Source organism: Paenibacillus riograndensis SBR5, assembly GCF_000981585.1.
In the GTDB taxonomy this organism is placed as follows: domain Bacteria; phylum Bacillota; class Bacilli; order Paenibacillales; family Paenibacillaceae; genus Paenibacillus_AQ; species Paenibacillus_AQ riograndensis.
This window is the reverse complement of sequence record NZ_LN831776.1, coordinates 2,610,219-2,840,904: the sequence shown is the minus strand read 5'-3', so window position 1 is coordinate 2,840,904 and position 230,686 is coordinate 2,610,219. Positions and strand designations below refer to the sequence as shown.

The 230,686-nt window shown below is 50.7% G+C and carries 182 protein-coding genes, 3 pseudogenes and 1 riboswitch (2 of these 186 only partly in view); of the genes and pseudogenes, 65 read left to right on the top strand and 120 right to left on the bottom strand.

Annotated features, from left to right (window positions below):
* The 9 genes and pseudogenes from PRIO_RS11460 to PRIO_RS11425 all read left to right on the top strand — a co-directional run.
* A protein-coding gene (locus PRIO_RS11460) for a YheC/YheD family endospore coat-associated protein (protein ID WP_020429230.1) crosses the window boundary here: on the top strand, positions 1-472 show its 3' portion. Its footprint begins 896 nt before the window's first position; only the last 472 of its 1,368 coding nucleotides appear in the window; its start codon lies beyond the left edge, outside the window; its stop codon occupies positions 470-472.
* 10 nt (positions 473-482) lie between these two features.
* A complete protein-coding gene (locus tag PRIO_RS11455) occupies positions 483-1,664 on the top strand; it encodes a YheC/YheD family endospore coat-associated protein (protein ID WP_020429229.1) in 1,182 nt (393 codons plus the stop codon).
* The gene (locus tag PRIO_RS11450) at positions 1,665-3,038 is read left to right on the top strand and encodes a YheC/YheD family endospore coat-associated protein (RefSeq protein ID WP_020429228.1); all 1,374 of its coding nucleotides are present in this window, start codon (positions 1,665-1,667) and stop codon (positions 3,036-3,038) included.
* Entirely contained in the window at positions 3,035-4,147 is a 1,113-nt protein-coding gene (locus PRIO_RS11445; RefSeq protein ID WP_020429227.1) for a YheC/YheD family endospore coat-associated protein, read from the top strand. The genes PRIO_RS11450 and PRIO_RS11445 overlap by 4 nt, the downstream gene beginning before the upstream one ends.
* A 31-nt stretch (positions 4,148-4,178) precedes the next feature.
* The gene (locus PRIO_RS11440; RefSeq protein WP_046502398.1) at positions 4,179-4,700 is read left to right on the top strand and encodes an N-acetyltransferase; all 522 of its coding nucleotides are present in this window, start codon (positions 4,179-4,181) and stop codon (positions 4,698-4,700) included.
* Positions 4,682-4,810, top strand: a pseudogene (locus tag PRIO_RS35505) (YheC/YheD family protein); the annotation flags it as partial. The gene PRIO_RS11440 and the pseudogene PRIO_RS35505, both read left to right, overlap by 19 nt.
* A gap of 133 nt (positions 4,811-4,943) precedes the next feature.
* The gene (locus PRIO_RS11435) at positions 4,944-5,234 is read left to right on the top strand and encodes an ArsR/SmtB family transcription factor (RefSeq protein ID WP_046502396.1); all 291 of its coding nucleotides are present in this window, start codon (positions 4,944-4,946) and stop codon (positions 5,232-5,234) included.
* Between the two features lie 74 nt (positions 5,235-5,308).
* On the top strand, positions 5,309-6,490 hold the full coding sequence (locus PRIO_RS11430; RefSeq protein WP_020429223.1) for an MFS transporter: 1,182 nt from the start codon (positions 5,309-5,311) through the stop codon (positions 6,488-6,490).
* Positions 6,491-6,509: 19 nt separating this feature from the next.
* Positions 6,510-7,808: an ISL3 family transposase gene (locus PRIO_RS11425; protein WP_020429222.1), complete on the top strand. Its 1,299-nt coding sequence runs from the start codon at positions 6,510-6,512 to the stop codon at positions 7,806-7,808.
* Here PRIO_RS11425 and PRIO_RS11420 read toward each other — a convergent pair.
* Both PRIO_RS11420 and PRIO_RS36010 read right to left on the bottom strand, forming a co-directional pair.
* Entirely contained in the window at positions 7,803-8,513 is a 711-nt protein-coding gene (locus tag PRIO_RS11420) for a hypothetical protein (protein WP_020429221.1), read from the bottom strand. The two genes, PRIO_RS11425 and PRIO_RS11420, sit on opposite strands and share 6 nt — an antisense overlap.
* Positions 8,514-8,677: 164 nt before the next feature.
* Complete coding sequence (locus PRIO_RS36010) at positions 8,678-8,827, bottom strand: hypothetical protein (RefSeq protein WP_157764281.1); 150 nt, start codon at positions 8,825-8,827, stop codon at positions 8,678-8,680.
* A 177-nt stretch (positions 8,828-9,004) separates the two neighbouring features.
* Here PRIO_RS36010 and PRIO_RS11410 point away from each other — a divergent pair, with 177 nt between their 5' ends.
* Positions 9,005-10,540: a recombinase family protein gene (locus tag PRIO_RS11410; RefSeq protein WP_331709834.1), complete on the top strand. Its 1,536-nt coding sequence runs from the start codon at positions 9,005-9,007 to the stop codon at positions 10,538-10,540.
* A gap of 68 nt (positions 10,541-10,608) precedes the next feature.
* Here the strand turns inward: PRIO_RS11410 and PRIO_RS11405 are convergent, their stop codons facing one another.
* From PRIO_RS11405 to PRIO_RS11395, 3 genes are read right to left on the bottom strand one after another with little or no spacing between them, the layout of a single operon-like run.
* Entirely contained in the window at positions 10,609-11,730 is a 1,122-nt protein-coding gene (locus PRIO_RS11405) for a glycoside hydrolase family 88/105 protein (RefSeq protein WP_407944491.1), read from the bottom strand.
* Between the two features lie 46 nt (positions 11,731-11,776).
* Entirely contained in the window at positions 11,777-12,805 is a 1,029-nt protein-coding gene (locus tag PRIO_RS11400) for an alpha/beta hydrolase family protein (protein ID WP_046502388.1), read from the bottom strand.
* Between the two features lie 17 nt (positions 12,806-12,822).
* The gene (locus tag PRIO_RS11395; RefSeq protein WP_020429214.1) at positions 12,823-13,713 is read right to left on the bottom strand and encodes a pectinesterase family protein; all 891 of its coding nucleotides are present in this window, start codon (positions 13,711-13,713) and stop codon (positions 12,823-12,825) included.
* A gap of 73 nt (positions 13,714-13,786) precedes the next feature.
* Here PRIO_RS11395 and PRIO_RS11390 point away from each other — a divergent pair, with 73 nt between their 5' ends.
* Positions 13,787-14,671: a helix-turn-helix domain-containing protein gene (locus PRIO_RS11390; protein ID WP_020429213.1), complete on the top strand. Its 885-nt coding sequence runs from the start codon at positions 13,787-13,789 to the stop codon at positions 14,669-14,671.
* An 8-nt stretch (positions 14,672-14,679) separates the two neighbouring features.
* On the opposite strand, the gene PRIO_RS11385 is transcribed toward PRIO_RS11390, so the two are convergent.
* Together PRIO_RS11385 and PRIO_RS11380 are read right to left on the bottom strand one after the other, a co-directional pair.
* Complete coding sequence (locus PRIO_RS11385) at positions 14,680-16,134, bottom strand: glycoside hydrolase family 28 protein (protein WP_020429212.1); 1,455 nt, start codon at positions 16,132-16,134, stop codon at positions 14,680-14,682.
* An 18-nt stretch (positions 16,135-16,152) separates the two neighbouring features.
* Complete coding sequence (locus PRIO_RS11380; RefSeq protein WP_020429211.1) at positions 16,153-17,718, bottom strand: glycoside hydrolase family 43 protein; 1,566 nt, start codon at positions 17,716-17,718, stop codon at positions 16,153-16,155.
* Between the two features lie 200 nt (positions 17,719-17,918).
* Between PRIO_RS11380 and PRIO_RS11375 the strand changes: the two genes are divergently transcribed.
* A complete protein-coding gene (locus tag PRIO_RS11375; protein WP_046502384.1) occupies positions 17,919-20,153 on the top strand; it encodes a helix-turn-helix domain-containing protein in 2,235 nt (744 codons plus the stop codon).
* Between the two features lie 256 nt (positions 20,154-20,409).
* On the opposite strand, the gene PRIO_RS11370 is transcribed toward PRIO_RS11375, so the two are convergent.
* Positions 20,410-20,712: a hypothetical protein gene (locus PRIO_RS11370; protein WP_046502381.1), complete on the bottom strand. Its 303-nt coding sequence runs from the start codon at positions 20,710-20,712 to the stop codon at positions 20,410-20,412.
* A gap of 447 nt (positions 20,713-21,159) precedes the next feature.
* Positions 21,160-22,494 (bottom strand): group II intron reverse transcriptase/maturase, encoded by a 1,335-nt coding sequence (ltrA, locus tag PRIO_RS11365; protein WP_020427294.1) that lies wholly within the window; start codon positions 22,492-22,494, stop codon positions 21,160-21,162.
* A gap of 979 nt (positions 22,495-23,473) precedes the next feature.
* Here ltrA and PRIO_RS11360 point away from each other — a divergent pair.
* The 3 genes from PRIO_RS11360 (at position 23,474) to PRIO_RS11350 (ending at position 27,023) form a co-directional block, all read left to right on the top strand.
* Positions 23,474-24,454, top strand: coding sequence for an ABC transporter permease (locus PRIO_RS11360; protein WP_020427293.1), 981 nt, complete (start codon positions 23,474-23,476; stop codon positions 24,452-24,454).
* A 12-nt stretch (positions 24,455-24,466) separates the two neighbouring features.
* Complete coding sequence (locus PRIO_RS11355) at positions 24,467-25,351, top strand: carbohydrate ABC transporter permease (RefSeq protein WP_046502378.1); 885 nt, start codon at positions 24,467-24,469, stop codon at positions 25,349-25,351.
* A gap of 139 nt (positions 25,352-25,490) precedes the next feature.
* Positions 25,491-27,023 (top strand): DUF3502 domain-containing protein, encoded by a 1,533-nt coding sequence (locus PRIO_RS11350; protein WP_020427290.1) that lies wholly within the window; start codon positions 25,491-25,493, stop codon positions 27,021-27,023.
* Between the two features lie 114 nt (positions 27,024-27,137).
* Here the strand turns inward: PRIO_RS11350 and PRIO_RS11345 are convergent, their stop codons facing one another.
* Positions 27,138-28,151 (bottom strand): glycosyltransferase, encoded by a 1,014-nt coding sequence (locus tag PRIO_RS11345; protein ID WP_046502375.1) that lies wholly within the window; start codon positions 28,149-28,151, stop codon positions 27,138-27,140.
* A gap of 770 nt (positions 28,152-28,921) precedes the next feature.
* Here PRIO_RS11345 and PRIO_RS11340 point away from each other — a divergent pair.
* Complete coding sequence (locus PRIO_RS11340; RefSeq protein ID WP_020429853.1) at positions 28,922-29,995, top strand: YheC/YheD family endospore coat-associated protein; 1,074 nt, start codon at positions 28,922-28,924, stop codon at positions 29,993-29,995.
* 553 nt (positions 29,996-30,548) lie between these two features.
* Here the strand turns inward: PRIO_RS11340 and PRIO_RS11335 are convergent.
* The 14 genes from PRIO_RS11335 to PRIO_RS11270 form a co-directional block, all read right to left on the bottom strand.
* The gene (locus PRIO_RS11335; protein ID WP_046502372.1) at positions 30,549-30,992 is read right to left on the bottom strand and encodes a hypothetical protein; all 444 of its coding nucleotides are present in this window, start codon (positions 30,990-30,992) and stop codon (positions 30,549-30,551) included.
* Between the two features lie 1,299 nt (positions 30,993-32,291).
* Positions 32,292-33,611: an ABC transporter substrate-binding protein gene (locus PRIO_RS11330; RefSeq protein WP_020428784.1), complete on the bottom strand. Its 1,320-nt coding sequence runs from the start codon at positions 33,609-33,611 to the stop codon at positions 32,292-32,294.
* On the bottom strand, positions 33,608-35,392 hold the full coding sequence (locus PRIO_RS11325; protein WP_046506771.1) for a sensor histidine kinase: 1,785 nt from the start codon (positions 35,390-35,392) through the stop codon (positions 33,608-33,610). The genes PRIO_RS11330 and PRIO_RS11325 overlap by 4 nt, the downstream gene beginning before the upstream one ends.
* A 116-nt stretch (positions 35,393-35,508) precedes the next feature.
* Positions 35,509-36,180, bottom strand: coding sequence for a hypothetical protein (locus PRIO_RS11320; RefSeq protein WP_141639110.1), 672 nt, complete (start codon positions 36,178-36,180; stop codon positions 35,509-35,511).
* A gap of 12 nt (positions 36,181-36,192) precedes the next feature.
* Positions 36,193-38,337 (bottom strand): hydantoinase/oxoprolinase family protein, encoded by a 2,145-nt coding sequence (locus PRIO_RS11315; protein ID WP_046502367.1) that lies wholly within the window; start codon positions 38,335-38,337, stop codon positions 36,193-36,195.
* Positions 38,338-38,397: 60 nt separating this feature from the next.
* Complete coding sequence (locus tag PRIO_RS11310; protein ID WP_144412099.1) at positions 38,398-39,690, bottom strand: TRAP transporter large permease subunit; 1,293 nt, start codon at positions 39,688-39,690, stop codon at positions 38,398-38,400.
* Positions 39,691-39,805: 115 nt separating this feature from the next.
* Entirely contained in the window at positions 39,806-41,155 is a 1,350-nt protein-coding gene (locus PRIO_RS11305) for an FAD-dependent oxidoreductase (RefSeq protein ID WP_020428774.1), read from the bottom strand.
* 14 nt (positions 41,156-41,169) lie between these two features.
* The gene (locus PRIO_RS11300; protein WP_020428772.1) at positions 41,170-41,916 is read right to left on the bottom strand and encodes a response regulator transcription factor; all 747 of its coding nucleotides are present in this window, start codon (positions 41,914-41,916) and stop codon (positions 41,170-41,172) included.
* A gap of 351 nt (positions 41,917-42,267) precedes the next feature.
* Positions 42,268-42,951, bottom strand: a complete 684-nt coding sequence (locus PRIO_RS11295) for an HAD family hydrolase (RefSeq protein WP_085981582.1) — start codon at positions 42,949-42,951, stop codon at positions 42,268-42,270.
* A gap of 209 nt (positions 42,952-43,160) precedes the next feature.
* The gene (locus tag PRIO_RS11290; RefSeq protein WP_039788503.1) at positions 43,161-43,418 is read right to left on the bottom strand and encodes an AbrB/MazE/SpoVT family DNA-binding domain-containing protein; all 258 of its coding nucleotides are present in this window, start codon (positions 43,416-43,418) and stop codon (positions 43,161-43,163) included.
* Between the two features lie 401 nt (positions 43,419-43,819).
* Positions 43,820-45,916 carry a glycoside hydrolase family 36 protein gene (locus PRIO_RS11285; protein WP_020428765.1) on the bottom strand — a complete coding sequence of 699 codons (2,097 nt, stop codon included), beginning with the start codon at positions 45,914-45,916 and terminating at the stop codon, positions 43,820-43,822.
* 347 nt (positions 45,917-46,263) lie between these two features.
* The gene (locus PRIO_RS11280) at positions 46,264-47,604 is read right to left on the bottom strand and encodes an ABC transporter substrate-binding protein (RefSeq protein ID WP_020428764.1); all 1,341 of its coding nucleotides are present in this window, start codon (positions 47,602-47,604) and stop codon (positions 46,264-46,266) included.
* Positions 47,605-47,726: 122 nt separating this feature from the next.
* Positions 47,727-49,373 (bottom strand): response regulator, encoded by a 1,647-nt coding sequence (locus PRIO_RS11275; RefSeq protein ID WP_020428761.1) that lies wholly within the window; start codon positions 49,371-49,373, stop codon positions 47,727-47,729.
* The gene (locus PRIO_RS11270; protein ID WP_020428760.1) at positions 49,351-51,195 is read right to left on the bottom strand and encodes a sensor histidine kinase; all 1,845 of its coding nucleotides are present in this window, start codon (positions 51,193-51,195) and stop codon (positions 49,351-49,353) included. Before PRIO_RS11270 ends, PRIO_RS11275 begins: the two co-directional genes overlap by 23 nt.
* Positions 51,196-51,419: 224 nt before the next feature.
* On the opposite strand from PRIO_RS11270, the gene PRIO_RS11265 reads away from it, so the two are divergent.
* Positions 51,420-52,310, top strand: coding sequence for a carbohydrate ABC transporter permease (locus PRIO_RS11265; RefSeq protein ID WP_020428757.1), 891 nt, complete (start codon positions 51,420-51,422; stop codon positions 52,308-52,310).
* Positions 52,310-53,146: a carbohydrate ABC transporter permease gene (locus PRIO_RS11260; RefSeq protein ID WP_020428755.1), complete on the top strand. Its 837-nt coding sequence runs from the start codon at positions 52,310-52,312 to the stop codon at positions 53,144-53,146. The genes PRIO_RS11265 and PRIO_RS11260 overlap by 1 nt, the downstream gene beginning before the upstream one ends.
* A gap of 361 nt (positions 53,147-53,507) precedes the next feature.
* Here PRIO_RS11260 and PRIO_RS11255 read toward each other — a convergent pair whose 3' ends face one another.
* The 11 genes from PRIO_RS11255 to PRIO_RS11205 form a co-directional block, all read right to left on the bottom strand.
* Positions 53,508-55,877, bottom strand: coding sequence for a beta-galactosidase (locus PRIO_RS11255; protein WP_020428753.1), 2,370 nt, complete (start codon positions 55,875-55,877; stop codon positions 53,508-53,510).
* Between the two features lie 115 nt (positions 55,878-55,992).
* On the bottom strand, positions 55,993-57,582 hold the full coding sequence (locus PRIO_RS11250; protein WP_046502359.1) for a DUF3502 domain-containing protein: 1,590 nt from the start codon (positions 57,580-57,582) through the stop codon (positions 55,993-55,995).
* Positions 57,583-57,648: 66 nt separating this feature from the next.
* A complete protein-coding gene (locus PRIO_RS11245) occupies positions 57,649-58,575 on the bottom strand; it encodes a carbohydrate ABC transporter permease (protein ID WP_020428747.1) in 927 nt (308 codons plus the stop codon).
* A gap of 17 nt (positions 58,576-58,592) precedes the next feature.
* On the bottom strand, positions 58,593-59,519 hold the full coding sequence (locus PRIO_RS11240) for an ABC transporter permease (protein ID WP_020428745.1): 927 nt from the start codon (positions 59,517-59,519) through the stop codon (positions 58,593-58,595).
* 186 nt (positions 59,520-59,705) lie between these two features.
* Entirely contained in the window at positions 59,706-61,277 is a 1,572-nt protein-coding gene (locus tag PRIO_RS11235; RefSeq protein ID WP_020428743.1) for a response regulator, read from the bottom strand.
* Positions 61,278-61,315: 38 nt separating this feature from the next.
* Positions 61,316-63,052 (bottom strand): sensor histidine kinase, encoded by a 1,737-nt coding sequence (locus PRIO_RS11230; protein ID WP_020428741.1) that lies wholly within the window; start codon positions 63,050-63,052, stop codon positions 61,316-61,318.
* A gap of 122 nt (positions 63,053-63,174) precedes the next feature.
* Entirely contained in the window at positions 63,175-65,550 is a 2,376-nt protein-coding gene (gene galA / locus PRIO_RS11225; RefSeq protein WP_046502355.1) for a beta-galactosidase GalA, read from the bottom strand.
* Between the two features lie 221 nt (positions 65,551-65,771).
* Entirely contained in the window at positions 65,772-66,800 is a 1,029-nt protein-coding gene (locus PRIO_RS11220; RefSeq protein WP_020428736.1) for a CapA family protein, read from the bottom strand.
* Between the two features lie 99 nt (positions 66,801-66,899).
* On the bottom strand, positions 66,900-67,559 hold the full coding sequence (locus PRIO_RS11215; RefSeq protein ID WP_020428735.1) for a class I SAM-dependent methyltransferase: 660 nt from the start codon (positions 67,557-67,559) through the stop codon (positions 66,900-66,902).
* An 85-nt stretch (positions 67,560-67,644) separates the two neighbouring features.
* Positions 67,645-68,067 carry a GNAT family N-acetyltransferase gene (locus tag PRIO_RS11210; protein WP_020428734.1) on the bottom strand — a complete coding sequence of 141 codons (423 nt, stop codon included), beginning with the start codon at positions 68,065-68,067 and terminating at the stop codon, positions 67,645-67,647.
* A gap of 19 nt (positions 68,068-68,086) precedes the next feature.
* Complete coding sequence (locus tag PRIO_RS11205; RefSeq protein WP_046502351.1) at positions 68,087-68,668, bottom strand: TetR/AcrR family transcriptional regulator; 582 nt, start codon at positions 68,666-68,668, stop codon at positions 68,087-68,089.
* A gap of 251 nt (positions 68,669-68,919) precedes the next feature.
* Positions 68,920-69,011: riboswitch (cyclic di-GMP riboswitch) on the top strand.
* A gap of 102 nt (positions 69,012-69,113) precedes the next feature.
* Here PRIO_RS11205 and PRIO_RS11200 point away from each other — a divergent pair.
* Entirely contained in the window at positions 69,114-70,868 is a 1,755-nt protein-coding gene (locus PRIO_RS11200) for a FapA family protein (protein WP_020428730.1), read from the top strand.
* 36 nt (positions 70,869-70,904) lie between these two features.
* Here PRIO_RS11200 and PRIO_RS11195 read toward each other — a convergent pair whose 3' ends face one another.
* Genes PRIO_RS11195 through PRIO_RS11185 form a run of 3 tightly spaced genes read right to left on the bottom strand, consistent with a single transcriptional unit; the run spans position 70,905 to position 73,891 of the window.
* On the bottom strand, positions 70,905-71,144 hold the full coding sequence (locus PRIO_RS11195) for a hypothetical protein (protein WP_231869866.1): 240 nt from the start codon (positions 71,142-71,144) through the stop codon (positions 70,905-70,907).
* Positions 71,141-72,364: a Ger(x)C family spore germination protein gene (locus tag PRIO_RS11190; protein ID WP_020428727.1), complete on the bottom strand. Its 1,224-nt coding sequence runs from the start codon at positions 72,362-72,364 to the stop codon at positions 71,141-71,143. The genes PRIO_RS11195 and PRIO_RS11190 overlap by 4 nt, the downstream gene beginning before the upstream one ends.
* A gap of 9 nt (positions 72,365-72,373) precedes the next feature.
* Positions 72,374-73,891, bottom strand: a complete 1,518-nt coding sequence (locus PRIO_RS11185) for a spore germination protein (RefSeq protein WP_046506765.1) — start codon at positions 73,889-73,891, stop codon at positions 72,374-72,376.
* A gap of 155 nt (positions 73,892-74,046) precedes the next feature.
* Here PRIO_RS11185 and PRIO_RS11180 point away from each other — a divergent pair, with 155 nt between their 5' ends.
* Entirely contained in the window at positions 74,047-75,156 is a 1,110-nt protein-coding gene (locus PRIO_RS11180) for a GerAB/ArcD/ProY family transporter (RefSeq protein ID WP_020428725.1), read from the top strand.
* 412 nt (positions 75,157-75,568) lie between these two features.
* Here the strand turns inward: PRIO_RS11180 and PRIO_RS11170 are convergent, their stop codons facing one another.
* Positions 75,569-76,384 (bottom strand): serine/threonine protein kinase, encoded by an 816-nt coding sequence (locus PRIO_RS11170; RefSeq protein WP_020428723.1) that lies wholly within the window; start codon positions 76,382-76,384, stop codon positions 75,569-75,571.
* 407 nt (positions 76,385-76,791) lie between these two features.
* On the opposite strand from PRIO_RS11170, the gene PRIO_RS11165 reads away from it, so the two are divergent.
* The 3 genes from PRIO_RS11165 to PRIO_RS11155 are packed head-to-tail and all read left to right on the top strand — an operon-like array spanning position 76,792 to position 80,541.
* A complete protein-coding gene (locus tag PRIO_RS11165) occupies positions 76,792-78,270 on the top strand; it encodes a spore germination protein (RefSeq protein ID WP_020428721.1) in 1,479 nt (492 codons plus the stop codon).
* Positions 78,239-79,426, top strand: a complete 1,188-nt coding sequence (locus PRIO_RS11160) for a Ger(x)C family spore germination protein (RefSeq protein WP_331709833.1) — start codon at positions 78,239-78,241, stop codon at positions 79,424-79,426. The genes PRIO_RS11165 and PRIO_RS11160 overlap by 32 nt, the downstream gene beginning before the upstream one ends.
* Positions 79,426-80,541 (top strand): GerAB/ArcD/ProY family transporter, encoded by a 1,116-nt coding sequence (locus tag PRIO_RS11155; protein ID WP_046502342.1) that lies wholly within the window; start codon positions 79,426-79,428, stop codon positions 80,539-80,541. The genes PRIO_RS11160 and PRIO_RS11155 overlap by 1 nt, the downstream gene beginning before the upstream one ends.
* Here the strand turns inward: PRIO_RS11155 and PRIO_RS11150 are convergent.
* Positions 80,538-80,897 (bottom strand): winged helix-turn-helix transcriptional regulator, encoded by a 360-nt coding sequence (locus tag PRIO_RS11150; protein WP_046502339.1) that lies wholly within the window; start codon positions 80,895-80,897, stop codon positions 80,538-80,540. The genes PRIO_RS11155 and PRIO_RS11150 overlap by 4 nt on opposite strands.
* Before the next feature lie 152 nt (positions 80,898-81,049).
* On the opposite strand from PRIO_RS11150, the gene PRIO_RS11145 reads away from it, so the two are divergent.
* On the top strand, positions 81,050-81,781 hold the full coding sequence (locus tag PRIO_RS11145; RefSeq protein WP_046502337.1) for an NADPH-dependent F420 reductase: 732 nt from the start codon (positions 81,050-81,052) through the stop codon (positions 81,779-81,781).
* 71 nt (positions 81,782-81,852) lie between these two features.
* Here PRIO_RS11145 and PRIO_RS11140 read toward each other — a convergent pair whose 3' ends face one another.
* Together PRIO_RS11140 and PRIO_RS11135 are read right to left on the bottom strand one after the other, a co-directional pair.
* Positions 81,853-82,833, bottom strand: coding sequence for a BtrH N-terminal domain-containing protein (locus PRIO_RS11140; RefSeq protein ID WP_020428377.1), 981 nt, complete (start codon positions 82,831-82,833; stop codon positions 81,853-81,855).
* Between the two features lie 2 nt (positions 82,834-82,835).
* Entirely contained in the window at positions 82,836-83,387 is a 552-nt protein-coding gene (locus tag PRIO_RS11135; protein ID WP_020428376.1) for a PadR family transcriptional regulator, read from the bottom strand.
* A 240-nt stretch (positions 83,388-83,627) separates the two neighbouring features.
* Between PRIO_RS11135 and PRIO_RS11130 the strand changes: the two genes are divergently transcribed.
* The 3 genes from PRIO_RS11130 to PRIO_RS11120 all read left to right on the top strand — a co-directional run bounded on the left by PRIO_RS11130 (position 83,628) and on the right by PRIO_RS11120 (position 85,688).
* Positions 83,628-84,506: a hypothetical protein gene (locus PRIO_RS11130; protein WP_046502333.1), complete on the top strand. Its 879-nt coding sequence runs from the start codon at positions 83,628-83,630 to the stop codon at positions 84,504-84,506.
* Positions 84,507-84,833: 327 nt separating this feature from the next.
* A complete protein-coding gene (gene fabZ / locus PRIO_RS11125) occupies positions 84,834-85,274 on the top strand; it encodes a 3-hydroxyacyl-ACP dehydratase FabZ (protein WP_046502330.1) in 441 nt (146 codons plus the stop codon).
* Between the two features lie 234 nt (positions 85,275-85,508).
* A complete protein-coding gene (locus PRIO_RS11120; RefSeq protein ID WP_020431951.1) occupies positions 85,509-85,688 on the top strand; it encodes a hypothetical protein in 180 nt (59 codons plus the stop codon).
* Positions 85,689-85,777: 89 nt separating this feature from the next.
* Here the strand turns inward: PRIO_RS11120 and gtfA are convergent, their stop codons facing one another.
* From gtfA to PRIO_RS11030, 17 genes are all read right to left on the bottom strand, one after another.
* Entirely contained in the window at positions 85,778-87,247 is a 1,470-nt protein-coding gene (gene gtfA / locus PRIO_RS11115; RefSeq protein ID WP_020431950.1) for a sucrose phosphorylase, read from the bottom strand.
* Positions 87,248-87,260: 13 nt separating this feature from the next.
* Positions 87,261-88,217, bottom strand: coding sequence for a carbohydrate kinase family protein (locus PRIO_RS11110; protein WP_046502327.1), 957 nt, complete (start codon positions 88,215-88,217; stop codon positions 87,261-87,263).
* Positions 88,218-88,255: 38 nt separating this feature from the next.
* Positions 88,256-89,104: an AraC family transcriptional regulator gene (locus PRIO_RS11105; RefSeq protein ID WP_020431943.1), complete on the bottom strand. Its 849-nt coding sequence runs from the start codon at positions 89,102-89,104 to the stop codon at positions 88,256-88,258.
* Positions 89,105-89,223: 119 nt separating this feature from the next.
* Positions 89,224-90,351, bottom strand: coding sequence for a sialidase family protein (locus PRIO_RS11100; RefSeq protein ID WP_046502324.1), 1,128 nt, complete (start codon positions 90,349-90,351; stop codon positions 89,224-89,226).
* 66 nt (positions 90,352-90,417) lie between these two features.
* Entirely contained in the window at positions 90,418-91,293 is an 876-nt protein-coding gene (locus PRIO_RS11095) for a carbohydrate ABC transporter permease (RefSeq protein ID WP_051010687.1), read from the bottom strand.
* 12 nt (positions 91,294-91,305) lie between these two features.
* A complete protein-coding gene (locus PRIO_RS11090; protein WP_020431934.1) occupies positions 91,306-92,199 on the bottom strand; it encodes an ABC transporter permease in 894 nt (297 codons plus the stop codon).
* A gap of 137 nt (positions 92,200-92,336) precedes the next feature.
* Positions 92,337-93,926, bottom strand: a complete 1,590-nt coding sequence (locus tag PRIO_RS11085) for an extracellular solute-binding protein (protein WP_020431932.1) — start codon at positions 93,924-93,926, stop codon at positions 92,337-92,339.
* A 185-nt stretch (positions 93,927-94,111) separates the two neighbouring features.
* Complete coding sequence (gene dapA / locus PRIO_RS11080) at positions 94,112-95,002, bottom strand: 4-hydroxy-tetrahydrodipicolinate synthase (protein ID WP_020431930.1); 891 nt, start codon at positions 95,000-95,002, stop codon at positions 94,112-94,114.
* Between the two features lie 63 nt (positions 95,003-95,065).
* Complete coding sequence (gene pdxA / locus PRIO_RS11075) at positions 95,066-96,070, bottom strand: 4-hydroxythreonine-4-phosphate dehydrogenase PdxA (RefSeq protein ID WP_039790652.1); 1,005 nt, start codon at positions 96,068-96,070, stop codon at positions 95,066-95,068.
* Positions 96,070-97,431, bottom strand: a complete 1,362-nt coding sequence (locus PRIO_RS11070; protein WP_020431927.1) for a four-carbon acid sugar kinase family protein — start codon at positions 97,429-97,431, stop codon at positions 96,070-96,072. The genes pdxA and PRIO_RS11070 overlap by 1 nt, the downstream gene beginning before the upstream one ends.
* 64 nt (positions 97,432-97,495) lie before the next feature.
* Positions 97,496-99,247 carry a PrpR N-terminal domain-containing protein gene (locus PRIO_RS11065; RefSeq protein WP_020431925.1) on the bottom strand — a complete coding sequence of 584 codons (1,752 nt, stop codon included), beginning with the start codon at positions 99,245-99,247 and terminating at the stop codon, positions 97,496-97,498.
* Between the two features lie 80 nt (positions 99,248-99,327).
* Positions 99,328-100,485: an iron-containing alcohol dehydrogenase gene (locus PRIO_RS11060; RefSeq protein ID WP_020431924.1), complete on the bottom strand. Its 1,158-nt coding sequence runs from the start codon at positions 100,483-100,485 to the stop codon at positions 99,328-99,330.
* A 601-nt stretch (positions 100,486-101,086) separates the two neighbouring features.
* The gene (locus PRIO_RS11055; RefSeq protein ID WP_141639186.1) at positions 101,087-101,917 is read right to left on the bottom strand and encodes a hypothetical protein; all 831 of its coding nucleotides are present in this window, start codon (positions 101,915-101,917) and stop codon (positions 101,087-101,089) included.
* Between the two features lie 10 nt (positions 101,918-101,927).
* Positions 101,928-102,407, bottom strand: coding sequence for an anti-sigma factor family protein (locus tag PRIO_RS11050; RefSeq protein WP_020431919.1), 480 nt, complete (start codon positions 102,405-102,407; stop codon positions 101,928-101,930).
* A 1-nt stretch (position 102,408) separates the two neighbouring features.
* The gene (locus PRIO_RS11045; RefSeq protein WP_039790650.1) at positions 102,409-102,942 is read right to left on the bottom strand and encodes an RNA polymerase sigma factor; all 534 of its coding nucleotides are present in this window, start codon (positions 102,940-102,942) and stop codon (positions 102,409-102,411) included.
* 295 nt (positions 102,943-103,237) lie between these two features.
* Positions 103,238-104,524, bottom strand: a complete 1,287-nt coding sequence (locus tag PRIO_RS11035) for a VTT domain-containing protein (RefSeq protein WP_020431911.1) — start codon at positions 104,522-104,524, stop codon at positions 103,238-103,240.
* A 62-nt stretch (positions 104,525-104,586) separates the two neighbouring features.
* Positions 104,587-107,709, bottom strand: coding sequence for an efflux RND transporter permease subunit (locus PRIO_RS11030; RefSeq protein ID WP_020431909.1), 3,123 nt, complete (start codon positions 107,707-107,709; stop codon positions 104,587-104,589).
* A gap of 191 nt (positions 107,710-107,900) precedes the next feature.
* Here PRIO_RS11030 and PRIO_RS11025 point away from each other — a divergent pair, with 191 nt between their 5' ends.
* Positions 107,901-108,185 (top strand): lysylphosphatidylglycerol synthase domain-containing protein, encoded by a 285-nt coding sequence (locus tag PRIO_RS11025; RefSeq protein ID WP_020431908.1) that lies wholly within the window; start codon positions 107,901-107,903, stop codon positions 108,183-108,185.
* 18 nt (positions 108,186-108,203) lie between these two features.
* On the opposite strand, the pseudogene PRIO_RS11020 reads toward PRIO_RS11025, so the two are convergent.
* A pseudogene (locus tag PRIO_RS11020) lies at positions 108,204-108,536 on the bottom strand (manganese catalase family protein); the annotation flags it as partial.
* A gap of 576 nt (positions 108,537-109,112) precedes the next feature.
* On the opposite strand from PRIO_RS11020, the gene PRIO_RS11015 reads away from it, so the two are divergent.
* The 3 genes from PRIO_RS11015 (at position 109,113) to sigJ (ending at position 111,543) form a co-directional block, all read left to right on the top strand.
* A complete protein-coding gene (locus PRIO_RS11015; RefSeq protein ID WP_046502316.1) occupies positions 109,113-109,649 on the top strand; it encodes a dihydrofolate reductase family protein in 537 nt (178 codons plus the stop codon).
* A gap of 106 nt (positions 109,650-109,755) precedes the next feature.
* The gene (locus PRIO_RS35500; protein WP_167345608.1) at positions 109,756-110,262 is read left to right on the top strand and encodes a hypothetical protein; all 507 of its coding nucleotides are present in this window, start codon (positions 109,756-109,758) and stop codon (positions 110,260-110,262) included.
* Between the two features lie 423 nt (positions 110,263-110,685).
* On the top strand, positions 110,686-111,543 hold the full coding sequence (gene sigJ / locus PRIO_RS11010) for an RNA polymerase sigma factor SigJ (RefSeq protein WP_020428500.1): 858 nt from the start codon (positions 110,686-110,688) through the stop codon (positions 111,541-111,543).
* A gap of 119 nt (positions 111,544-111,662) precedes the next feature.
* Here the strand turns inward: sigJ and PRIO_RS11005 are convergent, their stop codons facing one another.
* A complete protein-coding gene (locus tag PRIO_RS11005; protein WP_020428499.1) occupies positions 111,663-112,142 on the bottom strand; it encodes a carboxymuconolactone decarboxylase family protein in 480 nt (159 codons plus the stop codon).
* A 91-nt stretch (positions 112,143-112,233) separates the two neighbouring features.
* Positions 112,234-112,974, bottom strand: a complete 741-nt coding sequence (locus PRIO_RS11000; RefSeq protein WP_020428498.1) for an SDR family oxidoreductase — start codon at positions 112,972-112,974, stop codon at positions 112,234-112,236.
* 171 nt (positions 112,975-113,145) lie between these two features.
* Here PRIO_RS11000 and PRIO_RS10995 point away from each other — a divergent pair, with 171 nt between their 5' ends.
* A complete protein-coding gene (locus PRIO_RS10995; protein WP_039788310.1) occupies positions 113,146-113,736 on the top strand; it encodes a TetR/AcrR family transcriptional regulator in 591 nt (196 codons plus the stop codon).
* Positions 113,737-113,898: 162 nt separating this feature from the next.
* Here the strand turns inward: PRIO_RS10995 and PRIO_RS10990 are convergent, their stop codons facing one another.
* The 8 genes from PRIO_RS10990 to PRIO_RS10955 form a co-directional block, all read right to left on the bottom strand.
* Positions 113,899-114,468: a manganese catalase family protein gene (locus PRIO_RS10990; RefSeq protein WP_025705782.1), complete on the bottom strand. Its 570-nt coding sequence runs from the start codon at positions 114,466-114,468 to the stop codon at positions 113,899-113,901.
* Positions 114,469-114,553: 85 nt separating this feature from the next.
* Entirely contained in the window at positions 114,554-114,820 is a 267-nt protein-coding gene (locus PRIO_RS10985) for a spore coat protein CotJB (protein WP_020430534.1), read from the bottom strand.
* 3 nt (positions 114,821-114,823) lie between these two features.
* A complete protein-coding gene (locus PRIO_RS10980; protein WP_039790013.1) occupies positions 114,824-115,039 on the bottom strand; it encodes a spore coat associated protein CotJA in 216 nt (71 codons plus the stop codon).
* A 644-nt stretch (positions 115,040-115,683) separates the two neighbouring features.
* Positions 115,684-115,959 carry an HPr family phosphocarrier protein gene (locus PRIO_RS10975; RefSeq protein WP_020430557.1) on the bottom strand — a complete coding sequence of 92 codons (276 nt, stop codon included), beginning with the start codon at positions 115,957-115,959 and terminating at the stop codon, positions 115,684-115,686.
* Between the two features lie 72 nt (positions 115,960-116,031).
* On the bottom strand, positions 116,032-116,340 hold the full coding sequence (locus PRIO_RS10970) for a PTS sugar transporter subunit IIB (protein WP_020430555.1): 309 nt from the start codon (positions 116,338-116,340) through the stop codon (positions 116,032-116,034).
* Positions 116,341-116,354: 14 nt separating this feature from the next.
* A complete protein-coding gene (locus PRIO_RS10965; protein ID WP_020430553.1) occupies positions 116,355-116,672 on the bottom strand; it encodes a PTS sugar transporter subunit IIA in 318 nt (105 codons plus the stop codon).
* A gap of 141 nt (positions 116,673-116,813) precedes the next feature.
* Positions 116,814-118,739 carry a BglG family transcription antiterminator gene (locus tag PRIO_RS10960; protein WP_046502307.1) on the bottom strand — a complete coding sequence of 642 codons (1,926 nt, stop codon included), beginning with the start codon at positions 118,737-118,739 and terminating at the stop codon, positions 116,814-116,816.
* A gap of 33 nt (positions 118,740-118,772) precedes the next feature.
* Positions 118,773-119,927, bottom strand: coding sequence for a GntR family transcriptional regulator (locus PRIO_RS10955; RefSeq protein ID WP_020430549.1), 1,155 nt, complete (start codon positions 119,925-119,927; stop codon positions 118,773-118,775).
* 171 nt (positions 119,928-120,098) lie between these two features.
* Here PRIO_RS10955 and PRIO_RS10950 point away from each other — a divergent pair, with 171 nt between their 5' ends.
* The 7 genes from PRIO_RS10950 to PRIO_RS10915 all read left to right on the top strand — a co-directional run bounded on the left by PRIO_RS10950 (position 120,099) and on the right by PRIO_RS10915 (position 127,066).
* Positions 120,099-121,352, top strand: a complete 1,254-nt coding sequence (locus tag PRIO_RS10950) for a glycoside hydrolase family 125 protein (protein ID WP_231869865.1) — start codon at positions 120,099-120,101, stop codon at positions 121,350-121,352.
* A gap of 21 nt (positions 121,353-121,373) precedes the next feature.
* The gene (gene celB, locus PRIO_RS10945; RefSeq protein ID WP_046502304.1) at positions 121,374-122,654 is read left to right on the top strand and encodes a PTS cellobiose transporter subunit IIC; all 1,281 of its coding nucleotides are present in this window, start codon (positions 121,374-121,376) and stop codon (positions 122,652-122,654) included.
* A 5-nt stretch (positions 122,655-122,659) separates the two neighbouring features.
* Positions 122,660-123,586, top strand: a complete 927-nt coding sequence (locus PRIO_RS10940; RefSeq protein WP_020430540.1) for a DUF7916 family protein — start codon at positions 122,660-122,662, stop codon at positions 123,584-123,586.
* Positions 123,587-124,337: 751 nt separating this feature from the next.
* Positions 124,338-124,802, top strand: a complete 465-nt coding sequence (locus tag PRIO_RS10930) for a helix-turn-helix domain-containing protein (RefSeq protein ID WP_167345607.1) — start codon at positions 124,338-124,340, stop codon at positions 124,800-124,802.
* Positions 124,803-124,862: 60 nt separating this feature from the next.
* Complete coding sequence (locus PRIO_RS10925; RefSeq protein ID WP_141639153.1) at positions 124,863-125,156, top strand: transposase; 294 nt, start codon at positions 124,863-124,865, stop codon at positions 125,154-125,156.
* 106 nt (positions 125,157-125,262) lie between these two features.
* Positions 125,263-125,502, top strand: coding sequence for a hypothetical protein (locus PRIO_RS10920; RefSeq protein ID WP_046502297.1), 240 nt, complete (start codon positions 125,263-125,265; stop codon positions 125,500-125,502).
* 235 nt (positions 125,503-125,737) lie between these two features.
* Positions 125,738-127,066, top strand: a complete 1,329-nt coding sequence (locus PRIO_RS10915) for a class III lanthionine synthetase LanKC N-terminal domain-containing protein (RefSeq protein WP_231869863.1) — start codon at positions 125,738-125,740, stop codon at positions 127,064-127,066.
* Between the two features lie 57 nt (positions 127,067-127,123).
* Here PRIO_RS10915 and PRIO_RS10910 read toward each other — a convergent pair whose 3' ends face one another.
* From PRIO_RS10910 to PRIO_RS10875, 8 genes and pseudogenes are all read right to left on the bottom strand, one after another.
* Positions 127,124-127,693, bottom strand: a complete 570-nt coding sequence (locus PRIO_RS10910) for a DUF2441 domain-containing protein (RefSeq protein WP_046502294.1) — start codon at positions 127,691-127,693, stop codon at positions 127,124-127,126.
* 195 nt (positions 127,694-127,888) lie between these two features.
* Positions 127,889-128,194, bottom strand: a complete 306-nt coding sequence (locus PRIO_RS10905; protein ID WP_331709859.1) for an ABC transporter permease family protein — start codon at positions 128,192-128,194, stop codon at positions 127,889-127,891.
* Positions 128,195-128,285: 91 nt separating this feature from the next.
* A pseudogene (locus PRIO_RS10900) lies at positions 128,286-128,821 on the bottom strand (carbohydrate ABC transporter permease); the annotation flags it as partial.
* 775 nt (positions 128,822-129,596) lie between these two features.
* A complete protein-coding gene (locus tag PRIO_RS10895) occupies positions 129,597-130,958 on the bottom strand; it encodes a hemolysin family protein (RefSeq protein WP_020426726.1) in 1,362 nt (453 codons plus the stop codon).
* Between the two features lie 18 nt (positions 130,959-130,976).
* Positions 130,977-132,113, bottom strand: a complete 1,137-nt coding sequence (gene yfkAB / locus PRIO_RS10890; protein WP_046502291.1) for a radical SAM/CxCxxxxC motif protein YfkAB — start codon at positions 132,111-132,113, stop codon at positions 130,977-130,979.
* Positions 132,114-132,353: 240 nt separating this feature from the next.
* Positions 132,354-133,457 carry an HD-GYP domain-containing protein gene (locus PRIO_RS10885; protein WP_020426728.1) on the bottom strand — a complete coding sequence of 368 codons (1,104 nt, stop codon included), beginning with the start codon at positions 133,455-133,457 and terminating at the stop codon, positions 132,354-132,356.
* A gap of 109 nt (positions 133,458-133,566) precedes the next feature.
* Positions 133,567-134,394: an undecaprenyl-diphosphate phosphatase gene (locus tag PRIO_RS10880; RefSeq protein WP_020426729.1), complete on the bottom strand. Its 828-nt coding sequence runs from the start codon at positions 134,392-134,394 to the stop codon at positions 133,567-133,569.
* 44 nt (positions 134,395-134,438) lie between these two features.
* A complete protein-coding gene (locus PRIO_RS10875; protein WP_046502288.1) occupies positions 134,439-135,884 on the bottom strand; it encodes a bifunctional metallophosphatase/5'-nucleotidase in 1,446 nt (481 codons plus the stop codon).
* A gap of 154 nt (positions 135,885-136,038) precedes the next feature.
* Here PRIO_RS10875 and PRIO_RS10870 point away from each other — a divergent pair, with 154 nt between their 5' ends.
* Both PRIO_RS10870 and PRIO_RS10865 read left to right on the top strand, forming a co-directional pair.
* Positions 136,039-136,752, top strand: coding sequence for a molybdenum cofactor biosynthesis protein (locus PRIO_RS10870; protein WP_020426732.1), 714 nt, complete (start codon positions 136,039-136,041; stop codon positions 136,750-136,752).
* An 88-nt stretch (positions 136,753-136,840) separates the two neighbouring features.
* Positions 136,841-137,881, top strand: coding sequence for an HD-GYP domain-containing protein (locus tag PRIO_RS10865; protein ID WP_020426733.1), 1,041 nt, complete (start codon positions 136,841-136,843; stop codon positions 137,879-137,881).
* A 796-nt stretch (positions 137,882-138,677) separates the two neighbouring features.
* Here the strand turns inward: PRIO_RS10865 and PRIO_RS10860 are convergent.
* The 3 genes from PRIO_RS10860 to licT all read right to left on the bottom strand — a co-directional run bounded on the left by PRIO_RS10860 (position 138,678) and on the right by licT (position 143,143).
* On the bottom strand, positions 138,678-140,135 hold the full coding sequence (locus tag PRIO_RS10860; protein WP_020426734.1) for a glycoside hydrolase family 1 protein: 1,458 nt from the start codon (positions 140,133-140,135) through the stop codon (positions 138,678-138,680).
* A gap of 45 nt (positions 140,136-140,180) precedes the next feature.
* Complete coding sequence (locus PRIO_RS10855) at positions 140,181-142,037, bottom strand: beta-glucoside-specific PTS transporter subunit IIABC (protein WP_020426735.1); 1,857 nt, start codon at positions 142,035-142,037, stop codon at positions 140,181-140,183.
* 260 nt (positions 142,038-142,297) lie between these two features.
* Positions 142,298-143,143 carry a BglG family transcription antiterminator LicT gene (licT, locus tag PRIO_RS10850; protein WP_020426736.1) on the bottom strand — a complete coding sequence of 282 codons (846 nt, stop codon included), beginning with the start codon at positions 143,141-143,143 and terminating at the stop codon, positions 142,298-142,300.
* Between the two features lie 279 nt (positions 143,144-143,422).
* Here licT and PRIO_RS10845 point away from each other — a divergent pair, with 279 nt between their 5' ends.
* Positions 143,423-143,671 carry a DUF7667 family protein gene (locus PRIO_RS10845; RefSeq protein ID WP_020426737.1) on the top strand — a complete coding sequence of 83 codons (249 nt, stop codon included), beginning with the start codon at positions 143,423-143,425 and terminating at the stop codon, positions 143,669-143,671.
* Positions 143,672-144,361: 690 nt separating this feature from the next.
* On the opposite strand, the gene PRIO_RS10840 is transcribed toward PRIO_RS10845, so the two are convergent.
* Positions 144,362-146,221: an ABC transporter ATP-binding protein gene (locus PRIO_RS10840; RefSeq protein ID WP_020426739.1), complete on the bottom strand. Its 1,860-nt coding sequence runs from the start codon at positions 146,219-146,221 to the stop codon at positions 144,362-144,364.
* Complete coding sequence (locus PRIO_RS10835; protein WP_020426740.1) at positions 146,218-147,987, bottom strand: ABC transporter ATP-binding protein; 1,770 nt, start codon at positions 147,985-147,987, stop codon at positions 146,218-146,220. Before PRIO_RS10835 ends, PRIO_RS10840 begins: the two co-directional genes overlap by 4 nt.
* 52 nt (positions 147,988-148,039) lie before the next feature.
* Between PRIO_RS10835 and PRIO_RS35495 the strand changes: the two genes are divergently transcribed.
* Positions 148,040-148,351 carry a hypothetical protein gene (locus PRIO_RS35495; RefSeq protein ID WP_141639055.1) on the top strand — a complete coding sequence of 104 codons (312 nt, stop codon included), beginning with the start codon at positions 148,040-148,042 and terminating at the stop codon, positions 148,349-148,351.
* On the opposite strand, the gene PRIO_RS10830 is transcribed toward PRIO_RS35495, so the two are convergent.
* Positions 148,348-148,869, bottom strand: a complete 522-nt coding sequence (locus tag PRIO_RS10830; protein ID WP_020426742.1) for a GNAT family N-acetyltransferase — start codon at positions 148,867-148,869, stop codon at positions 148,348-148,350. The two genes, PRIO_RS35495 and PRIO_RS10830, sit on opposite strands and share 4 nt — an antisense overlap.
* Positions 148,870-149,050: 181 nt before the next feature.
* On the opposite strand from PRIO_RS10830, the gene PRIO_RS10825 reads away from it, so the two are divergent.
* The gene (locus PRIO_RS10825) at positions 149,051-149,503 is read left to right on the top strand and encodes a GNAT family N-acetyltransferase (protein ID WP_020426743.1); all 453 of its coding nucleotides are present in this window, start codon (positions 149,051-149,053) and stop codon (positions 149,501-149,503) included.
* 150 nt (positions 149,504-149,653) lie between these two features.
* On the opposite strand, the gene mprF is transcribed toward PRIO_RS10825, so the two are convergent.
* Genes mprF through PRIO_RS10810 form a run of 3 tightly spaced genes read right to left on the bottom strand, consistent with a single transcriptional unit; the run spans position 149,654 to position 153,828 of the window.
* Positions 149,654-152,302 (bottom strand): bifunctional lysylphosphatidylglycerol flippase/synthetase MprF, encoded by a 2,649-nt coding sequence (mprF, locus tag PRIO_RS10820; protein ID WP_046502282.1) that lies wholly within the window; start codon positions 152,300-152,302, stop codon positions 149,654-149,656.
* Between the two features lie 48 nt (positions 152,303-152,350).
* The gene (locus PRIO_RS10815) at positions 152,351-153,112 is read right to left on the bottom strand and encodes an ABC transporter permease (RefSeq protein WP_020426745.1); all 762 of its coding nucleotides are present in this window, start codon (positions 153,110-153,112) and stop codon (positions 152,351-152,353) included.
* The gene (locus PRIO_RS10810; RefSeq protein ID WP_020426746.1) at positions 153,109-153,828 is read right to left on the bottom strand and encodes an ABC transporter ATP-binding protein; all 720 of its coding nucleotides are present in this window, start codon (positions 153,826-153,828) and stop codon (positions 153,109-153,111) included. The genes PRIO_RS10815 and PRIO_RS10810 overlap by 4 nt, the downstream gene beginning before the upstream one ends.
* Positions 153,829-153,987: 159 nt before the next feature.
* Here PRIO_RS10810 and PRIO_RS10805 point away from each other — a divergent pair, with 159 nt between their 5' ends.
* The gene (locus tag PRIO_RS10805; RefSeq protein WP_020426747.1) at positions 153,988-154,845 is read left to right on the top strand and encodes an alkaline phosphatase family protein; all 858 of its coding nucleotides are present in this window, start codon (positions 153,988-153,990) and stop codon (positions 154,843-154,845) included.
* A 21-nt stretch (positions 154,846-154,866) separates the two neighbouring features.
* On the opposite strand, the gene bacA is transcribed toward PRIO_RS10805, so the two are convergent.
* The 10 genes from bacA to PRIO_RS10760 all read right to left on the bottom strand — a co-directional run bounded on the left by bacA (position 154,867) and on the right by PRIO_RS10760 (position 163,234).
* Complete coding sequence (bacA, locus tag PRIO_RS10800) at positions 154,867-155,685, bottom strand: undecaprenyl-diphosphate phosphatase (protein ID WP_046502279.1); 819 nt, start codon at positions 155,683-155,685, stop codon at positions 154,867-154,869.
* Positions 155,686-155,856: 171 nt separating this feature from the next.
* Positions 155,857-156,795 carry a hypothetical protein gene (locus PRIO_RS10795; protein ID WP_020426749.1) on the bottom strand — a complete coding sequence of 313 codons (939 nt, stop codon included), beginning with the start codon at positions 156,793-156,795 and terminating at the stop codon, positions 155,857-155,859.
* Positions 156,796-157,059: 264 nt separating this feature from the next.
* Positions 157,060-157,815 (bottom strand): COG4705 family protein, encoded by a 756-nt coding sequence (locus PRIO_RS10790; RefSeq protein ID WP_082118089.1) that lies wholly within the window; start codon positions 157,813-157,815, stop codon positions 157,060-157,062.
* Positions 157,816-157,817: 2 nt separating this feature from the next.
* Positions 157,818-158,567 (bottom strand): ABC transporter permease, encoded by a 750-nt coding sequence (locus PRIO_RS10785; protein WP_020426751.1) that lies wholly within the window; start codon positions 158,565-158,567, stop codon positions 157,818-157,820.
* Positions 158,542-159,297 (bottom strand): ABC transporter ATP-binding protein, encoded by a 756-nt coding sequence (locus PRIO_RS10780; RefSeq protein ID WP_020426752.1) that lies wholly within the window; start codon positions 159,295-159,297, stop codon positions 158,542-158,544. The genes PRIO_RS10785 and PRIO_RS10780 overlap by 26 nt, the downstream gene beginning before the upstream one ends.
* 171 nt (positions 159,298-159,468) lie before the next feature.
* The gene (locus tag PRIO_RS10775; protein WP_020426753.1) at positions 159,469-160,158 is read right to left on the bottom strand and encodes a response regulator transcription factor; all 690 of its coding nucleotides are present in this window, start codon (positions 160,156-160,158) and stop codon (positions 159,469-159,471) included.
* Complete coding sequence (locus PRIO_RS10770) at positions 160,155-161,621, bottom strand: HAMP domain-containing sensor histidine kinase (protein ID WP_046502276.1); 1,467 nt, start codon at positions 161,619-161,621, stop codon at positions 160,155-160,157. The genes PRIO_RS10775 and PRIO_RS10770 overlap by 4 nt, the downstream gene beginning before the upstream one ends.
* Positions 161,622-161,806: 185 nt before the next feature.
* Positions 161,807-162,163 carry a DedA family protein gene (locus tag PRIO_RS10765; protein ID WP_020426756.1) on the bottom strand — a complete coding sequence of 119 codons (357 nt, stop codon included), beginning with the start codon at positions 162,161-162,163 and terminating at the stop codon, positions 161,807-161,809.
* A gap of 112 nt (positions 162,164-162,275) precedes the next feature.
* Positions 162,276-162,392, bottom strand: coding sequence for a divergent PAP2 family protein (locus PRIO_RS37455; RefSeq protein ID WP_407944490.1), 117 nt, complete (start codon positions 162,390-162,392; stop codon positions 162,276-162,278).
* A gap of 581 nt (positions 162,393-162,973) precedes the next feature.
* Entirely contained in the window at positions 162,974-163,234 is a 261-nt protein-coding gene (locus tag PRIO_RS10760; RefSeq protein ID WP_167345606.1) for a PPP2R3 domain-containing protein, read from the bottom strand.
* Positions 163,235-163,278: 44 nt separating this feature from the next.
* On the opposite strand from PRIO_RS10760, the gene PRIO_RS36705 reads away from it, so the two are divergent.
* Positions 163,279-163,542, top strand: coding sequence for a tyrosine-type recombinase/integrase (locus tag PRIO_RS36705; protein WP_046502272.1), 264 nt, complete (start codon positions 163,279-163,281; stop codon positions 163,540-163,542).
* Positions 163,543-163,714: 172 nt separating this feature from the next.
* Here the strand turns inward: PRIO_RS36705 and sufB are convergent, their stop codons facing one another.
* The 7 genes from sufB to PRIO_RS10720 all read right to left on the bottom strand — a co-directional run bounded on the left by sufB (position 163,715) and on the right by PRIO_RS10720 (position 170,764).
* Entirely contained in the window at positions 163,715-165,112 is a 1,398-nt protein-coding gene (gene sufB / locus PRIO_RS10750; RefSeq protein WP_020426758.1) for a Fe-S cluster assembly protein SufB, read from the bottom strand.
* Positions 165,113-165,131: 19 nt separating this feature from the next.
* The gene (sufU, locus tag PRIO_RS10745) at positions 165,132-165,572 is read right to left on the bottom strand and encodes a Fe-S cluster assembly sulfur transfer protein SufU (protein ID WP_020426759.1); all 441 of its coding nucleotides are present in this window, start codon (positions 165,570-165,572) and stop codon (positions 165,132-165,134) included.
* Entirely contained in the window at positions 165,559-166,785 is a 1,227-nt protein-coding gene (locus PRIO_RS10740) for a cysteine desulfurase (RefSeq protein WP_020426760.1), read from the bottom strand. Before PRIO_RS10740 ends, sufU begins: the two co-directional genes overlap by 14 nt.
* Positions 166,782-168,083, bottom strand: a complete 1,302-nt coding sequence (gene sufD / locus PRIO_RS10735; protein WP_020426761.1) for a Fe-S cluster assembly protein SufD — start codon at positions 168,081-168,083, stop codon at positions 166,782-166,784. Before sufD ends, PRIO_RS10740 begins: the two co-directional genes overlap by 4 nt.
* A 27-nt stretch (positions 168,084-168,110) precedes the next feature.
* Positions 168,111-168,893 (bottom strand): Fe-S cluster assembly ATPase SufC, encoded by a 783-nt coding sequence (gene sufC, locus PRIO_RS10730; protein WP_020426762.1) that lies wholly within the window; start codon positions 168,891-168,893, stop codon positions 168,111-168,113.
* 280 nt (positions 168,894-169,173) lie between these two features.
* A complete protein-coding gene (locus PRIO_RS10725) occupies positions 169,174-169,635 on the bottom strand; it encodes a Dps family protein (protein ID WP_020426763.1) in 462 nt (153 codons plus the stop codon).
* An 826-nt stretch (positions 169,636-170,461) separates the two neighbouring features.
* Positions 170,462-170,764, bottom strand: a complete 303-nt coding sequence (locus PRIO_RS10720; RefSeq protein ID WP_020428229.1) for a YunC family protein — start codon at positions 170,762-170,764, stop codon at positions 170,462-170,464.
* A gap of 223 nt (positions 170,765-170,987) precedes the next feature.
* Between PRIO_RS10720 and PRIO_RS10715 the strand changes: the two genes are divergently transcribed.
* Complete coding sequence (locus tag PRIO_RS10715) at positions 170,988-171,512, top strand: hypothetical protein (RefSeq protein ID WP_020428228.1); 525 nt, start codon at positions 170,988-170,990, stop codon at positions 171,510-171,512.
* A gap of 95 nt (positions 171,513-171,607) precedes the next feature.
* Here the strand turns inward: PRIO_RS10715 and PRIO_RS10710 are convergent, their stop codons facing one another.
* Positions 171,608-171,985: a DUF423 domain-containing protein gene (locus tag PRIO_RS10710; protein WP_020428227.1), complete on the bottom strand. Its 378-nt coding sequence runs from the start codon at positions 171,983-171,985 to the stop codon at positions 171,608-171,610.
* Positions 171,986-172,156: 171 nt separating this feature from the next.
* On the opposite strand from PRIO_RS10710, the gene PRIO_RS10705 reads away from it, so the two are divergent.
* Positions 172,157-172,615 (top strand): hypothetical protein, encoded by a 459-nt coding sequence (locus tag PRIO_RS10705; RefSeq protein WP_020428226.1) that lies wholly within the window; start codon positions 172,157-172,159, stop codon positions 172,613-172,615.
* A 662-nt stretch (positions 172,616-173,277) separates the two neighbouring features.
* On the opposite strand, the gene PRIO_RS10695 is transcribed toward PRIO_RS10705, so the two are convergent.
* On the bottom strand, positions 173,278-174,192 hold the full coding sequence (locus tag PRIO_RS10695; RefSeq protein ID WP_046502261.1) for a hypothetical protein: 915 nt from the start codon (positions 174,190-174,192) through the stop codon (positions 173,278-173,280).
* Between the two features lie 204 nt (positions 174,193-174,396).
* Between PRIO_RS10695 and PRIO_RS10690 the strand changes: the two genes are divergently transcribed.
* The 4 genes from PRIO_RS10690 (at position 174,397) to yhbH (ending at position 184,853) form a co-directional block, all read left to right on the top strand.
* Entirely contained in the window at positions 174,397-175,035 is a 639-nt protein-coding gene (locus tag PRIO_RS10690; protein WP_046506735.1) for a class I SAM-dependent methyltransferase, read from the top strand.
* Between the two features lie 126 nt (positions 175,036-175,161).
* Entirely contained in the window at positions 175,162-181,908 is a 6,747-nt protein-coding gene (locus PRIO_RS10685; protein WP_046502258.1) for a DUF7507 domain-containing protein, read from the top strand.
* Entirely contained in the window at positions 181,905-183,581 is a 1,677-nt protein-coding gene (locus tag PRIO_RS10680; protein ID WP_020428220.1) for a COG1361 family protein, read from the top strand. Before PRIO_RS10685 ends, PRIO_RS10680 begins: the two co-directional genes overlap by 4 nt.
* A gap of 111 nt (positions 183,582-183,692) precedes the next feature.
* On the top strand, positions 183,693-184,853 hold the full coding sequence (gene yhbH / locus PRIO_RS10675) for a sporulation protein YhbH (RefSeq protein ID WP_046506732.1): 1,161 nt from the start codon (positions 183,693-183,695) through the stop codon (positions 184,851-184,853).
* Positions 184,854-185,106: 253 nt separating this feature from the next.
* On the opposite strand, the gene melA is transcribed toward yhbH, so the two are convergent.
* The 6 genes from melA to PRIO_RS10640 form a co-directional block, all read right to left on the bottom strand.
* Positions 185,107-186,612: an alpha-glucosidase/alpha-galactosidase gene (gene melA, locus PRIO_RS10665; RefSeq protein ID WP_020428216.1), complete on the bottom strand. Its 1,506-nt coding sequence runs from the start codon at positions 186,610-186,612 to the stop codon at positions 185,107-185,109.
* A 108-nt stretch (positions 186,613-186,720) separates the two neighbouring features.
* The gene (locus tag PRIO_RS10660) at positions 186,721-187,662 is read right to left on the bottom strand and encodes an AraC family transcriptional regulator (RefSeq protein WP_039787967.1); all 942 of its coding nucleotides are present in this window, start codon (positions 187,660-187,662) and stop codon (positions 186,721-186,723) included.
* Positions 187,663-187,859: 197 nt separating this feature from the next.
* Positions 187,860-189,914 carry a methyl-accepting chemotaxis protein gene (locus tag PRIO_RS10655; RefSeq protein ID WP_020428214.1) on the bottom strand — a complete coding sequence of 685 codons (2,055 nt, stop codon included), beginning with the start codon at positions 189,912-189,914 and terminating at the stop codon, positions 187,860-187,862.
* A 100-nt stretch (positions 189,915-190,014) separates the two neighbouring features.
* The gene (locus PRIO_RS10650) at positions 190,015-190,863 is read right to left on the bottom strand and encodes a sugar ABC transporter permease (protein ID WP_020428213.1); all 849 of its coding nucleotides are present in this window, start codon (positions 190,861-190,863) and stop codon (positions 190,015-190,017) included.
* The gene (locus PRIO_RS10645; protein WP_020428212.1) at positions 190,860-192,173 is read right to left on the bottom strand and encodes a sugar ABC transporter permease; all 1,314 of its coding nucleotides are present in this window, start codon (positions 192,171-192,173) and stop codon (positions 190,860-190,862) included. Before PRIO_RS10645 ends, PRIO_RS10650 begins: the two co-directional genes overlap by 4 nt.
* A 113-nt stretch (positions 192,174-192,286) precedes the next feature.
* Positions 192,287-193,621 carry a sugar ABC transporter substrate-binding protein gene (locus PRIO_RS10640; RefSeq protein WP_020428211.1) on the bottom strand — a complete coding sequence of 445 codons (1,335 nt, stop codon included), beginning with the start codon at positions 193,619-193,621 and terminating at the stop codon, positions 192,287-192,289.
* Between the two features lie 817 nt (positions 193,622-194,438).
* Between PRIO_RS10640 and PRIO_RS10635 the strand changes: the two genes are divergently transcribed.
* Complete coding sequence (locus PRIO_RS10635) at positions 194,439-196,184, top strand: alpha-glycosidase (RefSeq protein ID WP_020428210.1); 1,746 nt, start codon at positions 194,439-194,441, stop codon at positions 196,182-196,184.
* A gap of 438 nt (positions 196,185-196,622) precedes the next feature.
* Here the strand turns inward: PRIO_RS10635 and PRIO_RS10630 are convergent, their stop codons facing one another.
* Positions 196,623-204,374, bottom strand: coding sequence for a pullulanase (locus PRIO_RS10630; protein WP_046502253.1), 7,752 nt, complete (start codon positions 204,372-204,374; stop codon positions 196,623-196,625).
* A 398-nt stretch (positions 204,375-204,772) separates the two neighbouring features.
* On the opposite strand from PRIO_RS10630, the gene PRIO_RS10625 reads away from it, so the two are divergent.
* From PRIO_RS10625 to PRIO_RS10600, 6 genes are all read left to right on the top strand, one after another.
* Complete coding sequence (locus tag PRIO_RS10625) at positions 204,773-205,810, top strand: LacI family DNA-binding transcriptional regulator (protein ID WP_020428207.1); 1,038 nt, start codon at positions 204,773-204,775, stop codon at positions 205,808-205,810.
* 272 nt (positions 205,811-206,082) lie between these two features.
* Positions 206,083-206,745 (top strand): beta-phosphoglucomutase, encoded by a 663-nt coding sequence (gene pgmB / locus PRIO_RS10620; RefSeq protein ID WP_039834632.1) that lies wholly within the window; start codon positions 206,083-206,085, stop codon positions 206,743-206,745.
* 169 nt (positions 206,746-206,914) lie between these two features.
* Positions 206,915-209,233 (top strand): glycoside hydrolase family 65 protein, encoded by a 2,319-nt coding sequence (locus PRIO_RS10615; RefSeq protein WP_020428205.1) that lies wholly within the window; start codon positions 206,915-206,917, stop codon positions 209,231-209,233.
* 313 nt (positions 209,234-209,546) lie between these two features.
* Complete coding sequence (locus tag PRIO_RS10610) at positions 209,547-211,235, top strand: glycoside hydrolase family 13 protein (protein ID WP_020428204.1); 1,689 nt, start codon at positions 209,547-209,549, stop codon at positions 211,233-211,235.
* Positions 211,236-211,385: 150 nt separating this feature from the next.
* Positions 211,386-212,246, top strand: a complete 861-nt coding sequence (locus tag PRIO_RS10605) for an AraC family transcriptional regulator (protein WP_197545416.1) — start codon at positions 211,386-211,388, stop codon at positions 212,244-212,246.
* Positions 212,247-212,420: 174 nt separating this feature from the next.
* Positions 212,421-213,266 carry a DegV family protein gene (locus tag PRIO_RS10600; RefSeq protein WP_046502243.1) on the top strand — a complete coding sequence of 282 codons (846 nt, stop codon included), beginning with the start codon at positions 212,421-212,423 and terminating at the stop codon, positions 213,264-213,266.
* Between the two features lie 612 nt (positions 213,267-213,878).
* On the opposite strand, the gene PRIO_RS10595 is transcribed toward PRIO_RS10600, so the two are convergent.
* From PRIO_RS10595 to PRIO_RS10575, 5 genes are all read right to left on the bottom strand, one after another.
* The gene (locus PRIO_RS10595) at positions 213,879-215,552 is read right to left on the bottom strand and encodes a PAS domain-containing hybrid sensor histidine kinase/response regulator (RefSeq protein ID WP_052741440.1); all 1,674 of its coding nucleotides are present in this window, start codon (positions 215,550-215,552) and stop codon (positions 213,879-213,881) included.
* A gap of 281 nt (positions 215,553-215,833) precedes the next feature.
* Positions 215,834-216,541, bottom strand: coding sequence for an ABC transporter permease (locus tag PRIO_RS10590; protein WP_231869860.1), 708 nt, complete (start codon positions 216,539-216,541; stop codon positions 215,834-215,836).
* The gene (locus PRIO_RS10585; RefSeq protein WP_046502240.1) at positions 216,525-217,442 is read right to left on the bottom strand and encodes an ABC transporter ATP-binding protein; all 918 of its coding nucleotides are present in this window, start codon (positions 217,440-217,442) and stop codon (positions 216,525-216,527) included. The genes PRIO_RS10590 and PRIO_RS10585 overlap by 17 nt, the downstream gene beginning before the upstream one ends.
* A gap of 142 nt (positions 217,443-217,584) precedes the next feature.
* Positions 217,585-218,520: a sensor histidine kinase gene (locus PRIO_RS10580; protein WP_020433709.1), complete on the bottom strand. Its 936-nt coding sequence runs from the start codon at positions 218,518-218,520 to the stop codon at positions 217,585-217,587.
* The gene (locus tag PRIO_RS10575) at positions 218,517-219,245 is read right to left on the bottom strand and encodes a response regulator transcription factor (protein ID WP_020433711.1); all 729 of its coding nucleotides are present in this window, start codon (positions 219,243-219,245) and stop codon (positions 218,517-218,519) included. The genes PRIO_RS10580 and PRIO_RS10575 overlap by 4 nt, the downstream gene beginning before the upstream one ends.
* A 142-nt stretch (positions 219,246-219,387) precedes the next feature.
* Between PRIO_RS10575 and PRIO_RS10570 the strand changes: the two genes are divergently transcribed.
* From PRIO_RS10570 to PRIO_RS33840, 4 genes are all read left to right on the top strand, one after another.
* On the top strand, positions 219,388-220,359 hold the full coding sequence (locus PRIO_RS10570) for a phosphodiester glycosidase family protein (protein ID WP_046502236.1): 972 nt from the start codon (positions 219,388-219,390) through the stop codon (positions 220,357-220,359).
* Positions 220,356-221,369, top strand: a complete 1,014-nt coding sequence (locus PRIO_RS10565; RefSeq protein WP_020433715.1) for a bifunctional glycosyltransferase family 2/GtrA family protein — start codon at positions 220,356-220,358, stop codon at positions 221,367-221,369. Before PRIO_RS10570 ends, PRIO_RS10565 begins: the two co-directional genes overlap by 4 nt.
* 469 nt (positions 221,370-221,838) lie before the next feature.
* Entirely contained in the window at positions 221,839-223,233 is a 1,395-nt protein-coding gene (locus PRIO_RS10560; protein WP_020433717.1) for a SpoVR family protein, read from the top strand.
* A gap of 496 nt (positions 223,234-223,729) precedes the next feature.
* Positions 223,730-226,114 carry a transglutaminase domain-containing protein gene (locus tag PRIO_RS33840; protein WP_020433720.1) on the top strand — a complete coding sequence of 795 codons (2,385 nt, stop codon included), beginning with the start codon at positions 223,730-223,732 and terminating at the stop codon, positions 226,112-226,114.
* Positions 226,115-226,227: 113 nt separating this feature from the next.
* Here PRIO_RS33840 and PRIO_RS10550 read toward each other — a convergent pair whose 3' ends face one another.
* Complete coding sequence (locus PRIO_RS10550) at positions 226,228-227,076, bottom strand: AraC family transcriptional regulator (protein ID WP_231869859.1); 849 nt, start codon at positions 227,074-227,076, stop codon at positions 226,228-226,230.
* 236 nt (positions 227,077-227,312) lie between these two features.
* Here PRIO_RS10550 and PRIO_RS10545 point away from each other — a divergent pair, with 236 nt between their 5' ends.
* Together PRIO_RS10545 and PRIO_RS33835 are read left to right on the top strand one after the other, a co-directional pair.
* Entirely contained in the window at positions 227,313-227,801 is a 489-nt protein-coding gene (locus tag PRIO_RS10545) for a DinB family protein (RefSeq protein ID WP_020433723.1), read from the top strand.
* A 297-nt stretch (positions 227,802-228,098) separates the two neighbouring features.
* On the top strand, positions 228,099-228,656 hold the full coding sequence (locus PRIO_RS33835; protein WP_167345605.1) for a hypothetical protein: 558 nt from the start codon (positions 228,099-228,101) through the stop codon (positions 228,654-228,656).
* A 144-nt stretch (positions 228,657-228,800) separates the two neighbouring features.
* Here PRIO_RS33835 and PRIO_RS10535 read toward each other — a convergent pair whose 3' ends face one another.
* Positions 228,801-230,686, bottom strand: the 3' portion of a protein-coding gene (locus PRIO_RS10535; protein ID WP_020433725.1) for a PrkA family serine protein kinase. 10 nt of this gene lie beyond the right edge of the window; the window shows 1,886 of its 1,896 coding nt (coding positions 11-1,896); its start codon lies beyond the right edge, outside the window — the gene reads right to left on this strand; the stop codon is at positions 228,801-228,803.

Sequence of the window (230,686 nt, the reverse complement as noted above, 5' to 3'; positions counted from 1 at the left end):
AACCACCCGCTACCAGATTCAGCAGGGCCTGCCCCTGCTGGAGCTGGGCCGGCGGCCAGTCGATTTCCGGGCCCTTGTGCAAAAGAACGGCACCGGAAAATGGGGCGTTACTTCAATTGTCGCCCGGACTGCAGGCAGCAACCATTTTGTCTCGAATCTGGCCCGCGGGGGGACGCTTAGCACAGCACGTGAGGCTATAGCGAAAAGCAGCCTGCCCTCCGGAGTGAAAGAGAACACGCAGGTTCTGCTTCCGCGGGCCGCCCTGGCCATTGCCAGGGGTGTAGAAACGTATATCCCCGCACATTTCGGAGAGCTGGGTATCGATCTCGCTCTGGATCAATCGGGCAGAATCTGGCTGCTGGAGGTCAACTCCAAGCCATCCAAAAATGACAACACCCCGCTGAACGATCAAAAGATCCGGCCGTCCGTAAAACAAATGATTTTATACTGCCGTTATCTGGCCGGATTATAAGGAGGACATCATGACGGAGACAGCAATGGGGTTCCTGGGCATTATGATAAGCCGGGGCCATGGGAATCCCCCAATCGCAGAACGGGAGTTCTGCAGCCAACTATGCCGGGCAGCCCCGCTGTACAATCTCCAGGTCATCGTGTTTTGCCCGGATGGCGTAGCCGGTGACGGTCGAACCGTCAGCGGATATGCCTGGGAGAACGGGGAGTGGAAGCCCGCGCGGGCCTCGGCCCCCGACGTCCTGTACAACCGCTGTCTAAACACCGGTCCGCAGGAAAAAAAAGCTGCTTCCTCCGCCTTGGCCGCGCTATCCCGCTCCCTTCCCTGGTCGCGCGGACTGCCCGATAAGTGGAGGGTCTATGAAATTCTCCGGCGGAGCCGCCGTGCTGCGGGGCTTCTGCCCGAAACCCGGCTCTATAAGAACTCCAGGGAGCTGGGAACCATGCTTGCGGAAAGAGATGCCGGGGTGTTCCTGAAGCCCAGAGCCGGCTCGCACGGCAAACGCACCCTGCATGCTGTCAGACTGCCCCGGAGCCAAGGCGGAGGAATTAACCTGCGCGGGCGGGATGGGGCTAATCACCCTTTTCACCATGTATTCGGCACGGTGGATGAAGGGCTGGGCTGGATCCACGACTTCATCGGCTTGCGCCGCTATATTATACAGCCTTATTTACAGCTTACAGACAGCCGCGGCCAGCCGTTCGATGTGCGCGTGCTTATGCAGAAGAACGGCCGCGGTGTCTGGATGCTGACCGGCATGGCCGTACGGCTGGGCAGCCGCGGCTCCCTTACCTCCAATCTGCACGGTGGAGGAACTGCAGTCGCTCCCCTGCCATTCCTGCTTGCAGAATACGGGGAGTCAGGAGGGGAGCTGCTGCAGGAACTGGCCGGGGCGGCGGCTTATCTCTCTCCATTGCTGGAGGAAGCCTGCGGCAGACTCGGAGAGCTGGGTCTCGATTTCGGCCTTGATTCCGCCGGGAGAATCTTTCTGCTTGAAGCCAATTCCAAGCCAGGGCGCACCGTGTTCCGGCTGACGGGCGACCGCCGGGCTGCTAGACTCGCTGCCGAGAATCCGCTGCGCTATACCCGGCATCTGCTGCTCACATCTGCGGCGGGTGCGGGTGTTCGCCGCTGGACCGCTCCATTATATAGGGAGAATGATATATCAATGGTTCCTAAGGAGGATTCATAAATGGGTCTCACTTTTTGCAATGTGCATTTCACCAAGCAGCCCCAAAGAGTTGTCTACGTTTCGGGCGAACTGATGAAAAGCCTCAAACTGTCCGGCAAGAAAAACATCCGCCTGCGGCTTGGCAAAGATGCGATTCCGGCAACGATCAAGCCGATCAAACGTGCCGGGAAACATCTGTTCCTCGCTTCGGGAGTGAAGAGCGCAATCAAAATTCCGAAGTCCGGAGGCGTCTATCTCCGCAATCTGCAGAATGACGAAGTTCAGCTTGGTCCGCTTGTCGGCGTGTTATCCGACGGGCCGTCTTCACCGGGGAACCCTTTTGGCTCCCGTACGGGCTTCATCAAGCAGCTGCTGCGCGAAGGCAGCAACAAATGCTATATCTTTGCGTTCATGCCGCGTGATATTGACTGGCAGCAGGAGCGGGTCAACGGCTATTTCCTGAACGCGAGCGGCAAATTCGAGCGCAAGCTGGTTCCGCTGCCGGATGTTGTCTACAACCGTCTCCCCAGCCGCAGAGCGGAGACTTCACCGTACATCAACCAGCTTCGCGAACGGTTCGGACGCAAGAAGATTCCTTATTTCAACTGGAGCTTTTTCAATAAATCAGATATTTACCGGATGCTGGAGAATGACGGCGTGGCTAATCGTTTTGTCCCCGAAACGCGCAGCAACCCGAGCCCGGAAGAGATGCGTGATATGCTCGACCGCCATCATTTCGTGTATTATAAGCCTTCCGCCGGCAGCCTGGGACACGGGATATACCGGCTGACCTACCTTCAGAAGAAGGGCTACTTCGCCCGTTACCGGAAGAACGGCAAAAACGTGCTGCTGCGCTTTGCCAGCTTCGACAGCCTGATGCGGATGCTGCGGAGCCGGCATGGCAATAGCCTGCAAAGCTACGTGGTCCAGCAGGGCATCCGGCTCATTGAAATCGACAGCTGCCCGATCGACTTCCGTTTTCACATGCACAAGAACGGCAGCAATCAATGGGTTGTCGTCGGTATCGGAGCCAAAAAAGCCGGCCGGGGCAGCGTCACCACCCATCTCAAGAACGGCGGTGCGCTGCTCACTCCGCAGCAGGCGCTCGGCCGCGTCTTCGGGGCCAGAGCCGACGAAGTGCTGCAGCGGGCCAAAGCGACAGCTGTGAAACTGGCCGAATCCCTGGAGCTTCAGCACCGGCATCTGCTCGGCGAAATTGGCTTTGACCTTGGAATTGACCAGGATGAGGACATCTGGATGTTCGAGGCGAATGCCAAACCGGGACGCTCGATCTTCCGTCATCCATCTCTGCGCGCTGAGGGCAAAGCTTCCATTGAGCATATTCTGGAGCATTGTCTATACCTCAGCAAATTCCGCAGGAGGGATGAACTGTGAACAGCCGAATCCCTGACCTTGGCAAACCAGTGATTGCCATTCTGACAACCAGCGACAAACTGCGGCAGTTCCGTGGAAACCGCGAAAACTTCCGTGATATTATCCGTACCGGCAAGGAAATGGGCTATCTGGTGTATGTCGTCACCGTCCGCGATCTGAAGCTGGATGAACCGGTGATAAACGGCTACGTCCCTTCCTCAAACGGCAGGATTTGGTACAGCACACCCATGCCGCTGCCTCAGGTCGTTTATAACCGGATTCCCAACCGCGAAGAGGAGGAAAGGGCCTCGGTTGCCCGCAAAATAGCAGAATGTCTGGAGCATCCCGAAATCCATCTTTACAACCCTAACTTCTTTAACAAATGGAATCTCTTTGAATGGTTAAAGGAATCACGGGCCACATCGAAGCATGTGCCCAAAACGAGACGCCTACGCAGCGCCAGCACGCTGGTGGCGATGCTGAAAAATCATGACAGCCTCTACCTCAAGCCGGAGAACGGCAAGGCGGGCAAAGGGATTATGCGGCTGAAATACCGCCTTGATGCCAACCTCCCTTACCGGCTGCAAATTCAGAGCGGTAAAAAAAATGTGACGTATAAAGCGGCATCCCTGGACCGTGTATGGGCACGGATCGGCAAAGAACGGGGAGCTTCACGTTATATTGTGCAGCAGGCGATTGAGCTTGCTGCACACCACGGCCGCCCCTTCGATCTACGCGTGCTGCTGCAGAAGAACGGCAAGGGGGCCTGGGCGGTAACCGGCATTGGGGCGCGGCTGGCCGGAGCCCGGAGCATAACGACCCATGTGCCGCGCGGCGGCAGCATCGAAGAGCCTGCCAGCATGCTGGAAGGCACCTTCGGGGCGGAGCGGGCGGCGGCCATTCTGAAGAGTGTGCCCATGACCGCCCTGCTGATCGCCCGGCAGATCGAACGGGCATCCGGAACCATGCTTGGAGAAATGTCGATGGATCTGGGCGTTGATGAAGAAGGCGGACTGTGGTTTTTTGAAGCTAACTCCCGCCCGATGAAATTCGATGAGCCGGCCATCCGCAAGCTGTCGCTGGAACGGATTTTCCAGTTCAGCCAGCATCTGTCCCGTCACCGCAAATAGCCCATGAAGCCCAATAAAGGATGTGACACCCATGCAGATATCATCCCTCTTTGACAGCAACCCGGAACGGTGGAAAATCAGGCTGGCTGGTCTGCTGGAGTTCTTGAGGGAATATGGGGAGAAGCGGATTACACTTCGCGGATGCAGAGTGCTGGCCCGGCTGACGCCGGAGCAGCTGTCACAGCCCGGCGTGTCTCTTCTGGCCGCCACCGTACGCGGCCAGAACGGCCGCCAGCTTGCAGGCGTCAGCTTCGTGTCGGGCTTCGGCAAGGAAGCCTGCCTTGTCGCCGTCCATCCCTTATACCGGAACCGCCGCACCGGGACGGCGCTGCTGACCGCACAGCTGGAACGCCTCGGCACTCTCGAATGCACCGTGGCAAGCGACAATGCCGCCAGCCTGAAGATGTGCTTCAACACAGGGCTTGTGGCGGTGGCGCTGAACCGGGGGCCTACCGGCAAGCCGACACTGCTGCTCCGTTCGCCGCTGCACCCAGCCAGCCTGCCCACAAATCTTCTACAAGAAGGTGAACTCCTGTGCCAGAACCCGTCTTAGGCATCCTAACGCTCTATATGAACGATGCGAAACAGCTCGAAGAGAAAAGCGTATACCGGAAAATGATTATTGAAGGCAGCCGAATGGGCCTGGATGTCTTTGTGTTTACACGTTTTTTATAGACGTATTTGCAGATCCAGTGATTTCGGCACCCCTTAATTTTTTGGTCACTTAAAAATCGGAGAATATGGTGGTATTTTTCTAAAGACTTGATTTGTAGCGGTATCTTAGTACAATGGTTTTATGACTACTCAAAAAATAATAAATGATGAGCTCAGAGTCAAAATATTTAAGGCGTTAGCTGATGAAACAAGATTGGACATCATACGGGCTCTATACGCCAGCAAGAAGGAGATGAATTGTGGAGAAGTAGGACACATTCGCGATACTACAAAATCGAATACTTCGTATCACTTGCGTGCTTTAAAGGAGGCGAAATTGATCAAGGTACGAAAAGAAGCTCAAGCGAAGTATATGAGCATCGATTTGGAGTCATTTCAAACTTACTTACCCGGATTTCTGGATACGTTGTAGAAAGAAATCCTTTTTTTTATTTCATTAGTTCAATAATCCTTGAACTATAGAACTAACTGCAAAGGGTGAATAGAATGATCAAATTAACTGCTTTATTTTTCCTCATCATGTTTGTTATCGGTACGGATACGTTTTTGATTTCTCCGCTCATCCCCACTCTTCAGGACTTGTTTCATATCCCGACCGAATATTCCGGTTGGATGGTAGGGTCTTATGCTTTAGGTTATGCCATTTTTGCACTGATTGCTGGACCGCTTTCCGATGGATGGGATCGTAAAAAAGTAATGCTTGCCGGCATGGTCTGCTTCTCGGTTTCAACCATGTTATGCGGCTTTGCCACAGGTTTTTGGTCGATGTTCTTCTTCCGTTTTTTAGCCGGAGTCAGCGCATCATTTACGGCGCCTCAAGTCTGGGCCTCGATCCCTGCTCTGTTTCCGACGTCAAAAATCGCCAAAGTATCAGGAATCGTCATGGCAGGCTTGGCTGCTTCCCAAGCGTTCGGCATCCCTATTGGAAGTCTGCTTGCCTCAACCCATTGGTATTATCCTTTTTTTACAATCGGTGCATGTGCATTATTGGTAGCGGTATTCATCTTCTATGCTTTGCCCGAAATGAAACCGGATCAAGGCCAAAAAACCAAGATTCCGATTTTCAGTAGATACATCCCACTATTGAATAGCCGAATGGCGAGAAAGGCTTTCCTCGCTCATTTCTTATTTCAATGTGGATTCTTTGCTGCCTTTTCTTTCATTGGAAAATGGGTGACGGATCGCTTTCACCTTTCAGTTGATCAAGCGGGGTACGTGATGTTTTTTCTTGGTCTCGGGAATATAGTCGGGAGCTTCGGCGGTGCCTATGTGATCAAAACGTTAAACCGTTTCAATACGCTGGTTGTGGGCTTTCTTGTCTCCATCGCATGTTTTATTGTTTTGCCTCACTTGCCATCAGTTGCGGCTTTCGAAGGTGTTTACTTTTTCATATTCGTTAATATGGGGATCGCTTTTCCCCTAATATTGGGAATGCTGAATTCATTAAATCCGACCATCCGCGGCACAATCTCCAGCTTGGCCAATTCAATCATGTACGCTGCGACAACGCTCGGTTCTTGGATCGCAGGCCTGATTTACGCGACTTTTAACGGTTTTTCCGCCGTAGGCATGTTTGCGGCTATATGCTTTGCCGGTTCGTTGTTATCTTTCATATTCAGCGGTATTTTGTCCAGTCACGCGAAAACAGAGAAGGAGATTGCATCATAAATGCATAGAAGAAATTCATATGGATATTCTAAATCTTTCAAAATTCAACATCCTAAGTATTAGTGAGAATGAATTTGATTTTCTAATACAAGTGGTGACGAGCTCTCCACCTTTGGCTTGCCCTCATTGTGGATGTATAGCCAACCTCTACAAACACGATAGCAGGGAGCAGATCTGTATGGACTTGCCTATTCACGGCAAGCGTGTAGGCCTTCTTATAAAGCGTCAGAGGTATCGCTGTAGAGACTGCAATCGAACTTTTTGGGAACACTTAGACCACACCATAGACGAAAAGCGAAACTGTACCAAACGATTATTGTCTTATATAGAGAAGCAAAGCCTTCAACGCACGTTTGTCAGCATATCCGAGGATGTTGGATTGCATGAAAAAACGATACGTAACATCTTTCGTGATTACATCAATCGTCTTAAAGAAACGCTTCGATTTGAAACTCCTAATTGGCTTGGGATTGACGAAATACACATTATTAAGCCAAGATGCGTTTTAACCAACATTGAGGAACGTACTTTGTTAGATGTTTTACCCAATCGTAACAAGGAAACCGTTGTAGGCTACCTCTCAGGCCTTCCAAATAGAGGAGAAATACAATATGTCACGATGAATATGTGGCAACCGTATAAGGACGCCGTGAGGGCTATATTGCCAAAAGCTCTTATCATCGTCGATAAGTTTCACGTTGTCCGTATGGCAAACCAAGCGTTAGAAACCATTCGTAAGCAGCTCCGAGAAGGATTATCGCCAAAAGAACGCCGCGGGCTGATGCACGACCGTTTTATCCTCCTAAAACGCCATACAGCGCTTACAGAGATGGATAAAATTACGCTTGACCTTTGGACAAAGAATCATCCTTCTCTCGGCACTGCTTATGACTTAAAGGAATCATTTTTCGATATTTGGGAATGTGATAGCAGACAGACGGCATTCCTTAAATACAATGAATGGAAAGCTAAAATACCAACTGAACTGCAATCCGCTTTTGAACCACTTACAAAGGCTATGAAGAACTGGGAAGAGGAAATATTCGCCTACTTCGACCATCGCATTACAAACGCTTATATGGAGTCTCTAAACAGCCTTATTCGAGTCATTAATCGTTTAGGCAGGGGTTACTCTTTTGAAGCCCTACGAGCCAAAATACTCTTTACAGAGGGACTTAAAAAGCAACGTAAGCCTGAGGAAAACTTCCCGATGTTTAATCTGCCACCTATTGGAATTGTTCGTGAGCCAGAAGAAATAATCTTGCCGGGAATCGATTTTTCCACCTTGATCGAGAAATTGGAGAAGGGCCAGCTATAAGCCCTCCTCCACCATTAAATCCGAATTTTCCAGTGTTGCCAGTGAAACCATGACCCACGGGACAAATTTATTCGACAATTCACCCTTGGGATTGTGTATCCGGAAAAGAAAAGCTTCCCCCGCCTGATTCTTCCACACCATGTAATCCTCTATTCCCTTATCACCGGCAGCCTGCAGATATAAATCTGCAAAACCCAGAGGATGTTCAAACAGTTCCCCGCTATGGTCACTTACCTTACCCATTGCAGAAAGTTCAGTTTGCCCCTGTTGCTTCAGAGCGGCGAGATCGTAACCGGCCGCCAGGTGTTCGATATCAGCATAATAGGCGGGGTCCTTAGTGAGTGATAAACGGCCGGACTGTGCATCTAATGTGAAGTCCTCAAACACATACAGGGAATACCCGTCGCCTTGCTCAAGTGTACCTGTCTGACCTGAACCCCCTCCCTCCTGTTCACCGAATGTCCGGGTTTTCGGACGTTCGGTTGCCTGGGGACCCGTATCGTCCGGACTGGCGGACTCCTGCGCCTCCGTGGCTGTGGGAGCAGCAGAAGGCTCAGGAGCGGCTGAAGCTTCAACCACAGGCGTAGCCGCTGCACTTGACGCTGTAGGCTCCGCCTCATTTGCTGTTTCATTGTTACTGCATGCACCAAGGATTGAGGCGGACAGAAGAATGCCAGTCGCTGTAGTAAACCATATTTTTTTCATGATATACCTCCTCATCTGATTAATAGTTATTACCCAAATGTGGAACATTCTCACAGTACTAAAGTTGATGGATTAGCCATCTGATTATTTAACGTGGAATACATTCTAATTATGAATCTGCTCCTTGTCGAAGCTCTGTGTAGAGGCATAATGATAAGGCTTCTTCATTCCAGCACTGTTTTGTCCTGCAGGCATGCCCAGGCGGCATCAGCAATAGCAATCTCCACTCTCTCCCGTTCATCCGGGTCTGTAACAAGATGGTCATCGCAGATATGAACCTTTGTCTCGCCTAATGTGTAGGTTGCAACAATCATGCCGGCATCCCCCCTGGCATTATGTGTATGCCGGGAGGACCGGGGGACAACCACGGTTGTCAGCTCCTATTTTTAATCTTGCGAATGTGTTTTTTTCATGCTAGCCCCCATATAATACATCCATAAATATTTTCCTTTAACCTAAAGGGGATGTATATATTGGATGTAGCTCTTTACTTGCGAAAATCCAGAGCAGATGAAGATGCGGAACGCCGCGGTGAAGGTGAAACCCTGGCCAAGCACAAGGCCGCCCTGCTCAAACTTGCCAAGCAATTAAATTTAAATATCATTCGTATCCGCGAAGAGATCGTCAGCGGTGAAACCCTGGTCCACCGTCCGGAAATGCTGCAGCTATTACAAGAGGTCGGATCTGGTGAATACGATGCTGTCCTGGTAATGGATATTGACCGTTTTGGACGCGGCAATATGCAGGAGCAGGGATTGATCCTGGAGACATTCCGCTCAGCCAAGACCAAGATTATAACTCCGCGGAAGACCTATGACCTGATGGATGAATTTGATGAGGAATACAGTGAATTTGAAGCTTTTATGGCCCGTAAGGAGCTCAAAATTATTACCCGCCGGATGCAGGGAGGCCGGAAGCGCGCTGCGGAAGAAGGTAACTTTATAGGTACCCGCCCGCCCTTCGGATACTTGATTGAGAAGCTTCCCGAGGGTCGCGGCCGCACTTTGAAGCCCCATCCGGAACAGGCTGAAATCGTAAAACAAATTTTCGCCTGGTACACCCATGAAGATCCCGGACAGCAAAAAGGCGGAAATAAAATTGCGGCTGAATTGGAACGGCTTAAGGTCCCCTCTTATAAAGGCGGCAGCTGGTCAGCTTCTTCTGTCTTAACTATTTTAAAAAATGAAGTGTACATTGGAAGAATTCAATGGGGGAAGAAAGAGGTTAAGAAGAGCAAGGACGGAAGCAGACACCGCTCATCACGCCATAGGAGCCGCGCTGAGTGGATTGATGTACACGGAAAACATCAACCCATTATCGACAGCGAAACCTTCCTGAAGGCAAAGCGGAGGCTCTCAGAGCATCATCACTCCCCGCATCAATACAATATGGATGGCAAACCCAGAATGACATCAGCCCTGGCCGGACTTGTAAAGTGCTCCGAGTGCGGAAGAACTATGGTTTACCGGCCGTACACCAGGCAACCGGCTCATTTTCGCTGCAGCACAGCCGGCTGTTCTACGCGCAGCAGCAGATATGATACCGTTGAAGCCCGGATTATCGAAGGACTTGAGCTTTGGTTAAGCGGCTATAAGATTAAATGGGGAAAGAGAAACCATCCGGCTCCACACAACGGACTCAGGTTAAAAGAACGGGCACTCGCCTCACTGCAAAACGAATTAAAGGAGCTGGAAAACCAGAGGGGAAAACTATTCGATTTCCTGGAAAGAGGGATTTATACCGAAGAGATATTTAAGGAGCGTTCACAGGATATCTCCAAGCGGATAACAGCAGCTGCCGAGGGAATCAACAAAGTGCAGAAGGACCTCGATCTGGAATTGGCCCGGAAAGAAGCGGGAAGCATGGTCATCCCGCTTGCAGAATCTGTAGTTAAATCGTACTATCAGACAGACAATCCCATAAGCAGAAATGCGTTATTGAAGTCCGTGCTGAACAAAGTCGTTTATAAAAAGGGCCCCGGCCAGCATAAAGAGCAATTTGAGATATTCTTGTATCCGCGTCTATAAAGACAGACCGCTGGTTGAGAACCGGCGGTCTGTCTTCCGGGCAGAACTTACTTGGCCTGAAATTATTGTTATCTGTCTGCTTGATACCGTTCCACTTCAAGGGAAGCTAATAATAATGGAGCTACCCCCATAGGCACATCCGACAGCACCTCCTCAGAGATATAGTAATCGTATGAGCCATTGCGGTCTTTGCTCAAACCCGCCCCATGACAGATGTGGTGCAAGTGAACGCCGTGTTCATCCTCTTCAGTCAAATGCTCGACAATGCCCTCATAACCTTTCAGCATCGCCTCTTGAAAAGATGGTTCCAGATAACCCAGTCTCAGCCCCTTGGCCAGCGCATACACAAACATGCAGGAGCCGGAAGCCTCTAGATAATTGCCCTTTCGCCCCCCTTGATCGAGCACCTGGTACCAAAGGCCGGTCTCCTTGTCTTGGACCTCCAGAAGCGCACCGCACATCCGCTGAAAAATACCTATGACCGTCCCCCGCTTCGGATGAGCGAGCGGAAAATGCTCCAGGCAGTCAACCAAAGCCATCGCATACCACCCCATCGCCCGGCTCCAGAAATGGGAGGACAATCCGGTAGACGAGTCAGCCCATTCCTGCTCTTTGGATTCATCCCAGCCATGGTAGAGCAGGCCAGTACGCGGATCGCGGGTCCGCTGCTCGACCAGCAGCAGCTGATGTGCTGCTTCGTCAATCAGTTCAGGACGTTGAAAGACCTTGCCGTATTCCGCCAGGAATGGAGAAGCCATGTACAGCCCGTCCAGCCACATCTGGAAAGGGTATACCTTCTTATGCCAAAATCCTCCTTCGGAGGTGCGGGGATGTCCAATAAGCTGTGCGGCCAGTAGATCGGCTGCCTTGGCATACCGTTCTTCACCTGTTTTCTGGTACAGCAAGAACAGATTTTTGCCCTCATTGATCTGGTCCAGGTTGTATTCCTCCAGCCTGTAGGTACGAATGGAACCATCCTCTCCAATGAATGTGTCCATGTGCCGTTCCATATAGGAGACATACTCCGGCCGGCCGAGCTGGACACCCGCCCGGGCCATTGCCATCAGCAGCATGCCCGGAACATAAGCCCACCGTTCCAGCACATATTCATCCTCTCCCTGCTCATTGCACCTTTCAAGAATCGTATCCGCGATTTTACTGGACCAGCGAACGCTTGTTGCTTCAGTTATAGTCACCTTTATTCCTCCTTCGTTAGTCATCCATTTCAGTCTAATCTTATGCTCCGGCAAGCTGCTTCCGCAGCCAGGCAAAGGCCGGTCCGCCATGAATCTCATGACCTCCGGTGAAGAAGTCCGCTTCAACCTGCCCGGAATGATGTGCTGCCCCGTAAATACTCTCCAACCGGGCTAAAGCCATTCTTGCCCCCCGGGGGCCAAACAGATGATCGGCATCGCCCGATTCAAGAAACAGGCCGCGCGGGGCAATGAGGCCCAGAAGATCAGGCATCTCCGCTTCCAGCAGGATCCCCGGAATATAATTGTCGAGGCAATGATTACGCGTCAGAATACTGTCCGCGAAGGTATTGGCATACCCGCTTACGACCGCACAGGCGATCCGCTGGTCAAGCGCGGCTGTGAAGCCGGCCACCAGTCCGCCGCCGGAAATACCCATAATTCCAATGCGACCGCCCTTAACCTCGCGCCTTGTCTGCAAATAATCCAGTGCTCTCTTGGTCTCGTAGATACGGTACCCGGCCATCGTCTTCCCAGCCATCAGCAGTGCCGAAGACAGGCGGAAGCAGGAATTACGTCCAGGCTCGCCGCTGGCCAGGTCTTCTTCCAGACGTCTGTCGCCAAAGCCGAGCAGTTCCGGGGCAGCCACTACAAAGCCCTGTCTTGCCAGTGAAACCGCGAAGTCCTTATGCAGCCCGGGATCTCCCGGCCGCTCCGCTCCGCCCGGGTCCAAGCCGACAATCTCTCGGCTTCCGTAGCCATGTCCGTGAATGGCAAGAACGGCAGGGGCGGGGGTAGACAGCGGCTGATCCGGGAGCAGAAGATACAGCGGCATACGAAGTCCTTCATAAGTAGTGATCTCTATACGTTCGCGGGTATACCCGGAGCAGCTTGTACGTTCCAGAAGAACCGGCCGCAGCGCTTCAGCTGTTTCCGGAAAGCCGCCCAGCCGCTCCGTAAATGCTGCGGCAAGCCCGTCGCGCCACTGCTGAAAGGGGATGTCCTTGCTGAAAGCCGAATTGCGCTGTGTTGAACCGGTCAGTTTATTGATGTATTCTTCCAGAGGCTCCATCCGAAGTGCTCCTTCCCTTAATAGCCTTCGGGATGCCACCCGTCAAGCACGGACAGCACCCTATACTGCGCCGCTTCCTGTGGAATCAGCTGCCGCGACCAGGCAGCTCTGGCTTCAGGATTGGCCCCCGGGCCACTGCTGCCGTATTCTTCATAGCGGCTGGTTTCCTCCCTGTCCGGCTGCCCCCAATTATGCCAACCTTCCCCGATAATCGAACCGTCCATGACAGTGCGGATAAAGGCCACATGGGCATAAGGCCGCCATGGGCGTCCAAGATACACCTCGCTTACCCCTTCACCGCTGGTAATTTCACAATCGAGGAACACATAACCAAACGGTGCGCCTTCGGGCGTTGATGCGGCTGTAATATATCCCCTGGAACGCTTGTTATGCAGCCGGCAGCGTTCAAACAATGCCGTAGCCGCGCCAAAAATATAATCTACATCGCCTTCAATATAGCATTCGTTATAATATTGCTTCCCTTGCCCCGTATACAAAGTATCCTGGTCACCCAGCAGGCGTACACGCCGGAATACGGCATGACCAGCATCTACAAAAGCAGCCACCGCCTGGCCGGTGCCGGGACCGGAGGCATTCCGGATGGTCAGATTCTCAGCCGTGAAATGTTCGGCGAATACATTCAGGGTGCCGGATTTGAATGTGCCAAGCGGCTCTCCGTCCGGACCTAATGTGTGGGCATTGTCAGACCAGGTGATGATGGTGGAATTCGTGTCCTCCCCCAGCAGGAGAACCGGAGGTGTTCCCTGTTTTACTGTAACCTTTTCCTCATAAATGCCGGGCTTGATGCGAATCGTTACTGCTTCCTTGTATTCCTGCGGAATGGAATCCAGCGCTGCCTGTAGACTGCTGAACCCTTCACCGACACTCTTAGAGACTGTAATTAACATCTGCGGCTCCTTTCCTGTCAACCTAAGTTTATTCTATAATAACCGTAACGCTCCGGAAGAGAAGGGGAGAATTATGACCAGCCTGACCAGTCCCAATCACAAATATCATATTGAAGAAGGCCGCTACAGCATCCAGCATATGAAACGTAAAGGCATTACCGCAATGCCGCGTCCCCACAGCCATGACTTAACCGAGCTGTACTATCTGAAGCAGGGGGAGCGCGTATACTTTGTGGACGACCGGGTCATTACGGTTCATAAAGGGGAGCTTATTCTTATTTCCAGCCGGGAGCTTCATTCCACAGCAAGCTCTGAAATCGCGGAATTCGAACGGATTCTGATCAATTATGACCCCGCTCTTCTGCCGCCTTCCCTGCAGAATGAAGCCATCTGGTTTCAAGGCCGCGGGTACCGCCTGTTCAAGCTGAACCTGCGCGAGCAGGACGAAGCGGAAAGCCTGATGAGCCGGATGCTGGAAGAATGCCGGCTGCAGCGGTCCTATTACGAAACCAGCATAATCACTTTATTCACCGAGCTGATGATTCTTCTCCAGCGTTCAGAGAACATCTCCCAGGCCGGCGGGACCAAACATCCGCTTCATCATCTGGTAACGGATGTCGCCACCTATATCCGCGATCACCACCGTGAAGCCCTGACTCTGGAAGCGACAGCGAGTAATTTTTACATTAGTCCTTCATACCTGAGCCGGGTATTTCACCGGCTGACGGGTTTTCACTTTCGGGAATACATCGTTCATGTCCGCGTAAGGGAAGCCGAACGCCTGCTTGCCGGGTCCACAGGCAAAATTCAGGAGATCGCCTCTGCTGTCGGATTTGAACATCTCTCCCATTTTAATAAAACCTTCAAAAAGTCAACCGGTCTGACCCCGCTCCAATACCGGAAAGAAGCAAGGTCACACCCTTCGCGGAAGGTCAAGACGGATTTCCATCATCCGTAGACATTGATTTATTTCCCAGTAATCGTCAAGTCTTCGGATTGGGTGAGAACGACTTGGCTGCATCGATGCGCCGTTATCTCCGGCGTTTCCGCGGTCTGTAACCAGATGCGGTCCAGTGTAAGCCCCGTAGCATGCCGCAGCACAATTCCCCGTTCACTCACTGCGCGGAATTGTTCAATGGTCAGATCAGCAAGCGGCATCTCCGGCAGCCCGTTCACGAGCAGCGCGGTTGCCGCTCCATGGCACACAAGGTTCTTGAGCGTAATCTTCCGGAACTGCGGCGTTTCCTCTGTAACCGAAAAGTATTGCTCGTCATACCCTTCCGATCCTTCGACCCCTGCATAGAACATGTGAAAAGATACGGCCTCGTGGATGATTCCCGTCATGCTGATATTCTCCATGACAATATCCTCCACCACACCGCCTCTTCCCCGGGTGCTTTTGAACCGCAGGCCAATGTCCGTGCCGATGAACAGACAGTCGCTAACTCGAACCGCATGCACACCTCCGGACATCTCGCTGCCGATCACCACTCCCCCATGTCCATGATATACCGTGCAATTCCGGATGGTAATATACCGGCAGGGCAGCCCCCGCTTACGGCCTTCCTCATCCTTGCCCGACTTGAGGCAGATGGCGTCATCCCCCACATCAAAGCTGCTGTGCTCAACCAGAGCATGCGTGCAGGATTCCAGATCGAGGCCATCCCCGTTCTGCGAATACCAGGGATTGCGGACATGAACATTCCGCACGGTAATCTGCTCGCATCCAAAGGGATGAAGACACCAGGCAGGTGAATTTTGGAAGGTTGGCCCGTCCAGCAGCACCCGCCGGCAGTTGCGGAGGCTAAGCAGCGTTGGACGGAGGTACGCACGGGCGGGCAGAAACGCCTCCATGCGGGTGTCTCCCTTGTCAGCCAGCTTCCGGCAGAAGCCTTCTCCCTCCATGGCTTCCCGGGAAGGCCACCACACTTCGCCCTGCGGATCAAGCACGCCTCCGGATTCAATCAGATGGTTCCACTGCTTCTCCGTCATCTTGAACCGCTTCACCGGACGCCAGCCTTCGCCGCTGCCGTCGAACACCCCCTCTCCGGTGATTGCCACATCGCTTAGGCCTTCACCATCGAGCGGAGCCTGACAGCGCCAGCCGGCATTCCCTTCGTATTGGGAAGAGAGCAGCGGATATAAGGCGGGATCAGGGTCAAACTGCACCAACGCTCCCTGGTCTGCGCTCAGATTAATCCTGCTGTGCAAGGTAAGCGGTCCCGTTCGCCAGATGCCAGCCGGAATGACAACCTTTCCGCCTCCCATGGCGGCGCAGGCATCCAGTGCAGCCTGAATAGCGGAGGTGCACAGGGTAAATCCTCCTTCTTCCGCCCCATAGTCCGTGATCACAAAAGTCCGTCCGGGAATCCGGGGAAGCTCTGGAACCGGGTAAGCTATTGTTTCCGGATTGCTGCCCATTGAACCTTACCTCCCTTATTATTCAAGTCCTTCATAGCTGAACCAGTCAAAATCGGCATAGCTTTCACTCTCCGCGCCTTGAGAGCTTGTGTACATTCCGATATAAGCTCCTGTAAAACCTCCGGCCAGGTCCGTGCTGAGCACTCTGCCGTCAGCCCGTTCGAAGAAGGCTGTCCACTTGGCGGCTTCAGAGGATCTGTAATAGAAGCTGTACTCCTGTCCTCTGGCTTCCACCTTAAGCTGCACCTGATCCTGCGGATATGGCACGGACGCCAGCAGCTGTTCGCTGCCGCCCTTTCGCTGAATCAACTGCAGCACACGTTCGCCTGCCTCCAGCCCGTATTCATACCGGAAGTGGTAATCCGCATTCTGGAGAAGGACCAGTCCGGCAACCTCCCCTTCGGCAGCGGGACGAAACGTCATGTCAGCCGCCGCCCGGAAGCTCAAATGCTGCTGGCGCCTGCCGATAAAGGATGGATTGGCAATCTCCGAGAGCCGCTCCGCCTTCAAATGAAGCCGCAGGAAGCCGGGCTTCTCGGTAAGACTCCAGAATTCCCCCCGCGGTGTCCGCAGGAAATTCCAGATCAGCCCAAGCTCACTGCCCGTAAACTCATCGCGTGCAGGCAGCTCCGGCCACCTTGTCTCCGGCAAATCCGGAGCCGGTGTCTCCAATTCAAGCACGCCTTTGCCGGGGTTGACCACCGGCCATTCATTCTCCCATATGACCGGTGTCAGGAAGGTTTCGCGTCCCAGATTGCGGTAATAGCCGCCGCAGGTCCGCGAAGCCAGGCAGAACATCCACCAGTCACCGTGCTGGGTCTCCACAAGCTCCCCGTGTCCGACATTGACGATGGGATAAGCTCTGCCGAGATGGCGGTGCGTCAAAATCGGATTGGCTTTATGGCCCTCATACGGCCCCGTCACACTCTTGCTTCTGGCGATCGTAATCGCATGAGTATGCCCGGTGCCGCCTTCGGCAATCAGTACGTAATACCAGGCGCCGATTTTATAGATATGCGGTCCCTCCTGGGCGTGAGCCACCTTAAGGGCGCCCTGCCAAATGCTGTGCTTCGGGCCAATCAGCCTGCCTTGGCTAAGATCGATCTCCTGCAGCCAGATATCCATATGCTTCGGATAATCCTGCCCTTCCGGCGGAACCCGGTTGCCCGTATAATACACCTTACCGTCATCATCGAAGAACAAGGAGGAGTCAATGCCGGGTGCATCCTCCAGCCATACGGGGTCAGACCAGTCTCCGGCCGGATCGGTTGCTGTAACATAGAAATTGTGCTGGTTTTTGTCATTATCAACATAAGTGGTAATCATATAAAAAACTCCTTCATGATAGCGGAGCGTCGGTGCCCATATGCCCATGGAGGGAATCGTGTGATCCAGATTGAGCTGGGACGGACGGTCCAGTACATGGCCGAGCTGGCGCCAGTTGACCAGATCCTTGCTGTGGAAGATAGGCACGCCCGGAAAAAACTCAAAGCTTGAAGTCACAAGATAATAATCTTCACCGACGCGGATCGCGGAAGGATCAGGATAAAATCCCGGCAGCACCGGATTGCGGAATGTTCTCATTGCAGTAGTCCTCCTCAAAACAATTCAAATGTAAGCACCACCAATTATAGTTTGTATATGTTTAACTTTCTTGTATTTTCTATGTTCTATTTCTTCGTTTTTATACTTTCATGCTATATTGCCGATATTTCACTCCTTGTCAGCGAATGGCTTTTCCCTCTAGAATGGGGGTAACAGATTTACCTTAAGGGGTGAGCAGCTTGGGAAAAAGAAAGAAATTATACACCCGCTTTTTTATGAGCCTGACCGCAATTTCAGTCTGCTGCATTCTTGTGCTGGCTGTTGTGATCTTTTATTGGTACCGGAATATTACGATAGACAACGTCAACAAGGCGAATCAGAATGTGCTGGTGAATACTGAAACCGTTTTTATAAATTATAAAGAGATTGTCCAGAATTACGCTATGGACTTCTATAGGAATCCGAACATCAACGCGCTCATGATGAACGGAGACACGAGCTGGAGCGACCAGTTGTACAGTGCCTTAAGCCAAATCCGCGGGGCGCTGGTTGTTAACCAGTATATGGAGAACGCCTACATCATGGGGGTAAATGAACCTGTTGCGATGTTTGAGAACCTGCCGCTAAGCCCGGAATCCAAGCTGGAGCTGTTCTCGCGGATGCGGAATAATGTGATTGTGGAGTCACCGTTTCTATGGAAGGCAACCTTAAACAACGGTACCCCAATCACTCTGCTCACCGTGTTCTATAACGACCGGGCGTTTGCGGACAGTGAATATTACGGGGCGGTAGCACTGACCGTCAATCTGGGCAAGCTGCAGAACAATCTGTTCACTCAAAAAGAGGGAGAAATCACCCGTTACGCGGTGCTGGACGGAAACGCATCCGTGCTCATGCACAGTGCACTATCCGGTACCCCGCTGGAAGAGGACATGCTGAAGCAGGTAGTGGCTTCCTCCCCGGAAAGAGGCTCCTTTGTCTACAGGGGGAGCGGAGAGCCGCAGCTGATTACCTATGTATATTCTGCTGCGGACAAGCTATGGTTTGTGTCGGAGACTTCCTACAAGGACAGCATCCGCGATATCTCCAATGCCCGCACCCTGATGACCGGCCTGTGCTTAGCATTGATTATTGCCGCTGCCCTAACCGCCAACCTGATCTCGCGGCGGATGTACAAGCCGATTGGCCGGCTGTTCGGCAATATCGTTCATCTGTCCGGCAATGAAGAGGCGCTTAAGACAGGCGGCGATTTCGATACCGTGAGCCAGGAACTGGAGCAGATTGGCGTAAAGCTGGAGCAGCTCAAGAAAGAGAGCGATGACAGCGCCTTGATGCGATGGCTGCTGTCCCCCCGGGGAACCCCGGAGAACAGCAGTACGCCGATGATGAGCATAGCCGCTTCCGGGGGAGCATATTGCGTATGCGTACTAACTTTGCTGGAGTCCGGACAATCTGAAGGCTCCGGGCAGACCTTCGGGGAGGGCATTGAGCAGATTGAACTGGCCTTCTCCGAACTAGCGGCCGTTCAATCCTTCCGTCCGCATCAGGGAACTGCTGTGCTGATTCTAAGTGAGCTGAGAAGCGGCAGCTTCGACGATTACGCCTTGTTCCGCGGCAAATGGGAGGACATTGCAGCCCGGCTTCAGCACTCAGATGTCAGCTGCGCCTTAGGAATCAGCGGACTGACGGATGACTTACACCTGCTGAGGGCCAAATACAACGAGGCTGCGGACAGTCTGCAGTATATTAAATTTCATGTACAGCAGAACATCATCTTTGCGGATGATACCATCCATCTCAACAGCAGCCCCATGCCTGACAGCGCCCTTGAACCGGTGCTGCAAGCCGTTAGGCAGACGGAGCTTTCGGGCCATATTCCGCAGGCGGTCGAACGATTGCTGGCCGTAGCCTGCAGTTACCGCGCCGAGTCAGCCACCATCGCTTTGGCGAGGCTGGCCTTTGAGCTCAGCCGCACGGCTGAGCTTAATGCAGACGTTCAGCAATCCGGCTTTCTCGATAATTACCAGCGCATCTGGCAGCTCCAAAGCTATGATAAGCTGCTGCATTGGATTGTGGACAGCTGTTATACCGCCCTCAAGCGGATTGCCAGCATGAGCGCTGTACAAACCAAGAGTATTGCTGTCGAAGCCATTTGTTACATCAGAGATCATTATGACGACTCCAGACTCTCCCTTAATGCGCTTGCCGACAAGCTCTCGCTAAGTCCCGCTTATCTCAGCAGGCTGATTGCCGACGAGGTAAACTGCAGCTTCCCCGATTTCGTTAACCTGCTGCGCCTGGAGCAGGCACAGATGTTATTAGTCACTGAGCTTGACTTGGATATCCGGGAAATTGCCGAGAAAGTGGGCTATAATAGCAGCACCTATTTTACAACCCAGTTTAAAAAGCGTTTTGGGATTACGCCCTCCAAATGGAGAATGAATCATATTCTGCAGAAACAGGAATCTTCCTGATTGCCGCGCAATAAGCAAGGAACCAAAACGGCTGTGCCATCCTCCACGGGATAGCGCAGCCGTCTTTGTTCTAACGTTCTTGGAGAACGCTACCCCATTAATCCTACGGCAACTCTTTAAGTGGAAAAAGGTTAACTAATTTGCCGGAATACCTTATCCTCGTGCAGATGAAGTGGAAAAAGGGACACTAATTCAGCCCATTTCGCCATTGTTCAAGAAAAGTTGCCCAATTAAGTTTACTTTTTCCACTTAAAGCTCAGGATTTCTTAATTTTCGGAAAAATAAGTTCCCTTTTTCCAACTAGCGCTTGCGAAGAAGCCGGGGAGCAAGCGCTAGTTGGAATGAGGAAATCTAGAGCGGCTGATTCCTCAGCTTTATAGTTTTCAGGATATGGCCAAACCGACCCCGCCGCTTCAAGAACGGTATATCTGCCGCTATTTATGGCCAAACCGACCTTCGCCACTCTAACAACGGTATTTCTACCGTTATTTATGGCCAAACCAGCCTTCGGCTCTTCAACAACGGCATTTCTGCCGCTATTTGTTAGAAATTCGTCCAAAGGTGTTTATCCCCAACTTCCTGCATAATTTATCCCACGCCGCTCCAAAATCAACGGGGCATGCTGACGACGGATCGTTGTATGATAGGCAGTCTTAGCGTCCTTTGACTGCATAGAGCTCATATTGTATAGCTCATATTGTTATGCCACATGCACAACGCTTGCCCAGAAGTCAGTTTGGACATGCATTGGGGGCCGTATGATTATTATGTGGGTCATTCTGCGGACACGGTGAGCTTCCTTCACGCTCGATGTGCAACCGTTGCGGACCGGAAAGCCGTTATTGATAGAAGATTCGTCTATTCTGCGGGTTAACGGACTCAGATGCCTTTATTTGTCCCTTTCCCCTTTATCCCAGGCTCCATCGAACGAACTAGTCGAGTAGGCGGGGGCGCTTTCCTATCCCGGATTGCCCCCCTTACCCCTCACAGATCCGTACGTGCCCAATTAAGGCATACGGCTCTTCAAGTTACCATTCACAGTTGCATACAAGTTGACCGTGATGCGAGGCTTTGGCAGCGGATTTCGTGCGAGGAAGGCTTTGAACTTCTCCAGCGTGAATGTTCGTTTCTGACTCCGTCGGTTACGCCATTTCCATATCGCATTTAACACCAGACTGTAGTAGCGGGAGATCCCGTGCCAGTTGTCTGACACGCCATAGTATTGGTAATGACCTCTTAGTTTCCTCCGTACGCTGTCCACGAACATCCCCTCCGGCTGGTGTCGGTTCTGACGAGCCCACTGCGTAATCTCCTTTACCCGCAGTCGAAACTTCTTTGGACTTGTTTTGCGTAGGAGTCGGTACTTTCCGCTTTTCCCTCTACCCCAGATGTGGCGGAACCCCAGGAAGTCGAAGGTCGCCGGCTTGGTCAACCCGGCTCGTTTACAGTCCACTTCCGCACCATATCCGAAACGAATCAGCTTCGTTTTCTCTTCCGCAATCGTCAGATTGAACTTTCCCATTCGCTCCTCCAGTGCCTCGTAGAACGCCTTCGCCTCTTCTTCCCGCTCAAAGCCACACACAAAATCATCAGCAAACCTCACCATCCCTGCTTTTCCCCGGCATCGCTTCCCCTTGATTTCGATCTCGAACCACAGGTCTAACACATAGTGGAGGTACACATTCCCAAGTAGGGGAGACAGATTGCCACCCTGCGGCGTGCCTTCCTCTGTTTCTTGGTAGAACCCTTCTTCCATTACGCCACCTTTCAAGAAGCGCCCGATGAGTCGCAAGAAGTTTGGGTCTGCGATGTCATGTTCCAGAAATTGTCTAAGCCATTCATGATCGACATAGTTGAAGAATCCCTTAATGTCTACATCCACAATGTAGCGCACGCCTTGTTTCATGATAAGTCGATCTAGTGCCTGCAAGGCTTGGTGTTGGCTTCTTCCGGGTCGAAACCCGTAGGAGCAGGGTAAGAACTTCTCTTCATAAATCGCGTTCAATATCTGGCTCATGGCTTTCTGGACGAGCTTGTCTTCGTAGGAGGGAATGCCGAGCGGGCGTTTGTTGCCGTTTTCCTTCGGAATGTACGTCCGCCTTGATGGTTTCGGTTTGTACGCCTGCCGCTTCATACGCGAGAGGAGGTCTTCCAGATTGGACTCCAGCTCTCTTTCGTATTCGGCTTTCGTTACACCGTCCACTCCTGCCGCTTTATCTCCTTGCATCTCCAGATGACAATCCCATAGCCTCTGTTTATCTAACAGATGGACCAGTGATGTCATCCGCTCTTTCGGTCGGTTTCTTGCTACTTCTGCTATTCTGGATAGTTTCGTATCCATCGCTTCTCTACCTCCGTGTGTAGTCGATGTTTCCCTCTCTCAGATCGGTTTCCTGCCTTCTCCTTCCCTCCACCAGCATTACCCGGTTTCTTCGGTACTACGAGTCGGTCCGACTCCCTGCGCACCATTTGCCTTTCTTCCTTTTGATCGGTTGGCAGGCATACTCTCGCACTTTTTCCTAAATAGTACTCCGTCGCGAAAGAGCCGCAGGGTCTCCCGAGTTGCTGCATGGTCATTGGTCAGCATGCCTGGCTCTCTGACTCCGGGGAAGCGTGGTCACACTCGCCATTTTTTTTCCGCGTGATCACATGTTGCCTTCCAGTAGCCGTAAACCGTCGGCCTTCCCAACGTACTCCTTTTCGGAGCTCTATCACTTTCAGGCCTACTACCTTCCTGTCTACGCTTAGCACTCTGCGTTACTGCAGACAGCCCAAGACTCGGTATTGGTGATGTGGCTTCCATCTTACCAAGCGGGGTTCACACCCGCTAAACCATGCAACCTAGCTCGGTCGCTCACGGCTCCTGAGTCCGCAACTGCTGAAAAAGCAAGGTTTTTGGCAAAATAAGGGCTCCTCGGTCCGCATCAGTCTGCGAATGGAGCCCAATCCCTCCTGTGGAGCCCAATTCTTCTGCATCGCTTATATCCACTGAGGCTTCCAAGATATCCACGTTTTTTTACACTGTATAATTTCCTAATACAATTAAATTAGGGGTAAGTCGCTTCCCCAAAACATATAATGAAACCCCTTCACCCCGCATATTCTGTGCAATCCCCCCTTAAATAAGGCTTTTTCACGCCTAAAGAACAAAAAAGTGATGTCTTTCCCGTTTTTTTAAACCGTCCTTTTCCGCTTTTTTAACTTTTTTTCGTTTATTATGATAGCGTTTACATTCCAGGCCGATTTATGATTTGCCTGTAAAGCGTTCTCCTGAAACAAGGAACAGAAATGACAACGCTATATAAAGGAGTGGACTGTTAATGATGCAAGAGGCTACACCGGAAACACAGGGACGGCTAAGTCCGGGAATCAGGACGGCCAGAGCCAAAAGCTTCCGTAAATCCCTAAAGAAGGACAGCACACTATACCTGCTCGCTCTTCCGGGGATCGTCATTCTGATTCTTTTTGCTTATCTGCCGATGAGCGGTCTGATTCTTGTCTTTAAGAATTACAACTTCAACGACGGAATCTTCGGCAGCCCGTGGGCCGGCTTCTCCAACTTCGAGTTTTTCTTCTCCAGCATGGAAGACTCTCTCAGGGCTACACGCAACACGGTCATGCTAAATGCGCTATATATGCTGACCGGCACGTTTTTTTCAGTGGCGATCGCCATTATCCTGAACGAGCTGCGCAGCAAATGGTTTATCAAAATCACGCAGAGCGTCATGTTTTTTCCGTACTTTATTTCTTGGATTATTATCGGGGCTATTCTGTTCTCCCTGCTGGATTACGACAAAGGCATTATGAACCAGCTGCTCCAAACGCTCGGCATCTCCCAGGTCGACTGGTATTCCAGCCCTTGGCTGTTCGTCATCATTCTGGTGCTGGCGAATATCTGGAAAAGCGCCGGCTACGGCGCCATCATCTATTATGCTGTCCTGCAAGGCATCGACACTTCCTATTATGAAGCCGCAAAAATCGACGGTGCCTCCAGATGGCAGATTATTACCAGGATTACGGTGCCAATGCTTATTCCGTCGATCATCCTAATGACACTGCTGGGCATCGGGGGCATGCTGAAAGGCGATCTCAGCATGATTATGGGAGTAACCTTCCTGAATCCGCTGCTTCTGCCGACTACCGACATTATCGATGTGTATGTATACCGCACAGCCATCCGTTCCGGAGAATTCGGCTTTGCTTCAGCCATCACGCTCTATCAATCCGTCTTTGGCTTCCTTCTGGTTCTGGTGGCCAACAAGCTGGCCGGCTGGTATGACAAAGACAGCAAACTATTCTAGGAGACTGATAAGATGCAAACTACCGAAAACAAAGGCCTGCTCATTTTCTTTTATTGCTGTATAGCTATATTTTCAGCCATCTGTCTGGTGCCGTTTATTCTGGCCGTATCCGGCTCATTATCCACCGAATCCCGAATCGCTGCGGAAGGATATTCGTTCTGGCCCAGAGGCTTCACCTTTGAAACGTATGAATTCCTGTTTGGCTCCAAGGCGCAGCAGATTCTGCGGGCATATTCCATGTCGGTGATCGTTACGGTGCTCGGCACCGTGTCGGCCGTACTGGTGACCACCGCTTATGCCTATGTCATATCTGTTAAAAGCTTCCGGCTCAAAAATTTCTTTGCCTTCTTCGCCTATTTCACGATGTTGTTCAGCGGAGGAACGCTGCCATGGTATCTGCTCAGCACCAAATATTATCATTTGGGCGATACGCTTATCGGCCTGTTCATCCCTTATGTGCTAAGTGTTTTTCTGATGTTTCTTATGGCCAACTATTTCCGCAGCATCCCGCATGAAATCGTGGAATCTGCGCAAATCGACGGTGCCGGACATCTGCGGATCTTCTTCAGCATTATGATTCCGCTGGGCCGGGTCGGACTGGTCACAATCTCGCTTTTTTACGCGCTGCAGTTCTGGAATGATTTTTATCTGCCGCTAATGCTGGTAACGGATCAGAAGCTCTATACGATCCAATATTTAATGTACAACATGATGGCAAACATCCAGTTCCTGGCCTCCGGCAATGCGGCTCAGGTCGGTGGAGCTATCATCGCACCGCCGCTGGAGACAGCCAAAATGGCGATGACCTGCCTGACCGTGCTGCCAATCGCCATATTATATCCTTTTCTCCAGCGTTTTTTTGTCAAAGGCATTATCGTGGGTTCGGTCAAAGGCTAATTCCCGGCAAAATGCCCTGTCATGTCCGGTTGCACCGGGTTTATGCTCCCCTGCACCTTGATGTACAATAAGACTTAAGGGAGCACGACCTTTGCAATAGATGCCTCAAACATTATGATTCTATTCAGGAGGGTTCATCATGAAAAAGAAAAAAGGTTGGTTAAGTTTGCTCCTGGCAGCAGGTTTCCTGGTAGGCGGCTGTTCTCAGGGAAACAATGAAAGCGCTGCCCCTAGTTCCGGAAGCGGAAATGAAGGTACACCTTCCGTTACGGATAACGGCAGTAAAGACGGCAGCCCATTGGCTCCCGCCAAACTGAAAATTGTGCTGTACGGGGATGAATCGAACCGGATGAAGGAACTGGCGAAGACAGAGTTCTACGACGTAATCAAGAAAGAAATCAACGCTGAGGTTGAATTTCATTTTCTGCCTTGGACAGAATACGGCGGCGGCAAAACCGACCTGATGCTGTCTACGGGAGAGGACTTCGCCACCTACACGGATGCCAATTACATGGTGAAATCTGTGGCAAAAGGGCTTTATGCCGATCTTACCCCCTATGTCAGTGCAGCAGCCGATTTAAGTAAAAATGTAGACGAGGCTTCCTTCAAGGCCTTTCAACTAGATGGCAAGCAGTATGCAATTCCGGTCGGCAATAAGCCGAATTCTGCAGAGTTCTACAGCGCGCTGGTCAGACAGGATCTGCTGGAGGAAGCCGGCATGACGCAGGTCACCTCGCTGAAGGAACTGGAGCAGTTCTATGATAAAGTGCATGCCATTCATCCCGAACTGATCGGGTACGCCAACACCGATGCCCGCCGGATTCTGCAATATGATTACACGGACAAAAACCTCTATTGGCAAAATGATTTTATTGCCCTGGACGAGTCTGCGAAAGATGATAAAATCATCAGCTGGTTTGAAACCGAGGAGTTCAAGAAGTATGCAAACCTGATGCGCGGCTGGTATGAAAAAGGAATCATCCCGAAATATGCCGCCACCAATGTTCCGCAGCTGCAGTCTGACTGGAACTCCGGCAAAGCGATGTTCTGGGCCGGTACAGCGGCACGTCCTTTTGAAGGGGCGGCAACGATTTCACAAGCAGTGCCTGAAGCCAAGCTGGTCAATTATTTCCTTGGCAGCGGCCGGCCAAAAATCAGCCGGGGCACGTACAGCACCGCCTTCTTCGTCTCTACCGCAGCCAAAGACCCTGAGCGCTATGTGATGTTTTTTAATCTGCTGCAAAAAAACCAGGAGCTGTACGACTTGTTCGCCTACGGGATAAAGGGAACCGATTATACGGTGGACGAGAACGGGCGTCTGACCAAAATAAACACCGATTCGCTGATCCCCGACTGGCTGCTGATGAACAAAAACTTCATCCGTTTCGACAACACCGTTCCGGATGAATTCATCGCTGAATACAAGGCTTGGGACGATGGGGCCATCATTTCCAAGGGTGCCGGCTTCAATTTTGACAATACACCGGTCAAGAATGAAGAAACGAAGCTGAACGGCGTATTCACGGAATACCTCGCACCCATCGGCAGCGGCTTCAGCGATTATGACACCGCCTTCCCCAAAGCGCTGGACAGGCTTAAAGCAGCGGGGATTGATAAATACATCGCTGAATATCAGAAACAATTTTCAGAATGGTACGCCAAGCAGAAGTAAGTCCTGCCACCGCGATCACCATACCGGCAATAAAGAAGCGTGGCTCCTCATGGGAGGCACGCTTTTTTGCACAAAAATCCAGACTCCTGACCGTTCAGCGCAGCCTTTGGCAGCTTAGAATTTCTTCCTGCCGGATTCTCTTTGAATAACTTCATGGTATATTCTTAAATAACTGTCAGTCATCTGCTTATTCGTGAAGTGTTTCTGAACATACGCTCTCAATAAGTGCGGCGAAGGATATCTCTTCTGCCGGACCTTAACTGCCATCTCACTTATGTTATTACAAATCAGGTTAGGAAATCCGGATAATATTTCCGGTACCGCACCATTTCTGAGCGCCAGCACCGGAGTACCGCAACCTAAACTTTCAATCAGGACCAGACCGAATGGTTCTTCCCATAATGTCGGGAATAGCACACATTCCGCATGCTTGAGTAGCTGCTGCTTCATTTTACCGCCCACAGGTCCAACATATTGGATATTGGGATTGTTCCGGATGCGCGGCTTGACCTCTCTCTCAAAAAATCTGGAGGCTTTCACGGGACCCGCGATAATCAGCCGTTTGCCAGTTTTTTCGGCAACTTGTATAGCTTGCATAACACCCTTATTCCGGATAATCCTGCCTATATACAACAGATATAAATGTTTCTCTGTGCTGAATTCATATTCACGTGTATTAATCCCATTGTATACGCAGAAGCCTTTGTTGTTCCCCATCAGCCGGCGGGCGCGTTTACTTACGTATACAGGGTATTTAATCCGCCGTTTGACCGGAATATGCACAGTGCATACCGTTGGAACCTTAGGATTAGTTACGCCGAGCGCGGAACGGAAAGTATGGTCATGGATAATATCAACCCGCTCAGGTAATTTTTTCAGCACAAATCTTGCTATGCTTTCGTGGCGGAGCCCCTTAGGATAGGTGATAAGCTTGGCCCTGCTCCTGCTCCCTAGAGCTGCAAATAAATAGACCTTATGCCCTCGTCTAACCAGCTCTTCCGTCAGCTCATAAACAATTTTTTCAGTCCCCCCTTTGATGGAAGGGACCGGCTGTGCGTTTGGATAATTCGAAATCACTTGTGCGATGGTTAATTTTCTGCTTTCCGGAAGCTTAATCAGCTTTTTCATACCAAAGAGATCCCCTCCAGTTTCCCCAAGAGATTTAGATAAACCAGCCTTAATTTCCGCGATGCTCCTGCTTATAGCTGCCGTAATCGGCCTATATACCGCTTGGGATACGCTGAAGTATCCAACCCCGTCGTCCGAACTTGTGATTTAGCTGCTCCTAAGGGTAAAAGGCCAGGGATAAAATAAACTATGCAATAAAATAAATCTTGCGTGGGCAGTAATCTTAGCGTTATAAACGAGAATTTTTTATCAGCAAAAAAACAACCTTCTAATTCCCAGTTTTACATTGAGATATAAAATATACATACAATCGAAGAAAATAAAAACGAAACAACACAGTAAAGATAATACTTCGACCAAATTAACGATGAAATGAATAACACTAAACTTATTATTAATATCCCTAAGTAGATCATCCTTGCTTCATCATTACCTGAAAGATACCCTCCCCCAACATTTAGCCTGTATCCTATGAATGCATACAAACTGAAGAATCCTGAAATAAGACTTGTGAAAATAGAAATAATAACCTTCATGTATTTTCTAATTTTAAACACCCTTTTCACTATATAAATTGAATATTCATGCAGCTCTCAGAAGACTAAAAAATCAGAATTCAATCCAATTCAATTGTAATCATTCCCTTTACACCTAATTATCGGTGTTTAACTTTATTTATGTATATATCCATAATCAATCGTTGTATCCATCCTGATAACCATATTGATTACACTCGGCTGAAACACTAACTTTGGAGCCTGCATTTTCATGTGAATAAAATAAAGAGCCGTTTAAGCCGTTCCTACATACATGTCTATAATGAACGTGTTATTGTGTTTACACCCGGTGATGTGCACGTCAGCAAGGATCAGATTCATGCACTTGTGTATGACGTTAAAAGCGGAACATGGTCGCGCAAATGGCGCTCTTTTCCGAATATGATTTATGACCGCTGCCGGATTCAGCGCAGCAAGCGGTTCGAGCAGCTGCTGCGCTTCCGCGCGCGCTACGGCCATCTGACCTTTCTGAACCGGCCGCTGCGCAATAAATGGACCGTGTACCAGACCTTCTTGCAAAAAAGCCGGTTCCGGCAGCATATGCCGGAAACCTTGTTATACCAGTCTTCCGCCGATCTGCACCGGATACTGAAATCCAGCCCGGTCGTCTATATCAAGCCGGCCAGCGGAACAGGCGGGCGCGGCATCCTGCGGATTGAGCGGCTGAAGGAAGGCAAGTCCCTCTACGATATCCAGGGACGCCGCCTGAGCCGGCAGATCATCGCTCCCCGCAAGGTCCCGCTCACCCGCCTGGAGTCCATTGTGCACCAGTGGTGCCTCGGCGGGCGGTTCCTCGTGCAGCAGGGCATCCCGCTGCGCCTGTCCAGCGGACGCTACCACGACTACCGCATGCTGGTGCAAAAGAACGGCCAGGGCGTGTGGGAGCTGACCGGCATGGCCGGCCGCGTGGGCGCTGCCCGCAGCGTCACCTCCAATCTCCACGGCGGCGGCCACGCCATCCGCGCAGAGATTCTGCTGAAGCAATGGCTCGGCAGCCAGGAAAAGGCCGAGAAAGCGATGAAGACCGCCGAGAAGCTGGGCCTCGACGCCGCAGCCTACCTGGAGGAAAGCTTCGGTACCCTCTGCGAGCTGGCCCTGGACCTCGCCATTAACCGCGAGGGCCAGATCTACGTGCTGGAGGTCAACCCCAAGCCCGCCCGCGAGGTCTTCTCCCGCTCCGGCGACAGCAGCACCTACCGCAAAGCGTTAACTCGCCCGCTGGAGTATGCGATGTGGGTGTATAAGAACAAAAATGCGCCGAGTCCGGCGAAGGTGGTTGGGGACTGAAGAGTTGGTACTCGAAATAAACAACCGCCCCTCTACATATAGAGGGGCGGTTGTTGCGTCGATAGTTTTGCGCGGCGCAACTCCTTCTAAATTAGGTTTTATTTCTTTAATCATTTAGTACTTATCTTGATCATTTCTACGTTCTACTTTCCAAACAAACATAAGAAATAGTTGAATTATAATATGTTATAATTCCAACCTTCAATACGGAGATCAAGAATGTAAATTGTTAGTAGATGCACCAAAACAATAATTAAAGTATGAAATAAGGCTCTGGGGATATGGGTTATGAATTTTTGCATATACTCCACCTTTCAAAAAATATTCTCCGCTTAAAATCCACATGTCCCACCTCTCTACTCTTTTTTTATGAAATGATATCTATTAACTGATCACAATAAAAAGAAGCTGTCTGATAGATTATTGCTGTATACTGTTTCCTGATCTGAACTAACATATGTATAATTGTGAAAACTTCCAGTTGAACTAAATAGAAAAACGAAATGGTAATAATTATACTGATTGATAAAATTCTTTTCAGTACAAATCCCATCTATACTTTCAAACGATTAACTTCTTTTCTTATTTTGATTAGATAATATAAAGTCAAAATAAATTGGATAATAGAAATACTCCAGGGAAGCAGAAAGAGCATTTCCACTTGATATTTTGGAAAAAATTCAATAGAAACAACAACCCCATACTCACTATCTCCAACACCTTGTATTGCTTTGAAAAATAAAATGAGTAAAAAGCTTGGGATCATAGTTACCAAAAACCAGTTGACATGGTATTTTAACCTCTTAGTCCTTATGCATAAAAAAGAATTAATAAAACATAATAATAGCGGTACAAAGTATACCTTAAATGAGTATTTTAATAACTCTGTTCCCCACCCCTCTATTCTTATCTTTAAGAAATAGATTAAGATCAGATGCAGTCCAACAGCCAGTAGTACATAAAGAATGGCTTGTAGTACTGTCTTTATCGATTTCATCTTTCGCCCCCCTTTTTTGCTACTCTTTTAATTAATACTCGTTTGATATTCATCACCTTTCACCGAGTTTATTTTACCTACCTCACAAGCCCTGATACTACGCTTGAATTTCCATGTAATTTGAACATAAATACTAAATACCCTTTTAATGTAATCATAGGGAATTTGAAGGCGGAAATAAATAGCCCCCTCATTCGAATCAAGATTTTATTTGAACTGATTTAAAGTTTATGAGCCAAGAACAAAGTAGAGCTTAAGTACAACCTCTTTATTGGCCCTTTTGAGTTCAGATTACACAAATAATTTCCATTTATATGAGGACAAAAACGGCTGTACCCTCCTCCACGGGACAGTGCAGCCGTCTTGGTTCTAGCGTTACCTGGAGAACGATTCCCCATGAACCCTACGGCAACTCTTTAAGTGGAAAAAGGGACACTAATTTGCCGGAGTACCCTATCCTCGAGCAGATGAAGTGGAAAAAGGGACACTAATTCAGCTCATTTAGCCATTGGACAAGAAAAATAGCCCAATTAAGTTTACTTTTTCCACTTAAAGCTCAGGATTTCTTAATTTCCGGAAAAATAAGTTCCCTTTTTCCAACTAGCGCCGCCTGACGAAGACACCTGTAAGCAAGTACTGGCTGGAATTAGGATATTTAGACCGGCTACCCCCTCAGAACTCGGCCCTCGCCGCTCCAACAACGGATTTCCTCTGCCGTTGTTCCTGGCAAGCTGGCCTTCGGCTTACGGCCCAGGGATCCCCACCACTCCAAAATCAACGGGGGCATGCTGAAGACGGATCATTGTATTCCTTCACGATCTCTCCGCAGCCGTTACGGACAGGAAAGCCGTTAATAATAGAAGATTCATCTATTCTGCAGGACTACGGACAGAGATGCCCTTATTTATCCCTTTCCCCTGTATTCGAGGCTCATTCGAACGATATAACGGCCCCTGAGTCCGTAACTGCTGATAAAGTAAGATTTTTGGCAAAATAAGGGCTCCTCGGTCCGCTTCAGTCCGCGGATGGAGCCCAATCCTCCTGCATCGCTTATATCCTATGAGGCTTCCAGGATATCCAAATTTTTTTACACTGTATAATTTCCTATACAATGAAATAAGGGGTAAGCCGCTTCCCCTAAGACATGTAAATTCTTATCTTTTAAAAAAAACTAAACTGCCCCTTCCTGTGTGAAACAGGCGGGGCAGTTTAGTTTATGCCGGAGCTTAATATATATCGGCTTATTGAGCGGTTTTACCGGACAGAACCCCTTGCTCCGTCTGCTCCTTTCCACACGCTTTATTTCATCAGCCGGTTAACCTCAACCTCCATTTTGCCGAGAACCTCATTCGCGGTAGCGCTTTGCGTGTATAGTTCGTCCAGCAACATTTGGATCTTCGTATCGATCTGCTGCCAGTTTTTATGTCCCGGTGCGATCCGGGCATCGGCCATTTGGTCGAGGACGGCCAGCTGGATGCTTTCGGGCGAAGGTTTGGCAGCCGCTCTCAGGAAAACATCGGATTCAAGCACAGATTTCCGCGAAGGAACGAAATACTGGGCGGTTACGCTCATGGATTCGGCGCTGGTGATGAATTTCAGGAACTCCGCAGCTTCTGCCGGATGCCTGGTTTCGAATACGGAAACTCCCGCATAGCCAAGTGAGGTACCCGTCCCTTTAATACCTGCGGGCATGGGCGCGATGTCCCATTCAAAGTCAGTGACCGCGCGGGCCTTAGAGGTATAGCTGTAGCGGTCCGTGTACATGCCGATTTGGCCGCTGTCGAAGGACAGCTCGTCTCCCGGCAGCGGATGCACCTTGTCCTTGAACATCAGATCGCTGTACAGCTGCAGCGCTTCCCTCCCCTCCGGCGAATTCAGCGCAAAGGCCGAACCATCGCTGTCAAACAGCTCTGCACCATGCGACCAGAACAGCGGAAGCAGCGCATCCGACCAGTTGTTCCAGTCGCGGACCAGCTTCACTCCGTAGATGCCTTGCTGCGGATTAGTGATGCTGCGGGCGGCTTTGAGAAATTCATCGTAATTCCAATGGCCTTCCTTATATAGCTCCGTTGGTGTCTTCAGGCCTTTCGAGCGGAACAGGTCTTTGTTGTAATAGATTAGAACAGGCGGCGTGGAGAACGGTATCCCGTACAGAGAGCCGCCCCGGTTGAAAATGTCGAGCGTGGACGGATAAATATCCGGATAATTGTATCCGGGGTCGTCCTTCACTTCGGCTGCAATATCCACCAGCTGCCCGGATTCAAGCAGCTGCGGGATCATCCGCTCCGCCAGCCAGCCGGCATCGGGCGCAGTCCTGGAGGCCAGCATGATCGACAGCTTCTGCTGGTAATCGGCAAAAGGGATCGTCATGATCTCCACCTCAGTCCCGGGATGAAGCTGTTCAAATTTACCGATAAGGCTCTCATACATCGCTTTCTGCGCATCGTTGCCCCAGATGCTGAATTTCAGCTTGACAGGCTCCTGCGCAGCAGCGGCTCCATCTGAACGCCCCCCGGCTCCAGCTTCCGGGCCATGTGTTCCGTTTCCTGCACCTGTAGAGCAGCCTCCGGCCAGCAAGACCGCAAAGATAAGGCCCAGCAGCCATGTCCGCATTTTCATGCCCCCTCCTGCCTCTCCCCGGCGGGTTCGGCATTGTTCAATGCTTCCCAATGCATCGGCAGCCGCAGTGAAATGGTCACACCGCGCTCCGCTGTATTGTCGATATACAGGCCGTATGGCTCACCGTAGAGCAGCCGCAGCCGCTGATGGACATTGCGCAGCGCAAAGCCCTTCCTGATCCGTCCGAAGCCTCCCGGCTCGGATTCGGGAACAGACCGGCTTTTATCCCTGTACAGCTGTTCTTCCAGCTCTTTCATCCGCTCGCCGGATATGCCAATTCCATCATCCTTGACCGACAGGATCAGGTCATCCTCCTGAACGGCAGCCGTCAAGGCAAGATGCACCGTGTCCGGTCCCATGGCGTGTTCGATAACATTTTCGATCAGCGGCTGCAGAATCAGCTTCGGCACCAGACAGTAATCGAAGGATGAATCCATATGAATGACAGCCTGCAGCTTGTCTCCAAGGCGCATGCCCTGTATTTTTAGATACGCCTCCACAAATTTCACCTCGTCCAGCACATATACCATCGGGTCCTGGCGGCCTACCGTATAACGCAGCAGCTTCCCCAGACTGGTCACCACACCGGACAGCTCCCGGGTGCTGCCCTGGAGTGCCAGCATGTTCACCATCTCCAGCGTATTGTACAGGAAGTGGGGATGAATCTGGCTCTGCAGCGCAAGCAGCTCAGCCTCCCGCTCCTTCAGCCTGGTCTCATATACCTCTTTGACCAGCCGGTCGATCTCGCCAATCATCGTATTGAACCCCTCGGTCAACTGCCCGATTTCATCATTCGTGGTGACGGTTGCCCGCTCACGGAACAGTCCTCGCTTCACCTGCCTCATCTTCGACTGCAGATGGGCGATCGGCTTAATCAGCCGGTTCGACAGCAGGATAGCTGCGGCATAGGCCGCCATCAGGGCAATGATGGACACGATCAGCGTCGAATTGGTCAATTCGCGGGCGTCCTCCCGCAGCTGCGTGCGCGGAATCAGCGAGGTTACCTTCAGCCCCGTATACGCAGATTGGGCGGAAGCCGTAATGTAGGATTCGCTTGAATCGGGAAGTCCTGCGGCAGCCGAATACAGCATCACCTGGTCCTTGCCTGTAATTTGAAGCAGGCCGCTGCCGCCTAAACGGACCGTAGACAAAATGGAGCCAAAGCCCTGCGGCGTCAGATCGACTTTGACAATTCCCAGCATTTTGTTGGTATAGGGCTCGCGGATGACCCGGGCAACGGAGATAATCCCCTGTTTCGGTTCTGTGTAATAAGCGGCATTGTGCGGCGGAATGATCGCAAGGCCCCCATCCTCCTGCTTCACGCTCCCCATCCATTCCGCCATGCTGCGGTCCCACCGTTTTCTTACGCTCTGGTCCAGATTGCTGAAGATGCCCCCGTCATTGGTAAAAACCAGGATGCTCTCGATTTCACCTCTGTCGAAGGCGAGGGAGGAAATGAACAGATTCATCTTCAGCGTCTCGTCCGTGGTCAGATAAGTGCTTGCTGAACCGGAGCCGCTGTGGCTTTGAAGAATATGCATCACGTCCTCATCGTACAACGGCATTAACGTAAGCCGGTCCAGCTCCTTGATGTAATGCTCCAAATTGATATTGATTTGATTGACGACCTGATAGGAAAGCTCCACAGTGCTGCGTTCCACTCCTGCGGTATACTTCTTATAGCTGATGGCGCCAATGACCAGAAACGGAACGGTAATCAGCAGACAGAACAGCACGATAAACTTGGTGCGCAGCGGCACATAGATTGATTTTTTTGACATTTTCCTGAATGGCATGCGACAGCTGCCTCCCCAAACTCTACGGATACACACTCCAACATACCATAATTTAAGTTCGAAGGCAGAACCATTCACCCCGCCGCAAGCAGAATGGCGGATCAGCCGTTCTCAAGCGCTTCGGAGCAGCGCTCCATCTCCTGCCAGAATTCGGCAGCAGTCAGAGTGCCGCTGTGAATCATATAGGCAAAATCGAGCAGGTTGGGCAGGCAGGGCAGACCCAGCAGATGGCAGCTGAACGCATGCGCGGCGATCTCGGAGGTCTTTGCCACACTGGCCCGGATGCGCAGCGGCCCCAGTGACAGGCTGCTGATATCGTCAAGCCGCTTATTGGTATAGCCAAGCTCCGTGAATTCCAGATCATGGAACAGCTCATGCGCAAGATGAATATCCGTGACCTCCTGCAGACTGAAGGAGCGGCCGGGAAGCAGCACACCCGCGCATTGCCGCAGCTCCTCCATGGACGATTTATACAGCGTAATGACACGTTCTTGGGATGACAGCTCAATCTGCGCGCGGAAGCGGATTTGTCCGATGGTCCCCTGCCGTTCATTCAGGCTGACCCGGATGCCCCTGTCCCTGCAGATTGCCCCGACATCTGTACCATAGCGGGCTTTGTACTCCAGAGCCTTCTCCCTGCCGATCGCAAGCGGCCGCTCCACGTAATAACGCCGCTTGCTGCTAGGTATCCGATGAAACAGCAGATCATTTTTCAGTTCGGCATAGCCCAGCACCTGGTCGCTTGGCAGTGTTCGTGTTGCGGTCTTCATCACCCTGCGCACCTCCTATTGATAGACGACGGCGAGCATTTCGCTGTTGTCCTCTAGCAGCTGCGTTTCCACTTCGAGAATGGAAAACAGCTGCTCCTTGGTCTGCATCCCGGTCAGATCCAGCATTTTTTCCTTATAAAAGATAAATGTCTTCGGGATGGTGGCGTTGGCATCTGAATAGACAGTATTCTCCTCCAGAAAGGAAGCGAACCGGTCATCGATATTCTTTTTCAGAAAAGCCAGGTGATAAGCATTCGTCTTCTTGAAGCGCACCACTCCTTCACGGTCCAGCACACCGACATGGCTGAGCTTTTTCTTCACCAGGCCGAACATCGATTTTTTGACTTCACTGGATTCGAACAGGAACCATCTGCCGGATGCCGCCTTCAGCTCCGTCCGTTCTGCCGGCTGGCCCAGCGCCTCTGCCGCCGTCAGCACCAGCTCGTTCACCGGCACCTCCCGGCTCGCCAGGTCCTTCGAGCGCAGCTCTGTCGAGCCGGTGGCGATGGCGCGCAGAATATTGCGCTGGGAATCAATTTCGATCGTGACATCAACGGTGGATTCATTCGCGCCGGACTGCACGATTTTCTCCATAATCTCAGCCCGGATGAGCTTGATATCCCGTTCTGTCGCGCCCACGACGGTCTTCTCAATCTGTTCACGGACCATCGCCATGCCTACACCGATTGTTGAGATATAAGGCGCATTATTGGCAATCTGGTGCTTGAAGCCCTCCTTGGCGGCCATGGCCGGAACCAGAACAGCTCCGCTGCCTCCTCCTCCCACTAGCGTAATAAATCCGGTGTCCAGCTCATAATCACTGATCATCTGGTTCACTACGGCCATCACTTTGCGGATAGCGATATCCATCGCTGCTCTTGCCGCCTCTTCCGCAGACATTCCCAGATGGGCACCCAGCGCCTCCCAGGCGATCCGGGTGCTCTCCATATTGCCGCGGGCATAATCCTCATCAGGCACGTGATTCAGCAGGTTGGCAGCTCCGGCCAGGGTCAGCGCATATTCATGCCCTTCCGCACCGCGCACGGTGACATAATCAGGATCGCCCTTGCGGGGACTGACCAGTCCGATGGAAGGCTGCTGCAGGTTTTCTTTGCCGGTGAAGCATTCGTATTCCAGCCCGGCGATGTGGGCGCTGCGGGGGCCGACATCGGTAATCTTCCCTGCGCCGATCTGGATCATGCTTCCTCCGGCAACAGCGAGCGTCCGCACATCCAGTGAACGCAGATACGTTTTGTGCCCGCCGACCTGGGCATTTTCGATCATGACCTTCCCGTTCTTGATGACGGAAATATCCACACTGGTGCCTCCGACTTCGAAGAAGATGCCATCCGAGATCTTCTCATACATGAGCGCTCCGGCGACCCCCGCCGCAAGGCCCGACAGCATGGTCAGGATCGGCCGTTTCCGCACCTCGTCGATGCTCATCACGCCGCCGTCGCAGCGCATAATCATCAGCTGCGAGGTGATCCCCGCCTCCTTGACGGCCTGCTCGGTCATATTGGCCGTCTCCATCATCTTCGGAATCAGGCTCGCATTGACAACTGCGGTCCGGGTCCGGGTCTTCAGCCCGTACAGCTGGGAGATTTCATGTCCGCCCGTAGCGTACACTCCCCGGCTGCGCGCCGCTTCTATCACCCGCAGCTCATTGGCCGGATCATCGACGCTATAGGCTTCTGATGCCACAATAACTTCAGCGCCTTCGGCCAGCAGCTGTTCAATCGCATCATCAATAGCTTCCCGGGTCAATTCCTTGGAGTCGATGAACTTATGATAGGTTGTGAGATATTTGCCTGCGGCAAGCTCAATATTTGCCACATTGGTTTCGGAACGGGCACTGCGGGCATCCAGCCCCGTACCCATCCCCAGAATACCCACACGGGCAACATCTCCCTCCAGCAGGGCATTGGTTGCCTGCGTGGTACCGTGGGCGATGAACTTGATATCCTCAGGCTGAATGCCGTTCTCGCTCATGATCCGCTGAATAATCTGGACGATTCCGCTGGCAACCCCGCGCTCATCGTGGTGCGTGGTAGGCATTTTAACCTTCGACAGCACCTCAAAGGTTTCATTGTCAATCGCAACGGCATCCGTGAAGGTGCCCCCGACATCTATACCGATCCTGATTTGTTTATTGCCCATAACAGGTTCTCCTCTCCATAAAGCTTTTATCTGTACATACCGGCTGCTGTTTGCCGGGGGCTAGAAGGCGACCAGACCGGCGATAACCATCGAGATCAAAACGGCCACGAACATCCATGGCAGCGTTTTTCGCAGCGTTTCAATAATATCCGTTTTGGTATAGTCGGAGATCCAGACATTGTGCGAGTTGGTAGGATCGCTGACGGCCTGCAGATTGCTGACGATACGCAGGGCCAGCATAGCCGCAACGGGTGCCATGCCCCCGGCAACAATCAGCGCGGCGATGCCGCTGCCGAGTCCCCACACGTTCAGCGGTCCACGGTATATGGCCAGCGGCGACAGCAGGGTGAAGACGAGAATGTACATCAGCGGACTGGTTGGAATCATCCCCTCGATCAGCGGCTGGATCAGTGAGGCTACCTGCGGTGCGGTTACAGCGCTGAGCAGCATCCCGATGCCAATCATCAGGCCGAGTGCGCCGGCTACATCCTGAATGCCTTCAACGAGCGCACTGGACAGCACATGGATGGGACGTTTGGGCGTAGCCAGCAGCAGCGTGACCAGTGCCCCCATGAAGACAGCGGAGACAATATCCACCTTGAGGAAAAATACCAGCAATACGGGAACGAGCGGGCTGAGCAGCGCGATGGATCTTACGTTTTTGGTGTCCTGATTCTGGAATTCCTGCTTCAGCGGCATCGCCCAGGCCCGCCGGACCTTCCCGTCCTTGCGGGTATAGTAGACGATCATGATCAGTGCGATCACAATTAGCGGAACAGCGCAGATCAAGGAATAAGAAGCGATGGTGTCTGTAGGAACCTTAAGCACATCCGTGTAAATCGCCCAGGTGGAGACATTGAACACTACGCCGACCGCATTGGCCAGCAGCACGACCAGACCGCTTACGAAAGGCTTCAGTCCGGCGGTCAGCATAATGGGAATGGCGATGGTTCCGACCAGAATGACCATGCCGAGCCCGTTGGCGGCAGAGAAGATTACAGAAGCGGCGAGAAAAAAGATGATGGCAATGGCCAGCGGCTTATCACCGGCAAGCTCTGCAGCCTTGCGGATAATCGTCTTGGTAATGCCGACCTTGTTGAGAATCTGGCCGAACCAGGCCCCGAAAATCAGCCCGGCAATCGCCGTGGACAGCTTCATGGCTCCACCCGCAAGAACACCCTTTGTAATCGTGAAGGTGTCGGGATTATCAGACAGCAGCGGGATGCCCGCGATGGCAGCAAGCAGTATGGCCATCATCGGCAGCGCGAGCAAGGTCGTCAGCTTCCGGGTCATCATAAGCCCCACAAAAACAATAAATACAAGCAAAATTCCGATGATTTGTACAGTTTCCAAACCGATTCCCCCTAATTAAACATAATAACTTACTGTGTTAGATGAAGTTTAGCTGGATTTACCTCGCACTATAACTGACAGCCAAAGCATACGTCTAAGGCATACATAACTTCGGTTATAGCTCCAGATAAGCGCCATGCGCCACAAGTGTCTGCTGCAGCCTGCCGGTATCTACCTCCTGTACGGGTACTCCCCCCTTTGCAGCCAACGCCGCTGCAGTTCCGCCCGCCTGGCCGATGGCTCCCACCGTTGGCGTGGTGCGGACAGCTGCCTGGGCTTCAAAGGTAGCGGATAGGCATCTGCCGACAACGATCAGGTTATCGATTTCATTTGTGATCAGGCAGCGGTAAGGAATGCCGTACATGGCGCCCCATTCCAAATGCTCTGTTGCAGTGCCCTCTCCATCCGGGCTGTGAATATCGATCGGATAGCCGGAGTGGGCAATGACATCCTCAAACGGCCGCTTCGCCAAAATATCCTGTGCGGTTAAGGTGTACACTCCCTTGATCTGGCGGGAGCCCCGGACGCCGATGGAAGGACCCGTGGAGACGACCACAGCCTCTTCAAAGCCGGGAATGTACTTTTTCAGAAAGATTTCCAGCTCACGGCACTGCTTGCGCCCTTCAATCTCAGCCTCACTGAGGCTCCACGGATCAGTGCTGTCCTTGCCCAGAATCCGCGTTGTGTTCATGATAATCTCACCGGGATTGCTCGTTTCGAAGAACAGGACATCCTCTCTTGGAATACTGATCTCGCCTCGCACCTTAGCTTCACGGAACTGCTTGTCGAAGCCGATAACGGATAACCTCGCAGCCGAGTCCATCACGGTGATGTCGAGATTCATCCGGGGAAAGTCCTCGCGGTGCTCTCTGATATAGGCCTTGATCTTCCCGGTATCCACTCCCCGCATCTTCATCTTCAGCGTCATCGGCTGCGACTGCTCGTCGGCTTCACGCCCTTTGGTGAACGGGACACCGGACCAGACCGCCAGATCACCGTCGCCGGTAGCATCGATAAATACATCTGCCGTGATCCGGCTGAGGCCTGCCTTGTTGCACAGGGTAAGCGACCTGATCCGCCGGTCTGACACTTCGGCTCCGGCCAGCATCGTATGGTACAGCACCTCGCCTCCGCTCTCCTGCAGCATCAGATCCAGCTCAAGCTTCATCGCTTCGGCATCAAAGGGGGTAACCGAGTAGGTATAGTTCGTCGCGTCCGCAATATGCCCCGGTGATTTGCCGAGGGCGCGGAGCCGCTGCACCAGCTCATCCGTGATGCCTTGGATCGCCTGCTTGTGTCCCGCATGAAAAGTCATCATCGGCCCCACCCCGGCGGCGGTCAATGTCCCGCCCAGGAACCCTCCGGCTTCCACGATCAGTGTTTTCGCCCCCGCCCTTGCGGCAGCGATTCCCGCAATGGAGCCGGAAACTCCGCCCCCCGCTACAACAACATCATACTTCCGCATCCATCTTCATCTCCTCAATATGTCTTATCTTCCCTGAATTGTGACGGTGTTCTGCCGGTGTAGTCCTTGAATACAGCCATGAAATGCTTGGAGCTTAAATAGCCGGACAATTTGGCCACCTCATAGATTTTGAGATTGGTTTCCTTCAGCAGCTGTTTGGCCCGGTTCATCCGGCATTGCGAGACATAATCCGTAAAGTTCTGACCGGTTTCAGATTTAAAAAGAACGGACAGATACTGGTGATTCAGATGCACCTGCTCGGCCATATATTGCAGAGAAATTTCCTGGTCCAGCCGCTGTGCCACCAGTTCCTTTACCTTACGGATCAGCTGCCTGCCTTTGTTATCTGTTCCTCCTTCCCCCGTTGAATCCGAAATATCCCCTCCGCTTCCGTGCTTGCGCTTGAACTCCCCCAGCGCCTGTGCCAGCTCTGTGCGGTCCACCGGCTTCAGCAGATAATCGCTGATGCCATATTTAATCGCCTGCTTTGCATATTCAAAGTCGGCATAACCGCTCAAAATTAAAATATACAGGTCCGGGTACTGGTCACGAATCCGCCTGATCATCTCCAGGCCGTTCATTTCATTCATCCGTATATCCGTAATTAGGACATCAGGTTTTATGCTTTTAAGCGCTTCCAAAGCAAGCCTGCCATTCTCTGCTTCTCCCACGACCTTAAACCCGCCGATAACCTCCTCAACCAAATGCTTGAGGCCTGACCGGATTAAGGCTTCATCTTCAACCAGAAACAGCTTGTGCAACCCCATCCCTCCAATGCGGAATAGCGAACCGCCATGCGCAGTTTCGCCAAGCTCCAAGGCTTTCTTTTTGTGAAACGCTTACAATATCAGTATAAATTCTGACCGCACCAGAAGAAACGGTGCACATTCGAGAAAAGGTATGAAATTTCGAGATATATCCGAAATCCTTTAACGTAATTCCATACCCTAAACGCCAGCAAGGGTGCCCTTACGCCGGATTATGCGGCGGCAGTGACACCCGTGTGGACTTACTTGTTATAATATGGGCAATTCAGCCCTGGACTATAACCCGGCAGTAATTACGGAGAACATTTCGATTGTTGTACGCTTTTACACCGTTGCAGAACGCTCTTACACCGTGCTGTTGTCGTAGAGGCCAATCAGCTCATCAAATGAGGAAATGATAACATCGGACCCTTTCAGCTCATCCTGGCGTCCGAAGCCTGCATAGGCGCAGCCGATTACCGTCTGCCCGTTTCCTTTGCCTGCCTCGACATCGGATGAACGGTCACCGACCATCCAAGCCTCCTTGATGCCGTGCTCATCCAGCAGGATGCGCAGCAGCTCGGTTTTGGTGGCAGTGCCCTGTCCGCCGGCGCTATACAGGCCGTCGAACAGCTCTTTCAGCTCGTGCACCACTACAATACTGTGAATGTAGTCTTCCAGTCCGTTGCTCGCTACGAACAGCTTGACTCCACGCTCATGAAGCGCCACAAGGGTCTCGGTAACCTTAGGGTACAGCAGTGTGCCGCCTGCCTCCAGCCCTTCGACTTCCAGCTGCAGCAGCAGCTCATCTGCGCGGCGGTGCACAGCCTCATCAGCATCCGGCATGACATTCTTCCAGATTTGGGACAGCAGCATGCCCAGACTGCTGAGAATCCGTTCCTCCGGTGGAGTGGGTCCTGCGTACAGGCCCTCCGCCCGCAAAATGTCAAACATTTTATGATAAGCGGGCAACAGCAGACTTTCTGTCTGAAACAACGTTCCGTCCATATCAAAAATAATCGCTTCCGGCTTCTTCAACTTCGTACTCATGTGATGACCCAGCCCTTCTGTAGTGTTCTGCATTTTCCGCCTTCTGCGGGCAGATGCTTTTGTCTCACGCCCTATAATATAGGATTCCAGCAGGTATTGTCCATGCTCACAAGCTTCAAATGCAATGCAAAAGGGACCGGAGGGCAGCACCGTTAAGGTGTCCGTCCTCCGGTCCCCGCTGTTATAAAGCGCTGGATGCCGGTTGCTGATTATACGCGGTCGAAGCTGGCAATCAATTCGTCCAGCACATCTTTGCTGACCATTTTGCCTTTGAAGTTAATGAGGTTTTCTGCACTGCCGGAGAAGATGCAGGTAGGCTCATATTTTCTGAGAATGATCTTCTCACCGTCGACAAAAATTTCGAGAGGGTCTTTTATGTCAATTCCCATCGTTCTGCGCAGTTCAATCGGAATCACGATACGTCCCAGTTCATCCACTTTTCTTACTATTCCTGTTGCCTTCATCACTATGCATCCTCCCTTGAAATAACCCTTAAATAATCTTGTGGTGTTAAAAGCTATCAATGCTTCAATATAGTAGAAATGATTAACCTCTATCTGCATTGTAAAGTGCTAGTTCTTTCCTGTCAATTTTATTTCTACATCTTTTGATATTTATCGACAAATAATTCGACAAAGTTCAGGGTAAATTCGACAAAATATTAGTCCAGGGATTATTTTATCCAAAATCCGCTCCAATTAACAGTTTTTTATTTTAAAAAATTAATACAAGTATTACAAAACTAATTAGACCTATTTACAGAATAAGAAACCCCGCCGTTCACCTGAATATTCCCGCAGCAAAAACACCCTCTCTCAGCAGATGAATTTGCCCCTGCTTCAGAAAGGGTGATTAATTATGCCGTACGTCAAGCGTGAATCTCAAATAGCCGGGCCGTCTTGCCTTGGGGAATTGAAACGGTCAGTACACCCTCGGACGGGTTCCAGCTCCAATCCGAATGATGCCGCTGAGGATATGCGCAGCTTACTCCTGCTGCCTGGCCCTGCAGCTCAGGAATCGGCAGCTTGACTGCTGCTGCTTCTCCGGCAATCCGCCAGACCGCCAGATAGCGGGTATCGCCATGGCGCAGGCCAAAGCTCACCCACTCGCCTTCGCTGTCCGGCAGGCCCAAGGGCCAGAAGGCGGTTGCCTGCGGGATATGCGCACGGATCGATTTGTAATAATCCAGCGCTTCCTTCACCAGTTCCCTGCGCCGGGGCTCAAGCTCGGCCAGATGGCCGCTCTGGTGCACACGGAGCAGCAGCGCATTGACCATGTTGAAGATAACCTCTTCATCATCGCCCTCGCGCAGCGGATACGACCACACTGCAGATTGCTCGGGGGTGAGGGCCGCCGGAGAACCTGCGGCAATCGCCGCATACTGCACGTAATCCTCCTGGTCGCTGGTGGACTGGATGCTGTGTCGGCTGAGCATGGCATAGTCCATGCGCATGCCCCCGCTGGAGCAGTTCTCGATTACGAGATTCGGGTAACGGGCAAAGATGCTGTCCAGCCAGGCCAAATATGCCCGGTTATGCTGCAGCAGACCGTCGCCGAAGCTGTCTGCATCCGTTTCCGTCCCGATGCCGGCGTTGATGTTGTAGTCCATTTTAATATAGCCCACCCCATACTGCTCCACCAATCTTGAAATCACTCCGTCCGCATGGGCAATGACCTTGGGATTCCGGTAATCCAGCTGATAGCGGCTGCGGTCCTTGACCCGCTTGCCGTGGCGCATAAAGAACCAGCTGTCGTCGGTTTCTGTGAGCTTCGGACTGTTGATCCCCATGACCTCCAGCTCCAGCCAGAGCCCGGGAATCATGCCTTTGCTGCGGATATAATCCAGCACATATTTAATCCCCTCCGGGAACCGCTCGGCGGAAGGCTCCCATTGTCCTACGCCGTCCCACCACTCTCCAGGCGCATACCAACCGGCATCGATGCAGAAATATTCGCAGCCGACATCGGCGGCGGCATCGATCAGGGGCAGCAGCTTCCCGGTGGTGGGGCTTCCCCACAGACAATTCATATAGTCGTTGAAAATAATCCGCAGCAGCTCATTGTCTTCATTCGGCCGGCGGATCATCCGCCGGTAGGCCGTAAGCTGCTCTGCCGCGCCCTGGAAGCCGCCCTGCACAGCACCAACGGCTACCGGCACCGAGGTGAATTCCTCTCCCGGCGCCAGCTTCAGCCACCAGTGGTTGTCATGCTCTGTCGGCCCGCTGACCAGCAGGGTAAGCTGGTCATACTGATCGGTCAGCTCCCAGTGCCAGGAGCCATTGTGTTCGATCTGCCAGAATAGGCTTGTCCCACTCTCCTTGTTGTGCAGCACTGCCATCGGCAGCAGCTCTGCCGCCGACCAGGAGCCGGTGTTGCTGGCGGCGATCCGCTTGGAGCCGCGGTCGGCCAGATGGGACATGCCCAGCTCCGGCAGCCGGTAGGTCCGCCATTGCAGCTCGCTCTGCCAGCCGCTGTGGGCGATGGTGACCTCGATTTTGTCGTTGCGGTCGCCGCTGCCCTCTTTGTCCACTCCGGTAAGCGCAAAGGTCGAGACGTATTCCACAGCGGCTTCGCCAGTGCCTGTATTCTTCAGCACCGTCCAGCAGCGGACCGTCTGCACACCTGTATAAAACTGTAAATGCTGCACTGCTGTTATGCCGGTTACCGGGTCAGTAAGGGTGATCTCCAGCTTGCGGCCAAGTGCATTTACGCTGTCGCTGTGTCCGCCATACACCATCCGCAGCCCCGGATAAGAGGCCCGGTGCGTGCGCCCGTGATATTCATCCCGGTCCTCTCCCGAGAGCTGCAGCTCCAGCAGCCGGAACCCCGGCTTGTTCTTCTCCGCAATGCTTCCGTCCTGCAAAGGCGCTGCGCCAAAATGCAGCAGCCGGACATCCTGCTCCCCTGTAATTTCAATCGTAAGATAAAGTCCGTTTTCGGCAATATCGATGCGCTTGCTGTCCATAGATTGTTTGACCTCCTGACAAATGTTGGTGTCTCTCCTGATTATAAGGCGTTTTCATTGCTTTTAAAGGGCTTTATCTTTAATCTGCTACCCACTCCAAAGAGAAGCGGTGAAGAAGTAACGGAGGGGAAGTTTGGAATTGGAGGAGCGAATGCGTCCGCCTTTGTCTGCGGATTTCAACCGCTAGCAGCGGTATAATCAGGAAATCTGCAGACAACAGCGGCCGGAAATCCAAACATTCCACGCAGTTACGCCCATTCTCCGCGCCTCCCCCACATACAAAAGACGGCCCCCCCGGTAAAAGAATCTTACCCTCGAGACCGTCCCGGAATGGAAGCTATTCAGATTTATTGTTCAGCGGAACCGAATTGAATCCAGGCTTTTTGGATTTCGTCGATGGCCTGATCCTTGGTTTTGCTGCCGCCAATATAGGCCTGCATCAGCTCGCCGAATTTCTGGTGGAAGGTATCCAGAGAATAGTTGACCGACAGGTCGCCGGATTTCTCGGTTTTGAGGATTTCTTCCATTTCCTTAGGCATTTGCAGGTCAGGCATTGGAGCATCCTTGATTGGCGGAATGACTTTGGCCACCGTGGAGAACCAGTTCTTGCCGTATTCGGACGTATACAGCCAGTTGAAGAATTCAATGGTCTGTGCGGCTACAGCGGAATCCTTGTTAATGCGCAGCGCCTGATCGGCGCCGGTGATAATCTGCGATTGCTCCGGCTTGTCACTGACCGGATATCCGGCGATGCCGAGATCAAAGTCAGGGGTGATTTTTTTGATGGCTTCTTCATCCCATGCGCCTTTACCGGTCATAAATGCCGCTTTGCCAAGAGCAAAGTCGCTGACTTCAGCATTGCTGTCGCGTTCCAGCGGCTTGTCTGTTCCGTGTTTTATCGTAGTGTCAATGAAGTTGAAGAAGTTGTTGTACAGCACCGGATGATCCTTGAAGGTGGTATCTCCGGCGATAAAGTTGCCAACAAGTGTCTTGGCATCAATTCCGGCGTCTGTAGCGGCCGCATCCACGAAGTGCTGGAAGATGTGCTTCCAGACCCACCACTCTTTATAGGCATTGGCGAACGGTGTAATTCCCTTGGCTTCCAGCTTGGTGATGGCATCGTCCAGCTCGGCTGTCGTTTTGGGAACGTTGGTAATGCCTGCATCGGCAAGCAGCTTTTTGTTGTACATCAGCACGAACAGATTGCCTTTGACCGGAAGTCCAAGCACCTTGCCGTCGGAGGAGGTCATATTGGAGCGGACCGCATCGGTCATGGCGGATGCCAGCGGCTCATTGGTCAGGTCGGCACTGTATTCAGCAAAGGTATCAATGTCACCGCCGGCGGTAGTCTGGAAAACATCCGGGGTGCTGCCTGCGGCAATTTTTGATTTGAGCACTGTATTGTAGTCGGCCTGCATAATTTCCAGGTTGATGGTCACGTTAGGCTTAACTTTTTTGTATTCGGCGATATATGCGTTGAAAGCATCGGTGTACTCGGGAGACGCAGTGAACATATTAATCGTGACAGGTTTGGTTGAGTCGGTAGCCGTAGTGCCTGCGTTCGCCCCCTTGTTTGTTCCACCTGCGTTGTTAGCGGCATTATTGGTGTTATTCCCGCCACAGCCGGCCAGCAGCCCCCCTGCGAGCAGCAGGCTCGCCGATAGAGCCATTATTCTTTTTCCCTTCATGATGTTGCCCCCTTTTCCTTATGTTTCTTGTGGTCTTGGTGTTATTTTAAATAAAAAGAAAAAGGATAAGAATGTACATAAGTGATCTTCTGAGGGTAAAAAAGTGGGCTGATGTAACCGTTTCACTTTTCTCCCTCTGTAAGCAGCAGCCGGAACTCAGAAGGCGAACAGTCATAATAGTTGCGGAACGCCTTGCTGAAATAGTTTTTGTCCTTATATCCCAGCCTCTCGGAAATATCCTGGATTTTGAGGGCGGGGTCCGACAGCAGCTCCTTGGCCTTGTCCATTCTAACCTTTTGCACATACTCATGAATGCCGTACCCGTACTGGCCCTTGAATAGCTTCATCAAGTATTCTCTGCTCAGGAAATATTTATCCGTGAACATCGATATTTTAATATTCTCAAAATAATGGTTATCAATGTATGCTTTAATATTTTCCAGCACACTGCTCCGGTCTCCGGCAAGCGATCTGCTGATTTCTCCCGCATAGACATCCAGGATGCTGCTCAGCACCGCCTCAAACTCTCCAAAGGAGGCAAAATCACTGCTGATGCCCAGCCCCCGCAGCCCTTTGCTTTTTCCGCTCCGCAGCCGTTCGGGGACCGCATCCAGCTCTACAGCGATGTCTCCCAGCAAAATAATGAACTCCTGAATGATCCGGTCTGCTTCCCCCAGACTGAAATGCTCCGAGGATTTCCATTTGCGGGTAAAATCGCTGAGAATACTCTTGGCATGGCCCGCGTTTCCGCTCTCCAGGCTGCTGCGGATCAGCGGCATCCGCCCTGTCAGAGAGGGGCTGTCCTTGGCTGCGGATTTCGTGTATCCGCTGTTCGAAACCGTGCTGCCCTTCAGGGTCAGCAGATCGGTCCCGTCCAGCGCGGCCTTGGCCAGCTCGTAGGACTGCGCAATCCCCATAACCTCGCTGTACGGCTGTCCAAGACCGCCCGCGCAAAGAATGCCGAACAGTTCCTTCAGGGTTGAAACCGTCTTCTTCATATGATGAAGCGAGAGAAAAGCCGCATCTTCCCCATAGCTGCCCTTCAAGGTAAAAATCGCAATAAATTCCCGCTCGCTTCTCGGGCTGGCAAAGCTGAACGCTTCGAAATGGCCGCCGCTGTTCTCGTTGATTACATTTGTCACCGCAAAATGCAGCAAATCCCTGTCCTCATGGAACCTGGCATGGCGCACCTGCTCCACATTAAGCATCCGCAGAACGCCTACCGCGAAATGGTTCCCCGGCTTGTCCGCACCAATCAGCGGCAGGAAGGCTTCATTGGACTGGTTTTTGAAGCTGCGTTCAATGATCGACAGGTACATCTTCTCCTTGAGCTTGGGAAGGGACATGTTCAGAGTGATGTTCCGGGTGATGAACTCGCTTTCCCGCTTGCGTTTTGCCTCCAGCACATCCATGGCCTTGCGCAGCGCACTGTTGAGATCACTCCGGTTCACCGGCTTCAGCAAATAATCCACCACCTTGGAGCGGATGGCCTGCCGGGTATATTCAAAATCATTGTAGCCGCTGATCACAATCAGCAGCAGATCGGGAAATTCACGTTCCGCAATCTGCAGCAGCTGGCTTCCGTTCAGCTCGGGCATCTTCATATCCACGAGCGCCAGATCAATCTTGTGCTTCCGGAGCATCTCAAGCCCCACCCTGCCGTCGGTCGCCTCCAGCACCTGATCCACTCCCAGGCCTTTCCAGTCCCCGAGGATATGAATGGCCTCGCGCAGCGGCTCTTCATCATCAATAATCAGTACTTTGTACATGTTGTCCCAGCCCTCCCCGCGGTAACCGCATATCTATCCGTGTGCCCTGCTCATTGCCGGCAATAACAAGTCCTGCCTCTTCACCGTATAAGAGCTTCAGGCGTGTATTCAGATTCTTCAAACCAATACTTTCGTTGTCCCCTTCTTCAGCTCCTTCGCCCCCGCGGTCCTCCCACTGGATCTGCAGCGAGCTGAGCACCTGCTGGAGCCGCTGCTCCGTGATCCCCGGCCCATCATCCAGCACAGAGATCACACTGTGGGCAGCTGTAATATGGGCTTCAATCCGGATGGTAACTGTGCTGGACACCTTCTCCAGCGCGTGCTTAATGCAGTTCTCCACCAGCGTCTGAATCGACAGCTTGGGAATCCTCAGCTCCAGCAGACTGTCATTCCAGTCGTATTCGACCTGCATGCGGCTGCCGAAGCGGGCTTTTTGCAGCGCCAGATAACGTTCGATATGCTTCAGCTCCTCCCGGGCCTGCACCACATCCCTGCCGCTGATGCAGTATCTCAGAGTGAGCGCCAGGTTGTCCACCATCTCGACAATATCATCATTGTTGTTTTTGAGTGCCTTGGTGGAGATGGCCTGCAGCGCATTATAGAGGAAATGCGGATTGATCTCCGCCTCCAGCGCTTTTAGCACAGCGTTTTTCTCGACAATCTTCATCTTGTACCGTTCATTAATCAGTTCGTTCGTCTTCTCTACCATCTTGTTAAAGTGCCTGGACAGATAGGCGATCTCATCGTTTCCATCTACAGCGGCTTCGGCATCGAAGCTGCCGGTGCTGAAGCGCTTCATCTGCAGCGACAGATTCTTCAGCGGATTCGTGATTCTGTTGGAGGTGAAGCTGACGAGAACAACGGACACAATCAGGAACAGCAGCCCGATCGAATAGCTCAATTTGCGCGTCGTCGTCGCCGCTTCATAAATCTGCTTGTAGGGAATCGGCTTGACGAGCTTCCAGCCCTCTTTTTGGCTGATGTCATACATCACCAGATACTTCTGCTCCGTGTCGGACCAGGTCAGGCGGCCGCCTTGGGCCGGGGTCAGCTGCTCCAGCAGCCCCGCTTGTTCACTCTGCAGATAAAATTCACGGTCATCGACCACAAACGGCTCATTGTCCGGACTGATATACATCAGATGCTCCCCGTCACTAAAGGGAATATCCTTCATAATCTCATCCGTCACACTGGAATTGAAGTATAGGGACAGAACCGCCTGCGGCTCCCGGGTCACAATCGAACGCAGCAGACGGTGATAGCCCATGAAGCTTTTCTCAGAATTGATAGGGTAATCGCCTTGGCTCTCCTCCGGGGTCCGCTCCTTCACAAAGGACTGATACGAGCGGTTGAAGGGACTGGCCAGCGCCCGCTTGTACCACGGGAGATTCTCAATCGGCGGATGCTCTACCACCCGGACAGTAATATTATAGTTCTCCTTGGTGACATAATAATATTTGTGCTCCTTGATGACATACAGATAAATCGCTTCCAGATCGCTGCGGGAAAAATAAAGATTCTTCAAATAATCCTCCACATACATCTTGGATGCATAGTCCTCGGATTCATGCAGAATCGCATAATTGAACTCATCATAAGAGATCTGCGGCAGCGACAGCTGGCCGATCCCGTCCAGATAACTCTCCAGATTGCGCCCGACCAGAAGCAGGTTGCTGCGGGTGCTGGAGATGCTGTTGTTCACTGATTCCTTGCGCAGCATCCCGTAAGAAATGAACGTCAGTGAGGCAACGACCAGAATAATAATGATCGTAAACAGCAGAATCAGCTTGTTGGCCAGGCGGCGTGAAACCCGCTCCAGCACAGGCTCAAACAGCTTGTAAAGGGTACTTTTGATGATGCCGGCCTCCTTCTAGCACAGGATTACATGAAAATGTTCAGTTCACCTTTTTACCCCTAACTGTACTCTTAAATCCATTTTTGAGTATAGGGGTCTGCTCTATAATACACAATATAGACTAACCGGAATGGTTATGTGTGGCAAGCCAGTACCAGACTCCACCCTATAAATCCTAAAGAGGTGCATCCATGTTAAAAACACTCGGCAGAAGATGGCGCGAGAAATTAGATTTCGGGCTGTTCACCCTCCCCGTTCTAATCTGTATCGCTGTTGCGTTCTACATTCCTTTTGTCATGACCATCCGGTATTCCATGACCAAGTGGAACGGAATCTCCAAACATCCCAAATTCGTCGGCCTGGATAATTTCCAGCAGATCTTTACCGGAGACAGCAACTTTGCCAATTCGGCATGGTTCACGATCAAATACGCGGTGCTCTACATTGTAATCGTTAACGTGCTGGCCATTCTGCTGGCCGTCCTGCTCGATATGAAGCTGAAGTCCACCTCCTGGCTGAGAGCGGCCTTTTTCATCCCTTACATTCTCAGCCTTGTGATTGTCGGCTTCATCTGGAAATTCATCTTCATGCAGGGCTTCAACTCCCTGGGGGAAAGCACAGGCTGGTCGTTCTTCGGGCTCAGCTGGCTGGGAACGCCGGGGCTGGCATTCATCTCGATTCTAGGGGTTTCCATCTGGCAGTCGATCGGATTCTACCTGGTGATTTATATCGCGGGCCTGCAGTCTGTACCTGACGATCTTAAGGAAGCTGCAACGGTGGACGGTGCCGGAGCGATGAGAAGATTCTTCAGCATTACGCTGCCGCTGCTTGCACCCTCCATTACAATCTCGGTCTTTATGGCACTGACCAACTCAATCAAGGTATTCGACGTCATTCTGTCGCTGACCGGTGGCGGTCCCGGAGGAACTACTTACAGTATCGCTTACGATATCTACCGGGATACCTTCCAGAATAATCTATACGGATACGGAACCGCGAAAGCGCTTATCCTGTTCCTGGCTGTACTGGTCGTAACGATCATCCAGCTGACAGTCTTCAAACGAAGAGAGGTAGAGGCATAATGAAAACAAACAACACCAAAGCAGGCCGGATCATTCTCGAAGTGGTTCTGGTGATCCTCTCTCTTCTGTTCCTGTATCCGCTGTTCCTGACGATCATCAACTCGTTAAAAAGCTTCAGCGAGGTCATGACGGATGTTATCGCTCTGCCACAGCATCTGGCGCTCAGCAACTACTCTTATGTCTGGAAATTTATCAACTATCCGAGATTGTTCCTGAACAACTTCATCATTACCGGCCTTGGCCTGCTGGGCATCGTGTTCATCTCTTCCATTGCCGCCTATAAGCTGGCACGGACCAAATCCAGACTCAGCGGAATCATCTACTTCCTGTGCATTATGCCGATGCTGATTCCGTTCCAATCCATCATGCTGACCGTGCTGCAAACCGCCAAGAACCTGAACCTCTCCGAGAGCACCTGGGGACTGGGGCTGCTGTATTGGGGCTTCGGCGCACCGCTGGCCGTGTTCATCTATCATGGATTTGTAAAAGGCATCCCGACAGAGATCGACGAGAGCGCCACAATCGACGGCGCCTCCAGCTTCCGGCTGTTCTTCAGTGTCATCTTCCCGCTGCTGAAATCGGTCACGACGACCATTGTCATCATCGACGTGATGTGGATCTGGAATGACTTCCTGCTCCCGCTCCTGATGGTCAACGGCTCGCCGGATACGAAGACGCTGACGCTGGCCGCCTACACCTTCGTCGGACAGTACACTTCCGACTGGCAGTATGCGATGACAGCGATGGTAATGGCCGTGCTGCCTTCCATCATCGTGTTCATCTTCCTTCAGAAATACATCGTCAAAGGCGTAGTGGCCGGAGCGGTGAAGGGCTGATATAGCTTGAGATTTTTCGATTTTGGGACTGGCCGTGACTACAGAGAATGTTTGGACTTCCGGCCGCTGTTGTCTGCAGATTTCTTGATTGTATACCGTTATTAAAGGTGGAAATCCGCAGACAAAGGCGGACGCTACCGCTCCTACGGTCCCAAACTTCTCCTCCGCCACTTTTCCCCTTATTCTTAATTATTCAAGTTAAAAAGCACCGCCCTAAGCAGATTTCACTGCCTGGGCGGTGCTTTTTGAAGTTTGAGTATTATTCTATACAGCCTGCGTACCTGACGATGAACATTCGAAACCTGAATGCAAGTCCACAAGATTTCATCCGTTTGCGCTCAAAACTGTCTAGCTTCCTCCCTCAGTCAGCCAATTTACTCAACGCCACCCGATACACCGGAACCACTGTAACGCTGTGGAACACAGCCGTCGCTTCCCCGGTAAACTGCTTTTGGGCCGCCATGGCGGCATCTGCGGCCACAGTCGTTACACCCCGGCGCAGCGGTGTGGTTTCGAGGATGATCTCCCCGCCCTTCAGAACATCCTTGAAGCGGGACAAGCCGATCTCCCAGGGCGCCCCGTTATAGAAATGATCATGGAAAAGCCGGCCAGCGGCAAAAGCATAACCTACATTTCCTGTGTAATCGATGCTCAGCAGCACCTCTTCCACGTCCTCCAGCATCCTTGGAGCAAACTCAAGTGCTATTTTGTGGTCATGGAGCTTCCGTATCTTCAGCCCGGCCTCCTTGGCCGGAAGCTCCAGGTCACAGCTGTGAAACCACCCGCCGCTGTGCTGAGCGATGGAGCAGGCTGCATCCGCTGTTGCCCACTTGGCCGCAGCCGCCGGACCTCCGGCATACTCCCGGAAAGAGAAGCTATTGTTGCCGCTGCTGAAAAACTCGATGCCATCCCCCGTCTGTACAGGCGGAATCTCCGAGAATATGATCCGCGGCAGCCCTTCTTCCTCCATCTCCCACAGCATCGCGGCTTCTTGGGCATTCATAGCATAAATGCGGATTTCCCGCGCTCCCTCCTGTGTAATCCGGATCATTCCTGAGCGGTCATGCGGGATAAGCACCGTGTAATGGTTCCCGGCATCCATCTCCACGGTTCCGGCGTCTGCGGCAACGCTGGTGATGTCCGTATGGGCATCAATCCGAAACTCCCCGTCCACCCCCTCCGGCATGGAGAAGAAGTAGGTGGCCACCTCCGCAGACTCCACCAAGGTTACCGGCTGGGCCGTAGCATAGCGCAGGTTCAGCCGGTCCAGCGCAAAATTGAACGGAAAGATAAATGAGGCGTTTTTGCGGACGGTAAGCGGGCTTTTTCTTGGGAATTCAATCGTCTCCTCAGCCAGCCGGACGGCAAACCGGACATTCTCATGCATATCCATCTCCACATGGTCCTGATAGTTATTCACGAACAGGAACCCGGTGCTGCCGTCTGTACGGACTGCGTACCGCAGCGTATGCGCATCTTCAGGAGTAATGTTCTCCGCGCCTTGCGGCAGAACCGTTGCCAGCGGTGCCAGCCGCTCCCCGAACCGGTGGAGAAAATAATGCAGCGGCCGCAGCAGATGGGCCGAATCACGGATCTGGCCGAATTCACCAAGAGGAGCCTGAAAATCGTAGGTGATTCTGGGCGTGGTGCTCTCATTCAGGTAGCCTGTTTTCCCCACCGGATTTGTACCGCCATGGAACATATAATAGCCGACAAAATTACACCCGCCTGCAATCTTCATCAGGCTCATCGCCAGCACACTTTCCGGCTCCACCTGGAACCGCGACAAATACCAGGTCTGCATGCCTCCGCCCATCTCACAGCAGGCAAACGGATATTTGGTTTTGGCATATGGAGGATTGAACTCGCCGGTTCCGGCCGTTTCATTGTGATAATTCACGAACACATACTCCGGTGTAGGCTTCTGGTCAGGATTCTGCGCGCTGATACTCCAAGGCGTATAGGCATAGCCGCCGTACAGCGGAAGCACCTCATCCTCCAGCAATGGCGCAGCCCCCCAGCCCGTACTGGTGTAAACCGGCGCTACCATTCCCGCTTCTACAGCATACTGCTTAAGCAGGCGCATATGCTCAGACCCAGCTTCGCCTCCAATTCCGCCGCTCAGGTATTCATCCCCTTGCTTGGCAGTCAGTTCCCACAGGGCCGCAGCGGCATTAAATTCGTTCTCCAGCTGAATGCCAACCACAGGCCCCCCGTCCTTGAACATCTGTCCCGCTGCCTGCGCTCCAATCTCCTGGAACAGCCGGCGGACATAATGCAGGTAGCCTTCGTCATTGGAGCGCACATCAAAGGAACGCCCGAACAGCCAGTCCGGCAGTCCGCCGTTGCGGACCTCTCCGTGGCAGAAAGGGCCCACACGCAGGATGACATACATTCCATTCTGTGCGCACAGCTCTACGAACCTCCGCAGATTGCGGTTGCCCTGCCATTCGAATTCCCCTTCGATTTCCTCATGGTAATTCCAGAAGATGTAGGTGGCTACAATATTGATCCCGGATATCTTCATCTTGCGGATTTCGGTTTCCCAGCTCTCTTCCGGGTAACGGGAATAGTGGAACTCCCCGCAGACAGCAAAATACGGCTTGCCGTTCAGCTCCATGTAGTAATTGGTGAAGCTGATCCGGTCTCCCTGCGGATTGGTTCCGCCCAGCTTCAGGGACGCCGGATAAATCTCCTTCGGGGCAATGCCCGCATGAATTGTGTAGGCCATATTCTTGCGCTCCTTTAAACATATTAACCCTAATATTTTTAAAAAGGACTGCCCCAAAGCCCATGCTTTGAGAGCAGCCCTGAGAGCCGTTACATAAAACTTCACTCTTATTCAGCTATTGTTTTTGCGCTGCCAGGAAGGCATCGATTTGGGCTTGCATTTCAGTCTGGACCTTATCGATGCCAGCGGATTTCAACTGCTTGATCAGGTCAGCCTGGCCTTTTTCGATATCATCGATCAATCCGTATTCCAGCGGAATCGCGTAGCGCAGCATGACGTTCCCGATATTCGCCACTTCGTTCTTCACTTTCGCCGAGTCGAAGACAAAGGTTTCCAGCGGGAAGTGGTAAACACTCGACTGCCAGCTGTTGAACATATCGTCGGCTTCCTTCGGATAAGCCGCATCTTGACGGTTCAGCGGGGAATTCCAGCCCCAGTTCGAGAAGCCGGTGTAATTCGCAGCCGCAGGACCAGCCTTGTACTTGTCATCACCTTCAGGGATGTAGTTGGTTCCGGCAATGCCGTACATGGTCAAGTCGTGAATTTCCTTGTCGTTCTGCAGCAGATCGATCAGCATCAGGGAACGCTCTGCATTCTTAGAGGTAGCATGAATGGACATCCCGTTTTGGGTCGCGATTGCGGCGATCTTTTTCTTATCCGGTGTAAGGTCGGCAATCGCCAGCTCTACATCCGGTTTGTCGCGGCGCATTTCGGCAAGGTTAGCAGCCACAGTACCCAGGTTATGGGCATAAGAGGACACCTTCTCGGCTTTGATATCCTGCCATACATCGTTTTTGTTGCTGACTACGTTTTTGGACCAGGCGCCATTGTCGGCCAGATCTTTATAATATTTCAGCAGCGATGTGAACTCAGGAGTGTCGTAGATGTTGAATACTTTGCCGGAAGCATCATCCAGCTTGTAAGCCAGCGGCAGCAGGTTGGCATCCACCAGGTTGAAGTTGTTGTTCTGCTCCAGCAGAGTTTGGTCTAACTCATGAAACTTCCAGCCATCAGCAGGCTTAGCTCCGAACGCATTCATTCCTTTTTCGTTCTTAGCAACCGTTTTCAAGTAATTGGCGTAGGTTTCGGGATTGTTGATCTCCGGAAGATTGTACTTTTTGCGCAGATCCTCACGATACAGCACTACCTTGTCGGTAACTTCAACGTTGTTGTTTGGAACCATATAGAGCTTGCCGTTCACTTTCGCTTGCTCCCAGTTCACCTTAGGCATTGCTTCCCAGGTTTTTGGCATGTACTTTTGCAGCATATCATCGGTCAGCTCCAAAAATCCGCCTTTCAGTGCCTGATCATTATAAAAAGCCCAGTTAGCAGTGTACACGAGGTCAAAATCCTCATTGGCGGCAAATTTCAGCGGATACTTCTGGGTCCAGTCAGACCAGTCAAGGAACTCTGTTTCCACGGTGGCATTGATTTTTTCTTTCAATTTGGTATTGAGCTCTCCGAATACCTTGTCGTAATCGCCGGGCTGGCCGCCGACCAGGATCATTTTGAGCTTGACCTCTTTAGAGGTGTCAGGAGCGCCGGAATCCGCGGCTGCGCCTTCTGTCGTTGCAGCGGTTGCCCCGGCGTTCGTTGCTTCCGCAGCTGTATTGTTGTTGTTCCCGCCACCGCATGCGCTGAGGATTGTCCCCAGTGCCATCATCGTTGCCAGCGTAACGGTGAGTTTCTTTTTCTTGTTTGTCATGACCTTTGTTTCCCCCTAATCGAATAGTTGGTTGGGTTATATATTGATAACCGGGTTCCCCCGGATTTATCCTTTGACAGCGCCAATCGTGAGACCTTGCACAAAATACTTTTGAATGAACGGATAAGCCAGCAGAATCGGTCCTGTAGCCACGATGGTCATGGCCATCTTCAGGCTTTCGGTAGGCAGATCGGTATTCACCACTGCACCCGAGGCCATCATCGCCTTGCGCATACCATCCATATTACCAAGCATTTTATATAAATAGTATTGAAGCGGCATCAATTCGGACTTGGAAATATAGAGCAGCGCGTTATACCAGTCGTTCCAGTAAGCCAAGGCTATGAACAGACCAATCGTAGCCAGTGCAGGCTTGGACAAAGGCACAATCAGCTGTAAAAAGATCCGGAAATCGCCTGCGCCGTCAATTTTGGCGGATTCTGTGATCGCATCCGGGATGCTGCTCATGAACGACTTCATGACGATAATGTAGAATACGTTCATCAGCATGGGCAGAATCAGCACCAGCAGTGTATCTTTGAGATGCAGGAAGTTGATAATCAACAGATAAGAAGGCACCAGACCGCCGCTGAACAGCGTAGTGAAGAAGAAGAAAAACGAGAAGCGGCTGCGCCATTTAAAATCTCTCCGGGACAGCACGTAAGCCGTCATGGAGGTCAGGAACAATCCAAGCACGGTGCCGATTAGGGTAACGGTGATCGTTACACCGTAAGCTCTGAGCATTTCAGCCGGATACTTGAACAGCAAGCCGTAGGCCTCTGTGGAAAAGGTAGACGGGATCAGCTGGAAGCCTTTCTCGATGATGGAGCTCTCCTCGCTTAGTGAGGCGGACACCACCAGCAGGAAGGGAACGATGCAGAATACAGCGAGCACTATAAGGGTCGCGTATCCGATAATTGACAGGGTGAGCCGGTCCGTGTTGACCCGCTTGCGCACCTTTGTAGTTTGGATTTTTGCAGTAGTTGTACTCATGGCATTACCTCCTTTTCCTAGAACAGCGCACGGTCTTTGTCGTATTTGCGTACCGCATAGTTGGCCAGCATGATCGTTGCAAAGCCCAGCAGTGATTGATAGAAGCCTGCCGCAGCGGACATCCCAATCTCATTCGAGGTTGTGAGCGACCGGAATACGAAGGTATCAATAACGTCAGTGGACGAGAACAGCAGGCCGTTGTTGCCGACCATATTGTAGAACATCCCGAAATCACCGCGGAAGATGTTGCCGATGGCCAGCAGAACCAGAATGATCACCGTTGGGATCAGGTTCGGAACTGTAATCTTCATAATGCGCTGGAAAATATTCGCGCCGTCAATCTCAGCAGCTTCATACATTTCGGTATCAATGCTGGTGATTGCCGCGAGATACATAATCGTTCCGTAGCCCAGCGCCTTCCAGGCGGACACCACCACAAGAATAACCGGCCAGTAGGCTGCCGTATTGTAAATGTCAATCGGCTGCATGCCCAGCCCCTTCAGCAATACATTAACGGTACCCACATCGAAGTTGAACAGGTTATAGGCAATGGCCCCGACCACTACCCAGGAAATAAAGTAAGGCAGGAACAATATCGTTTGCGTAATCTTCCGGAACCATTTGCCGGCAACCTCGAACAATAAAATCCCCGCAAAGATCTGAAGCACGTTGTTAACAACAATAAAAGCAATATTGTACAGCGCCGTGTTTCGGGTTACGCGCCAGGCGTCACCGGAACCGAAGAAAAATCTGAAGTTGTCCAGTCCGTTCCATGGGCTGTGAAGAATACCGTCGGTGTAGTTGTATTGCTTAAAGGCCAGCACAATTCCCGCCATAGGCACGTAAGCAAACACCAGGAAAAACAATACCGCCGGAGTCAGCATAAGAAGCAGGGTTCTATACTTCTTGACATCATCCCAGAAGCCGTGTTGTTTCTGTTTCATCTCGAATCCCCTTTCCATCTCACTATTTCTCTATGTCTTTATTATAGAGAAGCGCTTACTTCGTGAGGATTCAGCCCATCAACTAAAACTAATACTTTTCCAACGATCGGTTAAAACATTCGCTTTCCCGGAATGCAAAAAACGCTGCCTGCGGCCTGGAAACCGGCCGGACAACGTTTGGATGTGCTATATTTTATGTTTTTTGCGGTATTCTCCCGGGGTCATGCCTGTAATCTGCTTGAACTGCCGGTTGAAATAGATAATATTCTTGTAGCCCATGCGCTCGGCAATCTCATAGATTTTGAGGGTCGGGTCCCTCAGCAGCTCGGATACCCGGCTGGTCTTGCGCTCATTCACGTATTCACTGAAAGGCAGCCCGTATTCCTCCTTGAACAGATAGCCCAGATAATTCGGTGTGAAGTCGAAGTGGGCGGCCACCTCTTTTAACGTAATCTTCTGCTCCAGATGTTCCTCCACATAACGCATGATCTCATCGATCAGCTTGCGCTTCTGCCGCTGCCGCTTCACATACAGCAGCTCCGAAAGCTCAAAGAATCTGCGCCGCAGCCAGGAGAGGATGTCATGGATCGTCTCGAACTGGAACAGGATATCCGGCTGATGGGATTCCCATTGAAGCAGCTCATACAGATTTTCGTTCTGCTGTTGAAGGTCCGCATGAAGCTTCGAGGTAATGCGGATGATCAGCTCATAGACCTCTTTTCTTCCGGCAGACGGCAGATCCTTCGTGAACAGCTCCAGCAGATGGTCGTCGATCGATACAAGATCATACTGGATGATGGCCTCAAGCAGCCGCTCCACCGTAAGTTCAATCTGTGCCCCGGGCGTTCCCCGCGGGGATGACTGTGTCGTGTCCCGGATCAGGCGGTTCTTGCCGAGCAGCCATTTGGCACTGAGCGCAGCCTGTGCTTGCCGGTAGGACTCATGCAGTCCGGCCTCGTCCGCCGCATACCGTCCGACGCCTACAGTTACGGTACAGGGTGAAGCTTCAGCTACCTTGCGGATCAGCTCTTCCAGCTGATTCAGAAAGCGCTCCTGCGGGAAGGAAGACAGGATGACAAACCGGGTATGGTGGACCGCAATCCAGGTGCCCAGCTTCCCCTCTTCGACAAACGATTTAATCACACCGGCAATCTGCCGGGTGATATTGCGGGCGTCCTCCTCAGAGAAATCGCGCATTTTCCACTCCAGATCATCGATCTCCACGATTGCCGCCGCTGCACCTTTCTGCAGCAAGGGTGTCAGGATGCTCTTCAGATGCGGCTCCGCTGAATCCGGCGATGCCTCATCGAACCAGCGCAGCAGCAGCTCTTTGTTCACCAGGGACAGGGCTTCGCTGAAGGAACGGTCCTGTTCTCTTTCCTGTTCCATTTTGGCGCAAAGTGTGCCCAGCATTTCGTATAGATCCTTATCCTGAACAGGCTTCAGCAAATAACCGGAGGCGTTGATCTCGATTGCTTCCTTGGCGTAACTGAAGTCCTCATGGCCGCTGATGAACACAATTTTGGTCTTCGGGCTCACCGCCTTCGCTCTGCGGGCAAATTCGGTCCCGGTCATGATCGGCATCCGGATGTCGGACAATATGATATCAACCTGTGCTTCCTCCATAATCTTTAGTGCACCAAAGCCGCTGCTTGCCGTGCCTACTACAGTAATATTAAGTCCGCTGGACAGCACTCTCCGGCGCAGCCATTCCAGATCCACTGCTTCATCGTCTACCAGCAATACATTGATGCTCATAATCGTAATGTTCCTCCTGTATCCGTGCGGGTTGCGGATTACGGGACAAGCCCTTCATCCATTTCTTCGTTGTCTTTCATCCCGGCGGGGAGCAGGAGCCGAACGGTTGTCCCTGCCCCAAAAAAGCTGGCAATGGTCACCCCGTAGTCGTCCCCGTATCTGAGCTTGATCCGCTCGTTCACGTTCTTCACTCCATAGCCGCCGGCCTGGCTCGGTCCTTGCATCATTCGCTTAATGTCCTCAGGCCGCATGCCGATTCCGTTGTCGATGACCTTCAGCTCAATATTGTCGCCAACCCGCCTGCCGGTCAGACGGATGGCAATCGTCTCGCCAAACCAGGCATGCTTGAACACATTTTCCACAAAAGGCTGAAGCACCAGCTTGATGACCTGCATGTGGAGAATTTCCTCTTCCACATCCACATATACCGTGAACGCATCAGCATATTTCACCCGCTGGATGTCAAGATACGTGGCGACCTGCTCCAGCTCCTTCTCTAATTCAATGTAGACATTGCCCTGATTTAAGGTCAACCGGTAGAAACGCGAGAGCCCCTGCACCATGCCGGTGACTTTCTCGATCTCCCCGAGATTGGCCAGACTGCTTATCGTTGAAAGTGTATTATAGAGGAAATGCGGATTAATCTGCGCCTGCAGCGCCTCCAGCTCCGCCTGTTTTTTCTGGATGCCCTGCACATACACGCTGTTGATCAGCTCCTGGATATTGGTTGCCATCACATTGAAGGAATCCGCTATCTGTACAAATTCATCATTGCCGGAGAACCGGATGCGTTTCTGGAAGTTCCCTTCCTGGAAGGAACGCACCAGCCCCACGATCCGGCTCATCTTGCGTCCGGACAACCGCGCCACCACATATCCGATCACGGTCATCACCAGAAAGCTCAGTGCGCATAACGCAAAAATCACACGGCCCAGCCTCCCGGCATCCTTGGTCAGATAGGTGTCGGGTACCAGTGATTCAATGACAAAGCTGCTGCCGGGAATCTTTTCATGCAGACTGAGATAATCCCCGCCTGCATCGTCATAGTTCGCCGGCCCGCGCTGGAACAGAATATCGCCGGTTGTCTCTTCGACAAGCCGGAGCGTAATTCCCTCTTCGACAGGGAAGGTGTCAAAGCCCCCGAACAGGTCCTCAAGGGATACGGTAATACGCACGTAGCCGATCACGGTTTTGTAATCGCTGAAGTTGACCAGCCTGCGGACATGCGAAAGGTTATCCAGCTTCTGGTCTGTATCAATCTGCAGCCAGAGGTTGTCCCGTTTCGAATCCTTAAGGGACTGATACCACCCGCTATCAGCGATATCCTTAAGCGGCAGAATGTAATAATCGCTGTCATAGATCGGTTCATTCAGATTGTCGCCGGATACAATGTTAAGCTGACTGTTCGGGGTATAGAGCATGAAGCGGATCTTGTTCCCGAACAGCTGCAGCGGCGCGGTAATCTGGGGAACAATCTCGTCCAGCATTGCCAGATAAATTTCGAACGGCGTCCCCTTCAGCTCAAGGGCGCGCTGAAAGGGCTGGCTCCCGAACAGATTGTCCGACATCCGCTGAATCTCGTCCATCTGATAGCGGATATTATTCCTGGCCTGCTCCATGCCTGTCCGGATGTTCGACTCAGCCATCTCTGTCCGGGAATCGGTCAGCATGGAATAAGAGATATAACCGATGGTCACATCCGTCAGGAGTACTAGCAGCAGATAGGGAATCATCATTTTGTAGGTGAACGGCATATACTTCTTCAGCTTGGGCATCAATGGCAGAACATCCTCCGGTATGAATTTCGGTATGTCTATATTAACGTTCCCCTGTCAAGAAATAAACAGGCAGCGGCAAAAAGCACCGGGATGCCTTCTTGCGCCGGCTGCCGCGCTATTCAAGTAACCGCAGAGAAATGCAGCAGCACCTCTGCCGGTGCGAGTCCCGTGGACACTGCCCTTAGTGTGACCGGTCCCGCTTCGGGAGCAGCCTGGATCAAGGCCAGACACCAGCCATTGAATGCCCGGCGCACCGGCGACTTGTCCGGCTCATGGCTGCTGGGATTCCCGTTGCCTACTCCGAGAAGAATACCGGCACCTTCCACTTCGAACCGGATTTCATGATCTGCCGTTGGAACCACATGCCCCAGCTCGTCCAGAACAGCCACACGGACCGGGATGGTATCCATACCGTCCGCTTGACCGGCTGCCCGGTCCGGGTACAGGCGGATCTGACGCGGCTGACCTGCGGTAACCGCCTTTTTGACAGCTGCCTCCTTGCCGCCGTTCCGGCCGATGACCTTCAATTCCCCCGGCTCATAATGAACCTCCCATGTCAAATATCCGGTCCGGTCCACCTGCTGTTCACCCAGGCTGCTGCCGTTCAGTATCAGCTCCGCTGTCTCGGTATTAGCGAACACGCGCACTTCAACCGGTTTGCCTTCCGACCCTGGCCAATTCCAGTGGGGCAATAAATGCACTATCGGCTCGTCTTTCCAAACGGCCTGCATATAGTAATAGCTGTCCTTGGGGAAGCCGCAGGTGTCCATCAGCCCGAAATGCGAATTCACACAGGGCCACAGATAGGGAGTTGGCTCACCCCGGTAATCGAATCCGGTCCACATGAAGACGCCTGTAAGAAACCGGTTGTTCACAACATCACTCCACGCCTGCTGCGGGGTGCAGCCCCATGAAGGAATATTCGTGCCGTATTCCGAGCAGTAGCCGCGCACCGGGTCGTTCTCGTAGATGCCCCGGGTCGCTGTGTAGCTCGCGCATTCACTTCCAATCATCAGGCGGCCGGGATGCTGTTCATGGTCCCGGATATCCAGATGATCCCGGTGTCCGTAATTGTACCCTGTAATATCTACAACCTCATTATATCCATTCTCATACCAGCCATGATTCATTGCAGCCGATGCAGGGCGCGTCGGATCGATCCGGCGCACCGTATCCGCAAGCGTCTTCAGCAGGCGTCTGCCGGTCACGGTTCCTTCCAGAACCTCCTCATTTTCCAGATTCCAGATGATGACGCTGGGATGGTTCCTATCCCGGAAAAGCATCCGTTTCAGCTGGTCCAATCCGCTGCGGCTGCTGTCCAGCTTGCGGTTCTCATCCATTACGAGCAGCCCGAGCCGGTCGCAAAGATCCAGCAGTTCCGGGGTGGGCGGATGATGCGCACTGCGGTAGGCATTGGAGCCCATCTCCTTCAGCAGCCGCAGCTTGTATTCGATCAGGCTGTCCGGCAGCGCCACTCCCACTCCGGCAAAATCCTGATGGTTGCAGGTGCCTTTGATCAGCAGCGGTTCCCCGTTCAGGAAAAACCCCTCCTCCGGGTCAAAGCGGATGCTGCGGATGCCAAAAGGAGTCTCATACCGGTCCACCTCTGTACCCTCTACCTTCAGGATGGATACGGCCTTATAGAGATGGGGAGTCTCCGGGGACCATAAGGCCGGGTGCTCCAGCCTGAACATCTGCTCCAGCTCCGTTTCTCCGTACCAGTCGGCAAATGCCTGTTCCGCCTTAGCGCAGACCTGCTCCCCGGCAGCGTTGTATACTTCCGTATGCAGCGAGACCGCCCGGCTCTCCGTGTATTCATTGCAAATACGGGTGCTGATATGCACCAGAGCCTGCTCCTTCTCTGCTTCAGGTGTTGTGATATACGTTCCATATTCCGCCACATGCAGGCGGTCCGTCTGCTCCAGCCAGACATGGCGGTAGATGCCGCAGCCTTCATACCACCAGCCTTCATTCTCCAGCGCCTCTACCTTAACCAAAATAACATTCCGGCCCTCTGCCCCATACCGGAGCACATCGGTCAGGTCATAGGAGAAGCCGATATACCCTCCCCGGTGTTCTCCGATGAGGTGCCCGTTAACCCAGACCGTGCTCAGGCCCGAAGCCCCGTCGAAGGTGACCGTCCACTTGCGGTCTGCCGCTTCCGGGGGCAGCTCAAAGGTTTTACGGTAAAACCCGGTTCCGCCCGGCAAATAGCCGTGGCTGCCATCTCTTGAACCGAGTGAGGCATCCTGCACATACTGCTGTTCCACACACCAGTCATGCGGCAGGCTTACAGGCTTCCATTCCAGCTGCTGATGGCCCATGCCTTTATCGTTAAACGCGATATCCAGCCACTCCCCCTCCTGCAGGGAGCCGCAGTCGGTAATCCCGCCTGTCATTCCGGCCTTAACAGCGTGAGGAATACGGATATCCCCTTTATAAAAACTCCAATTCTCATCAAACCGGCTTCTGCTTCTTCCTGCTGCCGTACTCACCCTGCAACCGCCTCCTTGCTAGACTATATTCACATTGTAGATGAGATTATTAGAATATAGTTAGCAAAATGCTAATATGGAATAGCACAATCTGAATGTGAGAGATCCACATTACAGCAAAAAAAGCCCAAGCGATTGTCAGCTAACCGCTCAGGCTTGGGCTTGGACGTTCTATCCGGTTCAGTGGTGTTCCGCTCAGGGCTTCTGTCCGGAAGGGCAGTTCACAGCTTCTCGCTAACGGCTCCGTCCGCTGCGATCACGGCATTGAACGAGAGCTGGTTCATCCGCTTAATAGTATCTTTATTGTAGGCCTCACCCATAAAATTCGGCTGACCGCCGGTAATTTTGACCGGCGTAATCCGGCTCTTCACCCTATTATTGCTGATCTCAAAGTTCACCAGCATAGAATGAATGGTCTTGTCGCCGCCGCGTGTGGACCGGTTGAACACAAAATTGCCCAGTGAATAATAGATCGGCTTATGCTTGTAATATTCGATCCCCATCAGGCAGTGGCTGTGCGCGCCGATAATGATATCCGCACCGCTGTCGATCATCTGCTTCGCCAGATTGCGGGCGTATGGCTCAGGGTAATCCTTAAACTCATTGTTCCAGTGGATGTACACGATGGTATAATCGTTTTCTTTGGCCGATTTCTTGATAGCCCCCAGCATGGGCTCAGGCGTATAGGCCGAAGCTGCACCCGGACTGTTTGTTCCTGCATACCAGGACGGGCTGGAGAGCACGCGGCTTACCCCAAGTATGGCGATTTTTTGGTTTTTTACCGTTTGGACATAGGGCCGGAAAGCTTCATTGCTGTTTTTCCCCGCCCCGGTATGGCCGATCTTGTATTTATCCAGATGAACCAGCGTATCCAGCATGGCATCCTGTCCAAAATCAAGAATATGATTATTGGCCAAGGTCACACCATCGATCCCGGCAGCATTCAGCCCCGCCAGTGCCGCCGGTTTGGAACGGAAAGCAAAGGTTTTCTCTGCCGCCTCACCTCTAACCGATACGGGTGTCTCCAGGTTGGCAAAAGCTATATCTGCTTTTTTCAGGGCAGGTGCTACCTTCGCAAAAGGAAAGTTGACTCCATACTTGGCGATCTGATCGCCGACAAATCCATCCAGCAAAATATCTCCGGCAAAAGCAAGGTTAATCTTCTCCTGCGGGGAAGCCCCCTGACTGAAAGCTGCCTGCCCGGGAATCAGCAAAAACAATACTAAAGTGATGACTGCAAATCTGCGCAAAATCTTGGACCCCTCTCTCTTAATCTGCCAATTATTCTACTATAATAGAGGGAAAAATCCAAATTAAGGGTTGGTATGCTGCTGGGGTTCTGATTTCTGCTAGATTGGCGCCTTTTTAAGCACGGCCCGGAAACAGCTCAGTCCACCCCACTGCTCTGTCCGTACAGCATCTGCAGGAAGCTTGAAATCCGTCTCGCCCCAGTACTCAAATCCGGCCTGCAGCAGCACTTCATTCATCCGCAGCAGATTAACCGTGGGGTAATCAAAAGTCAGTACAAGCAGCCCCTCCCCATTCAGTGTGCGGTGAAATTCCTTTACGGCCCGCACGGAATCCTCCAGGGACAAATGCTCCAGGACCGAGATACAGAATATTGTATCAAAGCTTTCATTCTCATAAGGCAATGCGGTCAGATTAGCCTGGGCCAGATGCAAGCGGGTGGTCCGCCTGGCTTCTACCAGCCGTGCCGCTTCCTCGCCGATGTCGCTGGCAATCTCCTGAATAATCGCATCCCGGGAGAGAATCCGCGCATCGATATCGCAGGCATGAACCTCCGCGCTGTAACCGGCAAGGTAGAACTTGAGCGGATGGGAGATTCCGCAGGCAGCATCCAGCACCACATCATGGGAGGAAACAAAATTCGTGCACCATTCGTATTCATAAGGCCGGCTCCACCAGGATTCCGGCAAATCATAAATCAGCTTGTCGCGGCGGGCATCGGCATTCACAAAAAAACGCGAAACATACGGATGTGTTGGCATGGCCAGGACTCCTTTTAAAGGAAATTCGGTAGTGAGAGTATATTCAAAAATCGCTGTTTCATGCCAAACCTTACACCGTGATCATCTACAGTTGCTTGACCATAAGCACATGCGGAATGCCATCCTCCATGAAAACCGGCGAACTCGTTACATATCCCAGCCGTTGATAAAAGCCCTCGGCCTGCTTCTGGCCATGCAGCTTGGCTTGCCGGTGCCCCTGTTCAACCGCCATTTTTTCCAGCGTATCGATTATAACGGACCCCAGTCCGCTTTTGCGGTAAGGAGCGCTCAGGCAAATCCGTTCAAGCTTAGCCCACCCTTCCACACTCCTTAGTCTGGCCGTTCCCACAGGAAGCCCTTCCTGATAGAGCAATATATGCTCCGCGTCTTTTTCATGATCATCAAATTCATCTGCCAGCGCCACGCCCTGCTCCTCCACAAACACTTCCCGCCTGATTCTGAAAGCCTCCTGCAATTGTTCTTCGGTGGTCACCCGCTCTACCCGCATGTTCGATCCCGCTCCTTCATTATATCTGCTTAATGCCTGCCCAGAAGATCTCCCAGATATCCTTCAGGCGCCGCCCGAATTCCTCCTGATTATAAAAAAACATCTGCATGGCAATGCCATCCTGTAAACAATAATAAGCCGAGAGAAGACTTTCCGTATGCTGCCGCCGGATCTCCCCGGAGTTCATGCCTTCCTCAAAAACAGCCCGGTAAAATGCCGCTGAGCGCTGCTCCATCATTGAAATCTGCTGCTCCAGCATCTCCTGAAAAAAAGGCGCCGGGAATTGGACACTCCTTTTATAAAAAGCGGTCAGCACCGGGTACTCCACCCTATAATAATAGGTCCGGTATACAATCTCACGCAGTCTGGCCTCTACAGGTGTGCCAAGGATTTCCTTGTACAGCTGGTCAAGAAATTCAATATAATGCCGGGCCATTTCCTGAAAGGCCGCTATAAACAAATCCTCTTTTTTGGGAAAATAGGTCGCAATGGACTGTTTTTTAATCCCTACCAACTGGGCAATCCCCGCCAATGAAGCTCCTTCAAAGCCTTTTTCGGCAAATTCGGACAATGCGGCTTGCAAAATAGCGTGGGCTGTCATTTTTCTACCGCCTCCCTGACGACCGTCAGGAAGAATTATCACATGGCTCCCCCGCATTTGTCAATCCAACCGTACAGACACCTGCTGGCCGGTAGCCATTTAATCTATATAAATATATAATTAAATATTGTAAATTAGTGACTTTAGTACTAAAATGAAGGTTGCAAAAGTTTATATATTTGAATTTTTAATTATGATTCCTTTGCCGGCTTCAGTCGGGTTACATACCTGATTCGGCTAATCATTGATCCATTTCATAACGGCAAACTATCTGAAAGGATAGGACGCAAAGCAATGGGCCTAAAGATGCAAACATCGCATCCATGGCTGCCAGGCTGCCAAGAAGACGCTGAACTGTGCGGGTATCCGTTAGGGTACCGTATCTGCTGCCGGGATACTCTTATGTCCAAATGCCCATTGATTATATAAAAAGGAGCCAAACGCAATGCCACAGCGCACCACCGAGAAAAACGGCATTATTATTGTCCAGAACAACCAGTTCTACATTACCTCCCCGCTGCCCGGCGGCAAGCCGGCAATCCTTTCCGCTATCCCGCCTGTTGTGCTGGAGCTTAATCATCAGCCGGTAGCTGGTCCCGTACCCGTTGTATCCTCCGACCGGGTTACCTGGTCCATACAAGAACCGCCTCCCTATGAGATCACCGTCTCCGACGATAAACTCCAAGCCTTCCTTACCCTGAACCGTGTCGAACAGTATAAATGGAATCTGGTGAACAGCCCGGCGTCGAGCCATCTCGCGGTAAGGGCTGAAATGGACTCTTCCGCTCTGCTGTCCACCCTCGGGATTGAACAGATTATTGCCGATTTGGAGAAAAAAACGATTTCGCAAAACCTGAATATCCCCGCCATCTATGCAGAATTGAATCATCCGACCCATCTGCCGATTTGTGTGGCGGAAGGCAGGCCGCCTGCTGCAGGCGAAGACGCCAAGCTTGATTTGTTTTTTTCCGGGCTTGCCGGAAACCCTTTCAATCCCTTAGAAGAGGCTGCGGATTCCCCCGATCCACTCCGGATTCCCTGTGCCCGGAAAGGCGATGTCATTGCCCGCAAGCACCTTCCCCGCGACGGTGTACCCGGGTACGATGTATACGGCAGTATTCTGCCCGCCGCACCTCCCAGGGATATCAAAGTTGTAGCCAAAGAGGGCACTCTGCTGCTGCCAAGCCATGAAATTACAGCCCTTACAGAAGGCCGGCCGCGTGTGACCGGCACAAAGGTCAAAACTTTCGATATCACAACCGCATATACCGTTCCGGGCTGTGTGAACCGCCATACAGGCAATATCGTCTTCTCCGGCGATGTAATTGTACACCAGGACGTGGAAGACAACTCGATCATCGAGTCCTTAGGGAATGTGTATGTATGCGGCAATGTCCAGAATTCTACCATTACAGCAACAGGCAGTATTTATATACTGGGCAATGTGGGCAACAGCCAGTTGTATTCAGGCTCCTTCGGCGTAACCTACAACCGTCTCTATCACCTCTCCGAGAAGCTGATCGAAGAAGTCAACCTCTTGCGGGAAGCCTCCAGACTGCTGACCTATGAATTACAGTCCCGACAGCAGACGGTAAAGTTCGGGCAGGTCATTCTGCTGCTCATGGAGACTAAATATAAGAAGATTCCCGTCCTGACCCGTGATCTGGAGTCCATAGTTGCCGGCATTAAATATACCTCTCATCCAGACAACAGCCAGCTGCAGCGGATTCTGGACATTTTCTTACGGCCAGCCCAGTTCATCGATGCCTTTAATGATGCCTTGCTGGTGTCGTTATTGAAATTGCTGAAGGATCTGTATACCGGGGTAGCCCGCATGGAGGAAGCCAACGTCTGTGTTGACATCCCCGAGTGCCATAACACCATCATCAAATCAAGCGGCGATATTTGCATTCGCAAGGACGGGACCCTGCAAAGCGATCTGCTTTCCCTGGCAGACATCACCTTCTTGCTGCCGGAGGCAGTCTGCCGGGAATCACAGCTGGAGGCCGGCGGGAACCTGACTGCACCAATAGTAAGCGGCGAATCAGGCGCCCATTCATTGCTAAAAGCCGGCCATAAAATCAGTGTCCGCAAAATGGACGCAGGCAGAGTAACCGTCGGCCGCCATTCCCAAGAGATCACCGGGCCCGTCGAGGACATGATCTTCACCCCGCAGAATCTCAGCGGAGGGGCGGAGTGAGCGGAGGGAGAACGGGTACGAGGAAGTGTCTGCAGCCTAATAAAACCAAGACTCAAACAAAGTGTTGACTGGCTTGTAGATCATTATGACCAGGTACAGCGGGCTGGGGACTTTTACTTTGTTGAGCGAACAGTAGACCGCGGCAATGCCCATGGCCCAGAACAGGAACCATACCAGGCGGTCGCGGGTCCTGCCTTTCCGCTTCAGCAAGGGCAGGTCGATGGCAATACAGCCGGCCGCAATCACAAGAAAAAACAGCAGCATATTGGGGTTCACTCCTTGATATCGTCAACAAAAGATTTGTCTGTAACGCCGATCCGGGTAATCGACACGCTGGCACTGTAATGAACGGGCAGCGACTTCAGGTAATCTTCTCCCTTCCGCTGCTGCAGTTTGGCCCAGGCCTGCGGTTTCGCACGGTAGATCATCTGTCCAAAGCCCATGATATCCACATTGTATTTCTCATTAATCTGCTCAGCTGCCGACTTCATCAGGTAGACTATCCGCTCTTCCGATTTCTTCTCCAGCTCTGTGATGACCTTCTCCGACTCCAGATTATCCCGGCTTTCTACCTCTTCCACATTGCACTCCGCCTTTACATGAATGTAAATATGCGGCTCTCCATTGATTATTTTCACCTTACGTTTAGTGGATGAGTGCAGCGCTTCAATAACAATGGGCCGGCCGTCGTCTCCTATGATCGGACCCGAGCTGTGGACAATATTATTGGAGATATAATTGAAGCCGATCACCTCTCCATCGCTTAACCACCCGATCATCTTGTCCTTCTTGAATACAGCGACACTGCGGTAACGCAAACTGGCCCTGGGGGTACTCTCTTCGAGATTGCTCTTCTTGTCACCCTCTTTAGCATTGCCGGTTATCTCAACTCCGGTCAATACCGGATTTATTCCTTCATAGATCAGATTTTCAATAAATTTGATCAAAGGAACAGCGACTGTCCTGGCGGATTCCTTATGGGATTTATCCATCGCATTAAACAATTTATTCGCCGGCAATTTATCCATCGGGGTAAGAATCTTTAGAACCTCTTTTGCAGTGGTGTCTTTTGCGACCATGACATAGTAATCATTTCGCGGCTCCCGGCTCCGTATCAGCACATCAAGAGTCTCGGCGATACCGGCACGTGCGAGTTCCTCCCCGATCACCAGGACCCGGATATGCCCTTTGTAGCCTGATCTCGAACTGAGAAGACTGTACTGCCGGTCAGCTTCATAAATTGTCGGGACTGTGAAGTCGGATACAACCACTGGTACCCCGCCCCCACCCGTTCCTCCAACCGTCTGTGAGGAAATCGCAGAAGGGATAACTACCTGCATCGTGACCCTGTAGCCGGATTCCGCCTTATCCAGTCCCATTCCCAATATAAAGCCCATTTCATTTAATTCCCTTCTTTCCCAGCAGCCGCTGAGCAGGAAGGGGGCGAGAAGAGTAAACAGCAGCATGAAAAGAGTTCTACTTTTTTTAGGGCTCATAAACATTCCTCACTTAGATGTGCCTTGGCGGTTAGGGTTTTGAATTTTACTGTTTGTCGGTCTTGACTTTAAGAACGGCCAGGGGAAGCGGAAGAGCGAATCCTTCAGATCCTTGGATTGGTATGGACCGATTGGACTCATATACGGCATCCCGAAGGAACGCAGGCTGGCCAAATGCATCACAATGATAAAGACACCGAACAAAATGCCATACAATCCGATAAAGCCGGCCAGGATGATTAATGCAAAACGAAGGATTCTTGCGGCAATGGCCATTCCCGTTTCAGGGATGACAAAGCTTGAAATGGCCGTAATGGAGACGATGATAACCATCGCTGATGAAATAAAGCCCGCTGAAACCGCCGCCTGGCCAATCACCAGCGTACCGACGATGGAGATAGCCTGCCCTATGTTCTTCGGTATTCTCACGCCCGCTTCCCGCAAGATCTCATACGTCAATTCCATCAGGATTACTTCCACGAACGCCGGAAAGGGAACGCTCTCCCTCTGTGCGGCAAGACTGATGACGAGCGTGGTAGGGATCATCTCCTGATGATAAGTAGTGACCGCTACATAAAAAGAGGGGGCAAGCAAGGTAATGAAAAAAGATAAAAAACGGATGAAACGCAGCAAGGTGGCAATATCCGCCCGCTGATAGTAATCTTCTGCCGATTGAAAAAAGGAAACAAAAAAAGTGGGCACCAGCAGGACAAACGGTGTGCCGTCAACAAGAATCGCCACCTTGCCCTCGAGAATTCCTGCCGCGATGGTGTCCGGCCGGTCGCTGTTATACACAGTCGGAAAAGGCGTCGCTGCCTTATCCTGAATAAATTCCTCGATATATCCGCTCTCCAGAATGCTGTCTGTATCAATTTTGTCCAGCCGGCGTTTGACCTCCTGTACAAGATCAGGGTTGGCTATGTGGGTGAGATACATAATAGATACGCTGGTCTGTGTCACTCTTCCGATCTGCAAAGTCTCCAGCCATAGCTGGGGGTCTTTGATTTTTCTCCGGATCAGCGCCGTGTTCGTCCGTAAATTCTCGGTGAATCCCTCCATCGGGCCCCGTACAACCGTCTGTGAGCTTGGTTCACTGACATTGCGGTCCTCCCACCCGGGCAGCCCGATCCGCAGCGCACTTGAGGTTCCATCCACCAGCACCATCACATTGCCGGACAGCAGCTGGTGAACAAATGGCTCCAGGTCACGGGTGACGGATATATCTCCTGCCATCAGAATGCGTTTGTGCAGAAGCTCAAGCTTCTGCCCGGCATCCAGAGCTTTCAGCCGGTCCGGAGTACAGCCTTCCTGTAGCGAAAAAAGTATGGAATTATGCAGCACTTGCGTATCCACAAGGCCGTCTATATAAATCACGGCGATTTGCGTACAAGGATCCGGCTGCAGCTCTTTGATCACCAGATCCGTGCTTTTCCCGAAAAGCTGAACCAGCTGCTGCTGATTTTCCTTAAGACAGGATGACAATGTGGCAAAGTTCGTATCCTTCAAGTCGCATCCTCCACTTTCCATAGACATGGTGTAAATAGTATGATGCAGAATTTGATAATTATCCCTGCCGGCCCCTATTTGAAGCTATGGTGCATAATTGTGGAAGAAATTTGCATGCTAAGAAAAGGGTGAAAAAATGGCTGAAGGACAGCTTGCAGCCGATACGGAGGAATATCATGAGTCTTGAAAAGGACCGGATCAGTTCGGCTCAAATGGTCATACTGGGACTTTTGACGCTTATTGGTGATATGGCGCTTGTATATCCTTCAGTCATGGCAGCCGGCGCCCACGAGGATGCGTGGATTGCCGGGCTCATTAGTATTCCGTTGGGGCTGGCAACCGTTAAATTAATGATATCCGCCGCAAATATCAATCCAAATCAGACAATTATCGAGCTTTCAACCCAAGTTTTAGGAAGATGGGTAGGCGGAGCTGTAGCGGTGAGTTATTTGTTCTTTTTCCTGATGGCTGCATCCGTTTATGTCAGAGAAATTGAAGATTTCATGTGCACACAAATTTATGAGGCGACACCCGGCGGGGTGATCCGCTTCATGGCCATTGTCCTCCTGGTGTACGGCCTGCGGCTGGGTCTGGAGAATCTGGGCCGGTCGGCACAGATCTTTTTTCCTTTTTTTGCCCTGTTTCTGCTCTCCCTGATCCTGCTGTATCCCAATATTGAAATGGACCGGATCTATCCTATTCTGAATACTCCTTTTCCTGATATGCTGCACACCATTATGTACGGTGTATATTATCCGTACGGGGAAATGTGCGTGTTCTTCATGGTTTATCCCTTTGCCCAAAAACACAGCAAAACGAGCCGCGATATATTCATCTCCCTTTTCATCGGAGCTATCGGCCTTAACCTGATTGTGTTTCTTTCTCTGTCGGTACTCGGGCCCTATTTTTCCGAGCATGAATTTTATCCGGCCTATATTCTTGCCCAACGAATCAACATCGGCAATTTTCTGCAGCGGGTTGAAGCACTGTTGGCCACCACCTGGATTATCAGCACTTACTTCAAAACAGCGCTTTATCTCTACGCCTTTGTCTTAGGGACAGCCCAGTTGCTGAAGCTGAAAACCTACAAGCATCTGATCTTTCCGGCGGGTTTTCTGATTTACGGCATGACGAATCTGCTGGCCAAAGATATTATTTTCTACGTTAAGGGAATTCCACCTTATTGGGTGGATTGGGACTTCACCTATGCATTTGTCTTCCCGTCGCTCCTGCTCATTGTTAATTATTTCAGGAAACGCTCCGCCCAAGCCAGGGAACAAGGGTAAACTAGACTATTTTCTGCTGCAGAACTGGGGCAAAACCAGCAGGTATGAATATCGTACTATAGGGTAATTAAAGAATAAGACCGCACTATGTGCGGCTTATACAACCCTAGAGGAGGAAACATGATGCTAAAAAAACTTCTTGGCAAAGTGATGCACTCCATGGAGCACTCCCAACATGGAGGGCGGTACAGATCTTCAAGCAGTCATAAAGGGAGGCCTGTATACGGCAGACATTCAAGCAGCAGCCGCGGATACAAGAGCTACTCGTCATCGGACTCACACCGCGGAGGAAACGGACATAAATATTATAAGAATCGCTACGGCAGCTCAAGCTGATCCTTGCTTGACCCTCCCTGCACGAATCACAAGGCGCCTTTCAGCTTTTGGCTGAAGGCGCTTTTGTGTTAGGATCTCAACGCAGGCTCTCATGCAAAACCTCCGCCTCGCGGACAAACAAAGTTGTATCTGAATAGGACTCCCGCTCACCAAGAAGCCGGGAAAGAAGATGCAGCATCCCGGGCGACAAATCCAGTTCCTCGCGCCAGTTCCGTTCCGCTTCTCCCGGTTCAGGCTGGTAACCGGAATACAGCATGAACAGCATGAATTGTCCGATGTCATACAAATCCGAGGCGATAACCGGCGGCATCTGTTTCGGGAGCTCCCCCGTCGCCGGCTTCCGTTCATCACACACGGTTTCTTTCTCGCCGATCCGCCTCGCCAGCCCGAAATCAATTAAGTACATTTCTTCTCCTTTAAGGATCACATTAGGGATGCGCAGATCCAGGTGAACATATCCACGGGCATGGACATGGGCTACCAGTTCCATCAGTTTCAATGTCGCGGCCAGACACTCCCGCTCCCCGTAGACGATATGCTCATCAAAGATCAGATCTTCCAGCGTTTTCCCCTCGATATAATCGGTTACCAGCCAGTTGGAGCCTTTGTACTCAAAATAATCACGGCACTTGGGAATGTTGGGATGATCCATGGACCTCAAGACATCACTTTCCTTGCCAAGCAAAACCCGGCCCACCGCTTTCTTGCTCGGTCTGGACTGTTTGACGGCCACAAAAGCCCCACCCTTATTGTCCCAGCACCGGTAGGTCAGCCCGTAGCTCCCTTGCCCCAACAATGATTCTATCTTATATCGTTCGCCGATCCCCGTCCCCTCCGGGAGCGGATAATCCCGCCAGGCCCGGACAAATCCCCGCCACCACTCAAATGCCATTACTCTTTTCTTCCTCCGTTCTCTATAAGCGTAAAGGATGCTGTACAGAGTGAACTTAAGATATTTACATTAGGGACTTCGTCGGGACTACGGAGAATGTTTGAACTTCCGGCCGCTGCCCATCTGCAGATTTCTTGAATTTATACCGCTGTTCGCGGTGGAAATCTGCAGACAAAGGCGGACGCTACCGCTCCTCCAGTTCCAAACTTCCCCTCCATCCCTTTTCCCTTTTGTTAGCTTTTCAAGTTCACTTTATATAGCAGTGTTATTATCGCATAGATAGCGATAATCAGCAGCTTATGGAAGTAAGCCGGGTTACTGCAAAAGTATGAAGGCATCAACGGATATTTATCCTTATCTTGCACATATTACATGTATGCATATTGAAGATTTTGAAGGAGGTCATCATGAAAAGCGCATTCGAGGCGAACTTAGATTATCTAAAAAAGACCCTTGATCACCTCCCTGATATCATCTTCAAAAAAATGCATGTGGGGCAACCGGGGATTCAGATAGCTATGGTCTATCTCTCCGGAATTGCAGATGCAGATATGCTAAACGAACATATCGTTAAGCCGCTCATTTTAACCGGAATCCGTGAAAGACATTCCCAATTTAATCCGGAAAAACTGAAGGAAGAATTGATACAGCAGACGGCTTTTACGATCAATACGAAAGAAGCAGCAGATATTGAGGCATGCGTGATTGAAGTGTTATCAGGAAATACTTGTCTCCTGATCGAAGGAAACGAGGAATTTTTTGTTGTTTCTACGGGCAAGTTCCCATTGCGCAGTGTTGAAGAACCAAACACCGAGACTCTGGTGAGAGGGCCAAGAGAAGGTTTTATCGAGGATCTGGAAAGCAACCTGGCCATGATAAGACGGCACATCAAAGATCTCAGTTTCAAAATTGATAAAATAAGGATAGGAAGAAGATCTTCTCGAAAATTAGCGGTCTTGTACATATCGGATATCGCAAACCCGAAGCTGGTCCAGGAAGTTAAACGAAGAGTCGAAACAATTGATGTGGATGATGCTTCCGACACCGGGATTATTGAGCAATGGATCGAGGAAAGTTCATGGTCTCCATTTCCTCAGATTCAAGCTTCTGAACGCTCGGATAAAGCAATCACTGCTTTAATGTCCGGAAGAGTCGTCATTCTCCTGGATGGCACGCCATTCGCTCTGATAGCTCCCATGACCTTCTGGATGCTGGCCCAATCCCCAGAGGATTATTACGAGCGGTTTCCTTTAGGAACATTTTTTCGTTTGCTTCGATTAACGGCCCTTTTCATTGCAACATTCCTACCTTCGCTGTACGTCGCACTCATTTCATTCCATCCCGGACTGATCCCGCCCGAGCTGGTGATATCTATCATTTCCTCAAGAGAGGGGATTCCTTTTCCCGTTTTTGTGGAGGCTTTAATCATGGAGGTATCATTGGAAATATTGCGCGAGGCAAGTCTGCGGCTGCCCAAAGGCATAGGACAGGTTATAGGTATTGTAGGCGGCCTTGTAATTGGACAAGCAGCCGTCGAGGCGGCCGTCGTAAGTTCTTTCCTGATTATTATCGTGGGTCTCACTGCCATTGCATCCTTTGCAAGCCCGCAGTACAGCGGCAGTATTGGAATTCGGCTCCTTCGGTTCCCTATTATGATCATCGCAGCGATTTATGGCCTCTATGGTGTGATTTTAGCCTTTATTTTTTTAGGTGCGCACATGGTCCAGATCAAAAGCTTTGGGGTTCCTTACATGTCACCTCTGGCCCCAATCCGCTTAAGAGATCAACAAGATACTTTGGTCCGGGTTCCTTTTAAATATCAGAAAAAGCGTCCTATAATGCTAAAGACACAGGATGAAACATCCGCTAACAGGAAAAGGAGGTGAGCTTATGACCGTTTTCAGCTTTCGGTCCCGCCGGATCGTACCGGTACGAAAATGTATTGCCGCATGTATGGCTTGTGCCTTTCTCACCGGTTGCTGGGATAGCAAGGAGATCGATAAGTTGAGTATCATTCAAGGGGTTGCCATTGATACGAATCAGGATATGCTGGAGCTTACCTATCAGCATTTAATAGCGCAGAAATCTCAAAAAAATACGTATACCAATGTAACAACCTTGAATAAAGATTCCATCCAAGCTGCTTCCAGGGATCAGGCAAAGCTAGTGTCCCGTTCTCCCTTATATAATTTTATTCGCATAGTGCTGATTAGTGACCAGGCTCTAGAACATACAAGAATCGATCAATTATTAGATACGTTTACCCGTTCCTATAAGCCAAGCCGAAAATCCCTTGTTATGATCGTGAAGGGCAATGCAAAAGAAGCACTCAATATGCTCGGCAAACATAAAGAGATGCCTTCCATTGACCTTGAAGAACTGGCCGATAACAGTGCCTTCAACTCTAAAATCCCCCGTAAAATACGATTTGGGGAAATTTCTATACATATTTCGCAAGGAACTGACTTTATCATTCAACGTCTGGAAACCAATGAAGACAATCATTTGTCAGGCGCAGCATTGGTCAGCGGCAAAACGAAGAGATTTGCTGGCTGGGTTAATGAAGCGGAGGTTACTGGAATCAACTGGATACAAGGCAGGTCGAAGGGTTCCATTATTAAAGTTGAGGACCCCAAGACGCAACAACACATGGTCTTTGAAGTTGAGGATGTTCATAGTAAACTTATTCCCCGCGTCAATGGAAAAGATCTCTCATTCACGGTTCGTATCAAAACAGATATCAAATTAAACGAAACCTCTGTTATTTCTGCGGAGCTCCTGAAGGAACCGTTCATCCGATCCGCTAAAGAAACGGTGGAAGATGAAATCAGACGGATGGCGCTCCAATCGTTAAACAAGCTCCAAAAAGAATTGAGAGCAGATGTAGCCGGTTTCGGCACAAAGGTAAAAGTGAACTATCCTGCCTATTGGGATCAGGTAAAAGACAAATGGCAGGATACATTCAGTGAAATACCGGTCAATGTTCAGGTTAAAGTACAGATTGAACGAACAGGTGCTTATACCAAAGGAGCGGGAGCGTAATGCCCAATATACCTTCCATAAAACAGGAAAAAATATCTACACTTCAAGCCCTATTAACAGTAACTTCGACCGTGTACGCTGTGGCAATTGTCAGTTTACCACGGACCATCGCAGAACAGACGCAAACGCCTGACGTGTGGCAGGGGCTTTTGCTGGCAAGTCTGTTTGGGGTAGGGGTCGTTTTTATCAACGTGAAATTGTGCCAGCGATTTCCAGGGAAGACGTTCTATGAGCTTAATTCTGTGATCACAGGTAAATTTATCAGCCTTCTCATCAATATTGCGTTCATGGTATATTGCGTGATGATCTGCTCTCTTGTATGCAGAATGATGGCAGAATTCCTCAAAGCCCTTGCATTGGAGAAAACTCCGGTAAGCATGATTCTTTTGCCGTTTCTTCTGCTTATTGGTTATTTGACCTCTGGCGGCCTTCATGCGATGGTTCGCCTGATCGAGCTTTTTTTTCCCTTAACCTTGATTGTTTATTTATTGCTGATTATTCTCAATATCAACCATTTTGACTTAGATCATCTGCGCCCTGTTTTCCATCAGGGATGGGGGCCGATCTTCAAATCTCTTAAAGTTGTACCTTTTGCGACGCTGGGTTATGAATCCATGCTCATTTTAACTAATTTTATGGTCAATCCACAAAAAGCATGGAAGGCGGGGGCGATCGGATATTCAATTGCCATGGCTTTGTATGTCTTGATGGTAACAATGGTCATTGGATGTATGTCGGTTGAAGAAGTTTCCCGTTTGCAATGGCCCGTTGTTTCTTTTGCACAGCAAATTGAGTTCCCCGGGTCGTTCCTGGAACGGTTTGAAATATTTTTTATCATTTTGTGGACGATCAAAATTTTCATGACCACCGCAAATTATTATTTTTATCTTGTAGCCGGGATCAGCCAGCTCACCCAAAAGTGGAACGGATACATTTATTATCTCCCGTTGATTTTCATATTTGCCGTGAGCATATACCCCAAAAATTTTGTTGTAATAGATAACTTTGATACAGTAGCGGGGTATTTTGGAATCATCATGTGCGCGGCAGTACCCTTGGTGCTTCTCCTCATTTCCATGGTCTTCCGCATAAGGGGGAATCCGGATAATGGTTAATCTAATTTGTCTCCAAAATTCTCTCCGAATTCCTTCATTAGATCAATAATTGGAATCAATTGCTCCCCTTTTGATGTTAATGAATATTCAACATGCGGTGGCACCTCGGGATAAACTTTACGATTAATTAAGCCATCCTCTTCTAATTCCCGAAGTTGCTTTGTTAGAGACCCCTGCGAAATTCCCCATAAAAGAGTCTTGATTTCATTGTACCGATGCGGTTTAAACTTTAAAAACCAAAGAATCAGATACTTCCAACGTCCTGAAAGCAGGTTTTGGGTATAGGCAATGCTATATATTTCTCTGTGATCCGTCTTACATTCTTCATTAAATCCATCTTTGTTTATTCTAGACATCGGTTCCACCTCATTCTGCGGTTAGGTACAAAAAAAAGTACTATGTCATTATTTATTGCCCTCTTCAAAAAAACAAGTAACGTATATATATTAGTGCATGTAGTACAAATTACTCAATCGGGTCAATGTAAATGGAAATAGGAGGAATGAAAATGAGATTCGGAATTATAGGTGCTGGACCCATTGGGTCTAATATTGCGAAAAAATTGGTTGAGAATGGACATGATGTTAAGATTGCAGATGCTCGTGGAATTGAACGCTTGGAAGGAAAAAAACTTACAGGAACACCTGTGATCGTAGAAGATGTAATTAAAAATATTGATGTTCTTATAACATCTATCCCTTTTCACGCACTGCCAAGCATTCGTAACGTTGTAAATAAAGTTGGGGAGGAAGTTGTTGTTGTCGACACTTCAAATTATTATCCTCAAATGAGCGGTAAAATTGAGGAAATTGAGAACGGGATGGTTGAAAGTGTCTGGGTATCCAATCATTTAGGTAGACCTATCATTAAAGCTTTCAACAATTTCTTAGCCTATACGTTAGAACATCATGGAACTCCCGAAGGAACTCATGGACGCATTGCCATAGCAATTGCTGGTGATAACCTGTCCCATAAACAAATAATCATAGGTGTCGCAAATGTTCTAGGCTTTGACGCCGTTGATAGTGGTTCTTTAAGCGATTCGTGGAGACAACAGCCAGGAACCCCAGCGTACTGTACAGAACTTACCAAAGAGGAACTAGCCATAGCCTTAAATCAAGCAAATAAAGAAAAAGCTCCATTTCTGCGTGATAAGGTGATGGAAAAGCTGTCAGCTTCTCAAGGTGCGCTTTCAATTCAAGATATTGTTAAAGCAAATAGAGAAATATTCAATTCCTAAGTTAAGAGACCTAGGACAGAAAATATTGATATAAACAGATTCATGATAATGGAAGCGAACGTGTAAGGCTATCACAACAATAGCTCCATGGCTGCGCGTTCTTTATCCGCAATCTCGAGCAACAGCTTAGACGCACGCACGAGCTCTTGGTGCTCACCTGTTCTTCCTGCATGGTCGATTGAAGCAGAGACGCTAACCCACATTGGAGCGATCTCTGTAAACATACTGTGGGCTTGTTCGATCCTCGGGTCCTCCAGCCGATCAGCACACTCTCTCAAATAATCCCTATACAGATTCCGGAATAAAGCGCCGCCGGTTCCCGCCCGCTCCATCAGCGTTGCGGTAAGACATAAGTCATGTTCGAAATTGTTGCTGCGGGAAGGCCACTTCAGGATTTCATTGCTCATTTTAACAATACCTTTATTGCCAATATTCCCAATGGGCGGGTTCAGATAGTCATGCGCATTCATGGTCAAGGATTCGCGTATAGCAGGATCAAGCGGAAGCAATACGTCGTTTGACTCGATCGTAAAGGAGCGATTCCGGGAGCTCATGGGTCCCTTTGCATTTCTGGCAGCGGCCAGGCTGGTCAAACGCGTCTTCACAAGTCCACCCTGTTGTCTGGTGTCCGCCATGTAGGCGTATTCGTCATCTATACCGTAAAGTACCGCATAGTGACCGGCGAAGTGCACTTTGTTCTTAAAATAATCCAAGTAATAGGCATCTAATTTAAGCCCAACCGGAATGCCGTGTTCGATGCTGCTTCGGACGTTCTGCCACGCCTTATTGACGGACGAGGTTTCTTGATATCTGACGTTCAAGCCGAGTCGTTCGGCGAGATGAGCGGTCAGTTTATCCGGTTTTACCCTTCCTCCGATGAAGGGGAAGTCCATTCCCTTCGAATCCCAGTATATGAATCCAAGCCCTTGCCCGAGTCCGAACAACATCGGCTCAGACAAGCGGACCCCCGCATATTGCATTAAATTGCCCACGGCGGTTGTTTCGCAATGTTCGCCTTGATAAGGAATGAAACCTTCAATAAATTTGACCATGTCTACGCCTCCTCCAATAATTCATGTATTAAACGGCTAACGAACGCTTGCTCGCTCTCGATTAAGCTGAACGGATGCAAGAACAACGCCCTTACGTTCAGCGGCAAGCTCGCTCCGCCTTGTGATTCGTACTTCTGTCTTATTTTTATCGAGGCTTGTCCAAGAAAATCCAGCCGTTTCCGTAAAGCAATGACGGCCTCTTCCTTCCCGATATGGGGCAAAGCGGCCAAACCGAGATCGAAGCGGTTGTCACGCTCCCGTGTAGACGACAGACTATCAAGAATTTCATTTCTCAGCTTACGTATACCCTCTTCGGTAAGGACAAACCGGGTCGGCGTCGGCCCCTTGCCGGATTTCTCGTCGGCTGTCTCAGGTGAGATCCAACCTTTATCGCTAAGTTTCTTCAATCCCACATATATCGAAGTTGTACCGATATTCGCCCATTCTTTATACCCCCGCTGCTCGACTAACTTCATAATATCGTATCCGGAAGCTTGACGATATTCCGCGATCATTTGCAGGAGCATAAATTCGACATTCGACAATGTATGCATAGAGAGTCTCCTTATCTTAAGTATTTCATGCGTGTAATATAACATAGGTGTAATAAAAATTCAATAACCGGATCTGCTAGAAAACTACAGCTATGATTGGGTCGGTATTTAGAGAAACATTATTTAATAATAAGCGTCTAATAAGAAGAGAAAAAGGATAATAATGCCATAAGTGGCTTTGCAGATCATTAGAACATAGGAATTCCCAGCTGTAGTCCTTGAAAGGGTGGAAATCGGGAGATGAATAAGATCGCTAGTTTTTCTATTATTTTATTGGCCTTGACATCTATACTGGGTTGTAACAACAACGCTGATGTAAAAGTAGCAACCAATCAAAGTAACGTATCTCAAAATAATGTATCCCAAAGTAAAAATGGGAATTCAATTCCTCAAAAAGTTAAGGACAATGAGGCTGTAGGAAGGAATTCGTTTGATTCTTCGATATATTATGCCTCAGAAAACAATCCAACAATAAAGAATTCTGATAACCAAATTGTTTGGAAAGAAGGGAATGTTGTGCTTACCGCCGCGATTTCTAAGGCGGAGGGGGAACAAGTTTCCCAATCCAATACAGTGATTAGCTCTATAACAGTAGAAAGCAGTAACGGAAAGTATATTATTGACCTTGATAAAAAACCATTAGGTATTCAGTCGGTGGGCTTATCTAAAAACAACCAGTTAGCTGTTCATGTAAGAGATCATGAAGGATCAAGATTAATACTATTAAGTCTTTCAAGCGGAAAACAGATCGTGCTGAACGACCTTCCCAATAAAGAGGCTTTTAGTGAAAAAATAGATAGTTACAATTGGTCCCCTGATGGGAATACCATTGCTTTTGGCATTGGTGATATAGGTTCCAGTTACATTGCATTGTACAATACAGAGGATAAAACCTTTTCGAATCTTTCTGAGAAAGACTTTACACTGATTACATCGGTAGTTTGGCATAAGGACGGTCAAGGTTTCGATTTTTTAAGTCAGACAGATGATACTAAGAATCCTGTAATTCTTTACCAGTATACATTAAAAGATAATTCGATCAGCAAGGTGACGGATAATCTCACTGAAAACGAACAAGCAACCTTAACCACAAAATTTTTACCAGTAAAAATAGAATAAATAATATGTAAATAAAAGCAAGAATAAGGATGGGCTTCAGTCCATCCTTATTCTGCTTCTTCGATTAACTTTCAGTGATAGTCACCTTTCCAGTGCCTCCACCCAATGTTGAAAGAACATAGATCAAACTAGCTTGGTCATTATTCTAAAGTCTTACGCAGCCATGTGTCGGACGCAGCGGATAAGAAATGGCTCGATTGTTCAGAGAAAATAAAGTATTAGACTGGCAGGCATTTCATTAAGCGAACGGGAATGTCAGTTTAATAATGGCTGATTTCTCCAAATGACGTTAGAATGGTTATAAGCCAATATTTGAGGAGGAAATCAATGCTTGATATTAATCAAATTAAAGAGCTTATTCCCCATAGATATCCCTTTCTTTTGGTCGATAGAATCTTAGAAATTGTTGAGGGAAAGAAAGCCGTTGGAATCAAAAATGTGACTTTCAATGAACCTTATTTCCTTGGTCATTTTTCCGATTATCCTGTCATGCCTGGAGTCTTGATTGTAGAAGCACTGGCACAGGTGGGTGGTATCGCTATGTCCAATGTAGAGAGAAACAACCATACGATAGGGTTACTGACTGGTATTGATAATTGTCGGTTCAAAAAGCAAGTAAAACCAGGGGATCAGCTCCATCTTGAATTCGAAGTGACCCGAACCAAGGGACAGATTGTCAAAGGAACAGGCATCGCAACGGTAAACAATGAAATGGTTTGTGAAGCAGAAATAATGTTTGCATTTAATTCTATTGAGGCATTCAACTAATGGGATACAATTGGAAGATTGAACTAACGGAAAACGTTAGTCCAATAATCCAGTGGCCATATCTCGAGGGATTGCTTATTGTAAAGTCCTGATTCATGTTTTTCTCTGCAACTGGCAGGATGTGACTGGAGTTCGTTGCTGATTTATGAGGCGGGCCTTCTCGCATAGTTCTCTATGATGAGACGCATACTATTGGGGTGATTTGCCATATATGATGAGGAGGCGCTAAAGTTTATGTCCAATAAAAAAAGTTACTATGCATTTGAGGATCCCCAGGGCATTACAATTGAATTTCAAGCCACTAGCTTACAACAAGCCATGGTGGTTAAAAAGAAGAAGGCTCAAGAACTCGGGATTCCTAAAGAGGCTTTTGAACTTACAAGCATACGCAAGAAACCAAGCCAGAGCGCATAGCCTTTTTCGAGTGGTTCCAGGAGAAGCCCATCCCGAAAAATCTGACCGCCACTTACATGAAGAGTTTGGATGCGGCAGGGAGCCCTTCATTACACCTCAAACTGAACACTCATCCCTTCCGTCTCCACGTAATCAATGACCGTCCGGTTAGTGCTCAGGTCAATATACAGTGTGCAGCGCAGATCACCCTTGGTCCACTCCAGCCGGACCTCATTACTTGCCGCTTCCAGTACGCGGAAATCGCCGTTAAAGGCGCCGTATTCGTTGCGGAACCGGATCAGCGCAAGAAGACGCTGGACTGCGCTTTTGCCAAGCGCCTGCTCAATCTCGTCTATACTGAAGTTATGACGGTTGATTTCCCGCCCTTCTCCTGTGCGGCGAACTCCTTCTTCATCGTTCTCTCCGGCCAAAAGTCCGACGTAATACACCTGCGGGATGCCCGGAGCGAAGAACTGGATGGCACGGGCCGCCAGATAAGCGTCATCATCGCTGTTCAGCACGGAATAGTAGGAGCAGCGGACCTGGTGCACATCGAACCCGTCCTCAGCCTTATGCTCATCGGAGACGATAAGGCTCAGGTTGGAGCCGCGTTCAAGACAAGTATCGACCAGCCTGCGCGCTTCCTTCGTGTCGATCAATCCGTCGAGATCGGGCTTGACGGGGATGCCGTCATGGCAGTCCAGCATCGTGAACTGCTTTGCAGGACGCGTGGTCAGGTATTCCTTCAGCGCTTCTGCATTTTTATTGACGAGAGTATCGAGAATGCGGTAAGGCAGGATGAAATCATAAATCCAAAAACCGTGCTCCGCCAGTTTATATTGAATGCTGTAGTGGGAATGAACCTCCGGCAGCAGCTCGATATCCAGCGAATCGGTCACCTCCTTGATCCAGTCCAGAAAGCCGTAAATTTCAGGCTCCACGAAGAAGCAGCTCGTGCCCAGCTTCTTGATGATGTAGCCTACGGCATCCAGCCGCACAATCTTGACGTTGTTGTTACGGAAATTTTCAAAGATATCGGCCAGCAGACGTTTTACCTTGTCCGAATGAATGTCGAGGTCAATCTGTTCCGAAGGATCGGTTTTGCCGAAAGTCGTCCACACCTTCTCCTCTTCACCCGTCTCTTCAATAGTGAACGTGGAATACGGCAAGGGACGGCGGAGAAACATTTTGTCGATATCGGCTTGAACAGGCTGTCCGCCTGCCCAGATTTTGTCGAGTGTCAGGAATAAATCCGCGTAGGGCGAGCGTCTTCCCTGCCTCAGGAAATCCTGAAAATACTCCGACTGCCGGGAAATATGATTGACCATCACATCCAGCAGCACATCATGTTTCGCCCCGATCGCCCTAATGTCCTCCCAAGCACCGAATGCAGGCTCAATCTCAAAATAAGTAAGCGGAGCGAATCCGCGGTCTCCCGAGGAGGGAAATGGAGGAAGGATATGAATGCCGCCCTTGAAAATATCTGAAAAATGCTCATCCAGCACGTGGTTTAAGGTCTGCAGGCTCCCGCCCAGCGAGTCGGGATACGTAATTAGTTGTACTTGATTATGAATTGCCATTACTCTCGCCCTCCTAGATTTGGTACCTCGTCTTGAATGTCTCAAGTGCCGGCAGCTCTACGACCGCCCCCGTATATTGCAGCTTGTACGCGCTGACCGCCAGCCCGAACTCCAGCGCTTTGCGAACCGGATACCCCTTGACGAGCGCCGTATAAAAGCCGGACCAGAAGGCATCTCCTGCCCCTGTTGTATCTGTCACCTGCGTAGCCAGAGTATCGAACTTCACTGTTTCCTGACCGTTGGAGACGAGCGCGCCGTCCTTGCCCAAAGTCAGAATGACCAGCTTCACGCCCAGATCCAGAAACTTCTGCATCTGATTCTCCGGGGTGTCTTTCCCGAACAGCCGCTCGGCATCGTCTTCCGACGGCTTGGCGATATCGACAAGGGGAAGAATAGATTGGATATACTTAACTCCGTCCTCCCCTTTCTCCCAAAGCGCCGGATGGTAATTGGGGTCAAAGCAGACGAGAATCCCGTTCCGGCGGGCGTCCCGGATCACTTGCTCCACCGCCGATCTTACCGGCTGCCTGGACAAAGGCCAGCAGGAGAAATGGACGATCTTCGTCCGGAGAAGGGCTGTGCGCAATTCCTCTGTGTAGGCCAACCGGTAATCGGCTCCCCGGTAGAAGATCGGGACCGGTGTGGACCTGCTCTTGGTCACGACCACCAGGCTGGTTGCTTCGTCCACACGCTGAACGCAGCTTGTATCCATCTCAACTCTTCTCAAATGCTCCACCAGAAATTGTCCAAGCCCATCCGTCCCCACCGTGGATGCCACAAGCGGGCGGATGCCCAGCCGCTTCGTATTCATGGCGATATTGGCCGGCGAGCCTCCAAAATACCGGTGGTACGTGCCGTTCTCAAAGGAATCGCCGTAATCCCCCGGTATCATGTCCACCAGCAGTTCCCCAACAGTTAAAAGATCCAGGTCTTTCTCTTCAAATTTCACGTTATTATCAAAATCAAACACGGTTATTTCCCCCATTCATGTATAGATACGGCTTTGGTTCAGCGTTCCTGGTTGTGTTTCTTGTAGGACATGGGAGAGGTTCCCGTTACATTTTTAAACAGCTTAGAGAAGTAGAGGGAATCCGTTATGCCGACGGAAGCCGAAATCTCCTGAATGTTGAGGCCTGTCTTCTGCAGCAGTACTTTGGCGTTCTGGATACGGATTTTGCTGATATATTCCGGGATGGACATACCGGTAATCTGCTTGAAGTAACGGGAAAGGTAGGAACGGCTGTAGTTGACGTGCTTGCACAATATATCAACATCAATATGAATGTAATAATTTTGCTCAATAAAAAGAACGGCCTGCTGCACCACGCTTTCGGAGCCTGTCCGCTTGCCGGCCTCGCCGTAATGCTTCGCGCCCTGCTCAATCAGGTGAAAAATATGCAGCAGATAGCTGATGCACAGCAGCTGCCCGTCCCCCGCTTCCGGGAGCTCCTGGATCAGCAGCAGCATTTTATTAATAATGGTATGCGTCGCAATTCCCTCCAGGCAGCAGTGATTAATATCCAGACCCATCAGGCTCAGATAGTAGGGAATATGCTGGCCGTTGAAGGAGACCCACATGATTTCCCACGGGTCTTCGGGGTCGGCATAGTAAAAATGCTTTTCCCCGGGAAGCAGGATAAAAATGTCTCCCTGTTTCAGCATTTTGTTGACATGATCGCCCTGGGTTAAATAACCTTTGCCGCTGAGGACAAACACCATTTTATAAGTCTCCAGGACGCGGGGGCCTACGACATGGTCTTTGCCGCACTTCCGGTGACCGGCCCAGGTAATGTAGGCGGACTGCTCCATTTGTGTTTTTGTCGGTGTGTAAAAATGCTGTACAATATGATCTTTCATTTCTGCTTCACCCCAAAAAAGTTGCCATAAATTGAGCCTCTCACTGTACCGCACCGCTTTTTCTTTGTCAACCGATCAAAAAAAGCCCCAAAAGGGGGCTCAGCCCGGCAGCAGTCCGGTTATTCGGCGCCGGTAACCCACTGCTCCGTGAAGGAGACAAACTTCATCGTGCGGCGGTTGCCGAAGGAATAGGCTGCATGCAGACTTCCGTCCGCGGCCTGCATCATGCATGGATACTCGTAGCGGCGGTTGCGGATTAAGTTTTTGTGGCCGCTGAAGCCTTCACCTGTCTCCACATGGCGGCGGTAAGGCCACGTTCTGCCCTCGTCCTCTGAAATGGCTACAGTAACAGGGCAGCGTTCAAACGGCCAGACGGTAATATCCGGCTTGTCGTTGAAGCGCAAATCATTGTAGATGACGGCGAGCTTGCCGCTCGCAAGCTTAATGGCGGAAATGCTGGAGTTGTTGTTCGGCAGCTCGGTGCGCACCGGTTCCGTCCAGGTCTCCCCGTTGTCGTCCGATTTCGCAAAATAAATATTGTCCGCTGAGCGGCTGCGGAAGAGCCCGATCAGCTTCCCGGGCGCTATCTCGATCACGTTGCAGTGCACGCGGCCGCGGCTGCCGGGAACCTCGACATTGCGCCACGTGGCGCCTTCATCGTCGGAGATGTTCATGACCGTAATGTCGCTGCCGTTGCGGGTGTCGTCATTGAAGCAGATCCAGTTCTCAAAGATCCATCTTCCGCTGGAGAGAATCTGGATTTTCTGGCGGCAGAACGAGCCTTCACGCGAGAACATCACCTCCGCCTTCCCCCAGGTCTTCCCGTTGTCCCTGGAAACTTTACGGTAAATCTTGGAGGTGTACTGCAGGTTGAACTCCGGCGACTCGTCGCCCGTACGGGCCCGCTGGGCAGTGTACACGACCCATAATTCGCCGTTCGGATGAAGAAACAAGGACGGGTTTTGCTCACTGAAGCCGTTGTCGTCGGAAATTCTCACAGCAGGCGTCCAGGCGTCCGAACCGGCGTTCAAACGGGACATCACGATGCTGACATCCGAGTTGCCTTCATCCGAGCCGGCAAACCAGACGCAGAGCAAATCGCCATTAGGCAGCTCCTGCAGGTCGCAGGCATGGCTTGATTCGAGATCGCAGGGCAAAAGGGATTCCACCAGTCCGAGGCGGCGGTTGAAATACAGCTTTCCGTCTTCCGTAAGGTCGTTTAATTCGAGTATCGGATGATTTAACATAATGTTCGCTCCTTATTTTAACAAATTGCAGGAAATGGCCGGGCGGCTCCTTGCAGGCAAACGAGCTTACTTCACGGAACCGAGCAGAATCCCCTTCTTGAAGTACTTCTGCACAAACGGATAGACCAGCACGATGGGCACCATCGCTACGAAGATAGCCGCAGCCTTCAGGTTGCCGGGATTCAGCATAATGCCGTCCTGGATAATCGTGCGGAAAGCCGTATTAGAATCGCCCGAACTGATGACAAGTTTTTTCAGCATAACCTGAATCGTCTGCAAGTTGGGATTTTGCAGATAAATGAGCGGCATCAGATACTGGTTCCAGATAAACACGGCGTAGAAGACGCCGATTGTGGCCAGAATCGGTTTGGAAATGGCGAGAAAGACGCGGCTCATAATCTGGAAATCGTTGGCGCCGTCGATTTTGGCTGCTTCCTCAAGCTCAACCGGCAGGCCGTCCAGGAATGTTTTTGTAATAATCAGAAACTGCACATTGATCGCATTGGGAATGATCATCACCAGCCAGTTGTCCACAAAACCAAGCTTGTTCAGGACGATATAGGCCGGAATAATTCCCGCTTCAAATACCCAGCTGAACACGAACAGGCTCATAATCAGAAAGCGGCCTTTAATCTGCTTACGGGACAATACATAGGCCGTCATATATGTCAGCAGAAGTGCAACAACCGTGCCGACCACCGTATAGATGCCTGAATTCAGCAGCCCCCGGAAAATCCCGAGCTTCGAATTCGTCAAAATATATTGATAGGCTTCAAAGTTAACGTTCTTCGGAAAGAACGCGACGTCCCCTGAGGCGATGCTTCTTCCGTCACTGATGGAAAGAAAGAATATATACAGGAAAGGATACGTGCAGACAAGAGCGATCATTAGCAGAAAAATATTGTTGCAGATGTCGAACAGACTGATCTTCGTTCTCATCATCCTTCTCCTTTCTCAGAATAGCCGCGTATCCGAATATTTAGTGGACAGCTTGTTGGTACCAACAACCAGAATGTAGGCGACAACGGATTTCAGCAGATTGACTGCCGTGCCGTAGCTGTATTCCGGGAATCCCGTGCTGGCGAAAGCCAGGCGGTATACATAAGTCTGAATGACGTCGGCCGTCTCATAGACGCTTTGATTGTACATGAGAAGAATCCGGTCCAGATCGACCGTAAAAATGTTGCCGACGCTGATAATCAGCATGATGGCAATTGTCGGCTTAAGGGAAGGCAGCGTGATGTGAAGCATTTGCTGAAAGCGGCTGGCGCCGTCCAGCGAAGCCGATTCATAAACGGATGGATCAATAGCCGCCATTGCAGCAATATACACGATGGCCGAATAGCCGAAGGTCTGCCATACCTGAAGCAGCACATAGTTGCTGCGGAACCATCCCGGTTCAGCCACGAAATAGATCGTATCCAGGCCAAAGCGGGCCAGAATATCGTTAACAAGGCCGGTGGAAGGCGAGAGCAGCGTGTACAGAATGCTGACCATAACGGCTGAAGAAATGAAATAAGGCAAAAAGCTTAGCGATTGCACGCTTCCTTTGATCCAGCGGACCCGCACCTCGTTCAGCAGCAAGGCGAACAGAATCGGAATGGGGAACGTGAACAGAAGGGAATAGAAGGCGAGAATGATTGTATTTTTGACAAGGGTCCAAATATACGGGTCCTCAAAGATACGTTGAAAATGTTCCAGACCGACAAAGGGACTGCCCAGCACCCCGCGAAAGGCGCTGAAATCTTGAAAAGCGATAATCATGCCGCCCAGCGGAGCCAGTTTGAACAATACCAGGCTGATCAAACCGGGCAATAGCATGAGCAGCAGCAGCTTGTTCGTATTCATATAGGCGAGAAAACGGCGTATCCTCGTTTTTTGGGGAAGAGGGGTCATTCTTTCACTTGTTATCACTTTCTCCACCACCCATTTGCTCTGTATTGTACCGCCGTCCCTTGGGAGGATGGCGCGGCCGGCACTGCTGTTTATTTATACATTGCGTCGTAAGCTTCTTGCTGGAGGGCTACAATCTTCTTGTACCCTGCCGTTTCCATTTCGCCGAGGAAGGTGTCCCATTCACTCATTGGGCGTTTGCCGTTGACGAATTCCGTCACTAGTGAGGTAACAGCCTCATTGACCTTGGCGGAAAGGTCAGCCAATTGTTTGGCCTGATCAGCCGTGTACGTCACCGTTACGCCGGTTTTCAAATTTTCGTCCGTGAACAGCTCATGTGCGGCATTGTGTACAAGCTCGGTGTTCCAGGAGTAGAACGCGTCGTTGTCTACCGGCTTGACGAATGTGAGACGGTCGTTGAGGAAAGACCAGCGCGGCTCTCCGGCAGGCGTTGCTTCCTGCTCCGAGAAGTCCACGATGTACTGCTTATTTCCGCCCTCATCTTTATAGCTTTCTCCTTCAACACCCCATGAAACAAGCGTCTGGCCTTCGTCGGAATAGAGGTAATCCAGGAATTTAATAATCGTTTCCGCCTTGTCTTTACTGTTCGTGTTAACAACCATCGCTCTTAAGGTGTTGTACTGGGTTTCTGTTGTCTGCACGGAAGGTTTGCCGTTCAGGTCTTTCAGATAAGGCAGGATGGCAATATTATAGTCCGGATCATTCTCCGGTCCTCCGTTATCCATGAACCACGATGGACGGGTCAGGTGGTCATAGCTGATGGAGCCTTGTCCTGTCAGCATTTTCGATTCCCAGCTTTCCTCCGTGCCGGAACCTGCCACCCATTCAGGATCGATCAAGCCTTCACTATAGAGTGTTTTATACCACTCCACCATTTTCTTGTACCCGTCGGAATACAGGTCAGTGCCTGTTTTACCGTTGGCGTATATACCTTTGGATATGCCGTCATCGAAGTTCGCGGCTGCATTGAATACGCTCTGGAAGCGGAAATAGTGTTCACGGCCGACCATCGGATAGTAGTTTTTATTATCCTTGCCGTAATACGCTTTCAATTTGCGCATCACATCGGTCAGCTCGTCAATCGTCTGCGGCGCCTTGGTAATGCCGGCCTTCTCAAAATGATCGGCGCGATAGAAGATGAAGTCTGCAAAACGTGGAGCCTCGGCAACCAGTCCATAGATATGTCCTTCTTTATCGGTAATCATGGTTTTATAGGTTGGGTTCTTTTCAATATAACTCTTGATATTAGGCCCGAATTTATCAATATAAGGAGCCAGATCGACAAACGCGCCTTGGGCGCCGTATACGGTAGCCTGCGAAACGGAAACGATGCCTGAATCAGGGAAGGTGCCGCTAATAATTTTCTGGTCAACGGAAGCGTAGTACTCATCGTCGTTGGAGCCGCCGGGAACAAATTCGACTGTCGTGCCCGTTGCCTTTTCCACATAAGGATACCACTTGTCCTCCTTGAGCCAGTTAATAAATTTATCATGCATCAAATAAGAAAAGCTGCTGCTTCCTTCCGTACCCCCGTTTCCGCTGTTTCCGTTGTTGGCGATGTTGGCAGTGTTCGTTTTTGCATTTTGTGAGCAGCCGGCCAGTACGGACCCTGAAGCAAGCAGAGCGGCAAAGACTAAATAAAACGCTTTCTTTTTTCTCATTATTGGTTCCCCCTCATAGTGTAATTTGAAATACTAGGAGTGTCGATATGACTAGTATCTCACAACCCAAGACTAATTTTAATGCAAAAATAGCTATAACTCATGGAAAATTGTGCATAAAATCTTATTTGTGCTACTTATATTAAAAACATGTTGCAATTTGCAATGTTATTGGCAAAAAAATTTTACAGTAAGTCTCTCTCCGCGTAACCGGCCACCATACGGCGCACTTCCTCCAGCGCCTGAGGTGTCAACGGAGCCACAGGCCGGCGGGCCGGGCCTGCCGGCAAACCGATTTCGTCCAGCACAGCTTTCAGCACGGAAGGCAGGGTGCCAAGCGCGAAGGCTGCCCGCAAATCACGGAGGACGCGCTGTGCCTGCTCTGCCTGCTCATATTCGCCGCACTGCCAATGCTCATAAATCGCCACTACCGTAGACGGGAAAATATTGGCCGTTGCTGCAATAGCCCCCGTGCCTCCTGCCATGAGTGTGGACAAGATGAGTGAATCGGTTCCGGCAAGCACAGAGAAAGATTCCGGTGTGTGGTCGATTAATTGCAAAATGTTATCGAAGCTGCCGCTGCTGTCCTTGATGCCAACCACATTCGGCAATTCCGCCAGCTTGGCCACAGTCTGCACGCTGAGCGTGTTGCCTGTACGGGCAGGAATCGTATACAGCACGAGGGGCAGCGATGTCTCTCCCGCTACGGCTTCAAAGTGGTATTGCAGCTCCGGCTGCGTGTAGGTCAGAAAATAAGGCGTAATCACGGAAAGGGCATCCGCTCCCGCCTGCTCCAGTCTTTGCGCAAGGCGGCGGGTCTCGCCCGTTCCGGCACAGCCTGCTCCGGCATACACAGGCACGCGGCCGCGCGCCTCATGGATGACGATTTGCGCTACCGTCAGCTTTTCTTCAAAAGAAAGATTAAAGAATTCGCCATTGGTTCCCAGGCAAAAAAGTCCATGCACTCCGGCGTCAATATAACGGTTCACCATCTGCCGCAGCGCCTTCTCGTCGATTTCCTCCCGCTGATCCAGCGGAGTGACCATCGCAGGTATAATTCCCTTCACTTCCAGCATTGTCCTCAGCCCTTCCCTGTTATCTCAAAATATAAGGATTTTTGTGTGCCCCAAGGATTACGCTTAAACTGCCTGCCGCGGTGCCAGCTCGACAGCGGAGCGGAGCGCCGCCAGCATGCTTCGTTCATCCGCAATGCCCTTTCCGGCGATGTCAAAAGCCGTGCCATGATCAACGGAGGTACGGATGATGCCGCCCTTCAGGCCAACGGTGATATTGACACCGGCCTCAATGCCAAGCACCTTGATCGGCGTATGCCCCTGGTCGTGGTAGCAGGCGACGACGATATCAAAGTCTCCCCGCATGGCCCTATAAAAAAGAGTGTCCGCCGGAGCGGGACCATATACTTCCATCCCTTCCGCCCGCGCTTTTTCTACGGCCGGAAGCAGTTTCTCTTCTTCCTCCCCGTTTCCGAACAAGCCGTTCTCCCCTGCATGGGGATTGATGCCGCACAGGGCGATGCGCGGATGCTCATTTCCTGCTGTTCGCAGCACCTGATCCGCGAGCTTCAGCACATTGTACGTCCGCTCTGGCGTAATCATCTCCACTGCCTTGATCAGCCCGACATGGGTTGTCAGGTGAATAACCTTGAGCCGGTCAGTGGACAGCATCATCGAGAAATCTTCCGTTTCAGTCAGCTGGGCCAAAATTTCGGTATGTCCGGGGTAGAGATGCCCCCCCTTGTGCAGCGCTTCCTTATTCAGCGGCGCGGTACAGATTGCCTGGACTTCACCGGCCTTAGCCAGCTCAACGGCCTTGGCAATATAATGGAACGCCGCATTTCCCGCCGCGGCAGACAATTGCCCGAAAGGCACAGTGTCCGGCAGAAGATTCAGGTTGATGCAATCAATGATTCCTTGCTGGAAAAGCGCCTCCGCGACTCCCGCTACCGGGTGAATTCCCGTATCACTCCGGCCGGTGACGGCGGCTGCCCGCTTCAGTGTTCCGGCATCGCCGATGACAACCGGCCGGCACATCTCGTAAACATCAGGGTGCGATAACGCTTTCACAATAACCTCAGGCCCAATACCGGCCGCATCCCCCATAGTAATGGCAATAATCGGCTTCATCATGTCACGCCTTTCTGCAGAGCCTTCACGGAGCGGACCAGTACCTGATCGCTTCCGAAAGCCCCCGCTTTCGTAATAATATATCTGCCGGATTCGCCCGGCGTCCGCCCGAGCGGGACTCCGTTCTCCACCTCATCAATGAGCTTGATCTCCACATCGCTTAAATGGCGGCAGACCTGCTTCGCGGTATCGCCTCCGGTCAGCACCATATGGCGGATTCCGCATTCGGCGATAATATCAGCAGCCACCCGGCCAAGCGCGGCGCTGATGCGCTTGCCCACTTCCGTAGCGCTCAGGCCGCTGGCGCGCCCAAGCTTGCGGACCCGGTCGACCTCGTCCGGATCGCCCGACGTATAGAGCGCCACATGCTTCCCCTCCCGGGAGATGATGCCGGTTACAAGCTCGCGGACCCGGTTCAATTCCATCTCGCATGAGCTTGGGAAGAGCAGCTTATCCGACTCAACGACGATAGCAGAAACACTGTCCTCCTTCACCAGTTCGGTTAGCTGGCGGCGGGACCACGGGTTGACGCTGCCGACGACAATAAGTACACAATTCGTATCGTAATACACGACATTATCGCAGGATGCTGCCTGTTTATTGCCTGACTTATTTAATACAACACCCGCTTGCTCCGGGGCTTCTCTCAAGCTGCGGAGAATTTGCCCCGTCAGGGCGCCTGCCAAACCCGCTGACCCGGCCCAAACAACTTTCGGACGTCCCGGTCCTTCGGGAAACAAAGAAGCGATCAAGGCCAGATCCTCTTCACGCTCCGCGTCGAACACCAGATAGGGAATGCCTGACTGGCGATACCCGGCAATCAGTTCATCAAGCGCAGCACGCTCTCCTCTCAGCTGTTCCAGCGAAATAAGGGCTGCCGGATAACGGCTTTGCCGCTCAAGAATGGCAGAGAAAGCCGATTCCGTTGCCGGATGCTTGGGATCACAAGCCATCTCTGTCTCGTGCAACGGCATCCCGTTCACATACACAATTCCGTCCGCCAGCGTGCGCCCGACCCTTGGAAAAGAAGGGGCGATGACAACAAAATCAGGCTGCAGCGTCTCATAGACGGCGTCCAGCTCACTGCCGATATTTCCGCGCAGCGTGGAATCAAACTTTTTGTAGATGACAGGAGAGGAAGCTTCTCCGCGGCGCCCCAGAAACAGGCATACATCCTTGACTTTCTGATAAGCCTCCAGGGGAGGAAGAGAGCGGCTGTCGGTATCAAACACAACAGCCTCCTGTTTCCCCCCGCCCGTCTTCAGCTCAAGCAGTACAGAAGTGGCCAAGCCCTGACGGGCCATTTGCACCCCTGTATCATTCGCCCCAGTCAAGTCATCCGCGATGACGGCGAAGTTCATTTTCTAACCCCCTCCATACAACAGCAATCATACAAGTACGGCAGAACGCTGCTCAGCCGCCCTGTCAGTCTTCTTTTAATTTGCGCCACAGGGTCGAGCGGTTGATGCCAAGCCGCTTGGCAGCCAGCGACTGGTTCATGCCCTCCTGCTCCAGCACGGTCCGGATGATGTCCCGCTCAATGTCTACCAGCGGCTGACGCAGGTTCAGTCCTTCTCTGCCGGGCGCCGGGGCCAAGCCGCTGCGGGCTTTCCGGCTTCCTTCCTCCAGCATCGCCAGCGCTTCCCGTTCAATGAACGGCCCCTCCGCCGCGGATACAAAGAGCTCCATTACCGTGCTCAGTTCGGTAAAATTACCTTGCCACGGATGCGCGAGAAGCGCATCCATCACTTCCCCCCGGATACCGGCAATCTGCTTGCCCTGGCGTTCGTTCGTCCAGATCAGGCAGGCGCGGATGCTGCGTTCCAGCCATGGCGTATCCCGCAGGGCCGGAAGCGAGATTCTCCGGTTCTGAAAGCTGCGCAGCAGCTTACCGGCCAGCCGTTCCTCCTCAGCGAGCACCCCCGGGTCCCTGTCAAACAGAAACACCGTCTTCATCTTGCGCTTGATAATGAACTCAGCCAGCTCCCGCTGTTGCTTGGCAGACAGCATCTCCGCACCTTCTATGGCGGTGACGCGCCCGCCGCCGTACAGCATCAGCTCCATCATGGCCTTCAGCACCTCTTCCGACGACCTGCGGATATTGAGGTACAGGATGCCGTCCCTTGATTCGGAGAGGGCAGCGTTGATGACGTAACGCTTGCGCCCGCTGCCTTTTTCCCCGTATACGGCTATGGGATAAGCCTGAAAGTCCGTCTTCTGCCCGTCTTCTTCCTGATGGGAGAAAAAGGGGGCTTCCGCCAGAAGGTAACTGGCCGCAAGACCGCTGTGTTCCGGCTCTTCCTCCGATGCGGTCAGCATATACAGCCGGCGTTCATCCGCGGCAGGAAGCAATTGCGCCCGCAAATACAAACCCTGCTCAGGCTCATAAACGGATGTCGCCCGGTCAAAGTCTGCCCCCCGGCCGGCATCCCTGAGCATTTCGCGCAGACCCGGGTACATGGTATACAGCGTATCTGCCGTTTCAGGAAGCCTCAGCAGTTGCTTGAACAAAGGGTTGGCGAACTCCAGCTTGCCGCCTTGGTCCGCTACCGCATATCCGCCCTGCAGCTTGCCCAGCATTGCCTCGTACATTTCATTTTTTATCTTCAGCTTCTCGGCCGATTTATAGAGCTGTCCTGCCCGCGAGAACGCTTCCATTAAAGACTCTTTGCCGGAGGTGATTAACACGCCCTGCAGACCGTTCTCTGCCGCCATTTTGACCGTAATGCTGTCGCCAATGACAACCTGGATGCCCCTCGCCTTGGCGTCTGCCAGGGCAGCGCCGACTTCCTTCTCCTGATGGATAACCGTGTATGAAATATCGACCTCCATCAAGCTGGACACGGACATAAAGCCTTCGATGATATTGGGAAATCCGATCATTTCACATTTGGCGCTATATCCTTTTACCAGCGTCAGGATCCGCAATATGTCGAATCCGGAAATGGGAATTTCCACAACCGGCAGGTAGGAATGTTTTTGCAGCAGCTTTGCCGTCCCGCCTCTGCTGATAATGACATCGTAACCCTCCGTGTGAATGCGGCCGATCAGCGGCAGCACCCTCGACAGATCTCCATGCTCCACTACAATTTCAAACTCCAGCAGCTCATTCTGCAGACTTAGCGTTAATTCGGATAACCCCGGGTAAGGAGCAATGACGATTGTTTTAATTTTCATGTAACTATTCATCCTTGTTTTTAATGCCATTATAACCCAGCCGTTGCTCTTTAGGCAGTATTAAACAGTTCCCGCGGTTCTTAATGAAACAGCTTGCCGTATACCGCCCCGATATCATCCAGCGTCATTGCCTTCGGATTGTTGCCCATCAGCCGGGTAACCTGTGAAGCCGCGAGCGAAAGTTCGGGAATATCCTCGCGCGCAGCTCCGAAGAGCGTCAAATCCTGAGGAATGCTCATCTCCCGCGTCCACAGCCGGATCTGCTCAATCACATGCTCGGCATCGCGCTGTCTTCCCGCTCCCGTCTGAAGTCCCATCGCTCCGGCAACAAGAGCCAGCCGTTCCACAATAACATCAAAATTAAATTCCATCACATGCGGTAAAAGCATGGAATTGGCAACTCCGTGCGGTACATGAAATTTCCCGCCGATCGGATAAGCCAAGGCATGCACAGCCGCCGTTCCGGCGCAGGTCAGTGCCATTCCGCCGTACATGGAACCAATCAGCATATCCTCCCGCGCTTTTCTGTCGTTTCCGTGGTGATAGGCCTGCAGCATGCTTGCAGAAATGTTGCGGATGGATTCAAGCGCGAACATGTCGCTGAACCGGTTGGCCTTGTTGGAAATAAACGATTCCAGCGCGTGGGTATAGGCATCCATTCCCGTCGAAGCCGTAATATCACGCGGCAAACCAAGCGTCAACAGCGGGTCCAAAATAACAAGCGCAGGGAGCAAGTAGCGGCTGACAACGCCTATCTTCAGCTCTTCCTCCGGCAAAGTCACAATGGCGTTCGGTGTCACTTCCGAGCCTGTGCCCGAGGTGGTGGGGATCAGTACCGTCGGAATGCCCGGATTCGGAATCAGATCAGTCCCCAGCATTTCCCGGACAGAGAGGCTATTGGTTTTCATGACAGACAGCAGCTTTACAACATCCAGCACACTGCCTCCGCCGATACCGATAATCGCATCGCAAGGAATTTCGGCTATTGCGCTGTAGAGCTCTTCCAGTTGGGCGATGGTCGGTTCAGGCTGAACATCGGTATTCCAGTGCACGGCGATACCGCCGCTCTTCAAGAGATTTGTAACTTCGTCCAGCGTGCCGCTGCTTTGAAGAAAGGGCTGGGATACAAGCAGCACCGATTCGAAAGACCCTAGCTTTTGCAAATGCTCCACAATCCGCTCTAAGGAACCGCAGCCCGCGATAATGCTGCGAGCCGTTTGAAAAAAATACTGTTCCATCTTATCTTCTCCTCTGAACGTCTTGATACATCAATTATCGTCTTCAGTATAGCATAGTGTTGCTTTATTACAACAGTTAATTGATTTTTGTTAATGCAAAATAAAATAATGTTGCTTTATGCAACAATTATTTTATTAAAACCGTATACCAAGGGTCAGTCGCGGGTCGACTTGATAAGGTTACTAATGGTTTGTGAAGCAGAAATAATGTTTGCATTTAATTCTATTGAGGCATACAACTGTAACTCGCGGGGAATGTAAAAAGAGCCGCAGATGCTGCCCCTGTGGCTCTTCTTATCAAACTATCTATTTAACTTGTGTATACCTCATTGTCAGAACACCCGCTTCTGCTCCCGCTCATCAATAATAATCTGCACCGACTCCTTAAATCTTAGCGTATGGTCGCGCTGTGCATAATTCGGCCCGAGTCCGGCGGCTTCGAGTTCACTAATTGATGCATCATTTATACCCTGATTGGTAATATGATGGCAAGGCTTCCCTAATCATGTCCGAGGTATGGTTTGCCGGCCTCTCCTTCTACCACCAGTCAATTACATGTCAATCCGTATTGTTATTATTTTTCTTGATAAATACGAACTTCCTACTTAGTTTTCTTTCGAAACGAGTACAACCACTGTATGAACATTCCAAGCGATAATACCATCATAATCAGCCAAAGAACCCCTCCAACAAAAGGGATATTCATAAATGCCACAATTAGTGTTGCTCCGGTAATGAGCCTAACCCATTCATTGGGGATCCATTTCTCCTGAAAAAAGCCACCAATCGTATAGCTCAAGGAAGTCATCCCCATGATGAAGGCTGCCAAGAAGATCAGAAAGAAAATAAGCAACAAAGGAATACCCACAATTGTCATAATGCACAGTATACTGAACGAGACGAGGATTGCACTGCCTAGCGTGCCTAGGTACAATGGTTTCCTCCAATACGTGATCGGGTGCCGCTTCACCCACGCTTTGCCTTTTTGCCCTCCGATTAAGTAGAAAAGCAACGGTATAAAGATCAGCAAAAGACTGCTTGCAAGTTGTACAAACCATAATCCTGCGACCATTCCTCCACCAATGAGAAGACTGTTCTGAGTACCGGTATCCGGTGTAATATTATAGATATCATCACCGATGGCAGCACCATCATCCTGTGTAATCCGGCCTCCGATTACCACGATAGCTCCGTCGACATGCGCAGTTGGAGCTAAGTGTAAGCTTCCGTTGATAACAATGACAATCCCCGTTGCGTGACCGAAAATCTCTGCATCCCCACCAACAACATACAGATCGTCAACGGTTTGTCCTACAGGGACGGTTGTCTCTGAATGTTTAAACAAGCTGAGGGCAGACACTTGTTGAGGATAACACAACAGGATTGCCATAGTAAGGAGTACAATCAAAGAAAGTATTTTGGTTTTCATCATTTTATCCTCCTCATATAGCGGCCGACCGCAGCACTTTACGAATGAACAGAACAGAAACAAGGAGCACGATTAGCGATAAAATGACCACAATACCTGAAAACACTGGGATATCCGCTACTGCATGAGACGCTGCATAAAGCAGTGCTCTACCGACTACCCATAGGCTCTTGATAAGAGGAATGATTATAGAACTGGCTTTAAGGATTATCAGGACAAAAACCAGAGCAGAAAATAAAAGTACCCAAAGCCAAAGCTTACCAAGACTCTGTTTTGCACTTTCTTTTGCCACTGCTTGCATGATCCGGGTTTCCAGCTCAGCCGGCTCGGCCAGCTCATTCATAGCTGCAGTGAACATTTGTTTGAGCTCCATCAATTCAAGCAGCAAGGATTGGCAGGAAGGACAGTTATCCAGATGCGATTCGATTTGGAGTTGCTCCTCTTGTGCCAGCTCCCCATCTAGGTAGGCTGACAATTGTTCATCGGGGTGCATGTTATTCCCCCTCCCCTCTATTCCATATCTTTCGAAGCGACATCCTAGCCGAAAACAACCGGGATTTGACGGTTCCAATCGGAATATCTGTCAGCTCAGCAATCTCTTCATAGCGATACCCCTGAACGTCGTGCAGAAGAAGGATTTCCCTCTGATCAACCGAGAGTCGGGCCAGTGCATCTTGCATCGAGATCTTCAAATCAGAGTCTGCGGCAGAATCAACCGGGATCGTCTCTTCCAGCATATCTTGGGTCCCTATGGCCTTGGTTCTTTGTTTCAGTTTATCCTTGCATAAATTTGTGGCAATACGCATAAGCCAACTGGAGAACGCATGAACATCGCTCAGTTTGCTTAGGGCAAGATAGGCTTTTATAAAAATTTCCTGGGACGCATCCTCTGCCTCTTGGCGGTCTCCCAGCATACCAAAGGCATGACGAAATATAATGCCTTTATAACGGCTAACGAGTTCTGCAAAAGCTTCCTGGTCGCCTCGTCTAGCCCGGTCAATGGTCAGGCTTAGCTTCTCATCCACCACGTTTTTTCAACTCCTGCCGATAAAGAAGCTTTTCCATGATGCCATACTCTAATGCCATCTATAAAGATCAGACTAAAGCTATGGCATTATGAAAGTATAGCGGTGTAATGAAGCACAAAGCTGACGAAGATACCAAACAAAGCGCCTACAAAAACCTCACTCGGCCTGTGACCAAGGAGCGTGATAAGGTATATAGGTACCTTGATAAACTGGGCCGCTACTATCGCGCAAAGAGCAGAAATAAGCGGAAAGTTATGAAGGATAGCCATATTTACTTTCTCCCTTCGTTATATAATCATGCCTTAACGGTTTGCAACTTCCGGAGAATCTCCAGCAGCATTACATTGAGACTTACCCATACTCCGCCAAACACATACCCCGCAAAGACATCACTTGGATACTGCACCATAAAGTAAATCCGGCTGATCCCTACAGCGAAGCAAATCAGAATGACACCTAAAATAATGGGCGTATGGATATGACGAAAGCTATAATATCGCAGTAGCAGGAAAGCAGTAAAACCGCATACTGTCAGTGAAATTAACGTTTCCTCACTTGGAAAGGTATTGAAAAGCTGAACACCAGCCGTAACAGGCCCTGGACGATGGAACACCATGCGCAGCATATCGTCAAGAAGCTCCCCTCCGGCAACTACCCATACTAAAAAGGTCAGGTCCAACCTGCGTTCTTTACTGTGCAGTACGATCCATAGTGCGGTCAGCCCAAGTACAGGACCATAGAAATAAAGGGTGCCGAATTTCGCAAAGGCTTCCATCCATCCGCTCCATTCGGTTCCAAAGGTGGCTGCAACCAGATAGTTTACAATCTCATCGAACAATCCGAATTCCTGGGCCAGAAAGTCCTGGATCAAACCAAGCATCAGCGAAAAAAACAATACGAAAAAGGCAAACGAAGCAAGCAGCAGAAACCGGACCTTGCCGAACGAGTTAAAGCGGCGCCCGCCCTGTATAAGTAATTGCATGAGCGTTTCGATCACCTGATGTTTGTACCGGCGGTATAAATAAATTACGGCGGTCAAAAGGATCGACACAACAGTGAAAATGATCAGATAGCGGTTGACCGTTGAGTGATACTGTTCCCATTTGGGACCGAGTACTTTGCCCAAGGAGATAAATAAGCTCACCCAGAAGATTGCGCCGCTATACGCAAAGAGTGCATAGCGCCGGAACGGCATACGGGTAACACCGCAAAAATATCCGGTAATATGCCGGACGCCTGGGATGAAATAGGCTACGAAAAGAAGTTTGTCCCCATACTTCTCAAACCAACGGTTCATTTTCACTATGCGTTCCTCTGTAAGATGGATGCGTGCCCCATATCGTGCGATAAACGGTCTTCCCAAACGGTAACCGACCCAATAAGATAGCGTTACTCCAAGCAGGACACCTGTACCCGCAGAAACAATACAGAGCATCCAGCTCAGCTTTTGCTCATATACAGAGAGACCGATGTAGCTCATCAACATCTCACCGGGAAGCGGCAGTGCCAGCATTTCAAGGCAAAGGAACAGAAAGATAAGACCATACCCGTAATGCTCCAGCAAATGGGTCAATATGTCCAAGGTTAATCGCCTCCCGGATACAGGCGGATTGTTTACTAAACAATCCGCCCTGTTCTATACAATCATACCGGGGTACTTGTACCAGTGAGGCTGGCTTCCCGGAACTTTTTACGATTCATGGCTTCATACAAAATGGGTATGACTACAAAACTGTTTAGCGTGGACGTGATCATACCGCCGATGACAACGACACCCAGCACCTTGGAGATCACTGTTCCGTCATCCCCCGAAAGCGTCAGCGGAACCAAAGTCAAAATGGTTGTTGCAGCGGTCATGAAGATTGGGCGTACCCGGGAAAGACTGCCTTGCATAACGGCGTCCCGCAAGCCCAGGCCTTCGCGGCGGTTACGCTCGATTTTATCAATTAGCACGATTCCGTTCGTAACTACGATACCTGTTAGCATCAGCACGCCGATCAGCGCTGCAAGATTCCATTGTCCGTGCACCGTGTAGAGTGCAAGAACAACACCGGAGAGCGCGAGCGGAATGCTGATCAGGACAGCAATTGGAGCCCGCCAGCTCCGGAAGACGAAGCTGGTAATGAGCAATACAAGAAAAATGGATAGGACAACGGCAATGATCATCTCAAAGATCATTTGCGTCACCTGCTGCGTGATGCCGCCGAGCGAATAGGTGACGCCTTCCGGAAGATTCGTGGTCCGGAGCACCTTATTCACCGCTTTCGACACCCCACTGGTATCGCTGGAAACAATTCTAGCCTGGACTACCGTATAAGGCTGGCCATCTCTCTCTTGAATGGAGGAACCGGCATCACTTCTTTGGAGCGTTCCGAGCTGATCGAGCCGATAAACCGTCCCATCCTTCCCCTTAACCGTCTCGGCTGCGAGTGAAGCCAGCACCTGATCCGGTGTATAGACGGGAAGCGGACCGCCAGCCTGCGCTTGTCCCATCTTCACGGGGTCGAGATAGACATCGACAGGAATGATACCCGTTCCGCTGGAGACCGAGATATCGAAGTCTTTTCCTTTAGTCATGTAACGGGACAGCACCTTGTTAATATCATTCCTGCTAACACCGGCTTTTAATACTTTTCCACGATCAAGCGCAATTGAAAACTTAGGAATTCCGTTAGTCAAATCCGTTTTGCCAACAACGCTCAGACCCTCAATCCCTGCAAGGCCCGAACGCACCGTAGATGCCGCTTTATCCAAAGTTCCTGCATCTGATCCGCTGAGCATAATATTGATTGTGGAATCATCGCCCGCGATGTTCTGGTTAGTGATCGTCACCGCTGCCACGCCTTGCTGGTTACCCAATCTTTCCTGAAGGGAATTAATATAACTATTCACTTGTTTCTGATCCTTGAGCGCTACTGACAAATTGGCAATATTCGGCTGCTGGATGTAGCCGCCCCCTTGGTCAAATACGTCGTCCGCCTGCGGTGTGAACGAGGAGCCAAACGTTGACGAGAATGAAGCAACCTGCGAATCCTGCTTCAGCACCGTTTCCACATTTTGTACCGCCTTATCAACTTCGGATAACGCTGTCCCTTTTGGAAGCTCAAGCTGAACAGCTACCTGACCACTGGCTGTGCTGGGCAGCAGGCTAAACGGCAGCTGCGAAGCAAAAAATGCCGCGGCGATAAAGATCACTAGCGATACGCCCAGTACGGTTTTTTTGTGTTTGAGCGCCGTTGTTAGGAATGGTTTCATGGCCGGTTCCAGCGTCACCGCTTTTCCGCCCGGCTTATGCCAGCCCATATAGGCGAACGCCGGGATTACGAGCATAGCAACCAGGAACGAAACGGCGAGCGCGATGACGACAGACCAGGCAAAGCCGGAATACGATGCGCCAATAATGCCGCCTACTAATGCGATAGGTGCGTATACAGCCACCGTTGTCGCCGTGGAGCCGAAGATGGCTGGAAGCATTTCCACCACGGATTCAGCCAGTACATGCAGCGCGCCTTGATCTTTCTTTTCCTGCATCTTCCGGTGCATATTGTCGAGGATAACGATTGCATCATCGACAATCCGGCCCATGGCCACAATAAGACCAGAGACGGTCAAGATATTGAGTGTGACACCCATTGCCTTTAGGATTGCCGTCGTCGCAAGCAACGAGATCGGCAGTGATACCGCGATAAGCAGGGTCGAACGAACGTTTCGGAAGAAGAACAGCACGCACAACATCGAGAACACACAGCCTAGAAGTCCTTCTCGAACAAGTCCCAACAGGGAAGCATTCAAGTCATGGGCGCGGTCTCCGGTAAGCGTCATGGTGACATTGCCGCCCTCAACGGCAGGCAAGGCAGCTACACGAGTTTTGACCTGTTTGGCAACGTCCGTAATGTTGGCCCCTGAAGTTTTAATTACATTGATTAGAACGCTGGCCTTACCGTCCGTACGTGACATCGTTTGTACGTCATTAAGAGAGCGTGAAACGGAAGCTATGGCCGATAACGGTACGCTGACGCCATCACTGTTCTTGATAACGATATTGTTAACATCTTGTTCAGTCATATCCCAGCCTTCCACGCGTACAGGGAATGGCGATTTCACATTCTGTATATAGCCTTGAAGGTTCGGCACGGCCGCCGATACTGACTTGTTGAAATCGTCGAGCGTTAATCCGGCTGCAGATAGATCCTTAGTATGGATCAGGACCACGTATCCGTTCTTTGCACCCCCGACGGCCTGAACATCTGAAACACCGGGTACAGATTTCAGTTGGTTAACAATTCCAGCCTGAACCGTCGAACGCAAAGTATCGTCATCCACCTTCTCATTATTGGCAGTCAGGCTGTAGCTAAGAACCGGGAATGTGCTGGTCGTGAGCCTCGTCACGGTTGGTGCATTAACATTGGCCGGCAAATCAGCGTCACCCAGCGCCATCCGGATATCCTGTTCCGCCTTGTCCATGTTGTAATTCATAGGGTAATACAGATTCATCAACAATCCGCCATCATAGGATGTTGTTTCGACATTGAGAATCCCGTTGGTTTTTCGGATTGCCTGTTCAATTGGTGTTGTAATATCACGTTTCACCTGATCCGCCTGGTAAGCAGATGCGCGAAGCGAAACCATCAATGTCGTGTTATTGATGCCCGGCAAATAATCGCGCTGCATCTGAAACGCAGAAACTGCTCCCCAAGCCATAAGCAGCACCACTACTATAGTCAGGATAGCCGCACGTTGCATCACGGCTTCAACCCATTTTTTCATCCCTAACATCCCCTCTTTTCTTGGTATAAAGAAAAAGACTCCGGAATGCAGGCGATTGTTCATCCTGTAATAAATATTTTTTAATTTTTTATAAATGACCTGAACATTTTCTTTAAATGTAAGCCCATAAGGGCATACTGGCTACACAAACGTAAGGGGATGAATGGAAATGGTGAAGGCGAAAAAACGGTTTGCACGTTGATGTTCCTTTTCAATCGGCATTAGGCATTTACACCGTCGCTGCAGTGGCTGGTCTTGTCAGTTTAGCACCCGGCGGCATTGGCGGTTTTGATCTCATTGCCCTGTTGGGCCTTCAGGCGCTTGGCTATCCTCCTGAAAAATCGGTACAAATTAACAGCAACCACCCGGAGAAAGATGCGACTCTTGCTACTGCTTGGCACAAGTATGTAACGGGAAATGTAAGAAGACCCACAGATGCTGCTCCTGTGGCTCTTCTTATCAAACTATCTATTTAACTTGTGTATACCTCATTGTCAGAACACCCGCTTCTGCTCCCGCTCATCAATAATAATCTGCACCGACTCCTTAAATCTTAGCGCATGCACAATCTCCCGCTCCCGCAGGAACTTCAGGCTGTCCTGCAGGTCTACGTCATCGGTCATGTCGATCAGCCACTGGTATGTAGCCCGGGCCTTTTCTTCGGCTGCAATGTCCTCGTAAAGGTCAGCCAGCGGATCACCCTTGGCCTGGATATACGTTGCCGTCCAGGGCACACCTGCCGAATTCTGGTAGAACAGCGCATGGTCGCGCTGTGCATAATTCGGCCCGAGTCCGGCGGCTTCAAGCTCGCTGATCGAGGCATCTTTTTGAGGTTATCAGTTATGTTTTACAGATTAGATGCACGAGGAACTAAACCTATTAGACCGGATAAATTGTAGTCCTGTTTAACTTGTAACAGTGGCACCGATCGCAGAGCACATTTAAAACAGGCTCATAAAGCTCCCAAAGCAAAATCATACAAAGAGTGAACGAGTCGATAAGACGCCTTGTAAAGGCTAAGGAGAGCATCTATTTTAATAGCACATCAGTTGATGCTGGTGATGCTTCACTACAACGTAAAATGAGAAGCTCGAGGAAGTAAATAAAAAGTTGCTAGAACAGCTTAAGCTTCGTATGCAGAGGTCTATCAAAAGATCTGACAGGGAGCAGTTTGCGAGGTAGCTGCTCCCACTGTCATTAAGTTAACGGGCAGAATTGTTTAACTTACCATCCTTCGTTAAATTAAATTTGTATTCGGTCAGGCCAGAACTGTGCACATTAGCAATCCTTGAGAAACCGGACATGCTGTTGGATGATAAAATGTAGGCATAAAGGAGGCTGCATATGGAACGTGTGATCTTGATGATGAATGTGCGAGAAAACCAGGGAGGAGAATCAGTCGCATGGCAAAGATCGTTTTCGCATTGAACCAGTCTCTGGACGGATTCGTCGACCACGACCACCCGGCATTTCAGCCCGACCCCGTGCTATTCCGTCATTTCATCGACGACGTGCGCGGCCTAGCGGGCAGCCTGTACGGGCGCCGCATGTACGAGATCATGCGGTATTGGGACGGAGACCATATGGAATGGGATGCGCCGGAACGGGAATACGCAGCGGCGTGGCAAAGCAAACCGAAGTGGGTGGTGTCGAGGACGTTAAAGTCCGTCGGTCCGAACGCTTCTCTGATCGAGGGCGACCTCGCAGCGGCCATACGTGGGCTGAAGGCTCAGCATGAAGGGGAGATTGAAGTTGCCGGGCCGGAGTTGGCCCACAGTCTAACGGAGCTCGGTCTCGTTGATGAGTATCGACTCTATCTCCATCCAGTCGTGCTGGGTCACGGCAAGCCTTTCTTCGCCGGTCCTCGGCCGCCGCTGCGCCTCGTGGCAAGCGATCGAATTGGCGAGAAGGTAATCAGGTTGACCTACGTTCCAGCTTAGTTGTGCGGTTGACCCAGCGGCCTAAAGGACACGTTACTTTTAATAGGGATTCTCCGGCTGTAGCGGCAGTCAGAGGATCCCTTATTCTTAAAAAATTTGTACAGTTATGCGAAATGACATAGTTATTTATGGAAATGGTACACTGTACGATCCGAAAGACATCTTACGTTTCAACGGGCATGAGCTGCATTTTGTTTTAGCACCATCCGGTGATCATATGCTGGTGGGTGATAATATTGAATTGTTAAATATTTGGGAAATTATAGCAAACCACGAACTGTTAGGATATCGCACAATAAGACAACCTGAAGTTCCTTCACCAGGAGTTGGTGAAGATTTGGCACCATTACCTCCTTTTGGACTTCATATGAATCCTATAACATATTCATATATAACCTATTTTTATAAGGATGCATATTTTCAGGGTTGGCGACTTGGTGTAAAGATGGCGAATATCAGTGATTTAAGCAGAGTCGCAATGGATATGTATTCAATACACAGCTGGGATAGACAAATTTCATCACTCTCGAATGATACACATGTTAGGTGTCGACTATATGATATTATAATTTTAAAGGATCAGCATTTATTACGTTTGAAGGGGATAGTATAAAGGACTTAGATCGATATGGATGGGACAATCGTGCTTCGTCAATCCAGCAAGGCATTTTCGGAATTTTTTCTCACCCACGCCTGTTCATTAACCACAATACGGTAAATACGATTTGAAAAAAGGTCGCCTCTTACGAATCGATTCTGGTGTCGGCAAAGCCGGGTTTTGCGGTTAATTGAATGGTGTAATGATCATGCTATTGAAATCCAGGATTAAGCTAACGGGAATTCTTTAGAATTGATCGGGGATATTGTTATGCAGAGTGGGGTTGAATTGTTGCCGCTTTGGTTGTGTTGATATATTATTCGAATCATTCCGTCTATATAAATGGGGATGTCACAAAATCACCCCGTAACTCGTTTTATTTCTAAGGCCTATTTTGCAATAGGTTTAATATATGGGGAACCGATCGGAAGTGAAGACATGGAGGAACTGTATCAGAAGTATAAAGGGCTGCTCTTTAAGCTCGCCTACCAATTAACAGGATCTGTTACAGACGCCGAGGATGTTGTACACGATGTTTTTCTGAAAATAGTCGATGTACCGCCGGAGAAGCTAGCAGAACCTAAAGCCTATCTTTGTAAGATGGTAACGAATCGCTGTCGGGATTTACAAAAATCGGCTCGCAGGAAACGGGAGCAATATTATGGGGAATGGCTCCCGGAGCCCCTGCATAGCATGAATGATGATGCGATAGATGCGGTCGTCCGCGACGATCTGCTATCATATGCGATGCTTGTTCTGCTTGAAAGGCTATCACCAACGGAACGTGTCGTATTTGTGCTTCGAGAGGCGCTTGGCTTTGACTATCATGAAATTGCCGAACTGGTGGAGAAGAGTGAGGTGAACTGTCGTAAACTGTTCAGCCGGGCTAACGCGAAAATGGGGATTACATCTGAACAACTTGTTCATTCTGAGGGAGCTACCCCCGAGCTCGTCCATGGCTTCCTGAGCGCTCTGAAACAGGGCAACCTCAATCAAATCTTATCCATCCTGGATCAAGAAGTTGTCCTTGTCTCCGATGGAGGAGGCAAAGTCTCGGCCGTTGTAGAACCCCTCTCTACAAGAGAACTTGTTGCACAGTTCCTGGTTGGTCCACTGCACCGGGCATCAACGATCGATGGAGTTCATATCGAGGTCGTTCAGATGAACAGACAGCCTGCATTTATTCTTCGATCTAGCGAAGGGATTCATACCGTCGGGATATTTCATGTGGAGAAAAATCGGATTCGTAACATTTATATTGTCCGAAACCCGGACAAGCTGAAGCACGCCCAATAATGAAACGAAGCACAAAGAACCCTGCGAAGGTTCTTTGTGCTTCTGTTTTGACATCGATGCTGCCAGAAATCAACCTTGCGACTGGCTAACCTCCTGGTTTGGCTAGCTCGTTAGACAGCTTAGCTCAGGCCGGCTTTAGTCAATCCAAATGCTGCGTCAGCTGAACCCGGTACGTTCTTAAAGGCGACGTTAACACGGTTCCAGGCATTGATCGCCATGATCGAGAAGGTGAGATCTGAAATTTCTTTTTCAGACAATTGTCCGCGAACGCGGTCATAGATGTCATCAGATACGCCATGCTCCGGCAGCTTGGTCAGAACCTCGGTCCATGCCAGCGCAGCCCGTTCGCGTGGGCTAAATAGCGTGGATTCACGCCAAATCGAGATGTGATAGAGGCGCAGCTCGCTCTCGCCATGGATCTTAGCCTCCTTCACATGCATATCCAGACAAAATCCACACCCATTCATTTGCGAGGCTCTGATATGAACGAGATGACGAATTTTCTCTTCAATTGAACTTTCCTTCTCGGCATTGCTGAGCTCCATCATTTTTTTGGAAAATTCCGGTGATTGTTGCATGTAATTTATACGTTGTGCCATAACTACACTACCTCTCTTTTTCAATTTGTAATTTCTATCAACTTCGCCTTTCATACATATAACGATGTTACCTATTAATCCGTGACATTATTCAAGGTAATGCAGTCGGCCTAACCATAATTTCACTGATTAGGGTGTCATCAGGTTCATTAATGGCAAAAGCGATGGCTCTAGCAATGCTGTAAGGAGAAATCCCTACACCGCTTAGTTGATTGGCGATCGTCTGCACTTCCGGACTGGTAATACTGTCAAAAAGTTCAGTCTTCGTCAGACCAGGAGCAATCAAGGTAGATCGAATACGCGAAGCCGAAGACTCTTCCAGGCGCAGTCCTTCCGAGATGGCTCTAACTGCAAACTTGGTGGCCGCGTATACAGCATTTGTAGGGGAGACCTGATAACCAGCGGTAGAGGATAGGTTGATGATATGACCGGACTGCTGCTCCCGCATGGCTGGCAATACCGCTGCGATGCCGTACAAAACGCCTTTGATGTTCACATCGATCATTTGATCCCACTCGCCTACTCTTAATTCATGCAGCCTGGAACTCGGCATGACCCCTGCATTGTTCACCCATACATCAATTCGGCCATACGTATTTAAGGCAAACTTGGCCAATTTCTGCATATCTTCGGCAGAAATGACGTCTGCTTTTACAGAAACGGCCTCGCCGCCACCCTGTTTAATTTCATTTACAATCGCATTTAGACGTTCCTCTCTCCTTGCAGCCAATACCACCTTTGCGCCGTTTTGGGCCAACAACTTCGCTGTAGCTTCTCCTATTCCGCTGGAGGCTCCCGTTATAATGACCACTTTATTTTGTATATTTTCCATTGATAAATGCTCCTTTATACTCGATATAAAACATGCGTTGAATATTTAACGGCCGTTGATTAATATTATAGACAGACGCCTCGATTACTCAATGGTTAATCGATTCGCATTTGTTTTATATTCAACAACACCCTCAGAATTGTTGATCACCTGAAGGAGGTAACAAAAGAAATGGAAAATATTACAAAAACTGACCGCCGCATTATTCGAACTAAACAATCTATAACGAAGTCGTTTCTGGAGCTTTTTTCAGAAAAAGATCTTGAACAAATCACCATTAACGAGATAGCGGAGCGTGCCAATGTTAACCGCGGAACCGTTTATCTGCACTACAGTGACAAATACGACCTTTTGGACAAATGCATTGAAGATCACATCAACGAATTGATCTCGTTGTGCAAGAAACAGGAGGCTAATCCGGTTAGCCAGGGAATGGTATATAATTCTAAACCGGTTTTTGATTATATTCGTGACCATTTCCCGTTTTTCTCTGCCATGTTTTCCAATCAAAGAGCCTCTCTATTCCGGGACCGGTTGCTGCATTTTATCTCAGCCAGTCTAATGGATAAAATGGAAGGGCCGGACAATGGGCACGTTATCGACAATGAGTTAAATGCACAATTCTTGGCCTCTGCTTTTATTGGCATTGTGGAGTGGTGGATACGTCATCAAATGCCGCATTCCACGGATTTTATGGCCGATCAGGTCAGAAAATTATTTAAAAAAAATCAGATATATCCAAATGTCATGAAGCGTTCATGAACCTAGATAAAAACAGACCTTCAGAAGCCAGCGATAAGGGAATCGCCATTCCGAAGGTCTGCTGTTGTATTCATAAACTTATCCCTGGCAAAATCGGCAATAACAAAAGGGGGAACCTTAGCGATCAAGATATTCATAACGAAATTTGTGTATACCTCATTGTCAGAACACCCGCTTCTGCTCCCGCTCATCAATAATAATCTGCACCGACTCCTTAAATCTTAACGCATGCACAATCTCCCGCTCCCGCAGGAACTTCAGGCTGTCCTGCAGGTCTACGTCATCCGTCATGTCGATCAGCCACTGGTATGTAGCCCGGGCCTTTTCTTCGGCCGCAATGTCCTCGTAAAGGTCAGCCAGCGGATCACCCTTGGCCTGGATATACGTTGCCGTCCAGGGCACACCTGCCGAATTCTGGTAGAATAGCGCATGGTCGCGCTGTGCATAGTTCGGCCCGAGTCCGGCAGCTTCAAGTTCACTAATTGATGCATCTTTTGTTAATTTATATATCATTGTAGCAATCATTTCCAAATGGGCAAATTCCTCAGTCGAAATGTCCGTTAACACCCCTATTACTTTGTCTGGAATAGCATACCGCTGATTCATATACCGCAACGCGGCTGCCAGCTCCCCGTCCGCTCCTCCGTACTGCTCCGTTAGATAACGCGCCATCCGCACATCGCATTTGCTGACACGCACCGGATACTGCAGTTTTTTCTCATATATCCACATTCGGGAATGATCCCTCCTTAAGGTTTTGTAAATGTAAGCATCCGTGAATCAGCTTCATCCAAAACTTCATTTGCATACATGCCCGCTAGACCTGCCAAGGCCAAGGAGTCTGGTTCCATTCCCATGGACATTTCGAATAGGCGCGGCCGAAGCTCTGCAGCGGACCGTACAACTCCTGGAACTGATTTGCCAGCCGGGTGCGCTCTTGTGTAAGCTGATTGAACTGCTCGATGGCCCTTAGATCCTCAGGGTGGGTATTCAAATACAAATTCAGCTCCACCAGAGCAAAATCGAGAGTTTGCAGCTGCTCCAGCATTTCATAATAACGCGGCTCGCAAGCATTTGCTTCCATAGACTACTTGCCTCCTTTGCTCTTGGATTCATAAGGGCTGAACAGCGCAGGCCACAGCGTACCTGCCCTCAAAGCCTCGGGCAGCGAAAACTGCGGCCAATTCGGCGGCTGAAAATTGATAAACTGGTTCGGCGGGACAACATACGTCTTGAACGGCACCGGCGGGCATGGATCGAACGGGCCCCGAAAAGGGAAATATACCCTCTCTTGTGATTCCATCATACAGCTCCTCCTTTTTCCTGTTTTTCTGTGTTACAACGCTGGAAATTGCCTTCTTAACAAACTTATGACAACCACACGAGTTATAAAACGTTAATTAAAAAAAAAATAAAAAGAGTCCCAAGTGCCTATACGACCTTGGGACTATGCTCTAAAATTCAAATTGTTCACGGACGAATCAGCTACCAGTGATCTTAATGCTCACATGGGAGTATCCCACTTCGATTCAGATATTCATCCGTCTCACCGAATATCCGTTCCACCGGCACTTCTGCCGGGGTAAAAACCTTTGCTGACATGACAGTGTAAGCTAACCTGTGGTTTTTCTTGTCACAAAAAATGCTGCTGCCCATTTTCTCATGTTTAGAAAAGAAAGAGGGTGAAATGATCCGCCCTCTTTCATTCCAACAAGCGGATGGGTTGCGTCCCCTTGTTGATCTCTATAGACAAGAATGGTTTGAGCTGTTTAAATTACTTAATAAGTCGATAATTCTGCAACAGGGGTAGCCGTGCATCATTGTAAAACCATAAAAGGTAGAAAGCAGCGATCCTCCACTAACTTTTTCAACAGATATTCCTTGCAACTTTGGCTCCGATTCCGAAAATAACTCTTCCGTGTTGTACGTCCAGTTTTCGATGTGAGTCTATTCATGAACCTCGCCCAGCCCTTCTTTAACCATCACTTCCTGGAGTGCGCCCAGTGCTTCTGCCTCCTCTCCTCCTTCCGTAATCAGAGTTAGCGTGTCGCCGGTTTCAAGGCCCAGGGACAGCACACCCAGAATGGATTTCAATGTAACCTTCTTGCCTCTGGCTTCCGCAAAAGCTTCGGTATTCTTATATTTAGTAGCTGTATTGACTAGCGTAGTCGCCGGACGTGCATGAATTCCGTCTTCATCGGTAATTCTGAATGTTTTTTGCATAATATTTCTCCACCTTGTATTATCTTTACTTAATCCATACTTTTCCTTCTTTACGCAGCGTGAGATTGAACACTACTCTGCTGCCAGTTCCAAGGCTCTGGCCAGGACTTTTTCTCCGTTCATCCGTCCATAATCAACTGTATTGATCACATCTACTTTGACACCCTTAGGCACAAATTTCTTCTCATAATCCTTCCGCATATATGCAACCTGCGGGCCAAGCATTAATACATCAATGTCATTACCAAAGTTGGACAGATTCTCTCCGGCAGTCGCTTGAATGCTTACCTCCTGGCCACCTGTCTGAGCTGCTTCCTGCATTTTTTTAACCATCAAGCTGGTAGACATACCAGCAGAGCATACAAGTACAATCTTAATCATAATGTCGTCCCCTTTCAAATTTGAAGCTGATGAGTATATTCATGCAGCTCGATAATTTCTTTGGCTAAATCTTTGACGGTCATTGCATTCATTAAATGATCCTGGGCGTGAATCATCAGCAGTGAAATTTCGTGTTTGGTACCGCCAGCTTCCTCTTGTATCAATTGAGTCTGTACCTTGTGCGCATCCTTCAAATCCTGGGAGGCATTATCCAAAAGCTCAGCCGCACCAGCGTAATTCTTTTGCTTCGCAACCATAATGGCTTCCATCGCTTGGCTTCTAGCCGCACCAGACTTCGCGATCATCGACATAACCTTCTCTATATACTCCATTAACTTCCCCTCCGATTGCATTATTGTGCACCAGATCAACTTGGCGAAGTACTATACAAAGCTCCCAACCAAGAGAAACAGTGTTTACACAAGTATAAGCCATACCTTTTTCAACCTACAGCGAATGTTTTTCCGCTTACCTTAGGAAAAAAAGCAGCTTAACTCCCGGAATGTCTCTGCTTTAATCAGCTGCTCAACCAGCTCAGGGCTTTCCGTGATTTGGATCAGGGTATCGTAAAGGATTGTCAGCTCCTGTTGATTCTTCTTCCCCACACATAAAAGGCAAACGAACTGAACAGGCTTGTCTCCCCACATCACAGGTTTTTTCAAAGTGCAGATGACACCAAAGGTTTCTTTCGTTTGTGGAACAAGCGGATGCGGCAGGGCTGTCCGATTGCCAAAAGCGGTAGATGAGAGCTGTTCCCTCTGTTTAACGGATTCCAGAAATGCAGGTGTCACCAGATGCCTGGACTCCAACTCGTTACATAGATAACTTATAACTTCATCCCTGTTCTCCAGATCCAACTGCAAAAATGTCAGCTCTTCACGGATAAAGCCAATAAGTTCCTGCCCAAGATGTAAGACCATCCTCTGAATTTGCTGAAGGTCCGAGTTCTGAAGCAGGGTTTGTACTTGTACGACCGGAAGTGGCAATTCAGCCGGGAGAGGAACGGTACTCACAATAAAATCGATGATCTCCAGCGGAGCCTGGTCCAAATTATAATATCCATAAGTGCCGACGACCTCCAGTTTAGAACCGAAATGCCTATTGATCTTATGATATAACAGGCGGGCACTGCCAAGTCCTGTGCTGCACACGATAATGCACTTTTTGACGGCATAACGCTCTTCCAGCCGTTCCAGTGCAGCTCCGATATGGAGCGCAATATAGCCAATTTCTTGCTCAGAGATGTGCAGGCCTGATAGCTTTTGCAGCTTGGCGGCTCCAACAATGGCTGCTTGGAAAGCAAGCGGATATTCCATCTTGATAGAGTCCAGCATCGGGTTGTTGAAGCCCATCCCAAAGCGAATGCGGCTGAGAGCGTGCTTGAGATGCAAGGTAAGCCCCCATTCCAGCTCTGAATCATGCATGATCCCGAGTTCTAGGAGCGCTTCCATCTCTTCAATCATGGATTTGACATACATCCGGTATTCTTGGTCCGACTCTGTCAATGCCATTCGCTGGGTATCTCCCAGTTCTATAGACAACTCTGTACCCATTAAGTGCATAGTCAGGTACTCCACCTCATATTCAGGATAAAACATAAGGGCAGACCGGGACACCAGGGCGGCTGCAATGTCCTGGGCGGCTGTCGCTTCTTTGCTGTTGGCGGACCACATGTACTCCCGCGGCAAGGATAATATTAGATATCCTTCCCGGATCCGTCGTACAGCAATCATAATATGAATGGCGAGATTGTGAAGGCCGCGATCTGAAAAAAACAAGCCATGTCTCCTCATATTTCCAATGATGATGTCACGGACCTCTATAAATTCATCCCTGCTGAAAAAAAGGGGATATCCGTTATCCTCCGCATCATCCACGCCTGTCTGGTTAACATCTTCCCGAAAAGAATCCGCGATGCACAATCGAAGCTGGTATTCTTCTCCGCTAATCTTCAAGCCATAGCCTGGCTTGGTTGTGATTTGAAGTCCGTAGACATTCAGTCTCTGCCTCACGGACTTCAACACGTTTTGGACTGTTGATTTACTAACATACATTTGATCTGCTAATTTCTCTAATTTCACATAGCCTTCCGCCAACAACAATGTTCTCATAACGAAACCGACCCGGTCCATAAAAGTTCCTGTTGCAACAGCTGCGCTGGACATATGCTTTTTGAGCCAGGCATCAAAAGCCGACCGATCACTAATCTTCAGTTCATAGCCTATTCCCCGCAAAGACTGAACCTCGGCTCCGTGACTGGATATCAGGTCGTGCAATACCTTGATATCGCTTCGTATCGTTCTTGAGGTCACTCCAATCTCAATAGCGAGTTGCTCTCCGGTCACTGAAGAGTCCGTATGGAGCAAATACTGCAGGATGAGTACAATCCGGGGATACATACGGCTCTCCTCCTCTACTATCATTGAGCTTCCCTATTCCTCAGCATCCCATACGGGCGCTTCTCCTGTCTGCTTTTTGTTGATACGTATCGAGTCATTATCCAGAAATCTTGTCTTGACGATGACTTCCTTGTAATCCGGCTGTCCTGATTCAATCATCTGAAGCAGCAGGCCTACAGCGTGCAGGCCGATCTCGGGCTGATTTTGAATAATCCTGGTGAATGAAGGGGATAAAAAGTTTTGCAGCGGACCATCAAAGCTGAGTAAGCTATAGTCCTCAGGAATGCTCTTACCGATCTGGTGCAGCGCATACCACAATATTTGTCCACTAAGATAATCCAACGCGAAGAAACAAGTGATCTCCGGCTTTTCCTGAAGCTTTTGGTAGATTTTTTGAAAATCCCTTTCCAGCAGTTGTGTATCCGATAAGTTCCAATAGGACGTCTCTAGATCAAGCAACCACAGATTGTTATCAAGGAGCACCTGTTTTTCCATATAAGCATCCCTGATTCCGTCCATCCGATCGTTAAGCGAAGAATTATTCAAGTTTTCATGAGAAATAACACTGATTTTGTTATGCCCGGAATTTAGAAGTTTCATCGTCAGCTGATGCGCAATTTCCTTGTTATTGCTGCCCACATAAGGAACAGATACGCCAGACAGCCTTCGATCTACAAGCACAATCGGGAAATTGCTGAGAGTCACCTTCAGTAGGGCTACATTATGAAACTCCGCTTGAACAGGCAAAATGAGAATACCCTGAACTCCTAAAGCTATCAGTTCGTTTAAATACTGGGTCTCCATTTCTTGCGATTCATTGGAAATCTTGAGGATCGCGTGATATCCCCTTCGGGTCAACTCGTGAATCATGGTGCGGAGCAGCTCTGTTCCGTAGCTGTCCGAGAACCCGGCGAGAATCAGACCGATTAGCCTCGCCTGTCTCTGTTCACTTCGGTTCGCCTGTTCAACTGCCAGTTCACTGACAAAGCTCCCTTTACCTGAAACACGATGAATCCACCCTTCCTCCGCCAATAGATTCATTGCATTTTTAGCGGTCAACCGGCTGACATCGTACATATCCGTTAATTCTTTTTCGGTGGGCACCTGATCGCCCGGGGCATACTTGCCGCTCTGTATCCCTTCTTTAATACTCTGGTAGATCGTTTGATACAAAGGTTTCTTTTTCATAGTTTGCTTATCCTTTACCAAAAGATATATATATTATATCATTTAATAATTTGATTGACAAAGGTAAATAACAAAACATATTATAAAAGAGCTAAATGTATTATAAAATGATATAAATGATAGAAGGAGTTGGAAATTATTAAAGAACAAGCCATGCTCGGAATTACTGGAATGTTGGAACAAGTAGATGCCATGACCCGTCAAATGAACAAGAATTTGTGGGGAGATCAGTTCCGTAATTGTTTTTCGGATACATTATTGAGAACGCTTCACATTCAAGATGACGGCTCGGTATATTTGGTAACCGGGGATATTCCCGCCATGTGGCTCCGGGATTCTACAGCACAAATTGAGCCGTATTTGATCCTGGCTAAGTCAAATGAAGTATTCCGGCACCTTATTGCAAAGCTCGTCCAAAAACAATGCGAGTACATTATCATTGATCCCTATGCCAATGCTTTTAACCAACAGCCAAACAGTCACGGGCATCAGACAGACCAAACGTCCATGTCGCCTTGGGTGTGGGAGCGGAAGTATGAGATTGACTCGTTGTGCTATCCAGTAAGACTTGCGTATCTGTTATATAAGCAAACAGGATATACCTGGCATTTCAATGAAACCTTCCTTCAAGCGGTCAAAGAAATTGTAACCTTGTTTAGAACAGAGCAACGCCACGAGAGCTCAACCTATTCATTTGAACGCTTCGATGAACGCCCGGAAGATACACTCGTCAATGACGGAAAGGGAGCACAAGTTGGTTATACTGGTATGACCTGGTCCGGTTTCCGGCCAAGTGATGATGCCTGCCGGTACGGATACCTGATTCCGGCAAATATGTTCGCTGTAGTGATCCTTACTTACCTGACTGAAATTATTGGAAAATTCTATGACGAGAGTGCTCTCACTGAGGAGATCGGCCGCCTGCGGGATGAGATTCAAAAAGGAATCGACAAGTATGGCATTGTTGAAGATGCACTGACAGGGAAAAAGGTCTTTGCCTATGAGGTGGACGGGCTAGGCAATTACACTTTGATGGATGATGCAAATGTACCCAGCTTGTTATCGGCTCCTTACCTTGGCTACTGCGATGCTGAAGACGAGGTGTACTTAAACACACGTGAGCTCCTGCTTAGTGACCGCAATCCTTATTATTATTCCGGCTCCGTAGCATCAGGGATTGGAAGCTCACATACACCGGATCAATATATCTGGCCAATAGCTCTGGCCATGCAAGGTCTGACCACAAACAGCAGAAATGAGAAAGAGCGCCTGCTCGATTTATTGGTTGGAACCACGGCAGGTACGATGCAATGCCATGAAAGCTTTGATGTAAACAATGAAAGCCAGTATACCCGGGAATGGTTCTCATGGTCGAATATGATGTACTGCCGGTTGCTGCTGAATTACCTGGAACTGGACAGGTAAATACTAAAGGGGGAATATACAATGAGCAAAATTCAAACATTCATGGAAGAAAAGGTCGCTCCATTTGCGGGGAGGATCGGTCAAGTCAAACAATTAGTGGCCATCCGCGACGGAATTTCCTACATCATGCCGTTGATTATTATCGGGTCGATTGCTCTGATTCTTAACAGCCTCCCTATTGAGGCAAACTGGTATTTGAATCTTATGAACGAAAGCGGCTGGGGAGCCCGCCTAGGGATGATCGTCGACGGCACCTTCGGGCTCATTGGGATTTTAGCTGCATTCACCATTGCCTATTCCTTGGCGAATCAATATTCACTAGACGGGATGTCGGTCGGAATCCTGTCCCTGTCTTCCTATTTACTGAGCACTCCCAACATTCTGTCCGCAGATAATGCTGCAGGCATTCCGCTTAGTCTTATGGGCAGCAAAGGACTCTTTGTTGCGATCATCATCGGAATAATCAGCACCGAGATTTTCCGCTTCGTCATCAGTAAGAATCTGGTCATTAAGCTCCCTGACGGCGTACCTCCGGCGGTCGGCAGATCCTTTACCGCTCTCATTCCGGGCTTTTTCATTATCGTCTTCTTCGCTGCTGTTAGCTGGATTCTGGATGCCACTGGAATCGGAAGCCTGCATGATCTGATTCAGACTGTTCTTGGAAAACCGCTTGGACTGCTGGGCGGCACCATATTTGGTGCAATCATCTATGATCTGCTAATCAGCCTCTTCTGGCTGACGGGAATTCATGGCGGTAACATTATGGGCGGCATTATGAATCCAATCTGGATGCAAAAAATGGACGAGAACCGTCTGGCACTCCAAGCCGGCAAAGAATTGCCCAACATCTTCACACAGCCGTTCTTTGATATATTCGTCCATATGGGCGGTGCCGGCACAATATTCGCCCTTGCGGTCTGTCTGTTCCTGTTTAGCAAGAGCAATCAAAACAAATCGATGGGACGCCTAAGCATTATGCCCTCGGCCTTTAATATTGGCGAACCGATCATGTTCGGTGTCCCGGTCGTACTGAACCCGATCATGTTCATCCCGTTTATCCTGGCTCCGATTGCAATGGTAATCACGACCTACTTCGCTATGGTGACAGGTCTGGTACCAAAAACGAACGGTGTGTCGGTTCCATGGACCATGCCGCCGTTGATTAGCGGTTATCTGGCTACAAGCAGCATCCGCGGCTCTATTCTGCAAATTTTCAACCTGGCCGTATCCGTTCTTATTTATTATCCTTTCTTCAGAACAATGGACAAGCAATTTGTTCGTGAAGAAAGCAAAGGAGAATGAAAACCATGACGAAACGATTACTGAACTGCAACGCCAGCGACCTGCTTGCCATGAATCGGGATGAGTTAAAGCTCTCCATATATGCCAGTGAAGGAAGAACAATATTGGCTGAGACGGCGGTAGTAAAGGAACCCATTATTGACGGAATCACGAATGGTGAAATTGCCCGGTTCGCGGGAGCGGATCTACTGCTGCTAAACGCATTCGATCTAGAGCAACCACAAATATCAGGTATTGATCCTGCCGATCCGCAGCCTGTACGGACATTGAGGAATCTGATTGGCCGGCCGGTAGGCGCCAACTTGGAACCCGTTGACGATTCGCGAGAAACCATGGACGAAAAAGAGCACCTCGGCCCGGGCCGCAGAGCAACTGTATCTACTTTTCTTCAAGCAAATGAGCTTGGTCTGGATTTCATTTGCCTCACTGGAAATCCAGGTACCGGTGTTACGAATTCAGCCATTTGCCACTCAATAAGCCAGGCGCGCCAGCATTTCCATGGGCTGATTATTGCAGGCAAAATGCACAGTTCTGGCATCGATGAGCCTATTATTGATGCGGAAACCGTGCAGGCCTTCATTGACGCTGGCGCCGATATTATTTTGTTCCCAGCTGTCTATACCGTGCCCAAGTTTAGGGAAGAAGACCTGACGAGGATGGTGGAGATTGTCCATACACATAATCGTTCTGTGACAGATCCGTCCAAAAAAGTGCTGACTCTGTCAGCCATCGGCACAAGCCAAGAAAGCTCCAGCAAGGAAGTTGTACAGAAAATCGCCCTTGCCTGCAAAGCATGCGGGGTTGATATTCAGCATATCGGTGATGCCGGTTTCTCCGGCCTCGCCTTGTACCAGAATATTGATGCGCTTGGCAATGCTATCCGCGGTGAACGGCACCAGCTTCGTATGCGCGCCAAGTCGATTATCCGCTAAAGACAAAGCCGTGGATGGTTTTAAAAAACGAGAAATTGAAGGACGGCGGCGTTGACGACACGAACAAGATGATTTTGTGGGATGTCTTCTTCTAAATCCATGGGCAAGCAAAGTTGGTCCATAGTATATTGAATGTACAAAGAAATCGCTCCTTTCGGGATGGATGGTGGTACTTCCATTTTACCAAAAGGGCGATTTCTTTGTTGTTCTTAAGAAATTGTAGAAACAATTCCAGCTTAAACTGCTGAGAGAACGGACTGATTGTGGAAAAAAGCTGCAGCGGTTGGAGCAACGGTTCGTTCACGGAGCGTCCACACCAAGTGCTGACGTCGATCTTGCTCAAAAAAATGAGGGGCCCTAGCAGCCATTTCATGGCTTATGGACGCTCCCTTTTTTTGTCTATATATAGTAGAAGAACGAATTTCAGACGGTCTGCGTGTGAGGAACGTGGTGTCTATAGAAGTGTTTTTAGAACGATCTCAGAACCTATCTGAACGAATTGCTGATGCTGAAACGAGGACTACCTTTCGCACAAGATGAATTGAACATAGAGGAACAACGTAAAGAGGCTAAGGCGGGGATAATACCACAAGTAGAGCATGTACTAGATGTTCTTAAACTGTACCCGAAATTACCAGAATCCCGAGGTTAACTCATAACAGATAACCTTAACGGGCGAATTCTTCGGTTGAAATATCCGTCAGCACGCCTATGAAAATTAATAAACTGGTTCGGCGGGACCACATACGTCTTGAACGGCACCGGCGGGCATGGATCGAACGGGCCCCGAAAAGAGAAATATACCCTCTCTTGTGATTCCATCATACAACTCCTCCTTAATGACCCTGTGCAAGTTCGTCGATCCTTGCTCATTTTAGCCTCCGCCCAAAAAATGAAAGTACCCGAGATCAGCCGGTTGTATCACATTTCAGGTGAACATATTCGGCATACACTTCATCGGTTTAATCAGGAAGGAATGACTTCACTCCAACCGAAATATGGGGGAGGACGGCCGCCTATTGAACTTGCCCAAATCCCGCCAAAAGTTGCAGGTTCCCCGTTTACAAACTGCTCACCTTCGAAGCTCAAACACGCGGCAGAAGAACGAGAAATTGTAGCTTCTATTTCCATTGAAATCCTTCAGGTCATCTTGAACGAGGCCAAAATCACCTACCAAAATACGAAAACCTGGAAAACTTCAAATGATCCGGAATAGGAAAAGGCTGGTTCCAACAGCGCAAACCGTCTCGTTTACGTGCAACCTATATCCGTCCTCATGGGGTTAAGCATCTGCTCGCCGCTCGATAACTTCTCGCCGCATCCTCACCATAAAGTGAAGGCTTGGGCATCGAAAAATAATGTGGAACTCACCTTCACGCCAACATATGCTTCTTGGCTCAACCGAATTGAATGCCACTTCGGACCGCTTCGAAAGTTTGTTTTGGAGGGCAGTGATTTTGCCAAACATCAAGACTTGGCTTTAGCCATTCAGGCATACCTCCGCTGGCGTAATAAGAACAAACGTAAGGCCATTATTTTAAGAGAACAAAACAAGATCAAGGTTGTCTGAAGGGGCACTAGTTCCTCGACGTGAGCTTACATTTCAGAACTGATTTTGTATAAATCCCTCTAAAACAGGAAATGATTTTGATGAATATAAAAATAGGAGGATCTATATGGATAATATTAAAACCACAATTTATAAAGAATTAATGGAAAAAGCGAAATCAGATCAAGAGTTCTTTAACAAGTTGATTAATGAACCACACCAAATTCTTTCTGAGATTAACATAACAGATGCTGCAATTAGAGAACAAATTCTATCTATGACGCCAGAAAAAGCATTTTATGGAGTATTTGCTTTAGGTAATTCAGAGGTTGTTTCTCACTGTTGCCATGAGCAATATGATATTTAGAAAAAAACTTAGTGGGATCTATTAGTTTGAAAAACCCTTTTTAGCATATCCCCTATGAAGTCGCGGGCACTATATGCTAGTTAACATCGTAAAATCTTAATGTTTTGCGACATTAGCTAGAACTGTTGCCCGCAGAGACTCCATGCCAAGTCAAACTATATTCCTTATACAAAGTATCTTCAGCTAAGCCAATTAGCTACATACGGAGGCTCAGATGTTAAGAAATAATTTATCTATGAATTATGAATTAATATTGACAAAACACAAATTCGAGTATATTTCTGAAGGTCTTTGGTTACAAGTTGGAACTTCTTCAAGAATACAGGGTTGGAAAATACATTTATCAACTATACCTACAAACGCATTACAACTTTTCGAGTTAATACTTCCCTTTTTCCAAAAATCAAAATTGTGTTTTAAAATAATTAATAGTTCTGAAAATCTATTTAAATTAAACGAAGGTTTTTTTGGATATACACAAATAGGAAAATGCATTACAATTTACCCAAAAGATGATAACGAAGCCAAAATGATATCAGAAGACTTAGCAAAGATTACCAAGGGTCAAAAAGGACCAGAAATTATTACTGATTTACGTCTAGGAGATGTTGTATACGCCAGATACGGTAGTTTCAATCCAATTATTGTCACCAAGTCCACTGGTGAAAGAACAAAATATATATATATTAATGATAGATTAGTAAAAGATGAATACCATATCCCATACCGACTGGAAAAAGGTGTGACTATCCCTTTTACAAAGTTCACATTTCCTTATCCAGCAACTTATTCACATAATATTATTGGTCCTGGATATTTATTATTAGAAGTAATTAAATCTTCTCCTAAAGGTGGTATATTATTAACTTTGGATGTTAGGTCACACGAACACGTTGAACTTAAAGTTTTGAAACAAGCTAGAGCACATTGTACATCTGATTGGTATGGAAGAGATGGTCGTTATCAACTTAAGAATCAAGAATTGATACACAAAGAATTAGAATCTAAGTTATCTATACCAAAGACTGATTCTTATTTTGATGATAATAATTGTGGTTATCTTCCAATGGAATTTATTGAAGGGAAGACATTACAAGAAAAAACTGAAGAACTAACATGTAAACAACTTTGGTTTCATGTTAATAAAGATAAAAAAAAGGAATTACTTAACTATCTAATTAAGATTTGCGAGAATCTTATGCGACTTCATAATCAGAAATACATACACCGAGATCTAAGTCCCTCAAATATTTTAATAAATCAGCATGGCGAAGTATATTTTATTGATTTTGAATTTGCCTACAAGGTGGATAGTCAGATTCCTGCATATGGTTTTGGAACACCGGGTTTTATATCCCCTAATCAAAAAGAACATGGATTACCAAAATTCGAAGATGATATTTTTTCTATTGTTAATTTAATAAATTATGTTATGAATTACGGCAATATCGATCAATCAGATGAAATAGATGTATTAAATAATATCCTTTCAATCCAGTCTAAAAAAACACCCTCTATTCAAACTATAAAGGAATATTTAGAAATAGAAAGTACAAAACTCTAGAAAGCTGGACAGAATTTTCGGATACGATAACGCAATAAGACACAATCGGTTCCCCTGTTAATCGATTTCATCCAAGTTATTTTTGAAATCAACCACATAAGCCGTTCCTTCAAAAATCCATTCTTGTCGATCGAGTTGCCCTTTATTGCTCCAATATTCACCCCAAACTGTTTTTGCCGGGGTTCCATTCCAATACCAGTTAGCCAGTTGCCTATATTGTTCTACGCTTTTCAAGTCACCTACAAATGTGTGCCACTCAGAAGCTTGATGAATTCTCCCTGTCAACTCAAATACAATAATTCGTTTTTCTTTTCTTACAAGTCTTCTATACCAATAAGCAAGTTCTTCTTTGTTGGTAACGTAAAGACATGTTTGCCTGGAAGGATGATCAGGAAAATGTTTCATTCTTACTTCTTCAAAGACCATTTCTCTTAGTACAAAATTAAGATGTTGGATTGAGTTTAAAGCATAATTTAAAGCAGTTTTTAAATCATTCATTGTCCTAAGTTTGATTAATGGTATATAAGGTATGTTTTTTTTACTGTCTTCAGTTATAAAAGCTCTTGACACACTTGAATAAGCTTGTTGTTCATTTTTATTTATTTGATATATTGTATTTTTTTCCATATTCCATAACTATCAATATGATAGAAGATTTCATTTTTTATAAGATTCATTTACACTCACCAATCGTTCTAAAAATTTTGTGCATCGTTCCATGCTCCCCTCCAAAATAAGTATGTGTAAAAGATTGTTATCATATTCGATGATATTAAGAATTCCACCTTCATAAATCATTATTTCGCCATTCAAGCATTCGCATCACGGCAGATCAAAATGCCTGACTGCGGCTTCGATAACCGTACGAATTTTGGTGTCTTCCGGAGGTTTAGTCGATTTGGATACACGGTCAACCGCATACGCCGCCATCGCGGACACTAGCAGCGAGCCTGCCGTCGTCATCGTGCTGACAAATATGCTGTTCCAGGTAAAACGCGAGAAGTTTGCCGTCTTCCACGCCGTCGCATAGTTGCCGAACTCCCAAGCGGCCGGCAGAATCGTCGCACCTGTGGTCAGTTCCAGATTCGTTTTCAGCGAACCGAAAATGACGACAGCAATGGGAAACAAGGTGATTGCAGCACTGACCAGCAGGAAGATCCACAGAATGGTTTTCCCCAGCAATTTCTGTACCATAGAATAATCCTCCCCGGCTTAATATAGAAAAGTAGAAATAAATCATCGTGACCACACCCACAATAACCGCCCGTCGCAAAACCGACCGCACTTCCGTAGCCGAGCTGCTGCTGGGTCTGCACTTCCGGCGAAATCGGGAACAGCAGCTTGAACAGATACAGATACATAACCTCCGTCTTGCTGTAGGGTCCGCCCTGGGTCAATACCATAATGCTCTCGTAGCCCTTGAGTGAAATCGTAATTGCCAGCATGATGATCATCTGCATAACCGGACCCAGCAGCGGAATGGTAATGCTCCACAGCTTACGGGCTTCACTTGCTCCGTCTATGGACGCAGCTTCGTACAGATCCTCCGGTATGCCCTGCAGTCCAGCCAGGAAGAGCAGTATGTAGTTGCCGACAGCTCCCCAGATCAATCATTATAGTCGTCAGCATTGCATATTTAGGTCCCAGCCAGCTTACCGGCTCACCCACCAGATGATATTTCAGCAGGAACTGGTTCAGCACCCCGTTATAGGAATTAAAAATAATGAAGAACACGATGGACATCACCGATGCGCTGTCCTTTTGCTCATCTTGCAATCCCCCTCTTTATTCCTTGAGAAAAGTATATAAGAGGGAAGAACTCCGGTGAGATAGGCGTATCAACTTTATTATGTACGGTAATATTACTTTGATTCCTAAATGAAAAGGGATACATTTCTTTTCTCATGAATCTGACGTCACGAAACATAACGTGAAATCCTTTTTGAAGTCTGTCAGCATAAGAACGAACCGGGTGCGCTCTGTCCAGTAAAGGACGGTGCAGCGGGTTTGGATTTCATTCCAGCGTTTCCAGCAGAACGAGTCCCCATGAACCCTGCGGCAGTTCAAAGTGGAAAAAGGGAAACTAATTTGCTCGTGCCCCCTTTTCTCCGCAGGTTAAGTGGAAAAAGGTACACTAATTCAGCTCGTTTTGCCTCTAGCGAGGTAATTGAGTCCAATTAAGTTTCCTTTTTCCACTTAAATCTGATTATTTTTGAATTTTCGGTAAAATAAGTTCCCTTTTTCCAACTAATACTTGCGAAGAAGCCGGTGAGCAGTCGCTCGTTGGAATAAGCATTTCTGGAACTTGGCTGCACGCATTGTAGGCTTCTGCGGACAAACCGTACTCCCTTCACGGTGTATCTGCGGCTGTTGTGACTTATTCCCAGCACAACAAAAAAGGCTGTCCAAATCATCGTGTGACTTGGACAGCCTTTGGCATACCATATCAAAACAAAATCAAATGCAGAACGCGTACAATCAGAACGCACGCTTATGCTCACAGGTAAATTAAAGCGGCCGGGACGTCCGCCTACTTCACGCCGTCCCCATCTTCACCGGCTTCATCCTCTTCGGATACCAGAGGCGTTTCACGGTGGATGTTGATTCGGGTGATCCGCAGACGCGTGGCTTCCTCCACCTCGAAGGTAACATCACCGACGACTACCCGCTTGCCTTTGGACGGATTGCCCTCCAGCTCCTTGAAGAGCCAGCCTCCGATAGAGTCGACCTCGTCGTCCTCAATCACTACGCCGGTAAGGTCGTTCACATCTTCAATCAGCATGCGGCCCTCGACGGAGATATAATCGCCGTTGTGTTCCACGCTTGGACGTTCATCCTCGAATTCGTCATGCAGGTCCCCTACGATTTCCTCAAGGATCTCCTCGGCAGTGAGCAGCCCTGCGGTCCCGCCATATTCATCTACAACGAGTGTAAGCTGGGCCTTGTTCTTCTGCATCAGCCGCAGCGCATGGCTGATCTCTATGGATTCCGGCACATTGAGGATAGGCCGGACCAGCGATGCCAGATCGTTCTGCTGCTCCAGCGGCGCAAACAGCAGATCGGTGATATGAATGAAGCCGATAATCCGGTCCTTGTCCTCAAAAGCCACCGGATAACGGGAATGCTTCGTCTCCGTAATAATCCGCATATTTTCTTCCAGAGAAAGATTGCTGTATAACACATCCATATCTGTACGCGGAAGCATGACCTCGCGGGCCAGCAGATCAGAGAATTCAAAGATGTTGTCCATCAGCTTCATCTCATCCTTGTCAATCACACCGCTCTTGGCACTTTGGTTCATAAGAATGCGGATTTCTTCTTCCGAGTGGGCGGCTTCGGCTTCACTGGCCGGCTCTACTCCCACCAGCCTCAGAAGTGCATTGGCCGATGCATTCAGCACCCAGATGAACGGCAGAAACACATTATAAAAGAACATCAGCGGCGCCGACAGCAGCAGCGCGGAGCCTTCCGTTTTTTGGATGGCCAGGGATTTCGGCGCAAGCTCACCCAGCACAATATGTAAAAAGGTAATGATCGAAAAACCTACAACTACGGATACCGTGGAGATCAGCGTATGATCGGTAACCCCAATCTGCACCATCAGCGGCTCCACCAGCAGTTCGGAGATGGCCGGTTCCCCGACCCAGCCCAACCCCAGCGAGGCGAGCGTAATCCCGAACTGGGTCGCCGACAGATAGGCATCCAGCTTCTTGTTGACCTTCAGCGCATATCCGGCCATCTTGTTCCCTTCGCTGACGAGCTGCGTCAGACGCGACTGCCTCACCTTTACGAGCGAGAACTCCGCTGCCACAAAGATGCCGTTCAACAATACGAGCACCAGAACCAGTAAAAGATTGAGCAGCAATCTCCCCACTTCAAATTCCGTATGCACTATAACAACGCCCCATTTCTACAGAGTGATCGCTTTTCTTGTTTTGAAATCAACCTTCGGATAATACATATCGGCTACGAGAAGATTGGGACCACAGCAGCCGGCTTCATCACAGTGGCAATTTACCTTCTGATTGAGCGGATGCTTCAGCTGCCACTCGGTAAAAATATCATCCAGCTTGCCGCTGCCGATGTTGCCAAAGGCGGAGATATCGGCAAAATCCGTCACAAACACGTCTCCTGTGAACATATTGACATTCACACGGTTTCTGCCGTCCGGATCATTGCGCAGGGTTACATTTGTTTCCTCCCGCAATCTGCGGAGAAGCTTCTGGTCTTCTTCCAGAAAGCTGCAGGCAAAGAAAGGAAGCGTACCGAACAGCATCCACATGTCTGGATCACGGTGGTCCAGCAGGTCATGGATCGCTGCTCCCATTTCCTTCAGGGACAGTACAGGGAGCTTGGAAGCAAAGCTGGAGGCATACATCGGATGCACCTCATGCCGCCGGGCCCCCATGTCCCCGATTAGCTTATGGATTGCCGGCAGCTTTTTATGCGTCCGGTAATTGATCATCGATTCCGCAGATATCAGCATCCCGTCACTGCTTAAACGGCGGGAATTTTCCAGCATCGTGTCATACAGCCGGTAAGCCGCTTCCTTTGAGACCGGGTGGCCGCTGTTCGCAAAGCCGACCTCATGAAAGTCGTCTCCATTTACGTAGTTGAAGGAGATATGCATGACATCCAAATAGGGCAGCAGCTGCTCATACCGGGAATAAGGCATGGTCAGGTTGGAATTAATCTGCGACCGGATGCCCCGCTCACGGGCATATTTGAGCAGCGGCACAATTGTTTTTTCGACCGTACCGGCCCGGAACATCGGCTCGCCGCCCGTAATGCTGATGGTCTGCAAATGTTCAACCTCTTCCAGGCGGTCCAGCATGTTTTTAAGCGGCAGCATGTCTCCTTCTTTAGTGGTCAGGCTGTCGCCAACCGCACAATGCTCACAGCGCATGTTGCACAGATTGGTAACCGTCATCTCGACGCTGGTCAGCACATGACGCCCGTGCTTACGCAATGAAGTGATCGGGTCCCAAGGATCATAGCTGGGCGACAGCTCTCTTATTGGTGTTGAGGATGGCTCTAATATACTCATTTTCGTGGTGCTCCTTCGATACGTATTCCTATTATTAACCCAAAATAAATGAAAAAGAACGGTGACTTAACCTATATCATACCACGACTGGGCAAAAAACTGCACTTTGGCAGCCCTCTGTCCCTCTTTTTTGTGGAAAATAGCCCCAATGGAGAAGAAAAATCAAAAAAAAGCGGGGGGAGCAACGGAGCTGCGCAGTAATGCGTTTGCCCGTTGCCCAGCCTCGCTTCGAACCGGAAGTCACATCGTTTTTACCACAGCTCCGTCTTCATCGGTCACATCCACAATCACTACAGAGAGCTTGCTGCCCAGATCAAGCTCAAAGGGAACCACGGGCTCACCGTCAGGGTCGTGCAGCACACGCACAACCGGCCTGTGCGGGATGGTCGGGTCAATTTTGACCACTACTCCGCTCTCTCCGGTGCTAAGCTTGACGGTCAGACCCAGCGGATAGATCGCCACACGGTCCCGGAACAGCTCCAAATGCTTCTGTTCATACAGCGTTCCTGAACCTACATAGAGCGCTTCTACTGCCTGATGCGGCAGCATGGCCTTCTTATAGATCCGGTTCGAGGTCATGGCATCATAGGAATCCGCAACCCCCAGCCATTTGGCATATTCATGAATCTGGGGCCCTTTCAGCCCGCGCGGATAACCAGAACCATCGATGCGCTCATGATGCTGCAGCGCACAGTGTGCCGCGAGCAGCGGGATATTCGGCTCATCCTTGAGAATCCGGTAGCCGATCTCGGTATGGGCCTGCATATGACGGAACTCCTCTTCGCTGAGCATACCGGGCTTCTGAATGATTTTGACAGGAATCTGCGTTTTGCCTATATCATGCAGGAGTGCGCCCATGCCGATGACCCGCAGCTCTTCCCTGCTATAACCATGGGCAATTCCGAGGACCAGCGTATACAGACAGACATTCAAGGAGTGAACATACAGGTAGTTGTCGGCCGTGTGCATATCAAGCAGCATAATCATAGGATCTTCCTGTGTGGCCAGATCATCCAGAATGGAATCCATCACCTTGGAGAATTTTTTGTCCAGATGATAAAAGCCCTTGGTAATGCCGGAAGCGCCTGACATCTGCTGAAACTGGCTCCGGACCACCTTGAGCGCCTGATTGCGCGTCTCGTCCTGCAGCATGCCCGTAATCTCAACATCCTCCGTGACGGAATCTTCTATGTAGATATAGCCGATGTCGATCTTGGCCAGCCGCTTGATCAGCGCATCCGTTAGCTCTACTCCATCCGCGAGCAGAACCAGTCCTTCATCATTATATATTTTTTTCCCCAGCTTCATTCCCGCCTGAAGCCGATTCACGGATACTAGACGCACCTTGGTTCACTCCTGCCTTTAACGGTAAATTGCTATATAGTTCCAAAATCCCCAGTTGACACTCTCTGTATATACCGTTACCTTGAGCGATTAGTCAAGAGCCTATAGATTAACGCATAATAAACAACCAGAACACCGCAGCCAGAATAAAGCGGTAAATTGCGAAATGAGTCGGCCGGATCTTCTGGATCAGCTTCATGAACGCAACCACCACCAGATAAGCGACAATAAATGAAATCACAAATCCGATCGCGAAATCCATAATCGTATCTTTGGTAAAATACTGATAGGAATCAAGCAGCTCATAACCGGATGCCGCACACATAATCGGAATGGCAATCAGGAACGAGAAGTCCGCCGAAGCCTTGTAGCTGACCCCGCTCAGCATACCGCCGGAGATGGTCGAGCCGGACCGGGAGAATCCCGGCCACAGCACGGAAATAATCTGGTAGAGGCCGATAGCCAGCGCCTGTCCGTACGATAAGTCATCCAGCTCATGCGCGGTAATCCGGATCTTCCGTCTGTTCACCCATTCTGCCACGATCATCAGCACCCCGCCGGCGACAAGCGCCCAGAGCACGGTGGAAGCTCCAAAAAGTCCTTTAATGAAATCACGGGCGAAAAAAGCCACTGCCAGCGCCGGTACTATCCCGAGAATGACATGAATCAGATTCAGTCTGGAGGCCGGCACCACTCCGCCTCTGCCTGTGCGGCTGCGTCCGATCCCCAGCAAGTTCAGAATCCGCTGGCGGTACACCAGGGCAATGGCCAGAATGGCCCCAAGCTGGATGACAATCTCATAGGTCTTCATAATCGGCGACTGCTCGTCAAAGCCCAGCAGCTTAGTGGTTAGAATCATGTGCCCCGTGGATGATACCGGGATAAATTCAGTTATTCCTTCTACAATTGCCAGAATTATTGCTGTAATCGTGTCCATATAATCCTCCTGATATTGAAAAAATGAAAATGAAATTATCGCAGTTAGTCAGACCCGTTCTTCCAGCGGAGACCTGCACATTCATCCAGGCTTCCCGGCCTTTGCAGCTCCATCCGCAGCAGATCCCGCAGAAAATGAGGCAGGAGATACAGCGGCTCGGTTCCATCCGCAAGACTCTCATACCCTATGCGGAAAGTGAACATATCCAGTGTTCCGACAGAATAGACAGCCTTGTCATCCAGCGGCTCCCCGCCGACAAAAACGGCGATACCGTTACCGTTATCATAAGGCAAGACCCCTGGATCGTACAGGATTTTTAATCCATCGACGGCCAGGCTGCCCAGCACCTTTCCCCGGAAGCCGTAGCCAAAAATCGCCTTATTGTAGAAAGCTTCCATCCTGCTCTGCTCAAGCGCCTTGCGGATGTCCTCCCCTTTAAGCCGGATAATGCAGGCATTAACCGGAGAAGGGCACAGCGCATGCAGCATCCCGGCCGTAATGGTGCCTTGGGGCAGAGGTCCAAGCAGTTGTCCGCTGTTGACCAGGGATATTGGAGCTCCTGTGAAGCGGCGGACAGCCTGCGCCAGAAGGTTGCCAAAAGGAGACTCCCCTTCTGTATCCAGGGTAAGCTCCCGGTCTGTGATGGCTACAGTTTCGTTAAGAACCTCGCGCCCATGCTGTAAATGCAGCGCCGCCGCAGGCGCGAGCACATCCTCGGTTAGCGAAGGATCAACCGTGAAGCAGCGGCCGCTCACCAGCTCGAAGGCTGCCCCGGCGTGAGCCCGCTCAAAAATAAGCCGTCCGATATAACGGCCGAATTTACCGGCCCCGCAGACAGCCGTTCCGTTGATCATCTGCGGGGTCTCCAGCATATGGTGTGTGTGGCCGCCCAGAATGGCATGAACCCCCTGAAGCTGCTCTGCCAGCCGCTGATCCGCCGGAAGCCCCAGGTGGGAAAGGATAATCAGGAGATCTACTTGCGGAGCCAGCAGCTCACATTGTTCACGCAGCGCTTCTTCCGGGTCCAGCGCTTCCCAGCCCAGCAGCCCGTAGAACGAGGCGAATGCTGCAGTAGCCCCGGTAATGCCTATCTTGATGCCATCCTTCTCCAGAATAATATGGCGCTTCATCCAGCCGGGCGCCTCTCCGGTTGCACTCTCCAGGATGTTGCAGCATACCACCGGACATTGAAGCCCTGCATACAAGGCAGAAAGAATCTCCCGGGTGAAGGTCAGCCCTTCATTATTGCCAATCGTAATTGCATCATAGCCGGTCAGGTTGATCATATCGATGTTGGCCTGTCCCATAGTGCCTTCAGTCTCTACTGCCGCCCGGTCCATATGGTCGCCAATATCCAGCAGCAGCACAGGCTCTTCGCCGGCCGCTGCCTTCAGGTTGGCGATTTCTGCAGCAATGGGGCTCATCATTTCAAAGTGGCTATGTATATCATTCGTATGAATTAGGGTCAATCTTTGCAATGCTCGCTCCATATGCTTGTCTTCCCTCCCACCTGTAAAGCCGTTTTATTTTAAGCGGCAGGCATGTAATCTTACAGTGCCTAGCATAACATTTTCAAGCTCAATATGGTATATTGGAATCATTATTGAAAGTTACATATCCTATACATTCCGAGGTGAATCAAGCATGCACGTGACCATTCGTCTGTTCGCCGGCCTGGCAGAGGTGATCGGCTCCGCCTCACTGGCCTTTCACTCCCATGAGTCTCCGCTTACTGCGGGAAGATTGAAGGAGCTGCTCTCTGCGTCCTACCCGGAAGCTGCTCCGCAGATTAAGGTATCCTTAGTTGCCATTGATCATGAGTATGCACCGGACGACTCCGTCATATCCGAAGCTTCCGAGGTTGCGCTGATTCCTCCCGTCTCCGGAGGAGAGCCGGATGCAGAGGAGCAGGAAACACCGGACGGAAGGTTCAGCATCACGGATCAGCCCTTGAACGGGGAGGCCCTGCTGGATAAAGTGCTGGATGTAAATCATGGCGCTTCCCTGCTGTTCGTTGGCACAACCCGGGAAATGACCGGCACCCAGCGCACAACCGCACTGCATTATGAAGCCTATGTCCCTATGGCCCTCGCCAAGCTGGAGGAAATCGGCAGGGAGGTCGGGGAACGGTGGAATGCCCGCTGCGCCATTGCCCACCGTACCGGACTCGTAGCCCTCAAGGAAGCAAGTGTAATGATCGCAGTGTCTGCGGCCCACCGTGACATGTGTTATGAAGCCAGCCGGTATGCTATCGAGAAATTGAAGGCCTCCGTACCTGTATGGAAAAAAGACATTAACGACTCCGGAGAACAGTGGCTGGGAGCTGATCCCCAGGCTAAGGATTACCCCAGCCTGTGAGCTTTGCCCGTTCACATTACAAACCATTGAATAATTCCTGCTTTGTTGCTATGCTGGAAAAAATCGCTAATGTAAGGTGGCATAGTCATTGAGAGTACACGTAACGGATCTGAAACCGGGTGATTACCTGAAGGTGGATACCTTTAGCTCAAAAGGGCTGCATGTATTACCCAAAGGATCACAGCTTCGAATCGAAGAGATCGCTAAGCTGGTGCAGCACGGAGTAGATTATGTTGATATCGAAGCCATTCAGGAGGAACCTGCGCCTTCCAGCAGATCTTCCGTCATTCAGTCCGCTTCCAGAAATTTCGATACCATGATTGACGGGTTTGAATCGGTATATATGGAAGCGTTGACGAAGGGCAGCTTCAACCAGTCCGTTGTGGATGACATTCTTCAGCCCTCGCTGGAGTCCCTGGACAAACACAAGGATGTGGTTTCATTACTGCTTCTGCTTGACCGGGAGGATAATTATACATACAACCATTCCCTGCAAGTGGGCATGCTTTCTTATTATATAGCAACCTGGCTTGGATATTCCAAGAAGGAGTGTTACGAAATCGGCCGGGCCGGCTATTTGATTGATATCGGCAAATGCCGGATTTCCCCGGAGCTTCTGAACAAGCCGGGCAAACTCACTGCCGCCGAATATGACGAAGTGAAACTACATACGATTTATGGCTATGAAATTATCCGCAACTCCATGGATGACCCCTATACCGCCCTGGTCGCCCTTCAGCATCATGAACGTGAAGACGGTTCCGGGTACCCGCATAACCTGACCAAAGATGATATACACCCCTATTCCCAGATTGCTGCCGTGGCCGACATATACAGCGCCATGACCTCAGAGCGGATCTATCAATCCAAGCAGGAGCTGATCTCCGTACTGCGTGAGATTAACACACTCAGCTTCGGCAAGCTGAACGGCAAGCCGGTACAGGCCTTCATCCAGCATCTGATGCCCAATTTTATTGGAAAACGGGTGCTGCTCAGTACTGGTGACATGGGCGTAATTATCATGAACAATCCGCTGGACGTCTTCCGGCCGCTCGTACAGATAGAAGGCAAATTTCTGGATCTGGCCCGTGAACGCACGATTGCGGTGGCCGAAATTTATATGGAGTAAGGGGAGTTTCGATCTCTCCCCCAAAATTTCGATCCCTCCCAAACCCTCCCTTAGCCAAGGGAGGGCCCCAAGGGTTCCACCCTCTGGACACCCGGAAGCTTGGCGGAATACTGCGGCTAAGGCGGACGGAAGGCATCTCCGGCGCGTTAAGCCCGCCTTGAAGCTCCCTGCTTTGCTGCGCAAAGGGCGGGAGCTTCAAAGCTTTACTGTGGCAGCTGGCCCCCCGGGAGTTCCTCCACGGGGGGCTGGTTTTACGCATGCGCGCGGCAGCTAATCCAGTAATGTGCTGGATTTCCCAGTATGTGTTTCGCTTCAATTAGGATTTCCTACACAACAAGAAAAACAGGAGCCTCCCTCGCCGGTTACGGCTTGGGAGGCTCCTGAACATCAAGACATCATATTGAAGCGAAGTGATCCGCAAAAGATCATTCCTAATTTAGGCCCCTGCAAGTTCCGGCCCGGACGCAGCAATTGTACTTTGTACAACAGATAGCCCCAAAATTTGCCGGAAAACTGGATCTATTGCATTCTATACAGCAGAATTCTGTGCAAATGAGGTTTTCAACAGGAAATGTTGAAATCTATTGCACGAATTACAGCAGAATGTGATTCTTCGCAAAATGACGCGCATTCTGTTGCAGAAAGTGCAATCACACGGGCAAAACGCTCACAGCAAATCTGCCATCAGCACTCCTTCCTCCAGTTCAGCTATTGAGCGCTGCTTCCAGCGGCGGGCCATTCAAGTAAAAGCGGCCCACCGTCCTTATAATGCAGGGTACCGTCATGCAGCCCCCTTTTACAGTTCCTCGCCGTTGCTGGCGATGACTTTTTTGTACCAGTGAAAGGAGTCCTTCTTCGAACGGTTCAAGGTTCCGTTGCCGTCATCATCCAGATCCACATAGATGAAGCCGTAACGCTTGGACATTTCCGAAGTGGACATGCTCACCAGGTCAATCGGTCCCCAGCTTGTGTAGCCGATCAGCTCTACACCGTCAAGGATCGCTTCTTTCATCTGGGCGATGTGCTGGCGGAGATAGTCGATGCGGTAGCTGTCATGGATGGAACCGTCAGCTTCTACTTTGTCATACGCGCCGAGGCCATTTTCCACAATAAACAAAGGTTTCTGGTAACGGTCATACATCGTGTTCAGCATAATTCTTAGCCCGACCGGGTCAATCTGCCAGCCCCATTCCGAAGCCTTCAGATACGGATTTTTTACACCGCCGAACAGGTTGCCCTGCGCCCGCTCCCCTTCCGGACTGGCCGATACGGTCAGCGTCATATAATAGCTGAATGCTACATAATCCACAGTGTGGAGCTTCAGGATCTCATCGTCGCCCGTTTCTTTGTGGAGAACGATATTGTTTTCGGCGAAGTAGCGGTCCATGTATTTAGGGTATTCTCCCCGGGCATGCACATCCGTAAAATACAGATTCATCTGGTTCTCATGCTGGTTAAGCCTTACATCCTCGGGGTTGCAGGTATTCGCATAGCTCTCCATCCGGGCCAGCATGCAGCCCATCTGCGATCCCGGAATGATCTCATGCAGCAGCTTAGTGGCCAGAGCGCTCGCCACGAATTGGTGATGAAGCGCCTGATAGATCGTCTGCAGCTTGTTCTCCACCCGGTCAATGACAACGCCTCCTCCGGTGAACGGACTCAGGGTCATCATGTTGATCTCATTAAAGGTAATCCAGTACTTCACCTTATCCTGGTAACGCCGGAACACGGTTTCCGCATAACGGGTAAAACATGCAATGACTTCGCGTGAAGCCCAGCCGTTGTATTTCTGTGTCAGGCCCAGCGGTGTCTCGTAATGGGCCAGCGTCACAAGCGGCTCAATGCCGTATTTATGCAGCTCGTCAAATACATTATCATAGAATTTCAAGCCCGCTTCATTCGGCTCGGCATCATCGCCATTCGGAAAGATCCGCGCCCAGTTGATTGACAGGCGGAACACCTTGAACCCCATCTCGGCAAAAAGAGCAATGTCCTCTTTGTACCGGTGATAGAAATCCACCCCTTCCCGTTTTGGAAACCGGGCCTTAAATTCCCCGGACAAAATCTGCTCGATCCGCCCGGACGTAATCTCAATCGCATGGTCATTGCTGCGCTCAGCCTTGGGCACATAAGCGACCATATCCGCACTGGACAAGCCCTTGCCATCTGCATCGAATGCGCCTTCCAGCTGATTCGCGGCGGTTGCCCCGCCCCATAGAAAGTTCTCCGGAAATCCTTTTTTCGCATCAGTCATAATTATGCTCCCTCTCTTCCTATCTTCTTATTGTGCCTTAAAGCTCTAGTGTATTAGTGTTAGCAAAAGCTCGCCATTGCTTATTTCTGTACCTGTATTCTTCAGGACATCCAGATAATCAGCGGAATTGGTTACAATGACTGGTGTGGCCGTCACAAATCCGGCAGCCCGGATCGCATCGGCATCGAACTCCAGCAGCGTTTGCCCCTGCTCGACTTTGTCTCCTTCCTGCACCTTTTTCTGAAAATGCTTGCCCTTCAGCTTCACGGTGTTGACGCCGACATGGATCAACAGCTCCGCACCGCCTTCAGAGGTGATGCCAATGGCATGGCCAGTGGGGAATACGGTCGTTACTGTTCCTTTTACAGGCGAGGTCAGCAGCCCGGACGACGGCTCAATTACAATGCCTTTTCCCATTGCCCCTGAGGCAAAAGCCTCATCAGGCAGACTTTCCAGCGGCAGCAATGCTCCCGTCAGCGGGCTTACGATCAGCTCTTTGCCGATTTGGGTAATCTCCTGCTTCACAACCGGCTGGGATGTTTTCTCCTCAACCGCTGTTTCAGGGTCGTCGAATCCTAACACATACACCAGGATAACAGCTAGTACAAAGGCCACGATGATCCCGATAGCCGCCCAGGCAAACCCGGTGCCGAAGTAGGTTGGCAGTGCAAGCAGCCCGGGCAATGAGAAGGCGATAGCTCTGGCACCACCCACAGCGATAATCGCCCCCCCAACCGCTCCTGATATACAAGCGTAGATGAACGGCTTTTTAAGCTTTAGGGTGACACCGTAGATCGTTGGCTCGGTGATCCCGAACACAGCGGCCAGCGTGGATGATCCGGACAAAGCTTTTAACTGCGTATTCTTGGACTTCAGGAACACGCCGAATACGGCGCCGGCCTGCGAGAGAACCGCAGCGGCCAGAATCGGCAGCATCGTGTCATAACCGAGTGTGGTAATATTGCTGAGCATAATCGGGACAAATCCCCAGTGAACGCCGAAGATAACGAACACCTGCCAGAACGCCCCGGCAATGGCCCCCGCGACAAGCGGACTAAGATTATACAACCAGGTGTACCCGGAAGCCAGCCCTTCACTGATCAGCGAGCCCACAGGCCCAAACGCCAGGAAGGTCAAAGGAATGACGATCAGCAGCGCGAACATCGGAACCAGGATATTGCGAACCGATTCATGGATAATGGAACGGAACCATTTCTCTACATAAGACTGTACCCACACTGCCAGAATGATCGGAATGACACTTGAGGAGTAGTTGACCAGTACAACCGGTATCCCCAAAAATTTCAGTGCTTCCGTAGAGCCGACAGCTGCGATAACTGCAGGGTAGACCAGCGCTCCGGCGATGGCCACGGATACAAACTGGTTGGCTTTGAACTTCCGTGCTGCGGTTACCGCCAGGAACACCGGAAGGAAGTAGAACACGCTGTCGGAGGCAGCGTTCAGAATCAGGTAAGTCCCGCTTGTGGCGCTGACCCATTTGAGTGACAGGATTAATGCCAGCAGGCCTTTGAGCACCCCGGCACCAGCCAATGCCCCAAGTATAGGGGAAAAGATACTGGAGATGATGTCCACCGCTTTGCCGAGAACACCTGTGCTTTCGGAGCCGTCATCTTTGCCGTTTTTCTCTGCATCCTGCAGTGAGGTTTCCTTCATGATCTGTTCAAAGACCTGGCTGACATTGTTGCCGATGACGACCTGAAACTGGCCGCTGTTCTCGACTACTGTAATGACGCCGGGAGTTTTTTCGAGCGCTGCTTTATCCGCCTTGCCATTATCTTTCAGTTTGAATCTTAATCGTGTGGCGCAGTGAAAAACCGAATTCACATTGGATTCACCGCCAACAAGCGTAATGATCTGTTTGGACAAGTCCTTGCTGCTCATATTGTTTGCTCCTTTGAAAAGTTTATGTTGAGATGACTTTGTGATCGTTGCAGTTAGAATTAGGATGTGCCAGCAGTTATCTTTAATTCCTCTGCAAACAAGAAAAACCTGAACTCACAGCAAAATGAAACGCTAATTCACGTCTATTTTGCCATCAGTTCAGGTTTTGCCTGCCTAACCAGTAACACCCTGATAGATGATCATTATTTAGTTGCCGGTGGCTCCATGTGCCAGTTGGCCGTTTCAAGCTGCTCAAGCTGCTACTCCAGGCTGTGTCGCTCCGTGACCCGCTGGATATGAATCGTCAGGTAGACGTATTCGTCCTTGCCGAGACTCTGGGCATATGCTTTCTCCAGATAATCATTAATTTTACTGGCGCACTCAAAAGCTTTGACATAAGTCTGCTTAACCTGGTTGTATAAGAAGTCCTCGCCGCTGTTGCTGGTTTCCTTCTTCAGCACCCGCATGGAGAAATACTGCAGATGGGTCAGGAACCGTGAATAGTTCAGCGAGCTTTCATCCAGCACCACCTTGTAATGATAGGTAATGATATTGAGAATATTCTGGACAATCTCCGTCATCTTGATTGTGGACTTCATTTCATTTCCGTCCATCCTCGCGTTCACCAAATGCAGGGCGATGAAGCCCGCTTCATCCTCCCCAAGCGCAAAGCCGGTGGCCTTCTCGATAAATTGCAGCGCGTCCATCCCGATGGAAAATTCCTTCTTATAAAAGCGCTTGATTTCGAACAGCATCGCATTCTTCAGCGTAATTCCCTTTTCAAAACGCTGAACGGCAAAATGGATATGATCCGTCAGCGTCAGATATAAATTGTCGCTGAGCTCGGTGCCCAGAATTCCGTTGGCATAGGTTACGATTTCATTGGCGAGTTCCAGGTGGGCCACAGGAATATCATTCAGCAGTTCAGTCAGCCGTGCTGTGAATTCGTTTTCGTTGAGCAAAAAGACTTTATCAATTTTGTCCGGGTCCACGTAATCACCTGCCACTTTATTGAAGGAAATGCCCCGGCCCATCACGATAACTTCCTTGCCCTTCTGGTTCTTCGTCAGCAGCACGTTGTTGTTAAGCACCTTCTCTATAATCATCTGTTGTCACCCCCCATCACATAGTTTGCACAAAAAAAGCCTAAGTTGATCCCAATATCATTAACAAAATGATACTCGAATCAGCTTAGGCATTGCCCGCATTACCGGTCACAATCCTGTATTACTGTTATTGTAACACAAAAAAAAGCGATTACAAGGTTTTTGTTCTAAAATATAAGGATTTGTTTCACGATAATTTTTCCAGGTATTTGCGTCCGGGTTTGGAAGCCATTTTCAATGGCCAGGCTGATAACATTACAAAACGTTCAGGGGGAAAACATGCTAGGCATCCATCAGCGGCTTGCGGAGCTGTACATGTTAAGCTGTCAGCGGGCGCTGACAAGCGAAGAAGAAACCGAGCAGCGGCATTGTCTGCAGGCGAACGCCATGTACTGCTGGGAAATGGCACGGCTGAACAACGAGGCAAGGCTGGCCGCAGATACGGATGATGCCCAGTGGCAGCAGGAGATCAGTGCACAGATGTACGAAGTCCGCGTGACCGGCAGAGCGGGCAAACGGCGCAAATGACCGCAGACTAAAGCAGCGGCTGTACTGCAATTACAATGAGTTAATCTTAAAGTCAGTCAGCTCCTAAGAAGGAAGCAGCATGATTAAAGGAATATTTGAAACCCATATCAATGTCAGCGACTACGCCAAGTCCGCCCAATTTTACGAAAAAATTGCCCGGCGTTCTGCCTTTACATGAAGACACTGCGCGGAAATCAAAATTCTATGGGTGGACAAGCCCGGTGAATCCTTGCTGGGTATCCGGGAGAATTATCCAACCCCGCTCGTGCAGCGGCAGCATTTTGCGTTTAGATTAGATCACATGCGGAGCTTGAACTTATGCTCTGGCAGGATTGGGAGCTGCTGCATGGCGGAAACATCCGCTGAATACTGCTGATTCGGATTAACCGGCGCTAACTGCATTTCATACCACTAAAAAGCAGATTCCCGCCGCTGTCTCAGCTTTAGTTGCACTTCGTACACTTAAAAACCTGTCATCTTAGAAAATGAGAGCAATTCGCCATTTTTAATTGTACGAAATACAGTTGTCTCCACAATTATGTAATCTTGCGCCATTGTAATTGCAGTAAATACAGTTATCTGCCCATTAGAGGTCAAGGACTGATATTTCTTAATTCAATGTACTCATTCAAAAATAAAGCAGCCCCTTCCACACTTGAACGTGCCGGAAAGGGCTGCTGCTGTTATAGGCTACAGGAAGCGGAATTGTGCTTCGATCAAGCCGTTATAGATGCCGTCATGCGCCGTAAGCTCGGCATGGGTTCCTTCTTCCTTGATCTCTCCGTGATCAAGAACGACAATCTTATCCGCATGGCGGATGGTTGACAGCCGGTGCGCGACAATAAAGGAGGTCCGGCCCTGGAGCAGAATCTTCAGCGCCTCCTGAATCTTGATCTCCGTCTCGGTGTCAATGCTTGCAGTCGCCTCATCCAGGATCAGAATCCGCGGATTGGCCAGCAGCGCCCGGGCAAAGGACAGCAATTGGCGCTGCCCCATAGAGAGCGCACTGCCGCGTTCCTCGACCTCGGTATCGTAGCCTCCGGGCAGCTTGCTGATGAATTCATGCGCATCCACGGCTTTGGCTGCCTCCTCGACCTCCTGATCGGTAGCATCCAACCGCCCGAAGCGGATGTTGTCCCGGATCGTCCCCGAGAAAATAAAGGTATCCTGCAGCACAATCCCGATCTGCTCGCGCAGGCTCTGCAGCGTAACCTCGCGTGTGTCTTGGCCGTCGATGGTGATGCTGCCGCTCTTGATATCATAGAACCGGCCGATCAGGTTAATGATTGTGCTTTTGCCCGAGCCGGTATGCCCGACAAGTGCAATCGACTGGCCGGCCTTAACGTCAAGGTCGATACCCTTCAGCGCGGCCCGCCCTTTTTCATATTCAAAGACGACCTTATTAAATTTAATGTCGCCCTTAATCTTCGGCAGCGGTGTTGCCCCAGGATTATCTTGTACAGAAGGCTGCTCATCCAGATATTCAAAGATCCGTTCCGAGGAAGCCATCGCCACCAGCAGCTGGTTATACATCTGCCCGAGCCGGTTGATCGGGTCCCAGAAATTGCTGACATAAGAGCTGAACGCCACCAGGAACCCTACCGTAAGTTCACCGGTCTGGATCAGATAAGCCCCGAACCAGAACAGAATCATCGTGCCGAAGCCGCCTGTAATTTCGATAATCGGGCCAAACGCCTGGTTCATCGCCGAAGCCTTGTTCCAGGATTTCCGGCTATCCATGTTCATGGCGTCGAAATAGTTCATATTTTCCTTCTCCTGGGTATACGCCTGAGTGACCCGGATCCCTTGAATCGACTCATTCAGATGGGAGTTGATCCGTGAGTTCTTCATCCGCACATCCTGCCAGGCTATCCGGATCTTCTGGCGCAGCTTCGTGGAGACAAAAAACATAATGGGTACAGTAATCATAACTGCAAGCCCCAGCTTCCAGTTGATCAGCAGCAGAATCACCATGATTCCGAGCAGCTGCACACAGTCGATCATCAAGTTGACGACGCCGTTCGTGAACAGGTCCTGCAGGGAGTTGATATCATTGGTAACCCGCACCAGCACTGAGCCCGCCGGACGTTTATCAAAAAAGTTGAAAGAAAGCTTTTGAATATGCCGGAACAGGTCTGAGCGCAGATCATAGATCACCCGCTGTCCAATGACATTTGTATATTTGATCCGGTAGACCCCGGCAATCCATTGGATCAGATAAAGCACAATCACAATAGCAGTCAGTGTATACAGCAGTGTGAGGCTGGGATTCCCCGACTTGGGGGCAATCGCCTTGTCAATGGCCATACTCGTCAGGTAAGGGACGGTCAGCTTCGTAACGGTGCCGAGGATCATCATGACCAGCACCAGCGGCAGCATCTGCCGTGCATAAGGCTTCATATAACTGAACAGCCGGGTGAACTGTTTCCAGTCAAACGCCTTGTCGATGACATCATCGTCCTTGTATACGAACCGTTCCTCCAGGCTCTGCTCCTGGGCCGTACTTTGCTTTATTTTTGCGGTATTCCCTTGGTTCGCTTCCAGCTTCATGCCGGATCACCTGCCCCTCTTCCATTGCCCCTGGCGAGATAATCGGCGTACTGAATCCGGTAGACATCCTGATAAGGGCCCGGAACCTCAATCAGCTCCTGGTGGGTGCCCTGCTGAACCATATTCCCCTCGTTCATAACAATAATCTGATCGGCATGCCGCAGCGAGGAAATCCGGTGGGCAATAATCAGGGTAGTCCGCCCGCGCATAACCTCCTGGAACCCGGCCTGGATCTCATGCTCTGTCTCCATATCGACGGCACTGGTTGCATCATCGAGAATAAGAATCCGCGGATTCTTCAGGAGCGCCCTGGCAATAGCTATGCGCTGCTTCTGGCCGCCCGATAGCCCCATCCCCCGCTCGCCCACCACCGTGTCATACCCTTCGGGCATTTCCATAATGAAATCATGGGCTTTGGCGAGCTTGGCGGCGCGGATAATCTCCTCCATGCCCACATTTTTCAGGCCGTACGAAATATTATTGCGGATGGAAGAGGAGAACAGGAACGTTTCCTGGAACACCGTGGCAATCTGCGACCGCAGGCTGCGTACATTATATTCACGGATATCCACGCCATCCAGCCGGATACTGCCTTTATTCACATCATAAGCCCGCATCATCAACTGAATAATTGTTGACTTCCCGGAGCCGGTCCCGCCGAGGAACCCAATGACTGCACCCGGTGGGGCGCTGAAATGAATATCCTTGACCGCAGGCATTTTGTTGCCGTAGGCAAACGTCACATGATCAAAAACAACCTCACCCTTCACTTCAGCAGCCACAAGCTCACGGGCATTCTCTTTATCCTTCACATCGATGTGCTGGTTAAGCACTTCAAGCACGCGTTCTCCGGAAGCTTTGGATTGCGTATAGTTGTTGATATGGAAACCAAGACCCCATACAGGGCCGATTATATACCAGATTAAGCTGAAAAAGGCTACAAGCTCACCAAGCGACATATGCCCCTTGATTACCAGCGTTCCGCCAACCCCGAGCAAGATCGCCACACTGACCGAAGCCAGAAGCTCCATCACCGGGAAAAACTTGCTCCACAGCTCTGCGGCAAAAATCTGATTATCCTTATAGCGTTCATTACGGTGCGAGAACTTCTCTACCTCGTAAGCCTCCCTGGCAAACGATTTGACGGTCCGCACACCGGTGACATTCTCCTGGACAGCCGTTGTAAGAGAGCTCAGCGCAAGCCGCATCTCCTGAAAGGCCGGATGAATCTTGGATTCGAACCGGAAGGCGACCGCAGCCAGAAACGGCATGGTGATCAGCGTAATCAGTGTAAGCTGCCAATTGATCGCGAACATCATAATGGAGCCGAACAACACCATAAAAAACACATTCAGCAGTTGGGCAAATCCGAAACCGATGAACAGCCGGATCGCCTCAAGGTCCCCGGTCAGCCGGGACATCAGGTCACCTGTCTTCGCGGTATCATAATAGCGGAAAGACAGGAATTGCAGCTTCTCATAGCAGGCATTGCGCAGCCGGTAAGCCAGAAAGTTGCCCAGCCGTCCACCAAAAAATCCATGGGCGAACTGCAGACAGGCTTTGACGAATACTACCGCCAATACACTGAGCGCAAGGACGGGGACCTCAGTAAACTTCAGGGGAACAATAACCTCATCAATCAAACGTCTTAACAAATTGGGGGTAATAAGCCCCACTGCAGTTGCGGCAGCCAAACAAAAAATCGACAGAATCAGATAATGCAGCTTCTCCCGATAAAAGCCCCGCAGTTGCCTGAGAACATCCATATCTCTCCTCCTTAAAGCGTTTAATTTTTAGCGCTTCCATTTTAGAGACTTTATGCAGTTTATCACCCCTGTTTTAATGCAGCAAAGTGGAGAAATCACCGTTTTTACGGGTATTCCCGATAAAAGCAGGCTTCTTCCGCAGGAAAAGGATGGCTTCAGCTTTAAATGCTTCCATTTCCTCTTAAATACTATTGGATTAAGATTATCCAAGATTCAGTCTTTTTTCGCGCCGCCAACGGCCAGCCTTTTTTTGTATATTCTGCATAGTTATCCTTTTTCGAATAGCGTGAAGCAGCAAAAAGCTGCCCCTCCAACAGATGATTCTGTTAAGGAACAGCTTTTATGGACATTTTATTCACTTTAAAATGAGCTGTACAAGCAAGTCAGTTTGTCCCGGTTGCGCCTGTTTCTATATTCTGTTTCCTTCTTCAAGCCTAGTTTGATGGCCACCCCTTCAGAGGCAACATGATCTGCCGGCATATTGATACAGATCCGATCCAATCCAAGTTCCTGAATGGCATAGTTTAAGATGCTTTTGGCTGCTTCATAGGCGTATCCCTGTCTCCAGTAATCCGAATGAATAATATACCCCAAATCGTTTTCCACTCTGCCGTTCAATTCCAACTTAATGATTCCGGCATCCCCGATAAGCCGGCCCGTCTCTTTTAATTCAACTGCCCATCTTCCAAAACCTTGTGTGAGATAAGATTGGATATTCCGTTCAATCCACTCCTCAGTTTGCCTGGATGTGAAAGGGGCCGGCCAGAAAGCCATCGTTAAGGGATCTGACAAAATGGCGGATAAAGCAGCGGTATCCTCGTCTGTGTATTTCCTGATGTTCAGCCGTGCGGTCTCAATGACAATCATGTTATTCCCGCTCATTTAGATACTCTCCTTACTTACTTTGTTATCCAGTAAATCCATACTATACATTACAATAAAAAACCAGCTGATTTCAAGCCGTTTCTTCAGACATAATCCATATGTTAAGATTGGAAATATCAAACTGCCGGAAGAATTTTTGTCACAGGTAAACAGTGAGTCTGGAACGGGGGAAAAGAAAATGCACATCCGAAAGTTAAATGCCAATGAGGTACCGCCATTTGAACTGCTACTGCTAGCCGACCCATCCCGAAAGCTTGTTGAAGAATATCTTCAAAGGGGACAGTGTTTTACCGGCTCTCTGAATGGCCAAATTATTGGAGTCTATGTTCTACTGTCCACAAGACCCGATACAGTTGAATTAGTAAATGTAGCAGTCGATGAAAAGCATCAGGGCAAGGGAATCGGAAAACGGCTTGTAGAGCATGCTGTACAAATAGCCGCTGAATTGGGGTTCAAAACCATTGAAGTGGGCACCGGAAATTCTAGCATAGGACAACTTGCCCTTTATCAGAAATGCGGATTTAGAATCATTGGGATAGACAGGGACTTTTTTATTAGACATTACGATGAAGAAATATTTGAAAACGGCATGCAAGTTATAGATATGATACGACTATCCCAAGATTTATAACTTGATTAATTGGGGATTTCAGACCGTTTCAAATCTAAATGTGGCCCTTGCCAAATCAATTATCGGTTTCAAACGAATTCATTGCTTATTAATCAGAATCGGCACGAATTGGACAAGTATACAGGGAGGATTTCCCCTTTGCCAATCCAATCATTCTTTATTCGGCCGACGGGCAATGAGCCTTACCAGTTCCAGCAGAAGGATCGGCAGCGAAACCTGAGAAGGGTACGCGAGATAGCGGGGCTCCCAGACCGGAGAGAACTTTTCTTTGTATTTTCTAAGGCCCAGGAATCCATACCAATGACCTCCATGCTTAAAAACTAAATGGGCAAGCTTCTCTTCCCGGATGGCGGATTGAGTTTGTCCTACGCTTGATAGGGGAGCCATGCCTAAATTAAAGTATGCATAACCCTGTTCCTTTGCCCATTTTAATAGGCTGACAAATAAATGATCCATTGTTCCGTTAGGTTTAACCGGAAGATTGCGCATGAGATCCACAGACAGTGTGTTGCCATTATCATAGCCGGGTGCCAAAGAGGCAAACGCAATGATCTCACCATTCGGACTAGACAATAAACTGAGTGTGGATTGCTGCAAGTAGTCCTCATCGAACCAGCCGAGCGAAAATCCCTTTTCCTTTTTTCCATCCAGCCACTTTTGCGAAATTTCATACAACTGTTTCATTAAATCTTCTGGATGAGGAGGTTGTACCACCTCAAAGCGGAAGCCTTCACGTTCGAACCGGTTAGTAACACTGCGCAGACTTGCGCTTGGTTTACCGCTAAGGGTAAAGTGTTCCAAAGAAACCAAAGCCTCCTCACCCAATTTAAAGAAACGGTATCCATTCTCATGATAAATTGGAAGGTAATGCGGAGAAACCTGATAGAACACAACCGTTAAATCATAAAGGTCTGCAAAACGCTGACTTTCCTGAATGGCTTCACTGACCAAATTCTCTTTACCAATGGGATCACCAAGAACGACGAATTCCCTGCGGACAATAGCATAAGGGATCAACACCTGATCGTTGCATGCCCAAAAAAAGCTTTTATCGCCGGCAAATAATACGTGGGTCAGCAAGTTGCCTTGTTCGTGCTCAAGGAATTTGCGCAATCTGGCCAGTTCTGCATCAGAAGCCCCTTTATTGGTTAACCGGTTTGGCCTAAGAATAAAAAAAAGTGTAATCAGCAGCCAAGCCATTACCAGACCTGCAATTGCAGCCGCAGCATGCTGTTTCGGATTAATAAGCCACATTAGCTTCGCATTCGAAGGCCAATGCTTTAGGATCGCAGGTGGAATCCCTGTAGCAATCAAATCGTAGACATAGGCAGCCAGAAGTGTTACAAGCCCCCAAAGGGCCGCTTTTCCTGGGTCAACAGGTGTAGCGACTCTGAAAAATCGGTTTCGTGATATCCACAGCAGCAATGCCACAATGAGCAGGAAGATAGCTTCCTCAAAATCAAACGCCTTGGTAAATGTGAACAGAGCACCGGCACAAAGAAAGAAAAGAGTCAGCCGGTACGCCCGCTTTACCCGATGCGAAATTCCCCAGGAAAGTACGAGCAGCAATAGGCCAATGATTACGCTTAATTGATGGGACAACCTCATCAGTGGAGCCGACAACAGCTCCTCGGCAAATTGCAGCCGATTGAGCAGGCCTGGTGTAGCAGCAGAGAGCAAAAGCACGATGCCGCTTGCGAATACAAGTTTGCCCAGCGACCAGGCCCCGATCTCCCCGACAACTCCGAGCCGGGTTGGAAATAGCCATATCTTTTGCCAGTTGTTCAACACGCTCTCGTAGCCCGCATTGTCCCGCCCGTCCTCTCCTTCACGGCCCCTGGCAAAATCAAATGCAGCTAGAACAAGACCGATACCCCAGGGGAAAAGGTAGTACAGCAAACGGAATAGAACAAGGACGGCTGCCGTCTTGCCGGATGGGTAACCCAATTGTTGGAGGCCCAGCAGAGCGGTTAAATCGAAGCCGCCAATACCGCCTGGAGCCATACTGAGCAGGCCGGTGATCGCTGAGAGTGTATAGATGCCAAGTGCCTGTGCAAGAGAAAGTGCGGGAAGAAAGCAGGAGCCGATGAGCCAGAAGGAGATACCCGCAAAGGCCCACTCCAATAAGGAAGCGCCGACAGAGGCTGCGATTGTAGCTGCATCCATCCGGGGCAGATTCCGGTTCAGCCACTTTGCGTAAAAGGACGTACGCTGCAATATCAAGTATCCAGGTAGATACAAGGCGGCTGCCCATACCGCATATATCGTCCAGGGATGAGATTGCAGGACAGGCTGCATAGGCAGTATGCCGAGAATCCCAGCCCATGAGAGTACAGAAAGGCCGGTTATTGTAATCGTGGAGAGGAAAGCGATGGATGCAGTAATGGTCTGCGCAGGAATTTTCCGCTTGCGGTATAGGAATGTCCGCAAAGCAGCTCCGGCAATCCCGGAGAAGCCTATGACGCTATTGGAGGTATTAGCGATCCATGAATATCGAAAGGTCTCCCAGAAACTGAGTGGAATTTGGAAATGACGCCGGAGAACAAAATCGTATAGACTAACCGTTGCAACCGCGATCAGCGCAAATCCAAACAACAGAAGTACAGTCGCCGGCTTCATATGGTGGAGAGTGTGAAGAGTGCCGGCCCAGTCAATTCTTCGAAACTCCTTCTGCCCTTCCCAGTAAATGAACAGAATCACCGCTGCAGGAATAATGATCTGAACCAGCTTATAGCGGTAGAGAGCTGAGAATAGCTTTACAATCTGCAATCGTCGAAGAATTTCCCGGAACCTTTTCATAGGCGCGCCTCGCTTTCTTTCACCTATGGTTCCCCATTTGAATAGTGCTTAATCCATAGCTCCCGGCAGCTTAAGCCGCAGATCGGCGGTGAAGAACAGCCGGTAGATGAGCACGCTCAGCAGCATACTTGTAACTGCGGCGGAGGCGGTGAAGGAGAATACAATCAGAATCTGATAGCGCACGGCTATTACCGGATCGGCTCCGGCAATAATCATCCCGGTCATCATGCCGGGGAGCTGCACAAGGCCCACCGTCTTCATGCCGTCAATCGTAGGGATCATACTGAATTTCACGGCTCTCGCCCTAACCTTCTGCATGGCCTGCTGAGCCGTGGCTCCAAGCGACAGCAGCGTTTCGATTTCTCCCTTGTTCTGCTGCATTTCATGCTTGAGGTGGTTGATGAACAGCCCGGAGACGACCATTGCGCTGCCGATGGTCATTCCGCTGATTGGAATGATATACTGCGGGTTGGCTTTGATAATATGCAGCCCGAGCAATATCCCCATCATCAGAAGCTCCATCGCTGAGATCGCCACGGCAATTCTCCAGACCAGTCCGGGCAGTCCCTTTCCCCGCTTAGCAGCATTCCATGAGGCGACACCGATCATAAAGACAATAATCAAGACGACAAAAATAATATGCTCCGCCTGGAAAATAAACTGCAGCACATAACCAACCGCCAGGAGCTGAACCGCTGACCGTATGGTTCCGACGGCAATATCTTTTTCCAGGCCGAGCTTTTGCCAGATGGAGACCAGCATGGTCCCCATAACAAACAGAAGCGTAAAACTTAATGCGGTTAATGTCATGGATGCACGGCTCCTTTCAAGGATTGCTCAAAATAAGAAGCAGTGCTGTATTCCCGCATCCCACCTTTGTCCATAGCCCATGTCCGATTGCTGATTCTATGGGCCTGCTCCGGATCATGGGTAACCCATATCAAGGTTATCCCTTCTTCCTTATGCCGGTTCAGCAACAGTGCTTCGACCTTCCTTGTGCTGTCAATATCCAGTGAAGCTGTGGCCTCATCCAGCAAAAGAATGCTTGGCCGAAGCAGCAGCGTGCGGATCAATGAGATGCGCTGTTTCTCTCCGCCGGAGCAATCCTCCGCTTTTTTGGCAAGGTCCAGGTGATCAAGCCCAAGCTGCTCCATAAGCTGCGCACCAAGAGCAGCATCATAGGGCTGTCCATGCAGCCTGCTGACCGTACGCAAATTATCCTCGATGCTGCCGGGCAGCATTACCGCTTGTTGGGCCACATAGGCAACCGCCATTCGCCATTCACGCGGATTTGAATTTTTAAATGAAGCGCCGTTCAGCAGCAAATCTCCTTGATCCGGTATGTCCAGCAAGGCCAATATCCGCAGCAGCGTGCTTTTCCCCTGTCCAGAAGCGCCGATAAGCGCAACCCGCTCCGGCTTGGAGATTTCAGCAGAGATACGTGAGAACAAATACCTGCTCTCCCCCTTCGCTTCAGCCTCCCAATTGAATTTGGCCAGATTATGTATTTCAAATACAGCACTCATAGTGCATCTCCCCTCTCATAAAATCTATCCATAATCAGCAGCACCCTATATTATAAGCATTCAGCCCATCACATGCATGAGGATAGTTAAGAAAGTTTTAATAAATTGAGTTTAGTATGAAGAGTATTCCAGTAAGCTGCCCAGAAGAGAGGAGAAAATATGTTTAAATCGAAATGGATCATAGCTTCAATAGCTTTATGTACTTTGGGAGCGAGTTCCCTCGTTCATCCCGGCTCAGCAACTGCTGCCCAGCCAGCCCCGGCATCGAAATCTGCGTATGATCATATTGTCATAGTTGTTGAAGAAAATCATTCCTCACGGAAAATTCTGAATAACTCTTCAGCTCCATTTATGAACAGCTTGGCTAAACAAGGATTGAGCCTCACCAATCACTATGCCATCACACATCCAAGTCAGCCGAATTACATTGAGCTGTTCTCCGGCTCCAATCAGGGCGTAACAGACGACTTGTCCCATCCCCGGACGAACCACGCCAATTTGGCTTCTGAGCTTATTAGCCACGGGTATTCCTTTGGCGGCTATTCAGAAGGTCTGCCCAAGGTGGGATATACCGGTCCTTATGACCTGAGCACAAAATATGCAAGAAAACATAACCCTTGGGTCAATTTCTCCAATCTGCCGTCCAGCATCAACATGCCGTTAACCAGCTTCCCCAAGGATTTCAATCAGCTTCCGACCGTTTCTTTTGTCATACCGAATCTAAATAATGACATGCATGACGGCAGCATTAAGACTGCAGACCAGTGGCTCAAGAGTCATCTGTCCGCCTATGCTGTCTGGGCCGCTAACCACAATAGCCTTCTTATCGTTACCTGGGATGAAGATGATATGAGTGAGCATAACAAAATACCAACCTTCATAGTTGGCGCTAAGGTCAAGAAAGGCTCTTATACTGTAAAAACAAATCATTACTCATTGCTCCGCACTCTTGAAGATATGTATGGACTGAACACCCTTGGAAAAAGCAAAGCTGCCCAGCCCATCAAAATAAGGTAAGAATGCAGAACAAGCCTTTAATTATTTGCTGATCAGATAGATCAAAAATACCGCAGCGAGCACAAACCGGTAGTAAGCAAACGGTGCGAGCTTCAGCCGTTCAAGCAGTTTCAGGAAGGTAATCACGGCGAGCAGGGCAACAACAAAGGCGACAATAAACCCGGTGATAAAAAATCCGGCGTCGGAAGCCGTTAAGGTATGGTAGCTTTTTAGCAGCTCATAACCGCTTGCGGCTACCATCATCGGAATGGCAATGAGGAAGGAGAAATTGGTTGCCGCTTTGTAGCCCGCACCTGCCAGCAGGCCCCCGGCAATCGTTGCTCCCGAACGGGAGAAGCCCGGCCATAAGGACAGGCACTGGAACAAACCGATGGTGATCGCTTGCTTGTAGGATAGCTGATCAATATTCTCTGCCTGTATTGCAGTGCGTTTGTATTGACCAAGCAGCATGAACAAGCCTCCCAGAACAAGTCCTGCGAGCACTGTATAGGGAGAGAACAAATACGTTTTGATGAAGGAATGCAGGACGAGTCCCAGCACCATAGCAGGCAAGCAGGCCAGGATGACATGGATCAGGTTCAATTTCTGCTTCGCATTCGTATTTCCATTCTCGGAATCGACTTTTACTAATCCCAGCAAGCCAAGAATCCGCCGCCAGTAAATGACTGCCACGGCAAGAATGGCTCCAAGCTGAATAATGATTTCGAAGGTATCGGCTTTTTCTCCGGTGAATCCAAGGAGCTCTCCGCTCAGTATGAGATGGCCTGTGGAGGATACCGGCAGGAATTCCGTGATCCCCTCAACAATACCTTGAATGATAGCAATGATGTAATCATGCATGTATAACTGGCTCCTCTCTGCTGTAATTATGGATAGGGCTATTCATAGAAGCGCGGATAAGAACAATACTGCTCTTATCCGCGTTTTGTTTAGCGCGAAATATAAGGATAAAGTATAGCGTGAAACTTATTCTTTCTTATATTTTCAAAAAAAGTTGTCAGCTGCTCCGGCTTATTCGTGATGTCTGCCCTCATGATCATCCTTCACCTGCACCACTTGCTTACCTGTTAAATCAACCGAATCAGGAGTTGTTCCATTAATAGCAGACAACTGGACATCCAGGCTAGCAGTTAATGTATGTGAAGCTCCCTGGGCATCCTGTCCGGTAAATGTGATGTCAAATTGCTGGCGCTGAATTTCATTGGCAGGACTAACTACCGCATGCAAGCTGATGCTTTGAATCTGGACGCCATCTGTCAGAGCAATATCCTTGGCACTAAACAGACTTTGCCGAAACAGCTCCTCAGGATCGCTTTGCTTCGCTGCACTGCCGCTCTCCGTGGAATGCTCCCATTTGGACTGTTCCGAAAGATGCTTGAAAGCAACCGGTGCGAGGGCCTGCACCACAGCCGGGATTTGTGCGTTGTCTAGCTGGAGTGAAATATCCTTGGAGCCGCCCTCTCCTGCAGTGGATATGATCTCATTCTTCAAATTTCCGATCAATGCATCAATGACCGTCTCTCCTTGAGAGCTGAACCAAGCCTCGTCCTTGGTCTCCTTCCCTGCTTCCCGATCATCCTTCTCTGCCTTGTCCTGCTTCACATAATAAATATCCGAAGCATCGCTCTTCCAGACTTGCCCGTCAGGCTGACTGTACAGGCTGATGGTCTGAGCACCTGTTTTCCCGCTGATCTTGACGGTTCCGCTCACGGCTTCATTTTGCCGACTTGCCTTCAAGTTGCTCTGGGCCTGGCTAAGCAGGGAACCATTGTCCTTAAGAACAGCATCTGCCTGAACCGTAACACTTGTCAGATTCTGCGCTGTATTCTTGAGCGCAGCCTTGTAATCCTCATAGCCCGAGGTCCCTGCAAACGCCGTAAGTCCGGTAGCTAACATTACAGCACCGCTAATCCCAACCGCGCTTCCGGTCAATAGCCACTTCTTCTTCATTCTTTTACCTTCCTTCCACTGCTGAATTTATCTTGCAACCCAAGCCTAAGCGATAATCCTAAATTCGCAGTGAAGAGACTATTAAATAAATCTTAAATTATAGGGAATACGGATTAAATTCAGTCAGCTTCTCTCTGCGGGCAAATATACATGCGGGCGACAGCAGATGCATGATCGAACCATTTGCCCATCGTTGGAGGTCAAAATAAGCACTACAGGATTCAGATTGGAATTCTTAATTCCATATGAACTCTGAGACTGAATCTATAGTACAACCTGGTCTTTCTTGGTTTTCGTCAAGTAAAGGACCAGTCCAAGGATGATTGCTATAAAGATGATACTGGTACCGGTCGTACCCAGTTGGAGTCCGCCTTCGCTGCGGGGCTGCGACAGATAATCACCCAGCGATGCACCCAAAGGGCGGGTCAGTATATAAGCCAGCCAGAAGGCTGTGACAGCGTTCAGCTTGAGGCGGAAGTGCGCCAGCGTTACGGCACCAATCAGCGCGGCAAAAATGACTGCCGATATCCAGTACCCGAGATTCAGACTTTCAGCGACAAGATCTCCGGCTGCGGTACCCAGGGCAAACGTAAAGAGAATGGCCAGCCAGTAAAAGGCTTCCCGTTTTTTTGTGGTAATGGAGTGAATCGACAGCATCTTCTCGCTGGCATACCAAGCCACAAAAGTCATCGCCAGTGCCAGTGAAAAGAATATCGTTGTCGTTTCCAGCGGAACTCCGAGATTGTCTACAAGGTTGTCAGTAATAAGTGTTCCTACCACACTGATCAGCACGACGGCCAGCCAATACATTGAGGGCACGTATTTAGTGGCGGACATCTGAAAGAACAGAGAGATTAGCAGCAGACCGGTCATCACCAGAGTTGTGAGGGTCAAGCCCCAATTGAGATTGAAATTCAGAAAATCTGCTGCTGTTTCCCCCACCGTAGTGGCCATGATTTTAATGATCCAGAAAAAAATCGTAACCTGCGGTACCTTGTTCCATAGTTGGCGTTCGTTCATAGCTATACCTCCTTGCGTTCGAATAGAATATATCCCAGCGTGGAAAACATCAGCAGCCCGGCCAGCAGAAATAATGAAGTGGTGGCAAGCCTGCCTGTGGAAACGGTATGGCTTAACCATAAGGAATACCAGTCTGTATAGGATGCTATAGAAAAATAAGAAAAGCCGTTAATCAAGTAAGGAACTGTTTTTGCCCCGGTATATAACAGAATGGAAAAGACCAGAAATCCGCCGGCGCTGCGAAAAAATTGAGCGGTGAATACAAATAATGCTGCAAGAGAGCACATGGACAGAAACGCTGCTGCGTAGGCTTTCAGCATACTGAAGAGATTGAGGCCTCCTGTACCGGGAGTCCCGAACAACAGGTTGCACAGTGTGCTTGCCGTTCCCAGAAGCAGCAGCAGCATGCCGATTGCTATACCGAGGGCAAGGAATTTAGCAGTGTATGCCCCGAGTCTCGTAATCGGCCGCAGCAGCGCCAGCTTCAGGGTACGTGACGAAATTTCCTGTGGAAATAAATCGGCAATCTCCACGATCATGAAGAGAGGGATCACGAAGACGGTGTAGATCTCCAGCATTTGGACAGGATAGGAAGGACTGACCGCAATCATCCCCAGAACAGGCTTCAGAGAATGGAAAAGTAAAATCAGCAGTACTGGAAGAATGATGGACACCATGAAAAAGAAGATGGTTTTTTTGTGGTAGATCATGAGCATCAGTTCATTTCTAAGTGCTGCGGTTAAGCCGTCCATCGTCCAACAGCTCCTTTCCTTTTTGCAGTTCGGCAATGTAATATTGCTCAAGGGAAGTATTGTCAGCTAACAGTTCATGCACATTGCCTTCCCGTACCAGAACGCCTTGCTGCAGAATGCCTACTCTGTTGCAGAGCTGTTCCAATTCATGAATCATGTGGCTTGAAATCAGGAAGGTGATTCCCTGTTCACCCGATAATTGCTTAACCAGAGCGCGAAAATGAACCACTCCTTCGATATCCAGCCCATTGGTTGGCTCATCCCAGATTACAAATTCCGGATGGTGCAGAATGGAGGAGGCCATGGCAAGCTTTTGCTTCATACCGGTGGAGAAGTGCCTTATCTTTTCTTTGGCAAAAGCTGCAAGACCCACGGCCTCCAGCACTTCATCTATCCGCTGCGGCGGCAGCTCCGGATAGAAGCTTGCATTCAGCTTCAAATATTGGCGTGCTGTGACATAATCGTAAAAATCGGCCGATTCAATCATGCAGCCCACCTTCCTCATACTCGATGCGAAGGATTGTTCCAGATCTTGTCCAAACAATGAAATGCTCCCAAAGCTCGGAGCAATCAGTCCGGACAGCATTTTCAGAAGCGTAGTTTTACCGGCACCGTTAGGTCCGAGCAATCCGTAGATATCTCCCATGTTCAGCTCCAAATTCACACCACTGATGCCTCTGCCGTTATGGAACTCTTTGCTCACTCCTGTCAGCTTGGCTATACTCTCCATGCCTTCTCCCCCTTGGCGTAACCTTTTATCCTTTTCCAGTAAGCTTTCACGCAAATTTAGAGTAAAGGATAAATCTAAAATACCTGTGAACAGACCCTTAAATAATTCTTAACTCCGGAGCACACAAAAAAAGCCAAAGCATCCCGAAGGCTTTGGCTTTTTTGCTTATATTCAGGAGCGGAACCGATATCCTGCACCCCAAAGAGTCTCGATGTATAGCGGATTGGCAGAATCCTCTTCGATTTTCTCGCGGAGCTTGCGGATATGCACGGTTACCGTCTGGGTATCTCCAAGAGAATCAACACCCCATAACCGCTCAAAGAGCTGGTCCTTGCTGAATACATGATTGGGATGCTGCGCCAGAAAGTAGAGCAGATCGAATTCCTTTGTGGTCAGCGACACCTCCTCATCCCGGATAAAAGCGCGGCGGGAGTCCGGATTCAGCCTGAGCCCCCTAATTTCCAGCTCACTCGTGGATGATCCCCGGCCCTTGAGGCGGTCATACCGGGACAAATGTGCTTTTACTCTGGCAACCAGTTCAGCGGGTTTAAAGGGCTTGGTCATATAATCATCCGCTCCAAGACCCAGCCCGCGCACAATGTCGATATCCTCCCGTCTGGCGGTGACCATCAGGATGGGAATATCAAGCTCGCCGCGAATCCTTTTGCATACCTCGAAACCGTTCAGCTTGGGCAGCATGACATCCAGCACAATGAGCTCGAACTTCCCGCTAAGGCTGAGCTCCAGGCCTTGTTCTCCATTTACGGCGATTTCGGTCTGATATCCATTCATCTCCAGATAATCCCGCTGAAGCTCGGCAATCGAAGGCTCATCTTCCACAATCAGTATCGTCCGCTTCATTCTCCTGCGCCTCCTTCTTCGATCGGTAAAACAATACGGATCTCCGTCCCTTCGCCTTCCTTACTGTCCGCATGAATCGTTCCCCCATGCTCCAGAATAATCTGTCTGGCGATGGCAAGGCCCAGTCCGCTGCCGCCGGTATTCGTATTCCTGGACTGTTCCGCCCGGTAAAACCGTTCAAAGATATGCCCGGCCGCTTCCGGGGGAATGCCCGGCCCATTATCACCAATGGCCAACGTAAAGTTTTTTCCCTCAACCAGAGTCTGCACCGTGATTCTCTTCTCAGGCTTATCCATATACTTTAGACTGTTCTGAATGATATTGCCCAGCACACGCTTGAATGAGTCACGGTCTACCGATATCCGTGCCGCTTCCCCGCCGTTCATGTCAATTTGCAGATCAACCTGCTGCTTCTCCAGCTCCACCTCCAGCTCCTCAGCCCAGTCCTTCAGGAAGGGCAGAATGGGGACAGATTCAAAAGAAAAGGGCAGCTTCTGCATATCCAGCTTCGAGAACAGAAACAATTCATCAATCAGGTGATCCATTTCACCGGCCTTGGCAGCAATCGTACGCATATATTTTTCATTTTTTTCCGGCGAATCCGCCACACCTTCCAATATTCCGTCCACATAGCCTTTAATGGCAGTGATGGGTGTCTTTAAATCATGGGAGATATTCGTAATCAGCTCTTTGCGGTTGGATTCATATTGCTGCTGCATGAGAAGTGATTGCTGAAGTCTTGATCTCATTTCTTCAAAAGCCATCCCAAGCTGACCCAACTCATCCTTGCTGTCAATTTTCACCCTGAAATCCAAATTCCCCTCTGTCACTAATCCCGCCGCTTCGCGCAGTTCCAGTAAGGGATGGATAATCTTTCTGGACATATAGGTGGTCAACAGCGTATGCGTCAGCAGCAGGACGACTACGGTAGAAAGGAACAGAATCGGGAAAAAAGTCCTCACGAAGTGAACCAGAGGATCCGTTTTGCTGATCAGAAAAATACTTACCGGCTCTGATGCTTTCGATAATAAGTCAAATTGAGCGATCTGATACCAGTTATTATTATATTTCTTCCGAAAAGGTTCTTCATGAACCCCTGCATTCTTGAAAGCTGGCAGTTCATCCAACAATCCCTGTTCAAGCAGAAGACCCTTTGAAGCATACATTGTCTTCTGGTCAGAGCGGATGAATAGTGAAGTGTTCTTCTTGAGCATGTCCGCCGACAAATCGTCCAAAAAAACGGTGTCCGTAAGCAAATCTGTGTTTTGCATAAAGGTGTGCTTGATCAGATTGCGGGTATCCCGCTCTTCCATACCTTCAAATTTATTCTCATATGCGCTTTTTAGGCTTTGTACATCACCATGATAGACGATTGTCAGCAGCGAGGCCGTCAGGAGAAGCAGGAGCAGCGGTACGATTAGCATTGCCGCATAAGACAGCAGAAATTTCAAACGAATGGACATATCCGGTAATCACCCTGTCTCTAATATTTCCAGAATGTACTTATCATACGACATTTCATGCAGCATACGAAAGTACAAGTCGGAAACCTATGCCGCCCGTTCCTTCTTTCTGCGCAACAGCCACCATGCCAGCAGCAGCACCACAACTCCACATATAGCATAGCTCACCGGATGTAAATATTGCTCTACAATGCTCCAGTTCCCTCCCCAAATCGCGCAAACCAGCGTTCCGCCTGTTCCAGATGATGTGCATTCAAAAGTATATATTTACCGTACTTATCGAGCAGCCTCCTGCCCCCGGCTCTGCCAACATAATAGGCAAGGATTGACCCGATGAGATTCCCAACGGCTCCGGCAACAACAACTTCTGCAAACGTTAGTGATCCCTGGGCAACCAGAAACCCGCCGCTGAGCATAATCACCTCACTGGGAATGGGAATGCAGGCGCTCTCCAGGATCATTCCGATCCAAATTCCCCAGATTCCCATTGTATCCACAAGGTGGAGCGCCGTTTCAGATATCGAGGCCAGCAGTTGCTGCATTGTTTCCCCTCCGTTTCATCTAGAAAATAGTATTCAATATAAAGCTGATTGCGACCCCCAGCACCAATCCGGCCAATACTTCAAGCGGTCGATGGCCGAGAAGCTCCTTGAGTTATACAGCTGGTGCCTCACCTTTCGTGATCTGCGAAAAATTATTGCTTATCTGATTTAATAGAGCAGCATGCATCCCTGCATGACGGCGGATACCCGCTGCATCATACATTGTGATCGCGCATAATAACCTGGGCCAGGATCATAGAGATTAAGGCGGATACAAGGGGGAAACTATAGATAGTATGCGTATGCAATGTCGGTAAACCTCCTGTTATCAACTGGGTCCGTTTAATCAAAGTGTAATGCCTATGTATAAACTGGTCATGAAACAAATCTTAAGCGTTTATTAATTTAATTTTATCTATACCGGAGAATTTCACCTCCTTCTAAGAAGTGTCTGGTATAGTAGAACAAAAAAATCAAAGGGAGTTCAACCATTCTTTGCATGTACCCTTCCATTTTGCTTCAGGTGGAACCATTCCGTTTCTTTCTCATGCTTGGCATTTTGTATTTGGGCGTGTCCAACTTCAAGCAAAATTTGTTTATGTGGCTATTTATTCCTTATTTTGCAGCTAGATCTTTGTAGTTCCACCTGTTATTGATGCCAAAAATTATCCGGCCGATGAGATGAACTTTATCTTGCAGTGGACACCGGATGGTTCCCGGCCCAAAGTTTTTGCCCGGTACGGAGCTTCCGGTTATGTCATGTTCCGTGGCGGGGATGTGCTTTGTGACGGCAGCTTATGATCATCCGGATTATGTGATTGTAAGCAATGGAGTCTCTCGTAATAGCTCGCTATACTCACCAACTGCTTCAGACAACACACCCAACGCTGTCTCGAATTGATTTTCAAAGCCTGCTTCTGTAAGTAGCTTTTGAGCCAACCGCTGCCGAAGAATCTGTTTGGCTTCATCCTGAAGCTTGCTCTGAAGAACAGCATCATTAGGAATGACCTTCTTATGACCATGCTCCTCCATCTTGCTCTCCAGCCATTGAATAAATTGTGGTGTGGTCATAGCATTCAACAAGCATTCGAATAGAAACGGATGTGGTGGGAGTTTTGGAGAAATTTAAAACTATTCAAGACAACCTCATAATGAATAGCCCAACATTCCATCAAAACAAAGACGGGATCATTTTCCAAAACTTTCTTGGCAATTACTTAACTCCTTCGACTGTGCGTGAGTCAATTGAAAAATACTGCACTAAAGCAGGGGTTGAATATAAGGGGACACATGGATTCCGGCATACTCATGCTGTTTTGCTTCTTGAGTCTGGAGCAAGTCTTCTGTTTGTATCCAAACGGCTGGTCACAAAACAATAAAAACCACAGCGGACACATATCTTTCGATAACTCAAAAAATAGAAAAAGACGAACTTGAAAAGTTCGCCTCATACACTAAAAAAGAAATTGAATCGGCACAAAATCGGCACGACCTTTTAATCCCCTCGCAATAAACCCCCATAAAGGCTGATATATCAAGCTTTTCAGAAGGTTATCCTATACTGCCTTCCATCTCGAACTTGATAAGACGGTTCATTTCTACCGCATATTCCATCGGCAGTTCTTTGGTGAAGGGCTCAATGAAGCCCATAACGATCATCTGGGTAGCTTCAGCTTCGGTAAGACCACGGCTCATCAGGTAGAACAGCTGCTCCTCGGATACCTTGGAGACGGTCGCTTCATGCTCCAGCACGATGTTGTCGTTCATGATCTCATTGTAAGGAATGGTGTCAGAAGTGGACTGGTTATCCAGAATCAGCGTATCGCATTTGATGTTCGACTTGGCGCCTTCCGCCTTGCGGCCGAAGGAAGCAAGACCACGGTACGTTACTTTACCGCCGTGTTTGCTGATCGACTTGGAGACAATTGTCGAAGTGGTGTCCGGTGCCAAGTGAATCATTTTGGCTCCTGCATCCTGGTGCTGGTCTTTGCCTGCAACCGCGATGGACAATACAGAACCTTTGGCTCCGCGGCCTTTGAGCACCACCGCAGGATATTTCATCGTCAGCTTGGAGCCGATGTTGCCGTCGACCCATTCCATCGTTGCATTCTCTTCAGCAACGGCACGTTTGGTCACCAGGTTATAGATGTTCGGCGCCCAGTTCTGAATGGTGGTGTAACGGACGCGCGCGTTCTTCATGCACAGGATCTCTACCACCGCACTATGCAGAGAGTTCGTGCTGTAGATTGGAGCGGTACAGCCCTCTACATAATGCACGAAGCTGTCTTCGTCGGCCAGAATCAGGGTACGCTCGAATTGGCCCATGTTCTCGGAGTTAATACGGAAGTAGGCCTGCAGAGGCACTTCACATTTCACGCCCTTCGGAACATAAATGAAGCTTCCGCCCGACCATACCGCGCTGTTCAAAGCGGCAAATTTGTTATCCGCAGGCGGGATAATGGTGCCGAAGAACTTCTTGAACAGCTCCGGGTGCTCCCGCAGCGCCGTGTCGGTATCGGTGAAGATGACGCCTTGATCTTCAAGGTTCTTCTGCATGCTGTGGTAGACCACCTCGGATTCGTACTGCGCCGAGACACCTGCCAGGAATTTCTGTTCCGCTTCCGGAATCCCCAGCTTATCGAAGGTTTCCTTGATCTCGGAAGGTACTTCCTCCCAGGTCTTCCCTTGCTTCTCGGAAGGTCTTACATAATACTGGATATCATCAAAATCCAATTCGTCAAGATTGCCGCCCCATTTAGGCATCGGCATTTTATAGAACTGCTCCAGAGCTTTCAGGCGGAAATCCAGCATCCATTCCGGCTCATTTTTGATGGCGGAGATTTCCTTAACAATTTCGGCCGTAAGTCCTTTACCAGACTGGAATATCGACTTATGCTCGTCACGGAACCCATATTGGTACTCTTCCATATCAGGCGCTTTCTTAGCCATGGTGTCAGCCTCCTTGTTTTTAATGTTCTTGGTGATGCTCTTCTTCCACGTCTATGCCTTTGCGCAGCGCGTTCCATGCGAGTGTCGCACATTTGATCCGCGCCGGAAATTTATTAACACCGGAAAGGGCTTCGATATCTTCGTAATCTTCAAAATCCACTGCTTCCCCCTTCATCAGGGAGGAGAACCGGTCAGCCAGCTCAAGCGCATGCTCTACGGTCTGGCCTTTGACCGCTTCCGTCATCATGGAAGCCGACGACATGCTGATCGAACAGCCTTCGCCGCTGTAACGGGCGTCCTTCACGACGCCATCCTCCACCTTAAGCTGGAGCGTAATACGGTCGCCGCAGGTAGGGTTGTTCAGCTCGATCTTCAAGGCGTCATCTGCAAAAGAACCACGGTTCCGGGGATTTTTATAATGATCCATAATTACACGTCTATACAAGTCATCCAAGTTCATAGCCGAAATACTCCTTTGCCTTAATTAAGGCTTGGACCAGCGCATCTACATCCTGTTCTGAGTTGTACAGGTAGAAGCTGGCCCGGGCCGTCGAACTGACCTGCAGCCAGCGCATCAGCGGCTGGCAGCAGTGATGCCCGGCACGAACAGCCACGCCTTCCGCATCCAGCACCGTAGCCACATCATGCGGATGGACATCTCCGAGATTGAAGGTCACCACGCCGACTTTACGGTTTCTCGGACCATAAATCGTCAGGCCGTCCACCTCCGAAAGGCGCTGCTCCGCGTAAGCGGCCAGCTCCATCTCATGACGGTGGATTTCATCCAGCCCGATTTCCTGCAGGAAATCAATCGCTGCCCCGAGGCCGACCGCACCGGCAATGATCGGTGTGCCGCCTTCAAACTTCCAGGGCAGCTCCTTCCAGGTAGAATCATAAAGGCCGACGTCGTCGATCATTTCACCGCCGAACTCCACCGGCTCCATGGCTTCCAGCAGGGCCTTCTTGCCGTACAGGGCACCGATGCCGGTAGGCGCAAGCATCTTGTGGCCGGACAGTGCGTAGAAATCGCAGTCGAGATCCTGAACATCCACCTTCATATGAGGCGTGCTCTGGGCCCCGTCGACAACGATTACTGCGCCGTGGCGGTGAGCGATGGCTGCCAGCTCTTTTACCGGATGGGAAATGCCCATTACATTCGAGACATACGCTATGGCGACGATCTTGGTCTTATCCGTAATCGTCTGCTCGGCATCCTCAAGCGTGATGGACCCGTCCTTCTGCAGAGGAATGAACTTCAGGGTTGCCCCTGTCTTCTTCGCCAGCTGCTGCCATGGAATAAAGTTGCTGTGATGCTCCATCTGGGTGATGACGATCTCGTCGCCTTCACCAACATTGCCCGGGCCGTAAGACGAAGCTACAATATTCAGAGCCGTCGTTGTGCCGCGGGTAAAGATAATCTCCTTCGTGCTGCGGGCGTTAATGAACTTGGCCAGCTTCTCGCGGGCCCCCTCGTAAGCATCCGTAGCCCGGCTGCCGAGCGTATGGACACCGCGGTGCACGTTGGAGTTATCCCATTCATAATAGGACTTCACGGCTTCGATGACCTGGCGCGGCTTCTGTGAGGTTGCCGCGCTGTCCAGGTATACCAGAGGATGCCCGTTGATTGTCTGGTTCAGTATGGGAAATTGCTCCCGGATGGCGCTGCTGATCATTGGCCTAACTTCCTTTCCACAAGAGATTGGAGCTGATTGCGCAGTCCCTCCAGTGGAATTTGCGACACTACAGGTGCAAGGAAGCCGTAAATGATCAGTGTTTCTGCATCATGCCGCGAAATTCCGCGGGACATCAGGTAGTATACCTGCTCGTAATTGACCTGTCCTACGGAAGCGGCATGGCCTGCTGTTACATCATCTTCGTCTATAAGCAGGATCGGATTGGCGTCTCCGCGCGCCTGAGGACTCAGCATCAGAACTTTTTCCGTCTGCTGGCCGTCGGCCCGGGTTGCGCCCTTCTCGATCTTCGTAATTCCGTTAATAATGGAGGTTGCCGCATCCCGCATCACCGCACGGGTGATCATGTCACTCGGCGTGTTTTTGCCGAAATGCTGCGCCTGGGTCGTATAGTTCAGCTTCTGCGAGCCTGATCCCACTGCGATGACTTTGGCATCGGAGCTTGCCCCGTTGCCCTTCAGCACCGACTTGGTGTCGCTGGCTGTATCCCCATAGTTCATCTCGCCGACAATCCATTCAATCGTTCCGTCATTCTCCACAACGGCGCGGCGGTAAGTCACGTCAGTCGTATCCTCACCTAACTGATGCACTGTGGCATAGCGGACTTTGGCTCCTGCGCCCACGAACACCTCAACCGCACCATTGTGCAGTCCGGCTTCAGTTTTGTCCGACACATAGTTGTCGACATAGGTCACTGAGCTGTTCGTGTCGGCAACAATCAGAATATGCGGAACAAAAGCCGCTTCGGCATCGTCGGTAAGCAGCACCGCCTGCAGCGGGGTCTCGACCACCACGTTCTTCGGAACATAGAGGAATACCCCGCCGTTCCAAAGGGCCGCATGCAGCGCGGCTAAAGAGTGCTCATCAGGTAGTACGGCCTTATGCAGATAGCGCTGCACCAGATCGCCGTGCTCTTTGACCGCAGTCTGCAAATCGGTGAAAATTACGCCTTGTGCTGCAAGCTCCGGTGCAAGGCGGACATAGATGGCGCCGGAGTTGCGCTGTATAATCAGGCTGCCTTCCTCCTGATCCTTGATCAGTGCGGCAACAGAAGCAGGGGCTTCACTAAGTGCAGTGATGGTCTGGCCTGCTTTGTAGGTTCCATAGTTATTCACATTCCAGCGGTCAATCCGGGTCTTCTCCAGTTTCGGCAGTGCCAGGCCAGCGGCCAGCGTAAGTGCGTTTAACCGGCTGTCCTTCAGCCAGCCCGGCTCGCCGCTGCTCTGCGACCAATCGGTGAGCAGCTGTGCATCCACCGGAAGAATGGTTTGTGTCGTCATAAGTGGTTTCCTCCTTCCTGGCGTCTCTTAAGCTTCCTGTCCTACGGTTTCATCTTCAATGCCGAGTTCTTCCTTAACCCATTCATAGCCTTCCGCTTCCAGACGTTCTGCCAGCTCAGGACCGCCGGATTTCACAATCCGTCCCTGCATCATGACATGTACAAAATCCGGCTTAATGTAATTCAACAGGCGCTGATAGTGGGTAATAACCAGGAAGCCGCGTTCCGGGCTGCGCATCGAGTTGACGCCTTCAGCGACAATTTTGAGCGCATCAATATCCAGGCCGGAGTCAATTTCATCAAGAATGACAATCTTCGGGTCCAGCATCATCATTTGAAGAATTTCGTTGCGTTTCTTTTCACCGCCGGAGAAGCCTTCGTTCAGATAGCGGTGCAGAAACTCAGGGTTCATATCCAGTTCCTTCATCTTAGCTTCCATTTGACGGATGAAGCGGATCAGGGAAATTTCGTTTCCTTCTTCACGGCGGGAATTAATGGCGCTACGCAGGAAGTCAGAGTTCGTTACGCCGCTGATTTCACTTGGATACTGCATCGCCAGAAAAAGACCGGCGCGCGCGCGTTCATCAACAGCCATTTCCAGCAGGTCTTCGCCTTCAAGAACGGCTGTACCCTCGGTAACCTCGTACTTGGGATGGCCCATCAGTGCCGAAGCCAGGGTGCTTTTACCGGTACCGTTCGGTCCCATGATGGCGTGAATTTCGCCGCCCTTCATTTGAAGGTTGATGCCCTTCAGAATTTCTTTTCCTTCAATCGTCGCTTTCAGTCCTTCAATGACAAAATCTGCTGCCATAATAATGTTCCCCCCATTGTTCGATTTGCGAAATCAGAAAGCTGTATTGTAACAGGTAATCCCTGACGCCAGCAAAAATTAGATTGTATATCACATTAAAATAATTATAAAGTGTAACGCAGTGATTATCAATGATTCTCACTAATTTTATTACAAACCGATTTTTTTTACAAACATGTATTTTGATATCCGGTTTCACGGATCGACAAAAAGCAAAAAATAAAGCCTCCGTGCCGGAGGCTCTACTCTATTTGGAACTGCGTGTATGAGACAGGAATGATCAACCCAGGAAAGAACGCAGCATCCACTGGTTTTTTTCGAGATCGCTGCGGATTTTGATGAACAGGTCCGCTGTTGGCTGATCGCTCACCTGCTCGGCCAGTTCAATGCCTTCTGTAAGCTCTTCAGCTACAGTGGCGAAGTCCTCAATCAGCGTCTGAACCATGCCCCGGGTATCTTCCTTGCCGGTCGCTTCCTGAATGGTTGCGAGCTCCAGATATTCCTTCATGGTCGCTGCCGGGCTGCCCTTAATGCTGAGCAGGCGTTCAGCCACCTCGTCCATTTTGAGGGTAACATCATCATACAGCTCTTCGAATTTTACATGCAGGGAGAAGAATTGCTCACCCTTCACATACCAGTGATAATTATGAATTTTGACATACAGCACGTTCAGGTTGGCAACCTCACGGTTGAGTACTTGTTCGAGTGAAGTGGTGGTGACTTTGTTCGATGCTTTAGCCATTGTATAATCCCTTCCTTATCCATAATTTAGCCGGCTGCCTGTCCATGGTCCGGCAATGCAGTGTCTATATTGAATTTACCCTTCCGGACAGAAGGCGAAACAAGAAATATGACCGGGTGCCACCGGCTGGAATCCCTGATGTCCCCATAAATCGAAAGCTATTTATAGGATGAGCCAAGCCCGCTTCCCTTATCCCCGTTCCGCATAAAACCGTCTCTGCTTGGCTCACGAGGCACAGGAACCAAAACGGCTGTGCCGTCCTCCACGGGACAGCGCAGCCGTCTTGGTTCTAACGTTACCTGGAGAACGACTCCCCATGAACCCTACCGCAACTTTTTAAGTGGAAAAAGGGACACTAATTTGCCGGAGTACCCTACCCTCGGGTAGATGAAGTGGAAAAAGGGACACTAATTCAGCCCCTTTCGCCATTGGAGCAGAAATGTGACCCAATTAAGTTTACTTTTTCCACTTCACTCTCAGGATTTCTTAACTTTCGGAAAAATAAGTTCCCTTTTTCCAACTAGCACCTGCGAAGAAGCCGCTAAAGACGGATCACCCTATTCCTTTGCGATCGATCCGCAACCGTTACGGACAGGAGAGCCCTTATTGAGAGAAGATTCGGCTATTCCGCAGGACTAACGGACTGAAATGCCTTTATTTGTCCCTTTCCCCTTCAGTCCAGGCTCTATCGAACGTTATAACGGCTCCTGAGTCCGTAACTGCTGAAAAAGTAAGATTTTTGGCAAAATAAGGGCTCCTCGGTCCGCTTCAGTCCGCACATATAAATTCTTTCAAAAAAAGGGGCCCGCAGGCCCCGCTTAATGCCTTACAGCATGTGGAGCAGGGCATCTGCACCGGTCATTCCGGGTACAATCCCCAGCTTCTCAGCCTCTATCGTTACAGACTCCAGCGGAGCAGCCAAAAGCTGCGGCAATGTTCTCACGCCAACGGCCCGGGCTGCAATGATCCCCCGGTCGCTTAGCGTTTCGTTAAGAAGGCCTACATCGAGCGCTCCGCACATGATATATCCTTTGCCCGTGCTGATGGACAGCAGCGTAGTCTTCGGAAGCTTCACTTCAACACCAACCAATATATGCCCGCCTACGTTAACAGGCTCCATTGTAACCACTTGCACTACCTCCTTCTACTTTATCCTCATCACGATGTATGTGTATGTTGTTTTTCCGGGCAGCGTGTGGGCGTTAGACCTATTTCTCCTGCAACACGCAGGGGGTCAATAGTCCTTGTTTTTTCGAGAAGGAGGTATATGCTTATTGTTTAATTAGTGGTATAGTTTATATACTTTAAAAATTGAATTTCTAATTGTGTCTACTGACAAAGCTGGGGGATTTATGGACAAGAAACTACAACATACGGATGGCAATTATCTGTTCAATGTCGACATCCTGATTAACGCCCGTACTAACCCGCTTGCACTGCAATATTTACTTGAAATATTGAACAGCAACGACAAAATCACAGATTTCAACATTAACTCGGGTCTTGAGCTTGGAAGAACGATTGACCATCTGCTGCGTTCGGCGAAGCTTGCCCTGAAACATGAATCTGCAGCAGCCGTTCAAGTCCCTGTGAAATTGCCAGTGAAGCCAACGGACAAGCAAGCCGGCAAGCCCGTATCCGGCAGTATTCCTGCTGACGCGCCAGGAGAGACCCCTGCAGATGCATATGGAAAAATCAGATTATACATTCAGAACAACCAATTGGTCCGGCTGCGCGCCAACCGTCACGGCAAACAGGTTTCCATGCCCTGCCGTATTCTCAATTTTGATGAAGCGGCCAATTCAATCAGCGTATACCATGTCGATGAAAAGCAAGTGTACACGTTCAAGCTCAATGAGATCGACGAATTTTCGTAGTACGTTTTTGCTGTGGTCCCGCGCCAGCAAGCACCTGCCCGGATTGCCCAGGCAGGTGCTTGCTGGTTTGTATGGATCTTGCGGCTCTACACCATTCACTTGTTCCGGGACAAAGCTTCCCAGGCCAGGCAAAGCCACCCGGCCAGAAAACATACCCCTCCAAGGGGAGTAATCGCTCCAAGCACCTTGATACCGGTAATGCTCAAGGCATACAGGCTGCCGGAGAACAAAATAATTCCCAGAATCAGCAGCCTCCCTGCCCAGCGCAGGCGTGAACGCTCTCCCCATTGACCCGCAGCCAGCCCGATAAGGATCAGCCCCAGTGCATGAATCATGTGGTAATGTACACCTGTCTCGTACACCTTAAGGTAATCCTCGCTGATTACCGGTTTGAGCAGATGCGCTCCGAACGCGCCTATCCCGACGGACAGCATGGCAAGCAAGGCTCCCCAGGCCATAAATCTTCGTTGCATGGATACACAGCTCCTTAAGATTGGACTTCCCCCTATCTTACCGTAACCCGGGCGTTTATTTCCAGCAGCCGCTGCTGTGCATTTTACAAACAAGACTTGCTTTTGCCGCCATCTTATGGAAAAGTGGATACTATCAGTCATTAACCCATTTAAGACATAAGGAGTGCACCCATGGACGATTATTCTACGCCACACACAGATCCTTCCTCACCACGGCCGCAGAGTACGGTCCCGGAGACGGGATTACCGCCGCAGCAGCATGCAATGTATGAAGAGAACAAACGGGACTTCAAACATTCCGGACCCGGAATTGCCTCGTTCATCATCGCCTTGATTACCCTTATAGGCTACATTATCGCCTTTGTAGTTGTAGGTGTCCGGTCCTCTTCCCTTGTAAACGGAAGCGACTCCTTTATTGCTGATAGCGCAGAGGCTATCTTCTATCTCGGAATATCTGTGCTCATCCTGGCAGCATTCAATGTCATCGGCGGGGTGCTCGGCATTATCGGGCTTACTCTCCGCAAGCGCCGCAAAGTGTTTGGGATCATCGGCACTATCATTAATGCGGTTTTTCTGCTGCTGTTCATGCTGATCATCTCCACCGTACTCGTGAATGCCGGCTCCGTTTAAGGCTTAACCTGCAGCCAGCACCAACCGGCCGGCGGCTCTTCTACAACGGCATTTCTGCTGTTGTTTCTGGGCAACCCGGCCGCTGGCTCTTCTACAACGGTATTTCTGCCGTTGTTTCCGGGCAGTCTGATTGCATTTAGTGCAACAGATTGCTCCGCCAGCTCGGGTAAAAGTCGATCTAGTGTATTTCATGCAATTGATTTCCAAGAATTGAGGTCCTAAGGCCCACTTGGCTGAAATCTGCTGCACAGATTACAATAGATTTTGATTTTACGCTTATTTAGGAGCAATCTGCTGTAGAAAGTGCAATAGATTGGTTTCTTACTTGCCAAATTCACCAGTTGCTTTATTCCCAAGTAGAAACGGCTACGCCGTCCTTATTAGGAGCCTATGCTTCCGAAGCAGCGATACAGAGTATCGCTTTCAGGTCCCGTTTCAGCGAGAAATACAAGGACGATTTGGGGCGCGAAACATATAAATATTTGCACAAAGGACCGGCCCGGCAGCTCTCCGGATCGGTCCTTTGCTGTGCGTATATTCTTTTGGTATATGAGCTGAAGTCCTGGCTACAAAAGGTTTTCACGGTTTTCACGGAAATTTGATGGACGATTTCAGCCGGATTAGTGGTACTTTTATGCTGCACTTTTTAGCTGGCCCACCGGCTACTGGCTGACCAGACTGTCCAGCGAAGTGTAGACATGCGGCCCGAAGCCTTCCGAGGCTTCACGCTGCGGAATGTTCAGCCTGATCACATACCCCTGTCCTGCAATCTCCTTCACCGCATACTCGCGGGTCAGCCCGTTCCCCATGGCTGTAAGATAGAGCCGGATACCGGACATCCGCCGGTCACGTTCTTTTTGATCGAGTGCGGTCACTTTCCCTGTAGAGGACAGTTCCTTTTCGCCCTCTTGCTTGAGAGAATCAAGATCGAAGTCTGAAGGCAGCTTGGTGATCTCAGCGTAATACTCCGGATCAACTTTCATGGCCAGTCTGCCAGTCTTCGCATCAAAAGTGAAGATATCAAATACATACAGCGAATAGCCGTTCCCGGCAGCGAGTGCAGCCGTCTTTTCTTCCTTCATGCCTTCCAGTGTCAGACTGAATGATTTTGACTTGGGGAGCGCTGCCTGGGAAGGAGCTGCACTGCCGCTGTCCGCGGACTTCTCCAGCTTCGAAAGCACCCGCTGCAGGACGGAGGAATCTCCCTCCACACTCCGTTCGACATATTCAAAAACAACCGGGTCATCCATACTTAGAGCTTCCGGAGCCTCTTCCAATCCTGTGCCCAGCTCAAATGATGTCGCCCCTTCTTCAGTCTTGATCTCTACGGAATGATTATCAATCTGGCCGACATAGATACCTGTCCCCTGAATCACTTGCGATTCCTCCGCAGGGGAGGAACTCGGCTGGGCTGCAGGGCTTGGTGACGGCGAAGCCGCACTCTCTGCAGGAGAGGGCGAAGCCGTAGGTGACGGCTCTCCCGGAGCCTCGGCTGGTGTATTGCCGCCGCAAGCAGTTATAGCCAGCATCAATACAGCGATGGCTGCCAGAACAGGTAATTTGCGTTGTGATTTCATGTTGACTGCCTCCTCTTTGTTGAAGCGGTAAAGTTGCCGTCTGGCTTGGCTTACTCTTATAAACGTTTAACCCTTCTCCAGGGTTGCATAAACTTACTCTACGTTTACGGCTTGGATAGGCGTACGCCGGAGACAAGAGGCGGTGAAATTAATACAATGGTGCAGAGCCTTATTTTTGAGCCATCCCCTGAAGGAGTGATTTCCTTGAAAATCGATATCGGCTGCGGTTCCGGCAAAGAAACCGGTTATCTTGGAATCGACCGCACCGCTTGGCCCGGAGTAGATATCATCTGCGACATAAATGAAGGAATTCCACTGCCGGACAACACTGCCGAATTTGTTATGGCCAGCCGCGTATTGCCGTATGTGAACAATTTATTTGCGGTAATGGCGGAAATTTACCGGATTAGCATCCATAAAGCCGTTATCTGTATTCTGGCGCCTTACGCCCACAGCTTCCCTCATCTGTCCAATCCTCTGTTCAAGCAGAAATTCGACGAATACACACCCCGTTATTTTACAGGAAGCTTTTTTCAGCCTGCCGCTGGGGCGGTTTCACCGGAAATCCCCGATTATCCGGCGCCTGTGCCTCCCTTTGATTACAGGCTGCTGCGGATGGAGCTGTTCTACCAGTACCCTTTTGACGACACGCTTTATGAAGCTGAGGAGCTGGAGATTCTGAAGACGCTGCAGTCCAACGTCGTTCATGAAATCATGTACCATTTCGTTGTGGTCAAGAAGCCCGTCACCCTTGAAGAGCTTGCAGACATGAGCAGGAAAACCTATCCCGAACCGCAAGCGCTTCTGAAACGGAGAAGACACACACAAAACAGACAAGTATAAATATAAAATGCCGGGCTATCCATGGACAAACAATTTTCAGCCAAGTCAGGCATAGCCTATTATAAGTAGAAATAGAGCATACCGACGTCAGAAAAGAAGCCGGTTTGCTTTTTTTCGTTCTCACCCATGAACGCATTCCTTCATAAGGAGGTGAAAATTATTCCTCTAGTCGTTCGGGCTACTATTAACGCCACGGGAGCTATCACGTTCACAGGCAATACGCTGGGACTGAGCCGCTCAGACACAACGGGCGTTCCCGGAACACAGGACAGTATCGGAGCATTCGCTACAGTAAATACAGCCTCCGTATTCGGAACCTATCCGGCGGGAACGACAAGCCTGTACCAGAACAACAGCTCTTCGGCGATACTGACAATCCCCTCAGGAAGTACAGTGCTGTATGCCGAGCTGATCTGGGGCGGCTCCTATATCAACGGTTCTGTCAATCTGAGTTCAGCCATCAACAATCCGGTCTCCTTCACAACCCCGGCCGGAACTACTTCAAGTGTGTCGCCGGATTCAGCTACCAGCAATTCAGTCGATCTGGGAAACGGCGCGTTAGCCTACGTCCGCTCAGCGAATGTAACCAGCATTATTCAAGCCGGGGGAGCCGGGACGTACACGACGGGCGGTGTGGTCGGCACTATTGTTATTACCGGCGATTCCACAGCCAATCATGCAGGCTGGACGCTGGGCGTTATCTACCAGAACCCGTCTCTTCCCTTCCGCAATATGTCACTTCGGGCAGGTGCCGTGCTGGTGCAAGCCAGTTCAGCGCCTGTAGCCACAACCATTACAGGCTTTGCTACCCCGGTATCTGGAGCGCTGGGCGGCCGCATTCTGTTCAGCGCACAGGAAGGTGACGCCAACCGTTCAGGAGATCAGGCGCTGTTCGGTCCGACATCGAATACCCAGGTTGCGTTGTCCGGTCCCAACAACTTTGCCAATAACTTTTTTGCTTCCCAGATCAACAATGATACCGGCGCGCTCAATACCACCGGCACCTTCGGAACCCGCAACCAGACCAATGGCAGTCCCGGAACCAATATCATCGGCGGACGGCAGGGCTGGGATATTACCAATGTGGATGTCTCGGCGAGACTTGTGAACAACCAGTCTTCCGCACTGCTGACCTTAACGACCTCCGGCGATGCTTATGTGGTCAACGGAAATGCGCTGCAAATTGATATCAACGCCCCTAAGATCTCCTTGACCAAGGGCTCTAATGTGGCCGGGACGGTCGTCGGTGATACCGTGACCTATACCGTAACAGTCAGCAATACAGGCACGGCCAGCGCGACCAGCGCCGTATTGTCGGACACCTTGCCGGCAGGGTTAACTTTTGTGAACAGAAGTGTTGTAGTAGCCGGTGTATACCGGCCTTCGTATGATATTACGGCAGGCGTTCCTTTGGGGACTTTGACGCTCGGCACCTCTGCAACAGTTACATATCAAGCCACAGTCACTTCATTGCCGGCTCCGCAGACTGTAGCGAATACAGCCAATGTCGCATTTACGTTCCAGAGCGTGGCGGGCGGACCCATTGTGACCGGTGTTATTCCATCCAACACAGACACGCTGCCGGTATATTCCCCTGTTCTGGGCATCGTCAAAAGCGCCAGCACGGCCAATGCTACAGTAGGCGATCAAATCACTTATACACTGCAAATTACCAATACAGGCAACATTGGAGCCGCTACTGTGATCACCGACAATATTCCTGCCGGAAGCTCATATGTTCCGGGCAGCTTCACCGTAAACGGCACGCCTACAGCCGGCAATCCTTCCACTGGCATCTCTATCGGGACTGTGCCCGCGGGAGGAAGCACCACGGTTCAGTTCCAGGTACAAGTGAACAGCCTGCCTTCACCTCCGCAGCTTGTAGATCAGGCCACTGCCGCATACACTTTCCTGGTGCCGGACGGCCGCACTTTAGCCGGTACAGCCGCTTCCAACACATTGACCATACCGGTGGCACTGCCGAATGTAGCTGTTGTAAAAAGCGCGGGGTTCACCGATGCTGCCGTAGGGGACATTCTGTTGTATACCTCAGTCATCAGCAATAACGGCATTGCTCCCGTCACCAATGTCGTTCTGTCCGATCCCGTTCCCGCCGGGAGCAGCTTTGTGCCGGAGAGTGTCAGTGTTGCAGGCGCAGCCCGTCCGTCCGCCGATCCTGCGACTGGAATCACTGTGGGGACCGTTGCCGCGGGTACCAGTGTCACAGTTACCTTTCAGGTAAATGTAACCTCAGTACCCTCGCCCGCCCAGCTGTCCAACCGTTCATCGGCCTCCTACAGCTCCGGTGTGTTCACGGGCATTTCGCAGTCCAATACAACGGTAACCCCTGTCTATCAGCCGGTTATCACTATTGTCAAAAGCGCCAGCACCGCCAGCGCAACTGTAGGCGGCAACGTGCTGTATACGCTGCGGGTGCAGAATACAGGCAATCTGGCCGCCGCCGTTGTCCTGAGTGACAACATCCCGGCAGGCTCCGCCTTCGTAGCGGGCAGCGTCACCGTGAACGGGGTTGCCCGTCCCTCCGATTCGCCAACAGGAGGGATTGCCCTTGGTGCGGTGGCCGCCGGAGCCGCTGTTACCGTTACTTTTTTAACGGCTGTGCAGTCCCTGCCTTCTCCCCCTGTTCTGAACAATCAGGGCAGCAGCAGCTATACCTATCAATTGCCGAGCGGACGTTCCCTTTCAGGAGCAAGCCTGTCCAATACGGTCAGCCTGCCGGTGTCTGCACCGGGCATCACCCTGCTCAAGAACGCCAGTCTGGCAAGTATGGCTGTCGGGGAGAACCTGACCTACACTGTGGCAGTATCCAATCCCAGCGGCGTTTCCGTAAATAACGTCATTTTGTCCGACCCTGTTCCGGCGGGCGCTTCGTTCGTAGCGGGGTCCGTCACCGTGAACGGAGCCTCCCTGCCTTCCGCCAATCCGGGAGCAGGGATTTCGCTTGGAACAATCGCGGCGGGTGCAACATCCACCGTGGCCTTTCAGGTCAATGCAGCCCTTTTGCCCAATCCGGCCGTCTTTACCAACAAGGCCAGCGCTTCTTTTACGGCAGGCGCATTCAGTGGAACCGCTCTGTCGAATACGGTGAGCACCTCTGTATACATTCCTGTTATTAATCTGGTCAAAAGCGCCAATGCCGCACAAGCCTCTGTCGGCAGCTCTCTGTCCTTCACCATTCTGGTCAGCAACACAGGCAACATCGCTGCCGTTCTGAATCTGACCGATGCTCTGCCGCCGCAGGCTGTGTTCGAAACCAACAGCGTCAGCATCGGCGGCACTCCGCTGCCGGGGTACAGCCCGGCGGCCGGCATTCCTGTGGGGCCGCTCGCGCCGGGAGACAGCGTTCCTGTTTCTTTTCTGGTCACCGTAACGGCGCTGCCTCCGAACCAGCAGCTGCTCAACTCCGCAGCCGCATCCTTCACCTTCACACTGCCCGATGGACGGCAGCTTGGAGGAAATGCAGCATCCAATACGCTTGCCGTTCCCGTCTCTGCGCCTAATGTCAGCATCGTAAAAAGTGTGAACGCCATCGACGCCGTCACCGGCGACATTCTTACCTTCACCTCCGTGCTGACGAACAACAGCATCGCTGCTGTAAGCCACATCATTCTCAGTGATCCTCTGCCTGAGAATGCGGCCTTTATTCCCGGAACCGTAATTGTGGGCGGCGTCTCCCAGCCGCTATCAGTTCCGTCCGCCGGCATACCAATCGGCAGCCTGGGCCCAGAGGCTTCAGTCGCCGTAACATTCGAGGTGAGGATAACAATGCCGATTCCTTCACAGATCAACAACCAGTCAACCGTAAGCTTTACCTCCGGTGTCTTCTCCGGCTCTTCTTCTTCCAATATCACTTCCACACCGGTGATCCAGCCGCAGATTTCCCTGGTCAAAAGTGCAAATGCTCTCAACGCAACCGTCGGCGATACCGTCATTTACACGGTAGCAGTCAGCAATGCCGGCAATCTTGCCGCAAATGTAACCCTGACGGACAATATTCCGGCAGGCACTGTCTTTGATCCCAACAGTGTTATTGTCGGCGGATTTCCCCAGCCGGGAACAGCGCCGGATACCGGCATTACTGTAGGTACGGTCGCTCCAGGGGCCAGTATTCCGGTCAGCTTCACGGTCATCATTGTATCCTTGCCTTCGCCGCAGCAGCTTGTCAATCAGGCGGCTTCCACCTTTACGTATACTCCGCCGGACGGGAGACTGCTTACAGGCACAGCGGTATCCAATACTGTAACGGTCGCGGTCTCCGCTCCAAATGTCGCGGTAGTAAAAAGCACCACGGCGACTGCGGCAGCTCTTGGGGATACGATTCCCTTTTCCGTAAATATAACCAACACAGATGCAGAACCCGTGAACAGTGTGCAGCTCAGTGATCCGACTCCGCCGGGTACAACCTTTGTCACCGGCAGCGTTTCGGTGAACGGTGTTCCTTTTACGAATGCTAACCCTGCGACCGGTGTATCGGTTGGAACCATTGCGCCCGGCGCATCAGCCAACGTTACTTACAATGTAACGGTTACCTCTGCACCGGCCAGCGCCGCAATCAACAATCAGGCTACGGTGACGTATACCTCCGGTGTTGCTTTTTCGGGCTCGACTATTTCCAATACGGTCAGCGTTCCTTTTTACCAGCCTGTGCTCTCTGCGGTCAAAAGCGCCAGTACAGCCAATGCCACAGTCGGGGATACTGTAACCTATACCCTGACGGTCAGCAACACCGGCAATTATCCGGCAGCGCTGACCGTAAAAGATACCATTCCGGCCGGCACTGCGTTCCAGCCGAACAGTGTCCTGATCAACGGGCTGCCACTGCCCCAGGCTGATCCGGCTGCCGGAATTGCGGCGGGAACGATTGCGGCGGGGGCAACCGTAGCGGTTGTTTTCTCCGTAGTCATCACCTCGCTGCCTTCACCGCAGCTGCTCGTCAACCAGGGAACTGCGGCGTACAGCTTCACTCTGCCGGACGGGCGGACACTGAACGGTTCGGTTCTTTCCAATACGGTAACGATCCCTGTCACCAATCCCAATCTCGCTGTAGTTAAAACAACAGCGACAACAGCAACCACTCTTGGTGACACGATTGTATATTCCGTAACGCTGACGAATAACGGTATTGCCGCTGTCAACAATGTTGTATTTACGGATGCTCTGCCATCAGGCACGGCGTTTGTTCCCGGCAGTGTGCTGGTGAATGGCGTTGCCCGACCAGCGGCTTCACCGTCTACAGGAATCACGATAGGCAGCATTGCACCGGGAGCTTCGGTAACCGTAGCCTTCAGCGTAACTGTTAATTCGCTGCCGGGCAGCGGTCTGCTGAACAATCAGTCCTCTGTGAGCTTTACCTCCGGCGCCCTCTCCAGCGTCGCTTTCTCGAACATTGTGACCACACCGGTCTATCAGCCGGTTATCGGTGCAGCGAAAAGTGCAAGCACTGTAAAAGCAACCGTCGGGGATACCATTATTTACACGGTGAATGTCAGCAATACCGGCAACTATCCGGCGACGGCTACTTTAACCGACACCATTCCAGCAGGGTCTACACTGGTTCCGAACAGCGTGCTGATCAACGGCTTTCCCTCTCCCGGAGCCAATCCGGCAACCGGAATCGCCCTTGGCACCATAGCCGCCGGCACTACTCTGGCTGTAACCTTCTCCGTGGTGATCGACACGCTGCCGGTAAGCCAGCAGCTTAGCAACCAAGCTACGGTGTCCTTCGCCTTCACCCTGCCGGACGGGCGGACCTTTAATCAGGCGGCGGTTTCCAATATCAATCAGATTTCCGTCTCCGCGCCAAATGTGCAGGTTGTGAAAAGCTCTCCGGCAACCGATGCCGTTATCGGAGATACGGTCACTTACAGCATTACCGTCACCAACAACGGCATTGAGGCGATTACCAACGCCGTGCTCAGCGACCCGGTTCCCGCCGGTGCTTCCTTTGCCAGCAGCAGCGTCGTCGTTGACGGCACCCCGCTGCCGGGTGCCAACCCTGCCAATGGTATTGCTCTGGGCACTATCGCGCCGGGTGCTTCATCACTGGTTACTTTCAGTATCCTTGTGAACGCACTTCCGGCGTCCGGCACCCTGAGCAACCAGGCTTCCGTAAGCTTTACCTCCGGAGCTTTCTCGGGCGCTTCTTATTCCAATACCTTCGTGACTCCGGTCTACCAGCCGTTCATCAACATCGTCAAAGGTGCGGATACGGCTAACGCAACCGTCGGGGATACGGTCACTTATTCCCTGAAAGTCACCAACACCGGCAATCTGGCGGCAAATGTTACTATTACAGATTCGATACCGGCGGGGGCTGTGTTTATTCCGAACAGCGTGCTGGTCAACGGCGTGCCGCAGCCGGGAGCCGATCCGGCCAGCGGACTCAATATTGGAACGGTGGCACCGGGAGCAACCATCACCGTAACCATTACCCTGCAGGTCACGGTCGCCTCGCTGCCTTCGCCGCAGCAGCTGGTGAATCAGGCTGCCGCCACCTTTACATTCAGTCCGCCGGATGGACGTTTGCTCTCCGGCTCCTCGGAGTCGAATGTTCTGGTAATCCCGGTATCGTCTCCGGATGTCACCGCAGTAAAGAGCACGCCTGCCGTTGATGCTGTAGTCGGCGACATTATCACCTACACCATTGCAGTGACCAACAACGGAATTGAGTCTGTCAACAACGTGGTGCTGGTTGACCCGATTCCGGCAGGCAGCCAGTTTGTCGCCGGCAGCGTCACCGTCGATGGCGTGCCCCGTACCGGAGCCAACCCCGCTGCAGGCATCGTTATCGGCACCATTACCCCGGGAGATTCCGTTACTGTGACCTTCCAGGTACAGGTAATTGCCGTATGATCCGGGATTCCCGCCTTCAGCCCGTCGTCAGCAATCAATCCATGGTGCTGTACAGCTCGGCGGCGGGTGCGGATGTCATTACTTATTCCAATACCGTTAACACCCCGGTTGTCGGCCCGGTTCTAACGTTAGTAAAAAGTGCAGATCACACCAGTGCCTCCCTCGGGGAGACACTGGTGTACACGCTCATTGCCCGCAATGAAGGCAATGCGCCCGCCCTGACTACCCTTGTGGATGCCCTGCCTTCCGGGGTATCCTTTGTCGCCAACAGTGTGCTGCGGGACGGAGTCCCCCTGCCGGGGGTATCCCCGTTCTCCGGCATCCTGCTGGGGGCGGTCGCTCCCCAGACGGAGGTCCGCATTGCCTTTCAAGTGATCGTTGTCTCCCTGCCGCCTTCTCTGGAGCTGGGCAATAGAGCCAGGGCCGTCTATTCCTTCACCACGCCGGAAGGCAGACATGTGGAGGGCGAAGTCTTCTCGAACCAGATAACGGTCTCCCTGCTCGCCTACAAGCTCTCTATTCTGTTGGCGTCGAGCACCCCTACAACGTTTGTAGGGGATGCTGTTACTTTCACTCTGCGGGTAAGAAACGAGGGAACCCGGCTGATGTCCGGCATCCTGACCACACTTCCTGTGCCGGAAGGAGCAATATTCCTTCCCGGAAGCGTAATCTCGGGCGGCATCTATTCGCCGGATGCCGACCCGGATAAGGGCATACCGCTGCCCCCTCTCGACCCGGGCAAGACTGCAGACATCTCATTCCAGGTAAGGGTGGTTTCAGTCCCCGCCCTAACCGCCCAGGCAGTTGTCACTTACGATGCGGATGGCGATACGGATGGAACCAAGAGCAATACAGTCACTGTTGCCGTAATTCAATCCGGCCTCTCGGTCAGCCTGAAGGTTGACAAATACAGCGCAGCTCCCGGAGACCGTCTGGGCTATCGGTTCACCATCCGGAACAGCGGAAAGCTGGCCGTGGACGCCATGCTTGCCGGTGCCATCCCTTCCGGCACCCTGTTCGTCTGGGACAGTGTGCATATAGACGGAATCCCGCAGAGAGGGGTCCATCCCGGGGAAGGCATTCCGCTTGGCACCATCCGGGCAGGCTCGGCAGCCGTTGTTGATCTGCTCGTTTCTATCCCTGCTGAGGCTGACATCCTTCAGATGCCAGCAATCCAGAATCAGGGCAGCGTGGAGTATACTTTTACGCTGCCCGATGGGCGTAATGTACGGGAGCGGGTCCGCTCCAATACAGTAACCACTCTGCTGTTCTCTCCGGTCATCTCGATTGAAATGACCGGAGAGCCTCCAATGGTTGAACCCGGCGGTATTGCTGAGTTCAACATCGCTGTTACCAACAGCGGCAACTATCCGGCTGAGGTATCAGTAATACAGATCATTCCCCAGGGATGCACATTGGAGACGGGGAAGGTTACGATCAGCGTCCATACTGTACCCGAATCCAAGTACAGCGGCATCGTTTCCCTGGGAGTGATGGATCCAGGGCAAACCGCTCAGCTCAGCTATCTTGTCCGTGTCCATCCCGGCTATATGGGCAGCGCCCTTCAGGGCAGCTCAACCGCGCTGTATCTGTATACCATCGACGGGCGCCGGTACTCCGGCGAGGCCCGCTCCAACAGCTACAAACTTATGATTGAAGAAATCAGTGAATAAGAAGGTTCACATATCCCCCATCCCCATGAATATACTTTAGTTACAACCTGCCCTTCATTCATTGCACCCCTTGCGCCCGTACCGATTTATATTCCATGGGAGGTGGTCATCCTGCCGCAATCATCCGGTCATTCCGCATTCGTCGTATCCAAAGAAGACTGGTCCCTTCACCGTAAAGGCCATCAGGATCAGGAGCGTCATCAGCAGAAGGTCCGGGAAGCCATTAAGGATAATTTGCCCGACCTTGTGACCGAAGAGAATATTATTATGTCTGACGGCAAGCAGATCGTGAAGGTGCCCATCCGCAGTCTGGATGAGTACAGGATCATCTACAATTTCCGCAAGCAAAAGCATGTCGGCCAGGGCGACGGCGAAAGCCAGGTCGGCGATGTGCTCGGCCGCGATTCCCAGTCCGCCCATCCGGGCAAAGGCGACAAGGCGGGCGATCAGCCCGGCCAGGATACCGTAGAAGCGGAGGTTGACCTGGAGGACCTGGAGGACATCCTGTTCGAGGATATGGAGCTGCCTCATCTGGCCCCCAAGACACAGGAAGAGATCGAGGTTAAATCTATCGTCTTCAACGATATCCGCAAAAAAGGCATGATGTCCAACATCGACAAAAAACGCACCCTGCTTGAGAATCTGCGGCGCAACGCCAGCCGCGGCAAACCCGGCATACACAGCATCAGCCCTGACGACCTGCGTTACAAAACCTGGGACGATATTACCGTTCCGCATTCCAATGCGGTGATTATTGCGATGATGGATACCTCCGGCTCCATGGGCACCTTTGAAAAATACTGCGCCCGCAGCTTCTTCTTCTGGATGACCCGCTTCCTGCGCCGCCAGTACGAGAAGGTGGAGATTGTGTTCCTGGCGCATCATACGGAGGCCAAAGAGGTCAGCGAGCATGATTTCTTCACCCGCGGCGAAAGCGGAGGAACGATCTGCTCCTCGGCCTACCAGAAGGCCCTGGATATTATCGACAGCCGTTATCCGCCCGCCAAATACAACATTTATCCCTTCCACTTCTCCGACGGCGACAACCTCACTTCTGACAATGAGCGCTGCGTCAAGCTGATCGGCGAACTGCTGAAGCGCAGCAACATGTTCGGCTATGGGGAGGTTAATCAATACAACCGCAGCAGCACGCTGATGTCCGCCTACCGCCATCTGAAGCAGGAGCAGTTCATGCACTATGTAATCAAGGACAAAAAGGAAGTCTATCAGGCGCTGAAGACGTTTTTCGGCAAAAGAGAGGCTGTAAAATGAGCAAAAACCTCCACCCGGAAGGAGTGGGGGTTTTTGCTCATTTCATCCGTCAAGATGCGGACAGGAGATCCGCTATTCGGTCAGATCCGGCATTTTCCCAAAATAACGTTTTCTCAGTCCGCATCTTACTGCTGGAAAAATTTGATTCCTCTAGCACGACCCTGCAGCATTCAAGTTATCCGCATTGATATGTGAAAAAGCCCTCCCGTACAGGGAAAGCTTCTTCGTTCGTTCATTCACTTGCCGCTTAAGACTAGCGCACCTTCTCGCGGTCCTTGCCTTTGTCAGACTCACCGGCGTTCTTGTTGGCCGCTTCACGGTCCTGCATCATCTCGTCCACGGACTTCACCTTCAGCCGGGCTGCCCCGGCATTATCGGCCAGTGTCGGTACGAGGTCACCGGAAGCCAGACGCACCTTCGCTTCGGCAATCGCCGCGCTGTATTGCGGCAGCCACGCTTCTCCCGCCACCAGCATCTCATCCACCATCTGCCAGATCTCCTTCGGATTACAGACCGCTCCGACCAGCGGGTCCATCATGAAGGCCTGACGCAGCAGCTTGTCATCGCCATGTACAGCAGCCTCGACAGCGAGACGCTGCACGGAAATGCTGACATTGCACACCGCAGCGGGACCCAGCGGCAGGTCCCCGACCACAGGCATGGAGATGCCGTTATGATCGACATAGCCCGGCGCTTCAATAACCGCATCGTCCGGCAGATTGGTAATGATGCCGTTATTGACGGTATTAAAGTGGCCTCTGTACACTCTGCCTGTCTCCAGCCCTTCAATAATATAGGAGCCATGCTCTTCACCCCGGTGCTCAGACGTATATTCCAGTGCCGGGTCCTTCATCCAATTGGGAAAATCAGTCTCGAACCAGTTGCGTCCCTCCGTGCAGACCCGCAGGTAGCCTCCGGTCTCTCCATTAATCCAGCTGCCCAGATCAATCCAGTCCATGATTTCACCGCTACGCTTGCGGTACCACGGCACATACTCACTCAAGTGCCCGTTGGACTCGGTGCTGTAATAGCCGAAGCGGCGCAGCATATCAATCCGCACCTTTTCGGTCCGGCTGAATTCCGGGTGCTTTTCAAAAGCTTCAAGCAGCCCTCCGGTCAGATCCCTGCCCTTATGCTTCGCGGAAATATACCAGGTCTGGTGATTAATCCCGGCGCAAATGATATCCACCTCGGATTTCTCCAGCCCGTAGACCTCGGCAATCTGTTGATGTCCATGCTGCACTCCGTGACAGAGCCCGATCGTCCGCACCCCGCCGTATTTGTTGCAGGCCCAGGTCAGCATAGCCATTGGATTCGAGTAATTGAGCAGCAGCACATCCGGCGCAGCCGCCTCTCTGATATCACGGCAAATCTCCAGCATCTCGGCAATCCCGCGCTGCCCGTACATAATGCCGCCTGCGCATAAGGTGTCGCCCACGCACTGGTCCACACCATATTTCAGCGGAATATCCACATCGGTTGCAAAAGCCTCCAATCCGCCCATACGGATTGTGCAAAATACGTACTTGGCATCCTTGAGAGCTTCTTTGCGGTCCGTCGTAGCCGAGATCACGATCTTGAGGCCATTCTCCCGGATATCCCGCTGGCACAGCTCATTGACCATCTGCAGGTTATGGGGATTAATATCCATAAAAGAGACTTCAATCTCCTTAAATTCCGCTACAGTCAGCAGGTCACGCAGTAAACCGCGGGTAAAGCCAATGCTGCCCGCCCCGATAAACGCTACTTTAAAAGACATCGCCATCTTCCTCCCAATGAATGAATTCTACCTGTCCATTGTAGCAAGGAGGGGGCGGGAAGCGTTATCAATATCATGACCATTTTGCCGGTTATCTGTCAACAATCCTCACCTGTCTTGAATATCCGGCTGGGCATCGCTCCACGAAAAGCGCTCCAGCGAATTCCGGTATTCCACCGGAGTACAGCGGGTGTACTTCTTGAACAGGAGATGAAAATACTGCCGGCTGCTGATGCCTACATAGTCGGCGATTTCCGCCACAGGGATTTCGCTCTGTCCGAGCAGCATTCTGGCCTTCTCGATCCGCAGCATATTCAGGTAGCCGGTCAGCGTCCGGCCCGTATGCGCGCGGAAGATCCGGTGCAGATAGCCGGGATGCAGGCTGACCTCGGCGGCAACCTCTTTGACCTGAATACTGCGGTCATAGTTCTGATGGAGAAATTCAACCGCACGCCGCACATAGAGCTGTGCCGGCTGCTGGCTGGCCTGCAGCTGTTCCCGGCGCAGTCTGGAGAGGCGCAGCAGCAGCTCAGAGAACAGCAGCCCGGTCATTATGCTTCCGCGCCCCTTCCCCTGTCCTTCCCCTTCTACGCCATGCTGGTCCAACTCCAGCACCAGCGATTTCAGCACATGAAATACCTCTTCCGGGTCCGGCAGCACCAGACTCCTGAAAGGCTCCCGCAGCAGCCCGGCCAAATCAGCCTCCGCTTCCGCCAGCCTGGCGATAGAAGGAACCGCTCCCGAAGCTGCCGTGAAGCCAAATTCTACATTCAGCATCCGGCAGGATGTTCCTTCTTCCACGATCAGCCGGTGCGGCACATTGGCATCAAGCATGATCAGTTCTCCCCGCTTCAGGCGGAAGCGCTCCTCCTCATCCGGCTCCTGCCGCACCTCGACCACGCAGCTCCCCGAGATCAGATACATAATCTCCGTTGAATTATGCTGATGGAATGCCATCGTATACGGATTCCACTGTTTATAATAGTAGGCAAAAAAATGCGGCCCATACTCTCCATCCAGCAAAGCCTGCTGAAACAGGCTTCCGTTCAGTTCCGGCAAGCAAATCCCCTCCTTCCCAATTGCCCTGAACTTATTCTATAGGACAAAAGCCTCTACGCTGCCGAATGCCGGCCGCAGAGGCTGAATCTGGGATGATTGTTATCCAGACAAATCAATCCGATATAAAGTAAGTTTCATTATACAAAATCTTATAGGATTTATCTACGCAGCACTGCGGCTTATCCGGCCTAGCCGTGAAAGGAAACCAGCGACTGCTTCAATTCCTCTGCAAGCTTCTCCAGCTTGCCGGACAGCGCAACCAGTTCCTCGCTTACCGTGAACTGCTGCGAGGACATAGAAGCAACTTCTTCGGTGGAAGCACTGGTCTGCTGCACAACCGCATGGACACTGGCCATGGATTCGCCCAACTGGTGCTGGTACTCCATCAGCTCCGTGATGGACGCCGAAGACTCATTCAAATAGCCGATGAATTGCTCCATCTCCGCACGGACCCCTTCAAAAATACTGGAAGATTCCCGTACGGAGGAAATCTGCTCCCGGAAGAGCGGAGCCGTATCGCCTACCACCTGGACCGTATTTTCAATCCGGCTGCTGATCTCTTCAGTAATCTTCGATACCATCGCAATCGATTGGTTGGACTCGTCAGCCAGCCCTCTGATTTCGTTTGCGATCACGGCAAAACCTCTTCCGGCCGCCCCGGCTCTAACCGCTTCTATGGAAGCATTAAGCGCCAGAATATTCGTCTGCTTGTTCACGGCAATCATCGGGGTCAGGATGCTGCGGATCAAATGGGCGCTCTCGCGCAGCTTCATGGAATTCTCCTGAATCAATTCCATCATCTGCACGGTTGATTCACTCTGGGCCACCAGGGTCTTCATCAGCTCTGCTCCCTGGTCACTGACCGTGATCACCTTCTCTGCCGAAGCATCCATGGCGCTGTTGATCTCCTTCACCTCCGTGATCTGGAGGTTCATCCTTTCCACGTTGCGGTTGCTGCTCTCTGCTTCCAGAGCCAGACTGGCAGCGCCATGGGCTATTTCTCCCGTAGCTGCCGCCACCTCTCTAGCATGGGTAGAGGTGATGCTGGATGCATTTACCAGCTGCTCCGAAGTAGCCAGTACCTGGGCAGCTGACCGGTTGCTCTGTCCTGCCAGCAGCGAAATCTGCTCCATCATCTTGTTGAAGCTGTGCCCCAGCCGCCCAATCTCATCCTGGCCTTTGAAATGGGTGCGCACCTGAAGATTGCCCTGCTCCCCTTCCTCCATCAGCCCGGCGAGCTTGCCCAGCGGACGGCCGATCAGCCGCACCAGAACGTAGCCGATAACCAGTGCAATTACTGCCGCCGCGAGGACCACAGACAGCGTTATGTAGAGCAGACGGTCGGCTGATTTCGTGAAATCACTGACCGGGGCATACCCCATCAGTGTCCACTTGGCCGTATCCAGCGGCTGATAGACCACAAGCTGAGAGGTGCCCTGCTCATTACTGGCGGTAAATGACTGCTGTTGTCCTTCTGCCGGCTCTGCTGCCGGATGGATGTATGACGGCTCACCGAGCAGCTTGTTATCCGCGCCATATACAATGTTTCCGTCCGGGTCCAGAATCCGGATTTCTCCCGTAAGCCCAATATGCAGATTGGAAAGGATATCCGTAAGCGCTTGGCCCTTGATCTCGATCAGCATGTAGTACTCCGCTTCAGGATGCTGCATATTCCGCAGCAAACGGCCCATCGTCAGCGAGGATTGGTCATACATATCGAAGAAGCCTTTGGCCCGTACCGGGAACCAGACGGGATTGCCCTTGGCTGCATCAAGCTGCTTCACTCTTGCCTGGATGCCTTCAGCGCTGCGGACAGAGCTGATGCCCGTCGACTTGTAAGACTCGGCATCCACCAGGCTTTTCGACACCAGCCGGATGCCCAGGAGCCGTTCGTCGGAGCCTTTTACCGAGTCCAGCTTGCGGCGGATGCGGTCCTCAGCCTCCACTTTGGCGACGGTTGCGGCTCCGGGGCGGCTCACCGTTTCCATATCTGCTTTTAGAATGGAATCCACAGCAAACTGCCGGGAGAGCGCTTCGTACTCGGCAAATAAAAAGTCCAGCTTGTCTGCTGCCTGCACTATAGACTGGGAGGAAGCTGCAGCCACCTGATCCGTGATAATGCCTTTGGCGGCATAGTAGGAGGTCAGGCCCAGGACAGAGGACAGCAGCACAATGGTACAGAACAAAATGACGAACAGCTTCATGCCTACCGATCTAAATCGCGAGTTACGCGGCTGTTTCATTACTTACTCTCTCCTCATGACAAAATAAAGGTACAGCCCTTAATAGACAACATAAAGGCTGTACCCTGTGTTTCGGCAATTCATAAAGCAGGCAAAACAACTATCCTTTGCTGGCGCCCGCAGTCAAACCGTCCACGAGCAGCCGCTGCAGGAAAGCGAACAGAATCATAATCGGTACGGAAATCAGCACAGCTCCCGCTGCGAACAAGGTGAAATTGGAATTCTGCATGGTATTCACCATATCCCACATCCCGACGGCGACCGTCCAGTTATCCTTGGTCCGCAAAATCAGCTTGGCAAAGATGAAATCCACCCATGGGCCGACAAATTGAGTAAGCGCCATATAGGTAATCATCGGCCGGGAGAGCGGAAGGATAATCCGGGCAAAGATCCCGAAGTTGCTGGCTCCGTCAATCCGCGCCGCTTCATCCAGTGAACGCGGGACGGTATCCAGAAAACCCTTGGCAATCAGTGTCCCGCCCAGCGGCGCTCCTGCCGCGTAGACGATAATCAGGGCCAGATGGGTATCCAGCAGGTTGAACTCCTTGAGCAGCAAATAGATCGCAATCATACTCATGAAGCCCGGGAACATCCCGAGAATGAGCAGCACCGACATGGTAGTCTTGCGGGTTTTGAAGCGGAATCTGGATAGCGCGTAACTGGTCAGCAGGGTCAGCACCACACCGATCAGCATAGAGAATACGGCGATCTTAAGTGTATTCGCATACCAGGTTCCGAACATGTACACCGGTGAAGTGAACAGTTCCTTATAGTGGTCCAGAGTGAAGTGTTCAGGAATCAGCGTCTTGCTGTACAATGATTTGCCCGGCCGGAAGGATGACAAAAGAATCCAGAGCGCCGGATAGATCGCAGCAACCGCGAGCGCAATCAGAATAATGTAACTAAAGCCGAGGCGAAAAAAGTTCGCAAGCTTGCGTCCGATGATCATTGAATCATATCCTCCTCTTGGAATGACTTGGTCCGGCGGTAATTGTACAGGGAGAACCCGGCGACAATAATGAAGAGTATAATCCCTATCGCGGAAGCCATATTATTTTTGTTCTGATCCAGCGTCAGCTTGTACAGCCACGTTACCAGCAGATCCGTTGATCCGGCATACTGGTAATTCCCGTTGACCGGATTCCCCTGAGTCAGCAGGTAGATCGCATTAAAGTTATTGATATTGCCGGCAAATTGCATAATCAGTGTAGGTGCAGTAGAGAACAAGATCATTGGAAGTGTAACAATGCGGAACTTTTGATAATTGGTAGCCCCGTCCACTTCGGCTGCTTCGTACATATCACGCGGGATTGTAGTCAGCACACCCATAATCAGCAGCATGGATACCGGAATACCTACCCACATGTTAACCATAATAACGGTAACCTTAGCCCAGAACGGATCGGTCAGCCAAGGCAGACCCCCCAGCCCGAAATACCCGAGATACTGGTTGATCGGGCCGAATTGCCCGTTGAACAGGTTGCGCATCAGCAGCAGTGAAATCATCTGCGGAATGGCATACGGCACAATCAGAATCAGTCTCCACAGACCCTTGAAGCGGATACCTTTTTGGTTGATCAGCAGGGCAACGAGCATCCCTCCGAAATAAGTAGTTATCGTGGATAAAACCGCCCAGATGATCGTCCAGGTAAGTACCCCGTAAAAGGTATGGCTCCAGGATTTAAGGACCAGCAGATTGCGGAAGGTTTCAAAACCTACCCAGTCCACCAGCTTCGCCGGCGGGATGTGATCCGGAGCGGCGTAGTTCGTAAAGGCCAGCATGATCATAAAAATAATCGGCATGATGGTGAAGAACAAAATACCGATTCCCGGAAGCAGCAAAAAGCTCTGGGCAAATTTATAATCCAAAATGTAGCGTACAGACTGTTTGAATGTATTCGAAGGACGACCGGTTTCGCGTTCTTCTCCGGTTTTATGGGCATCCCTAATATTCATATACCAGGCAATCAGGAATAACACAAAAAACATTAAAGTGATCAAGCTTTGAATCAGAATAACGATGGAATGGTCTCCGGGCACCATTTTGGCGATCCCTTTTACCTTTTCCAGATGGCTTGGTGAATCTCCGAGTGTAGTAATTCCCCAGAAGGCCTCTCCCAAATTAGCAATGAAATAGACCAGAGCTCCAGCCTCTACGGCTATAAAAATAAGCCCTTTAATGAATTGGCGGTTATATATTTGTCCCAATCCCATAAAAATGGTCGACAGTATTGCGGCTCTCGTACGGTGTCGCTGCATTTCCCTTCCGTTCTCCTCTCCGCGCGGAATTCAGGAAACCGCCCGCCGCTACCATGAGCGGCGGGCGAGTGAATTCCACTGTGTGCTATTGTTTTGCTGTTGAAAAACTGCTGTTACTTCGCAGCTGCACCGTTATTGAGGTCTTTAATTTGCTGTACTGCTTTGTCCATAGCCGCTTTAGGATCTGCATTGTTATCCCAGATTTCCGGAAGCGCTGCGTTCACAGGGCTCCATACATTGCCCATTTCAGGAATGGACGGCATTGGCTGGGAGTTTTTGGCCTGCTCAGCAAAAGCGGAGATATACGGATCACCCGTAATTTGCGGATCCTTCAGTGCTTCGTTATTGGTTGGAATCGAACCAACCAGTTTATTGAGCTCAAGCTGGGACTCCTTGCTTGAAGCAAATTCAGCATACAGCTTCGCTGCATTCGGATATTGTGTATAGGCGTTAACAGCGAAAATTTTGATACCGGAGAACGTAATTGCTGTTTTGCCGTCGACCGTAGGTACTGGAGCAACCCCCAGCTTATCGCCAAGCGCTTGCTTGTAGGCTGCAAGCTCCCAAGGACCTGTCATATCCATAGCAACATCGCCCGAGCTGAACAAGCTGCGCTTAATGTCACTATTGATATCACCGCTCTTGATTGGCAGTACTTCCTTCAATTTGACGAAAGTTTTCAGCCCTTCAATCGCACCTTCATTGTTCAGGCCGATATCGTCTTTGTCTGTGCCGTCTTTACCGAACAGATAGCCGCCCGTAGTGGCAATGAAGGGATAGCCAAAGTACATGTTGCCGACTTCCCACATAATTCCATATTTGTTTTTGGCTTTGTCTGTGAACGTTTTGCCGAAGGCAATTACGTCGTCGAAGGTTTTAGGCGCTTCTTTGACCAGTGATTTGTTGTAGTAGAGGGCATAGGTTTCTGCCGCTCTTGGATATCCGTACAGCTCGCCGTCGTAGGAGGAGCCCACGATGGAAGCTTCAGTGTTGGCAGCTTTGGTCTGCTCGGCAAAAATATCGTTTGGAAGCAGCAGGCTCGCGCTTGCGGCTTTGCCCAGATTGTCATGCGGGATCAGCACAACGTCAGCAGCCAGGCCGGACGGACCATCCTGCGTAAGTTTACCTACCTGATCCGGTGGTGCCACCTCTTCAATTTTCACTGGGACGTTATATTTTGCTGTGAATTGCTTGGCGATTTCTTCGGCAAAAACTCTCTCTTCTTTACTTTCCCATACGAGCAGCGATGCGCCCTCTTCCGGTTTAATATCGCCTGCTGCCGTAGCGTTGCCGCTGTTCGCAGCATCAGTTGCTGTTGCATTATCTGCTGGCGCTGTGGTTGCCGCAGCATTTTCCCCGTTATTGCCGTTGTTGTTAGAGCTGCACGCTGTAATGGACACTGCCATAGAGAATGCCGCGGTGAGAACCATGAGCTTTTTCAATTCCATTGACTTAACCCCTCCTAAATTTGTGTGTATCTTGCATGACGCTTACAATGTTGCCCAGATCTTGCGCAAACGATTTCAGGGGTTTCAAAAAAAATGTATGTATTTATTTGTGCCCCGTCTATAATATGCTTTGGCAAGTTCCGGAAAGCGCTTCATTACTCTATTTCATAATACAACAGTAATGAAAATTGTAAAAACGTTTGCACACAGTGTATTTAGGCATATTCGCCCATTTAACTGAAGGGAAACCGGTTTTCCTCCCTTTTTCAAAAGGAAGCTCCTATTCTTACTGATTTACGGCAAATCATTTCTGCAACTCCACGGAAAGGTCAATTTTCACCCTTTTATTGTATTTTAATGGATTTTATTATATTTTATTGCTTATTTATCCTTAAAGGAAACCGCTTTCCTCCCTCCTAAAATTTTGTGCAATGGTTTGAACTAAAGTGTTGAACCCTTAATTATTCCATGCTATAATCCAAAACATTATAAGCAGCCTCATCTGCCGGACAGACATTCCTGCAAACAACTAGAAGGCAATGTAACTTCAAAAAAGGTACAACCTCGGACAAGCTACCGCCGTCAGTTGTACCTTTTTTTGCTGTGGACTGAGATGCGCCTGTCAGTGCAGCTAAGGCATATCTAATATGCAAAAGAGCATAGAAGGTACACCCGCCTCTGCCGCCGGTGCTGCCGAAACCCGTTTGCCCGGATGCTGTTCCGGCTGCTTATGCTTACCAACCTTAGGCGTTTGCTGCCGAAGTCCATTTTGCACAATGCTGGTCAAGGAAACAAAACTTTTAGGAGGAATTATTCAATGTTACTGGAAGCTGTCTACCACCGCCCGCGGTTAAACTGGTCCTATGCCTATGATCACGAGACGATTCATCTGCGCCTGCGCGCCAAAAAAGGGGATTTAACCGAGGTCTTCGCCTGGGCCGGCGATAAATATGCATGGGACGCTACCAAAGAGCTGATCCCGATGACGCTGTTCACCTCGGATGCTATGTTCGATTATTGGGAGTGTTCTTCGGTGCCCCCGTACCGGCGGCTGAAATACGGATTTCTGCTGCAAAAAGGGCATGAGCGCATCTGGATGACAGAAAGCGAGTTTGTGACTGAGCGTCCGGCGAATCCCAACCGGCTGTTTGAATTCCCGTACATAAACCGTGGTGACGTTTTTACTCCACCCGCTTGGGTGAAGGATGCTGTTTTTTACCAGATTTTCCCCGAACGGTTTGCCAACGGCGATCCCAGCCGGAATCCTGCTGATGTGCAGCCTTGGGGTGAAACGCCTACACCGGAGAACTTTTTCGGGGGCGACCTGCAAGGGGTCATTGACCATCTGGATCATTTAAGCGAGCTCGGTATAACCGGCATTTACTTCACCCCGATCTTCACCGCCACCACGAACCATAAATATGATACGGAAGACTATATGTCAGTCGATCCTCATTTTGGTGATGTAGAGACACTGAAAAAACTGGTCGCCGCCTGCCACGAACGCGGAATCCGCGTGCTGCTGGATGCGGTGTTCAACCATTCGGGCCGAACCTTTGCCCCGTTTGTGGACGTTCTCGAAAAGGGCGAAGCTTCCCCCTTCAAAGACTGGTTCCATGTCCGTGAGTTTCCGCTGCAGGTAGTGGATAATATACCGACTTATGATGCTTTTGCATTCGAACCCCTAATGCCGAAGCTGAACACCGAGAATCCCGCGGTAAAAGAATATTTGCTGAAGGTCGCGGAATACTGGATCACCGAGGTAGGCATTGACGGCTGGCGGCTCGATGTTGCCAACGAGGTGGATTTTGAGTTCTGGCGTGATTTCCGCAAGGTTGTCAAACGGGCGAATCCGGATGCCTATATCCTGGGCGAAATCTGGCATGAATCCTCACCTTGGCTGGAAGGCGACAAATTCGATGCGGTCATGAATTATCCCTTCACCGACGCCGTGCTCGACTTTTTTGTCTATGGCACACTGGATGCCGAAGGCTTCGCCAACGCTATTGGCAAACAGCTTTCCCGCTACCCGCTGCAAGCCAGCGAAGTAGCCTTCAACCTGCTGGACAGCCATGATACGCCGCGTCTTTTGACTCTGGCCGGAGGGGACAAAAATAAGCAAAAGCTCGCCGCATTGTTCCAGTTCACCTTCATGGGCACGCCTTGCATTTATTACGGCGACGAGATCGGCATGGACGGCGAAGGCGACCCGGGCTGCCGCAAATGCATGGAATGGAACCCGGAACATCAGGATCTGGACCTGTTCAGCTTTTACCGCAAGCTGATTGAAATCCGCAGCAGCCATCCGGAGCTCCGCACCGGCACCTTCACCTTCCTGGAAGCCGGGCCGCAGGGAAGCAAGCTCGCCTACGAACGCCGTCTGGGCGATAACCTCATCCTGGTGCTTGTCAACACAGAGGAAACGGCGCAAACCTTCTCCCTCGATGTAGAGGACCGCAACTGGGAGAACCTGTTCACCGGCGACACCCTGCGCGCCGAGCGCAGCAAGCTCTCCATCAAGCTGCCCGCCTACGGCTATGCGGTGCTTAAAGCGCTGCTGTAGGTGCTGGGTTAGTGGGAAAAAGTACATCTAATTCGGCACGTCTGGACTTCCGGAGCTGGGTTAGTGGGAAAAAGTACATCTAATCGACTCGTCTGGCCTTCTGGAGCTGGGTTAGTGGGAAAAAGTACCACTAATTCGGCCGTAACCAGCCAATTGAGGTGAATTGTCTTGAATTAGGTGGACAAAATCCCACTAAACCTTGTTGCGGCGGGATTTTCAGCTAATTAGTTTCACTTTTTCCACTTAACGTAATGAGACTCTCAACGAGAGATGTGCAGGACATATCTTCCAACACCAAAGGGCACTCTTCCCGGCGAAGAGTGCCCTTTGGGTTTTATTTATTTACTTTGCTAATCCGTCCATGTTGCTTTACTGTGCTACTATACTCTGTTGATCCACTGCTAATCCACTCCTGTTGCTTTATTTTGCTATTTTACTTTACTTTCCAAGCAATCTATAGATCACCTGGGCAGCTTCAGCCCGGGTCATCCAAGCTTCCGGTGCGAACTTGTTGGCTGCTCTGCCCTGCAGGAGCCCCTGCTCTGCTGCGGCACTCACATATTCGGCAGCCCAAGAGCTGATGCTGGAAGCATCGGCAAACCGCAATCCGCCATTGGCCGGTTCGAGCTTCTTGCCTTGCTTCAACTCCAGCGCCCGGATAATCATAACAGCCATCTCCTCACGGCTGATCACAGCATCCGGTGCGAACAAGCCATTGCTGCGTCCAGTCACAACCCCCTGACGGACTGCAGCCGACACATAGGAAGCATACCAGGCATCTTCCTTCACATCCGTGAATCCATTCTGCTCTCCCGCCTTCACATCCGTGAATCCGCTCTGCTCTCCCGCCCTCACATCCTGCGATGCAGCCTGCCCTTCAGTCTGAAGGCTAAGCGCGCGCACAAGCAGAGCGGTGAATTCCGCACGGGTGACGGGGTTCCCGGGCTTGAACTCGGAAGCCGTAACCCCTGTAATCACCTGCTTCGCGCTAAGTGACTTAATCGCTGTTTCTGCCCAATAGGCGGCCGGTACATCTGAATAGGCTTTATTGATCACAAGCGCTGCATATGTGCTGAAATGTGTTACTCCGGCTGTAATGATATCCCCTTGCTGCGATCCCCCAGCATATTGCAGTGAACTGTTGTCCCCCAAATAGTAGACACCAAGCAGTGCCTTGTCGGGATTCCCTTTAAGCTGGAAGGCCAGCTTGACCGGTTCTGCGAACGAGGTCACCGGGACCCTCTTACCATCCTTGCGGATAACTTCAAGTCTGAACTCATAGAGCTCCGATGCCGCAGTTACCGACATATTATCCTTGCTAAGCCCCGCAACCAGAGCGCTCGCCGCATTGCTTGCAAGCGGTGCTGCACCCAATAGAATCTGCGCGCCTTCTGCATCCGCTCCAGTTAAGGTTCCTTGAACTGTGCGGAGAACCTGGACAGGCAGCGTTATGGAAAGACCGCTCATTGTAAGCACCAGATCATTTGTCCCCAGCATGGCCGCAGCCTGAAGCGGAAGAAGCGCCGCTTGCTTGCCTGAGGCGAGCTCCACTGTGACTTTGCCATCCTTGCCGTTCTTCAGACTGTCCCCGTTTATAAGCTGTGTATCAGCGGCGGGGGTGGCCGTTGCCGTAACCACCGGATTCCAACCAGACCCATTTCCAGGTTCTGGCGTTGGTGTTGGCGTTGCTGTTGGCGTTGGTGTTGGCGTTGCTGTTGGCGTCGGCGACGCTGTTGCAGTTGGTGTTGGCGTAGGCGTCACCTTCGGCACAACAGCCAGTATAACCGTTCCCCCGTCACCCCTGCCCGGCAGCTCAACCCTCACTTTCTGATCCCCGGATACCGTATAGGTTTTGCCGCTGTATTCATCCACAACGGCAGCCTGTGCGGCAAAAGGAACCGGAAGGCTTACGGATACCGCCTCAGCCTTTGTATTGATAGCCGTTACAATGTTTGCTCCGTCATACTGCTTGTCAAAAGCCAGATACCCCAGCTCATCAGAGCCTGCCAGCTTGGTACGGATACCTTTGGAATAAATTTGTGAATACTTGGCACGGATATTCAGCAGCTTCTGATAGTGATCGTGAAGTCCCTGTTCCGCACTCAGCTGATCCCATGGCATATCCCCGCGGTTCTCGCTGAACTCTCCTTTGGACAAGTCCCCGGAATTCGCACCGGAACGTCCCAGTTCTTCCCCATAGTAAATGACCGGCTGTCCCTTTGCCGTAATTTGCAGGGCGGCAGCAATCTTCAGCTTGCTCTTGTCTCCATCCACATAATTAGACAGGAAGCCGTTTTCGTCATGGCTGCTCAGGAATTGGGCCATCATCCCGGTATTGTCCATTTGGGCTTCCCGGTGTTGCAGATACGTATCCACAGCCGAGATTTTGCCGTCTGTAAAATCCTTCGCGGCGTTCTTGAAGCCGAAATCCAGCAGACCGTCCATCTGGCCGGAGTGCAGGTTGCCGCCGTCATTGTCCAGCGTGCCGCCAAAATATTCACCGGTCAGCTTGAAGGCTGGATCGATGGCGGTCAGCGCATTTTTGAACGCTTTCCAGGTTGTGCTGTCCACATGCTTCACGGTGTCCACACGGAAATAGTCAATCGTGTCTCCGCGCTCCGTCCGTGCGTTGTCCAGCCAGCCGGTTTGCCAGCCGATAAGGGTCTGGCGGACCGCCGGATCTTCGGTTTTGAAATCGGGCAGGCCTGCCAGCTCACCCTTGATCGGGTCCGTATCAGCGGATACGCCATCCTTGCGGAGCATACCGTCAAAACGCGCCTTATCCTCAGCCGTAACCCCCGGATAGTTGTCTTCGGCCTTCAGGCCGTATCCCGCGTGATTCAGCACAACATCCACCATGATCTTGATGCCTTTATCGTGGGCCTTTTCGATCAGCTCTTTGAAGGTTGCCATATCGCCCAGATGCTCATCCAGCTGAGTGAAATCTTTGGCCCAATAGCCATGGTAGCCATACTGTGTACCGCCGAAATCGGCACCTTTGTTGAAATCGATATTGTCCACAACCGGCGTAATCCACAGGGTATTGATCCCCAGCTTCTGAAGATAATCCAGACTATCGATCATCCCGCGGAAATCCCCGCCGTGGTAGGCTTCCGGGTGGGTTGTATCAACATCCGCATTGTTCGTGGCATCCCCATCCTTGAACCGGTCCGTAAGAGCGAAGTAGATCCGCGCTTCATCCCAATCAAAATCAAGCTGGCCGCCCGTATAGGTTCTCGCCTTCACTTCAATCTGGGCAGTCCCTTTGTGTGTATTGCCATATTGATCCAGCAGGGTAATTGGAATGCTTTTCAGGCCTGCCGGCACGCTGTTCTTCACTGCAACCGTCTGCTGCAGGAGCTCTGTATCCAGCTTCACTGCTTCCGGTCCGCCGAGAGCGGACAGGTCCATATAACCATCCACGTAGGATACCTGTTCCTCTGAAGCAGCTTTTACCGTAACCACTGCATTCTCATTGGAATTGATGGCCTCCGGCTGAACTTCCGCGGTAATCGCCACCTTAGGGATATGATAGACTACAACGGATTCACCGTTCACGGTGTTTTTCGGGTCAGTCAGCTCTTCGGTCACTCCGTCTTTGGTTACAAGAAAACTATATTTGTACGTTCCTTCCTGCACATCCTGCAGCTTATAGCTGAACCATTCCTCCGCTGCCTCATAAGCCATCGGATACTCTTTACCGTTCACTTTAACCTTGACCCCGCTGATGGTTTCCTGTTGATCTGTGCGGAACAGCGCATCATCCCGGTACCGGAACGTAATCGTTCCGTCTTTCATCACCGGACCGTTAATCACCGGCTTGATATCAAGCTCTTTTACCATGCTGGTCACATTCACTTTGGTAAAAGCTTCGCCCGCCGTCAGCGGAATGACCCGGTCATCCGGATAATCCTGCTTGCCGGTATTCCAGTCCGTGCCCTTGCGGAGGACAAAACCGACACTCGTCGCATTCGGCGCCACCTCAATCAACACACTGGCCTTGCCATCCTTGAAGGTGGTGAAATCGATCTGATCGTTCTTCACACCTGTATTCCACACCCAGAGGTTCCAGTCGGCGTAATCCTTGTCGTCACGGACGTAGGTAATTTGCACATACCGTTTGGTGTCAACCGGCTCTTTGGTCACTTCCACGTTCACCTTGGCAGAGAGCCCGCCATATGTGATTGTTATTGTGGCTGTTCCCGGCTTCACGCCTTTGACCAGTCCTTTGCTTGTCACCGCGGCAACCGCCGGGTTGCTCGATATATAGGCTGCTGCATTCGTAACCGTTCTTGCGCTGCCGTCATCGTATTTGGCTGTTACAGCTGTCTGATGCGTACTGCCGGCCTGCAGCGCATATCCCGTGCTGTCCGTTCCCAGAGAAGCCAGAACAGCGGCGGCGGCATCCTTGCGGATGACCACAGCAGTAAGAGGGTCCAGAGTAATTGAAGTTGACGTTAACGTGAAGCCGCTCTGGCTTTCCGCAGGAATCGCCGTCACTCCGGCCTGATCATTGTCCACAAGCACCTGGCCTCCGGTTAAATCCTCGGAAAGGGTCAAAGTTCTGGCAGCATCATCACCGTTCATGAAAACATAGTAAAGTCCGGTTCCGTCAGTCGCTTTATTTTTGTAGCCGATCACCAGATCGGTTGCTTTGATTTCCGGTGCTGTGATCAGATTGACATTCGTATCCACTAGACTTTTATCGCCAAGCCGGAAGGCATCGGTGGATTTTCTCAACTGAATGAGCCCGGAGGTGTATGCCCTTGTCGTATTCTGAACCGGGTAATTCACTTCGTCCGTCGCTTTGGCCCAGTCGAACATGTTGACCGCATCCGACGAATCATAGGAATCATGGATAAAATAGCCAAAGGACTGTCCGTTCGCATCCTTCATTTCCGTATATTTCTGCTCCGGAACTCCGGCTGCCTTCCACTGCTTCGTGCGTCCATACTCCTGGCCTGCCTGTATGAAGGCCGTGCCTTGGGAGGTCATCTCCAGCAGATTGCCCAACCGGATCCGCTGCTGAATTTCCAGCTCATTAGCAGGAATCGACGGGTCCTTCTTGATCGTCTGTGCAATGACATCATGCAATGTCAGATTGTCATGGGCCTCGATGTACGGCACAACATCTCCCGGATCATCTGCCGGAATGTTCGAAGGCCGGGCTGTGATATTGTTAAAAATCGCGGCGATAGAGCGCGCTCCGCCCGTTATGAACCGGGGCTCGCCTTCCGAGCCATAACCGGACTTCAGCTCATTGCGGAATTCATCGGAAAATACGCCAACGCTGTCCGTTTTGTCCATCCATGCCTGATCTGCGCCTTTGCCGGCCAATGCCGGATCGGAGGCATCCCCGGCGAAGGTTTTCCAGCCTTCCCCGATGAACAGCGCCTTCGGATTGATGGCTTCAGCGGCATCATAAGCCGCCTGAACGGCATCGTAGGTGGCATCGCCCATCATGTCCCAGCGCATACCGTCGATTTTGTATTCGCTGAACCAGTATTTGACCGAATCCACCATCAGCTTCTCGGCCATCTTGTGGCTGGTCGCCAGATTGTTGCCGAAGCCGCCGACAAAGTTGCCGTTCGCATCCTGAAAAGCGTAGTAATTCGGTACGATATCATCCAGAAAATCCTTCTTCGCCATATGGGTATAGACGACATCCAGAATCACACCCATACCCGCTTCATGGACTGCATCAATCAGGCCCTTCAGCTCTTTGATCCGCTCTTCGGGATCAGCAGGCTGCTGCGAATAGGCGCCATCCGGCGAGAAATAACTATGGGGATCATACCCCCAGTTGTATTCATTGTTTTGGGTGGAATAGCCGGACTCCCGGTGGGTCATCCGCGTTTCGTCCCCGTTGTACCAGGCCATGACCGGCATCAGTTGAATGTGGGTGATGCCCAGGGATTTGATATAATCCAGCTTTTTCGCAAAAGCCGCATACGAGCCCCAGCGCTCGCCGCCCAGTTCGCTTTCAATCGACACGTCAGAGGTGAAATCCCGCACATGGACTTCATAAATAACAGCATCCTCGCGTTTCTCGTAGCCGGGGATATCCCCGGCCCGGTAGTCCGGCGGGTTCGTGCCGCTCAGGTCAACGATAGCCGCCTTGCCGACCGTATCCCCGTCCGGTCCTGCCGCCCCCGTAGAGTCCACGGTGAACACAGCCATTGACTTGGCATAGGGGTCAAGCACCGGCTTGGTTACACCGTTATTGGTCACCTCATACTGATAGTAGTAGCCACGCACATCCTCTGCAGCAGCAGCCTTACTCAGATCAGACGGCTTCAGCTCTGCCGACCAGACGCCTTTATCGCCTAGAGTCAGGCTTACTTGGCCCACCTGCTGCGCGGCATCTGTCTTGCTGTACACATTCGCAACGACACTGCTGGCCATAGGTGCCCACAGCTTCAAAGTAGCCGATTGGTCCGCCGGGTGATAGGTGGCGCCCAGATCGTCTCCGGTGTAATTGTACATTTCATCAATCATCCGCCAGCCTGCGGAAGCGGATACATTTTTCCCGGAATAAGCTACGCTCAGCGGAGCCTTCTCCAGCGCAAAAGCGGCTGTGTCCACCTCAACCGAAGTCGTGCTTTTTATCGCTGCGGCATTGACTGGAACCGGAGTGCCCTCTTTGTCCGTTACCGTAATGAGGGACTTTAACCCGGCAGCATCCAGACCGTCGGTTAATGTGAAGGTGAGCAGAATTTTGCGGGTCGAGAGGATTTCCGCCGACACCAGGCTCACGGGCTGCTCGCCAAACGGGGATACATATACATGGTCATCCCCCTGTTTGATCCACAGCTGATTGTAGCGGTCCAGCAGCCTGAAGGTTTTGTCGCCTCCGTCTTTATCGCCGCTGGAGCGGTTGACCACCAGAAAGCCTATTTTTTGGGCATCCGTTTTAAGCGGAACATCCACATAGGCACCGTAAGCGTCCGTATGCTCCGCAAGAAAAGGAAGAGCATCACCCGGCCAGGTTACCGGTTCAGAGGCTACCTCATCCCACAGCCACAAGCCGTACTGGCTCCAATTGCTGTCTGCTCTCGCATAATGAACCCGGACCGTATCGGCCGGCAATACAACCGGTTCATACGGCGTCACGGTATCCGAGCCTTCCTTAACCCACACCTCATTGGTCTGCGGCGTATTGATCATGAACAGTTTGTTGCCTCCGTCTTTGGCCTCCGTACTGCGGTTGACGACGAGGAACGAGACTTTTTTCGCTCCCGCCTTCAGCGGCACATCGACATAAGCTCCATAAGCATCGGTCTGCCCTTCAGGAAAAGGGGTTGCACCTGACGGCCAGCCCGCAGATGGCGCAGCCACATCATCCCACATCCACAGCCCTAGACCGGCATAATCCCCGGCTGTCCGGCTATAATGAATCCGCAGCTGCCCCTCCGGTACAGGAACGGCTGCTCCTGGAGCATTCGGCACGGTAAAAGAGGCTTTCACCCCGTGATCCTGCGCGTTATACGTAAAGGTTACTTTTGAAGCGGCAGGAAGGTTCAGCTTCTGCTCCCCGCCAGGATAGAACATATCCGTATCTGGTGTATCTCCGGGAACATAGACTCTATAGGCATATTCCCCTGCGGGAAGTTCAGCCGACCGTTCATAGACTCCATCCAAATCCGGATCGGACAACGTGGCTTTCGCATCAGCCGGAGAAGAATCCCGGGCATCGCCAAGCTCCGTTTGCAGAGTGCCGGTCAGCCTGGGCAGCTTATCAGCCTCAACCGGTGTGTAGTACGTGGAATCTGCAATTTTTTTCGTGAGGTCATTATAATAAAAGGTGACGCTGGTCTCGGCAGCAAGCGATATCTGAATATTGCCGTCCTTATTGACCCCTGCGGAATTGGTATAATTGCCGTATCCGTAGCTTTCCTCCCAGCTGCCATTCAGCGCGATCTTGTACTCATAGACGCCGGCGGGCAATCTGCCCGTGAACTTGTACAGGCCATTGTCCACATAGGTCATCTCAGTTACGCTGGCAGCAGGGTCCCAGTCCCCCGCAGGCTCAGCTTCCGTGGATAATTCCGATTGAAGGCTGCCTACAAGCACTACCTTGGACGCTGCCGCATTCACCACGCTGCCTGGATAAAAAGAAAAATAGGAACATACAAGCACCACAATCATACTAACCGAGAATGCCTTCTTGCCCCATAATGCCCATTTCATTATTGCGGATACCCCCATAATTGAATTTTGACCTCAAGCCACTCAAGCCTGCTCCCTTTGTTTCTCCTCCTCCTGTCAGAATAAAATCGGGACTGTCCACTAATCAGAATAAACCGGCACTGACCAGTAGCTCACATCTTCATGCGCAAACGTTTGCAAATAACTGTATGCCACACTCAGTCTCATAAAATTCAGAGATTGATGCGGAATGTCAGCCTAAAATCAACAAATGTAAGCGCTTTTCTATTCTGTTCACCATACTAATCCAATATCTGGAACGTTGTCAACCTGCATTTCGAACAGTGCGCAGCGTCCGCTCAATTCGAAAGCTATTTACAATTTACAGCACTTCGATTAATATTACAGAGTAAAGCAAACGGTTCCATAAGGAGGTTTCTATGACAGTTACCATCAAGGATGTGGCTAAGAAAGCGGGAGTATCTCCCTCCACTGTATCCCGGGTGTTGTCAGGTCATCCCAGAATTAGCCTAGAAACTTCCCGTAAAGTCAAAGAGATCATGGAGGAAATGGGCTACACTCCGAATATGATGGCCAAAAGCCTGGTTTCGAAGACCACGAACAGCATTTGCATCATTCTACCGAAGCCGGCTGAAGAGCTGTTCTCCAATTTATTTTTTATGGAATTAATCCGCGGGATCGTTACACAGTCCAGCCGTTCCGGCTATGATGTGCTGATCAGCTCCGGCGCGAACGAGAAGGAAGAGCTGGAATCTGTATCGCGGCTGCTCAAGGGGCGCCGTGTGGACGGGGTTATTCTGCTGTATTCGCGCAAGGATGATGCCGTGATTGATTTTCTGGAATCAGGTGGCTATCCCTTTGTTCTGGTAGGGCGAAGTGACCGCTATGAGGATATTTTATCGGTGGATAATGATAATATCATGGCTTCTTTCGATGCTACCAACCACTTGATTTCCATGGGGCATGAACGCATTGGCTTCGTAAGCGGGCCGCCTAATCTCATCGTTTCACGCGACCGGCTGGAAGGCTACCGCAAAGCGATGGCAAACAGCGGACTGGAAATGCGGGCAGAATGGATTGTCGAAGGCGAGTTTCTGCAGGATAGCGGCTACAGGGCGATGTCTTTTTTCATGAATCTCCCGAACCGTCCCACAGCACTCGTTGCAGTCGATGATATGGTTTCATTCGGTGTACTGAGAGGGCTTAATGAGCTGAACTACAAAGTTCCCGAGGATCTGGCAATCGTCAGCTTTAACAACATTCCATTGTCGGAATTGTCCAGCCCACCGATCAGCAGTATCGATATCGGCATTTATCATCTTGGCTACACAGCTTCCCAGGTGCTGATCCAGAGTATCCAGAAGCCGGATAACCATGACGGATACACGAACCGGTTCGTGATTCCCCACCGTTTGATCGTCAGAGAGTCATCCATGCACTCACCCGTGAAAAAATGATTTGGGAACAAAATAAATGAAGCAACCGATGCTTCATTTATTTTTTCGAAACTTGTACAAACGTTTGCGCTACATAAAAAGTCTTTTCCGTAACACTGACAGCAGGCTCATTGTTGTACGTTGTGCAGGATTTCAGCTAGTTTGGCGGGTTTCCCCCCCTTTTCACTTAATCATCATGACAATTCGTATGATCCACTCTTCCCCTTTTGCAAAGGCATTGTACGATGCAGCAGCAGGGAGCCGGAGCTTACACAACTTTTAGGAGGTTCAATATGTCAGAAATCAAAGCCTGTTTGTTCGATCTGGACGGCGTACTCGTCGACACCGCCAAATATCATTACATCGCCTGGAGAGAGCTGGCGGAGCAGCTTGGCTTCGTCTTCACTGAGAAAGACAATGAACGGCTCAAAGGTGTCAGCCGGACCGCTTCGTTGAACATTCTGCTGGAAATCGGCGGACTAACCCTAGACGAAACCCGCAAGGCCGAACTAGCCGAGCAGAAAAACAACCGGTACGTCGAATACATCGCCAAGATGGACAGCTCGGAAATTTTGCCGGGTGCACTGGATTTTCTCAAGGAATGCCGTGCCCAAGGCATAAAAACGGCTCTCGGCTCGGCGAGCAAAAATGCAATGCTGATCCTGAACAACACCGGCCTCACCCCTTATTTCGATGCTATCATCGACGGTACGCATACCAGCGCCGCCAAGCCCGATCCCGAGGTTTTCCTCCTTGGAGCCAGAGCAACCTACACTGAACCCGGGCAATGCGTCGTCTTCGAGGATGCGGAAGCCGGCATCACCGCCGCCATCCGCGCCGGCATGCGCAGCGTAGGAATTGGCTCGCCCGAGACACTCGGAGCCGCCAACCTTGTTGTCCCTTCGCTGGCACACATCAGCGTTGCAGCCCTCAGGGAATCATTTGCAGGCGTTTGACGAACATTAACAGTTATAGGCAATGCGAGTCACTTCTGCCCTACTTTTTATAATAGAACTATGTGTGAGAACTGGAGTTACGTGATAGCTGAGCGGCTTAACACGTAACCTGCAACGTCGAACGGATAGTTCCATTTATATCAACCCCTATTTAGAAGGAGCGGTACTTATGAAACAATATTTAAAAATCGACGAATGGTCCATTATCGAAGAATCCTTTGATCCGCAGACCCAGGAAATTTCCGAAAGTGTCTTTAGCATTGGCAACGGGTATATGGGCGGACGCGCCAACTTTGAAGAGCAGTACAGCGGGCACAGCCTGCAGGGCAGCTATATGGCCGGCGTCTACTACCCCGACAAAACACGGGTGGGCTGGTGGAAAAACGGCTATCCGGAGTATTTTGCCAAGGTGCTGAACAGCACGAACTGGATCGGCATCAACATTGATATTGACGGCACACCGCTGGATCTGGCGGCCTGCACCGTCACTGACTTCCGCCGGGAGCTTAACATGAAGGAAGGCACATTGTCCCGCAGCTTCACCGCAGTTACGGCTGACGGCAAGGAAGTCCGGGTCGACAGCCTCCGTATTGTCAGCATGGCCCGCCGTGAGATTGGCGCCATCCGGTACTCGGTCAGCCCGGTTAATTTTGCCGGTGAGCTAACCATTACCCCTTACCTGGACGGCGACATCAAGAACAAAGACGCCAACTACGACGAGAAGTTCTGGAATGAAGTGGAGAAAAAAAGCGGGCCGGATGGCGGACATCTGACACTGAAGACCAAAAAACTTGATTTTCACGTCACCTCTGCCTATCTCTTCGACATCCTCCTGAATGGTGAAAAGCTGACCCGTGAAGCCGTTACCCTCGAGGAAGAGAAATATGTAGCCAGCAGAGTAAGCTTCCCGGTAAAATCCGGCGATCAGGTGGTTATCTATAAGTATGCTGCCAATGTCACCTCCCGCAATCACGGGCTGGGCCAGCTGGTTGAAGCAGCAGAAACCGCATTGCACAGCGCGCGGGAAGCCGGTTTTGCGGCGCTTTTGACCGAACAGGCTGAGGCCTGGAAGGATAAGTGGAAGGAAAGCGATATTATCATTGAAGGCGATGTATCCGCGCAGCAGGCGATCCGGTTCAATATTTTCCAGCTCAATCAGACCTATACCGGCGAAGACGACCGGCTGAACATTGGACCTAAGGGCTTCACCGGGGAAAAATACGGCGGCAGCACCTATTGGGATACTGAAGCTTATTGTGTGCCATTCTACTTAAGTACTGCCGATTCTTCGATTGCCCGCAACCTGCTGATCTACCGTTACAAACATCTGGAGAAGGCAAAGGAAAACGCCCGCAAGCTCGGCTTCAAAAAAGGCGCGCTGTATCCAATGGTAACGATGAACGGCGAGGAGTGCCACAACGAGTGGGAGATTACATTCGAAGAGATCCACCGCAACGGCGCCATTGCTTATGCAATCTATAACTATGTGAATTACACCGGAGACCAAGCCTATCTTGGCCAATACGGCCTGGAGGTGCTGGTGGAAATCTCCCGCTTCTGGGAGGAACGCGTGCACTACGTGCCGCACAAGGACAAATATGTAATGCTCGGCGTCACCGGCCCGAACGAATACGAGAACAACGTCAACAACAACTGGTATACGAACCGTATGGCGTCCTGGACGATGGAATACACCCTGGAAGCGCTGGCGTATCTGCAGGAGAATGAAGCCGCCCGTTATGCGGAGCTTGTCGACAAGCTGGAGCTGGCAGAGGATGAAACCGCAAAGTGGAACGACATTATCGCCAAAATGTACTATGCAGCCGATGAGGAACTCGGCATCTTCCTGCAGCAGGACGGCTTCCTCGACAAGGAGATCATCCAGGTCAAGGATGTGCTGCCGGAGAACCTTCCGCTGAACCAAAAATGGTCCTGGGACCGCATTCTGCGCTCCTGCTTCATCAAACAGGCCGATGTGCTGCAGGGACTCTATTTCCTCGGCGACCGTTATGACCTGGAGACCAAAAAGCGGAATTTCGACTTTTATGAGCCGATTACCGTCCATGAATCCTCCCTCTCCCCTTGCATCCATGCAATTCTCGCCTGTGAGCTGGGATACAAGGAAAAGGCGTATGAAATGTACCTGCGCACATCGAGACTGGATCTCGACAATTACAACAACGATACGGAAGACGGCTGCCATACCACCAGCATGGCCGGAACCTGGATGTCGATCGTGCATGGCTTTGGCGGACTGCGGGTGCAGGCTGACCGGCTGATCCTGAATCCTTCCAATCCGGGCCACTGGACAGCTTATTCGTTCAAAATCATGTTCCGCGGCTCCCGCCTGAAGGTGAGTGTAACCGATGTGCAGGTTACAGTGGTCAATGAAACGGATATTCCGGCGTCCATCACGATTTACGGCAAGGACTATACGGTGAACGGGCTGAGCAGCGTTACTGCAGAAGGCTCATCCGTTACGGTGTAATTGCTGCTGCCCCGGAGGTTTCTTCGGGGCTGTTTCTATAAGTTAAACTGGAAAATTAAATCAGCAAGAAAGGTGGAGGGGAAATTTGGAAGTGTAGGAGCGAAAGCGTCCGCCTGAAAGCTTTTCGTAGAAAAGCTCGCTTCGGAAGCATAGGCAGTCTCCGGATTTCATCCGCTGCCAGCGGAATAATGAAAAAAGAAATCTGGAGACAACAGCGGCCGGAACTCCAAATCTTCTCTGGAGCCGACACTATTGCTGGTTTCATTTTAGGGCTCATTTTATCTTCCAATACCATTCAAAGGAGCTAATTCGCATGAACAGAACCTTTTGGAAAGAAGCCGTAGTCTATCAGATCTATCCACGCAGCTTCCAGGACAGCAACGGAGACGGGATCGGGGATTTGCAGGGGATTATCTCCCGGCTCGATTATCTGCACAAGCTGGGGGTCGATGTCGTCTGGCTGTCGCCGGTCTACAAATCTCCAAATGACGACAATGGTTATGATATCAGTGATTATGAGGATATTATGGATGAATTCGGCACCCTTGACGACTGGGAGGAACTGCTGGACGGGCTGCATGCACGCGGCATCAAGCTGATGATGGACCTTGTCATCAACCATTCCTCGGATGAGCACGCCTGGTTCGTGGAATCCCGTTCCTCCAAGGATAATCCGTACCGGGATTATTACATCTGGCGGCCCGGCGGTCCGGATGGCGAATTGCCGAACAATTGGAGCTCCATCTTCAGCGGGCCGGCCTGGGAACTGGATGAAAAAACAGGCGAATATTATCTGCACCTCTTCTCACGCAAGCAGCCGGACCTCAACTGGGAGAATCCGGAGCTGCGTGAGGCGCTGTACAAGATGATGGCTTTTTGGCTGGACAAAGGGGTAGACGGGCTGCGGATGGACGTCATCAATATGATTTCCAAGGTGGAAGGCCTGCCTTCCGCCCATTATGAGGGCCTTGCTCCCGGCGAACTGGCCGGCGGCGGAGAATATTATATGAACGGCCCGCGTGTCCACGAATATTTGCAGGAAATGAACCGGAAGGTTCTCTCCAAATATAATGTAATGACCGTTGGCGAGACGCCGGGTGCTACGGTAGAAGACGCCATCCTGTATACCGCCGAAGACCGGAATGAGCTGCAGATGGTCTTTCAATTCGAGCATATGGATGTGGACTCCGGCCCCGGCGGCAAATGGAATGTCACCCCCTGGAACTTGACCAAGCTGCGCGATATCCTGCATAAATGGCAGGTAGGTCTGGCGGACCGCGGCTGGAACAGCCTGTACCTGAACAACCATGACCAGCCCCGGATGGTCTCCAGATTCGGCAATGACCGGGAATACCGCGTGATTTCGGCCAAAATGCTTGCTACCCTGCTGCACACGCTGAAAGGCACGCCCTACATCTATCAAGGCGAGGAAATCGGTATGACGAACGTGCAGTTCCCGCAGCTTGAAGATTACAAGGACATTGAAATCCATAATATGTACAAGGAAAAGGTGACGGTGGGCGGCGGTGATCATGAAGCCATCCTGAAGGCGATCCATATCAAAGGCCGGGACAATGCCCGCACACCGATGCAGTGGGACTCCTCCCCCAATGCCGGATTTACCGAAGGAACCCCGTGGCTCAAGCTCAATCCGCGCTATGAAGAGATCAATGTGGAACAGGCGCTGGCTGACCCGGATTCGGTATTTTATTATTATCAGAAGCTGATCCGTCTGCGCAAAAACCATCCTGTTATGGTATATGGCGATTATGAGCTGCTGCTGCCGGAGCATGAATACATTTATGCCTATACCCGGACGCTGGAAGGGGAACGGTGGCTGATCTTGTTGAATTTCTGTGACACCCCGCAGACTGTAGATCTCCTGGAGGAACTGAACGCTGTGACTGAAACGATCATCAGCAACTATCCTGAGGAGCAGCCGGCCATGGACCGGGAAACCCTGCGTCCTTATGAAGCCAGAGTCTGCCGGCTGGGGGGCTGACTCCTTCTCCACTCCTGGGCTATACTAAAAGGAACATGCTCTGCTGGATGCGCGGATGGGGTCTGAACTAACCTGTCTGCAACGAGCAGAGAATAACAGGACCACCCGGGAGCAGGCATGATAGGATGGGTTCAAAGGGAGATGGCAGACTTGGAATGGCTGATTCGTATGAAAGATGCACTGGATTTCATGGAGAGCAGGATGACAGAGCCGCTGCGCATTGAGGACGTTGCCAAGGTAGCCCATGTCTCTCCGTTTCACTTCCAGCGGATGTTCGCCATGCTGACCGGAGTTACGGTGGCAGACTATATCCGCAAACGGAGATTGACCCTGGCAGCCCAGGAGCTGGCTATTTCAAAGATCAGGGTGCTCGATGTGGCGCTCAAATACGGATACGAGTCCCCCGAGGCATTCGCCAAAGCGTTCCGTAAGGCGCACGGGCTAACCCCCTCCGCCGCGCGGGAGCCCGGGGTGCAGCTCAAAGCATTCCCCCGCCTCACCTTTCATCTATCATTGAAGGGAGATCAGGAAATGGAATACAAAATCGTAGAGAAACCTGCTTTTACTGTGATCGGCAAATCCATGGAGGTGACTACCCGGGACGGAGAAAATCTCCGCAGAATCCCCGAGTTTTGGAATGAATGCAATGCGGACGGGACTTCGGATGAGCTGATTGAAATCGGTAAGGGCAAAGATTGGCTCGGCATCTGTATGAGCATGGATATGGAGAAGGAGCTGCTGTCCTACTGGATCGGAGTCGAAGGCACACCTGAAACCGACCCGCAGGGATACGAGACCGCAGTGGTTCCGGCTGCAAGCTGGGCCGTATTCACTTCAGCCGGCCCGATGCCCCATGCGATTCAGAAGGTGTGGCAGCGGATTTTTCAGGAGTGGTTCCCGGGGACCGGCTATGAGCATACGGGCGGACCGGAGTTTGAGCTGTACCCGCCAGGCGATACGGGTGCAGAGGATTATGTCTGTGAAGTGTGGATCCCGGTGCAGAAGAAGTAGCCCTCCTACATTTATTTTCAAGATCAGCCGTCCGAAACGGCTGGTCTTTTTTCGCGGCTTCAGCGGCAAAACTATTATTTCATTTTGAGAATCCGCGCTGGCTTGGTATAATTACAGATTATATGGATCATATTATGGAAGATTGTCATCCGAGAACCGGTGAAGGAGAAATTCATGTCTATCGTAAAAATCTTTTCAGACAGCACTTCCGATTTGCCGCAAGGCTGGAAGGAAACGTATGATATTGGCATCATTCCGCTGTATGTCGTATTTGAAGACGCTACTTACAGGGACGGGGTGGATATTACACCTGAGGAAGTGTACCGCCGGGTAGCCGCTCAAGGTGCCCTGCCGAAGACCGCAGCCCCTTCGCCCGCAGATTTCATGGCTGCCTTTGAGCCGGTAATCCGCAGCGGAGGAGACGTCGTCTATATCAGTCTATCCTCTGCTTTATCCTCTACATATCAGAATGCCCTGCTCGCGGCAGTAGAGTTCCCGGAAGGACGGGTGCATGTCGTAGATTCGGAGACGCTGTGCGGAGGGATTGCCCTCCTGGTCATGAAGGCTGCCCGTGCTGCCGCCAGAGGCCAAAGTGCTCCGGAGATTGCCGCTATGGTAAAAGAGTGCCGCAGCCAGGTGCAAACGGAGTTTGTTGTGGATACGCTGGACTACCTGTACATGGGCGGACGCTGCTCCGGCATGCAGAATTTTATCGGCAGCCTGCTGAAGATCCGGCCTGTGTTGCGTTTGATTGACGGCGCCATCGTGCCGGTCAGCAAGATTCGCGGCAAAAAGGAAAAGGCGATCGAGCAGATGCTGCACCACGCTCTGGAGCATGCCGGCACTATCGACAAAGAGCTTATCATTGTTGCCCACACCCTCGCGGAAGAGGATGCCAAGTATTTGGAGAAAGCACTGCGTGAGCAGACGGGTTCCGGCGAAATCGCCATCATTCACGCCGGCTGTGTGATTGGAAGCCACTGTGGTCCAGGTACCGTCGGTCTCATGTATATGCATTAGAAGTCACTGCATATCCTGATTACCCGTACCACAAGTGGTGCCAGTAATAGAGTACGGACGGCAATTAGAGCAACAAAAGGAGTTACGATGCCTGTTCTGCACACCATCCATTCTTACAGGTAGACTACTTTATAGGGCATGCATATCTCCTTAGTCTAGCAGCTAAGTGGATTTTCTCCACCTAATTTTCACTATTTTGTTCTTTTTTAGAATTTAGGTGGAATGTATCCACTTACATATTAACAAATATCCAATTATAGCCCCAATGCTCCATTCCTGAATGAATTAAGTTTACTTTTTCCACCTAACTCACGGTTTTCTGCATATTTTGCTGGATTAAGTTTACTTTTTCCACTTAGCGATTGCGAGCTCTGACCAACGGTGGGAGATTCTGCACACAAACAGTCTGCCGCACAAAAGTCTCCACACAAAAAGTCTGCACACAAAAAGTCTGCACACAAAAAGCAGCAGGTCTCCGTCACTGGAGGCCTGCTGCTTTGGATTATGGGGCAATATGAATATGTACTGTTTTCTGCAGCAGGTCCCGCGGGAAAGGTCCGCTGAGGCCTCCAGCCTCCGGCTGTCCGGCAGCCCGGTCACACCAGAACAGCCTTAAGGAGTGATATCCGCCTCCATCTCCTCCTTGATGAAGGGAAGCATGAAGCGGAAGGTGGAGCCCCGGCCTTCTTCGCTCTCTACAAAAATCGTTCCGCCCATCAGCTCCACCAGCTGCTTGCAAATGGCCAGTCCAAGCCCCGTGCCGCCGTATTTGCGGTTGATGAAGGGATGCAGCTGGGAGAAGGATTGGAACAGCAGATTCAGCTTGCTGTCGGCAATGCCCACCCCTGTATCCCGCACTGAAAATTCCAGCAGATACTCCGGCGAAGCCGGGAGCTGAATATTCTTCACGGACAGGGTAACGCTGCCCCGTTCGGTGAATTTCAGCGCATTGCCAACAAGATTGACAATAATCTGCCGCAAGCGGCTGGGGTCGGTAGTAACCATGGACGGCACACTGGTATCCGCCCACCACCGCAGCGCCAGCTTTTTCTCTTCCGCTTTGGGAGTAAATAAATCGATGACGCTCTCCATCATCTCGCGCAGATCAAATTTCTCCGACAGCAGCGGCATTTTCCCGGCTTCCATTTTGCTGAAATCGAGGATGTCATTCAGAATTTTGAGCAGGCTGTGGCTGCTGCTGCGCAGAATCTCGGCATAGGTGCGCTGTTCTTCCTCAAGCTCCGTTTCCAGCAGCAGATCGGCCATCCCGATCATTCCGTTCATTGGAGTGCGGATCTCATGGCTCATCATCGCCAGAAAATCCGCTTTAGCTTGAGCGGCCTGCTCTGCTGTTTCCTTGGCCCGGAGAATCTCCCGTTCATTTGTAATATCGCTGAAGGAACCCACCACCCCGCATATCATGCCTTTATGCATAAGCGGGGCAATCCGGCAGCTGACAAAAAAGCTGGTGCCGTCTTTCCGCCAGAAGATTTCGTCCCCTTTGCTGCGGGTACGGCCGTCCTGGAGGGTCTGCGCGATCGGGGATTCAATCTTCTGGTACCTTGACCCGTCTCCATGGATATGATGAACCTGCCCGGCAAAAGTCCGGCCAATCAGTTCAGCGGGAGCATATCCCAGCATATCTGCCCCTTCACGATTGATAAAAAATATTCTTCCCTGTGTATCCAGTCCAAAAATCCCCGCCGCAACAGAGTTCAGTATCAGGCCGAGATGCTTGTCTTCAGACATCCCCGGCACCAGCTCCGCCTGCTGCTGTTCCGCTGCTGCCCCGATTGCAGCAAGCATCTCTTCATGTCCCGGTGCCCGGTCATCTGTCCATTCCGGGGGAGGCTCCTCCCGGGTGATAAGACTGCCGAGCCACTTTTCAACCTCAAGCGGAAGACCGCAGCTCTGGCCATAATGGATAATAGCAAATACGCCTGCGATTCCTTCCTCAGCTTGTATTGGCACATACGTAATGGCCGCCGGGCTGCTTCCGCTGCCCTCTTCCACCGGCAGCTCCACCCTGGAGCCAATGCCTCCAAGCGCTGCGGCAAAATGTTCCTCTCCGGGAGGCTGCGGCCGGGAACAGGACAATGGCTCATGAAGCTCTGCCTCCGCTTTTGCTTTTGCTCCAGCAACCGCTTCAAAAGCACGGTTGCTCTCCACATAGTACCCCTGCCTGTCCAGCACAATTATCAGGTCGGGGTGATGATCATATAATGCTTTATAGGCGCCTTCCCCGGAAAGCACCCGGTCCAGAATGGAAGACCATTTTATAGGCATAGCCCACCTCCTCTGCTGCTTCGATCCGGTGTTCTCATCTATTCAGAAACTGCGGTCTAACTGTCTATGTAATTTCAATCTGTACCCCGCTCGGAATTTGCTGAATAATACACTATTATAGCAAAAAAACTACAGTTGGTCGCCATAAAAACATTGATGTCAAGCGGTTTTACAGCAAAAAAAGTCCCTCCACGGATGAGCAGGGACGTACAGAACAACCCTTGCACCGCAACGGAGGAACTCTCGAAATGAAAACACCCGCAGGGGGAATCGAATTACATTCAGGCAATATCCTTCTGTTCGATATTCCGGATCGACAGATAAGCGATGGCTACGCCAACCAGGCTGAGGAAGATGGAGATCCCTACCAGATTGCTCATCCGGAAGCCGCCAAAATCGGAGGAACTCACGCTGACAAACAGCACCGCAGTAACTATGGTAGCGGGTACGGATTTTTTACGCATTCCGATGTATAAAGGAATGAGTCCAATCCCTGCCGCAAATATCGCATCCATCCCCATCCGGAGCAGCTCTCCAGGAATACCAGCCCAATCCAGCTGTTCAGGAATCACATGAGTGAAAGAGTTAATTCCAATCAGGAGGGCGCTAATCAGAATATCTGATATAAAAACGCTGAGCAGTGTAAAGAGGAACACGATGATAATTTTGGCACCCAGGAGTTTTTTACGGGAGATCGGGTACATAAAGAGCAATGTAATGGTATTGTTCTTATACTCGTCGATCACCAGCTTGCTCAGCACAACCGAAGCAAACACCACAAAGGTCACCTTGACTATAACATACAAGCCTTCGAACATATCTGCATAAGTCTTGAATTCCCCGCGGCCGCTGCCGTCCTCAGCGTCAACGTAAGTAAGCAGCAGCATAAAGCCCAAAATCATTAACACGGCAATGGCCACACCTTTGAGCATACCTGTTAGTTTGTTCTTACGGATTTCCAGTTGTATCAGCTTAAGCAATGCCTTCACCCCCCATCAGTTCCACAAAATGATCTTCCAGCGAATGATTCTTTTTACTCAGGCTTTCCAGCTCCACGCCCGCTTCTACCAGTGCTTTATTCAGTTCAAGCTGCTGCACGGCATCGTAAATGCGGATCGTCCGGGGGTCCAGCACCTTGAAGTTGGTGAGGCCCAGCTTGTGCTCCAGCACATACACCGCTTTGCTGCTCTCTCCGGTAATCAGTTCGATGTATTGCGTGTTCTGGCTGCGGATCATATCCATCGCCACTTCCTCCAGTAAAATTCCGTCACGGATCACGCCGATGGTGTCGGCAACCTGTTCAACCTCCCCCAGAAGGTGGCTGGAGATCAGCAGCGTCATTCCATATTCCCGGCTCAGCATGCGGAACACTTCACGCATTTCCTTGATGCCCATGGGGTCCAGTCCGTTGATCGGCTCATCCAGGATGAGCAGCTCCGGTTTGGTCATTACCGCCCGGGCAATGCCCAGCCGCTGCTTCATCCCCAGGGAGAACTGCTTGACCGGCTTTTTGTCCACACCCTTCAGCTTGACCAGCTCCAGTGCTTCTTCCATGGCCCTTGCATCGTAGTACCCCATATACTCCCCGTGCAGCTGGAGATTTTCTCTCGCCGTCAGCTTGTCATAGAACACCGGATATTCAATAATACAGCCCATGCGCTTCAGCATTTCATAGGAATGGTCTGTTATGCTCTCTCCAAAAAATTCGATATTCCCCGCCGTCGGCTTCACCAGATTGGTGATCATTTTCATTACAGTGGTTTTACCCGCCCCGTTCGGTCCCAGGAACCCGTAAATTTCGCCTTGCTTGACGCTCATATTCACGCCGCTAACAGCCTCTTTGCCTTGATACTCCTTGGTTAAATCCCACGTTCGCAATATGGTTGTCATTCCCGTTATCCCCTTTGGCTTCTTCGTTTGTCTTCCTGGTTCTTATTGTACACAGCGGAATTTTCTTTTTTATTACCTGAACCTTACAAAATTCTTAAGCTGCAGACATAAACCCCGGGAAGCCGCCGGACCCATAAGAGCATCAGAAAGTCTGCCTGCGAAAAGAAAGCGTAAATGCTGTTTTGACATGAGGTTTGCTGCGCAAGGTAATGCTGCCGTTCATCTGTTCTGTCAGCCGTTTGGTGATGGTCAGCCCCAGTCCGCTCCCCTGGTAATCGCGGTTGCGGGAATCCTCCAGCGTATAGAGCCGCTCGAAAACCTTGTCCTGGTCGCCTTCAGTGATGCCCTTGCCCCGGTCCCACACCTCTATGCACACCTGATCTCCGTCGCTGTACAGCCTAAGCCCAAGCACCCCGCCGGCATCCCCGTACTTGATTGCATTGGAGAGCAGATTCGACAGCACCCGGTCCAGTGCCTCTTCGTTGCCCATAATATACAGCGCCTCATCCGGGAGCTCAATGTCCACTTCACTGCCCTTGGCATTGAGAATTTCGTAGAAGGAGAGAATGTTTCTCCGGCAGACCTCCCCCAGCTCCACCCGTGACAGGGGAATATCCTTGTCCCCGCTCTCCAGCTTGGCCAGATCAAAAAAACTGTTCATCAGCCGGATCACTTCTTCTGCCTTGGCATGAATCATCCGCAGAATCTTCTCCTGCTCTTCCATAGGCATCGTCTGATCCTGAAGAACCGTTTCAATATAACCAAGTACCACCGTCAGCGGGGTTTTCAGATCATGAGAGATGTTCGCCAGCATGCTGCGCATGGACTTTTCCAGCTTGGCAAGCTCTACTGCCCCCCTGTGGTTGACGTCCAGCAGCCGGTTCAGGTCGGTAAGGAGCTTTTGCAGATGAGGATCACTGTTGAACAAAAGCAGCCTTTCATGCGAGTCCCGGTCCATAATGTCCGTAAGCTTGGTATGGATATATTCGAGCCGGCGGGAATGCTCCCGCAGACGCAGGTATTGCCATAGGATCACGAGCAGAAGCAGCAGCACCGCCACACTCCAAAAAGCAATCATTCCAGCACATCCCCCAGCTTGTAGCCAATGCCCCATAATGTTTTGATGTACTCCGGCTTCGACGGGTCATCTTCAATTTTTTCACGCAATCTGCGCATATGTACGTTAATGACATTCTCATCCCCGTAATAATCATCTTCCCAGACACTCTTGTAAATCTGCGCTTTGGTATACACCCGTCCGGGACTGCTTGCAAACATCCCCAGAATCTGGAACTCTTTGGCGGTCAGCTTGACCTCCTCGCCGTTCTTCAGCACCGAGAAATTATCGAGATCCACAGTAAGTCCGCGCAGTGAAATAATATTAGCCTTCTCCTGCGCCGGAGCCGCTTCCTGGCCGGAACTTCCCACGGCAGCATACCCGGCCCGGCGGATTGCCGCCTTCACCCGCGCGGCCAGCTCGATCATCGAGAACGGCTTCGTAATATAATCATCCGCGCCAAAGCCGAGGCCCAGCGCCTTGTCCACATCACTGTCCTTCGCGGACATAATCAGCACAGGCACCAGGCTGTCCCGGCGAATCGTCTGAAGCACATCGCTGCCGCTCCGTTTGGGCAGCATGAGATCCAGCAGAACCAGATCATAAGCCCCGCCGTGGTGAAAAAGCCTTTCCGCCGCATCCCCGTCGAATGCCGTCTCCACCTCATATCCCTCTTTTACCAAATACGAGCGCACCATTTCACTGATGGCCTCATCGTCCTCTATCAATAACACACGCTGTGGCATGTCCGAACCTCCCTGTAATTCAAAATACGCTGGTTAAAGTATACCATCAATCCAAATCATCCGGTCCATTTCTATTTCAGTTTCATTAAAGGTAGGCCAGGTATGATCATTTTAACAACTTACTTGATGAGGTGATCCTCTAATGAAAAACTTGCGGACAAGACAAGCCTGGAGCTTCAAACGCAAACTGCTGGTCGTGATGATCGTGGTCCTCCTGGGTCTCGGTACAGTGATATATAGTCTCGCAGACCGTTACCTGATTGAGCATGTCGAAGTCGCCGTAGCGGATGACGCAGCCGCAGCCGGCAGTTCAGAAAATGCAGCTGCGACAGCCGCCGAAGTCAATGCCGCAGCCGACGACTGGAATTATTCCAGCGACGATATCCAGATCCGGATCGATCAGGTGCAGACCGGGTCCGGCCCGGACCAGATCACGTATTTTGTCGCAGACGTGGTCCTTAAGGATACAAGCAGCCTGCGGGCTGCTTTTGCCGACAACAGCTTTGGAACGAATATCACGGAAGATACCTCGGAGATAGCCTCCAGCAACAATGCGATTTTTGCCATCAACGGCGATTACTATGGCTTCCGTAACGACGGGGTGATTATCCGCAATGGCACCCTCTACCGGGATGACCCGGTGCGGGATGCGATGGCGCTGTTCAAGGACGGGACGATGCAGACCTACAGCGAGGAAGAAGTTTCTTCGTCCGACCTGCTGGCGCAGGGAGCCGCCAACACGCTGTCCTTCGGGCCGATTCTGATTCAGGACGGCAAGATCGCCAGTGATTTCAGCAATGTCAAAATTGACACCAATTTCGGCAACCGCTCCATCCAGAATGCGAATCCCCGGACTGCGGTGGGCATGATTGCCCCGAACCATTATGTATTCGTCGTAGTAGACGGGCGCAGTGAAGGGTATAGCCGGGGAATGACCCTGACCGAGCTGGCAAATGTCATGTCGGATCTCGGAGCCACCGAGGCCTACAATCTGGACGGCGGCGGCTCATCCACCATGTACTTCATGGGACGGGTCGTGAATAATCCGCAGGGCAAGAACCAGGAACGCGGCGTCAGCGACATTCTGTATATCAAAGAGGGGGCAACATCATGACTATATTGATCCCGGCTTATGAGCCCGATGAACGGCTGCTGGATTTAATTGAACAGCTCTGCGATTATCAGCTTGGACCGATTGTCCTTGTAGATGACGGCAGCGGCCCGGCTTACCAGGGAATCTTCAACATTGCAGCAGCATTCGGCTGCACGGTTCTGACCCATCCGGTCAATTTCGGAAAAGGGCTCGCCCTCAAAACAGGGTTACGGTATATCCGGGAGGCCGGGCTGCCAGGCTATGTGGTCTGTGCGGATAGTGACGGCCAGCATCTGCCCCATGACATTAAGCGGATTGCCGGGGTCCTCCAGAACCAGACCACTCCCGGAATCGTCCTGGGCAGCCGCCGCTTCAGCGGGACCGTCCCCCTCCGCAGCCGCTTCGGCAACTCTGTGACACGCGTTGTCTTTTCCCTGACTACAGGCACCAAAATTTATGATACCCAGACCGGTCTGCGGGGCTTCTCCCCCCAGATGCTGGACTGGTTGTGCCAAATTCCCGGCGAACGCTTCGAATACGAAATGAATATGCTGCTCACCGCCCATCGGGAGGGCTATACAGTTACCGAAGAGTTCATTGATACCGTCTATCTGGAGGATAATCAATCATCTCATTTCCGGCCTCTGGCAGATTCCTTCCGGATCTATCTGCCGCTTCTAATGTTCAGCACTTCATCGCTGGTATCGGCCCTGCTCGACTTCACCCTGTTGTTCCTGTTCCAGCGTCTCACCCATAACCTGTTCCTGTCGGTTGCCGCCGCAAGATTATGCAGCTCCATCTTCAACTATTCCATGAACCGCAGATACGTGTTCACCGGCGGCAAGATGTCCAAGCTGCAACAGTCGCTGCCCAAATACTTTGCGCTGGTGCTCCTCGTGCTGCTGTTCAATTACGGACTGCTCTATTTCTACAACGAAAAACTGATCATCCCGCTCGCCGCCGCCAAGCTGCTGACCGAGGCTTCAATCTTCCTGTTCAGCTACTGGGCGCAGCGAAGGTTTGTGTATTGAGGTGGAGACGACGATAGCTGGTTTGCAAAATCAATGAAGATAGCGGACGCTAGTTCTTGGCGCTGGAGACTTCTGTCTGAGGCCTCAGGATAGCTAACTGTATTCTGTGCAGCTAAAATGCAGTCTAAACGCCTGTTTTTAGCTTTAATTGTATTTTGTACAGTTATAGAAGGCGACTTGTGTTGTTTTGCTCAAATGGGCAAAATATAAGTGTACGAAGTACAGTTATCTTAGGATTGTGCTGATATTCCGTCCATTTAATTGTACAAAATACAGTTACCGCTTAGGCAGACGTATTTCTGGAACATCAGATTTACGCCTGCCTGTTTACATTCTCACTCCCCCATCATACTCCCCTCCCTCCTCCCATATACATTAGAAGAACAATTCCGGATGCGGCCGCAGCACCTTGGCGGCCTTGTCAGAATAGGTTGCAGCATAAGCCCAAGCTGGAGGGAGAGATGGATTCATGCCCGGAGATGAGATTCAGGCGCTGGAACGGGCGATTGCCGAAATTACGGAGATTGCTTCCGGGTTTGGGCTGGATTTTTACCCGATGCGTTATGAGATATGCCCCGCTGACATCATTTATACGTTCGGTGCTTACGGAATGCCTACCCGGTTCGGGCACTGGAGCTTCGGCAAAAATTTTCACAGGATGAAGTCGCAATATGATTTTGGACTCAGCAAAATCTATGAGCTTGTCATTAACTCCAACCCCTGCTACGCCTTCCTGCTGGACGGCAACTCACTGGTCCAGAACAAGCTGATTGTCGCACATGTCCTCGCCCACTGCGATTTCTTCAAAAACAATATGCGCTTCTCCATGTCCAACCGCGACATGGTCGAGAGTATGTCGGCCACGGCGGACCGGATCGCCGATTATTCAGTGACTTACGGTATAGATACCGTGGAGAGCTTCATCGATTCCGTGCTGGCGGTTCAGGAGCATATCGACCCCAGCCTGATCCAGCCCCGCAAGCTGGGCAAGACCCACCTGCTCGAAGCCAAAATGAAGGAGCGCAAGGACGCTCCTCCCGGGGGCAGCAGCCCGGCCAATCCCTACGAGGAACTCTGGGATCTGGAGAACAGCAAGACTGCCGGCCCGGAACCGGAAACGGCCGGAAAACGCAAGTTCCCGCCCGAGCCGGAGAAAGATATGGTCTGGTTCATCCAGCAGTATTCGACGGCGCTGGAGGATTGGCAGCGCGATATCATGACCATGCTGCGTGACGAAATGCTCTATTTCTGGCCGCAGATGGAGACGAAGATCATGAACGAAGGCTGGGCTTCGTATTGGCACCAACGGATTATGCGCGAGCTAGATCTGACACCTGAGGAGACGGTGGAATACGCCAAGCTCAATTCCTCGGTCGTTCAGCCCTCCCGGCAGAGCCTCAACCCTTACTACCTGGGGCTGAAGATTTTCGAGGACATCGAGCGCCGCTGGGACCGCGATAAAATGTTCGAGGTCCGCGAGCTGGACTCGGACATCTCTTTCATCCGCAGCTATCTGTCGAAGCAGCTGGTCAATGACCTGGATCTCTACGTTTTCGAGAAGAAAGGCCCGGAGTGGAAAATCACCGACAAGGCCTGGGAAAATGTACGCGACCAGCTGGTGCTGGCCCGGGTCAACGGCGGCTCGCCCTACCTGGTCGTCCAGGATGCAGACTACGAGCGCAACGGCGAGCTGCTGATCGTCCACCGCTACGAGAGCATCGAGCTGGATCTGAAATATCTGGAGCGCACCCTGCCGCACATCTATGCGCTGTGGGGCCGCACTGTCCATCTGCAAACCGTGGTGGAAGACAAAAAAGCCCTTTTTACCTATGACGGCAAAAAGGTACAGCGGCGGTTTATGTAGTCTTCTCTTCGCTGCCCGCCGGGCTATTCCCTATATAAACTGAACTCGAGATTTTCCGGTTTTGGGCTTGGTCGTGACTCCAGAGAATGTTTGGACTTCCGGCCGCTGTTGTCTGCAGATTTCTTGAATGTATACCGCTGTTCGCGGTGGAAATCCGCAGACTGATTATGCTGAAGATAGCGAGCTTTCCTACGGAAAGCTTTCAGGCGGACGCTACCGCTCCTACAGTTCCAAACTTCTCCTCCGCCACTTTTTCCCTTTTTCTTAATTTTTCAAGTTCAATCTATACAGTTACCTCATCCCGCCCTCCTGGCCCCCTGCTACCCGGCAGGGGGTATTTAAATTAAATTTACTCAGCAGCTTAAATATAAATTATCCCATTTTTGTTTTAATAGTATCGGAATGGGTTATATATCTTCTGTTATTTATAATGGGTAATTATGGATCAATCCATAAATTACGCTCATCCAGACAAACCAGACGGGAGAGGACATTAGTGAAAGTGAAACAATTAGTAATGGTTATGCTCATCATGTGTGTAGTTTTAACGGGCTGCATGGGAGGCAGCAGCGAAGCCGGCCCAGAGCCGTCACCCGCCCCGCAAGCCAGTGCGGCTGCAGAGACAAAGCAACCTTCAGGGAACCCTCCACCGGAAGCTTCGCAGACGGTGTACGATCTGAAGCAGAAGTACGATACCGACAATAATCCGGGCATTATGCCAATGTACAACGTTGATCAGGATATGGAATTTATATTCAGGTTCAATACGGATCTCGGATCAGAAGCTATTGGACATACGCTGTCCGTACATACCGATATCAAGGCACTGCCGGAGAGCAAGGTGGGGACCCTTGAAGATTCACAGCTTGTAGATGGCAAAAGCGTATACTCCATCAAGCCGCTTGGCTTTGGTGTACTCGCTTCCGATTCCCTGCGCGAAGCCGGCAGCAGCTCCTGGGGGAACGCCCCCGTATACTACATCCGGCTCAACTATGACCTGGATGCGGCAACACCTACTCCGCTGAAGCAGCCGATTATCATTCCGTTTACGGTGAAATCGGATCTGCCCGTGCCGAATCTGCAGGCCGACATCAGCCCTGACGGCAGACTGGCACTGGTCTGGAGCGAGGTGCCGGGAGCAGAGAGCTACAATATTTACAATGCTTCGCATATTACAATGGAGAATACCAATGAGGCGCTGAGCGGTGCGGAGCAGGGATATGCGGATCAGCGTCCGCTGCTTATCGCGACGGTTCCCGGCACTTCTTATAACGATTTCATGAAAGACGGGCGCGGCGCGCTTGGTATTGTGGATGAGACAATCACGAGCCTCCAGAACAACAATGTTCAAGGTGAATATTACGTAACCGCCGTTCAGGGGGACAAAGAGTCCAAGTTCAGTGCCTCAGTGGATACTGTTGCGCTGTCCAAACAACTGCCGCGTACCGTAGCTTCCGAGGATAATCTCAACCTGAAATTGTTCAAGAGCGCCGGGGAACTGCCCAAGACAGTCCCGGTCCAGTATATTGACGGCTCCAAAGCCCCGGGAACTGTTATTTACGACACCGATTCCATCACCATTCAGCAGTCCGGTCCAACCGATGTCCAGTTCTCCATTCAAGGCACAGCGCTAAAGGGGTACGTCCAGGTTGAGAAGTTGACGGATGCGGATATTGCGAGTCTGGCGGCCGCCCAGAGCAAAGGGGCCAATCAAGGGTATGTGGAGCCGCAGAATAACACGGATTATGTTCCTGCACCCGATGTGCCGACCATCATTGACAATAACGGGAATGCCGGCGAATCCGGTGATAATGTCATTGACCAGCAAAAAGAAAATACCCGCAGCAAGGTAGACGAAGGGAACAAGCAGGCCGTACCTGCGCCAACGATACCGGCAGACCTGATTCATGCAGACTCTGCTCTGGAAGAGTATCTCGCCTTGAATCTGATAAGCGGGAAGACCGAAATTTCACTGCAGGCCTTCCCGGAGGCCCAAAATGCACGCACCCTGGTGGATGAAGTGGAAAAAGTAATCTACCAGAACCCGCTCATTCTTGGATTCCGCGGCTATAGCTACGATTATAAGACCCTGACTCTGCATACAGAGTTCGATGATCCTGCCGAGGTCATCTTGTCCAAACAGCTGAAAATCCTCGCAGAGGCAGACAAAGTGATTGCAGCCGCCATCAAGGACGGCATGAGCGCAGATGAGAAGCAGATGGCGATCTACAATTATTTGAATGACAATACTACCTACGACGATGCCGCATTGGAGAATGCCAAGCAGCAGCAGTTCAAGAGTGTGGATGCCAAGTTCAACGATTCCTTCAGTACCTACGGCATTCTGGTCAAAAAGGTTGGCGTATGTATGAGCTATGCTCACACCTTCCAGCTGCTCTCAGACTTGGTCCAGGTCCCTTCGATGGTGGTCACAGGAACGATGGACGGCGTGAATCACGCCTGGAACAAAGTCAAAATCGGCGGGGAATGGGTCAATGTCGATGCGACCAATAACGAGACCAATTCCGGACTTCCGTATCTGCTCTACAATTCCAACGATGCCACCGCCGCCAATGTAGATTATGTCATGGACAACTCCTCCTGGCTGGACCATGAGCTGTCCCTGTTCCAGGCAACCAGCAATGCCCACGATTATTACGTGACCCATGGCCTTGAGGCCGATTCGCTTGAAGCCTACAAAACCAAGCTGGCGGAGCAGCTGAAGCAAGGAAAGACCCTGATTGTGCTGCGCGTCCTGGCCGATACCGACAGTGCGGAGCTCACGCAGAAAACCGCCGAGGTCATTAAGCAATACGATGCAAGCAAGCTGGCCAATGCAGGTATGATCGAATTAGGAAGCTACGTGGCGATTCAGCTGTAGGCTATAAAAAGAAAGCCAAAAGGTAAGCTCCCTTCAGCGGGGCTTACCTTTTGGCGTTTTAGGATGAACAGGATTAAGCTTGACGGCTATAGGAAACCGCAGCTCCAAAGTTCCTATTTTCCCGCCCGCTTCTTCACCGGAACATAAATCTCCATCACCGTATCCACCCGGGAATGACAGCGCTCGTCATAAAACTCAAAGTTGAGCTTGCCTTCATCGTACACATATCCGCTGCCCGGAAACCACTCTTCAAAAATATACTTCCAGGTGCTCTTGATGGTCTGCACGAACTCTTCCTGATCCTTCCCTTCGGAGGTATCCACTGGCGGTGTGGTGAACACGGCATACTCCGCTTCTGGCACATCCACGGTGATCATCTCATCGGTGACCCGGCTGAAGTCCTCCACAATGACCCCAAGCAGATAAACAGCATTTCCGCTGTCAAAAGCCGGAACACATAAACCAACTTCGCCGTGTTTGGGCGGATTTAGAATATCGTACATTTTGGATTCCAGATTTTCTCCTTCATAGTGGCTCCAGAACGATGCAATATCCTTCGTATAATTTCCTTCCGCTACATTTGTTTCTATGCCGTAGCCTGCAACCTTGAATGCAGGTTTCTGTACAATCACTGGATTCATCATATAACCTCCAATATCTATTTTAGAGCCCATCTGTAAAAAGCCTTCCATCCGCGCCGCGTACTGCGAGGGACTGTAGCCAAAAGCCTTACGGAACGCCTTCGTGAACCCGCTCTGCGTTTCAAAGCCATAATCCAGCGCGATATCAATAATACGCTTGCCGCTGAACAGTTCGACTGCGGCCAGGGACAGTTTCCGGCTGCGCACATACTCCATCACGGACATCCCCTTGCACAAGCTGAACACCCGGCTGAAGTGATACAGCGAATACCCGGCCTCCGCCGCAATCTCCTCAGCAGTCAGATTTCTTTTAATATTCACCTCGATATATTCAACACATCTCTCGATATCCTTGCTGTAATTCAAGCAGCCACCCAGCCTTTCCCGATCGGTGTTTTCATTATAGCAGCCGGCTGTTAAGCGGGCTGTTCCTGTTTTGCTAAGCTGCGCTCCGCAGCACCTTGTCCTAAACCTGACAGGCTGCAGTCAAGTTCCATGAGGTATAGTTAAGATACAGAAGAAAAATCTGGGTATACATTTGAACTGGAGGTCATTTCATGGCAGCGAAAACGAACGAACAGCTCGTGTTTGAATTTCAATCTCTAATCCCCTACATCCAATCCCTCGCTACCCTGGAAGACGCAGATTGGGAAACTCCGGTCGCGGCCGGCAAATGGACCTTAAAAGAAATGCTGTGCCACATTACGCAGTGGGACAAGTATTTTTATGAGGAGGCTTTCGCCAAAATACAGAATGGCCAGCCCCTGACCAGCAGGCATCAGAACTTCGATGAGTTCAACGCCCGCGCCATTGAATATGCCAAATCGCTGACCACGCAGGCAGCCATCGGACAATTCGTGCTGTACCGGACCAAAATCCTGGAGTCCACAGCGGGATTGAGCGATGAAGAATTCACCAAGATTTATCTGGACGGAGATGGCAAGAAATTCAGTATCCGTGGGTATCTGAGAGACTTTATTCCCCACGACAAACACCATAAGCGGCAAATGGAGCAATATCTAAAAACGATGAGAAGCAGCAAGTAAGAGTAACGGAGGGAATTGGGGACTGCTGGAGCCGTAGCGGCGAATACGTTTTTCTTAAGAAGGGTATCAATTCAACTCTACTATGAATAGGCTGTTATCATTAATTAAATAATGGAGGTATCCCCTATGACCCAAGGGAACGAATATTTTAACAGCCAAACTAATTCTAATTCACCTGCATATCCTTATTCCCCCCGTTACACAACTTTCCCCTATTCTCACTACTACCATCTCGTCCGTTCAGAAAGCAGCCCGGCAGACAGCCAAAACCCCAAAAAAGAACTTGTAACCGGGTATATGAACGCGAACGTTGGCAGCGGACAGGGCGTTCACGTCAATACCGGAGGCGAAGTGGGCGGAAAACACGGCATTGGCTTAGATGCCGGCGGCAGCTTAGCCCATAACGGCGCGGGTATGCATGCCAGCGGCCATATGGGCGCCCCGGCTTACGGAATACATGCGCAAGGCAATACCCATCTGAACACCAGTCAGGGACTTGGGATCAATGCCGAAGCCCAGGCCTTAGGCAAGTATGGAGTGGCAGCTCAGGCAAAAACACAGCTCGGCGGCGGTCAAGGAGCCGGGTTCCAAACGGGGGCGCAGCTCGGGGGAGAATATGGTCTGCAGGCCAGTGCAGAAGGCCACCTGGGCCTAAGTCAAGGCGCCGGCTTCAATACCGGGCTTCAGCTCGGCGGGGACAATGGCCTCGGCGCCAAGGCCAAGGCGCAGCTCGGCGGCGGTCAAGGAGCAGGCTTAGGAGTGGCCGGACAGGTAGGCAAATATAATGGGCAGTTCGGCTTTAACATCGGCGGCAAGGATAAGGAGTCTAAGGGAGCAGAACAGTCTGAGGATTAATCCGCGACGGGCTCTTTAGCGCAGGAGGGGGCGGCCAGCCCCCGTCCTCCTGCACCGCATCCATACGAGTACACCTGTTATGGGACAAGCCTATCCAGAAAAAGGACCGCCGGCAGGCAGTCCGTGCAATTTTTTCTGATAACCTCAGCGGTTCAACAGGCTTCCGACATATTTCAGCAGCTCATTGGCGCAGATCGGGCAGTAGCCGTGTTCGTCAATCAGGCGTCTGGAGACTTCGTTAATACGCTTGAGCTGGCTTTCATCCGGCGTTTTGGAGGAGGTGGTGATTTTGACGATATCCTTCAGGTCAGCAAACAGCTTTTTCTCAATGGCTTCCCTCAGCCGGTCATGGTTGTTGTATTCGAACTTTTTACCTTTGCGGGAGTAGGCGGAAATCCGGATCAGAATCTCTTCGCGGAAGGCTTTTTTGGCATTCTCGGAAATGCCTATCTGCTCTTCGATCGAACGCATCAGCCGCTCATCCGGCTCCATTTCCTCATCCGTCAGCGGATCGCGGATTTTGGTCCAGTTGCAGAAAGCTTCGATGTTGTCGAGATAGTTCTCGAACAGTGTCTTGGCGGATTCCTCAAAAGAGTAGACAAAAGCCTTTTGCACTTCGCTTTTGGCCAGAATATCGTATTCCTTGCGGGCAATGGAAATGAAGTTCAGATAACGCTCGCGCTCTTCCTTCGTAATCGAAGGATGCTGGTCCAGGCCGTCCTTGATCGCCCGCAGCACATCCAGCGCATTCATGCATTTCAGGTCGTTTTTGATCAGCGCACTGGAAATCCGGTTGATGACATAACGCGGATCGATCCCGGACATGCCTTCGTCCAGATATTCCGTCTGCATTTCCTTGAGATCCGCTTCCTTGTAGCCTTCAACCTCTTCGCCGTCGTACATGCGCAGCTTTTTGATCAGATCCATGCCCTGCTTCTTGCTCTCCTTAAGCCGGGTCAGGATAGAGAATATCGCTGCGGCCCGCAGCGCATGCGGGGCAATATGCACATGCTTCATGTCGCTTTGGGCGATGAGCTTGGCGTAGATTTTTTCCTCTTCGGACACTCTCAGATTATAGGGGACCGGCATGACAATCATGCGGGACTGGAGTGCTTCATTCTTTTTATTGGAGATGAAGGATTTATACTCTGTTTCATTGGTATGGGCAATAATCATTTCATCTGCAGAGATCAGCGCAAACCGGCCGGCCTTGAAGTTCCCTTCCTGGGTCAGTGACAGCAGGTTCCAGAGGAATTTCTCGTCGCACTTGAGCATTTCCTGGAACTCCATCAGCCCGCGGTTGGCCTTGTTCAGCTCCCCGTCGAAGCGGTAGGCGCGCGGATCGGATTCCGAGCCGAATTCGGTAATGGTCGAAAAATCGATGCTGCCCGTCAGATCGGCGATATCCTGCGACTTCGGATCGGACGGACTGAAGGTCCCGATCCCGACACGCTCCTCCTCCGACAACAGCACACGTACCACTTTTACCTGTTCGATGTCGCCGTGATATTCATTTTTGAGCCGCATCTGGCAGGAAGGGCACAAATTGCCTTCGATGCGGACCCCCAGCTCCCGCTCAATCTCCGGGCGCAGCTCCAGCGGAATCAAATGCAGCGGGTCCTCATGCATCGGGCAGCCTTCTATGGCATAGACCGCTCCTTCATCCGTCCGCGAATACTGCTCCAGCCCGCGCTTCAGCAAAGTAACCAGTGTCGATTTGCCCCCGCTGACCGGTCCCATCAGCAGCAATATCCGTTTGCGCACATCCAGCCGCCGGGCGGCGGAATGGAAATACTCCTCCACCAGCTTTTCTACTGCACGGTCAAGTCCAAATATCTCCTGCTCAAAAAACTTATACCTTTTGCGGCCGTTGATGTCCTCTACGCCGTGTGACTTGATCATGTCGTATACGCGGGAATGAGCCGTTTTCGCGGGAGAGGGGTCTTTTTTCAGCAGTTCTATATACTCCTTGAAGGTGCCGCTCCACGCCAAACGGTCGTTCTCAGCCCGATACGAAGCTATACGCTCAA

Coding starts and splice junctions, on each gene's coding strand:
- PRIO_RS11450 (WP_020429228.1), top strand. CDS start 1,665: ATGGGTCTCACTTTTTGCAATGTGCATTTCACCAAGCAGCCCCAAAGA.
- PRIO_RS10585 (WP_046502240.1), bottom strand. CDS start 217,442: ATGACAACCATATTGCGAACGTGGGATTTAACCAAGGAGTATCAAGGC.
- PRIO_RS11285 (WP_020428765.1), bottom strand. CDS start 45,916: ATGGACAGCAAGCGCATCGATATTGCCGAAAACGGACTTTATCTTACG.
- PRIO_RS35500 (WP_167345608.1), top strand. CDS start 109,756: ATGCGAAATGACATAGTTATTTATGGAAATGGTACACTGTACGATCCG.
- PRIO_RS11130 (WP_046502333.1), top strand. CDS start 83,628: ATGAATAAGATCGCTAGTTTTTCTATTATTTTATTGGCCTTGACATCT.
- PRIO_RS10960 (WP_046502307.1), bottom strand. CDS start 118,739: ATGTATCCCCGGATTGTACTCATCCTGCAGTATTTGCTCCATACGGAC.
- PRIO_RS11345 (WP_046502375.1), bottom strand. CDS start 28,151: ATGAAAAAGCTGATTAAGCTTCCGGAAAGCAGAAAATTAACCATCGCA.
- PRIO_RS10815 (WP_020426745.1), bottom strand. CDS start 153,112: ATGACATTAACCGCATTAAGTTTTACGCTTCTGTTTGTTATGGGGACC.
- PRIO_RS11200 (WP_020428730.1), top strand. CDS start 69,114: ATGCCACAGCGCACCACCGAGAAAAACGGCATTATTATTGTCCAGAAC.
- PRIO_RS11210 (WP_020428734.1), bottom strand. CDS start 68,067: ATGCGGGTAGAGCGGGTGACCACCGAAGAACAATTGCAGGAGGCTTTC.
- PRIO_RS11230 (WP_020428741.1), bottom strand. CDS start 63,052: ATGCCCAAGCTGAAGAAGTATATGCCGTTCACCTACAAAATGATGATT.
- PRIO_RS11090 (WP_020431934.1), bottom strand. CDS start 92,199: ATGAATACGAACAAGCTGCTGCTGCTCATGCTATTGCCCGGTTTGATC.
- PRIO_RS11235 (WP_020428743.1), bottom strand. CDS start 61,277: ATGAGCATCAATGTATTGCTGGTAGACGATGAAGCAGTGGATCTGGAA.
- PRIO_RS10710 (WP_020428227.1), bottom strand. CDS start 171,985: ATGCAACGAAGATTTATGGCCTGGGGAGCCTTGCTTGCCATGCTGTCC.
- PRIO_RS10870 (WP_020426732.1), top strand. CDS start 136,039: ATGCACGTGACCATTCGTCTGTTCGCCGGCCTGGCAGAGGTGATCGGC.
- PRIO_RS11360 (WP_020427293.1), top strand. CDS start 23,474: ATGATGCAAGAGGCTACACCGGAAACACAGGGACGGCTAAGTCCGGGA.
- PRIO_RS11030 (WP_020431909.1), bottom strand. CDS start 107,709: ATGAAAAAATGGGTTGAAGCCGTGATGCAACGTGCGGCTATCCTGACT.
- PRIO_RS11000 (WP_020428498.1), bottom strand. CDS start 112,974: ATGGAAAATATACAAAATAAAGTGGTCATTATAACGGGAGCCTCCAGC.
- PRIO_RS11165 (WP_020428721.1), top strand. CDS start 76,792: ATGAAAAGCGCATTCGAGGCGAACTTAGATTATCTAAAAAAGACCCTT.
- PRIO_RS10680 (WP_020428220.1), top strand. CDS start 181,905: ATGATCCGGGATTCCCGCCTTCAGCCCGTCGTCAGCAATCAATCCATG.
- PRIO_RS10810 (WP_020426746.1), bottom strand. CDS start 153,828: ATGAGTGCTGTATTTGAAATACATAATCTGGCCAAATTCAATTGGGAG.
- PRIO_RS35495 (WP_141639055.1), top strand. CDS start 148,040: ATGCAGTTTATCACCCCTGTTTTAATGCAGCAAAGTGGAGAAATCACC.
- PRIO_RS11135 (WP_020428376.1), bottom strand. CDS start 83,387: ATGCATACATTGTCGAATGTCGAATTTATGCTCCTGCAAATGATCGCG.
- PRIO_RS11095 (WP_051010687.1), bottom strand. CDS start 91,293: ATGATGAGAACGAAGATCAGTCTGTTCGACATCTGCAACAATATTTTT.
- PRIO_RS11385 (WP_020429212.1), bottom strand. CDS start 16,134: ATGGGCAGCAATCCGGAAACAATAGCTTACCCGGTTCCAGAGCTTCCC.
- PRIO_RS10655 (WP_020428214.1), bottom strand. CDS start 189,914: ATGAAACAGCCGCGTAACTCGCGATTTAGATCGGTAGGCATGAAGCTG.
- PRIO_RS11435 (WP_046502396.1), top strand. CDS start 4,944: ATGACTACTCAAAAAATAATAAATGATGAGCTCAGAGTCAAAATATTT.
- PRIO_RS11015 (WP_046502316.1), top strand. CDS start 109,113: ATGGCAAAGATCGTTTTCGCATTGAACCAGTCTCTGGACGGATTCGTC.
- PRIO_RS11265 (WP_020428757.1), top strand. CDS start 51,420: ATGTTAAAAACACTCGGCAGAAGATGGCGCGAGAAATTAGATTTCGGG.
- PRIO_RS10840 (WP_020426739.1), bottom strand. CDS start 146,221: ATGAAGCTGGAAGCGAACCAAGGGAATACCGCAAAAATAAAGCAAAGT.
- PRIO_RS10580 (WP_020433709.1), bottom strand. CDS start 218,520: ATGATTGCTTTTTGGAGTGTGGCGGTGCTGCTGCTTCTGCTCGTGATC.
- PRIO_RS10830 (WP_020426742.1), bottom strand. CDS start 148,869: ATGAGCGGGAATAACATGATTGTCATTGAGACCGCACGGCTGAACATC.
- PRIO_RS10790 (WP_082118089.1), bottom strand. CDS start 157,815: ATGAACGAACGCCAACTATGGAACAAGGTACCGCAGGTTACGATTTTT.
- PRIO_RS10545 (WP_020433723.1), top strand. CDS start 227,313: ATGGCAGCGAAAACGAACGAACAGCTCGTGTTTGAATTTCAATCTCTA.
- PRIO_RS11325 (WP_046506771.1), bottom strand. CDS start 35,392: ATGTCAAAAAAATCAATCTATGTGCCGCTGCGCACCAAGTTTATCGTG.
- sufD (WP_020426761.1), bottom strand. CDS start 168,083: ATGACGACACAAACCATTCTTCCGGTGGATGCACAGCTGCTCACCGAT.
- PRIO_RS10975 (WP_020430557.1), bottom strand. CDS start 115,959: ATGCAAAAAACATTCAGAATTACCGATGAAGACGGAATTCATGCACGT.
- PRIO_RS10610 (WP_020428204.1), top strand. CDS start 209,547: ATGAACAGAACCTTTTGGAAAGAAGCCGTAGTCTATCAGATCTATCCA.
- PRIO_RS10940 (WP_020430540.1), top strand. CDS start 122,660: ATGACGAAACGATTACTGAACTGCAACGCCAGCGACCTGCTTGCCATG.
- PRIO_RS11205 (WP_046502351.1), bottom strand. CDS start 68,668: ATGACAGCCCACGCTATTTTGCAAGCCGCATTGTCCGAATTTGCCGAA.
- PRIO_RS11215 (WP_020428735.1), bottom strand. CDS start 67,559: ATGCCAACACATCCGTATGTTTCGCGTTTTTTTGTGAATGCCGATGCC.
- pgmB (WP_039834632.1), top strand. CDS start 206,083: ATGTCAGAAATCAAAGCCTGTTTGTTCGATCTGGACGGCGTACTCGTC.
- PRIO_RS10740 (WP_020426760.1), bottom strand. CDS start 166,785: ATGATCAGCAGCGCCATCCGGGAGCAATTTCCCATACTGAACCAGACA.
- PRIO_RS10715 (WP_020428228.1), top strand. CDS start 170,988: ATGGACAAGAAACTACAACATACGGATGGCAATTATCTGTTCAATGTC.
- PRIO_RS10925 (WP_141639153.1), top strand. CDS start 124,863: ATGGGGTTAAGCATCTGCTCGCCGCTCGATAACTTCTCGCCGCATCCT.
- PRIO_RS10775 (WP_020426753.1), bottom strand. CDS start 160,158: ATGAAGCGGACGATACTGATTGTGGAAGATGAGCCTTCGATTGCCGAG.
- sufC (WP_020426762.1), bottom strand. CDS start 168,893: ATGGCAGCAGATTTTGTCATTGAAGGACTGAAAGCGACGATTGAAGGA.
- PRIO_RS11145 (WP_046502337.1), top strand. CDS start 81,050: ATGAGATTCGGAATTATAGGTGCTGGACCCATTGGGTCTAATATTGCG.
- PRIO_RS11335 (WP_046502372.1), bottom strand. CDS start 30,992: ATGAAATCGATAAAGACAGTACTACAAGCCATTCTTTATGTACTACTG.
- PRIO_RS10640 (WP_020428211.1), bottom strand. CDS start 193,621: ATGGAATTGAAAAAGCTCATGGTTCTCACCGCGGCATTCTCTATGGCA.
- PRIO_RS10875 (WP_046502288.1), bottom strand. CDS start 135,884: ATGGAGCGAGCATTGCAAAGATTGACCCTAATTCATACGAATGATATA.
- pdxA (WP_039790652.1), bottom strand. CDS start 96,070: ATGAAGCCGATTATTGCCATTACTATGGGGGATGCGGCCGGTATTGGG.
- PRIO_RS10880 (WP_020426729.1), bottom strand. CDS start 134,394: ATGGACACGATTACAGCAATAATTCTGGCAATTGTAGAAGGAATAACT.
- PRIO_RS10650 (WP_020428213.1), bottom strand. CDS start 190,863: ATGATCATCGGACGCAAGCTTGCGAACTTTTTTCGCCTCGGCTTTAGT.
- PRIO_RS10855 (WP_020426735.1), bottom strand. CDS start 142,037: ATGAGCAGCAAGGACTTGTCCAAACAGATCATTACGCTTGTTGGCGGT.
- PRIO_RS11120 (WP_020431951.1), top strand. CDS start 85,509: ATGTCCAATAAAAAAAGTTACTATGCATTTGAGGATCCCCAGGGCATT.
- yfkAB (WP_046502291.1), bottom strand. CDS start 132,113: ATGAGTATATTAGAGCCATCCTCAACACCAATAAGAGAGCTGTCGCCC.
- PRIO_RS11255 (WP_020428753.1), bottom strand. CDS start 55,877: ATGGCCTACACAATTCATGCGGGCATTGCCCCGAAGGAGATTTATCCG.
- PRIO_RS10995 (WP_039788310.1), top strand. CDS start 113,146: ATGGAAAATATTACAAAAACTGACCGCCGCATTATTCGAACTAAACAA.
- PRIO_RS11245 (WP_020428747.1), bottom strand. CDS start 58,575: ATGAGTACAACTACTGCAAAAATCCAAACTACAAAGGTGCGCAAGCGG.
- PRIO_RS10685 (WP_046502258.1), top strand. CDS start 175,162: ATGAACGCATTCCTTCATAAGGAGGTGAAAATTATTCCTCTAGTCGTT.
- PRIO_RS11160 (WP_331709833.1), top strand. CDS start 78,239: ATGAAACATCCGCTAACAGGAAAAGGAGGTGAGCTTATGACCGTTTTC.
- PRIO_RS11400 (WP_046502388.1), bottom strand. CDS start 12,805: ATGGAGCCTCTGGAAGAATACATCAATAAACTGACCGGTTCAACACAG.
- PRIO_RS11180 (WP_020428725.1), top strand. CDS start 74,047: ATGAGTCTTGAAAAGGACCGGATCAGTTCGGCTCAAATGGTCATACTG.
- PRIO_RS11185 (WP_046506765.1), bottom strand. CDS start 73,891: ATGGAAAGTGGAGGATGCGACTTGAAGGATACGAACTTTGCCACATTG.
- PRIO_RS11150 (WP_046502339.1), bottom strand. CDS start 80,897: ATGTCTAGAATAAACAAAGATGGATTTAATGAAGAATGTAAGACGGAT.
- PRIO_RS11305 (WP_020428774.1), bottom strand. CDS start 41,155: ATGCGGAAGTATGATGTTGTTGTAGCGGGGGGCGGAGTTTCCGGCTCC.
- PRIO_RS11425 (WP_020429222.1), top strand. CDS start 6,510: ATGGATATTCTAAATCTTTCAAAATTCAACATCCTAAGTATTAGTGAG.
- PRIO_RS10980 (WP_039790013.1), bottom strand. CDS start 115,039: ATGGAATCACAAGAGAGGGTATATTTCCCTTTTCGGGGCCCGTTCGAT.
- PRIO_RS11380 (WP_020429211.1), bottom strand. CDS start 17,718: ATGAGAACATTCCGCAATCCGGTGCTGCCGGGATTTTATCCTGATCCT.
- PRIO_RS11280 (WP_020428764.1), bottom strand. CDS start 47,604: ATGAAGGGAAAAAGAATAATGGCTCTATCGGCGAGCCTGCTGCTCGCA.
- PRIO_RS11395 (WP_020429214.1), bottom strand. CDS start 13,713: ATGTTAATTACAGTCTCTAAGAGTGTCGGTGAAGGGTTCAGCAGTCTA.
- dapA (WP_020431930.1), bottom strand. CDS start 95,002: ATGCTGGAAGTGAAGGGAATTATACCTGCGATGGTCACTCCGCTGGAT.
- PRIO_RS11065 (WP_020431925.1), bottom strand. CDS start 99,247: ATGAAAATTAAAACAATCGTCATTGCTCCTTACCCGGGGTTATCCGAA.
- PRIO_RS11315 (WP_046502367.1), bottom strand. CDS start 38,337: ATGGGCAATAAACAAATCAGGATCGGTATAGATGTCGGGGGCACCTTC.
- PRIO_RS10985 (WP_020430534.1), bottom strand. CDS start 114,820: ATGGAAGCAAATGCTTGCGAGCCGCGTTATTATGAAATGCTGGAGCAG.
- PRIO_RS10990 (WP_025705782.1), bottom strand. CDS start 114,468: ATGTGGATATATGAGAAAAAACTGCAGTATCCGGTGCGTGTCAGCAAA.
- PRIO_RS10575 (WP_020433711.1), bottom strand. CDS start 219,245: ATGCCACAGCGTGTGTTATTGATAGAGGACGATGAGGCCATCAGTGAA.
- PRIO_RS10625 (WP_020428207.1), top strand. CDS start 204,773: ATGACAGTTACCATCAAGGATGTGGCTAAGAAAGCGGGAGTATCTCCC.
- PRIO_RS10970 (WP_020430555.1), bottom strand. CDS start 116,340: ATGATTAAGATTGTACTTGTATGCTCTGCTGGTATGTCTACCAGCTTG.
- PRIO_RS11085 (WP_020431932.1), bottom strand. CDS start 93,926: ATGAGAAAAAAGAAAGCGTTTTATTTAGTCTTTGCCGCTCTGCTTGCT.
- PRIO_RS10765 (WP_020426756.1), bottom strand. CDS start 162,163: ATGCAGCAACTGCTGGCCTCGATATCTGAAACGGCGCTCCACCTTGTG.
- PRIO_RS11060 (WP_020431924.1), bottom strand. CDS start 100,485: ATGGAACAGTATTTTTTTCAAACGGCTCGCAGCATTATCGCGGGCTGC.
- PRIO_RS11330 (WP_020428784.1), bottom strand. CDS start 33,611: ATGAAAATGCGGACATGGCTGCTGGGCCTTATCTTTGCGGTCTTGCTG.
- PRIO_RS10635 (WP_020428210.1), top strand. CDS start 194,439: ATGTTACTGGAAGCTGTCTACCACCGCCCGCGGTTAAACTGGTCCTAT.
- PRIO_RS10780 (WP_020426752.1), bottom strand. CDS start 159,297: ATGGAGAGTATAGCCAAGCTGACAGGAGTGAGCAAAGAGTTCCATAAC.
- PRIO_RS10795 (WP_020426749.1), bottom strand. CDS start 156,795: ATGAAGAAGAAGTGGCTATTGACCGGAAGCGCGGTTGGGATTAGCGGT.
- PRIO_RS11260 (WP_020428755.1), top strand. CDS start 52,310: ATGAAAACAAACAACACCAAAGCAGGCCGGATCATTCTCGAAGTGGTT.
- ltrA (WP_020427294.1), bottom strand. CDS start 22,494: ATGGATACGAAACTATCCAGAATAGCAGAAGTAGCAAGAAACCGACCG.
- PRIO_RS10770 (WP_046502276.1), bottom strand. CDS start 161,621: ATGTCCATTCGTTTGAAATTTCTGCTGTCTTATGCGGCAATGCTAATC.
- PRIO_RS11440 (WP_046502398.1), top strand. CDS start 4,179: ATGCAGATATCATCCCTCTTTGACAGCAACCCGGAACGGTGGAAAATC.
- PRIO_RS11350 (WP_020427290.1), top strand. CDS start 25,491: ATGAAAAAGAAAAAAGGTTGGTTAAGTTTGCTCCTGGCAGCAGGTTTC.
- PRIO_RS10910 (WP_046502294.1), bottom strand. CDS start 127,693: ATGGAAAAAAATACAATATATCAAATAAATAAAAATGAACAACAAGCT.
- PRIO_RS11170 (WP_020428723.1), bottom strand. CDS start 76,384: ATGGCATTTGAGTGGTGGCGGGGATTTGTCCGGGCCTGGCGGGATTAT.
- PRIO_RS11240 (WP_020428745.1), bottom strand. CDS start 59,519: ATGAAACAGAAACAACACGGCTTCTGGGATGATGTCAAGAAGTATAGA.
- PRIO_RS11430 (WP_020429223.1), top strand. CDS start 5,309: ATGATCAAATTAACTGCTTTATTTTTCCTCATCATGTTTGTTATCGGT.
- sufU (WP_020426759.1), bottom strand. CDS start 165,572: ATGAACTTGGATGACTTGTATAGACGTGTAATTATGGATCATTATAAA.
- PRIO_RS11055 (WP_141639186.1), bottom strand. CDS start 101,917: ATGATGAAAACCAAAATACTTTCTTTGATTGTACTCCTTACTATGGCA.
- PRIO_RS11005 (WP_020428499.1), bottom strand. CDS start 112,142: ATGGCACAACGTATAAATTACATGCAACAATCACCGGAATTTTCCAAA.
- sigJ (WP_020428500.1), top strand. CDS start 110,686: ATGGAGGAACTGTATCAGAAGTATAAAGGGCTGCTCTTTAAGCTCGCC.
- PRIO_RS10825 (WP_020426743.1), top strand. CDS start 149,051: ATGCACATCCGAAAGTTAAATGCCAATGAGGTACCGCCATTTGAACTG.
- PRIO_RS11100 (WP_046502324.1), bottom strand. CDS start 90,351: ATGTTAAATCATCCGATACTCGAATTAAACGACCTTACGGAAGACGGA.
- PRIO_RS36010 (WP_157764281.1), bottom strand. CDS start 8,827: ATGATTGTTGCAACCTACACATTAGGCGAGACAAAGGTTCATATCTGC.
- PRIO_RS11140 (WP_020428377.1), bottom strand. CDS start 82,833: ATGGTCAAATTTATTGAAGGTTTCATTCCTTATCAAGGCGAACATTGC.
- PRIO_RS11155 (WP_046502342.1), top strand. CDS start 79,426: ATGCCCAATATACCTTCCATAAAACAGGAAAAAATATCTACACTTCAA.
- melA (WP_020428216.1), bottom strand. CDS start 186,612: ATGTCTTTTAAAGTAGCGTTTATCGGGGCGGGCAGCATTGGCTTTACC.
- PRIO_RS10630 (WP_046502253.1), bottom strand. CDS start 204,374: ATGAAATGGGCATTATGGGGCAAGAAGGCATTCTCGGTTAGTATGATT.
- PRIO_RS10955 (WP_020430549.1), bottom strand. CDS start 119,927: ATGAAAAAGAAACCTTTGTATCAAACGATCTACCAGAGTATTAAAGAA.
- PRIO_RS10805 (WP_020426747.1), top strand. CDS start 153,988: ATGTTTAAATCGAAATGGATCATAGCTTCAATAGCTTTATGTACTTTG.
- gtfA (WP_020431950.1), bottom strand. CDS start 87,247: ATGGCAATTCATAATCAAGTACAACTAATTACGTATCCCGACTCGCTG.
- PRIO_RS10845 (WP_020426737.1), top strand. CDS start 143,423: ATGCTAGGCATCCATCAGCGGCTTGCGGAGCTGTACATGTTAAGCTGT.
- PRIO_RS10965 (WP_020430553.1), bottom strand. CDS start 116,672: ATGGAGTATATAGAGAAGGTTATGTCGATGATCGCGAAGTCTGGTGCG.
- PRIO_RS33835 (WP_167345605.1), top strand. CDS start 228,099: ATGAACGCGAACGTTGGCAGCGGACAGGGCGTTCACGTCAATACCGGA.
- PRIO_RS10860 (WP_020426734.1), bottom strand. CDS start 140,135: ATGACTGATGCGAAAAAAGGATTTCCGGAGAACTTTCTATGGGGCGGG.
- celB (WP_046502304.1), top strand. CDS start 121,374: ATGAGCAAAATTCAAACATTCATGGAAGAAAAGGTCGCTCCATTTGCG.
- PRIO_RS11295 (WP_085981582.1), bottom strand. CDS start 42,951: ATGAGTACGAAGTTGAAGAAGCCGGAAGCGATTATTTTTGATATGGAC.
- PRIO_RS10645 (WP_020428212.1), bottom strand. CDS start 192,173: ATGCAGCGACACCGTACGAGAGCCGCAATACTGTCGACCATTTTTATG.
- PRIO_RS10725 (WP_020426763.1), bottom strand. CDS start 169,635: ATGGCTAAAGCATCGAACAAAGTCACCACCACTTCACTCGAACAAGTA.
- PRIO_RS10560 (WP_020433717.1), top strand. CDS start 221,839: ATGCCCGGAGATGAGATTCAGGCGCTGGAACGGGCGATTGCCGAAATT.
- PRIO_RS11250 (WP_046502359.1), bottom strand. CDS start 57,582: ATGACAAACAAGAAAAAGAAACTCACCGTTACGCTGGCAACGATGATG.
- PRIO_RS10920 (WP_046502297.1), top strand. CDS start 125,263: ATGGATAATATTAAAACCACAATTTATAAAGAATTAATGGAAAAAGCG.
- PRIO_RS11190 (WP_020428727.1), bottom strand. CDS start 72,364: ATGAGCCCTAAAAAAAGTAGAACTCTTTTCATGCTGCTGTTTACTCTT.
- PRIO_RS11105 (WP_020431943.1), bottom strand. CDS start 89,104: ATGAAAGATCATATTGTACAGCATTTTTACACACCGACAAAAACACAA.
- PRIO_RS10565 (WP_020433715.1), top strand. CDS start 220,356: ATGACTATATTGATCCCGGCTTATGAGCCCGATGAACGGCTGCTGGAT.
- PRIO_RS10705 (WP_020428226.1), top strand. CDS start 172,157: ATGGACGATTATTCTACGCCACACACAGATCCTTCCTCACCACGGCCG.
- PRIO_RS10600 (WP_046502243.1), top strand. CDS start 212,421: ATGTCTATCGTAAAAATCTTTTCAGACAGCACTTCCGATTTGCCGCAA.
- PRIO_RS10760 (WP_167345606.1), bottom strand. CDS start 163,234: ATGACCACACCACAATTTATTCAATGGCTGGAGAGCAAGATGGAGGAG.
- mprF (WP_046502282.1), bottom strand. CDS start 152,302: ATGAAAAGGTTCCGGGAAATTCTTCGACGATTGCAGATTGTAAAGCTA.
- licT (WP_020426736.1), bottom strand. CDS start 143,143: ATGATTATAGAGAAGGTGCTTAACAACAACGTGCTGCTGACGAAGAAC.
- PRIO_RS10570 (WP_046502236.1), top strand. CDS start 219,388: ATGAAAAACTTGCGGACAAGACAAGCCTGGAGCTTCAAACGCAAACTG.
- PRIO_RS11420 (WP_020429221.1), bottom strand. CDS start 8,513: ATGAAAAAAATATGGTTTACTACAGCGACTGGCATTCTTCTGTCCGCC.
- PRIO_RS10595 (WP_052741440.1), bottom strand. CDS start 215,552: ATGCCTATAAAATGGTCTTCCATTCTGGACCGGGTGCTTTCCGGGGAA.
- PRIO_RS11050 (WP_020431919.1), bottom strand. CDS start 102,407: ATGCACCCCGATGAACAATTGTCAGCCTACCTAGATGGGGAGCTGGCA.
- sufB (WP_020426758.1), bottom strand. CDS start 165,112: ATGGCTAAGAAAGCGCCTGATATGGAAGAGTACCAATATGGGTTCCGT.
- fabZ (WP_046502330.1), top strand. CDS start 84,834: ATGCTTGATATTAATCAAATTAAAGAGCTTATTCCCCATAGATATCCC.
- PRIO_RS10615 (WP_020428205.1), top strand. CDS start 206,915: ATGAAACAATATTTAAAAATCGACGAATGGTCCATTATCGAAGAATCC.
- PRIO_RS11275 (WP_020428761.1), bottom strand. CDS start 49,373: ATGTACAAAGTACTGATTATTGATGATGAAGAGCCGCTGCGCGAGGCC.
- PRIO_RS10915 (WP_231869863.1), top strand. CDS start 125,738: ATGAATTATGAATTAATATTGACAAAACACAAATTCGAGTATATTTCT.
- PRIO_RS11355 (WP_046502378.1), top strand. CDS start 24,467: ATGCAAACTACCGAAAACAAAGGCCTGCTCATTTTCTTTTATTGCTGT.
- PRIO_RS11390 (WP_020429213.1), top strand. CDS start 13,787: ATGACCAGCCTGACCAGTCCCAATCACAAATATCATATTGAAGAAGGC.
- PRIO_RS11070 (WP_020431927.1), bottom strand. CDS start 97,431: ATGAACTTCGCCGTCATCGCGGATGACTTGACTGGGGCGAATGATACA.
- PRIO_RS10695 (WP_046502261.1), bottom strand. CDS start 174,192: ATGAAATCACAACGCAAATTACCTGTTCTGGCAGCCATCGCTGTATTG.
- bacA (WP_046502279.1), bottom strand. CDS start 155,685: ATGCATGATTACATCATTGCTATCATTCAAGGTATTGTTGAGGGGATC.
- PRIO_RS10950 (WP_231869865.1), top strand. CDS start 120,099: ATGTTGGAACAAGTAGATGCCATGACCCGTCAAATGAACAAGAATTTG.
- PRIO_RS10785 (WP_020426751.1), bottom strand. CDS start 158,567: ATGGACGGCTTAACCGCAGCACTTAGAAATGAACTGATGCTCATGATC.
- PRIO_RS10835 (WP_020426740.1), bottom strand. CDS start 147,987: ATGGATGTTCTCAGGCAACTGCGGGGCTTTTATCGGGAGAAGCTGCAT.
- PRIO_RS11455 (WP_020429229.1), top strand. CDS start 483: ATGACGGAGACAGCAATGGGGTTCCTGGGCATTATGATAAGCCGGGGC.